Source organism: Mesorhizobium subarcticum (assembly GCF_055456085.1).
This window is the reverse complement of record NZ_CM144237.1, coordinates 452442-678034: the sequence shown is the minus strand read 5'-3', so window position 1 is coordinate 678034 and position 225593 is coordinate 452442. Positions and strand designations below refer to the sequence as shown.

208 protein-coding genes, 1 tRNA gene and 1 other RNA gene (2 of these 210 cut by a window edge) are annotated in these 225593 nt (G+C 63.0%); 110 read left to right on the top strand and 100 right to left on the bottom strand.

The features are described from left to right. The 4 genes from ACZYHG_RS03140 to ACZYHG_RS03125 form a co-directional block, all read left to right on the top strand. Positions 1–893: the 3' portion of an IS110 family RNA-guided transposase gene (locus ACZYHG_RS03140; protein WP_464611638.1), read on the top strand. Its footprint begins 133 nt before the window's first position; 893 of the gene's 1026 nt are visible here — the last part of the coding sequence; its start codon lies off the left edge, out of view; its stop codon occupies positions 891–893. A 393-nt stretch (positions 894–1286) separates the two neighbouring features. After that, complete coding sequence (locus tag ACZYHG_RS03135) at positions 1287–1535, top strand: DUF6356 family protein (RefSeq protein WP_464614605.1); 249 nt, start codon at positions 1287–1289, stop codon at positions 1533–1535. A 15-nt stretch (positions 1536–1550) separates the two neighbouring features. Continuing rightward, positions 1551–2348 (top strand): class II glutamine amidotransferase, encoded by a 798-nt coding sequence (locus ACZYHG_RS03130; protein WP_464612494.1) that lies wholly within the window; start codon positions 1551–1553, stop codon positions 2346–2348. 325 nt (positions 2349–2673) lie between these two features. Next, positions 2674–4047 (top strand): amidase, encoded by a 1374-nt coding sequence (locus ACZYHG_RS03125; protein WP_464612493.1) that lies wholly within the window; start codon positions 2674–2676, stop codon positions 4045–4047. Here ACZYHG_RS03125 and ACZYHG_RS03120 read toward each other — a convergent pair. Then, complete coding sequence (locus ACZYHG_RS03120) at positions 4041–5114, bottom strand: NAD(P)/FAD-dependent oxidoreductase (RefSeq protein ID WP_464612492.1); 1074 nt, start codon at positions 5112–5114, stop codon at positions 4041–4043. The genes ACZYHG_RS03125 and ACZYHG_RS03120 overlap by 7 nt on opposite strands. Positions 5115–5233: 119 nt before the next feature. Here ACZYHG_RS03120 and ACZYHG_RS03115 point away from each other — a divergent pair, with 119 nt between their 5' ends. The 3 genes from ACZYHG_RS03115 (at position 5234) to ACZYHG_RS03105 (ending at position 8430) form a co-directional block, all read left to right on the top strand. Further along, positions 5234–5830 (top strand): TetR/AcrR family transcriptional regulator, encoded by a 597-nt coding sequence (locus ACZYHG_RS03115; protein WP_464612491.1) that lies wholly within the window; start codon positions 5234–5236, stop codon positions 5828–5830. Then, positions 5827–6738, top strand: coding sequence for a haloalkane dehalogenase (locus tag ACZYHG_RS03110; RefSeq protein WP_464612490.1), 912 nt, complete (start codon positions 5827–5829; stop codon positions 6736–6738). The genes ACZYHG_RS03115 and ACZYHG_RS03110 overlap by 4 nt, the downstream gene beginning before the upstream one ends. Before the next feature lie 99 nt (positions 6739–6837). Next, positions 6838–8430 (top strand): peptide chain release factor 3, encoded by a 1593-nt coding sequence (locus tag ACZYHG_RS03105; protein WP_464612489.1) that lies wholly within the window; start codon positions 6838–6840, stop codon positions 8428–8430. A gap of 50 nt (positions 8431–8480) precedes the next feature. Here the strand turns inward: ACZYHG_RS03105 and ACZYHG_RS03100 are convergent, their stop codons facing one another. Further along, positions 8481–8951 carry a VOC family protein gene (locus ACZYHG_RS03100; protein WP_464612488.1) on the bottom strand — a complete coding sequence of 157 codons (471 nt, stop codon included), beginning with the start codon at positions 8949–8951 and terminating at the stop codon, positions 8481–8483. Between the two features lie 270 nt (positions 8952–9221). Between ACZYHG_RS03100 and ilvD the strand changes: the two genes are divergently transcribed. Then, the gene (gene ilvD / locus ACZYHG_RS03095; protein WP_464612487.1) at positions 9222–11066 is read left to right on the top strand and encodes a dihydroxy-acid dehydratase; all 1845 of its coding nucleotides are present in this window, start codon (positions 9222–9224) and stop codon (positions 11064–11066) included. Positions 11067–11223: 157 nt separating this feature from the next. Here the strand turns inward: ilvD and ACZYHG_RS03090 are convergent, their stop codons facing one another. Continuing rightward, a complete protein-coding gene (locus ACZYHG_RS03090; protein ID WP_464614604.1) occupies positions 11224–12978 on the bottom strand; it encodes an ABC transporter ATP-binding protein in 1755 nt (584 codons plus the stop codon). A gap of 205 nt (positions 12979–13183) precedes the next feature. Here ACZYHG_RS03090 and ACZYHG_RS03085 point away from each other — a divergent pair, with 205 nt between their 5' ends. After that, positions 13184–14464, top strand: coding sequence for an amidohydrolase family protein (locus ACZYHG_RS03085; RefSeq protein WP_464612486.1), 1281 nt, complete (start codon positions 13184–13186; stop codon positions 14462–14464). 108 nt (positions 14465–14572) lie between these two features. Next, positions 14573–15496 carry a DMT family transporter gene (locus ACZYHG_RS03080; protein ID WP_464612485.1) on the top strand — a complete coding sequence of 308 codons (924 nt, stop codon included), beginning with the start codon at positions 14573–14575 and terminating at the stop codon, positions 15494–15496. Here the strand turns inward: ACZYHG_RS03080 and ACZYHG_RS03075 are convergent. Continuing rightward, positions 15493–16395: a phosphotransferase gene (locus ACZYHG_RS03075; protein ID WP_464612484.1), complete on the bottom strand. Its 903-nt coding sequence runs from the start codon at positions 16393–16395 to the stop codon at positions 15493–15495. The two genes, ACZYHG_RS03080 and ACZYHG_RS03075, sit on opposite strands and share 4 nt — an antisense overlap. Before the next feature lie 106 nt (positions 16396–16501). On the opposite strand from ACZYHG_RS03075, the gene ACZYHG_RS03070 reads away from it, so the two are divergent. Beyond that, positions 16502–17134, top strand: coding sequence for a class I SAM-dependent DNA methyltransferase (locus tag ACZYHG_RS03070; RefSeq protein WP_464612483.1), 633 nt, complete (start codon positions 16502–16504; stop codon positions 17132–17134). Here ACZYHG_RS03070 and ACZYHG_RS03065 read toward each other — a convergent pair. Together ACZYHG_RS03065 and ACZYHG_RS03060 are read right to left on the bottom strand one after the other, a co-directional pair. Then, positions 17131–19584 (bottom strand): GcvT family protein, encoded by a 2454-nt coding sequence (locus ACZYHG_RS03065; protein ID WP_464612482.1) that lies wholly within the window; start codon positions 19582–19584, stop codon positions 17131–17133. The genes ACZYHG_RS03070 and ACZYHG_RS03065 overlap by 4 nt on opposite strands. Further along, entirely contained in the window at positions 19581–20468 is an 888-nt protein-coding gene (locus tag ACZYHG_RS03060) for a phosphotransferase (protein WP_464612481.1), read from the bottom strand. Before ACZYHG_RS03060 ends, ACZYHG_RS03065 begins: the two co-directional genes overlap by 4 nt. 411 nt (positions 20469–20879) lie before the next feature. On the opposite strand from ACZYHG_RS03060, the gene ACZYHG_RS03055 reads away from it, so the two are divergent. Further along, positions 20880–21656 carry a DeoR/GlpR family DNA-binding transcription regulator gene (locus ACZYHG_RS03055; protein ID WP_464612480.1) on the top strand — a complete coding sequence of 259 codons (777 nt, stop codon included), beginning with the start codon at positions 20880–20882 and terminating at the stop codon, positions 21654–21656. Positions 21657–21737: 81 nt separating this feature from the next. Here ACZYHG_RS03055 and ACZYHG_RS03050 read toward each other — a convergent pair whose 3' ends face one another. Both ACZYHG_RS03050 and ACZYHG_RS03045 read right to left on the bottom strand, forming a co-directional pair. Beyond that, complete coding sequence (locus ACZYHG_RS03050; protein ID WP_464612479.1) at positions 21738–23099, bottom strand: sensor histidine kinase; 1362 nt, start codon at positions 23097–23099, stop codon at positions 21738–21740. After that, positions 23096–23770, bottom strand: coding sequence for a response regulator transcription factor (locus tag ACZYHG_RS03045; protein ID WP_464612478.1), 675 nt, complete (start codon positions 23768–23770; stop codon positions 23096–23098). Before ACZYHG_RS03045 ends, ACZYHG_RS03050 begins: the two co-directional genes overlap by 4 nt. Positions 23771–24157: 387 nt before the next feature. On the opposite strand from ACZYHG_RS03045, the gene ACZYHG_RS03040 reads away from it, so the two are divergent. The 8 genes from ACZYHG_RS03040 (at position 24158) to ACZYHG_RS03005 (ending at position 32063) form a co-directional block, all read left to right on the top strand. Beyond that, positions 24158–24658 carry a class I SAM-dependent methyltransferase gene (locus tag ACZYHG_RS03040; protein WP_464612477.1) on the top strand — a complete coding sequence of 167 codons (501 nt, stop codon included), beginning with the start codon at positions 24158–24160 and terminating at the stop codon, positions 24656–24658. Then, the gene (locus tag ACZYHG_RS03035; protein ID WP_464612476.1) at positions 24655–25272 is read left to right on the top strand and encodes a DedA family protein; all 618 of its coding nucleotides are present in this window, start codon (positions 24655–24657) and stop codon (positions 25270–25272) included. Before ACZYHG_RS03040 ends, ACZYHG_RS03035 begins: the two co-directional genes overlap by 4 nt. An 81-nt stretch (positions 25273–25353) precedes the next feature. Beyond that, complete coding sequence (locus tag ACZYHG_RS03030) at positions 25354–26265, top strand: LysR family transcriptional regulator (protein ID WP_464612475.1); 912 nt, start codon at positions 25354–25356, stop codon at positions 26263–26265. 216 nt (positions 26266–26481) lie between these two features. Next, positions 26482–27636 (top strand): ABC transporter substrate-binding protein, encoded by a 1155-nt coding sequence (locus tag ACZYHG_RS03025; RefSeq protein ID WP_027060875.1) that lies wholly within the window; start codon positions 26482–26484, stop codon positions 27634–27636. A 205-nt stretch (positions 27637–27841) separates the two neighbouring features. Continuing rightward, positions 27842–28840, top strand: coding sequence for an ABC transporter ATP-binding protein (locus ACZYHG_RS03020; RefSeq protein ID WP_464612474.1), 999 nt, complete (start codon positions 27842–27844; stop codon positions 28838–28840). A gap of 14 nt (positions 28841–28854) precedes the next feature. Beyond that, positions 28855–29805: an ABC transporter permease gene (locus ACZYHG_RS03015; RefSeq protein WP_464614603.1), complete on the top strand. Its 951-nt coding sequence runs from the start codon at positions 28855–28857 to the stop codon at positions 29803–29805. Further along, entirely contained in the window at positions 29795–30610 is an 816-nt protein-coding gene (locus ACZYHG_RS03010) for an ABC transporter permease (RefSeq protein ID WP_464612473.1), read from the top strand. Before ACZYHG_RS03015 ends, ACZYHG_RS03010 begins: the two co-directional genes overlap by 11 nt. A 25-nt stretch (positions 30611–30635) precedes the next feature. Continuing rightward, positions 30636–32063 carry a gamma-aminobutyraldehyde dehydrogenase gene (locus ACZYHG_RS03005; protein WP_464612472.1) on the top strand — a complete coding sequence of 476 codons (1428 nt, stop codon included), beginning with the start codon at positions 30636–30638 and terminating at the stop codon, positions 32061–32063. A 120-nt stretch (positions 32064–32183) separates the two neighbouring features. Here the strand turns inward: ACZYHG_RS03005 and ACZYHG_RS03000 are convergent, their stop codons facing one another. The 10 genes from ACZYHG_RS03000 to ACZYHG_RS02955 form a co-directional block, all read right to left on the bottom strand. Next, positions 32184–32498: a hypothetical protein gene (locus ACZYHG_RS03000; protein WP_464612471.1), complete on the bottom strand. Its 315-nt coding sequence runs from the start codon at positions 32496–32498 to the stop codon at positions 32184–32186. 7 nt (positions 32499–32505) lie between these two features. Continuing rightward, positions 32506–32868 (bottom strand): nuclear transport factor 2 family protein, encoded by a 363-nt coding sequence (locus ACZYHG_RS02995; RefSeq protein WP_464612470.1) that lies wholly within the window; start codon positions 32866–32868, stop codon positions 32506–32508. Positions 32869–32949: 81 nt separating this feature from the next. After that, positions 32950–33429, bottom strand: a complete 480-nt coding sequence (locus ACZYHG_RS02990; RefSeq protein WP_464612469.1) for a carboxymuconolactone decarboxylase family protein — start codon at positions 33427–33429, stop codon at positions 32950–32952. 108 nt (positions 33430–33537) lie between these two features. Next, positions 33538–35091, bottom strand: a complete 1554-nt coding sequence (locus ACZYHG_RS02985; RefSeq protein WP_464612468.1) for an alpha/beta fold hydrolase — start codon at positions 35089–35091, stop codon at positions 33538–33540. Between the two features lie 113 nt (positions 35092–35204). Further along, positions 35205–35552: a formate dehydrogenase subunit delta gene (locus ACZYHG_RS02980; protein WP_464612467.1), complete on the bottom strand. Its 348-nt coding sequence runs from the start codon at positions 35550–35552 to the stop codon at positions 35205–35207. Beyond that, positions 35542–36372, bottom strand: a complete 831-nt coding sequence (gene fdhD, locus ACZYHG_RS02975) for a formate dehydrogenase accessory sulfurtransferase FdhD (protein WP_464612466.1) — start codon at positions 36370–36372, stop codon at positions 35542–35544. Before fdhD ends, ACZYHG_RS02980 begins: the two co-directional genes overlap by 11 nt. Positions 36373–36374: 2 nt before the next feature. After that, positions 36375–39251, bottom strand: a complete 2877-nt coding sequence (gene fdhF / locus ACZYHG_RS02970) for a formate dehydrogenase subunit alpha (RefSeq protein ID WP_464612465.1) — start codon at positions 39249–39251, stop codon at positions 36375–36377. Positions 39252–39260: 9 nt separating this feature from the next. Beyond that, entirely contained in the window at positions 39261–40817 is a 1557-nt protein-coding gene (locus tag ACZYHG_RS02965; RefSeq protein WP_464612464.1) for a formate dehydrogenase beta subunit, read from the bottom strand. Further along, positions 40814–41293, bottom strand: coding sequence for a formate dehydrogenase subunit gamma (locus tag ACZYHG_RS02960; protein WP_464612463.1), 480 nt, complete (start codon positions 41291–41293; stop codon positions 40814–40816). Before ACZYHG_RS02960 ends, ACZYHG_RS02965 begins: the two co-directional genes overlap by 4 nt. Before the next feature lie 135 nt (positions 41294–41428). Next, complete coding sequence (locus tag ACZYHG_RS02955) at positions 41429–42328, bottom strand: LysR family transcriptional regulator (RefSeq protein WP_464612462.1); 900 nt, start codon at positions 42326–42328, stop codon at positions 41429–41431. A 162-nt stretch (positions 42329–42490) separates the two neighbouring features. On the opposite strand from ACZYHG_RS02955, the gene ACZYHG_RS02950 reads away from it, so the two are divergent. Next, on the top strand, positions 42491–43741 hold the full coding sequence (locus ACZYHG_RS02950; protein WP_464612461.1) for a sensor domain-containing diguanylate cyclase: 1251 nt from the start codon (positions 42491–42493) through the stop codon (positions 43739–43741). 106 nt (positions 43742–43847) lie between these two features. Further along, positions 43848–45023: an Mrp/NBP35 family ATP-binding protein gene (locus tag ACZYHG_RS02945; protein ID WP_464612460.1), complete on the top strand. Its 1176-nt coding sequence runs from the start codon at positions 43848–43850 to the stop codon at positions 45021–45023. A gap of 18 nt (positions 45024–45041) precedes the next feature. On the opposite strand, the gene ACZYHG_RS02940 is transcribed toward ACZYHG_RS02945, so the two are convergent. Further along, on the bottom strand, positions 45042–45491 hold the full coding sequence (locus ACZYHG_RS02940) for an SRPBCC family protein (protein ID WP_464612459.1): 450 nt from the start codon (positions 45489–45491) through the stop codon (positions 45042–45044). 147 nt (positions 45492–45638) lie between these two features. On the opposite strand from ACZYHG_RS02940, the gene ACZYHG_RS02935 reads away from it, so the two are divergent. From ACZYHG_RS02935 to ACZYHG_RS02920, 4 genes are all read left to right on the top strand, one after another. Continuing rightward, positions 45639–47444: an IlvD/Edd family dehydratase gene (locus ACZYHG_RS02935; RefSeq protein ID WP_464612458.1), complete on the top strand. Its 1806-nt coding sequence runs from the start codon at positions 45639–45641 to the stop codon at positions 47442–47444. A gap of 223 nt (positions 47445–47667) precedes the next feature. Then, a complete protein-coding gene (locus tag ACZYHG_RS02930) occupies positions 47668–48492 on the top strand; it encodes a chromate resistance protein ChrB domain-containing protein (RefSeq protein WP_464612457.1) in 825 nt (274 codons plus the stop codon). Then, positions 48489–49880 (top strand): chromate efflux transporter, encoded by a 1392-nt coding sequence (gene chrA, locus ACZYHG_RS02925; protein WP_464612456.1) that lies wholly within the window; start codon positions 48489–48491, stop codon positions 49878–49880. The genes ACZYHG_RS02930 and chrA overlap by 4 nt, the downstream gene beginning before the upstream one ends. 65 nt (positions 49881–49945) lie before the next feature. Continuing rightward, positions 49946–50344, top strand: coding sequence for a hypothetical protein (locus tag ACZYHG_RS02920; RefSeq protein WP_464612455.1), 399 nt, complete (start codon positions 49946–49948; stop codon positions 50342–50344). Between the two features lie 21 nt (positions 50345–50365). Here the strand turns inward: ACZYHG_RS02920 and ACZYHG_RS02915 are convergent, their stop codons facing one another. After that, positions 50366–51955, bottom strand: coding sequence for a trimethylamine methyltransferase family protein (locus ACZYHG_RS02915; RefSeq protein WP_464612454.1), 1590 nt, complete (start codon positions 51953–51955; stop codon positions 50366–50368). A gap of 180 nt (positions 51956–52135) precedes the next feature. Beyond that, positions 52136–53629 (bottom strand): MocR-like pyridoxine biosynthesis transcription factor PdxR, encoded by a 1494-nt coding sequence (gene pdxR, locus ACZYHG_RS02910; RefSeq protein WP_027032881.1) that lies wholly within the window; start codon positions 53627–53629, stop codon positions 52136–52138. A gap of 302 nt (positions 53630–53931) precedes the next feature. Here pdxR and pgi point away from each other — a divergent pair, with 302 nt between their 5' ends. Both pgi and ACZYHG_RS02900 read left to right on the top strand, forming a co-directional pair. Next, positions 53932–55575, top strand: coding sequence for a glucose-6-phosphate isomerase (gene pgi, locus ACZYHG_RS02905; protein WP_464612453.1), 1644 nt, complete (start codon positions 53932–53934; stop codon positions 55573–55575). A gap of 5 nt (positions 55576–55580) precedes the next feature. Then, positions 55581–56303, top strand: coding sequence for an HAD family hydrolase (locus tag ACZYHG_RS02900; RefSeq protein WP_464612452.1), 723 nt, complete (start codon positions 55581–55583; stop codon positions 56301–56303). A 40-nt stretch (positions 56304–56343) separates the two neighbouring features. On the opposite strand, the gene ACZYHG_RS02895 is transcribed toward ACZYHG_RS02900, so the two are convergent. The 3 genes from ACZYHG_RS02895 to ACZYHG_RS02885 all read right to left on the bottom strand — a co-directional run bounded on the left by ACZYHG_RS02895 (position 56344) and on the right by ACZYHG_RS02885 (position 60213). After that, positions 56344–57345, bottom strand: a complete 1002-nt coding sequence (locus tag ACZYHG_RS02895; protein WP_464612451.1) for a serine hydrolase domain-containing protein — start codon at positions 57343–57345, stop codon at positions 56344–56346. Positions 57346–57478: 133 nt separating this feature from the next. Beyond that, positions 57479–58198, bottom strand: a complete 720-nt coding sequence (locus ACZYHG_RS02890) for a class I SAM-dependent methyltransferase (RefSeq protein WP_464612450.1) — start codon at positions 58196–58198, stop codon at positions 57479–57481. Continuing rightward, a complete protein-coding gene (locus ACZYHG_RS02885; RefSeq protein WP_464612449.1) occupies positions 58198–60213 on the bottom strand; it encodes a long-chain-fatty-acid--CoA ligase in 2016 nt (671 codons plus the stop codon). The genes ACZYHG_RS02890 and ACZYHG_RS02885 overlap by 1 nt, the downstream gene beginning before the upstream one ends. A 455-nt stretch (positions 60214–60668) precedes the next feature. Between ACZYHG_RS02885 and ACZYHG_RS02880 the strand changes: the two genes are divergently transcribed. From ACZYHG_RS02880 to ACZYHG_RS02860, 5 genes are read left to right on the top strand one after another with little or no spacing between them, the layout of a single operon-like run. Then, positions 60669–62267 (top strand): ABC transporter substrate-binding protein, encoded by a 1599-nt coding sequence (locus ACZYHG_RS02880; protein ID WP_027032885.1) that lies wholly within the window; start codon positions 60669–60671, stop codon positions 62265–62267. Positions 62268–62312: 45 nt separating this feature from the next. Further along, complete coding sequence (locus ACZYHG_RS02875) at positions 62313–63320, top strand: ABC transporter permease subunit (protein WP_027032886.1); 1008 nt, start codon at positions 62313–62315, stop codon at positions 63318–63320. Beyond that, a complete protein-coding gene (locus ACZYHG_RS02870; RefSeq protein ID WP_464612448.1) occupies positions 63320–64231 on the top strand; it encodes an ABC transporter permease subunit in 912 nt (303 codons plus the stop codon). The genes ACZYHG_RS02875 and ACZYHG_RS02870 overlap by 1 nt, the downstream gene beginning before the upstream one ends. Then, complete coding sequence (locus ACZYHG_RS02865; RefSeq protein WP_464614602.1) at positions 64231–65097, top strand: ABC transporter ATP-binding protein; 867 nt, start codon at positions 64231–64233, stop codon at positions 65095–65097. Before ACZYHG_RS02870 ends, ACZYHG_RS02865 begins: the two co-directional genes overlap by 1 nt. Further along, positions 65094–65921 carry a dipeptide ABC transporter ATP-binding protein gene (locus ACZYHG_RS02860; RefSeq protein WP_464612447.1) on the top strand — a complete coding sequence of 276 codons (828 nt, stop codon included), beginning with the start codon at positions 65094–65096 and terminating at the stop codon, positions 65919–65921. Before ACZYHG_RS02865 ends, ACZYHG_RS02860 begins: the two co-directional genes overlap by 4 nt. A gap of 25 nt (positions 65922–65946) precedes the next feature. On the opposite strand, the gene ACZYHG_RS02855 is transcribed toward ACZYHG_RS02860, so the two are convergent. The 6 genes from ACZYHG_RS02855 to ACZYHG_RS02830 all read right to left on the bottom strand — a co-directional run bounded on the left by ACZYHG_RS02855 (position 65947) and on the right by ACZYHG_RS02830 (position 70539). Continuing rightward, positions 65947–66423, bottom strand: coding sequence for a GNAT family N-acetyltransferase (locus ACZYHG_RS02855; protein WP_464612446.1), 477 nt, complete (start codon positions 66421–66423; stop codon positions 65947–65949). Position 66424: 1 nt separating this feature from the next. Beyond that, a complete protein-coding gene (locus ACZYHG_RS02850; protein WP_464612445.1) occupies positions 66425–67699 on the bottom strand; it encodes a cysteine desulfurase-like protein in 1275 nt (424 codons plus the stop codon). A 48-nt stretch (positions 67700–67747) separates the two neighbouring features. Next, positions 67748–68422 carry an amino acid ABC transporter permease gene (locus ACZYHG_RS02845; RefSeq protein WP_464612444.1) on the bottom strand — a complete coding sequence of 225 codons (675 nt, stop codon included), beginning with the start codon at positions 68420–68422 and terminating at the stop codon, positions 67748–67750. Between the two features lie 156 nt (positions 68423–68578). After that, the gene (locus tag ACZYHG_RS02840; RefSeq protein ID WP_464612443.1) at positions 68579–69376 is read right to left on the bottom strand and encodes an ABC transporter substrate-binding protein; all 798 of its coding nucleotides are present in this window, start codon (positions 69374–69376) and stop codon (positions 68579–68581) included. Positions 69377–69467: 91 nt separating this feature from the next. Beyond that, on the bottom strand, positions 69468–69662 hold the full coding sequence (locus ACZYHG_RS02835; RefSeq protein WP_464612442.1) for a hypothetical protein: 195 nt from the start codon (positions 69660–69662) through the stop codon (positions 69468–69470). A 115-nt stretch (positions 69663–69777) separates the two neighbouring features. After that, entirely contained in the window at positions 69778–70539 is a 762-nt protein-coding gene (locus ACZYHG_RS02830; RefSeq protein WP_464612441.1) for an HpcH/HpaI aldolase family protein, read from the bottom strand. Between the two features lie 121 nt (positions 70540–70660). Here ACZYHG_RS02830 and ACZYHG_RS02825 point away from each other — a divergent pair, with 121 nt between their 5' ends. Continuing rightward, a complete protein-coding gene (locus tag ACZYHG_RS02825; protein ID WP_464612440.1) occupies positions 70661–71755 on the top strand; it encodes an LLM class flavin-dependent oxidoreductase in 1095 nt (364 codons plus the stop codon). Between the two features lie 7 nt (positions 71756–71762). Here the strand turns inward: ACZYHG_RS02825 and ACZYHG_RS02820 are convergent, their stop codons facing one another. The 13 genes from ACZYHG_RS02820 to ACZYHG_RS02760 all read right to left on the bottom strand — a co-directional run bounded on the left by ACZYHG_RS02820 (position 71763) and on the right by ACZYHG_RS02760 (position 85606). Then, positions 71763–72158 (bottom strand): RidA family protein, encoded by a 396-nt coding sequence (locus tag ACZYHG_RS02820; RefSeq protein WP_464612439.1) that lies wholly within the window; start codon positions 72156–72158, stop codon positions 71763–71765. A gap of 65 nt (positions 72159–72223) precedes the next feature. Beyond that, a complete protein-coding gene (locus ACZYHG_RS02815; RefSeq protein ID WP_464612438.1) occupies positions 72224–73372 on the bottom strand; it encodes an acyl-CoA dehydrogenase family protein in 1149 nt (382 codons plus the stop codon). Positions 73373–73597: 225 nt separating this feature from the next. After that, positions 73598–74410: an enoyl-CoA hydratase family protein gene (locus ACZYHG_RS02810; protein WP_464612437.1), complete on the bottom strand. Its 813-nt coding sequence runs from the start codon at positions 74408–74410 to the stop codon at positions 73598–73600. Continuing rightward, entirely contained in the window at positions 74407–74877 is a 471-nt protein-coding gene (locus ACZYHG_RS02805; protein WP_464612436.1) for a MarR family winged helix-turn-helix transcriptional regulator, read from the bottom strand. The genes ACZYHG_RS02810 and ACZYHG_RS02805 overlap by 4 nt, the downstream gene beginning before the upstream one ends. After that, entirely contained in the window at positions 74871–75644 is a 774-nt protein-coding gene (locus ACZYHG_RS02800) for an SDR family NAD(P)-dependent oxidoreductase (RefSeq protein WP_464612435.1), read from the bottom strand. The genes ACZYHG_RS02805 and ACZYHG_RS02800 overlap by 7 nt, the downstream gene beginning before the upstream one ends. After that, positions 75641–77935: a bifunctional salicylyl-CoA 5-hydroxylase/oxidoreductase gene (locus tag ACZYHG_RS02795; protein WP_464612434.1), complete on the bottom strand. Its 2295-nt coding sequence runs from the start codon at positions 77933–77935 to the stop codon at positions 75641–75643. Before ACZYHG_RS02795 ends, ACZYHG_RS02800 begins: the two co-directional genes overlap by 4 nt. Before the next feature lie 142 nt (positions 77936–78077). Further along, complete coding sequence (locus ACZYHG_RS02790; protein ID WP_464612433.1) at positions 78078–78677, bottom strand: VOC family protein; 600 nt, start codon at positions 78675–78677, stop codon at positions 78078–78080. A 77-nt stretch (positions 78678–78754) separates the two neighbouring features. Next, on the bottom strand, positions 78755–79591 hold the full coding sequence (locus tag ACZYHG_RS02785) for an ATP-binding cassette domain-containing protein (RefSeq protein WP_464612432.1): 837 nt from the start codon (positions 79589–79591) through the stop codon (positions 78755–78757). Continuing rightward, positions 79584–80462, bottom strand: a complete 879-nt coding sequence (locus ACZYHG_RS02780) for an ABC transporter ATP-binding protein (RefSeq protein WP_464612431.1) — start codon at positions 80460–80462, stop codon at positions 79584–79586. Before ACZYHG_RS02780 ends, ACZYHG_RS02785 begins: the two co-directional genes overlap by 8 nt. Beyond that, positions 80459–81328 (bottom strand): ABC transporter permease, encoded by an 870-nt coding sequence (locus ACZYHG_RS02775; protein WP_464612430.1) that lies wholly within the window; start codon positions 81326–81328, stop codon positions 80459–80461. Before ACZYHG_RS02775 ends, ACZYHG_RS02780 begins: the two co-directional genes overlap by 4 nt. After that, complete coding sequence (locus tag ACZYHG_RS02770; protein ID WP_464612429.1) at positions 81294–82301, bottom strand: ABC transporter permease; 1008 nt, start codon at positions 82299–82301, stop codon at positions 81294–81296. The genes ACZYHG_RS02775 and ACZYHG_RS02770 overlap by 35 nt, the downstream gene beginning before the upstream one ends. A gap of 90 nt (positions 82302–82391) precedes the next feature. Beyond that, on the bottom strand, positions 82392–83921 hold the full coding sequence (locus ACZYHG_RS02765) for an ABC transporter substrate-binding protein (RefSeq protein ID WP_464612428.1): 1530 nt from the start codon (positions 83919–83921) through the stop codon (positions 82392–82394). 110 nt (positions 83922–84031) lie between these two features. Next, positions 84032–85606 carry a phytoene desaturase family protein gene (locus ACZYHG_RS02760; RefSeq protein WP_464612427.1) on the bottom strand — a complete coding sequence of 525 codons (1575 nt, stop codon included), beginning with the start codon at positions 85604–85606 and terminating at the stop codon, positions 84032–84034. A gap of 119 nt (positions 85607–85725) precedes the next feature. Here ACZYHG_RS02760 and ACZYHG_RS02755 point away from each other — a divergent pair, with 119 nt between their 5' ends. From ACZYHG_RS02755 to ACZYHG_RS02725, 7 genes are all read left to right on the top strand, one after another. Continuing rightward, a complete protein-coding gene (locus tag ACZYHG_RS02755) occupies positions 85726–86517 on the top strand; it encodes a cyclase family protein (RefSeq protein ID WP_464612426.1) in 792 nt (263 codons plus the stop codon). Positions 86518–86533: 16 nt separating this feature from the next. After that, positions 86534–88123, top strand: a complete 1590-nt coding sequence (locus tag ACZYHG_RS02750) for a phytoene desaturase family protein (RefSeq protein ID WP_464612425.1) — start codon at positions 86534–86536, stop codon at positions 88121–88123. Further along, a complete protein-coding gene (locus ACZYHG_RS02745) occupies positions 88123–88605 on the top strand; it encodes a MarR family winged helix-turn-helix transcriptional regulator (protein WP_023772620.1) in 483 nt (160 codons plus the stop codon). The genes ACZYHG_RS02750 and ACZYHG_RS02745 overlap by 1 nt, the downstream gene beginning before the upstream one ends. Before the next feature lie 45 nt (positions 88606–88650). After that, positions 88651–90804, top strand: a complete 2154-nt coding sequence (locus tag ACZYHG_RS02740) for a thiamine pyrophosphate-dependent enzyme (RefSeq protein ID WP_464612424.1) — start codon at positions 88651–88653, stop codon at positions 90802–90804. Continuing rightward, the gene (locus tag ACZYHG_RS02735; RefSeq protein ID WP_464612423.1) at positions 90797–92380 is read left to right on the top strand and encodes an indolepyruvate oxidoreductase subunit beta family protein; all 1584 of its coding nucleotides are present in this window, start codon (positions 90797–90799) and stop codon (positions 92378–92380) included. The genes ACZYHG_RS02740 and ACZYHG_RS02735 overlap by 8 nt, the downstream gene beginning before the upstream one ends. Before the next feature lie 258 nt (positions 92381–92638). Continuing rightward, positions 92639–96046 carry an acyl-[ACP]--phospholipid O-acyltransferase gene (locus tag ACZYHG_RS02730; protein ID WP_464612422.1) on the top strand — a complete coding sequence of 1136 codons (3408 nt, stop codon included), beginning with the start codon at positions 92639–92641 and terminating at the stop codon, positions 96044–96046. A 159-nt stretch (positions 96047–96205) separates the two neighbouring features. Further along, entirely contained in the window at positions 96206–96460 is a 255-nt protein-coding gene (locus ACZYHG_RS02725; protein ID WP_080681077.1) for a GCG_CRPN prefix-to-repeats domain-containing protein, read from the top strand. Between the two features lie 100 nt (positions 96461–96560). On the opposite strand, the gene ACZYHG_RS02720 is transcribed toward ACZYHG_RS02725, so the two are convergent. The 11 genes from ACZYHG_RS02720 to ACZYHG_RS02670 all read right to left on the bottom strand — a co-directional run bounded on the left by ACZYHG_RS02720 (position 96561) and on the right by ACZYHG_RS02670 (position 106266). Continuing rightward, positions 96561–98249, bottom strand: coding sequence for a sulfatase-like hydrolase/transferase (locus tag ACZYHG_RS02720; protein ID WP_464612421.1), 1689 nt, complete (start codon positions 98247–98249; stop codon positions 96561–96563). Between the two features lie 188 nt (positions 98250–98437). After that, on the bottom strand, positions 98438–99676 hold the full coding sequence (locus ACZYHG_RS02715) for a DUF1501 domain-containing protein (RefSeq protein ID WP_464612420.1): 1239 nt from the start codon (positions 99674–99676) through the stop codon (positions 98438–98440). A 50-nt stretch (positions 99677–99726) separates the two neighbouring features. Further along, positions 99727–101235, bottom strand: a complete 1509-nt coding sequence (locus ACZYHG_RS02710; RefSeq protein WP_464612419.1) for a DUF1800 domain-containing protein — start codon at positions 101233–101235, stop codon at positions 99727–99729. 102 nt (positions 101236–101337) lie between these two features. Further along, positions 101338–101616: a GCG_CRPN prefix-to-repeats domain-containing protein gene (locus tag ACZYHG_RS02705; RefSeq protein ID WP_032926672.1), complete on the bottom strand. Its 279-nt coding sequence runs from the start codon at positions 101614–101616 to the stop codon at positions 101338–101340. A gap of 109 nt (positions 101617–101725) precedes the next feature. Then, positions 101726–102181 carry a periplasmic heavy metal sensor gene (locus tag ACZYHG_RS02700; protein WP_464612418.1) on the bottom strand — a complete coding sequence of 152 codons (456 nt, stop codon included), beginning with the start codon at positions 102179–102181 and terminating at the stop codon, positions 101726–101728. Further along, positions 102178–102630: a hypothetical protein gene (locus tag ACZYHG_RS02695; RefSeq protein ID WP_464612417.1), complete on the bottom strand. Its 453-nt coding sequence runs from the start codon at positions 102628–102630 to the stop codon at positions 102178–102180. Before ACZYHG_RS02695 ends, ACZYHG_RS02700 begins: the two co-directional genes overlap by 4 nt. Before the next feature lie 113 nt (positions 102631–102743). Beyond that, positions 102744–103280, bottom strand: coding sequence for an RNA polymerase sigma factor (locus ACZYHG_RS02690; protein WP_464612416.1), 537 nt, complete (start codon positions 103278–103280; stop codon positions 102744–102746). 45 nt (positions 103281–103325) lie between these two features. After that, on the bottom strand, positions 103326–103769 hold the full coding sequence (locus ACZYHG_RS02685) for an EF-hand domain-containing protein (protein ID WP_464612415.1): 444 nt from the start codon (positions 103767–103769) through the stop codon (positions 103326–103328). Between the two features lie 113 nt (positions 103770–103882). Next, positions 103883–104071 (bottom strand): YodC family protein, encoded by a 189-nt coding sequence (locus ACZYHG_RS02680; protein ID WP_027032923.1) that lies wholly within the window; start codon positions 104069–104071, stop codon positions 103883–103885. 92 nt (positions 104072–104163) lie between these two features. Further along, complete coding sequence (locus ACZYHG_RS02675) at positions 104164–105144, bottom strand: glycosyltransferase family 8 protein (RefSeq protein WP_464612414.1); 981 nt, start codon at positions 105142–105144, stop codon at positions 104164–104166. A gap of 138 nt (positions 105145–105282) precedes the next feature. Beyond that, positions 105283–106266 carry a YihY/virulence factor BrkB family protein gene (locus tag ACZYHG_RS02670; RefSeq protein WP_464614601.1) on the bottom strand — a complete coding sequence of 328 codons (984 nt, stop codon included), beginning with the start codon at positions 106264–106266 and terminating at the stop codon, positions 105283–105285. Positions 106267–106600: 334 nt separating this feature from the next. Between ACZYHG_RS02670 and ACZYHG_RS02665 the strand changes: the two genes are divergently transcribed. Further along, positions 106601–106903 (top strand): hypothetical protein, encoded by a 303-nt coding sequence (locus tag ACZYHG_RS02665; RefSeq protein WP_464612413.1) that lies wholly within the window; start codon positions 106601–106603, stop codon positions 106901–106903. A gap of 5 nt (positions 106904–106908) precedes the next feature. Here the strand turns inward: ACZYHG_RS02665 and ACZYHG_RS02660 are convergent. Next, positions 106909–106984: transfer RNA gene (locus tag ACZYHG_RS02660), tRNA-Thr, on the bottom strand. A 288-nt stretch (positions 106985–107272) separates the two neighbouring features. On the opposite strand from ACZYHG_RS02660, the gene ACZYHG_RS02655 reads away from it, so the two are divergent. Continuing rightward, a complete protein-coding gene (locus tag ACZYHG_RS02655) occupies positions 107273–108418 on the top strand; it encodes a hypothetical protein (RefSeq protein WP_464612412.1) in 1146 nt (381 codons plus the stop codon). 19 nt (positions 108419–108437) lie between these two features. Here ACZYHG_RS02655 and ACZYHG_RS02650 read toward each other — a convergent pair whose 3' ends face one another. Both ACZYHG_RS02650 and ACZYHG_RS02645 read right to left on the bottom strand, forming a co-directional pair. Beyond that, positions 108438–110039, bottom strand: a complete 1602-nt coding sequence (locus tag ACZYHG_RS02650) for a cisplatin damage response ATP-dependent DNA ligase (RefSeq protein WP_464612411.1) — start codon at positions 110037–110039, stop codon at positions 108438–108440. A gap of 4 nt (positions 110040–110043) precedes the next feature. Further along, entirely contained in the window at positions 110044–111051 is a 1008-nt protein-coding gene (locus ACZYHG_RS02645) for a ligase-associated DNA damage response exonuclease (RefSeq protein WP_464612410.1), read from the bottom strand. Between the two features lie 105 nt (positions 111052–111156). On the opposite strand from ACZYHG_RS02645, the gene ACZYHG_RS02640 reads away from it, so the two are divergent. The 4 genes from ACZYHG_RS02640 (at position 111157) to ACZYHG_RS02625 (ending at position 113981) form a co-directional block, all read left to right on the top strand. Beyond that, positions 111157–112074, top strand: coding sequence for a class I SAM-dependent DNA methyltransferase (locus tag ACZYHG_RS02640; protein ID WP_464612409.1), 918 nt, complete (start codon positions 111157–111159; stop codon positions 112072–112074). A gap of 152 nt (positions 112075–112226) precedes the next feature. Next, the gene (locus ACZYHG_RS02635) at positions 112227–112586 is read left to right on the top strand and encodes a hypothetical protein (RefSeq protein ID WP_464612408.1); all 360 of its coding nucleotides are present in this window, start codon (positions 112227–112229) and stop codon (positions 112584–112586) included. A 58-nt stretch (positions 112587–112644) separates the two neighbouring features. After that, positions 112645–113172 carry a P-loop NTPase family protein gene (locus tag ACZYHG_RS02630; protein ID WP_464612407.1) on the top strand — a complete coding sequence of 176 codons (528 nt, stop codon included), beginning with the start codon at positions 112645–112647 and terminating at the stop codon, positions 113170–113172. 98 nt (positions 113173–113270) lie between these two features. Beyond that, a complete protein-coding gene (locus tag ACZYHG_RS02625; RefSeq protein WP_464612406.1) occupies positions 113271–113981 on the top strand; it encodes a cytochrome b in 711 nt (236 codons plus the stop codon). A gap of 9 nt (positions 113982–113990) precedes the next feature. Here the strand turns inward: ACZYHG_RS02625 and ACZYHG_RS02620 are convergent, their stop codons facing one another. From ACZYHG_RS02620 to ACZYHG_RS02590, 7 genes are all read right to left on the bottom strand, one after another. Beyond that, the gene (locus ACZYHG_RS02620; RefSeq protein ID WP_464612405.1) at positions 113991–114932 is read right to left on the bottom strand and encodes a 2-hydroxyacid dehydrogenase; all 942 of its coding nucleotides are present in this window, start codon (positions 114930–114932) and stop codon (positions 113991–113993) included. Between the two features lie 29 nt (positions 114933–114961). Then, complete coding sequence (locus tag ACZYHG_RS02615) at positions 114962–116593, bottom strand: ABC transporter ATP-binding protein (protein WP_464612404.1); 1632 nt, start codon at positions 116591–116593, stop codon at positions 114962–114964. Further along, positions 116590–117735, bottom strand: a complete 1146-nt coding sequence (locus tag ACZYHG_RS02610; protein WP_464612403.1) for an ABC transporter permease — start codon at positions 117733–117735, stop codon at positions 116590–116592. The genes ACZYHG_RS02615 and ACZYHG_RS02610 overlap by 4 nt, the downstream gene beginning before the upstream one ends. Next, positions 117735–118829 carry a microcin C ABC transporter permease YejB gene (locus ACZYHG_RS02605; protein ID WP_464612402.1) on the bottom strand — a complete coding sequence of 365 codons (1095 nt, stop codon included), beginning with the start codon at positions 118827–118829 and terminating at the stop codon, positions 117735–117737. The genes ACZYHG_RS02610 and ACZYHG_RS02605 overlap by 1 nt, the downstream gene beginning before the upstream one ends. A gap of 30 nt (positions 118830–118859) precedes the next feature. Next, positions 118860–120728, bottom strand: a complete 1869-nt coding sequence (locus ACZYHG_RS02600; protein ID WP_464614600.1) for an extracellular solute-binding protein — start codon at positions 120726–120728, stop codon at positions 118860–118862. A gap of 14 nt (positions 120729–120742) precedes the next feature. Further along, on the bottom strand, positions 120743–122620 hold the full coding sequence (locus tag ACZYHG_RS02595; protein ID WP_464612401.1) for an extracellular solute-binding protein: 1878 nt from the start codon (positions 122618–122620) through the stop codon (positions 120743–120745). Positions 122621–122788: 168 nt separating this feature from the next. Continuing rightward, the gene (locus ACZYHG_RS02590) at positions 122789–123451 is read right to left on the bottom strand and encodes a c-type cytochrome (protein WP_464612400.1); all 663 of its coding nucleotides are present in this window, start codon (positions 123449–123451) and stop codon (positions 122789–122791) included. A 194-nt stretch (positions 123452–123645) separates the two neighbouring features. On the opposite strand from ACZYHG_RS02590, the gene ACZYHG_RS02585 reads away from it, so the two are divergent. Both ACZYHG_RS02585 and ACZYHG_RS02580 read left to right on the top strand, forming a co-directional pair. Next, positions 123646–124374 (top strand): 3-deoxy-manno-octulosonate cytidylyltransferase, encoded by a 729-nt coding sequence (locus ACZYHG_RS02585; RefSeq protein ID WP_464612399.1) that lies wholly within the window; start codon positions 123646–123648, stop codon positions 124372–124374. A gap of 26 nt (positions 124375–124400) precedes the next feature. Continuing rightward, the gene (locus tag ACZYHG_RS02580) at positions 124401–125264 is read left to right on the top strand and encodes a prephenate dehydratase (RefSeq protein ID WP_464612398.1); all 864 of its coding nucleotides are present in this window, start codon (positions 124401–124403) and stop codon (positions 125262–125264) included. On the opposite strand, the gene ACZYHG_RS02575 is transcribed toward ACZYHG_RS02580, so the two are convergent. From ACZYHG_RS02575 to ACZYHG_RS02565, 3 genes are all read right to left on the bottom strand, one after another. Continuing rightward, a complete protein-coding gene (locus ACZYHG_RS02575; RefSeq protein WP_464612397.1) occupies positions 125261–125566 on the bottom strand; it encodes a Dabb family protein in 306 nt (101 codons plus the stop codon). The genes ACZYHG_RS02580 and ACZYHG_RS02575 overlap by 4 nt on opposite strands. A gap of 37 nt (positions 125567–125603) precedes the next feature. Further along, complete coding sequence (gene nudC / locus ACZYHG_RS02570) at positions 125604–126548, bottom strand: NAD(+) diphosphatase (protein WP_464612396.1); 945 nt, start codon at positions 126546–126548, stop codon at positions 125604–125606. Positions 126549–126619: 71 nt separating this feature from the next. After that, positions 126620–127039, bottom strand: a complete 420-nt coding sequence (locus tag ACZYHG_RS02565; protein WP_464612395.1) for an HIT domain-containing protein — start codon at positions 127037–127039, stop codon at positions 126620–126622. A 143-nt stretch (positions 127040–127182) separates the two neighbouring features. Here ACZYHG_RS02565 and ffs point away from each other — a divergent pair. The 12 genes from ffs (at position 127183) to ACZYHG_RS02505 (ending at position 138727) form a co-directional block, all read left to right on the top strand. Then, positions 127183–127279, top strand: an RNA gene (ffs, locus tag ACZYHG_RS02560) — signal recognition particle sRNA small type. Positions 127280–127383: 104 nt separating this feature from the next. Then, on the top strand, positions 127384–129195 hold the full coding sequence (locus ACZYHG_RS02555; RefSeq protein ID WP_464612394.1) for a DNA polymerase III subunit gamma/tau: 1812 nt from the start codon (positions 127384–127386) through the stop codon (positions 129193–129195). 23 nt (positions 129196–129218) lie between these two features. Next, a complete protein-coding gene (locus ACZYHG_RS02550; protein WP_027032947.1) occupies positions 129219–129542 on the top strand; it encodes a YbaB/EbfC family nucleoid-associated protein in 324 nt (107 codons plus the stop codon). Positions 129543–129562: 20 nt separating this feature from the next. After that, positions 129563–129970, top strand: a complete 408-nt coding sequence (locus tag ACZYHG_RS02545; protein WP_464612393.1) for a hypothetical protein — start codon at positions 129563–129565, stop codon at positions 129968–129970. Positions 129971–130199: 229 nt separating this feature from the next. Then, the gene (locus ACZYHG_RS02540; protein ID WP_464612392.1) at positions 130200–131183 is read left to right on the top strand and encodes a cell wall hydrolase; all 984 of its coding nucleotides are present in this window, start codon (positions 130200–130202) and stop codon (positions 131181–131183) included. Between the two features lie 180 nt (positions 131184–131363). Continuing rightward, positions 131364–131969, top strand: coding sequence for a recombination mediator RecR (gene recR, locus ACZYHG_RS02535; RefSeq protein WP_027032950.1), 606 nt, complete (start codon positions 131364–131366; stop codon positions 131967–131969). A 26-nt stretch (positions 131970–131995) separates the two neighbouring features. Continuing rightward, positions 131996–133237, top strand: coding sequence for a lytic murein transglycosylase (locus ACZYHG_RS02530; RefSeq protein ID WP_464612391.1), 1242 nt, complete (start codon positions 131996–131998; stop codon positions 133235–133237). Between the two features lie 261 nt (positions 133238–133498). Next, positions 133499–135142 (top strand): ABC transporter substrate-binding protein, encoded by a 1644-nt coding sequence (locus tag ACZYHG_RS02525; RefSeq protein WP_032925862.1) that lies wholly within the window; start codon positions 133499–133501, stop codon positions 135140–135142. A gap of 18 nt (positions 135143–135160) precedes the next feature. Beyond that, entirely contained in the window at positions 135161–136222 is a 1062-nt protein-coding gene (locus ACZYHG_RS02520) for an ABC transporter permease (RefSeq protein ID WP_464612390.1), read from the top strand. Then, positions 136219–137139 carry a nickel transporter permease gene (gene nikC, locus ACZYHG_RS02515; protein ID WP_464612389.1) on the top strand — a complete coding sequence of 307 codons (921 nt, stop codon included), beginning with the start codon at positions 136219–136221 and terminating at the stop codon, positions 137137–137139. Before ACZYHG_RS02520 ends, nikC begins: the two co-directional genes overlap by 4 nt. Beyond that, positions 137136–137981: an ABC transporter ATP-binding protein gene (locus ACZYHG_RS02510; protein ID WP_464612388.1), complete on the top strand. Its 846-nt coding sequence runs from the start codon at positions 137136–137138 to the stop codon at positions 137979–137981. Before nikC ends, ACZYHG_RS02510 begins: the two co-directional genes overlap by 4 nt. Next, complete coding sequence (locus ACZYHG_RS02505; RefSeq protein ID WP_464612387.1) at positions 137978–138727, top strand: ABC transporter ATP-binding protein; 750 nt, start codon at positions 137978–137980, stop codon at positions 138725–138727. Before ACZYHG_RS02510 ends, ACZYHG_RS02505 begins: the two co-directional genes overlap by 4 nt. A 6-nt stretch (positions 138728–138733) precedes the next feature. Here ACZYHG_RS02505 and ACZYHG_RS02500 read toward each other — a convergent pair whose 3' ends face one another. Genes ACZYHG_RS02500 through ACZYHG_RS02490 form a run of 3 tightly spaced genes read right to left on the bottom strand, consistent with a single transcriptional unit; the run spans position 138734 to position 144047 of the window. Then, positions 138734–141835, bottom strand: coding sequence for an efflux RND transporter permease subunit (locus ACZYHG_RS02500; RefSeq protein WP_464612386.1), 3102 nt, complete (start codon positions 141833–141835; stop codon positions 138734–138736). Next, positions 141835–142911: an efflux RND transporter periplasmic adaptor subunit gene (locus ACZYHG_RS02495; protein WP_464612385.1), complete on the bottom strand. Its 1077-nt coding sequence runs from the start codon at positions 142909–142911 to the stop codon at positions 141835–141837. Before ACZYHG_RS02495 ends, ACZYHG_RS02500 begins: the two co-directional genes overlap by 1 nt. Then, a complete protein-coding gene (locus ACZYHG_RS02490; RefSeq protein ID WP_464612384.1) occupies positions 142908–144047 on the bottom strand; it encodes an efflux RND transporter periplasmic adaptor subunit in 1140 nt (379 codons plus the stop codon). Before ACZYHG_RS02490 ends, ACZYHG_RS02495 begins: the two co-directional genes overlap by 4 nt. A 233-nt stretch (positions 144048–144280) precedes the next feature. Between ACZYHG_RS02490 and ACZYHG_RS02485 the strand changes: the two genes are divergently transcribed. After that, the gene (locus ACZYHG_RS02485) at positions 144281–145558 is read left to right on the top strand and encodes a 4-aminobutyrate--2-oxoglutarate transaminase (protein WP_464612383.1); all 1278 of its coding nucleotides are present in this window, start codon (positions 144281–144283) and stop codon (positions 145556–145558) included. A gap of 33 nt (positions 145559–145591) precedes the next feature. On the opposite strand, the gene ACZYHG_RS02480 is transcribed toward ACZYHG_RS02485, so the two are convergent. The 3 genes from ACZYHG_RS02480 to ACZYHG_RS02470 are packed head-to-tail and all read right to left on the bottom strand — an operon-like array spanning position 145592 to position 147445. Next, positions 145592–145918, bottom strand: coding sequence for a type II toxin-antitoxin system RelE/ParE family toxin (locus ACZYHG_RS02480; RefSeq protein WP_464612382.1), 327 nt, complete (start codon positions 145916–145918; stop codon positions 145592–145594). Between the two features lie 5 nt (positions 145919–145923). Beyond that, positions 145924–146154 (bottom strand): ribbon-helix-helix domain-containing protein, encoded by a 231-nt coding sequence (locus ACZYHG_RS02475; protein WP_027032963.1) that lies wholly within the window; start codon positions 146152–146154, stop codon positions 145924–145926. A gap of 37 nt (positions 146155–146191) precedes the next feature. Then, entirely contained in the window at positions 146192–147445 is a 1254-nt protein-coding gene (locus ACZYHG_RS02470; RefSeq protein ID WP_464612381.1) for an NAD(P)/FAD-dependent oxidoreductase, read from the bottom strand. Between the two features lie 433 nt (positions 147446–147878). Here ACZYHG_RS02470 and ACZYHG_RS02465 point away from each other — a divergent pair, with 433 nt between their 5' ends. The 18 genes from ACZYHG_RS02465 to trmB all read left to right on the top strand — a co-directional run bounded on the left by ACZYHG_RS02465 (position 147879) and on the right by trmB (position 165039). Next, positions 147879–149168, top strand: a complete 1290-nt coding sequence (locus ACZYHG_RS02465; RefSeq protein ID WP_464612380.1) for an imelysin family protein — start codon at positions 147879–147881, stop codon at positions 149166–149168. Positions 149169–149232: 64 nt separating this feature from the next. Then, positions 149233–149544: a (2Fe-2S)-binding protein gene (locus ACZYHG_RS02460; protein ID WP_464614862.1), complete on the top strand. Its 312-nt coding sequence runs from the start codon at positions 149233–149235 to the stop codon at positions 149542–149544. Further along, positions 149510–149995, top strand: coding sequence for a bacterioferritin (gene bfr, locus ACZYHG_RS02455; protein WP_464612379.1), 486 nt, complete (start codon positions 149510–149512; stop codon positions 149993–149995). Before ACZYHG_RS02460 ends, bfr begins: the two co-directional genes overlap by 35 nt. A 12-nt stretch (positions 149996–150007) precedes the next feature. After that, positions 150008–151609, top strand: a complete 1602-nt coding sequence (locus ACZYHG_RS02450; protein WP_464612378.1) for a di-heme oxidoreductase family protein — start codon at positions 150008–150010, stop codon at positions 151607–151609. After that, positions 151609–152688 (top strand): imelysin family protein, encoded by a 1080-nt coding sequence (locus ACZYHG_RS02445; RefSeq protein ID WP_464614861.1) that lies wholly within the window; start codon positions 151609–151611, stop codon positions 152686–152688. Before ACZYHG_RS02450 ends, ACZYHG_RS02445 begins: the two co-directional genes overlap by 1 nt. Positions 152689–152690: 2 nt before the next feature. Beyond that, positions 152691–153794 (top strand): DUF1513 domain-containing protein, encoded by a 1104-nt coding sequence (locus tag ACZYHG_RS02440; RefSeq protein ID WP_464612377.1) that lies wholly within the window; start codon positions 152691–152693, stop codon positions 153792–153794. 90 nt (positions 153795–153884) lie between these two features. Then, positions 153885–154562 carry a tRNA (adenosine(37)-N6)-threonylcarbamoyltransferase complex dimerization subunit type 1 TsaB gene (gene tsaB / locus ACZYHG_RS02435; protein WP_464612376.1) on the top strand — a complete coding sequence of 226 codons (678 nt, stop codon included), beginning with the start codon at positions 153885–153887 and terminating at the stop codon, positions 154560–154562. 61 nt (positions 154563–154623) lie between these two features. Continuing rightward, positions 154624–155118 (top strand): GNAT family N-acetyltransferase, encoded by a 495-nt coding sequence (locus ACZYHG_RS02430; RefSeq protein WP_464612375.1) that lies wholly within the window; start codon positions 154624–154626, stop codon positions 155116–155118. A 20-nt stretch (positions 155119–155138) separates the two neighbouring features. Continuing rightward, positions 155139–155939: a lyso-ornithine lipid O-acyltransferase gene (gene olsA / locus ACZYHG_RS02425; RefSeq protein ID WP_464612374.1), complete on the top strand. Its 801-nt coding sequence runs from the start codon at positions 155139–155141 to the stop codon at positions 155937–155939. Between the two features lie 73 nt (positions 155940–156012). Next, positions 156013–157422, top strand: a complete 1410-nt coding sequence (gene miaB / locus ACZYHG_RS02420) for a tRNA (N6-isopentenyl adenosine(37)-C2)-methylthiotransferase MiaB (RefSeq protein WP_464612373.1) — start codon at positions 156013–156015, stop codon at positions 157420–157422. Positions 157423–157505: 83 nt separating this feature from the next. Beyond that, the gene (locus tag ACZYHG_RS02415) at positions 157506–158498 is read left to right on the top strand and encodes a PhoH family protein (protein ID WP_027032975.1); all 993 of its coding nucleotides are present in this window, start codon (positions 157506–157508) and stop codon (positions 158496–158498) included. A gap of 18 nt (positions 158499–158516) precedes the next feature. After that, positions 158517–159017, top strand: a complete 501-nt coding sequence (gene ybeY, locus ACZYHG_RS02410) for an rRNA maturation RNase YbeY (RefSeq protein WP_464612372.1) — start codon at positions 158517–158519, stop codon at positions 159015–159017. A gap of 27 nt (positions 159018–159044) precedes the next feature. Next, positions 159045–160139, top strand: coding sequence for a hemolysin family protein (locus ACZYHG_RS02405; protein WP_464612371.1), 1095 nt, complete (start codon positions 159045–159047; stop codon positions 160137–160139). Between the two features lie 16 nt (positions 160140–160155). Next, positions 160156–160626 carry a VOC family protein gene (locus tag ACZYHG_RS02400; protein ID WP_464612370.1) on the top strand — a complete coding sequence of 157 codons (471 nt, stop codon included), beginning with the start codon at positions 160156–160158 and terminating at the stop codon, positions 160624–160626. Between the two features lie 99 nt (positions 160627–160725). Beyond that, complete coding sequence (gene lnt, locus ACZYHG_RS02395; RefSeq protein ID WP_464612369.1) at positions 160726–162318, top strand: apolipoprotein N-acyltransferase; 1593 nt, start codon at positions 160726–160728, stop codon at positions 162316–162318. 139 nt (positions 162319–162457) lie between these two features. After that, complete coding sequence (locus ACZYHG_RS02390; protein WP_027032979.1) at positions 162458–162877, top strand: helix-turn-helix domain-containing protein; 420 nt, start codon at positions 162458–162460, stop codon at positions 162875–162877. Positions 162878–163045: 168 nt separating this feature from the next. After that, positions 163046–164311: a methionine adenosyltransferase gene (gene metK / locus ACZYHG_RS02385; RefSeq protein ID WP_464612368.1), complete on the top strand. Its 1266-nt coding sequence runs from the start codon at positions 163046–163048 to the stop codon at positions 164309–164311. Positions 164312–164337: 26 nt separating this feature from the next. Continuing rightward, complete coding sequence (gene trmB / locus ACZYHG_RS02380; RefSeq protein WP_464612367.1) at positions 164338–165039, top strand: tRNA (guanine(46)-N(7))-methyltransferase TrmB; 702 nt, start codon at positions 164338–164340, stop codon at positions 165037–165039. A gap of 92 nt (positions 165040–165131) precedes the next feature. Here the strand turns inward: trmB and ACZYHG_RS02375 are convergent, their stop codons facing one another. Next, on the bottom strand, positions 165132–165296 hold the full coding sequence (locus ACZYHG_RS02375; protein WP_080680922.1) for a hypothetical protein: 165 nt from the start codon (positions 165294–165296) through the stop codon (positions 165132–165134). Between the two features lie 350 nt (positions 165297–165646). Here ACZYHG_RS02375 and rimP point away from each other — a divergent pair, with 350 nt between their 5' ends. The 10 genes from rimP to ACZYHG_RS02325 all read left to right on the top strand — a co-directional run bounded on the left by rimP (position 165647) and on the right by ACZYHG_RS02325 (position 177935). After that, a complete protein-coding gene (rimP, locus tag ACZYHG_RS02370) occupies positions 165647–166291 on the top strand; it encodes a ribosome maturation factor RimP (RefSeq protein WP_027061029.1) in 645 nt (214 codons plus the stop codon). Between the two features lie 48 nt (positions 166292–166339). Further along, complete coding sequence (gene nusA, locus ACZYHG_RS02365; RefSeq protein ID WP_027061028.1) at positions 166340–167935, top strand: transcription termination factor NusA; 1596 nt, start codon at positions 166340–166342, stop codon at positions 167933–167935. A 38-nt stretch (positions 167936–167973) separates the two neighbouring features. Beyond that, positions 167974–168624, top strand: coding sequence for an RNA-binding protein (locus ACZYHG_RS02360; RefSeq protein ID WP_027032984.1), 651 nt, complete (start codon positions 167974–167976; stop codon positions 168622–168624). Beyond that, positions 168621–171194: a translation initiation factor IF-2 gene (gene infB, locus ACZYHG_RS02355; RefSeq protein ID WP_464612366.1), complete on the top strand. Its 2574-nt coding sequence runs from the start codon at positions 168621–168623 to the stop codon at positions 171192–171194. The genes ACZYHG_RS02360 and infB overlap by 4 nt, the downstream gene beginning before the upstream one ends. A gap of 126 nt (positions 171195–171320) precedes the next feature. After that, positions 171321–171776 carry a 30S ribosome-binding factor RbfA gene (rbfA, locus tag ACZYHG_RS02350; protein WP_464612365.1) on the top strand — a complete coding sequence of 152 codons (456 nt, stop codon included), beginning with the start codon at positions 171321–171323 and terminating at the stop codon, positions 171774–171776. Beyond that, the gene (gene truB / locus ACZYHG_RS02345; protein ID WP_464612364.1) at positions 171776–172753 is read left to right on the top strand and encodes a tRNA pseudouridine(55) synthase TruB; all 978 of its coding nucleotides are present in this window, start codon (positions 171776–171778) and stop codon (positions 172751–172753) included. Before rbfA ends, truB begins: the two co-directional genes overlap by 1 nt. A 123-nt stretch (positions 172754–172876) precedes the next feature. Further along, on the top strand, positions 172877–173971 hold the full coding sequence (corA, locus tag ACZYHG_RS02340) for a magnesium/cobalt transporter CorA (protein WP_464612363.1): 1095 nt from the start codon (positions 172877–172879) through the stop codon (positions 173969–173971). Positions 173972–174049: 78 nt separating this feature from the next. Further along, positions 174050–174424: a 30S ribosomal protein S15 gene (rpsO, locus tag ACZYHG_RS02335; RefSeq protein WP_272481095.1), complete on the top strand. Its 375-nt coding sequence runs from the start codon at positions 174050–174052 to the stop codon at positions 174422–174424. A 280-nt stretch (positions 174425–174704) separates the two neighbouring features. Next, complete coding sequence (gene pnp, locus ACZYHG_RS02330; protein ID WP_464612362.1) at positions 174705–176852, top strand: polyribonucleotide nucleotidyltransferase; 2148 nt, start codon at positions 174705–174707, stop codon at positions 176850–176852. A 69-nt stretch (positions 176853–176921) separates the two neighbouring features. Beyond that, on the top strand, positions 176922–177935 hold the full coding sequence (locus ACZYHG_RS02325) for a class I SAM-dependent methyltransferase (protein WP_464612361.1): 1014 nt from the start codon (positions 176922–176924) through the stop codon (positions 177933–177935). Positions 177936–177952: 17 nt separating this feature from the next. On the opposite strand, the gene ACZYHG_RS02320 is transcribed toward ACZYHG_RS02325, so the two are convergent. The 4 genes from ACZYHG_RS02320 to fabA all read right to left on the bottom strand — a co-directional run bounded on the left by ACZYHG_RS02320 (position 177953) and on the right by fabA (position 182296). After that, positions 177953–179497, bottom strand: coding sequence for a putative bifunctional diguanylate cyclase/phosphodiesterase (locus ACZYHG_RS02320; protein ID WP_464612360.1), 1545 nt, complete (start codon positions 179495–179497; stop codon positions 177953–177955). Between the two features lie 175 nt (positions 179498–179672). Next, positions 179673–180476, bottom strand: a complete 804-nt coding sequence (gene fabI, locus ACZYHG_RS02315) for an enoyl-ACP reductase FabI (RefSeq protein WP_464612359.1) — start codon at positions 180474–180476, stop codon at positions 179673–179675. Positions 180477–180507: 31 nt separating this feature from the next. Continuing rightward, positions 180508–181728: a beta-ketoacyl-ACP synthase I gene (gene fabB, locus ACZYHG_RS02310; RefSeq protein WP_464612358.1), complete on the bottom strand. Its 1221-nt coding sequence runs from the start codon at positions 181726–181728 to the stop codon at positions 180508–180510. A gap of 49 nt (positions 181729–181777) precedes the next feature. Beyond that, the gene (gene fabA, locus ACZYHG_RS02305; RefSeq protein WP_027032995.1) at positions 181778–182296 is read right to left on the bottom strand and encodes a 3-hydroxyacyl-[acyl-carrier-protein] dehydratase FabA; all 519 of its coding nucleotides are present in this window, start codon (positions 182294–182296) and stop codon (positions 181778–181780) included. Between the two features lie 243 nt (positions 182297–182539). Here fabA and irrA point away from each other — a divergent pair, with 243 nt between their 5' ends. Next, a complete protein-coding gene (gene irrA, locus ACZYHG_RS02300; protein ID WP_027032996.1) occupies positions 182540–182971 on the top strand; it encodes an iron response transcriptional regulator IrrA in 432 nt (143 codons plus the stop codon). Between the two features lie 28 nt (positions 182972–182999). Next, entirely contained in the window at positions 183000–183380 is a 381-nt protein-coding gene (locus ACZYHG_RS02295) for a DUF4260 domain-containing protein (protein WP_464612357.1), read from the top strand. On the opposite strand, the gene ACZYHG_RS02290 is transcribed toward ACZYHG_RS02295, so the two are convergent. Next, complete coding sequence (locus tag ACZYHG_RS02290; protein WP_033838758.1) at positions 183370–183927, bottom strand: SH3 domain-containing protein; 558 nt, start codon at positions 183925–183927, stop codon at positions 183370–183372. The genes ACZYHG_RS02295 and ACZYHG_RS02290 overlap by 11 nt on opposite strands. Positions 183928–184075: 148 nt before the next feature. Here ACZYHG_RS02290 and ACZYHG_RS02285 point away from each other — a divergent pair, with 148 nt between their 5' ends. After that, positions 184076–185077, top strand: coding sequence for a 2-hydroxyacid dehydrogenase (locus ACZYHG_RS02285; RefSeq protein WP_464612356.1), 1002 nt, complete (start codon positions 184076–184078; stop codon positions 185075–185077). A gap of 34 nt (positions 185078–185111) precedes the next feature. Here the strand turns inward: ACZYHG_RS02285 and ACZYHG_RS02280 are convergent, their stop codons facing one another. The 5 genes from ACZYHG_RS02280 to dnaA form a co-directional block, all read right to left on the bottom strand. Beyond that, positions 185112–185588: a GNAT family N-acetyltransferase gene (locus ACZYHG_RS02280; protein ID WP_464612355.1), complete on the bottom strand. Its 477-nt coding sequence runs from the start codon at positions 185586–185588 to the stop codon at positions 185112–185114. A 14-nt stretch (positions 185589–185602) separates the two neighbouring features. Beyond that, entirely contained in the window at positions 185603–186355 is a 753-nt protein-coding gene (locus ACZYHG_RS02275) for a molybdopterin-synthase adenylyltransferase MoeB (protein ID WP_464612354.1), read from the bottom strand. Positions 186356–186386: 31 nt separating this feature from the next. Continuing rightward, the gene (gene recF / locus ACZYHG_RS02270) at positions 186387–187526 is read right to left on the bottom strand and encodes a DNA replication/repair protein RecF (protein WP_464612353.1); all 1140 of its coding nucleotides are present in this window, start codon (positions 187524–187526) and stop codon (positions 186387–186389) included. Positions 187527–187608: 82 nt separating this feature from the next. Beyond that, positions 187609–188727 carry a DNA polymerase III subunit beta gene (gene dnaN, locus ACZYHG_RS02265; protein ID WP_464612352.1) on the bottom strand — a complete coding sequence of 373 codons (1119 nt, stop codon included), beginning with the start codon at positions 188725–188727 and terminating at the stop codon, positions 187609–187611. Positions 188728–189112: 385 nt separating this feature from the next. Next, positions 189113–190657 carry a chromosomal replication initiator protein DnaA gene (gene dnaA, locus ACZYHG_RS02260; protein WP_464612351.1) on the bottom strand — a complete coding sequence of 515 codons (1545 nt, stop codon included), beginning with the start codon at positions 190655–190657 and terminating at the stop codon, positions 189113–189115. 653 nt (positions 190658–191310) lie between these two features. Between dnaA and ACZYHG_RS02255 the strand changes: the two genes are divergently transcribed. Further along, the gene (locus ACZYHG_RS02255) at positions 191311–191535 is read left to right on the top strand and encodes a hypothetical protein (protein WP_464612350.1); all 225 of its coding nucleotides are present in this window, start codon (positions 191311–191313) and stop codon (positions 191533–191535) included. Here the strand turns inward: ACZYHG_RS02255 and rpsT are convergent. From rpsT to ACZYHG_RS02235, 4 genes are all read right to left on the bottom strand, one after another. Next, positions 191508–191774: a 30S ribosomal protein S20 gene (gene rpsT / locus ACZYHG_RS02250; RefSeq protein WP_027033005.1), complete on the bottom strand. Its 267-nt coding sequence runs from the start codon at positions 191772–191774 to the stop codon at positions 191508–191510. The genes ACZYHG_RS02255 and rpsT overlap by 28 nt on opposite strands. A gap of 181 nt (positions 191775–191955) precedes the next feature. After that, on the bottom strand, positions 191956–192729 hold the full coding sequence (locus ACZYHG_RS02245) for an enoyl-CoA hydratase (protein WP_464612349.1): 774 nt from the start codon (positions 192727–192729) through the stop codon (positions 191956–191958). A 31-nt stretch (positions 192730–192760) separates the two neighbouring features. Next, positions 192761–193651 (bottom strand): bifunctional DNA-formamidopyrimidine glycosylase/DNA-(apurinic or apyrimidinic site) lyase, encoded by an 891-nt coding sequence (mutM, locus tag ACZYHG_RS02240; protein WP_464612348.1) that lies wholly within the window; start codon positions 193649–193651, stop codon positions 192761–192763. Beyond that, positions 193644–194885, bottom strand: coding sequence for a phosphopentomutase (locus ACZYHG_RS02235; protein WP_464612347.1), 1242 nt, complete (start codon positions 194883–194885; stop codon positions 193644–193646). Before ACZYHG_RS02235 ends, mutM begins: the two co-directional genes overlap by 8 nt. 332 nt (positions 194886–195217) lie before the next feature. Here ACZYHG_RS02235 and ACZYHG_RS02230 point away from each other — a divergent pair, with 332 nt between their 5' ends. Next, a complete protein-coding gene (locus ACZYHG_RS02230; RefSeq protein WP_464612346.1) occupies positions 195218–196141 on the top strand; it encodes a phosphate/phosphite/phosphonate ABC transporter substrate-binding protein in 924 nt (307 codons plus the stop codon). Between the two features lie 7 nt (positions 196142–196148). Here ACZYHG_RS02230 and ACZYHG_RS02225 read toward each other — a convergent pair whose 3' ends face one another. The 3 genes from ACZYHG_RS02225 to ACZYHG_RS02215 form a co-directional block, all read right to left on the bottom strand. After that, positions 196149–196772: a TadE/TadG family type IV pilus assembly protein gene (locus tag ACZYHG_RS02225; RefSeq protein WP_464612345.1), complete on the bottom strand. Its 624-nt coding sequence runs from the start codon at positions 196770–196772 to the stop codon at positions 196149–196151. 35 nt (positions 196773–196807) lie between these two features. Further along, positions 196808–197398 (bottom strand): TadE/TadG family type IV pilus assembly protein, encoded by a 591-nt coding sequence (locus ACZYHG_RS02220; protein WP_464612344.1) that lies wholly within the window; start codon positions 197396–197398, stop codon positions 196808–196810. Positions 197399–197532: 134 nt separating this feature from the next. Then, a complete protein-coding gene (locus tag ACZYHG_RS02215) occupies positions 197533–197955 on the bottom strand; it encodes a pilus assembly protein N-terminal domain-containing protein (protein WP_027033012.1) in 423 nt (140 codons plus the stop codon). 356 nt (positions 197956–198311) lie between these two features. Between ACZYHG_RS02215 and ACZYHG_RS02210 the strand changes: the two genes are divergently transcribed. The 9 genes from ACZYHG_RS02210 (at position 198312) to ACZYHG_RS02170 (ending at position 207435) form a co-directional block, all read left to right on the top strand. Further along, entirely contained in the window at positions 198312–198488 is a 177-nt protein-coding gene (locus ACZYHG_RS02210) for a Flp family type IVb pilin (protein WP_027033013.1), read from the top strand. 184 nt (positions 198489–198672) lie between these two features. After that, a complete protein-coding gene (locus ACZYHG_RS02205; protein WP_464612343.1) occupies positions 198673–199191 on the top strand; it encodes an A24 family peptidase in 519 nt (172 codons plus the stop codon). 214 nt (positions 199192–199405) lie between these two features. Further along, positions 199406–200221: a Flp pilus assembly protein CpaB gene (gene cpaB, locus ACZYHG_RS02200; protein WP_027061002.1), complete on the top strand. Its 816-nt coding sequence runs from the start codon at positions 199406–199408 to the stop codon at positions 200219–200221. Next, positions 200218–201735: a type II and III secretion system protein family protein gene (locus tag ACZYHG_RS02195; protein WP_027061001.1), complete on the top strand. Its 1518-nt coding sequence runs from the start codon at positions 200218–200220 to the stop codon at positions 201733–201735. Before cpaB ends, ACZYHG_RS02195 begins: the two co-directional genes overlap by 4 nt. Positions 201736–201749: 14 nt before the next feature. Next, entirely contained in the window at positions 201750–202487 is a 738-nt protein-coding gene (locus ACZYHG_RS02190) for a CpaD family pilus assembly protein (protein WP_464612342.1), read from the top strand. 57 nt (positions 202488–202544) lie between these two features. Next, complete coding sequence (locus ACZYHG_RS02185; protein WP_464614860.1) at positions 202545–203828, top strand: AAA family ATPase; 1284 nt, start codon at positions 202545–202547, stop codon at positions 203826–203828. 23 nt (positions 203829–203851) lie between these two features. Continuing rightward, positions 203852–205357, top strand: a complete 1506-nt coding sequence (locus ACZYHG_RS02180) for a CpaF family protein (RefSeq protein ID WP_027033019.1) — start codon at positions 203852–203854, stop codon at positions 205355–205357. A 29-nt stretch (positions 205358–205386) separates the two neighbouring features. After that, on the top strand, positions 205387–206400 hold the full coding sequence (locus ACZYHG_RS02175) for a type II secretion system F family protein (protein ID WP_464612341.1): 1014 nt from the start codon (positions 205387–205389) through the stop codon (positions 206398–206400). 9 nt (positions 206401–206409) lie between these two features. After that, positions 206410–207435, top strand: a complete 1026-nt coding sequence (locus ACZYHG_RS02170; protein WP_464612340.1) for a type II secretion system F family protein — start codon at positions 206410–206412, stop codon at positions 207433–207435. 82 nt (positions 207436–207517) lie between these two features. Here ACZYHG_RS02170 and ACZYHG_RS02165 read toward each other — a convergent pair whose 3' ends face one another. Further along, on the bottom strand, positions 207518–208342 hold the full coding sequence (locus ACZYHG_RS02165) for a tetratricopeptide repeat protein (protein ID WP_464612339.1): 825 nt from the start codon (positions 208340–208342) through the stop codon (positions 207518–207520). Between the two features lie 128 nt (positions 208343–208470). Here ACZYHG_RS02165 and ACZYHG_RS02160 point away from each other — a divergent pair, with 128 nt between their 5' ends. The 5 genes from ACZYHG_RS02160 (at position 208471) to pdeM (ending at position 214500) form a co-directional block, all read left to right on the top strand. Beyond that, the gene (locus ACZYHG_RS02160; RefSeq protein ID WP_464612338.1) at positions 208471–209835 is read left to right on the top strand and encodes a leucyl aminopeptidase family protein; all 1365 of its coding nucleotides are present in this window, start codon (positions 208471–208473) and stop codon (positions 209833–209835) included. A 72-nt stretch (positions 209836–209907) separates the two neighbouring features. Continuing rightward, positions 209908–210258, top strand: a complete 351-nt coding sequence (locus tag ACZYHG_RS02155) for a MarR family winged helix-turn-helix transcriptional regulator (protein WP_010913361.1) — start codon at positions 209908–209910, stop codon at positions 210256–210258. Positions 210259–210285: 27 nt separating this feature from the next. Continuing rightward, positions 210286–211146, top strand: coding sequence for a C40 family peptidase (locus ACZYHG_RS02150; protein WP_464612337.1), 861 nt, complete (start codon positions 210286–210288; stop codon positions 211144–211146). 106 nt (positions 211147–211252) lie between these two features. Next, complete coding sequence (locus ACZYHG_RS02145) at positions 211253–213787, top strand: ligase-associated DNA damage response DEXH box helicase (protein WP_464612336.1); 2535 nt, start codon at positions 211253–211255, stop codon at positions 213785–213787. Continuing rightward, entirely contained in the window at positions 213784–214500 is a 717-nt protein-coding gene (pdeM, locus tag ACZYHG_RS02140) for a ligase-associated DNA damage response endonuclease PdeM (RefSeq protein WP_464612335.1), read from the top strand. Before ACZYHG_RS02145 ends, pdeM begins: the two co-directional genes overlap by 4 nt. A gap of 2 nt (positions 214501–214502) precedes the next feature. Here pdeM and ACZYHG_RS02135 read toward each other — a convergent pair whose 3' ends face one another. Genes ACZYHG_RS02135 through ACZYHG_RS02120 form a run of 4 tightly spaced genes read right to left on the bottom strand, consistent with a single transcriptional unit; the run spans position 214503 to position 219432 of the window. Then, positions 214503–215438 carry a dimethyl sulfoxide reductase anchor subunit family protein gene (locus ACZYHG_RS02135; protein ID WP_464612334.1) on the bottom strand — a complete coding sequence of 312 codons (936 nt, stop codon included), beginning with the start codon at positions 215436–215438 and terminating at the stop codon, positions 214503–214505. 3 nt (positions 215439–215441) lie between these two features. Beyond that, on the bottom strand, positions 215442–216176 hold the full coding sequence (locus ACZYHG_RS02130; RefSeq protein WP_464612333.1) for a 4Fe-4S dicluster domain-containing protein: 735 nt from the start codon (positions 216174–216176) through the stop codon (positions 215442–215444). Then, entirely contained in the window at positions 216173–219103 is a 2931-nt protein-coding gene (locus ACZYHG_RS02125; RefSeq protein ID WP_464612332.1) for a molybdopterin oxidoreductase family protein, read from the bottom strand. Before ACZYHG_RS02125 ends, ACZYHG_RS02130 begins: the two co-directional genes overlap by 4 nt. After that, entirely contained in the window at positions 219100–219432 is a 333-nt protein-coding gene (locus ACZYHG_RS02120; RefSeq protein ID WP_464614870.1) for a hypothetical protein, read from the bottom strand. The genes ACZYHG_RS02125 and ACZYHG_RS02120 overlap by 4 nt, the downstream gene beginning before the upstream one ends. On the opposite strand from ACZYHG_RS02120, the gene ACZYHG_RS02115 reads away from it, so the two are divergent. Further along, complete coding sequence (locus tag ACZYHG_RS02115; RefSeq protein WP_464612331.1) at positions 219382–220284, top strand: LysR substrate-binding domain-containing protein; 903 nt, start codon at positions 219382–219384, stop codon at positions 220282–220284. The genes ACZYHG_RS02120 and ACZYHG_RS02115 overlap by 51 nt on opposite strands. On the opposite strand, the gene ACZYHG_RS02110 is transcribed toward ACZYHG_RS02115, so the two are convergent. The 4 genes from ACZYHG_RS02110 to ACZYHG_RS02095 form a co-directional block, all read right to left on the bottom strand. Then, positions 220285–221541: an Hsp70 family protein gene (locus ACZYHG_RS02110; protein ID WP_464612330.1), complete on the bottom strand. Its 1257-nt coding sequence runs from the start codon at positions 221539–221541 to the stop codon at positions 220285–220287. 191 nt (positions 221542–221732) lie between these two features. Beyond that, a complete protein-coding gene (locus ACZYHG_RS02105; protein ID WP_464612329.1) occupies positions 221733–222524 on the bottom strand; it encodes a TIGR02186 family protein in 792 nt (263 codons plus the stop codon). Next, positions 222524–223447 (bottom strand): sulfite exporter TauE/SafE family protein, encoded by a 924-nt coding sequence (locus ACZYHG_RS02100; protein ID WP_464612328.1) that lies wholly within the window; start codon positions 223445–223447, stop codon positions 222524–222526. The genes ACZYHG_RS02105 and ACZYHG_RS02100 overlap by 1 nt, the downstream gene beginning before the upstream one ends. A gap of 192 nt (positions 223448–223639) precedes the next feature. Next, positions 223640–225593: the 3' end of a peptidoglycan-binding protein gene (locus tag ACZYHG_RS02095; RefSeq protein WP_464612327.1), read on the bottom strand. It continues 2201 nt past the right edge of the window; 1954 of the gene's 4155 nt are visible here — the last part of the coding sequence; its start codon lies off the right edge, out of view; it ends in the stop codon at positions 223640–223642.

The following is a 225593-nucleotide window of genomic DNA, read 5'->3' as shown; positions in this document are numbered from 1 at the left end:
AGCCGCCATGCCTTGTGGCGATGGAGGCATGCCCAGGCGCTCATTATTGGGGTCGTGAGATCGGCACGCTCGGCCATACCGTCAGGCTGATCGCACCGGCTTACGTGAAGCCTTTCGTCAAGCGTCAGAAGAACGATGCCGCCGATGCCGAAGCGATCTGCGAGGCCGCGCAACGGCCGACGATGCGCTTCGTGGCGGTGAAGAGCCAGGAGAAGCAGGCCTCGGCTGTGATCTTCCGAACCCGCGACGTGCTCGTCGGCCAGCGCACTCAGCTCATCAACGCGATCCGCGGGCATATGTCCGAGTTCGGCCTGATTGCGCCGCAAGGCCCCTCGCATGTCGAGCGGCTCATCACGCAGGTTGAGGATCCTACCTCGGGCGTGCCGGAGGCCGCTCGCTGTTGCCTTGCCATGCTTGTCGAAGCGCTACGCCGCTTGCAGGATCAGGTTAGGTCGCTGGACGCGGAGATTGCGAAGCGGGCCAAAGCTGACGAAACGGCCCATCGGCTAATGAGCGTGCCTAGCATTGGGCCGCTGATCGCAACCGCGCTTGAGGCGATGGCTCCACCAGCAGAGACGTTCCGCTCTGGGCGCGATTTCGCAGCCTGGATCGGGCTGACGCCGATCCAGCGTTCGACCGGCGGCAAGGAGCGCCTCGGACGAACGTCGCGGATGGGAGAGCGAACGCTGCGACGCCTGCTCATCATCGCATCCAGCGCGGTAGTGCGCTGGGCCAAGCGCAAAGGCGTGCCATCCGGCTCGTGGCTCCATCGAATGCTGGCGCGCAAGCCGCCAATGCTGGTGATCGTGGCACTGGCCAACAAGACCGCGCGCATCGCATGGGCATTGATGACGAAAGGTGGAACCTACCGAGCTCCGACCGCCGCCGCATGAGTGCAGTGCAGTGAGCGAACGCGAGGCTGCCAGGAGGACGTGAGAAGGTCGAAGGACAGGTATGGCGCAACGTCGGCGAGGCGGGATCAGGAGAACCAGACGCATGGGGAGCGCTTCGAGCGCGTTCCAGTGATGTGGACCTGATCCTCGAACTCCCATACGGGCCCGCGGCCATGACGAAGCCGCAAAGAGAGGCCGAACACATGGCAGCACCCGATCACGCGCAGCAGCCTGAACCGAAGATTCTTCTTGCATCCGGCGGGGCGTCCACACATGCCATGTGGGATGTTTGTCCCATGGAATGGCAGAATACAAGGATATTTGAGACCGATGAACCAGCGAAGCGTGTCAGGATACTCATATCAGGAACGTCAAGCGCTGAAGGGGACCAGCATGTCGGTCGCAAGGATTTTCACCTCTCATCCGGCCAAGGTTGGCGAAACCTATTTCGGCCATATGGCCTTCGCCGCCTGGTTCTCGTCGCGCTTGCTGATGGCGGCGAGTGCCGCACTCGTTCATGCTTTCTTGCCATTTCTGTTTGAGACTACCGCCAGCCGAATCGTTCGCGAGCTTTACGAGCGGACGCACAACAGAGGCACACACGCGACCAAGGAGCCCGCGGCTCTTATGGATCGGGCTTAAAGGACGACAAAAGCGATGTGCCGGTGGGCGGCCTATCTCGGTGAAGCGGTCTTTCTCGAAGACATTCTAACTGCGCCCTGTCACTCGCTGATTGCCCAGAGCCATTGCGCCCAGGAAGCGAAATCACCCACCAATGGCGACGGTTTCGGCCTTGCCTGGTATGGCGACCGGCCCGAGCCTGGTCTCTATCGCGACATCCTGCCGGCCTGGTCCGATCCCAATCTGAAGAGCCTGTGCCGGCAGATCAAATCCAGCCTGTTCCTCGCCCATGTGCGGGCCTCGACCGGCGGCGCCACCAGCCGCATGAACTGCCATCCCTTCATCTCGGGCCGCTGGTCATTCATGCATAACGGCCAGATCGGCGGCTTCGAAAAGATCCGCCGCGCGCTGGAGAATTCATTGTCCGACGCCGTCTTCGACCAGCGCGAAGGCACCACCGATTCGGAACTCTTTTTCCTACTTATGATCGACGAGGGATTGGCCGGTGATCCGCAAGGCGCTGTGTCACGCGCCACCAGCCGCGTCATCGAAGCCTCGCGCCGCGCCGGCCTCGAACCGGCGCTGAAACTCACCGCTGCCTTCTCCGACGGGCAGGCGCTGCATGCGGTGCGCTACGCCACCGATGCGCATGCACCGACACTCTACACCTCGATCCTGCGCAAGGGCGGCCGCTGCATCGTCTCCGAGCCGTTCGATCGCGAGGGCGGCGATTGGCAAGCGATCCCGCCATCGAGCTTCGTCACCATGACTGGGGATGGGATCAGCATTCGGCCTTTTGCTCCGGTAGCGGCGAAGCTGGCGCTGGTCGGGTAGTTGCAAATTGCGGCAACGCCGCGGGACAGCGCCCCCCTCTGTCCTGCCGGACATCTCCCCCACGAGGGGGGAGATTGGCAGCTTCACCAGCCGCGTCATTCTTTCAACGCTGGAGATTGGCGAAAGCCGTGGCGACATCCAATCTCCCCACCCGTGGGGGAGATGTCCGGCAGGACAGAGGGGGGCGCCGTAGAGCGCCGACCTCAATTAACCTCGGCGCAATTTCGATCAAACCCTACCAGGGCTCCGAATGCTCAACTCCGCTTGAAGTCGCACCGCTGCCCGCCATTTTCCAGGCAAGTGCGGCCAAGCAGGAGCCTTGATCATGAATCCCGTCTTCTACTCAACCGTTGATCTTGCTGCCGCGATCCGCAACCGCAAAATCTCCGCCGTCGAAGCACTCGACGCCCATCTGGCGCAGATCGACAGCCACAACGAAGTCGTCAACGCCGTCATCTCGCTCGACCGCGAAGGCGCGTACGAACGCGCCGTAAAGGCAGACGCTGTGCTCGCGCGCGGCACCGTACTTGGGCCGCTGCACGGCGTTCCTTTCACGCTGAAGGACATGCACGAGACATCTGGCATGAAAACCACGGTCGGCTTCCCACCTTTCGCCGACTACGTCGCCAGCCAAGACAGTCCGGTCGTTGCCAGGCTGAAGACTGCCGGCGGCGTGCTGATGGCCAAGACCAATGTCGCGACCATGCTGTCGGACTGGCAATCGAACAATCCGCTTTTCGGCCGCACCCACAATCCGTGGAATCTTGTGCGCACGGCAGGCGGCTCCAGTGGCGGCGCCGCAGCTGCGGTGGCGACTGGCATGACACCATTCGATGTTGGCACCGATATGCAGGATTCGATCCGCCTGCCCGCCGCTTTCTGCGGTGTCTATGGCCTGAAGCCGACGGAGAACCGTGTCTCGTTGGCCGGTGCTTTCCCTAACCCGGGCGGTGCTGCGCGTAGCGTGCGGCTGATGTCTTGCCTTGGGCCGTTGGCGCGGAGCGTGGACGATCTGGCGTTGATCTATCAAATCATCGCCGGGCCGGACGGGCACGACACCGATCTCGCACCAGTGCCGGTCGAGGCTATGCCGAAGCTCGATCTCAAGACATTGCGCATCGCTTTCGCGCCGTCCTTCCCCGGCCTCCCGGTGGCCGGCGAGATCAGCGCCGCGGTCGAAAATCTCGCAAGGCAGTTGCAAAGCGCTGGTGCGGTCGTCGAGGAGGCGAAATTGCCGAAGCTCGATCTGCACGACGATCTCGCGCAAGGCGGCGCGCTGATCGGTATGATGATGGAGGCCGCGCAGCCCAAACCGCCGGAGCAGCCGACGTCAGTCTCGCGCTGGTTCGACGCGCTGGCCCGCCGCGACAGATCCATTCTCACCTGGGACAGTTTTTTCGACCGCCATGATGCATTGCTCTGCCCGGTTGCCATGACCACGGCCTTTCCACATTGCGAGCCGGGCACGCCGATCAAGGTCGACGGCAAGGAGCAGAGCTACTGGATGCTGCCGGCCTATGGCGCCGTTTTCAATTACAGCGGCCATCCGGCACTTTCGATACCGTGCGGACAGGATAGCAACGGTCTGCCGATCGGGCTGCAACTGGTCGGCAAACGCTGGTCGGAATCGCGGCTGCTCGGTATTGCGGCGGCGATCGAGCCGGTCACCGGCGGCTTTCGCCGTCCGCCGGGTTATTGAGCGAAGCGCGACAATCCATAGGGTGCGAGCAGCGGGTCGCGCTCGCCATAAAGAATTTCCCGCGTGGCGAACAGGCCGACGGCCGGCGCCAGCGTGATGCCGGAATGCAGGACCGCGACGTAGACACCGTCCATGCCTTCGGCCCGGCCGATGATCGGAAAGCCGTCGATCGGATTGGGGCGGTAGCCGATCGTGTGGAAATCGAGTTCCAGCCCCTCGGCGCCGCGCAACGTTGCCCTCACCACTGCGAACAAGTCGCGCGCGGTGGCCTCAGGGTTTTCGCCGGGATCGCCGCCGGCGAAATCCGAGCCGGCGATGATGCGGCCTTCGGCGGTCTGTCGCATGTGCAGTTTCTCGGCGTGCACCAACCCGTTGAGCAGCTTCTTGTAGGGCCGCGAATGGACGATCAGGCCAGGCGGTGTCTCGATAGGCAGCTTGATGCCGGCGGTCGCAGCGATGTCCGGTGAGCCGACGCCGGCGGCGATCACCACCTCGTCGGCGGCAACCAGCCCATGAGATGTGTCCACGCCCGTGATCCTGCCATCAGTCTGGACAAGCGCGGTCACGGTGCTGGAGAGGACGCGAGCGCCTTGTCGCTCCGCGCCCGCCAGCAGTGCTTTCGCGGTAGCCGCGGGCTCTGCGACACCTTCCTCAGCGATATGCAAAGCAAAATCAGGAAGCTCAGTGAGATTGGGCTCGATACGTGCCACTTGCTCCCGACCAACCCGTTCGATGCCGTAGCCCCATGAAGAATGCTCCGCCGCGTAGGCTTCGAGCCTGTCCGCCGGCAGGTCCCAGTTCAGGCCGCCGCACCAGCTCAGCGGCAGGCTTGGCAAATCATTTGCAAGTCGCTTCCACTCGGCCATGGCGCGGATGCGGAGCCGGAAATAGGGCTCCGGATTGCCCCAGCTGGCGTTGATCCAGGCAAACGAGTTCGGCGTCGCCACGCCGCCGGGCGCACTGTCGGCGATGACCGTCACCAGCGCCCCAGCCTTGGTCAGATGCCAGGCAATGGAGGCACCGATGATCCCGGCGCCAATGACGATCACTTGTTTCGCCGCAGCCATGTTAACTCCTCAACCCGCAGGGATGTTCATCCCAGTGCCATTCCTATGCCCACTTGCCAACATCGGGCCGCACGAAATGTGTCGCTTGACATAAATACGTACGTACGTATTATATGGCCATGGCTAGACAATCACTCCGCGAAAAACTTCTCGAAGCCGGGTTCCAGACCTTGTGGAGCTCGGGCTACGCCGCCGCGGGTGTGCGCGACATCGTGGCGGCCGCTGATGCCCGACCGGGCTCCTTCACCAACCATTTTGCCTCCAAGGAGGCGTTCGCCGGTGAGGTTCTGGACCGCTACTTCGCCTATGTCAGCGGGCTGGTTGAAGCAGCCCTGGCGCAGGACGGGACGCCGCCGATCGACAGGCTGCGCCGCTATCTCGACGTCATCACCTCGAAGCTCGAAGGGCATGACTGGGCACGCGGTTGCATGATCGGCAATCTCAGCCTGGAGACCGCGGTGCACAGCGAACCGCTGCGTTTGCGGCTTGTCGCCATCTTTGAACACTGGCGTCAGCCATTCGCGGCCTGCATCGCCGAAGGCCAGGCAGCCGGCGACATCACCAGGGCCTTCGACGCCGAAGACCTTGCCGACTTCCTGCTCTCGTCCTGGCAAGGCGCCATGCTGCGCATGAAGGTCGAACGCAGCCCGGCACCGCTCGAGCGGTTCAAGAACATCATCTTCAGCACTGTTTTCGCCAGGGAGACGCCCCAATGAACTCGAAAGCCGACAACGCCTCGCTGCGTTCGCAGATCTCCGTACTCGATTCGACCATGTCCTATGTCGAGGCTGGAACGTCCGGCTCGACCGTGCTGTTCCTGCACGGCAACCCCACTTCATCCCATATCTGGCGCAACATCATTCCGCATGTCGCACCGTTTGGCCGCTGCATTGCGCCTGATCTGATCGGTTACGGCCAGTCCGGCAAACCCGACATCGACTATCGCTTCTTCGACCATGTCCGCTATCTCGACGCCTTCCTCGACGCACTCGATGTCAGGGATGTGGTGCTGGTCGCGCAGGATTGGGGCACGGCGCTTGCGTTTCATCTGGCGTCAAGGCGGCCGCAGCGCATTCTCGGCCTCGCCTTCATGGAATTCATCCGGCCCTTCGAGCGCTGGGAAGATTTTCACCAGCGCCCGCAAGCCCGCGAAATGTTCAAGGCGTTGCGCACGCCTGATGTCGGCGAAAAGCTGGTTCTGGAAGACAATGTCTTCGTCGAGAAGGTGCTGCCGGCCTCGGTGCTGCGCACGATGAGCGACGAGGAAATGGCCGTCTACCGGGCGCCGTTCGCGACGCCGCAATCGCGCAAGCCAGTGCTGCGCCTGCCCCGTGAATTGCCGATCGAGGGCCAACCCGCCGACGTTGCCGCCATCAGCGAACACGACCATCGCGCGCTGCGGCTGTCCACCTATCCGAAACTGCTGTTCGCGGGCGATCCCGGTGCGTTGATCGGGCCGGAGGCGGCACGCGAATTCGCTGCCGGGCTGAAGAACTGCCGTTTCATCAATCTCGGACCCGGCGCTCACTATCTGCAGGAGGACCACGCCGACGCGATAGGCCACGCAATTGCCAGCTGGCTTCCGGAGGTCGTTGAGGCGAGCCAGATGAGCGAACTGGCCTGAGCGGCCACTAGCATCCGGCGGCGCCCGCGCCGCCGGACCGGTCGACAGCCCGGCACTGCGCTGCTAGAAGCCCGGCCTGTCACACGGAAATCCCAGAGAATGCCCGAAACAATACCAGAGGAAGTGGCGCGCCGCCGCACCTTCGCGATCATCGCCCACCCCGACGCCGGCAAGACGACGCTCACCGAAAAGCTGCTGCTGTTCGGCGGCGCCATCCAGCTTGCCGGAGAGGTCAAGGCCAAGAAGGACAGGATCCAGACGCGGTCCGACTGGATGAAGATCGAGCGCGAGCGCGGCATTTCCGTCGTCACCTCGGTGATGACCTTCGAATATGAGGACAATGTCTTCAACCTGCTCGACACGCCCGGCCACGAGGATTTCGCCGACGACACCTATCGCACGCTGTCGGCGGTCGACTCGGCCGTCATGGTCATCGACGCTGCCAAGGGCATCGAGCCGCGCACGCTGAAACTGTTCGAAGTCTGCCGGCTGCGCGACATCCCGATCATCACCTTCATCAACAAGATGGACCGCGAAAGCCGCGACCCGTTCGAGATTCTCGACGAGATCGAGCAGAAGCTGGCGCTGGATACGGCCCCCATCACCTGGCCGATCGGCCGCGGCAAGACTTTTGCCGGCACCTATCACCTGGCGCTGAATGCCGTGCGCAGGGGCGACGCGGAGAAAGAACGCACGCCGGTCAACGGTCCCGATTCCAACCGCGTCGCCGGCCTGCTGCCGGAAAACGAGCGCGAGGCCTTCATCGAGGAACTGGAGCTCGCCCGGGAAGCGTGCAGACCCCTTGATATAGATGCCTTCCGCGAGGGCCATCTGACGCCGGTCTATTTCGGCTCGGCGCTGCGCAATTATGGTGTGCGCGACCTGATCGAGGCGCTCGGCGCCTTTGGCCCGCCGCCGCGCGCGCAGGAAGCCGACACCCGCAAGGTCGAGGCGACCGAGGACAAGATGACGTCCTTTGTCTTCAAGATCCAGGCCAATATGGATCCCAACCATCGCGACCGCATCGCTTTCGTGCGGGTCTGCTCGGGCAAGCTCGAGCGCGGCATGAAGGCCAAGCTGGTGCGCACCGGAAAGCCGATGAGCCTGTCGGCGCCGCAATTCTTCTTCGCCCGCACCCGCGTCACGGCGGACGAAGCCTTCGCCGGCGATGTCGTCGGCATTCCCAACCACGGCACGTTGCGCATCGGCGACACGCTGACCGAGGGCGAGGAAATTCTTTTCAGGGGCGTGCCGAATTTCGCCCCGGAAATCCTGCGCCGTGTGCGCCTCGGCGACGCGATGAAGGCGAAAAAACTCAAGGAAGCGCTGCACCAGATGGCCGAGGAGGGCGTCGTGCAGCTGTTCTCGCCGGAGGACGGCTCACCGGCCATTGTCGGCGTCGTCGGTGCCCTGCAGCTCGACGTGTTGAAGGAGCGGCTGAACTTCGAATACACGCTGCCGGTCGAGTTCGAAATGTCGCGCTTTTCCGTCTGCCGCTGGATATCGGCCGACGACAAGGCCGAGACGCTTCGCTTCATCGAGGCACATCGCGGCGACATTGCCCGCGACCTCGACAACGATCCGGTGTTCCTCGCCCAGCACGCCTTCTCGCTGAACTACGAAGCCGAGCGCTGGAAGGCCATCACCTTCGCCACGATCAAGGACTATCAGGTCCGCGACAAGGCGGCTTGAGCTGGAGCCTGTTCCTTCTCCCGCAAGGGGAGAAGGAAAGGGCTCATCATTCACCCTTTGGCAGCCTCTTCGATCTTCGCGATATCGATCTTGCTCATCTGCATCATCGCTGACATCACCCGGCCAGCCTTGGCCCGATCCGGATCCAGAAGCAGGCGCGGCAACTGCTCCGGCACGACTTGCCAGGAGACGCCGAACTTGTCTTTCAGCCAGCTGCATTGCGACGGTTCGCCGCCACCTTCGATGAGCTTGTCCCAGAAATAATCCACCTCTTCCTGCGTCTTGCAGTCGATCGACTGTGACATCGCCTCGTTGAACTTGAAGTGCGGTCCGCCGTTGAGCGCCTGAAACGGCACGCCGTCGAGTTCGAACGTGGTCACCAGCACTTTGCCTTCATCGGCGTGGCCTTTCGGCCAGCGCATCACGCTCAGCACCTTCGAATTCTTGAAGATGGACACGTAGAAATTCATCGCCTCTTCGGCTTGGTCGTCGAACCACAGGCAGGTGGTGATCTTTTGCATGTCGTGCTCCTCGGGTTGCTCTTCGCTGTTGTGGTGAAACGGCTGACTTCGAGAATGGTGCCATTTCCGTGCCGTCTGCCCAAGGACGGTCGTGAGGCACGCGATCCGACAGCGACATGCGATTTTTTCGCAGACTCTCGTTTTTTCGCTAGAATCTGGCGCATTGCAAAAATGTGGCCAGACCATACTTGGCGGTCTATAAACCCTGCGATCCAAATTCAGCGCCGCCACGCTCCGTATCGAGCGCAGCCAGCCAGCTAAGGAAAGTTCATGCCCGCCTATCGCTCCCGCACCACCACCCATGGCCGCAACATGGCCGGCGCCCGCGGCCTCTGGCGCGCCACCGGCATGAAGGACTCGGATTTCGGCAAGCCGATTATCGCGGTGGTCAATTCCTTCACCCAGTTCGTGCCGGGCCATGTCCATTTGAAGGATCTCGGCCAGTTGGTCGCGCGCGAGATCGAGAAGGCCGGTGGCGTGGCGAAAGAATTCAACACCATCGCCGTCGATGACGGCATCGCCATGGGCCATGACGGCATGCTCTATTCGCTGCCGTCGCGCGAGCTGATCGCCGATTCCGTCGAATACATGGTCAATGCGCACTGCGCCGACGCCATGGTCTGCATCTCCAATTGCGACAAGATCACGCCCGGCATGCTGATGGCGTCACTGCGCCTCAACATCCCGACCGTCTTCGTCTCTGGCGGGCCGATGGAGGCCGGCAAGGTGGTGTTGGCCGGCAAGACGCAGGCGCTCGACCTGGTTGACGCAATGGTTGCGGCTGCCGACGACAAGATCTCCGACGAAGACGTCAAGGTCATCGAGCGTTCGGCCTGCCCGACCTGTGGCTCCTGCTCGGGCATGTTCACCGCCAATTCAATGAATTGTTTGACCGAGGCGCTGGGCCTGTCGCTGCCGGGCAACGGCTCGACGCTGGCCACGCACGCCGACCGCAAGCGGCTGTTCGTCGAGGCTGGCCATCTCATCGTCGATCTCGCCCAGCGCTATTATGAACAGGACGACGAGACAGCACTGCCGCGCAGCATCGCCTCGAAGGGTGCCTTCGAAAACGCCATGACACTCGACATCGCCATGGGCGGCTCGACCAACACCGTGCTGCACATCCTGGCCGCCGCACACGAGGGCGAGGTCGACTTCACCATGGAGGATATCGATCGGCTGTCGCGCCGCGTCCCGGTGCTTTGCAAGGTCGCGCCGGCCAAATCAGACGTTCATATGGAAGACGTTCACCGCGCCGGCGGCATCATGGCCATCCTCGGTCAGCTCGACAATGCCGGGCTGCTCAACCGCGACCTGCCGACGGTGCACACCGCAAGCCTGAGCGAAGCCCTTGATCATTGGGACATTTCCCGCACCACAAGCCAGAATGTCCGCGATTTCTTCCTGGCTGCGCCCGGCGGTGTGCCGACGCAGGTGGCCTTCAGCCAGGACCGCCGCTGGGACGATCTTGATCTCGACCGCGAAAAAGGTGTCATCCGCTCGGCCGAGACGCCGTTCTCGAAAGATGGCGGTCTTGCCGTGCTGAAAGGCAATCTGGCGGTTGACGGCTGCATCGTGAAGACGGCCGGCGTCGATGAGTCGATCCTGAAGTTCACCGGTCCGGCACGCGTGTTCGAAAGCCAGGATGCCTCGGTCAAGGCGATCCTCTCCAACGAGATCAAGGCCGGCGACGTCGTCGTCATCCGCTATGAAGGCCCACGCGGCGGTCCCGGCATGCAGGAAATGCTCTATCCGACCAGCTATCTGAAGTCGAAAGGCCTGGGCAAGGCTTGCGCGCTGGTCACCGATGGCCGCTTCTCCGGCGGCACGTCGGGCCTGTCGATTGGCCATGCCTCGCCGGAAGCGGCGGAAGGCGGTGTGATCGGGCTGGTAAGGGAAGGCGATACGATCGAGATCGACATCCCCAACCGAACCATCCGCTTGGCCGTCAGCGACGCCGAGCTTGATTCGCGCCGTGCCGCGATGGAAGCCAAGGGCGCCCTGGCCTGGAAGCCCGAGGAAAAGCGCAAGCGCAAGGTGACAACGGCACTACGCGGCTACGCCGCCTTCGCCACCAGCGCCGACAAGGGTGCGGTGCGGCACGTGCCGGAGTGAGGTCTGCGCCAGCCCCCTCATCCGGCCGCTTCGCGCCACCTTCTCCCCGCTGGGGAGAAGAGACTGGCACCGGCGTTGACGACCTCTTCTCCCCACGGGGAGAAGGTGGCCCGAAGGTCCGGATGAGGGGGCTTGGCACCCACATCCGAAGACATCCTCACGGCATCAGCTGATATTCATAAAGCTTCTGGTACAGCCCGCCCTGGTTGAGCAGGGCCCGGTGCGCGCCGCTCTCCACCACCTTGCCGCCTTCCAGCACCACGATCGTGTCGGCCTGGTGCACGGTCGACAGGCGGTGCGCGATGACGATTGTCGTGCGCCCTTCCGTCAGTTGCTGCAGCGCGTCGCGGAACAGCGCCTCGGATTCGGCGTCGAGCGCGCTGGTCGCTTCGTCCAAGAGCAGGATTTCGGCGTCGCGCAGCATGGCGCGCGCGATCGAGATGCGCTGGCGCTGGCCGCCGGACAGCAGGCCGCCATTCTCGCCGACATCCGTCTCATAGCCTTTCGCCTGCGCCATGATGAAGTCATGCGCGTTGGCGGCCTTGGCGGCGGCGATCACCTCCTTGTCGGCCGCGCCCTCTCGCCCGAGCCGGATGTTGTGCATGATGGTGCCCGCAAACAGGAACGTGTCCTGGCTGACATAGGCGATCTTTTCCCTGAGCGAAGCGAGTGTCGCATGCGAAATATCCTGGCCGTCGAGCAACACCTTGCCGCTCTTCGGGTCGTACATGCGCATGATCAGGTTCAGGATCGTCGACTTGCCGCCGCCTGACGGTCCGACCAGTGCGGTCATCTTGCCGGGCGCAAGGGTGAGGTCGAACTCTTCGAGCACCGGCGGACCATCCTGGTAGGCGAAGCTGACGGCGTCGAACCGGATTTCGCCGGGCCCGGCCAGAAGTGGCTTGGCATCGGGCTTCTCGGCCAGCGTCAGCGGTTCGTCGGCCAACTGGAACATCATGCGCACGCCGACAATGCCGCTTTCCAACGAGATACGGACGCGCGCAAGGCGCTTTGCCGGTTCATAGGCGAGCAGCAGCGCCGCGATGAAGGCCATGATGTTGCCGGGCATCTGGCCGCCCTGCAGAACCAGGAGGCCGCTGACCATGACGGCGCCGGCGATCGCCAGCCCGGCCAGCGTCTCCATTACCGGGCTGGTCACTGCTTCCAGTGCTGCGATGTTGTTGGCTCGATCCTCGACGTCCTGCACCGCCTTGTACATGCGCTTGCGCATCAAGCCTTCGAGGTTGAAGGATTTGACGACGCGCACGCCGATCGCGGTTTCCTGCATCACCTGCACGATCTGGCCGACCGAACGGAACTCCATCGCGGCGAATTTGCGCACACGCTTCAGGATACGGTTGACGCCATAGATGGCCAGTGGGCCGACGACGAAGCAGATCAGCGACAGCGCCGGCTGCTGCCAGACCATGACGCCAATCAGGGCAGCCAGGGTCACCAGGTCGCGCACATAGGAGGTGACGATAAGGTCGAGCACGTTGCGTGCCGCCTGCGCATTGTTGGTCATGCGGGTGATCAGGTCGGATGACGACGTCAAATGGTAGAATTCGATGCCTTGCGCCAGGATGCGGTCGTAGATCTTGCGCTGCCGGTCGGCGATGATGGCGTTGCCGACCCGGCTCATGAAATAGGCCTGGATGAAATTGGCGATGCCCTTGAGGATAAAAATCCCGGCGACCGCCAGGGCAATCATGTTGACGCGGTCGATCCGCTTGTCGATCACGAATTCATTGGTGATTTCGCGCAGGATCCAGGCGCTGGCAGCTGTCGTACCGGCCACCACCAGCATCGACAGGATGGCTGCGCCATATCCGAACTTATGCTGCCCGAAGGACTCTTTCACCAGCCGCACGATAAGGCGCTGGTTCTCCATCGAGCGTTCGTCGCGTTTCAGGAACGTCAAGTTCAAGTTCACACGGGGCTTCCATGGTTTGCGACTATGGCCTTGAGTGCGAAGCCGATCGCTGCGTGGACGAAAGCGGCTTATAGAGCGAGTTGCTGACCGAGGGAACCTTTCGCGGCCGCCGAAAGAAACGGCTGCGGCAAGCTGTCTTTTGCGCCACCATGGCTGGGTGATTCTGGAATTAGGATGACGACAGATGGATTTCGACCTTATCGTTCGTGGCGGCACGCTGCCGGATGGCGGGATTGCCGACATCGGCATCAGCGGCGAGACGATCGCGGCGATAGAGCCCAAACTGCCGGGCTCCGCGCGGACCGAGGTCGATGCCCGCGGCAATCTCGTGTCGCCGCCTTTCGTCGATCCGCATTTCCACATGGACGCGACACTGTCCTATGGCATTCCGCGCATCAACGCCTCGGGCACATTGCTCGAAGGCATTGCGCTGTGGGGCGAACTAAAGCCGCTTTTGACACATGAGGCGGTGCGCGACCGCGCGCTCGCCTATTGCGACTGGGCCGTTTCGATGGGCCTTCTCGCCATCCGCACCCATGTCGACGTCTGCGACGACCGGCTGCTGGCGGTCGAGGCCCTGCTCGACGTGAAGAAAACGATCGCGCCCTATATCGACCTGCAGCTGGTGGCGTTCCCGCAGGACGGCTTCTATCGCTCGCCGACGGCGCGCCAGAACACCATTCGCGCGCTGGACATGGGCGTCGACATCGTCGGCGGCATTCCGCATTTCGAGCGCACCATGGCTGACGGCGCGCGTTCGGTGACCGAACTCTGCGAGATCGCGGCAAAACGCGGCCTGATGGTCGACCTGCACTGCGACGAGACCGACGACCCGCTGTCGCGCCATATCGAACAGCTTGCCTATGAAACGCAGCGCCTCGGCTTGCAAGGCAAGGTCGCCGGCTCGCATCTCACTTCCATGCATTCGATGGACAATTACTACGTCTCCAAGCTTCTGCCGCTGATCGCCGAGGCCGGCGTTTCCGCCATTCCCAATCCGCTGATCAACATCATGCTGCAGGGCCGGCACGACAGCTTCCCGAAACGCCGTGGCCTGACCCGGGTCAAGGAGATGCAGGCGCTGGGTATCCGTGTCGGCTGGGGCCAGGATTGCGTGCTTGATCCCTGGTATTCGCTGGGCACCGCCGACATGCTCGACGTCGCCTTCATGGGCCTGCACGTTGCCCAGATGTCGAGCCCGGCCGACATGGCGCGCTGCTTCGACATGGTCACCAACGTCAACGCCGCCATTATGGGCCTGGACCATCTGGGCCTGGCGGTCGGCAAGCGCGCCAGCCTTGTCCTCCTCGACGCCGGCAATCCGATTGAGGCCCTGCGCCTGCGCGCCGAGCGCATCTGCGTCATCGCCAAGGGCAAGGTCGTGGCGGAACGCACGAGACAGGATACCAGGCTTTCCATCCCGGGCAGGCCGGCGCAGGTGAACCGCAGGCACATAACCACCTAGATACAGCCGATTCCCCATGCTGGTCTTACCGATTTCCTGATTTCTTCTCGTCAAAGCGGCCGCTTCCGTCTACGACGCGGCCTACGCTAGGGAGGAATCGGGATCGGCATGTCGCAGCCCGTGGCGCAGAATTCGACCATCAGGAACGTGCTTCTGGCCGGCATTCTGCTGATGCTGGCCGGCGATTTCCTGTTTGCGTTGAACGACGCAATGGGCAAATGGCTGGTCGCCAGCTTCTCAGTCGGCCAGGTCGTGCTGATCCGCTCGATTGGCGCCTTCATCGTGCTCGGCCCGATGATCGCCAACCAGGGCGCAGGCAGGCTGTTCCAGATGGAGCGGCCCTGGCTGCAGGTCCTGCGCGTGTTGGCGACGACGCTGGACACCGCTTTGTTCTACGCCGCCGTCGTCTATCTGCCGCTTGCCGATGTGATGAGCTTTTACATGGCCGGGCCGATCTATGTCGCGGCGCTGTCGCATTTCCTGCTGGGGGAAAAGGTCGGCTGGCGTCGCTGGCTGGCGATCCTGCTCGGTTTCTGCGGCGTGCTGATCATGCTGAAGCCATCGTCCGCGGCATTCTCTTTGTCGTCGAGCTTCGCGCTGGTCGGCAGCATCGCCTTCGCCTTTGCCATCATCCTCAACCGGCGGCTGCGTGGCACCAGCGATACCAATCTGGTGACATGGCAGACCATCGGCACGCTGCTGGTCGGCGGCGTGCTGACCATTGGCGCCTGGCGCACGCCCTCGGCACTCGATTTCGGTGCCATGCTGCTGCTCGGCATCGTCTCCTGCGGTGCGCACCTGATGATCACCCGGGCGCTCAAGCTGGCGCCGGCCTCGACGCTGGCGCCGCTGCACTACACGCTGCTCTTGTGGGCGGTGGTGTTCGGACTGGTCTTCTTCGGCGACGTTCCCGGCCCGCGCATCCTGATCGGCTCCGGCATCGTCGTTCTGGCTGGCCTGTTCATCTTCCACCGTCAGAAGGTGGTCGAGACCACGGTGCCGCCCGAAAACGTGCCGAAGGGGGTAAACTAACCCTGGCGTATCGAGGCCAGATGTCGGGAAAACTCCGGCGTCTCCATCAGTGCCTTGCAGCGGGCGAAGCGGCCGTCGGCATAGGCGCGAAAGTCGTCGACCGGGTTGTTGTTGGCGAGCTGGATCAGCCCCCACAGCGTCCATAACAGGTCGCACATCGCCTTGTAGATGACGACCCGTCCGCGGTCGGCCGGCCTCGCCTCGCCGCCGAAATAGGCGCGCATCATCTCCTCGTCCTGTGCACCATCGAATTTCCCCTCGACGCTGAGATCGCCGAGATCCCAGAGCGGGTCGTTCATTCCAGAATATTCCCAGTCCACAATCCACATCCGCTCGCCCGTATCGAGAAAGTTCTCGCACAGCGGATCGCAATGGCAGGCAACAAGCTGGAGCGGATGGGCGGCCAGCGAGGACCGCACGCTACCGGCTTCGCGCACCACGTCGTGATAGCCGGCGGGCAAGGTGACTTCCTTGGTCGACAGCACTTTGAGATAGTCGTCGATCATCGAAAACAGTTCGAAGCGAAAGGGGAACACCGAACCGGAATTGTGCAGCTTGCGAAAAGCCTCGCCGGCCCGTGCCGGACTGCCCGGCCGGGTCTTGAAATTTTCCGGCGACATAGTCTCGGCGCCAGCGATGAAGCGCGTCACCATCACGCCGGTGCCGGCGTCGGCATGCAACACTTCCGGGCTGACACCGGCTTTTGCCGCCTCGCGCGCGGCCACCGCTTCGTTGGCGCGGTTGATGTATTCCTCGGTGCCCTTGCCTGGAATGCGCAGGCAGAGATCGCCGGCTCTGAAGACGAGGTTGGTGAGACCGCCAAGCCGGTCCAGCGGCCCGGTATAGCCGGCCAGCATGGGAATGGCGGCAAGTCTTGCCCGCGCCTCGTCTGTCACCATGCCCGCGCCCCCACGCTGTTATTTCTCACCGCAACGGTTCCACAATTTTCGCCGTTTGGCTATCATCCGATCGTGGGTGAACGAGAGAGTGGCAGGCGGAACGGCGATGGCGGACAGCAAACATCACGGTGCGCTTGGCGAAGCCTACGCAGCCAAACGGCCGGAAGAGGTGGCGGCGCTCTATGACCGGTGGTCGCAAACCTATGACGCCGACATGTCCGCCGCCGGCTACCGTCACCCGACGATCTGCCTTGCTCTGCTCGCCCGCCATCTGCCGCGTGGCGCGGCACCGTTGCTCGATGCCGGCGCGGGCACCGGGCTCATTGGTGAATGGCTTGATATAACAGGCTATCCCGAAGTCGAGGCGCTCGACATCTCGCAAGGCATGCTGGACCAAGCCGCGCGCAAGGGCGTTTATTCCGCGCTGCATTGCCTGGCGCTCGGCGGCAGGCTGCCCTTTGCAGACGATGCCTATGCCGGGATCATCTCGGCCGGCGTCTTCACGTCAGGCCATGTCGGCGTCGAAGGGCTCGACGAATTGATCCGCATCTGCCGGCCAGGCGGCGTCATCGTGCTGACGGTCAAGAACACGCTGTGGGAGGCCGGTTTTGCCGCACGCATCGCCGAGCTCGAAGCGCAAGGTGTCGTCACCCGCGCCGAGCAAACGCGCCCTTATGTCTCCATGCCGGGCGAGGCCGACACCGTGCCCAGCCGTGGTCTCGCCTTACGGATAAATTAGGCTTTCACTTTCTCGGCGGCCGGATCGTACATCGGCTCAAGATGGATTCTGGCCGGTGTCCGCTCCATCGCGACAACCAGCTCATAGTCGCCCGAGGTGAGAAAATCATCGCTGACCCCATCGGCGTTGCGCACATAGCCGTAGCCGATATTGCTGCCGATCGTGTAGCCATAGCCGCCGCTTGTGAGATAACCGACCGGCTCGCCATTGCGCAGGATGGTCTCGCGGCCGAGCAGCACGATTTCGGGATTATCGACCGTGAAGCCGGCAAAGCGTTTCTTCAAGGGCGCGCCGCCGATAGCTTCAAGCGCGCGTCGTCCGACGAAATCGGTGTTCTTGCGCAGCTTGACGGCCCAGCCGAGGCCGGCCTCCTGCGGCGTGTCGTTGGGGGTGATATCGGAGCCCCAGGCGCGGTAACCCTTTTCCAGCCGCAGCGATTCCAGAGCCCGGTAGCCGACCGGGCGGATGCCGTGCGTCTTGCCCGCCGCCATCAGCGCGTCGAACACTTCGCCGGTCGCCGCGATCGGCACATGCAATTCCCAGCCAAGCTCGCCGACATAGGTGACGCGCAGCGCGCGGACCTTGTGGCCGGCAATGGTGATCTCGCGCACATGGCCGAACGGGAATGCCGCGTTCGACACATCCGCATCGGTCACACCGGAAAGCACATCGCGGGCCCGCGGCCCCATCAGCGACAGCGTGCCGAAGTCCTCGGTGACATCGATCAGCCCAGCATCGAGGCCATCGCCGATATGGTCGCTGATCCACGAGGCATCATGGGTGCGGAAACCGGTGCCGGTCACGATGTAGAATTTTTCTTCAGTCAGCCGCGCCACGGTCAGGTCGGCTTCTATGCCGCCGCGCGTATTGAGAAGCTGGGTGTAGGTCAGCCGGCCGACCGGCTTGCTGACGTCGTTGGCACAGATCCAGTCCAGCGCCTTGGCCGCGTCGGGGCCGCTCAGCTCGTATTTGGCGAAGGATGACTGGTCGAAGATGCCGACCTTCTCACGCACATGCCGGTGCTCGTCGCCGACCGCTGCGAACCAGTTCTGGCGGCCCATGGAATAGATGTCTTGCGGTTCGACACCGTCCGGCGCGAACCAGTTCGGCCGCTCCCACCCAAGCTTGGAGCCGAACACGGCGCGCTGCTGTTTCAGCCTGTCGTAGAGCGGCGAGACGATGCGCGGCCGGCCTGAGGCATATTCCTCATGCGGGAAACCGATCGTGTAATGCTTGCCATAGGCTTCCAGCGTCCGTTCGCGCACCCATTGCCGGTCGCGGTGCAGGCTGGAAAAGCGCCTGATGTCGACCACCCACAGGTCGAGCGGCGCCTCGCCATCGACCACCCACTGCGCCAGCACCCAGCCGGCGCCGCCGCCCGACGCGATGCCGAAGGCGTTGAATCCTGCGCCGACGAACATGTTGGCGCATTCCGGCGCCGTACCGAGGATGAAATTGCCATCCGGCGTAAAGCTTTCCGGCCCGTTGATCATCTGCTTGACGCCGACCGTTTCCAGCGCCGGCACGCGTGCGATCGCCTGTGTCATGTGCTGCTCGAAATGGTCGTAATCGTCGTCGAACAGCCGGAATTCCCAATCATCAGGCACGTCGCCACCGGGGAGACCGGTCGTCCACGCCTGCGGGTTCGGCTCATAGCCGCCCATCACCAGACCGCCGACTTCCTCCTTGAAATAGGTGCGGCGATCCGGGTCGCGCAGCGTCGGCGCATCGGTCGCCAGGCCATCGATCTTCTCGGTGATGATATATTGGTGCTTGATCGGCTGCAGCGGCACGTTGATGCCCGCCATGGCGCCGACCTGCCGCGCCCATTGTCCGGCGCAGTTCACCACCTTGTCGCAGGCAATGTCGCCTTGATTGGTCTTTACCGCCGTTATGCGGCCATTCTTCATCTCGAAACCAGTGACGCGGACATCCTCGAAGATCTTGGCGCCATGCATGCGCGCGCCCTTGGCCAATGACTGCGTGATGTCGGAAGGGCTCGCCTGGCCGTCCGTCGGCAGCCAGGAGCCACCGACGAGATCGCCGGTTTCCATCAGCGGCCACATCGCCTTGACCTCGGCTGGGGACAAGAGATGCATGTCCATGCCGAAGCTCTTCGCCGTCGTCGCCAGCCTTTTGTATTCGGTCCAGCGGTCGGCATTGGTGGCAAGCCGCAGGCAACCGGTCATCTTCCAGCCGGTGGCAAGACCGGTCTCGGCCTCCAGCCCCTTGTAGAGGTCGACCGAATATTTGAGCACGCGGGTGATCGAGGCCGACGAGCGCAATTGCCCGACCAGGCCGGCGGCATGCCACGTTGAACCCGAAGTCAGCTTGCCCTGTTCGAGCAGCACCACATCGGCCTTGTGGTCGCGCGCCAGATGATAGGCCGTCGAACAGCCGATGATGCCGCCGCCGATGACGACGACCGCGGCCTGGCTGGGCAAGGTCATGATTTCAGGATCCCGTATTTTGTCCGGTAGTTTTCCAACGCCGCGTCGAGCCGCACCAGGGTTTCCTCGGTATAGGCGATGTAGTCGATGCCGGGCGCGTCGAGATAGAGTTCGGACACCATGCTCCACATCGTCTCGCGCAACAGCGAGGCGCATTGCATGGCGGCATGCGAGCGGCGGATTGCCTGGTCCGGTTCCTTCATGAAATAGGCGGTCAGGAAGGCGAAGGATTCCGCGTCGCTCATGCCGGCGTTCGAGGCGACGCCGGCAAGGTCGAACATTGCCGTGTTGAAACCGGCATACTCGAAGTCGATCAGCCACAGCCTGCTGCCATCATCAAGAATATTAGCCGGCAAAAGATCATTGTGGCCGAAGACGATCGGTAGCAGTTTCTGCGCCCGCTCCAGCTCATCTGCCAGCGCCAAGAAGCGCGGCAGGTCGCTGCGTTTACGGCTGCCGCCTTCGTCAAGCGTGCGTGCGTAGTCGCGGATGACGTGGAACACCCAGAACATGAAGCCGGCGCCGGAGATATGGTTGGGCATGTCCCGGTGGAAGCCGCGCATGAGCGCGGCGACGCGACCGAGATTGGCACGCACGTCCTCGGCCACATAGGTCTTGGCGCCAAGAAACGCGGTCACCAGGATGCCCGGTTCGGCATAGTGGACCGCCGGGGCGAAACCGGCGGCATGGGCGGCCCGCGCGGTCATCACCTCGCGTTCGCGGAAGACATGGTGGAACGGATAGTCCTCGCCGAAGCGCACGACATGTTTGCCTGCGGAGTCGCTGACCACATAATTGGCGTTGCTCAGGCCGCCGGGCAGCGGGGCGATCTCGACGGCGCCGGTCCAGCAGGGCAGGGCGCGGATGCGATCTTCGGCTGTCACGGAAACATCCCTGGTTTGCTGGATTTCGACACGGCGCCATGGACAGCGCGACGACGGCGGGGAGAAACGCAAATGATCTCGTCGGTGCGGGATGCCAGGATCGGTATCCCGCACCGCACCGACGAGCCCCATGGCCAGGTTTTGAATCCCGGCATCCGCCCCCGCGGATCAGAAAATTCCTTGCACCAGGCACGTTCAAGGCTGCCTGGGCAGTGAGTTTCGGCTCTGCCATCACCCTCCCGTTGCAGTTCCGAACCCCGTTGGTGTCTGAATTTCACGCCAGGGTCGCCCATCTGTCAACAAGAGGATGTGACTTTTTTTGGGTATTTTGCCCGAAACCAAGGGACGATCCCTTTAAAAGCACTTGGATTACCTTAAAACCGGTCAAAAGGGCTAAGTCCGGGAAACCAAATGGTCCATTCCAAACGCCATGGCGAGATCCTGCGGCTGCTGCAGGAAGAGGGAACCGTCACCATCGCCAGTCTGGCCGATCGGCTGGGTGTTTCGCTCGAAACCGTGCGCCGCGACGTCAAGCCGCTTACCAGCGACGGCTCGGTTCTGAAGATGCATGGCGCCATCGGCCTGCCGTCGATGGTCGGCGAAGCGCCGTTCGAACGGCGCATGCGTGAGAATGCCGATGCCAAGCGCATCATTGCACGCATGGTCGCCGCCACCATCCGCGACGGTGAATCGATCATGCTTGACACCGGCACCACGACCTCGTTCCTGGCGCGGGAACTGCTCGGCCACCGGCGCCTGACGGTCGTCACCAATTCGTCCGACATCGCCCGCACGCTGGCCACCATCAACGGCAACAAGGTCTATATGGCCGGCGGCGAACTGCGCAGCGATTCAGGCGCCGCGTTCGGATCTTCGGCCATCGACTTCGTCAGCCGCTTCTCGGTCAGCCACGCCATCATCTCGACCGGTGCCGTGGATGCGACAACGGGTGTCATGGACTATGATCTGGATGAGGCCGAGTTCGCCCGCATGGTGCTGTCGCGCGGCCAGCGTTCTCTCGTCATCACCGATCACACCAAGTTCGGCCGCCAGGGCCTGGTCCAGGTCTGCGGCTTTGACGACTTTTCCGAACTCGCCACCGATCGCTCGCCGCCACGCGACATAGCTGCGGCGTTGGCGCAGGCAGGCGCGCGGCTCAGTATTGCCGGCGGCGAAGTCGGATTTTAGCCAAACACCAGCGATCGGTGGGCGCATACGCCCGCGAAGGTCCGGCCGATACGGCGAAGGCGATGTTGTGCATCGACAAGCCTATGCCGGCAAGGCGCGAAAACTCATCCGGAAGCAGGCGCCGCTCGGCTTGCCGTCGAGGATCTCGATGCGCCCGCCATGCAGTTGCATGATTTCCTGCACGAGGTTGAGGCCGAGCCCGGCGCCGTGGTCCTGCGGGCGCAGTCGGTAGAAGGGCTCGAAAATGCGTTCCCGCTCGGTCGGCGGCACGCCGTCGCCTTCGTCCCGCACCTCGATGACAGCGGGCGCTGTGACGCTGACGGTGATCTTGCCATTGCGGCCGCCATGCTCGATGGCATTCTGGACGATGTTGGTCACGGCACGTTCGATAGCGGTGCGGTCGCCGGTCGCGAAAACCGTCTCGCTTTGCGGCTCGAACGACATCTCGTATCCGGCCGAGAATGCCATTGGCGCGAGGTCGACGATGACGCTGCGCGCGATCGCCACGAGGTCGACCTTTTCGAAAGGCGATGTCTGCCGGTCGAGGCGCTGCAAGTCGAGCAACTGGTCGGTCAGCGTCGAAAGCCGCGCTGCGTCCTGCAGCAGCCTTGCCCGTTCCGGTGTCGCCGGCAGCGAGGCCAGGCGGGTGTTGAGGATGGCGACCGGTGTTCGCAGTTCATGGGCGGCGTCGGTCAGGAAGCGCTTGTGACGCTCATAGCCGTTGTCGAGACGCGCAAGGGCAGCATTCACCGCCTTGACCAGCGGCGTGACTTCCTTCGGCACATCCTTCAGCGGCAGCTGCACGCCGCGCTGGTCGATATCGATGCGCTCGGCCTCGGCCGCCGCATGGCCAAGGCCCGACAGCGCCCCGCGCACCACCCACGGCGTCGCAAACAGCGTCGCCAGCGCCATCAGCCCGGCGAGCGGTAATATGCCTTGCAGGAAGAATTGCGGCGCCTGCCCAAGCAGGCGCAGCAGCGAAAGCCCGCCCTTGGTGCCGGTGAAGATCTGGACATTGCCGGCCGCCGTGTCGGTCCAGCGGATCTTTGCATCCGGTGGCGCGCTCTCGCCGATGGAATTGTCGATACGCGCGTCGCTGATGGTGTCAAGCAACCCGGCGAAGGGCTGGAAGATGGTCGGCACCGTGCCTTCCCCTAGCCTCTGACCCTGCTTGTCGCGGATGATGAACCAGAGGTCCGGGATCCCGGCGCGCAGCTTCGTCAGATCGGGGGTCTCGCGAAGGGTAAGCTTGCCGCCTGCGTCGCGCGCCACCGCATCCGCCAGCACGTCCATTGTGCCGTCCTCATAGTCGTGCGGAATGAGGCCGGTTGCCAGCATGGCGCCGAGAATGCCGACGATGATCAGCGTCAGCATCGCGCACTGCAGAAGGGCAATGCGCAGCACCAGGCTCCATTTGAGCGAACGCGGACGTTTGAGGGTCATGTTGTCTCGCGCAGGAGATAGCCGACACCGCGAATGCCGTTGATCGTCACACCGGCGTCGGCATCGGTGAGCTTGCGGCGCAAGCGCGAGACATGGGTGTCGAGCGCGTTGGACTGGATCTCGTCGTCGAGGCCGAAGACGGCCTCCATCAGCGCCTCGCGCTGCACCATGCGGCCGGTGCGCCGCATCAGTGCCTCCAGCACCAGCAGTTCGCGCCTTGGCAGGCTGAGCGGCTCGGCACGGATAGACGCCTCGCGGTGTCCGACATCGAGCACCAGATGGCCGGCGCGGATGAATTGCGACTGAAGTGGTGCTGGGCGCCGCAGCAGTGCACGCAAGCGGGCCAGCAGTTCCTCGAAGGCGAACGGCTTTGCCAGATAATCGTCCGCACCGATGTCCAGCCCGTCGACCTTGTCCGCCGTGTCGCCCTTCGCCGTCAGCACCAGCACGGGCGTCGTGTTCTTCGTAGAGCGCAATCTCGGCACCAGCGACAGCCCGTCGCCATCCGGCAACTGCCGGTCGAGGAGGATGGCGTCATAGCTGTCGACAGCAATGAAGCCCTCCGCCTCCAGCAACGTGCCGGCGTGGTCGACCACCATGTCGTGACGTTTCAGCGCTGCGCGCAGCGCCGAGACCATTTCGGGCTCGTCTTCGACCAGCAAGATACGCATTTACTACCCCCAGGGTAACGACATTGCTTTGGGCGCTACCGCGTCAACATTGCGCAAACATGGCAAAGCCGAACGGCCGGGGCCGGCAAGGTCTTTCTTTGCGTCCGCGATGTTGCGCAATGTCTATGCAATCCAGTCACGGCAAACAACGCCGGTCGGCACGAACCGCCCTTGCCGGCATCAAGGCGTCGGGCCCGACTATGCAACAGGTCCGGGTCCGACGCTGAAACGAAATCAACTGGCCACCCGAACCGGTTGGCACGCAATGAGCGGGATTGAGGTCGGCTAATGCCTGCAAATGATGCTTTGTCTTTTCTCATGGCGTGGACCGTGGCGCCGTTCAGGGTCGGCTCCGTCACGCCGTCCAGCTCCAGTCTTGCGGCTTTGATGACGCGTGACATCGGCCCCGGGACAGGTCCCGTCCTGGAGCTCGGTCCTGGAACTGGCCCGTTTACACGGGCACTGCTGTCACGCGGGGTGCGGGAAGAGGATCTGACGCTGATCGAATCGGATCCGGATTTTGCAGCGCTGCTCGGGCGTCGCTTTCCCGCCGCCCGGATTTTCGCAATGGATGCCGCCGGTCTGCGCCATCTGTCGCTATTCCACGGGCCGGTGGTTGGTGCTGCCGTCAGCGGGCTGCCCTTCCGCCTGATTTCTCCGCGCAAGACGCTCGCCATTCTCGAAGGCGTCTTCGCGAACCTGCGCCCGGGCGGGGCGCTCTATCAGTTCACGCTTGGCCGGCGCTGCCCGTTCGACCAGTCGCTGCTCGACCGGCTCGATCTCGAGGTCACGCGGGTCGGTCATACCTTCCGCAACTTCCCGCCGGCGACTGTCTATCGCATCGCCAGGATCAAGACCGTCAGGTCCTATGATTGGCGCTTCGCATGACGGGCCCGCTGGCGGCCGTTCTCGGCTTCGGTCTGTTCGGCGTCTTCTGCCTCGCCTTCACCGAAAAGATCCTGCCGGTCCCGCCGTCTCATGTCTTGCTGCTGCTCCTCGGCATGACGGCGGCGCCTGATAGCGCGACACTGGCGATCCTGCTGGCGGTGACAACGCTTGCCTCCTTCTCCGGCTGCCTTGTCTGGTATGGGGTTGGCCGCCGGATCGGATTTGACCGTGCCGACCGGCTGATCGAACGTGTCGGCAAATATGTCTTCCTGCGCCCCGCAACCTACCGCAAGCTTGGTCAGGCCTATCGCCGCAATCATGTCCTTGTGTCCCTGCTGGCGCAGTTCATCCCGACAGTGCGCAATTATCTGCCGATCGCGGCCGGCGCGCTTTGCCTGCCTGCTCTGCCCTTCGCGATCGCCACGCTGCTCGGCGCCACCATCTGGAATGCGGGCTTTCTCCTGACCGGCTATCTCTTACGCGGCAGCGGCCAGGACACCTTCACGATAGGCTTGCGCATCATCGTCATCGTCGTAGCGCTGGAGACGGCCTTCATGCTGGCCTTGCGCTACGGCCCTGCGTGCCGGCGACGCATCAAGCTGGTGCTCGGCTGAACGGGCGGGGATGTAGCCCCGTCATGGGATAAGCTCCGTCGTCGGCTTTCCTTCGCTCGGTCGCCGGTGTTTAGTCCGGCCATGGCCTTCACCATCCGCCAGTTGCAGTTCTTCATCGCCGTCGCCGAGCAAGGCACGGTGTCGGGCGCCGCGCAAAATCTTTCCATCTCGCAATCGTCGGTCACGGAAGCGATCAAGGAACTCGAAAGCGATCTCGGCGTCGAACTGTTCGAGCGCCATCCGCGTGGCCTCAACATCACCCACAAGGGCCACCAGTTCCTGCGCCATGCGACAAAGATCCTCGCCGACGTGTCCGATGCGCGCCGCTCTTTTTCCGGCGAGCAGGCTGTGGCAGGTGGGCGGCTACAGCTTGGCGTCACCTCACTGGTCGCCGGCTACGTGCTGTCCGATCTGCTCGCCCGCTACCGCCGCGCCTATCCGGGCGTCGAGGTCTCGGCCATCGAGGACAATGGCGACTACCTCGAACATCTCCTGATCGGCGGCAAGCTCGACATCGCCGTCATGGTCACCTCCAATTTGCGTGACCGCACCGCGCTGCAATCGGAAATCCTCGAAGTCTCGGCCTATCGCCTTTGGCTGCCGCTTGGCCATTCGCTTGCCGGCGCCGACATCATCGGCATTGGCGACATCGCCGGCGAACCGCTGATCATGCTCACCGTCGACGAGATCGAGGAGAACACGGGAAAACTGCTGGCGGCGATCGGCGCCAAGCCGCATGTCGCTTTCCGCACCCGTTCGGTGGAAGCGGTGCGCAGCCTGGTTGCCACCGGCGCCGGCGTGGCGCTTCTGCCCGACCTTGTCTACCGGCCGTGGTCGCTGGAAGGCGACCGCATCGAATCGCGGGATATTTCTGGCTCCTTGCCCGTGGTGCAGGTCGGTATGGTGTGGCGACGCGGCTCCGGCCTGCCGCAGGCGGCGCGCGACTTCATAGGCCTTGCCCAGTCGCAGCGGACGGTCCGCCAACGCCCTTGATTAAACAGTGCTGACCTATCGGAAAAACCGATATCGCCTTTCTGATAAATGAATTTGCGAAACCGGAATTTTCCAAGCACCTTCCGTTACAGGGACCAAAGTCGCCAGCAGAGCGGCATCAAGTCCATAGGACGAGCTGACAGTTTTTCAGTCCGCGCTTGATCTGACGAAAACCGGAGCGGTTTCGGGATCATCCGCCAAAATGGGAGATCGATGATGAATTCATTCCTGAAGTCATGCACGGCGCTGACGGTCGCGCTGACCTTTTCCGGTCAGGCCATCGCCCAGGTCAAGGAACTCGGCAAGGGCGAAGGCCAAGTCAACATCGTTGCCTGGCCGGGCTATATAGAGCGCGGCGAGACCGACAAGGGCTATGACTGGGTCACCGCTTTCGAAAAGGAAAGCGGCTGCAAGGTCAACGTCAAGACCGCCAACACATCTGACGAGATGGTCTCGCTGATGAATGAGGGCGGCTTCGACCTCGTCACGGCTTCGGGCGACGCCTCCCTGCGCCTCGTTGCCGGCAAGCGCGTTCAGCCGATCAACACCGATCTCATCCCTAGCTGGAAGAATGTCGACGACCGACTGAAGGACGCGCCCTGGTTCACCGTCGACAAGGTCCATTATGGCGTCCCCTACCAGTGGGGGCCTAACATCCTGATGTACAACACCGAGGTGTTCAAGGAAGCGCCCAAGAGCTGGAACGTCGTCTTCGAGGAGATGAACCTGCCGGATGGCAAGTCGAACAAGGGTCGCGTCCAGGCCTATGACGGGCCGATCCATATAGCGGACGCCGCCAACTACCTGATGTTCCACAAGCCGGAACTCGGCATCAAGGACCCCTACGAACTGAACGAGGCCCAGTACAAGGCAGCACTCGACCTGTTGCGCGTCCAGCGCACGCTGGTCGGCCGCTACTGGCATGACGCCGCTATCCAGGTTGATGATTTCCAGAATGAAGGCGTCGTCGCATCCGGCTCGTGGCCGTATCAGGTCAACACGCTGGTCGCTGCCAAGAAGCCGGTTGCCTCGACCGTGCCGGAAGAAGGCGTCACCGGCTGGGCCGACACCACCATGATGGAGGCTGATGCCGCCAACCCCAACTGCGCTTACAAGTGGCTTGAACACTCCCTGTCCCCGAAGGTGCAAGGCGACGTCTCGGCCTGGTTCGGCTCGTTGCCGGTCGTGCCCGCCGCCTGCAAGGGCAATGAATTGCTCGGCGAGGAAGGCTGCAAGACCAACGGCTACGACAATTTCGACAAGATCAAGTTCTGGAAGACGCCAGTCTCGAAGTGCGTCACCCAGAACGACCAGTGCGTGCCCTACTACCGCTGGGTGTCGGACTATATCGGCGTCATCGGCGGGCGGTAACGCCCTTACCACCCCCTTGTGCGGAGGGTCGACGCGCAGCGTCGGGGTGGAGCCTATCCGATATGTTCGCGCCGTCACCCCCACCCGCGGCTTCTCCGCGACCTCCCCCATCGAGGGGGAGGTGAAGCGGCGTGCGAATTTCGCGATCCCGGCCAGATTTTTAGCTGAGGGTGATTTTGATGAACCGGCAAAAGACTGACAGCCCATGACCTCTGCCGTCTCCTTCCAGAAAGTCTCGCGCCATTTCGGCAGCGTTCGCGCTGTCGACGCGGTCGATCTCGACATTGTGCCGGGCGAGTTCTTCGCCATGCTCGGGCCGTCCGGCTCCGGCAAGACGACATGCCTGCGTCTCATCGCCGGCTTCGAGCAGCCGACATCAGGTTCGATCTCCATCTTCGGCGAACGCGCCGAGGGCGTGCCGCCCTATCGCCGCAACGTCAACACCGTGTTCCAGGACTACGCGCTGTTCCCGCATCTCAATGTGCTCGACAACGTCGCCTACGGGCTGATGGTCAAGGGCGTCGGCAAGGCCGAACGGCACAAGGCGGCGGAGGAAGCGCTGTCGCTGGTGCGATTGCCCGGCTATGGCGCCCGCCGCCCCGGCCAGCTTTCGGGTGGCCAGCGCCAGCGCGTCGCGTTGGCCCGCGCGCTGGTCAACCAGCCCAAGGTGCTGTTGCTCGACGAGCCGCTCGGCGCGCTCGACCTCAAGCTGCGCGAGAACATGCAGGAAGAGCTGAAATCGCTGCAGAAGGCGCTCGGCATCACCTTCGTCTTCGTTACCCACGACCAGGGCGAGGCACTGTCGATGGCCGACCGCGTCGCCGTCTTCAACGACGGCAAGATCATGCAGATCGGCACGCCGGAGGATATCTACCAGCGGCCGAAGACGCGCTTCGTTGCCGATTTCGTCGGCTCGTCCAACGTGCTGCCGCCGGATTTCGTCCAACGCTATTCCGGCCAGCACCGCTGGGGCAGTCTGCGGCCCGAATCCATTCGCGTCGGCCGCGCGGCAAGCGGCGAGGGCGTTGCCGCCCGCCTCGTCTCGACCAATTATCTCGGCGCCACGACAAAACTGGCGCTCGATGCCGATGGCTTGAAACTCCATGCCATCGTGCCGGCCGGCACCGCGCTGCCGGTGGAGGGCGAGGCGGTCGTGCTCACCTTCAACCGCGAGCACCTGCATCTGATGGACGGGCCGGCATGAGCCTGGACGCCACCATGCCGCGCGCCACGGCGCCCGCGATCCTGCCCGGCAGCGGCGGCATGCGCGGTGCGCTCTCGGACCTGTTCTGGCGCAGGCCGCAACTCCTGTTGCTGCTGATGCTGCTGCCGCCGGTGCTGTGGCTTGGCATCGTCTATATCGGCTCGCTGTTTGCCCTTTTGGCGCAGAGCTTTTTCTCCATCGACGAGTACTCCGGCCTCATCAACCGGCAGTTCACGCTGAAGACCTATGGCGACCTGTTCCAGGCGGCCAATCTCGACATCATCCTGCGCACGGTGACGATGGCCGCCCTGGTCACGCTGGCCTCGGCGATCGTCGCCTTCCCGATCGCCTATTACGCGGCGCGCTATGCGCGTGGCCGCTGGAAGGCGCTGTTCTATCTCGGCATCATGCTGCCGCTGTGGTCGAGCTATCTGGTCAAGATCTATGCCTGGAAGCTGATCCTCGCCAAGGAAGGCATCCTTACCTGGCTGCTCGCCAAGCTGCATCTGTTGTGGCTGCTCGATGCCTGGTTGTCGCTGCCGATCGTTGGCGGCAACTCGCTGTCGGTGTCGTTCACCGGCACCTTCATCGTCTTCGTCTATGTCTGGCTGCCGTTCATGATCCTGCCGGTTCAGGCAGCCCTTGAGCGCGTGCCCGCCAATCTGGTCGAGGCCTCGTCCGATCTTGGTGCTTCTCCGGGACAGACCTTCCGCAACGTGCTGTTTCCGCTGGCGTTGCCAGGCATCGTCGCCGGCTCGATCTTCACCTTCTCACTGACATTGGGCGACTACATCATCCCGCAGATCATCGGCACCTCGCGCCTGTTCATCGGCCAGGCCGTCTATTCGCAGCAAGGCACCGCCGGCAACATCCCGCTCGCCGCGGCCTTCACCGTCGTGCCCATCATCATTATGGGCTTCTACCTCTGGGGCGCCAAACGCATGGGGGCCTTCGATGCGCTCTGACCGTGGTCAATCTGCACCCCTTGGCCTGAAGGTCGCAGCCGGCTGCGGGTTGCTGTTCCTGCACCTGCCGATCCTGCTGATCTTCGTCTACGCCTTCACCACCGAGGAGAAGAGTTTCGTCTGGCCGCCCCCTGGCCTGACCACGCAATGGTTCGCCGTCACATGGAACCGGCCCGATGTCTGGCAGGCATTGTCGCTGTCGGTCCGCGTCGCGGCGATCTCGACGGCAATCGCACTCATCCTCGGCACAATGTGCTCGGCGGCGGTATCACGGACGAAATTCTTTGGCCGCGAAACCATATCGCTGCTGGTCATCCTGCCCATCGCGCTGCCCGGCATCATCACAGGTATCGCGTTGCGTTCGGCCTTTTCGCTGGCCGACATTCCGTTCTCGTTCTGGACGATCGTGCTCGGCCACGCCACCTTCTGCGTGGTTGTTGTCTACAACAATGCGGTCGCCCGCTTCCGGCGCACCTCGGGCTCGATGATCGAGGCCTCGATGGATCTCGGCGCCGACGGCTTCCAGACCTTCCGGCATGTCGTGCTGCCCAACATCGCGACCGCGCTGCTTGCCGGCGGGATGCTCGCCTTCGCTTTGTCGTTCGACGAAGTCATCGTCACCACTTTCACCGCCGGCCAGCAGCAGACTCTACCGATCTGGATGCTGGAAGAACTGATCCGCCCGCGCCAACGCCCGGTCACCAATGTCGTGGCCATGGTCGTCATGCTGGTGACGCTGTTGCCGATCCTGTTTGCCTATTACCTGACCCGCGACGGCGACCAGATCGCCGGTTCGGGCAAATAACTCAGTTCAAAAGGGAGAGATTTCGATGGACACCCAGATGTTGATCGGCTCGAAATTCGAGGACGGCACCGAGATCGAGGAGCCTGTCCTCAATCCAAAGACCGGGGCGACCATCCTCAACCTGCCCGAAGCCAGCCAGGCGCAGATCGAAGCGGCGGTGCTGGCGGCCGAGAAGGCATTCGTCTTGTGGTCACGCACCACGCCGGCGCAGCGTTCCGGCTATCTCCTGAAGATCGCGGACCGCATCGAGGCCGAAGCCAAGGACTTCGCCACGCTGGAGGCACTCAATTGCGGCAAGCCGATCAATGCCGTGCTCAATGACGAGATCCCGGCCATCGTCGATTGCTATCGCTTCTTTGCCGGCGCGGTCCGCTCGATGCCCGGTGTCGTTGCCGGTGAATACATTCCCGGCCACACCTCGATGGTTCGCCGCGACGCCATAGGCATCGTTGCTTCCATCGCGCCCTGGAACTACCCGCTGATGATGATGGCCTGGAAGCTGGCGCCGGCGATCGCCGGCGGCAACACGGTCGTCTTCAAGCCGTCCGAGCAGACGCCGCTGACGGCGCTGAAGCTGGCGAAAATTCTGGCCGAAATCCTGCCGGAAGGCGTGGTCAATGTCGTGCTCGGCCGCGGCGACAGCGTCGGCAACACGCTGATCAACCACCCCAAGATCAACATGATATCGATCACCGGCGATGTCGCCACCGGCAAGAAAGTGCTGCAGGCGGCCGCCAAGTCGGTCAAGCGCACGCATCTCGAACTCGGCGGCAAGGCGCCGGTCATCGTCTTCGACGATGCCGATCTCGGCGCCGTGGTCAACGGCCTGCGCGCCTTCGGCTATTACAATGCCGGCCAGGACTGCACCGCCGCCTGCCGCATCTATGCCGGCAAGAAGATCTACGACAAGCTCGTCGCCGACCTGTCCTCGGCCGTCTCGACCATCAAGTACAATCGTCCCGACGACACCGAAAACGAGATCGGCCCGCTGATCTCGCGGCGCCAGCGCGACCGCGTGTCGAGCTTCGTCGAGCGTGCCTCGGAGCTGAAGCACATCGAGATCACCACTGGCGGCAAGCCGGGCGAGGGCACCGGCTTCTACTACCAGCCGACCGTGGTCGCCGGTGCGCTGCAGGAAGACGAGATCGTGCGCCGCGAAGTCTTTGGGCCGGTCGTCTCGATCACCCGTTTCACCGAAGTCGACGAGGCTGTGACCTGGGCTAATGACAGCGACTATGGCCTGGCCTCATCGGTGTGGACCAAGGATGTCTCGCGCGCCATGGCGACGGCGGCCCGCCTGCAATATGGCTGCACCTGGATCAACACCCACTTCATGCTGACCAATGAGATGCCGCATGGCGGGCTGAAGCAGTCCGGTTACGGCAAGGACATGTCGCTCTATGCGCTGGAGGATTATACGGCCGTGCGGCATGTGATGGTTGCACATGGGTGAGAAGCGGTCCGCGTAGCGGACGAAAAGCCAATTGCTTGGCTTTTCGAGCTTCGAACGCCCTGAGCCTGCGAAGGGCCGGGAGACCGTATTCTCTTCTCCCCGTAAACGGGGCGAAGACCACTACTCCACGATGCGATAGATATTCCACAGGCTGGTGCCCGACACGACATAGGGCTCCATCTCCTTGCCCCATTTGGCGTGCGCGTCGATCTTGCCGATCCTGGCGAAGAATGCTTCCAGCTGGGCCAGGCTCTCGACCTGATGGTGAGACTCGACCGTCGCTTCCCGCGCGCCGATCGATCCGGTCATGATCTGGAACTTGAGATCGGCGATACCGACCTGCGAGCCGATCTCGCGTTCCCATTTTTTCAACAGTTCGAGCACGGTCTGCTTGTGGCCGAACCTGGCGTCGATCTGCCATCTGGCGCTGAACATGGCGGCCTCACTCGTCCCAGGCCTGCACGACCGTCTGCCGTGCGATCCGTCCGTTCTTCAGCTCCAGCATTGCCGCGGCGAACACTTTCGTGCCGTCCGGATAGGCGCAGGCCTGGGTGAAGGCGAGGCTGTCGCCGTCGGCAATCGTGGTGTCGACCTTGTGGGTCATCGCCCGGCTGCAAATGTCGTCCCAGAAGGTAGCGATCGCCGCGCGCCCGCGGACTTCGCGCGGCTTGCTCGGCGGGTTGTTGCGGTCGATCACCCGCACCAGCGCATCATCGGCATAGAAGCTCGACAGCATCTTGCCATCGCGGGTTTCGATCGCCTTCTTGATCGCGGCGCCATCAACGACTTGGGTCTTGGTCAGCATTTTATCCTCCATGGCCCGTCTTCATGATCGGGCGGTTGATATTTGGAAGTCTGCCCGGCGCTTATCGACGGGCAGTGACTTTCACTGCGACTTCGCCTTGACGGCCGCGAAGACGTCGTCGGTCTGCTTCTTGAAAGTGGCGAGATCGACCTGGCTGCCGTTGAGCATCGTCGACCAATGGCGCACGATTGCCGCCATCGCGATCGTCTCCTTGATCTCCTCGTCGCTGGCGCCGTTGAGCTTGGCCGCCTCTGTGTGGAAATAGATGCAGTACTGGCATGGGATCTGCGATGCGACGGCGAGGCCCATCAGCTCCTTGGTCTTGCCGTCGAGTGCGGTCTTGGGATTGAGCTGCACCCCCTTGATCTCGGCCCAGGCGCCGGCGACCGCGACGTCAGGCAGTGTCTTGAACATGTCAGGCACCGAGCCGAGCGTCGCCTGGATGTCCTTGTAGGCGGCTGCCGCCGACGCATCCTCGGCCTTTGCGGGAGTGATCGCGAACAGCGCGCCAATGCCTGCGGCGATCACGAGTGATCTGGCATTCCGTGTTGACTTGAGCATTTCATCCTCCGTCCGCAGCGCCTTCCCGGCGATATCCGCCTTGGCCTGCATGGGGAATTGATAGCGCTTAGCTCGGCGTGCCCGCTTCGCCCGAAAGCGCCATCGCTCTCATGGCCCGTCCGGGCCAGTCTGCCTGGCGGAAAATGCCGCCGCCGCCGCCCGCGACGGCAGGTCGAGCTTGAGCAATATGTTGGCCACGTGGCGCTTGACCGTGTGCTCGCTCAGCCTGAGTTCGGCGGCGATCGCGGCATTGCTCTTGCCGTCGGCAATCAAATTCACCACCTCGCTCTCGCGCGCCGTCAGGCAAGCCGGCTCGGTCGCCTTCGCCTTGGGGTGGCAAGCCGGCTCCAGATGCTGTTCGGACATCGCCAGCACAAGCGCCAGCGGCTCGTCCAGTTCATCGATGCCGATGCGGCCGGCGTCGGCGAAATGAAGCCCCGAGCCGGCCGCCAGGTCGGCGACCAGCCGCGACGCCAGTATGTCGCCGCGCCCGGCATGGGTGGCGAGGTGCATCGTCACGCGGCCCGTCAACCCGGTCGGCGGCCCCCGCAACTCGATCTCGCCGACATGTGCGCCCTGTGCGCTTGCCACGCCGATTTGCTGCGCCGCCTCTCGCAGTGCGGCTGCGCAACGCAAGGCACGCCCGGGCCCGTCGAATCGTGAAATCATCATCTCGCCATGCATATCCACGCAGCGCCCGCCATGGCGTCCGACAAGTGTTCGCCATGTCTCCTGGAAGCGTTGGCTGCGTTCGCTCCACATCCGGTCGCCAAGCCGCGCCGTGTCGTAGATGCGCGTCACCAGAAGTGCTGCCAGAACGCGTTCGGCTTCGGCCACGGCGCAAGCGCCGGTCAGGAACTCCTCGATCAGGTCGGCCACCCGGTCGACGTCTCCGGTCCAGATCGGATGGTCGCGTCCCGGGATTTCGACCAGCCGTGCATTCGGGATTTTCTTGGCAAGGAAACGGCTGGCGTCGGGATCGACCCGGGCATCGTTGCGGCGATGGATCAAAAGCGTCGGCGCACCGATCGCCGCGAGCACGCCACGCACATCGATCTCCGCGTTCATCCGCGCCAGTGCCGCCGCTGCGGTCGGGCTCGCCGACAGGCGCTCGAAGCGCGCCCACCAGGTTGAAAAACGGATGTCATCGACCCGACCCGGCGCGAAATTGGGCAAGGTGGCGCCGGTGCCCCAGGCCGTTTCGGCCGTTGCGATGAAGGCATTGAGGCGTTCGGGCGGCATCACCCATTTGTGGAAATGCGCATAGCCGCCATAGAGCGCCAGCGCCCGCGTCCGCTCCGGATAGGTGGCTGCGAACAGCATTGCCATCGGCGCGCCTTCGGAAGCACCGAGCAGTGCCGCCCGGCCGCTGCCGACCGCATCCATCACCGCGCGCACGTCGTCCATTCGGGTTTCGAGGCTGGGCAGGTGATGGGCATCGACACGATCGGAAAGACCGGTGCCGCGCTTGTCGAACAGGATCAGCCGCGAGAACGCCGAAAGCCGCTTCAGGAGCCTGGTATAGCCCTCGTCTTCCCAATGCAGGTCGAGATTGGAAATGAAGCCCGGGACGAAGACGAGATCAAGCGATCCCTGGCCGACCACCTGATAGGCGATCCGCACCTCGCCACTGAGGGCATATCGGGTCTCGATCGGCCTCACGAGTTCTTCCGCCCGGCCTGACGACTTCTGATCGTCAGATATAGCAGAGCCGCGTCGACAGCGGCAGCTTAAACTTTAGAGCGTGCGAATATAGGCCGGTGGCGCTGCAGGCCCTACTTCTGCGAAGCCGCGATCTCGGCCGTTGACTCGCCCGCTGCCGTGCCCTTTCCACCCGGCGCCCCAGCTTCAACTTGGGCGCTGAATCCCGGACCGTCCGGTGCGTTCGGCCGCCGGATTCTTGCTGAGGCGGCCACGACAATCTCATTGAACCCCGTGCTGCCGCCGTCCAGCATCTCGAAGAACTGCCGCCGCATCCTGGGCTCCCAGAACTTGTTGATGTGCTCAGCGGTGCCGGCAATACCTTCCTCGCGCGGCTTAGACTGGAAGAAAGTACCGATCTGGTTGGCCATGCGCACCAGCTTCTCACTGGTGCTCGTGATGTGGTCTTCGTCATGCGACATGCTGGGCAACTCCCAAGACCACCCGGTTCGGGTGGGTGAAAACATCGAAATCATCACCGCGCACCAGCGCCACCAGCGTCATGCCGGCCTCGTCAGCCGTGCGGATGGCAAGCGCGGTCGGCGCCGAGACGGCGATGATGAAGGCCGAGCCGATCGCCGCCGTCTTCTGCACCATTTCGACCGACACGCGCGACGTCACCACGACAGCACCCGAAGTGCCATCGATGCCGGCTTTGGCCAACGCGCCGGCCAGCTTGTCCAACGCATTGTGACGGCCGACATCCTCGCGCGCCATGACGACGCCCTTGCCGGGGATATAGAAGCCGGCGGCGTGCACGGCTCCGGTTTCTGTGTGCAGCGGCTGCACCTTCGACAACAATTTGACGGAGCGGACGATATCGTCCGCATCAAGCGTAAGTTTTGACGCACCAACGGCGTCGACCGAGCGCATCGCTTCCTCGATGGATTCGATGCCGCAGAGCCCGCAACCGACCGGCCCGGCCAGCCGGCGCCGCCGCGCCTCGAAGCGCGTGTTGGCAGTGTCCTTCAGCCGGATCTGGATATCGATGCCGGCGCCGTGATCCTCGACCTCGATTGCCTCGATCTCTTGCGGGTCGGCGATGATGCCTTCGGTCAACGAGAAGCCGAGCGCGAAATCCTCGAAATCGGCGGGGCTCGCCATCATCACCGCATGCGTTGTGCCGGCGAAGGAGAACGCCACCGGCGTCTCCTCCGGCACCATGCGGTTGGCCTCAGCCGTGCCGCTGGCGCGGTGCGCCAGCCGCGATATCTGCGTCGTTGCTTTGCGGCGCGCGGCCAAGACTACTCCGCTGCCTGCAACGTCGCGATGCGGCGGCTCTGCTCGGCCTGCTCGTTATAGTCGCGCTGCCAGTCCGACGGGCCGTTCGAGGCGCCGACCTGCACGGCCGTGACCTTGTATTCCGGACAATTGGTCGCCCAGTCGGAGAAGTCGGTGGTGATGACGTTGGCCTGCGTGTCCGGATGGTGGAAGGTCGTATAGACCACGCCAGGCGACACCTTGTCGGTGATCAGCGCCCGCAGCGTCGTCTCGCCCGAGCGGCTGGTCAGCCGCACCCAGTCGCCATCGCGCAGGCCGCGGTTCTCGGCATCGTGCGGATGGATCTCCAGCCGGTCTTCCGAGTGCCACATGACGTTGTCCGTGCGCCGCGTCTGCGCGCCGACATTGTACTGGCTGAGGATTCGGCCGGTGGTCAAAAGCAGCGGGAAGCGCGGTCCGGTCTTCTCGTCGGTCGCCACATATTCAGTGCGGATGAATTTGCCCTTGCCGCGTACGAAACCGTCGACATGCACGATCGGCGTGCCTTCCGGCGCCTTTTCGTTGCAGGGCCACTGCACCGAGCCCATCTTTTCCAAATAGTCATAAGAAACCTTGGCGAAGCTCGGCGTCGTCATGGCGATCTCGTCCATGATTTCGGACGGGTGCTGGTAATTCCAGTCGAGTCCCATCGTCTGGGCGAGCTTCTGCGTCACTTCCCAGTCGGCCAGGCCGTTCTTCGGCGCCATCACCTTGCGCACGCGGTTGATGCGGCGCTCGGCATTGGTGAAGGTGCCGTCCTTCTCGAGGAAGGTCGAGCCCGGTAGGAAGACGTGCGCATAATTCGCCGTCTCGTTGAGGAAGAGGTCGTGCACGACGACGCATTCCATGGCGGCAAGGCCGGCGGCGACATGCTTGGTGTCGGGATCCGACTGCAAGATGTCCTCGCCCTGCACATAGAGGCCCTTGAAGGACCCATCGACGGCGGCGTCGAGCATGTTGGGGATGCGCAGACCCGGCTCGTCGTCGAGCTTCACGCCCCACAGGCTTTCATAGATGTCGCGCACGGCGTCGCCCGAGACGTGGCGATAGCCCGGCAATTCGTGCGGGAACGAGCCCATGTCGCAGGAGCCCTGCACATTGTTCTGGCCGCGCAGCGGGTTCACGCCGACGCCCGGCCGGCCGATATTGCCGGTGGCCATGGCGAGGTTGGCGATGGCGATGACGGTGGTCGAGCCCTGGCTGTGCTCGGTGACGCCGAGGCCGTAATAGATCGAACCGTTGCCGCCGCGGGCATAGAGCCGCGCTGCACCACGGATCAGTTCCGGGTCGACATTGGCGAGCTTGCCGACGACCTCGGGGCTGTTTTCCGGCAGCGCCACGAAGGAGGCCCAGTCCTGGAACTCATCCCAGTCGCAGCGTTCGCGGATGAACTTCTCGTCGAACAGGCCTTCGGTGACGATGACATGCGCCAGCGCGGTGACAACGGCGACATTGGTGCCGGGCTTCAGCGGCAAGTGATACTCGGCCTCGATATGCGCCGACTTGACCATCTCGGTGCGGCGCGGATCGAGCACGATCAGCTTGGCGCCCTTGCGCAGCCGCTTCTTCAGCCGTGAGGCGAACACCGGATGCGCCGCCGCCGGATTGGCGCCGATCACCATCACCACATCGGTATGCTCGACCGAATCGAAATCCTGCGTGCCGGCCGAGGTGCCGAAGGTCTGGCCGAGGCCGTAGCCGGTCGGCGAGTGGCAGACGCGCGCGCAGGTGTCGACATTGTTGTTGCGGAAGCCCTGCCGGATCAGCTTCTGCACCAGATAGGTTTCCTCGTTCGTGCAGCGCGACGAGGTGATGCCGCCGATCGAGGTGCGGCCATATTGATACTGGATGCGGCGGAATTCGTTCGCCGTGTAGGTCAGCGCCTCTTCCCACGACACTTCGCGCCACGGATCGGTGATCTTCTCGCGGATCATCGGATTGAGGATGCGATCCTTGTGGGTCGAATAGCCATAGGCGAAGCGGCCCTTGACGCAGCTATGGCCGCGATTGGCCTTACCGTCCTTGTAGGGCACCATGCGCACCAGCTCGTCGCCGCGCACCTCGGCCTTGAACTGGCAGCCGACGCCGCAATAGGCGCAGGTGGTGACCATCGAATGCTCGGGCTGGCCGATCTGGATGACCGATTTTTCCGACAGCGTCGCTGTCGGGCAGGCCTGCACGCAGGCGCCGCAGGAGACGCATTCCGAATCGATGAACAGCTGGTGCATGCCGGGCGACACCCGGCTGCCGAAACCACGGCCCTCGATGGTCAGCGCGAAGGTGCCTTGCACTTCCTCGCAGGCGCGCACGCAGCGCGAGCAGACGATGCACTTCGAGGGATCATAGGTGAAGTACGGGTTGGACTCGTCCTTCGCCATCCATTTGAAGTTCTCGGCGCCGTCGTTCTTCTTGAAGACGTGGTTGTCGCCTTCATAGCCGTAACGCACGTCGCGCAGGCCGACGACACCGGCCTGCGTCTGCAATTCGCAGTCGCCATTGGCGGCACAAGTCAGGCAGTCGAGCGGGTGGTCGGAAATGTAGAGCTCCATCACGCCGCGGCGGATGTCCTTGAGCTTGCCGGTCTGGGTGTGCACCACCATGCCCGGCGCCACCGGCGTCGTGCAGGAGGAGGGCGTGCCGTTGCGGCCATCGATCTCGACCAGGCAAAGCCGGCAGGAGCCGAACGCGTCGACCATGTCGGTGGCACAGAGTTTCGGGATGGCGATGCCCGCCTCCATCGAGGCGCGCATGATCGAGGTGCCTTCCGGCACCGTGACGGTGAAGCCGTCGACGGTCAGCGTCACCTGCTTCTGCGAAGTCGAGGCCGGCGTGCCGAAGTCGATTTCCTGAATGAGACCCATGGAAGGCTCCTATTCTGCTGCTTCGGCGACGGGCGCCGGCTTGAAATCATCGCGGAAATGGTTGAGCGCACTCATCACCGGGTAGGGCGTGAAGCCACCCAGCGCGCAGAGCGAACCGAATTTCATCGTGTTGCAGAGGTCCGTGACCAGAGCGATGTTCTTCTCCGGCTCGATGCCGCCGGCTATTCTGTCGATGGTCTCGACGCCGCGCGTCGAGCCGATGCGGCAGGGCGTGCACTTGCCGCAGCTCTCGATGGCGCAGAATTCCATGGCAAAGCGCGCCTGCTTCAGCATGTCGGCGGTGTCGTCGAACACGGTGATTCCGGCATGGCCGATCAACCCGTCCTTGGCGGCGAAGGCTTCATAGTCGAACGGCGTGTTGAACAGGCTGCGCGGGAAATAGGCGCCGAGCGGCCCGCCGACCTGAACGGCCTTCACCGGCCGGCCGGTTGCCGTGCCGCCGCCGATATCATCGACGATTTCGCCCAGCGTCATGCCGAAGGCCGCTTCGAACAGGCCGCCGAATTTGACGTTGCCGGCGATCTGGATCGGGATCGTGCCGCGTGAGCGGCCCATGCCGAAATCCTTGTAGAAGGCGGCACCCTTGTCCATGATGATGGGCACGGAGGCCAGGCTGATGACGTTGTTGATCACTGTCGGCTTGCCGAACAGGCCCTGGATGGCCGGCAGCGGCGGCTTGGCGCGCACCACGCCGCGCTTGCCTTCCAGGCTGTTCAACAGCGAGGTTTCCTCGCCGCAGACATAGGCGCCGGCGCCGACGCGGATTTCCATGTCGAAGGCATTGGGCGAACCCAGCACATTGACGCCGAGCACGCCGGCTTTGCGGGCGACCTCGACGGCCTTGTTCATCATGGCCACCGCGTGCGGATATTCCGAGCGGATATAGACGAAACCCTTGGTCGCGCCAGTCGCGACGCCGGCGATCGCCATGCCTTCGATCAGCACGAAGGGGTCGCCTTCCATGATCATGCGGTCGGCAAAAGTGGCGCTGTCGCCCTCATCGGCGTTGCAGACGATGTATTTGCGGTCGGACGTCGTATCCAGCACCGTCTTCCACTTGATGCCGGTCGGGAAGCCGGCGCCGCCGCGGCCGCGCAGGCCGGACTCGGTCACCTGCTTGACGATGTCGGCCGGCGCCATGGCAACCGCGTTCTGCAGGCCCTTCAGCCCGCCGAGCGCCTTGTAGGCGTCGAGCGACAGCGGGTCGTTGACGCCGCAGCGGGCAAAGGTCAGCCGCGTCTGCTTGGCCAGGAACGGGATCTTGTCGGGCGCACCCAGCCAGCGCTTGTGATGGCCGCCGGTCAGGAAGCCTGAGTCGAACAGGCTCTTGACGTCGGATGGCTTGACCGGCCCATAGGCGACACGGCCCTTTTCGGTTGCCACTTCGACCATCGGTTCGAGGAAATAGGCACCGCGCGAGCCGTTGCGCACGATCTTGGCCTCGATGCCGCGCTCGGCGAGTTCATCGCGAATAGCCTTCGCAACCTTTTCCGCACCCAGCGCCAGCGCGCCGGAATCGCCGGGAATGTAGATGCGCGGGATCATGAGCGCGCCTCCGCCACGATCTCTTCGATCTTCTCGTCGTCGAGCCGGCCGATTACTTCGCCGTCCAGCATCGCCGAGGGCGCGCAGGCGCACAGGCCCAGGCAATAGACCGGCTCAAGCGTTACCGAGCCGTCGCGGGTCGTCTCGTGGAAACCGATGCCAAGCAGCTGCTTGAATTTGGCGGCGACGGGATCCGAACCCATCGACTGGCAGGCCTCTGCCTGGCAGACCTTCAGCACATGCCGGCCGGCCGGATGGCTGCGATAATCATGGTAGAAGGTGACGACGCCGTGGACTTCGGCATTCGAGATATTCAGCGCTTCGGCGATGACCGGCAGCGATGCCTGCGGCACATGGCCGAACTCTTCCTGGATGCCGTGGAGGATCGGCAGCAGCGGGCCTTCGAGGCCTTTCAGCTCGTGAATGATCGCGGCCGTGCGCGATGCGATCTCGGTACTTGCAGGCTGCATCGTCATGCAGCGCCCTCCCTGGTCGGTAGCGTTCTAGCGCTAAGTCGTTACAAAAACAGAGGAAACCCGTGAAATCAATAAAGCTGATCCGTCGCTTGATAGAAATTTTCTATCAAACACGATCAGCCGTCATTCTTTAACCTAGCGGTGGGTGCGGAAATCGTCTGCCAGCGCCATTGCCTCGTCCAGCAGCGCCTGGACCAGTGGCGTGTGCGGTTCTCGCGGCGTGGCCACCAGGCCGACCGTGTGGCTGGCGTCGGGCTCGACGATCGGAATGGCCCGGATCGGCTCGGAAAAGCCGAATGTTTCCGCGAGGTTGAGCGGCATGATCGACGACCATTTGCCGGTTCGGATGTGCGAGAACAGCACGATCATGGAGTTGGACTCGAGCGTCGGCCGCACCTGCACGCCGGCCTCGGCCAGATGCTGGTCGATGAGGCGACGGTTCTGCATGTCGGGCGTCAGCAGGCAGAGCGGCAACTGGCTGATCTCGGCCCATGTCACTTTGTCGCGGTCGGAATAAGGGTTGCCGATGGCTGTGATCAGTTGATAACGCTCGTCGTAGAGCGGCACGCTAGTCACCCGCCCAAGCGGCTCGTTGTCGAGATAGGTGATGCCGGCGTCGATGTCGAAATTGCCGAGCAGCGACAAGACCTCGATCGAGGTGCGCGACAGCACCGAGAAGGTGACGCCCGGGTGCTTTTCGCGAAACGGCGTCGTCAGCCGCGCCACCATCGCGAGTGCTGTCGGGATGGCGGCTATGCGGATACGGCCGGAAAGGCCGTGGCGCGCCGCCCGCATTTCCTCGCGCATGGTCCTGGTATCGCCGACGATGCGGCGCGCCCAGACCAGCACCTGCTTGCCCTCCGGCGTCAGCCCCTGGAAGCGCGACCCGCGATTGACCAGCATGACACCAAGCTGCCCCTCCAACTGCTTGATGCCGGCCGACAATGTCGGCTGAGTAACACCGCACGCTTCAGCTGCCCGACCGAAATGCTCTTCCTTGGCCAGCGCGATGAAGAATTCGAGTTTGTCGATCATGCCGCGAGCCCTTTCCACGTGCCTGCGCACAGCCGCTCGTTAATCATCGTGGATGAGGCAGCCGATAGTGGCAACAGCCAATAACCAATTGATAATATTTGGCTTGCCATCATGGTCGACGCGGGCATCGCGGCAGGGGGCGCCGAAGATAGGTTGGTTTGTATGCTCCAGGAGCATCCGCCGGAAATACAAGCGCCTTCAGCCGCTGACCTGCGCGAGGCGGCGCGGCTTCGGGCTGTCGAACGTTTCGATATTCTGGACACGCCGCGCGAAGCGTCGTTCGACCGCATTACGCGATTGATCAAGACTGTCTTCGATGTCCCGATCGCCATAATCTCGGTCATTGACGGGCACCGCCAATGGTACAAGGCCTGCGAGGGCCTGATGACAAATGAAGTCGCACGCAAGGACACATTCTGCCAGTACACGATCCTTCAGGAAGAACCCCTGATTGTCGCCGACGCGACGAAGGATCCACGTTTCGCCGGCAACCCCCTCGTCACGAACGATCCCCATATCCACTTCTACGCAGGCGTGCCACTGCGCAGCCGTGACGGCCACAACATCGGCAGTGTCTGCGCGATTGGCTATGCGCCAAGGGAATTTGGTGGCCGCGACATCGCAATCCTCCAGGATTTCGCCGACCTTGCCATGGACGAGCTGGAACTGCGCCAGCATGCCTCCAGCGATGCGCTGACCGGCGTTCTGTCGCGGCGGGCATTCGTCGATCAGGGTGGCAGGGCCTTTGCGCTTGCGCAGCGGCAGCGCTTCGACTTCTCCTGCATTGTCTTCGATGTCGACCATTTCAAATCGGTCAACGACAATTTCGGCCATGCCGCGGGCGACAAGGTTCTGGCTGGTGTGGCCCGGCAATGCAGCGCCACCTTGCGGGATGTCGACATATTCGGGCGCATCGGTGGTGAGGAATTCGCGGTGCTTCTCTACGCCGGCCGCAACGGCGCGCTTGAATCCGCAGAGCGGCTGCGCGGCACCATCGAGGCCATGCGGCTCGCACACGGCACGCATGAAATACGGATCACCGCGAGCTTCGGTGTTGCCGCGTTCGATCCTGCGACCGGCAATTTGCAGGAGCTGATCGAACGCGCTGACGCGGCCATGTATCGCTCGAAACATGCCGGCCGCAATCGAACCACAGCCTGGAATTCCGCCGGGCACGATCAGGCGCGGCCGCGACGCAGGGTGCTGAAGGCCGGCCAGATCGTCTTCAACAAACGCATGTCGACCATCGACTGCACGGTTCGTAGCCTCGGCGAGGATGGCGCTACCATTGACGTTTCGAACATCGCCGGCATTCCCGGCCAGTTCGTGCTGGCCATCAGGGCGGATCGGTTCGAGGCGAAATGCCGGGTCGTCGCCCAGGCCGAAAGACGTCTGGAACTCGCTTTCGATTGAACCAGCATCATTCGATCTCGTCCGCGCCGCTTGGTGTTGGCGATGAACTGCATTATCTCAGGCCAGCCGCCGTCCTGGGTTAGCCACCGTCTGAGGAAATGCCGTCATGTCCGTTACCAAGGAAATCGTCACCGAGCGTCTGAAGACGGTCAACGGGCCGGACTTCACCGGCAACATCGTCGACCTCGGCATGGTTTCCGAGATTTTCATCGCCGATGGCAAGGTTTTCTTCTCGATCACCGTTCCCGCCGCCAGGGCGCAGGAGATGGAGCCGTTGCGCGCCGCCGCCGAGCGCGTGGTGAAGGCCATTCCCGGCGTTGCCGGCGCGGTCGTCGCGCTGACGGCCGAAAAGAAGGGCGGCGGCATGGAAGCGCCGGTTCCATCGCGGCCTGCGCCCAGGCCAGCACCGCCGGCTCCGTCCGCAGCCCCGCGCTCAGCTCCGCATGCCCCAGCCTCGCAGAGTTCAGGCAAGCGTGGCGTGCCCGGTATCGAGGCAATCATCGCAGTCGCCTCGGGCAAGGGCGGCGTCGGCAAGTCGACCACCGCCGTCAACATCGCGCTTGGCCTCGCCGCCAACGGCCTCAGGGTCGGCGTGCTTGATGCGGACATCTACGGCCCGTCCATGCCCAAGCTGCTCAACATTCATGGCCGGCCGCAGACGGTTGACGGCAAGATCTTGAAACCGATGGAGAATTACGGCCTCAAGGTGATGTCGATGGGCTTCCTCGTCGATGAGGAGACGCCGATGATCTGGCGCGGCCCAATGGTGATGTCGGCGCTGACGCAGATGCTGCGCGAAGTCGAGTGGGGCCGGCTCGACGTGCTCGTCGTCGACATGCCGCCCGGCACCGGCGACGCGCAGCTGACCATGGCGCAGCAGGTGCCGTTGGCCGGCGCCGTCATCGTCTCGACGCCGCAGGACCTGGCGCTGATCGATGCCCGCAAGGGATTGAACATGTTCAAGAAGGTCGACGTGCCGCTGCTCGGCATCGTCGAGAACATGAGTTATTTCATCGCTCCGGATACGGGCAAACGCTACGATATCTTTGGCCATGGCGGCGCCCGCCGCGAAGCTGAGCGCCTCGGCGTCACCTTCCTCGGCGAAGTGCCGCTTGAAATGGGCATCCGCGAAAGCTCGGATGCCGGTGCACCCGTGGTGGCGTCGAAGCCCGATAGCGCTGAAGCCAAAATCTATCGCGACATTGCCTCGAAGGTCTGGGACCGGGTCAACGAGGAACGCGGCGCGGCCGAAGCGGCGGTGCCGAGCATCGTCTTCGAGTAAGCCCCTGAGGAGAGAAGGTCAGCCGCCGACCTTTTCCCCAAAATTCGAAAAGAACTGACCCGCCAGTTTCTTCGAGGTCGATTCGATCAGCCGGCTGCCAAGCTGGGCGATCTTGCCGCCAACTTCGGCCTTGGCTGCATATTTCAAGATCGTGGCATCCGATCCATCCTCGGTCAGCGTCACGTCGGCACCGCCCTTAGCAAAGCCGGCGATGCCGCCCTTGCCTTCGCCCTGGATGGTGTAGGAATGCGGCGGCTTGAGGTTTTTCAGCGTCACTTCGCCGTTGAAGGTCGCCTTGATCGGCCCGATCTTCAACACTACTGTCGCCGCCATCTCGGTTGGTGACTTCATCTCGAGGCTCTGGCAGCCGGGAATCGTCGCCTTCAAAACCTCGGGATCGTTCAGCGCCTCCCACACTTTTTGCAGGGGTGCGGCAATGCGCTCCTCGCCTTCGATCACTAAAGCCATGAAAACCTCCCGCACAAGACTTCACGAAGGCCTAACGCACGGCCGGGTGCGTGTCTATCGCACCAAAGTCCGGATTCAGATCACGCGTCCCCTTGCTTGCATTGACGCGTTGTCATATCGATTTGTCATACAAATACGGAGACCGTGATGGCAGGCGCCCCCACCAGAAAGAAGAAATTTCGCTCGCAGGAGTGGTTCGACAACCCCGACAACCCGGGCATGACAGCGCTCTACCTGGAGCGTTACCTGAACTACGGACTGACGCGCGCCGAACTGATGTCGGGCAAGCCGCTGATCGGCATCGCCCAGACCGGCTCGGACCTGTCGCCTTGCAACCGGCACCATATCGAGCTCGCCAAGCGCGTGCGCGAGGGCATCGTCTCGATGGGCGGCATCCCCTTCGAATTCCCCTGCCACCCGATCCAGGAGACCGGCAAGCGCCCGACCGCCGCACTCGACCGCAACCTGGCTTATCTCAGCCTGGTCGAAGTGCTCTACGGCTATCCGCTCGACGGTGTCGTGCTGACCATCGGCTGCGACAAGACCACGCCGGCGCTGCTTATGGCGGCGGCCACCGTCAACATCCCCGCCATCGCACTGTCGGTCGGCCCGATGCTCAATGGCTGGCACAAGGGCAAACGCACGGGGTCCGGCACCATCGTCTGGGAATCGCGCCAACGCCTGTCGGCCGGCGAGATCGGCTATGACGAGTTCATGGACATCGTCGCTTCCTCGGCGCCGTCCACCGGCTATTGCAACACCATGGGCACCGCCACCACGATGAATTCGCTGGCCGAGGCGCTGGGCATGCAATTGCCGGGCTCGGCCGCCATTCCCGCGCCCTACCGCGAGCGCGGCCAGATTTCCTACGAGACGGGAAAACGCATCGTCGAGATGGTGCATGAGGACCTCAAGCCGTCCGACATCATGACGCGCAAGGCTTTCGAGAACGCCATCGTCGTCAATTCGGCGATCGGCGGTTCCACCAATGCGCCGATCCATCTCAACGCAATCGCCCGCCATCTTGGCGTGCCGCTTACCAATGACGACTGGCAGGAGATCGGTCTCAAGGTGCCGCTCATCGTCAATCTGCAGCCGACGGGCGAATATCTCGGCGAAGACTACCATCACGCCGGCGGCGTGCCGGCCGTGGTCGCCGAACTGTTGAAGGGCGGGCTGTTGCCGCATCCCGATGCCCTGACCGTCAACGGCAAGTCGATCGGCGACAATTGCAAGGATGTCGCCAACGAAAACACCGACGTCATCCGTACAGTTGCCGCACCGCTGAAAGCCAATGCCGGCTTCATCAACCTCAGCGGCAATCTGTTCGATTCGGCAATCATGAAGACCAGCGGCATCTCGCCGGAATTTCGCGAGCGCTACCTGTCCAACCCGAAGGATCCGGAGGCCTTCGAAGGTAACGCCATGGTCTTCGACGGGCCCGAGGACTATCACGCCCGCATCGACGATCCGGCGCAAGGCATCGACGAGCACACCATCCTGTTCATGCGCGGCGCCGGTCCGGTCGGCTATCCCGGCGGTGCCGAGGTCGTCAACATGCAGCCGCCGGCCTATCTCATCAAGAAGGGCATCCATGCGCTGGCTTGCATCGGCGATGGCCGCCAGTCGGGAACGTCGGGCTCGCCGTCGATCCTGAATGCCTCGCCTGAAGCCGCGATCGGCGGAGGACTGGCGCTGCTCAAGACCGGTGACCGTGTTCGCATCGATCTGAACAAGGCTACCGCCAACATTCTCGTATCGGACGACGAAATCGCACGGCGCCGCGCCGAGTTGCAGAACAATGGTGGCTACCACTATCCCAAGCACCAGACGCCATGGCAGGAGATCCAGCGCGGCATGGTCGACCAGTTCGACGAGGGCATGGTGCTGAAGCCGGCGGTGAAATACCAGGATGTCGCGCACACCAGCGGCGTGCCCAGGGACAATCATTGATTGCTCCGGGGACAATCACTGATTGTTCTGAGGGGCACCGCCTTTTGGCAGGTGGCTTACACAAACGACAAACGGCGGCTTGATCCGGATCAAGCCGCCGTTTGTCTTCCTTGACAAGCGCGCGCAACAAATCCACCATCAAGACAAGGGGTGCATCGCGACGACCCCGTGAGGCGTCAGCCCAACGTTCGCGTCCAAGCTTCTCTTCCGGGAGGTGGACGCCATGCCGTCAACAACTGCTATCACCGTATCGCAACTGTCCCGTCTGGTTGGTCTGCCGGGTGCGCCTGTCATCATCGATGTTCGCATCGAAGAGGATTTCGACGCCGATCCGCGCCTGCTGCCGGCCTCATGCCGACGCAATTTCAAAACCGTTTCGACCTGGGCCACCGAATTTGCCGGCAGGCAAGTCTCGGTCGTCTGTCAGAAAGGTCAAAAACTCTCGCAGGGCGTGGCCGCATGGCTGCGGCACGAGGGAATTTCCTCTGAATCCCTCGAAGGCGGCTTCGAAGCCTGGCGCGACGCAAATGAGCTTTTGGTCCGCACCGAAAAGCTGCCGCCGCGCGACGAAAAAGGCCGCACGGTGTGGGTGACGCGGTCCCGCCCGAAGGTCGACCGCATCGCTTGTCCCTGGCTGATCCGGCGTTTCGTCGATCCCGACGCCGTCTTCCTGTTTGTCGAGGCGGCCGAAGTGGCTTCCGTGGCTGACCGCTTCAAGGCGGTGCCGTTCGACATCGACAATGTGTTCTGGAGCCATCGCGGCGAACGCTGCACCTTTGATACGATGATTGAGGAGTTCGGGCTGGACTCCACAGCGCTCCATCGCCTTGCCTCGATCGTACGCGCAGCCGACACGGCAAGCCTCGATCTGGTTCCCCAGGCGGCCGGCTTTCTGGCAGCCTCGCTTGGTCTGTCGCGGATGTTTCGCGACGATCTGGAACAGCTGGAAGCAGGCATGCTGCTCTACGATGCGTTCTTCCGTTGGTGTCGCGACGCCACCGAGGAAACGCACAATTGGCCCGCTGCCGGCGCGGGCAAACCGTCGTGAGCGCTCTTGTCCCGGAGAATAGAGTGGTGAGCGTCGAGGCGCCGGCTGCGCCGAACTTTGCCGAAGCCCTGAAGGTCTGGGCGAAAATCGGAGTGCTCAGCTTCGGCGGGCCGGCCGGGCAGATCGCCTTGATGCACAGGGAATTGGTCGAGGAGCGGCGCTGGATCGGGGAACAGCGTTTCCTGCATGCGCTGAATTACTGCATGCTGCTGCCTGGTCCGGAAGCTCAGCAACTCGCCATCTACATCGGCTGGCTGCTGCACAGGACGATTGGCGGCCTCGTCGCCGGCATCCTGTTCGTCGTGCCCGGTGCGCTTGTCATGCTCGGGTTGAGCAGCCTCTACGTGCTCTATGGCGACATGCCGCTCGTCGAGGCGCTGTTTTTCGGGGTGAAGGCGGCGGTGCTTGCCATTGTCATCGAGGCGGTGGTCCGGATCGGACGGCGTGCCCTGAAAAACCCGGTCATGATATCGATCGCGGTTGCGGCCTTCATCGCCATCTATGCGTTGAACGTGCCGTTTCCGCTCATCATCCTGCTCGCCGGTCTGACAGGGTGGCTGGCAGACCGCATTGCTCCCGGCCTGTTCTCCGGCTCCGCGCATGGCAAGGGCGATGTCGTCGACATCAAAGGAGCGGTCGACCTGATGTTCGAGCGTGGCGAGCTGACCCATGTCAAGCCGACCAGATGGCATGCACCGCGCACGGTCGCCATCTGGCTGCCGATCTGGTTCGGACCGGTTCTCGTGATCTGGTGGTGCACCGGCTCTGCCAGTGTGTGGACCGAGATAGGCAGGTTCTTCAGCCTGATGGCGGTCGTCACCTTCGGCGGTGCCTATGCGGTGCTGGCCTATGTCGCGCAGGCAGCCGTCCAGTCCTTCGGCTGGCTCGCCCCCGGCGAAATGGTCGACGGACTTGGGCTTGCCGAGACCACGCCTGGTCCGCTCATTCTGGTGTTGCAGTTTGTCGGCTTCATCGCCGCGTTCCGCCACTCCGGATCACTCAATCCGCTGCTGGCGGGATCGCTTGGAGCGCTGCTGACCTTGTGGGTGACGTTCACGCCGTGCTTCTTCTGGATATTCCTCGGCGCGCCCTATATCGAGGCCTTGCGCGGCAACAAGGCATTGTCGGCCGCACTGGGCGCGATCACCGCCGCAATTGTCGGCGTCATCATGAATCTCGCTCTGTGGTTCGCCTTGCACGTCGTTTTCCGTGAGGTGCACGCAATAAGCCTCGGCATGAATCTGCCGGTGCTCTCGTCGATCGACTGGCGGGCGGCGCTGCTTTCCTGTGCCGCAATGATCGCCATCCTGAAGCTCAAGATCGGCGTGCTACCGACACTCGCCGGATCGGCTCTGGCTGGTGTCTTGCTGTTGGCGGTAGGAGGCTAGATCTTCGCCTGCCTTTGTATTCCGCTTGCGCACCACCTAAGTGGCTGGAAACGGATTGAGACATCATGGCGCAACGACGCTCTTCCCTTGGCTTCCTCGGAATGTTTGGCCGCTCGGGCGACCTCAGGCAGCTCGATACGGCATTGCGCGGCGCCGATCTTCACCCCGCGCTAGTGCCTGAGGGGGTAAAACTCACCATCGTCAATCTGATGAAGGATCGCTGGCCCGGCGAGCCGCCCAGCCAGGCCTATCCGGACGTGGCGCAACTGTTCAGCTATTGCGTTGCCGGGCCGGAAACCTTCGAAAGCTCGCATGGCTTGCAGCTGCGGCAGGACGTGGAACGCCGGATCGAGGCCGCAGTGGAGGCCGGCGACAGCTTCGACGCGCAAATCGTGCTGATGGCGCTGCACGCCAAGTTGATCAATGCCGAGGTCGTCGACCGCTACGGACTGGGCACGGACTGATCTATTTTGAGAGGAAGGGGCCTACCCGCCCATATTGGCGCGCGGCAGTTTGATCATGTCGCCGAAGCGGGCGCGCAGTCTGTCGTCGAGCGGCTTTGGCACATGGCGTGGGAACCGCTCGGCAAGCACGCGCTTCTTCTCGATGATCGCGCGCTGCAATATGTCGGGCCGGCCCTTCTCGTTCCATTCCTTCGGTGAAAAGCGGTCGCCGACGGCCGGATAGAAATACTCGGTCTGCATCAGCCGCAGCGTCTGCTCGTTGCCGAGATAGTGTCCGGGCCCCTTCAGGCAGACATCAGTGATGGTGTCGATCGACAGCGATTCATCAGACACTTCGATTCCGCGCACGCAGCGCAGGCAATGGCCAAGCATGTCATTGTCGATGATCAGGCTTTCCAGGCAGAAGCCGAGCAGCGAGGCATGCATGCCGGCGGATTCATAGACCAGGTTGAGCCCGGCAAGACCGGCCATCACATCGGTGATGCCCTTTTCGTAGCCGGACTGGATGTCGGGCAGTTTCGAATCCGTCATGCCGGCGGCCGAACCGCCCGGCAGATCGTAGAACTGCGCCATCTGTGCGCAGGCTGCGGTCAGCACCGCCTGTTCGGCCGAGCCGCCCGACATGGCGCCTGTCCGCAGATCCGAAACGAACGGCCAGGTGCCGAAGATCGCTGGATGCCCTGGCTTGATGGCATTGACATAGACCAGACCGGCCAGCACTTCGGCCACCGCTTGCACGACGGCGCCGGCAATTGCCGCCGGCGCGGTGGCGCCGGCCTGTCCGGCCGACAAAAGCAGGATCGGGATGCCGCCCTCGACGCAGGCCTCGAGCACGCCGCAGGCGTCCTCGGCGAATTTCATCGGTGGCACGACAAAGCAGTTGGAGTTCGACACGAACGGCCGGGCGCGGAAATTTTCTTCGCCGCCGGCAATGGCATAGAGCATTTCGAGCGCCGGCTGCACGTTCTCGCGCACCGTGAACGAGGTGCCGACATGCTTGGAGGTGCCCATCACGCAGGCGTAGAGCGTGTTGAAGTCCATTTCGAGCGGATCGGGAATATCGCGCGGCACCATAGGCCGCTGGAAGAAATGGATGTTGTCGAGCCCTTCGACGAGGCGGGCCGCGTCATAGATGTCCTGCAGCAGCGATTCGCGGTACTCGCGCTTCTCGACATCGACCAGATGGACGGCGGCTCCAGCCGTGCCGTAATGCACACGCTTGCCCTGGATCAGCATGTCGTGTTTCGGATCCTGGCCGTGCAAGGTGAAATTCCGCGCTGCCTTCTTGATCGTGTCGAGCACCAGCGCGCGCGGAAAGCGAATACGGCCATCATCGCCATAGGTGGCGCCGGCCTGGGTCAGCGCCTCGATGCAGGAGGGGATGGCATTGGCGAAGCCGACGGTCTCCAGGAGCGTCAGCACCGCCTCGTGGATGCGTTCCTGGTCGTTGCCCTTCAACGGTCCGTAGCTGCCGCCTTCGAGGCCGGCGCGCACCGGCTTGATGTCGTCAGCCAAGGGCGCTGCCCGCATGGCGCGACGTGCTTCGCGTCCACCGGAGCGGCGCGAGCGCTGATCCGCCGCCGCTTCCTGCTTTTCAAGGACCACTGACATGGAGACACTCCACCTTTTCTCGGAAACAGGGCGGCGGTTGGTCCACCATCGGCTGCTTCTTCCCCTTTATGCCACGACTATGCCGCCGGCATTGGCACAGCCTATGGGCCAGCCTGTCCGGTTGCATGTGCCAGAGCTAAAGGCGCCGGAGCCACTGCTGGTGGCTCCGGCGAAAAGGGATCAGGCAGCTGCCGGTCTGCGGCCGGCCGCGGTGGCGAGTTCCCGTATGCCTGGCTCGATGTGCTGCAGCGCGATTGAGGAAATGCCCAACCGCATGAAGCGCGAGGGCTTTTCGGTGCGGTCGAAGAAGCGGTCGCCGGGCTCGATGATAACGCTGCGCGAGGCCGCGGCCTCGGCCAAGCCGCGGGAATCGGTGCCGCGCGGCCCCTCGAGCCAGAGCGATGTGCCGCCGGCCGAGTCGGTCGAGCGCCATTCCGGCAGGAAAGCGGAAATCGCATGGACCAGACGCTTCCGACGTTCGTCGAAGGCACTCGACAGGCGCCGCACCAGTGCCTCGTGATGGCCGAGCGACAGGAAGAGTGCCACGGCGCGCTGGTTGTTGGCCGGCGGATGCCGCAGCATGAAACGGCGCAGCGCCCTGAGCTCGGAGATAAGTCCAGCGGACGCCACGATGTAGCCAAGCCGCAGGCCAGGAGCCAGCGTCTTCGACATCGAGCCGACATAGACGACGCGGCCTGAACGATCGAGGCTCTTCAGCGCCTGCTGCGGCGCCTCATCGAGAAGCTGGCTGTCATAGCCGTCCTCGATGATGATCTGGTTGTGCCGGTTGGCGCGCGCCAGCAGATCCTGCCGACGCTCCGCCGACAGCGGCACCATGGTCGGGCAATGGTGGCTCGGCGTAACGAATACGAAGCCGGAATCATTGGAAATAGAGGAGGTTACGATGCCGGACTGATCGACCGGCACCGGCTGGATCTCTGCGCCCGCAAGCCGGAAGATCGAGCGCGCGTCGGGATAGCCGGGGTCTTCCATCGCCACCTTTGAGCCCTTGGTCATCAAAAGCGTCGCCAGCATGTAGAGCGCATTCTGGGCGCCCAGCGTGACGATGATTTCGTCCGGGTTGGCGAAGATGCCGCGCCGGGGCAAGAGCCGCGCCTGGATCTGCTCGATCAAGAGCGGATCGTCGCGGTCGACCATATCGGACGCCCAGTTGCGGATTTCGAGCACGGCCAGCGCCATGCGGTTGCACTCTCGCCACTCGGCGGTCGGGAACAGCGTGGGGTCGAACTGACCGTAGACGAAGGGATAGGACGACTTGATCCAGTTCTCGTGCTTGGCCGGCGGCGGCATGTCGCTGGCGGCAATCTGCCGGCGTGCCTTCCAGTCGATCTCATTGGCCTGGTCGGGCGCCTTCTGGTGCGGCTTGGCCGGCGTCGCCAGCACGTCGGGATTGACGAAATGGCCGCGCCTCTCACGCGCCACCAGGAAACCCTGGTCGACGAGCTGCTGGAAGGCCAGCACCACTGTTCCGCGCGCCACGCCGAGTTTTTCGGCCAGGATCCGGCAGGAGGGGAGCGGCATCGAAGCGGCGATCTGGCGGTCGAGAATGGCGGCCACGATGGCTTGGCGGATCTGCGCCTGCAGGGTCTGGCCGGATTCAGCCGAAATCCGGAACAGGCCGGACCATATCGCCGTGTCGTTTCTCTGTGGCATGGAAGATGTTCCTCGATGGCCAACTTTTTTCGCTTGGCTGGACCAGTCGAATGTAACGGTGGCACAAGGGGTTGCGCCAATCAATTTTTCTGATCTTTGGGATTTATGCCAGTGATCCTTCCGGGCGAAATCCGGCGCTGCAACCTCCCTGAGCGACACATTGTGTCATCGCATCGTGATGCGATGCGGCATCGCCGCGTATTGACCGCACGGAGTTCGGCTCAATAGTTGTGCCGCGACGACACGCGCCGGAAACATCCGGTCTGATATGGTGCATCCAAAACGCCAGGAGCTACCCGCCAGTGGATAAGTCAGCCTTCCAGAAACAGCTTGCCGCCTTGCGCGACCATCGCGCCGCGGCACCTGCCAGCATGCGGCAGGCCTTCGCCGCCGATCCGCAGCGGTTTGCGACATTCTCCGCCACCGATGACAATCTGTTGCTCGACTGGTCGAAATGCGCCGTCGACGCGACCACCATGGATTTGCTGGAAAAGCTCGCTGGAGCCGCCGATCTCGAAGGCCGCCGTGCGGCCATGTTTGCCGGCAAGAAGATCAACATCACCGAAGATCGCGCGGTGCTGCACACGGCACTGCGCAATCTCAGCGGCAAGGGCGTCACGGTCGACGGCCAGGACGTCAAGAAGGATGTCCTTTCCGTGCTCGATGCGATGGGCGCCTTCGCCGACGCCATCCGCTCCGGCAAGGCGCCCGGTGCCACCGGCGAGAAGATCACCGACATCGTCAACATCGGCATTGGCGGCTCCGACCTCGGTCCGGCCATGGCAACGCTGGCGCTGGCGCCCTACCATGACGGGCCGCGCGCCCACTATGTCTCCAACATCGACGGCGCCCATATCCATGACACGCTGAAGGATCTGTCCGCCGAAACCACGCTGTTCATCATCGCTTCCAAGACCTTCACCACCGTCGAGACGATGACCAATGCGCAGACGGCGCGTGACTGGGTGCAGAAGGCGCTCGGCAAGGAAGCGGTCGGCAAGCATTTCGCCGCCGTCTCGACCGCGCTCGACCTGGTGGCCAAGTTCGGCATCGCGCCCGATCGCGTCTTCGGCTTCTGGGACTGGGTCGGCGGCCGCTATTCTGTCTGGGGCGCCATTGGCCTTCCCGTCATGATCGCCGTCGGTCCAAGGAATTTCCGCGCCTTCCTCGATGGCGCGCATGAGATGGACGAGCATTTCCGCACCGCACCGCTGGCGAAGAACCTGCCGGCGCTGCTGGGGCTGGTCGGCTGGTGGCATCGCGTCATCTGCCAATATCCGGCCCGCGCGGTCATCCCCTATGATCAGCGCCTGTCCCGACTGCCGGCCTATCTGCAGCAACTGGATATGGAATCGAACGGCAAGGGCGTTACCCTCGACGGCACTCCGGTGGCGACGCCGACCGGGCCGCTGGTCTGGGGCGAGCCGGGCACCAATGGCCAGCACGCCTTCTTCCAGTTGCTGCACCAGGGCACCGACTTCATTCCAGTCGAGTTCCTTGCCGCGGCCGTTGGCCACGAGCCTGAGCTCAAGCATCAGCACGATCTGTTGCTCGCCAATTGCCTGGCGCAGTCGGAAGCTCTGATGAAAGGCCGCACGTTGGACGAGGCGCGCGCGCAGATGCTGTCCAAGGGCATGAAGCCGGCTGACGTCGACAAGATCGCCCCGCATCGCGTCTTCTCCGGCAACCGGCCCTCGGTGACCATCCTCTATCGCAAGCTTGACCCGCGCACCTTTGGCCGGCTGATCGCGCTCTACGAACACCGCGTCTTCGTCGAAGGCACGCTCTACAACATCAATTCCTTCGACCAGTGGGGCGTCGAACTCGGCAAGGAACTGGCGACCGGCCTTCTGCCTGTCGTCGAAGGCAAGGAAAGTGCCGCCAAGCGTGACGCGTCGACCGCTGGCCTTGTGGGATACATCCACCAATTGCGTGGTTCGGAGTGAACGATTTGGCAGACATCAAGGGAATACTGTTCGACAAGGACGGGACACTTGTCGACTTCAACGCGACCTGGCTCGGCGTGGCCGACTTCATGGCCATGGACGCGTCCGATGGCGACCGCTGGAAAGCCGACAGGCTGCTTGCGGCCGCCGGCTTCGATTTCACCAACCGGCGCTTCAAGCCCGATTCGATCTTTGCCTCCGGCACCAATCTCGATGTTGTCGAATTGTGGTTTCCGCGCCTGTCCAACGAGGACCAGATGCTGGCCGTCGCCCGCTTCAACGAGATCACCTCGGTGCAGGGCTCGACGATGGCGGTGGCGCTGCCGGGTATCGTCGACACATTGGCGGCACTGCATAAGAGATCCTACCGGCTCGGCGTCGCCACCAACGATTCGACCAGCGGTGCGGAAAAGACCTTGATCACGCTGGGTGTCGCCCAGCTGTTCGACGCCGCCTATGGCTACGACGCGGTGGCCAACCCAAAACCGGCGCCCGACACCATCCAGGCCTTTTGCGACCTTACCGGCCTGAAGCCGTCGGAGATCGCCATGGTCGGCGATAACAGGCACGATCTAGAAATGGCGCGCGCCGGCGGCTGCGGCCTGGCGGTGGGCGTGCTCTCCGGCACAGGTACGCGGGAATCGCTGGCCGAGATTGCCGACGTCATCCTGGATTCGGTTGCCGATTTGCCCGATTTCCTTTCGGCGCGGGTGAGGGAGACGGTTTGAGGGGAGGCTGGGGGTAAGTCAGCTCTGGCTTTCTCCCAAGTCACTGGTCTCGGTCGGGCATTGCCGCGAGGGCGAGGCGCAGAATATCTCCCATCCGAGCATCGTCTATGCCGTGATCGACTCTCGCCGATCTATGCACGACGACGAGATCAAGCGTTGGAACAACGACGATGTACTGCCCGCCGAAGCCGCTCGCATAGAAACTCGGCGCATGGACGCTCATGCTGTCGCCGGGCGCATTGGCCGCTGCCGTCCACCAGAGGTAGCCGTAGCCTCTCCCTTGTCCGATATCCGATTGTGGGAGAGTGCTTTCCCGAACCCAGCTCTCAGGGACGAGCTGGCGCCTTCCCCAGCGGCCTCCGCGAAGGTACAGCAGGCCAACTCGCGCGAGGTCACGGGCGGTCATGCTCAACTTGTAGACGGGGTGCAGGGATTCCCGGCCTCCAAGGTAGTAACCGTCCTCCCTTTCGAAGTCTTGCATTCCGAGAGGAACCGCTACTCGCGTGGCAAGCGCCTCGAACACGGTCTGGCCGGTCTGGCGCTCCAGTATCGTTCCGAGCACGTTGAAATCCCAGTTGTTGTAGAACCAGTGCGAACCGGGTGCATGGCTGCCGCGTTCCGGTCGCCCATGCTCCGTATTGTAGACCGAGGGCAGATAGACGCCTGACCGGGCGCACAGGAGGTCCGCGACCGTGGCTTGTTGCTCAGTTTGTGTGAGCGGCTGAAAATCGTCGATATGCAGATCCGCGAGCGTCGCGCTCAAATCGATCCTGCCTTCCGCAATGTAGATGCCGTAGAGGACGTTGATCAGGCTTTTCCGCACGGAAGCGACGCTCGACTTCCGAGCCACGCCACCCCATTGAAAAATGACGCTTCCGCCAGCGATGACCATCAGTGCCGTTGAGCGACCGTCGGCCAAATCGTGGGCAAGGGCGGCGAGGCGCTGGGTGGACCAACCAAGGCCTGCCGCCGATACTTCGGCCCACTCTACCTCCGGAAAGATCAGGCTATCCCTAGCGGACAGTGCTCGGTCGCCTGCCATTTCTCCTCCGAATCGTCGCCCTCGACCGGATTTTACATTGGAGAACAAATTCGAACACAGCGCATAACAAAGGTGAGCGTATGCAGACGGTCCACCTCAGTCATCGGCAGCGACTGGGGCTTCGCTTCCAGCGTTAATGCCCTTCCGGCTCGAAGCGAAAAACACCGCTCGGTCTGGTCGCAACACCCTTCGCGTCGCCGAAATCCGGCACCTCATATTCGGCCAGCAACCGCAACCGCGTCAGCGGCAGGTCGACGCGACGGGGATCGCCGACCAGAACCTCGATGCCGGCTGCCAGACAGCGATCGAGGAACGGGATAACCCGCAGAGCAACCTCGTGGCCGTAGAACACATCGCCGGCAAGCACTAGGTCGACCGCTGGCGGCGGACCCGCTGTGATGTCCTTGTCTAAAATGGCGATCTTGACCCCGTTCGCTGCGGCATTGAGATCTATAGCGGCAACGCCGTTGCGATCGATCTCGGCTGCGATCACCGCGCGCGCGCCAGCCTTGGCGGCGGCGATGCCGACAATGCCGGAGCCGGCGCCGAGGTCGAGCACCCGGCGTCCCGCCACGCTTATTGGATGGTCGAGGATGTAGCGTGCCAGCACTGTGCCGCCGGCCCAGGCATAGGCCCAGTAGGGCGGCTGTGGTTCGGGCGTTCCTTCGTTGGCATCGCCATCGTATTCAGCATCGACGAGGCACCGCAACCCACTGCCCGGATGGGCGGTGTAAAACAGGATTTCGGCAAGCGCGGGCACCGGGACAAGGCGCATGTTCGCCTTGATGAACTCCGCCGGGTCGAGGCGCGAGCGTCGGTCGGACGCGTCGTCGCCGATAAGATCATCACTCACTATTCGCGCAGCGCCCGGCGCAAAATCTTGCCGACCGGCGTCTTCGGCAATTCGGTCCTGAACTCGATGTATTTGGGCCGCTTGTAGCCCGTCAGGTTCTCGCGGCAGAAAGCGATGATGGCTTCAGCGGTCAGGGCGGGGTCCTTCTTGACGATGAACAGCTTCGGCACCTCGCCGGAATGCTCGTCCGGCACGCCGATCGCGGCCACTTCGAGCACGCCCGGATGCATCGCCACGACTTCCTCGAGTTCGTTCGGGTAGACGTTGAAGCCCGAGACCAGGATCATGTCCTTCTTGCGGTCGACGATCTTGGTGTAACCGCGCTCGTCCATGAAGCCCATGTCGCCGGATTTGAAATAGCCGTCCTTGGTCATCACCTTGGCGGTCTCGTCAGGCCGGTTCCAGTAGCCCGCCATCACTTGCGGTCCCCTGATGCAGATTTCGCCGACTTCGCCGAGCGGCAGATTGTTGCCGTCGTCGTCGCGGATGGCGATTTCCGTCGACGGCAGCGGCAGGCCGATCGTGCCGGTGAAGTCGCCGGAACTGAACTTGTTGGCGGTGGCCACCGGCGAGGTTTCGGAAAGTCCGTAACCTTCGGTGACAGGACAGCCGGTCAACGCCTTCCAGCGTTCGGCAACGCCCTTCTGCACCGCCATGCCGCCGCCCAGCGTCAGCACCAGCGGCTTGAAATCGAGCTTGCGGAAATCCTCATTGTTGAGCAGCGCGTTGAACAGCGTGTTGAGGCCGGGAAAGACGTGGACCGGATATCTCTTCAGCTCCTTGACGAAGCCCGGAATATCGCGCGGGTTGGGAATGAGCACATTGCGCGCACCCTGCTGCATGCCCATCAGCGCGTTCACCGTCAACGCGAAAATATGATAGAGCGGCAGCGCGCAGATGAAGTTCGGGTGCGCCGGTTTCGGCTTGATCGTATAGGCGTCTTCCATCCACTGCGCGTTCTGCACGACATTGGCGAGCACGTTGCTGTGCAGCAGCGTGGCGCCCTTCGAGACACCCGTGGTGCCGCCCGTATATTGCAGGAAGGCGACATCGCTGGCCTCTACCTTGGCCGGCTTGAAGCTGCCGCCGGCTCCCGCCTTCACGGCAGCGTTGAACTTGACGTGACCGGGCAGGGACCAGGCCGGCACCATCTTCTTCACACGGCGCACGACCAGATTGACGATCGTGCCCTTGAGGCCGCCGAGCATGTCACCCATGGCCGCGACCACGACGTGTTTGACCGCTGTCCTGGCGATCACCGCCTGCAAGGTGTTGGCGAAGTTTTCGAGAATGACGATGGCTTGTGCGCCGGAATCCTTGAGCTGGTGCTCCAGTTCGCGCGGCGTGTACAGCGGATTGATGTTGACCACGACATAGCCCGCACGAAGCACCGCCATCATCGCTATGGGATATTGCAGCACGTTCGGCATCATCAGGGCGACGCGAGCGCCCTTCTGCAGACCCTTTGACTGAAGATAGGCGCCGAAGGCAGCCGACAGCCGCTCGACATCGGTATAGCTGATGGACTTGTCCATGCAGGTGAAGGCCGGCTGGGCGGAAAACTGCTTGCAGGCGGCGACCAGGAAATCGCCGATCGAGCTGTAGGGCAAGGGACCAATTTCGGCCGGGACATTTTTCGGATAGCTCTTCAGCCACGGCTTTTCCGGCAACCCGGCGGCAAGCGCGGTGAGCGCCTTCGGCAGGCGCTTGGCGGTGGCCTCGACAGGTTTCGCGGCCGGCGAGGCTTTTGCTACGCCGTCTTTCGATGCCACTGCCTTGGTCGCTACAGTTTTCGCCGTCGGCTTTGCAGCGGACGTCGACTTTCCGGTCGCAGGCTTGGCCGGGGCTTTTGCTGCCGGCTTTGTGCGCGCCTGCGCGGGCACGATGGCTGCCTTCGGCTTGGCCGCGGCGGCTTTGGCGACTGGCGCTTTCGGCTTGACGGTTCCGGCAGCTGCTTTTGGAGCCGCCTTAGCCGATGCCTTCACTGGCGCCGTCGTCTTTGATGCCTTTGCCAACAGTCCCTCCCTGGGTCGTTGTTGTTCGCCTGTGCCGCGCTCGCCCTGAGATAACAGAGACGCCCTCCGCTGCCGCCAGCATGTCCATCTATGTATTGCCTCTATCGGCGACGGTGCAAGTCTTGCCCTTGCGGCAAGGCGCCGAAAGATTTGCCGCCGAAAATCTTTCCCGCCAGCGACACTTGGAACCGGCATCTTTCCCATCGATGGTCGGATGGAAACGCGGCGCGGTGCCGATGTCGCCGGATGCCGGATCAATAAAAAAATGCAGTCGTTAACAATACCGTGAATGGAAAGAACTGCTAATTTATTCTGCCATTTAGCAAAATCGCGGATTTTTTTCCTGCTTCCCGCGGGGTAAGCAAACGGGGTGTTCCAAAGCCCGAAAAACGGTGCTTATATGCGCGCTTCGCGAGCCTGATAGAGGGGCTTGGAAGAACATCAGGGAGTGCTCAATGAAAAAGAAACTCGCTTTTGCGGCCGCGTTGCTGGCTGCAAGCGTCCTGGGCGGCATGGCCAATGCGAAGACGCTTGTCTATTGCTCGGAAGCGTCGCCGGCCAATTTCGACCCGGGTACGACGACCGGCGGCAACGATTTCGATGCCTCGTCGCGTACCGTCTATTCGCGTCTTGTCGAGTTCAAGCACGGCGGCACCGAGGTCGAGCCCGGCCTCGCCGACAAGTGGGAAATCTCGGACGATGGCCTGGTCTATACTTTCCATCTGCATCCGGGCGTGAAGTTCCAGACCACCGACTATTTCAAGCCGACCCGCGATCTCAATGCGGATGACGTGGTCTTCTCCTTCGACCGCCAGTTCGACAAGCAGAACCCCTGGAACGGCGACAAGTACCTGCCGAACCTGACCTGGGACTACTACACCGGCATGGACATGCCGAAATACGTCGCCAAGTGGGAAAAGGTCGACGATCTCACCGTCAAGCTGACGCTGACCGAGCCGAACTCGCCGATGCTCGCCAATCTGGGCATGGACTTTGCGTCGATCGTATCGAAGGAATATGCCGACCAGCTGGAGAAGTCCGGCAAGATGGCCGATTTCTCCACCAAGCCGATCGGCACCGGTCCGTTCCAGTTCGTCGACTACCAGCTGGATTCGGTCATCCGCTATTCGGCCAACCCGGACTACTTCAAGGGCAAGGAGAAGATCGACGATCTCGTCTTCGCCATCACGCCTGACGCGACCGCCCGCATCCAGAAGGTGCTGGCCGGCGAATGCGACATCGCGCCCTATCCGAACCCGGCCGACATCGCCACCATCAAGGCCAACAAGGACGTGACCCTGATGGATCAGGCCGGCCTGAACATCGGCTATATGAGCTACAACACCACCATCCCGCCGCTCGACAAGCCTGAAGTGCGCCATGCACTCAACCAGGCGATCGACCGGGCATCGCTCATCAAGTCGCTGTTCCAGGATGCAGGCGCCACGCCTGCCGAAAACCTGATCCCACCGACGATGTGGTCGTGGAACAAGGATGTGAAGACAGACGCCTACGATCCGGATGCGGCCAAGAAAGTTCTGGCTGCTGCCGGTCTGACGGACATCCAGCTCTGGGCTTCCGACCGCGTTCGCCCGTACAACCCGAACTTCCAGCGCGCCGCCGAACTGATCCAGGCCGACTGGGCCAAGGTCGGCGTCAAGGCGGAGATCGTCAACTACGAATGGACGAAGTATCGCTCGGAAGGCAAGAAGAAGGACCGTCCAGGCGCCTTCCAGATCGGCTGGACCGGCGACAATGGCGATCCGGATAACTTCTTCGCCACGCTCTTCGCCTGCAACGCAATCGGCGTGTCGAACTACTCCAGCTGGTGCAACAAGGACTTCGAGGATCTGATCCAGAAGGCCAAGAAAACCAGCGACCAGGCCGAGCGTTCCAAGCTCTATGAGCAGGCGCAGGTGATCTTCGCCAAGGAAGCGCCCGCCTTCCTGCTGGTCCACAGCCAAGTCTATGCGGTCGTGCGCAACAATGTCAGCGGTTTCAAGATGGATCCGCTCGGCATTCACCGCTTCGACGGCGTTGACAAGGCCGAATAAGACTATAGAGCGGGGCGGCGCAATGAGGCGCCGCCCCCCTACATCATGCTAAAATACATCCTCCACCGAATTGCACTTTTGATCCCGACGCTTGTCGGCATCACGATCTGTGCCTTTGCGTTCGTCAGGCTGCTGCCCGGCGATCCGATCCTTGCCATGGCCGGCGAACACGGCGTGGCGCCGGCGCGTTACGAAGAGCTCAAGGAGCAGTTCGGCTACAATCTACCGATCTGGCAGCAATATACGCGCTATGTCGGTGAGGTCGTGACCGGCGATTTCGGTGTCTCGATCTCGTCCAAGCGCCCGGTGATCGAAGAGTTCAAGACGCTCTTCCCGGCGACGCTGGAACTCTCATTGTTCGCCATGATTTTCGCCATGGTGCTCGGCATTCCGGCCGGCATTTTTGCGGCGATCAAGCGCGGCTCATGGTTCGATCAGTCGCTGATGGGCACCGCGCTTGTCGGCTATTCCATGCCGATCTTCTGGTGGGGCCTGCTGCTCATCATCTTTTTCTCCGGCTATCTCGGCTGGACACCGGTCAACGGCCGCATCGACCTGCAGTACTTCTTTAAGCCGATCACCGGCTTCATGACCATAGACACCTTGCTCTACGGCAAATGGGATGCATTTCGCTCGGTATTGCGCCATCTGGTGCTGCCGACAATTGTGCTCGGCACCATTCCGCTGGCTGTGATAGCGCGCCAGACGCGCTCCGCCATGCTCGAGGTGCTGGGCGAGGACTACGTGCGGACGGCCCGAGCCAAAGGGCTTTCGTCGGCCCGGGTCATCGGCGTGCATGCCCTGCGCAATGCACTCATCCCGGTGGTCACCACCATCGGCCTGCAGGTTAGCACGCTGCTCGCCGGCGCCATCCTTACTGAAACGATCTTCTCCTGGCCGGGCATCGGCAGGTGGATGGTCGAATCCATATCCAAGCGCGACTACGTCGTCGTGCAGTCCGGCCTGCTCCTGATCGCGCTTATCGTCATGGCCGTGAACCTGATCGTCGACGTGCTCTATGCCGTTATCAACCCACGCATAAGGGCGGCGTGATGAGCCAGTCGACCGAAATCGCCCCGATGGCCGCCGGCAACCCGGATCGCCTCACCGGTCTCAGGACCTTCTGGTTTTATTTCTCGGTCAATCGCGGCGCCGTCATCGGCCTGTTCGTCTTCATCCTGCTGGTCCTGGCGGCGCTGTTTGCGCCGCTGCTCGCGCCATATGCACCCGACATTCAGGACAAGACCGCATTCTTGAGGCCTCCTGCCTGGCAGGACGGCGGCTCGACACAATATTTGCTCGGCACCGATCCGGTCGGGCGCGACATCCTCTCGCGGCTGCTGTACGGCGCGCGCTTCTCGCTGCTCATCGGCGCGGTCGTGGTCACGCTGGCGCTCACCGGCGGCATCACGCTCGGCCTGCTGGCCGGCTATTTCCGCGGCTGGGTCGACGTGGCGATCATGCGCGTCATGGACCTCATCCTGGCTTTCCCGTCGCTGTTGCTGGCGCTGGTGATGGTCACCATTCTTGGCCCCGGCCTGTTCAATGCGATGCTGGCCATCGCGCTCGTCCTGCAACCGCATTTCGCCCGGCTGGTGCGCGCCGCCGTGATGGCGGAGAAAAGCCGTGAATATGTCGTCGCCGCCAAAGTCGCCGGCGCCGGTCATACCAGGCTGATGCTTCGCACCATCCTGCCCAATTGCCTGGCGCCGCTGATCGTCCAGGCGACCTTGTCGTTCTCGAACGCCATTCTCGAAGCAGCAGCCCTCGGCTTCCTCGGCCTCGGCGCGCAGCCGCCGACGCCCGAATGGGGAACCATGCTTGCCTCGGCGCGCGAATTCATCCTGCGCGCCTGGTGGGTGGTGACTTTCCCCGGCCTCGCCATCCTGATCACCGTGCTCGCCATCAACCTTGTCGGCGACGGCCTGCGCGACGCGCTCGATCCCAAGCTCAGGAGGTCATGATGGCGTTGCTCGACATCCAGAACCTCGTCGTAGAATTCCAGACCGCATCCGGCCCGTTCCGCGCCGTCGATGGCGTCTCGCTGCATGTCGACGAACGCGAAGTGCTCGCCATCGTCGGCGAATCCGGCTCCGGCAAGTCGGTGTCGATGCTGGCCGTGATGGGCCTGTTGCCGTGGACAGCCAAGGTCACCGCCGACAAGATGAGCTTTGGCGGACGCGATCTCCTGAAACTGGGTCCTGCCGAGCGGCGCAAGATCGTTGGCAAGGACATGTCGATGATCTTCCAGGAGCCGATGGCCAGCCTCAATCCGTGCTTCACGGTCGGCTTCCAGATCGAGGAAGTGCTGCGCTTCCACATGGGCATGGACAAGGCCCAGCGCCGGGCACGCGCCATCGAGTTGTTGAAGCAGGTCGGCATTCCCGAGCCGGCCGAGCGGCTGAGTTCCTTCCCGCATCAGATGTCGGGTGGCCAGTGCCAGCGCGTCATGATCGCCATCGCCATCGCCTGCAATCCGAAGCTCTTGATCGCCGACGAGCCGACGACTGCATTGGACGTCACCATTCAGAAGCAGATCCTCGATCTGCTGGTCTCGCTGCAGGCCAAATACGGCATGGGTCTCATCATGATCACCCACAATATGGGCGTGGTGGCCGAGACCGCCGATCGCGTCATTGTCCAGTACAAGGGCCGCAAGATGGAAGAGGCCGACGTGCTGTCGCTGTTCGAATCGCCGAAAAGCAATTACACGCGCGCGCTGCTTGCGGCCTTGCCGGAAAATGCTGTCGGCGACAGGCTGCCGACCGTCTCCGACATGCTGTTCGAGCCGGCGCCCCAGGAAGTTAGTACGACTGGAGCCAGCGCATGACCATTGTCGTCGAAGGCAAGGACATCAAGCGCGACTACCATGTCGGCGGCGGGCTGTTTCGCGGGGCGCGCACCGTGCATGCGGTGAAGGGCGTGTCCTTTAGCGTCGAGAAAGGCAAGACGCTCGCCATCGTCGGCGAATCGGGCTGTGGCAAGTCCACGCTCGCCCGCATCATCACGCTGATCGATCCGGCGACTTCAGGCGAGTTGTTCATCGACGGCAACAAGGTCGACATCGCCAGGGATGGGCTCTCCAAGGAGATGCGCCGCAAGGTGCAGATCGTCTTTCAGAACCCTTATGGATCGCTCAACCCGCGCCAGAAGATCGGCGACGTTCTCGGCGAGCCGCTCCTGATCAACACCGACAAGTCGGCCGAGGAACGGCGCGACCTGGCGATGAAGATGCTGAAGAAGGTCGGTCTCGGACCCGAGCACTTCAATCGCTATCCGCATATGTTCTCGGGCGGCCAGCGCCAGCGCATCGCCATTGCCCGCGCGCTGATGCTCAACCCCAGCCTGCTTGTGCTGGACGAGCCGGTTTCCGCGCTCGATCTCTCGGTGCAGGCGCAAGTGCTCAACCTGCTCGCCGACCTGCAGGACGAATTCCAGCTGACCTATGTCTTCATCAGCCACGATCTGTCCGTCGTGCGCTACATCGCCGACGATGTGATGGTGATGTATTTCGGCGAGGCGGTCGAATACGGCTCGCGCGAAGAGGTCTTTTCAGACCCCAAGCACAGCTATACCAGGACGCTGTTCGCCGCGACACCGCGCGCCGACGTCGCCTCGATCAAGGCGAGGCTGGCGAAAAAGAAAGCGGCCTGAGACCGACTACCCCGGCCAGCTTCTGCTAAACTGGTGGCTCCGGCACCAGTGTCTTTGCGAGCAGTACATTGGCGTGACCGCGCGGAAAGTCCTCAAGCTGCACCAGCCGCTGAAATCCGTGCTTCTCATAGAAGTCCGGCGCCTGGAAGGTGAAGGACGCGAGATGGATAACATGGCACCCGCGCCGCCGAGCCTCCTGTTCCGCCTCGGCGAGAAGGCGTGAGCCGAGGCCTTTGCCGCGCTGGCTGTCGGCGATCCATAGCGTCTTGATCTCGCATACGCCCGCCCAACTATGGCCGTGGAGACCGGCATAGATCGTGCCGTCGTCCCTCTTCAGGAATATCGACAAATAGCGGCCGTCATCGATGCCGGTCGCGGCAACGTTGAAGCCGTAGAGCTGATCCTCGAGCGCGACGATATCGTCTGGCGTGGGTTCACTGAGGACAACCAGAGGCGTTGCCTCATCCGTGTCCAGATCATCGGTGCCGCCAGGACCAGCCATTTCACGACAGCTTGGCGATGATGGCGCGCAGTGCTTCGCCGAAGCGGCGGATCTCCTCGACCGTGTTGTAATGCACCAGCGAGGCGCGGATGGCGCCGCTGTCCATTGAAAGGTTCAGACGCTTCATCAGCCGTGGTGCGTACATGTGGCCATCGCGGATGCCGATCTGCATCTCGGCCATCTCCTCGACGATGCGTTGCGGCGATAGCTCGCCGATGTTGAAGCAGAAGGTCGGCACGCGCTCATTGATGCGCGCCTCGTCGGCGACGCCATAGATGGTCGCCCCGCAAGCTTTCAGCACGCCAAGCATCTCGCGCGCCAGAACCAGCTCGTAGTCACGGATGGCGCCCATGCCGGCGACGATGTTTTCGCGCCGAGAGCGGTTGTTGGAGGGCGTAAGATTGCGGCCGATCAGTTCCAGGTACTGCACGGCCGCATCCATGCCCGACACATTCTCGTAGATGAAGGTGCCGGCCTCGACCTTGTAGGGCGGCTCGTTCGGGATGAAGTCCTCGCGGAAGGTAGGCAGCCGCTTCAGCGTTTCGAAGCGGCCCCAGAGAAAACCCATATGCGGCGAGAAATTCTTGTAGCCGGAGCAGACGAGGTAGTCGCAATCCCAGGCCTGCACGTCGATCAGCCCATGCGGTCCGTAATGCACGCAGTCGAGGAACACTTCCGCGCCGGCGGCATGGGCGATGCCAGCCACTGAAGCGACGTCGACGATGGAGCCGATCGAGTGTGCGGTGACCGTGCAGGCGACAAGGCGGGTGCGGTCGGACACCAGCGGGCGCAGATCGTCGACATGCAGATTGCCGTCCTCGCGCATGCGCCACCACTTGAACTTGGCGCCGGCGGATTCCAGCGCCAGCCAGGTCGCGATGTTGGCGTCGTGGTCCATGTCGGTGATGACGATCTCATCGCGTTCTGAAAGCATCTGGCCGATGCCCAGGCTGACCAGGCGGATGAACGAGGTGGCGTTCATGCCGAAGCAGATTTCGGCTGGGCTGTAGGCGTTGATCAGCAGCGCCACGCTGGTTCGGGCATCGGCGACCGACTGGTCGACGGTGACGCTGCGGCCATAGCGGCCGCCGCGCTGCACATTGTGCGAAATCAGATGGTTGGTCACCGCGTCGAGCACGCTCTGCGGAATCTGCGCGCCGGCGGCGTTGTCCAGGAAGATGAAATCGCCGGCCCGCTGCAGCGCGGGAAACATGGCGCGGATGGTGTCGACGGGGAACGCCGAGGCGTTCGCTGTGTCGGTCTGGTGCTTGTTCACGAGGCAGGCTCCTACAAAGGACTTGGGCGAGTGGATTGGTTGGCAGGGTCAGCGCGTCTTCTCGGTCTTGAAGCGGTCTTCAAGCAGGCTGACGAGGCGGACCATCGGCCAGAGGAAGATGAGATAGACCAGTGCCGCGCCGATCAGCGGCGAGGGGTTGGCGTAGAGCGACTGCGCGTTGGTCGCCTCCTTCAAAAGTTCCGGCAGCGCAACGGTCGAGGCGAGCGACGTGTCCTTGAACATCGACACGCAATTGCTGGTCATCGGCGGGATGACGACGCGGATCGCCTGCGGCAGCACCACCTTGCGCAACGTCAAAAGGAACGGCAGGCCAAGCGCCTGCGACGCCTCGAACTGGCCTTTCGGAATGCTCTCTATGCCGGAGCGGAACACTTCCGCCGAATATGCCGACATGATGAAGGCGAAGGCCGTTACCGCCGAAGCCCAGGACGACAGGCGTATGCCGAGAAAGGGCAGCGCGTAGTAGATCAGGATCAGCACCACCAGCACCGGCAGGGCGCGAAAGATGTCGGTGTAGCCGACCGCCAGCCAGCGTACCGGCTTCGGGGCATAGAGCCGCAGCAGGCTGATCAAAAGGCCAACCGGGATGCCGATGCCGATGCTGAGCAGGCCGAGCAGCAGCGTGTTCAGGAAGCCGCGCAGCAGCGCCGGCAGGCTGGACATGATGACGTCGGGATTGAAGAAGGTGTCGATCAGCGACATGGGAGCGTTCCCGAACCCTGGAGCAAAAGGTGCTCAAGTTAAAACCACTATGCTGCGCCGAGAGCGGAGCGCTCTTTGCGAAAGCCGTCGCCGCTGGTGCATGAAATGAATCGTGCCGGCCTGCAAAGCCGGCACGATCTCAGCGCGAAGTGTCGCTCAGGCCTTCGGCATCGGCATTTCCTTCACCGTCGAGGAATCGGCCGGCGCGTCGCTGCCGAACCACTTCTTGTGGATGGCGGCCAGCGTGCCGTCCTTCTTCATCGCGCTCAGCGCGTCGTTGAGCTTGCCGAGCAGCGGATGGTCCTTGCTCAGCATCAGGCCGTACTGTTCGCCGGTCTTGATGCGCTGCTTGACCTTCAAATCCTTCATCTTGGTGAAGGAGTATTCCATGCCCGGAATGTCGCTGACGGCGGCATCGACGCGGCCGGCGCTGAGGTCCAGTAGAAGATTCTGCTGCGTGTCATAACCCTTCACGTCGCTGTAGCCGTCGGCTTCCTGATGCGCCTTGACCCAGGTTTCGCCGGTCGAGCCGGACAGCACGCCGACGATCTTGCCCTTGAGGTCGGCCTCGGTGTTGATCGCGCTGTCGGTCTTCGTGGCGATGCCCATGTCGGAATCGTAATAGGGCTGGGTAAACGACAGCGATTTCAACCGCTCCGGCGTGATGGTGATCGAGGAGATGGCAACATCGATGCGCTTCGAGCTGACGGCCGCGAACAGCGCCTGGAAGCCGAGATCGGCAATGTCGGTGGTCATGCCGATGCGCTTGGCCGCTTCGTTGACGATGTCGACTTCAAAGCCCTCGAAGGTGCCGCTCTCGTTCTTGTACTCGAAGGGCGGATTGGTCGGGTAGGCGCCGACATTCAGCACATCGGCGGCGTAAGCGGTGGCAGGGCCGGCGGCGATGCCGATGGCGGCGGCGAACAGGATGAGATTGCGACGGTTGAGCTTCATAGGTGTTCCCTCTGGGGTGTTCCCCTCTGGTTGTTGATCGGGCGGGGCTGGCCCCGCACGGTTTCTTGCCGTCCCACCTCCCAGCGGGGCGTCAATTCATGGCGGCGACCATGCGCGCGGGGTTGACGATGTTCTCGATGTGCAGATCGCGGGCGCGCGCGCCAGCGAAAGCATAGCGCGTTCTGGATAATGACTGGGGCAGCATGAACGACAAGGACTGAACCCTTCCCACCCGGAGCATCACGATGGACTGGCCGGCAAGCCCCTCCGGCACGGCAGTCGCCATCGATTTTGAATGCTTATCCAAAGTGAGACGCTTTTCAAGGCGAAAGTTTTAAGCTTAAAAAGCTTGGCCAGTCTGTTGCTCCGCCGATACGCCCTTTTGCCTGGCCGCGCATGTCTCATGCCAATTCGTCACGTGCGGCGGCAGAGTTGGCTGCGGCGCCGGCGCCCAGAAACATCGTGTCGCTCGCCAGCACGAAGAAACTCGCGCCGATGGCCGCCCATCGGCCGATAGCCTGTGGGCTGGCGCAAAATATGCCGGCTGCATTGTCGTGTGCGATTGTCGCGCCGATGATCGTTCGGATCGCCGCATTGAGCTTGTCGGCGCCCTGCGGTCCGATCGCATCGATCGAAACCGAGAGATCGCCGGGGCCAACGAAGATCACATCGACGCCGTCGACGGCCGCGATCGCGTCGATGTTGGCCAGCCCCTCTGATGTCTCGACCTGGACCGCGACGACGACCTGGTCATTGGCGCCGGTCAGATATTCGGGAATGCGGTAGCCATAGCCGGCAGCACGGCCGGGTCCGACGCCACGCTCGCCCTGTGGCGGATAGCGTGAGGCTTTGACGACCATCGCTGCCTGGGCGGCGGTCGAGACGCGCGGCGCGAGCACGCCTTGCGCGCCGCTGTCCAGCGCCGCCTGGATGGCTTCCGGGGCATGGCCGGGAACGCGCACCATGGCCGGCACGCGGTGGACGTCGGCCGCGCGCACCATGGCCTCGATCATGTCGCGCGAAATCTGCGCATGCTCCCAGTCGATGCAGAGGAAATCGAGGCCGGCCAGCGCCATCACTTCGACAGCGACGGGATGGGGAATGGCGGCGAAGGAGCCGACGAGGCTGGTCTTGCCAATGCATTTCTGGCGGAACGCGCTCATATCCATCCCCTTTTGTCTGGCCCAAATTCATATCCGCAATCGGCGGCGAGGCGAAGCTATTTCAGGCTTGAAATATTTTGGCGCGGGCCTAGCCTGCAGCATCCCGCCGCGAGTTCCAGACATGATCAAAGCGCATCCCCTGCACGGCTCCAACAAACTGAAGCTGGGCGTCTTTTCGACCAACGCGGATGGCGGTCTTGCCATCACTGATGTCCCGGAGCGCTGGACGGCAAGCTGGCAGGACAATCTGACGGCGGCGCAGATCGCCGATCGCGCCGGCCTGGAATTCATGTTGCCGATCGCCCGCTGGCGCGGCTTTGGCGGCCGCAACGAGGTGCGCGAATGGTCGTTCGAAACCTTCACCTGGGCGGCGGCTCTGGCGGTCGCCACCGAACAGATCGGCCTGTTCATGACCGTGCACGTGCCTCTGGTGCATCCCCTTTATGCCGCCAAGGCGTTGGCGACTGTCGACCACATCAGCCAGGGCCGTGCCGGCCTCAACATCGTCTGCGGCTGGAACCCGAAGGAATTCGGCATGTTCGGCACGCCGCTCGTCGAAAAGGGCTATGAGCAGGCTGCGGAATGGATTGAAATCCTCGAAAAGCTCTATGCGTCGGCCGAGCCTGTTGACTACGAAGGCACCTACTATCGCCTCAAGGAAGCCGTCAGCCGGCCGGCCAGCCTGCAGGTCCCGCGTCCGGTGACCATGAACGCCGCCTTCGGCGGTCCGGGTCGCGATTTCGCCGCCGCCCGGTGCGACTATCTGTTCACGACCTTTTCCGAGATGAGCGATGCCGGCAAGCACGTCGCCGATATCAGCGAGCGGGCCGACAAGGTCGGCCGCAATGTCGGCGTCTACACCGTGGCGCATGTCGTCTGCCGCCCGACGATGGAAGAGGCGCAGGCCTATTATAACAGATATGCCGTCGACATGGCCGACCATGATGCGGTCGATGCCCATATGGCGGGCAAGAAGGAATTCTCGCAGTCACACGACCCGCACGCCTATGACCGCTACCGGCAGCGTTTCGCCGGCGGTGCCGGCACTTATCCTCTGATAGGAACCCCGGAAACCATCGCCGCTGACATGGCCGCAATCGCCGGGCACGGCTACCAGGGCATCGCGTTGTCCTTCGTCAATTACACGCAGGAACTGCCCTATTTTTGCGACCACGTGTTGCCGCTGCTCAGACAGGCCGGGCTTCGCGGACAATGACCGCAGATTACTCTGGAATGACGGCCGTAGCCTGAATCTCAACCTTGGCGCGGTCCTCGACCAGCGCCACCACCTGCATGGCGGCCATCGCCGGGAAATGCCGGCCGATCACCTCGCGATAGGCTTCGCCGATACCCCTGAGGTTGGCGAGGTATTCGGCCTTGTCGGTGAAATACCAGGTCATCGAGGTGATGTGCCTCGGCTCAGCACCTCCCTCGGCCAGCACCGCCACGATGTTTTGAAGCGTCTGCTTCACCTGGCCGACAAAGTCGTCGGTTTCGAACTGACATTGCCCGTTCCAGCCGACCTGTCCGCCGACGAAGATCAGCTGGCCGCGTGCCGCGACGCCATTTGCGTAGCCGACCGGTTTGGCCCAGCCTTCCGGCTGCAAAATCCTGTGCATTTTCTAGCCTCCCGGTAGTTCCAAAAAACCAAGTCTCAAAATCGAATGCCGTCAATATCTCACCGTCAGGCGGCGCCCATAACTTGCCTGGCGATGACCACCTTCTGCACGTCGGAGGCGCCCTCGTAGATGCGCAGCGCGCGGATCTCGCGATACAGGCTCTCGACGATGTGGCCTTTGCGAACGCCGTCGCCGCCATGCAGCTGCACGGCCTTATCGATCACCTCCTGCGCCTTGTCGGTGGCGAACAGTTTGGCCATCGCCGCCTCGCGCGTCACCCGCGCCGCACCCATGTCCTTGGTCCAGGCTGCGCGATAGACCAGCAAAGCCGCCGCGTCGACGTCGAGAGCCATGTCGGCAATATGGCCCTGTACCATCTGCAACTCGCCCATCGGCGCGCCGAACAGTTTGCGCTCAGCCACCCGTTTGATGCTTTCATCGAGCGCCCGGCGGGCAAAACCGAGTGCCGCCGCGCCGACGGTCGAGCGGAACACGTCGAGCACCGACATGGCGATACGGAAGCCGTCACCAGGCTTGCCGATCAGTGCGGCGGCCGGCAGCCGGACCTTGTCGAAAGACAGCCGTGCCAGCGGATGCGGCGCGATAACTTCGAGACGCTCGGCAATGCCAAGGCCCTTGGCATCGCCAGGCACGAGAAAAGCGGAAAGCCCCTTGGCGCCCGGCGCCTCGCCAGTACGGGCAAAAACGACATAGAGATCGGCGATCCCGCCATTGGAAGTCCAGGTCTTCTCGCCCGTGAGAATGTAACTGTCGCCGTCGCGAGTCGCGGTCATCTCGGTGTTGGCGACATCCGACCCAGAACGAGGCTCCGACAAAGCGAAGGCGGAGATAGCCTTGCCGGCGCGGGTCTTGGTCAGCCAATGCTGCTGGTCCGGCGTGCCGAACAGGCTGAGCGCACCGGTGCCAAGCCCTTGCATGGCAAAGGCGAAATCGGCGAGCCCATCATGGCGGGCAAGCGTCTCGCGCGTGATGCACAGCGTGCGCACGTCGAGTGGTCCGGGATTGTCGGTGTCAACAGCTGTCGGCTTCAGCCAGCCGTCGCGGCCAAGTTTGGTCACTAGCTCGCGGCAGGCGGCATCGACGTCGTGGTGATCGACGGGGAGGTTTTTCGCGCACCAGATTTCAAGGCTTTCGGCGAGTTCGCGATGACGATCTTCAAAAAAGGGCCAATTGAGGAAGGAACGGTCAGGCATGTTGGCCTCCGCATTGCTTCGCGCGTTGCGCTCTACGGCGCCCCCCTCTGTCCTGCCGGACATCTCCCCCACGAGGGGGGAGATTGGCAGCGTCGCCGCCCCTCCTGCTGCGCTGGCGATTGGCGAAAACGGAAGCGATAGCCGATCTCCCCCCAAGTGGGGGAGATGTCCGGCAGGACAGAGGGGGGCGCTGTCCCGCCAACGTCTCTAGCAAAGCGCCCATCCTCAATTCCCCTCGAACACCGGCTTTTCCTTGGCCACGAATGCCTTGTAGGCGCGCTCGAAATCGCGCGTCTGCATGCAGATCGCTTGCGCCTGGGCTTCGGCCTCGATCGCCTGATCCAGCCCCATCGACCATTCCTGGTTGAGCTGCGTCTTGGTGATGCCGTGCGCGAAAGTCGGGCCGGAGACGATGCGCGCCGCCATGTCGAGCGCGTCGGCTTCGAGCGCCGCGGCATCGACCAGCCTGTTGTAGAACCCCCAGCGCTCGCCTTCCGCTGCCGTCATGGTGCGGCCGGTGTAGAGCAGTTCGGCGGCGCGGCCCTGGCCGATGATACGCGGCAGGATCGCGCAGGCGCCCATGTCGCAGCCGGCGAGACCGACGCGGGTGAACAGGAAAGCGGTCTTGGCTTCCGGCGTGGCGATGCGGATATCGGAGCTCATGGCGATGATGGCGCCGGCGCCGACCGCTACGCCGTCCACCGCCGCGATGATCGGCTTGCCGCAATTCAGCATCGCCTTGACGAAATCGCCGGTCATCCGGGTGAAGGCCAGCAGCTGCTTGATGTCCATCTTGACCAGCGGGCCAATGATGTCGTGGACGTCACCGCCTGAGCAGAAATTGCCGCCATTGGAGAGGAACACCACGGCGTCGACATCGTCGGCGTAGACGAGGTCGCGGAATGTGTCGCGGAGTTCCGCATAGCTGTCGAAGGTCAGCGGGTTCTTGCGTTCCGGCCGGTCGAGCCGGACCTTGGCGATCCTGCCCTCGACCTCCCACAGGAAATGCTTCGGCTTGAGCCAGGCCATCCCTGTCATTCGCGTCCCTCCCAGTTGCTGCGGAACGAGGTCAGCATGCCGGTCAGCCGGCGCGCGTCGTCCTCGCTGACCTTGCCCAGCAATTCGCCGATCCAGCCCTCATGCGCCGCGGCAATGGTGGCAAAGGATTTGGTGCCTTCTTCGGTCAGCCGCACCATCGAGGTGCGGCGGTCGCCATTGCGGCGCGCACGCGCCACGAGGCCTTCCGAAACCAGCCGGTCGACAATGCCGGTGACATTGCCGTTGGAGACCAGCAGGAAGCGTGACAGGTCGCTCATCAGCATGCCTTCCGGCACGCGATAGAGGGCGGCCATCACATCGAAGCGCGGCAGCGTCGTATCGAATTCCTTCTTCAGGCGCTCGCGCAGCTCGGCCTCGATCGTGCGCGAGGCACGCAGCAGCCTGATCCACAGGCGCAGGCGGTCCTTGCCGGGTCCCGAGGGTGCGGGCAGGGGGCCGGCTACCATGTCTCGCCTCCCGAGATCGAAATTGCCTGTCCGGTGATCGATTGCGCGGCGTCACCACACAGCCAGAGCACAGCGGCGGCAATTTCCTGCGGCTGGATGAAGCGGCCTTGAGGGTTGGTTGAGGAAAGGCTTGTTCGCGCCTGCTCGACCGAACGGCCGGTCTTTTCGACAATGCGCTGGATGGACTCCTCCAGCATGTCGGTCTCGACGAAGCCCGGGCAGACAGCGTTGACGGTGACACCGGATTTCGCCGTCTCGGCGGCAAGCGCCCGCATCAGGCCGACGACGCCATGCTTGGCCGCCACATAAGGCGCGACATAGGCGTAGCCCTTCAATCCGGCCGTGGAGGCGATGAAGACGACCCGCCCGGTATTGCGCGCGACCATGCCGGCCAGTGCGGGTTTCACCGTCAGGAAGGCGCCGGTCAAATTGACGTCGAGCGTGTGCTGCCAGTCGGCAAGCGTGGTCTTGTGCGCCGGCGTGCTGCCGGCCATGCCGGCATTGGCGACGACGATGTCGAAGGGGCCGCGCGTCGCCTCCGCCGTCTCGTAAAGCGAGGCCATCGCTGTCTCATTGGTGACATCGGCGGCGATGCCGAAAATGCCTTCGCTTTCGCCCGCAACCTTGGCAAGCTCGGCTTCACGTCGACCGCAAATGGTCACACTGACGCCAGCACTAGCCAGCGCCAGCGCGATGGCCCGGCCGACGCCGGAGCCGCCGCCGGTGACCAGCGCATGCTTGCCGGAAATCGTTGTAGCGGCCGTCATACTTTCAGCCCCGCGGCGGCATCGCGCTCGGCCAGACGGTAGAGCTGGTCGCGCCCGGGCAGGTAAGGATCCGGCCACTTCACGCCACGGTCCCCGAGCGTCACGGCAGCATGCAAGGTCCAATAGGGATCGGCGAGATGCGGCCTGGCCAGCGCCACCAGATCGGCACGGCCGGCCATCAGGATCGAATTGACATGGTCCGGCTCATAGATGTTGCCGACCGCCATCGTCGCCATGCCGACCTCGTTGCGGATGCGGTCGGAAAACGGCGTCTGGAACATGCGGCCATAGACCGGCTTTGCCAGTGCCGAGGTCTGGCCGGCAGAGACGTCACAGATATCGACGCCGGCCTCATGCAGCAGCCGTGCGATCTCCACCGCGTCGGCCGGTGTGACGCCTTCGATGCCGACCCAGTCATTGGCCGAAATGCGCATCGAGATCGGCTTGCCCGCCGGCCAGGCAGCGCGCACCGCACGGAAGATTTCGAGGGGATAGCGCATGCGGTTCTCAAGCGAACCGCCATACTCATCCGTGCGCCGGTTGGTGACCGGGGTGATGAAGGACGACAGGAGATAGCCATGCGCGGCGTGGATCTCGAGCATGTCGAAACCGCACCGATGAGCCATCTCGGCCGACGCCACGAACTGGTCGCGCACCAGATCCATGTCGGCGCGATCCATCGCCTTCGGCACCTGGTTCTCGGGCGACCACGCCACTGCCGATGCCGCCATGATTGGCCAGTTGCCGGACGCGAGCGGCACGTCCGTGCCTTCCCAGCCGAGCCGGGTCGAGCCCTTGGCGCCGGAATGGCCGATCTGCGCGCAGAGCTTCGCCTCGGTCTCGGTGTGGACGAAGTCGACCAGCCGCTTCCACGCCGCCTCATGTTCGGGTGCGTAGAAGCCGGGACAGCCGGGCGTGATCCGCCCTTCCGGACTGACGCAGGTCATCTCGATATAGACGAGGCCGGCGCCGCCCTTCGCGCGCTCGGCGTAATGGGTGAAATGCCAGTCGGTCGGGCAGCCGTCGACGGCCTTGTATTGCGCCATCGGCGAGACGACGACACGGTTTTGCAGCTTCATGTCGCGCAGCTTGAACGGCGCGAACATCGGCGCCCGGCGCAGCCTGTTGCCGCCGGCACCCGCCTGGCGCTGGAACCATTCTTCCGCGCCACCCAGCCACTCGGCATCGCGCAGCCGCAAATTCTCGTGGCTGATGCGCTGCGAACGGGTCAGCAGCGAATAGTTGAACTGCACCGGATCGAGGCCGAGATAACGCTCGACCTCCTCGAACCATTCCAGCGAATTGCGCGCCGCCGATTGCAGCTTCAGCACCTCGGTGCGGCGGGCGTCCTCATATCTGCGGAAGGCTGCTTCGAGGTCCGGCTCGGTTTCGACATATTCGGCCAGCGCCACCGCACTTTCCAAAGCGAGCTTGGTGCCGGAGCCGATCGAGAAATGCGCCGATGCCGCCGCGTCGCCCATCAGCGCCAAATTCTTGTACGACCAGCGCTCGCACAGTACGCGCGGGAAATTGATCCAGGCCGAACCCCTGATATGGTTGGCATTGGTCATCAGTGCATGGCCGCCAAGATGTTTTTCGAAGATGCGCTCACAGACGGCGATGGACTCCTGCTGCGACATCGCGCCGAAGCCGAAGGCGGCCCAGGTCTGCTCGCTGCATTCGACGATGAAGGTCGCGGTGTCGCTGTCGAACTGGTAGGCGTGCGCCCACACCCAGCCATGCTCGGTCTTCTCGAAGATGAAGGTAAAGGCGTCGTCGAACTTCTGGTTGGTACCGAGCCAGACGAACTTGCATTTGCGGGTGTCGATGTCGGGCTTGAAGACATCGACAAAGGTGTTGCGCGCCCGGGAGTTCAGCCCGTCGGCGGCGACGACAAGATCGTGCGTCTCCATATAGGGGCGGGGGTCGGCGATGTCGGTCTCGAACATCAGCTTGACGCCGAGTTCGCGCGCGCGGCGCTGCAGCAGGACCAGCAGCCGCTTGCGGCCGATGCCGCAGAAGCCATGGCCTGACGAGACCGTGCGCACGCCGTCATGAATGACGGCGATGTCGTCCCAATAGGCAAAATGCTTCTTGATCCAGACGGCGCTGACCGGATCATTCTTGGCGAGATTGTCGAGCGTCTCGGCCGACAGCACCACGCCCCAGCCGAATGTGTCGTCGGCGCGGTTGCGCTCGAACACAGTCACGTCATGGGCGGCGTCCCGCAGCTTCATAGAGATGGCAAAGTAGAGGCCGGCTGGTCCGCCGCCGAGAACCGCAACCTTCATGTCTGCGTTCTCCTCTTCGCTTGCTGCAACTGCGAGTATCGCGCCGGAGGCAAGATATTTCAAGCTTAAAGTTTTATGTCGAAATCATTATGCAGATATCGGGCGGCGCGCTTGCATGTCGTTGCGCAAGCGCGCCGGCTGATCATTTGTCCGGGTTCTTCGGGCTCCATAGCACCGTCTCGGCACCCTTCTCATAGGCCATGCCGTCGGGATAGCTGATCGCTTCCAGTTGCAGCCCCCAGGGCGCCTGGAAATAGAGAATGGTCTGGCCGGCGGCTGGCCCTTCCTTGACAGGCAGAGGTCCCATTCGTGTCTTGACGCCCTTGCCATCGAGATAGGCTTTCGCAGCGGCGACATCATCGACATAGAAGGCAATGTGGAAGCCGCCAATGTCACTGTTCTTCGGCGTCAAATCTTTCTGGTCGGGTGCGGTGTATTTGAACAGCTCGATGTTCGATCCGTAGCCGCAGCGCACCATGGTGATCTGCTCGATGACAGCTTTCGGGTCGACACCCAGCACATCCTGCATGAAGGTGCCCTTGTCGTCGGCGAACGGGCCGAACGCCATCGCCTTCTTGCAGCCGACCACTTCGGTGAAGAAGTCGACCGCTTGCTTCATGTCGGGGACGGTGATGCCGGTGTGATCGTGGCCGCGCATGCCCGGGATCGAATCCGCCGAGGCCATGCCGGCACTGCCAAGGACAGCGGCGGCGAGCGTTGCATTTCGAAGTATCGTCTTCATGTCGGTCCTCTCCATTGGCGGGACTTGGATCTTTGCGGTCGCACGTCCGAAGCCCGCTTCTCGGCGCGCGTTTGCATTCAGGTTGGGGCCTTGGCGACGGCAGCTATGTCCAGCCAACCGGCGTCGATTTCGGGCAGTGGAATGGCAGCGATGAGGTCGCGCGTGTAGGCTTGTCGCGGGTTGTCGAACAAAGCGTCGGTGGCGCTGGCCTCGACGATAACGCCTTCGCGCATGACGATGACTTGCCGGCACAGGCGCCGGATGACAGACAGATCGTGGCTGATGAAAGCAACGGTCAGCCCCATCTCCGCCGCCAGCTTCTCCAGCAATGTGAGGATCTGCGCCTGCGTCGATACGTCGAGCCCGGAGACGATCTCGTCGGCCAGTACGAATTTCGGCGACAGCGCCAGTGCGCGCGCAATGCCTACACGCTGGCGCTGGCCACCCGACAGTTCGTGGCGATAGCGGCTGGCGAAGCTCTGCGGCAGGCCGACGCGCTGTAGCGCTTCAGCGACTCTGGTCTTCAAATTGTCGCCAAGGCCGTTCTGCTTCAGCGGCGCGGCGATGATGCTGGCAATGGTACGGCGCGGGTTGAGCGACGACATCGGGTCCTGGAAGATCATTTGCAGGTCACGGCGCAGTGGTCGCAACTCCGCCTCCGGCAGGTGGGTTATATCGCGTCCGTCGAAGCTGATGCTGCCGGCGCTCGGCTCCAGCAGCCTGACCAGCGCGCGGCCAAGCGTCGACTTGCCGGAGCCGGATTCGCCGACAATGCCGGTCACCGAGCCGCTTGGCAGGTCGAAATCCAGGCCTTTCAAAATCTCGGCCAATGGCGCGCGGCCGATCAGCGGCTTGCGCGTCATGTCGGGCAGCGCGACCTTCAGTCCGCGCACGGAAAACAGCGGCTCAGCCATGCGGCCGCCTCCAGGCTTGGTCGGCGGCAGCGATCTCCGAAGCGAGCCCAGCCAGCACGGCATCATCTACAGGCTTCAACGAGGCGAACGGGTCGGTGTAGCGCGGCGTGGCGGCCATCAGTGCGCGAGTATAAGGGTGCTGCGGCGCGGCGAAGAGAGCGGCCGTTTCGGCCTCTTCCACCACCTTGCCGGCATAAAGCACCGACACCTTCTGGCTGATCTTGGCGACGACGCCGAGATCATGGGTGACGAACAGGATTGCCGTGCCGTGCTCGCGCTGCAACGCAGCGATCAGGCGCAGGATCTGCTTCTGCACGGTCACGTCGAGTGCCGTGGTAGGTTCGTCGGCGACGATCAGCCGGGGCTCGGCGGCGAAGGCGGCGGCGATCAGCACGCGCTGGCGCATGCCGCCGGACAGTTCGTGCGGATAGCTCTTCAGCACCCGGTCGGGGTCGCGGATCTGCACTTCGTCCAGCAATTGCCGGACGCGTTGATCCGCCTTCTCGCCGCTCCAGCCGAGAATGCGCACCAGCCGGTCGGTCATCTGCGGACCGATGCGGCGCGACGGGTTGAGCGCGGTCAGCGGGTCCTGCGGGATCAGCGCCGTGCGGGCACCGATCAGAGTGCGTCGTGCCTTGGGTTGCAGCCTGCCGAGGTCTTCGCCCTCGAGCAGCATGTCGCCTTCGACGATGCGCACGCTTGATGGCAGCACGCCAAGAACCGCCTTGCCGATCATCGTCTTGCCGGCGCCGCTCTCGCCGACCAGCGCGCGGACTTCGCCGGGTTGCACGGAGAGCGATACCGAGCGCAGCACGCGCTCGCCATTCGGCAGCACCGCGCTCAGATTGGTGATGTCGAGACAGGCGCTCATCGCAGCACCGGGTCGAAGCGCGTCTTCAGCGCCTCGCCGAATTGGCTGAACGAGAGCACGGTGAGGATCAGCGTGATCAGCGGAAACACCAGCACCCACCAGGCCTGATGGATCGACAGCCGCCCCTCGGCGATGATGCCGCCCCAGGTCGGATCGTCGGTCGAGATCGACAAATTGACGAAGGACAGGATCGCTTCGACGATGACGGCGATGCCCATTTCCAGCGACAGCAGCGCCACGACTGACGGCACCACATTGGGCAGCACTTCGCGCAGCATGATGCCGATGCGGCCATAGCCGGCGATGCGCGCATTCTCGACATAGTCCATGCGCGACTGGCCCATCGCCTCGGCGCGGATCACCCGGCAGAAGCGTGTCCAGTCGATAATGGCTATGGCCAGGATGACAGAGCTCAAGCCGGTGCCGAGCACTGCCACCAGCAGGATGGCGAACAGCACCGGCGGAAACGCCATCCAGACATCGACGATGCGCGAGATGATGCGATCAGCCCAGCCGCCGAAATAGCCTGCGATCAGCCCGAGCGTCGAGCCGAAGAGGCAGGCGGCTATCGCGGCGGAAAAGGCGACGATGAAGGCGATGCGGCCGCCGAAGATCAGTCGCGACAAGAGATCGCGGCCGAGGCTGTCGGTGCCCAGCCAATAGCCGGGCTCGGCGCCATCGAGCCAGAATGGCGGCAGCCGCTCCAGCATCAGATCCTGCGCCAGCGGGTCCTGCGGCGCGACCAGCGGCGCGAAGATCGCAGCCAGCAGCGCCAGCAGCAGCCAGCCGCCGGCAAGCCACAGCCTGGGGCTCAGTCCGCGTCTTGAGGCTCTATCCATGGCGCAGCCTCGGATTGAGCAGCGCATACATCATGTCGACGACGAGATTGATCAGCACGAACAGCAGCGCGAAGACCAGCACGATGCCCTGGATCAGCGGCAGGTCGCGGTTGATGACGGCGTCGATCGCCATGTTGCCGAGGCCTTCATAGGAGAACAGCCGCTCGACGATGACGGTGCCGCCGATGAGGAATGTGAACTGCACGCCGACGAGCGTCAGCGTCGGCAAAGCGGCGTTCTTCAACGCTTCGCGCAGGATGACCTGCGTTTCCGAAAACCCCTTGACCCGCGCCAGCACGACATAGTCGAGATCAAGCACTTCCTTGAGCGACTGTTTCAACAATTGCGAGATGATCGCCGCCAGCGGCAACGCCAGGGCAACCGCCGGCATCAGCATATGTTTGAGCAGATCCCAGGTCAGGTCGAGGCGTAGGCGCAGAATGCTCTCGAACAGGTAGAACTGGGTAACGAAGGGCAGGTCGAGCTGCGGCGACACGCGGCCTGAAATGTCGAAGATCGGCACCAGCACACCGAACAGCAGGATCAGCACCAGGCCCCACAGGAAATCCGGAATGGAAAGCGCTGCACCGCTGGCGATGTCGAGGCCGGCCTCGACCGCCGTGCCGCGTTCGCGCGCGCCGATGATCGCCGTCGTGCCGCCGAGCGCCACCGCCATGATGAGCGCAACGATGGCAAGTTCCAGCGTTGCCGGCAGCCGGTTGAAGACAAGGCCGAGCACGTCCTGCCTGAGCGAGATCGAGGTGCCGAAATCACCCCGGACAACGCCGGACAGCCAGATGAAGAATTGCTGCACGATGGTCTTGTCGAGCCCGTAAAGCGCACGCAGCCGGGCAATGTCGGCATCCGTCGCGCCGGGCGGCAGCATCATCGCGATCGGGTCGCCAGGCGCGACGCGGATCACGACGAAGACGACGACAGCCACGCCGAACAGCGTGATCAGCATCGTCAGAAGGCGGATCAGGAATCGTTGCAGGAGCATGTAAATCTTTGCAGGAGCCCGAGGGCTCGTATGCCTGATGGAAATGCGCGCCGTCGCTGGCGACGGCGCGCGGCAATTCCAGGCCTTCTATCAGGCCGGGGTCATCAGTGCCGGCAGCAGCGCGCCGGAAAGATGCTGCACCACCTTGACGCCCTTGGCATGCACGACCGGCTGTGCGAACTGCAGCACCGGCAGCACATAGGCCTGCTCGGCGATGTACTTGTCGACCGCTTTCCAGCCGGCAATGCGCTTGGCCTCATCCTTCTCGCCCCACAGCGGTCCGATCTTGGCATCGAGGTCGTCGGTCTTCCACGACGAGTGCGGCGACGGCCCGAACATGGCGAAGCCGGTCGAGGTGGTCGGATCGCCGATGGCATTGCCCCAATTGTAGAAGGCCGCCGGTGCCAGCTTGTGGGCGGCGCGCAGTTCGTAGTGCTTGGCGATCTCGTAGACTTCGATCGTCGCCTCGATGCCGACCTTGCGCCACATGCCGACGATTGCCTGCACCATCTCGTAATCCTTGGGCTTGAAGCCCTTGGTGGTCTGGATGGTGATCTTGGCGGGCTTCTCCGGTGAGTAGCCGGAGGCCGCCAGCAGTTCCTTGGCCTTCTCCGGATTGTGCTCGACCTTGATCGACGGGTCGTAGGCCGCGTATTCCGGCGTTTCCAGTGTCGCGATCGGCTGGCCGTAGCCGCGCAGCAATCGCTTGACCAGAAGCTCCTTGTCCACCGCCATCACGGCCGCCTGGCGGACATTCTTGTCCAGCATGGCGTCCTTGTTGTTGAAGAAGATCATGCCGATGTCGGAGACGTTCTTGCACGAGCCGGCCAGCCCGTCCTTGGCGATCAGCCGGTCATATTCCTCGTACGGGATCTCGAGCGTCACCTGCGAGGAACCGGACTCGATTTCGGCGACACGGCTCGCCGCGTCGGTGACGAACTTGATCGTCACATTCTCGAAGGCCGGCTTGCCGCCCCAATAGGTCGGATTGGCCTTCAGCCGCAGGAAGGCGTTGCGCTCGAACTTCTCGACCATGTAGGGGCCGGTGCCGATCGGCGCCTTCTCAAAGCCTTCGGCGCCGACCTTCTCGTAATAGGCCTTCGGCAGGATGTAGCCGGTCAGGAACGACATCCACTTGAAATAGACCGGGTCGAACTGCACGACGTCGCCGGTGATCTTGTTGCCGTCGATCTTGAAATTGTTGACGTTCTTCCAGACGAACTGGATCGGGTTGCCGGTCTTTTCGTCGCCCGCCCGCTGCAGCGACCACACGACATCCTCGGGGGTGAAGGGCGAGCCGTCATGCCAGGTCACGCCTTCGCGCACCGTCATCATCACCTTGGTGCGGTCGTCGTTCCAGCCCCATTCGGTGAGCAGGCCGGGCGCAAAGGACAGGTCCGGCTTCTGCGGGATGAACTGGTCGAACACTGACTGGTAAAGGCCCTGGATCGTCGGGTTCACCGCCGAGGGTCCGGTGGTCGGATCCCAGGACGGCAGGTTGACGTTGTAGGCGATAGTCAGTTCGCCAGCCGCCGCCTTGGCGATCTGTGGCAGGCCGACTGCGGCCACCCCAAGTGCCGCGGCACTGTATCCCAGCAATTCGCGTCTGTTGATTGTCATGGTCGTTCCCCTTGTTGTTTGTTGTCTTTGCGCGGCAGTGTCAGTTCATTGGTTCAGGCTTCGTGGGCAGCAGCGCCTTGCCTCTCGTCGCCTTCATGAAATCTTTGGAGCTACCTCCCGCCAAGCTGTTGCGCGAGCATGAAGCCCGAAGCCGCACCGGTGCCGGCACCCGGCCATGTCGCGGCGCCCGTGAGATGCAGATTGCCGACCGGCGTGTTCCAGCCGGCATAGCCGCGCGCCGGGCGGAACAGGAAATTCTGCGCCAGATGATGGCTGCCGCAGACCTGGTCGCCGCCGACGAGGTTCGGGTTCTCGCGTTCGAGGTCGATGGGCGAGAACACCGAACGGCCGAGGATATTGTTGCGCAGGCCGGGCGCATAGGTCTCGATGATGTCGAGGACACGGTCGGCGTAGGCGTCCTTGACCTGATCCCAATGCGCGGGCGCGATCTTGCCGGCCGCATCGCCAAGGATTTCAGCGGGCAGCATGCGCACCTGCACCCACAGCACATGCTTGCCCCGAGGCGCGCGCGACGGATCGATCGCGGTCGGCTGGCCGACGACCAGCACGGGCTCGTTCGGCAGCATGCCCGCCATCGCCTGCTGATAGGTGCGCGACATGGCATCGAGCGACGGCGAAAGATGCACGTACGCAAACTGCCGCAACTCGGTGCCGGCGCGCCAGTCGGGCAGGTCGTCGAGCGCCAGATGGATCATCATCGTGCCCGGCGCGTGGCGGAACTTTTTCATCGCCGTATCAAAGCCGGTGTCGCCGGAACCGTTCGGCAGCAACTTCTCGCTTAGCGCCTTGGGCGCGACCCCGGCGATCACCGCTTTGGTCGCGGTGTGCGTCTCGCCGGATGCGAGCCGCACGCCGGTTGCCTTTCCGCCTGAGACCGTGATCTCCGCAACCTCTGCCTCGGTGACGATCTTGCCGCCGGCGGATATGACCATGCCCGACAGGGCACGGATGATGGTGTCGGCGCCACCCTTGCCAAGCACCATGCCGAAGCTCTGGTTGGCCATCGATTCCAGATAGGGGAATACGGCACCGCCGGCGATGTCGGGCGCGAAGTCGAGATGCATGCCCCAAGTCGCGAGTGTTGCCCGCACATGCGCAGACTCGAAGTTTTCCTCCAGCCACGCGCGGGGTGAGGACAACAGCAAGCGGCCGGTGTCGAGCGCGCCCGCCACACCCTTCTTGCGCCACAGGTTCCAGACGGTGCCGGCAAGCGCGCGGGCGCTCATCGGCGAGCCCAAAAGCCGGAAAAGATGTTCGGCCTCCGCCGGGAAGGCGGCGACCAACCTGCGCCATGTCGCGGCATCGGCGGCTGAGAAAGCGGCCATGCGCGCAGCGGTCTTTTCCAGATCGTTGCTGACGCCGAACCAGCGTCCATCCGGAAAGGCACTAGCGAAACAATCGGCGACAGGCGCGAACTCCAGACCCTGCGCTTTCAATTCATTTGCATATTTCCGGTGGAAGGCAGAGCCGCCAAACAGGCTCAGATTCATCGCACCGAAATCGTGGCGGAAGCCTGGAAGGGTGAATTCGCCGGTCTGGATGGCGCCGCCGATTGTTGCACTGCGCTCGAAAATCCCGGTTTTCCAGCCTTTGAGCGCCAGATGCGCGGCGCATGCCAGACTGTTGTGGCCCGCCCCGATAAAGATGGCGTCGAACTCGCTCACGCCCCGTTCCCATTTCCTTTATGCTTAAAGATAATTGCAGATGCATATGTTTTCGTCTAGTAGGATATTAAGGGCCGAGACGAGCCTTGATCATCACTGACAAAGAGGGAACAGAGACCATGGACACTCAAAAACTCCTCGGCGAAGTCGCCGGCCAGCTGCTTTCAGGCGCCATCAAGGTGGTTGACCTGTCGGCGCCGCTCGGTCCCGATACGCCCCTGATCAAGCTGCCGCCGGAGCTTGCCGTCGACACACCGAAGGTCGAGATCCACAACATCTCGCGCTATGACAAGAACGGCCCCTGGTGGGCCTGGAACTGGCTGAAGCTGGGCGAGCACTCGGGCACGCATTTCGACGCGCCACAGCATTGGATCAGCGGCAAGGATTATCCGGACGGCGCCACCGACACCATTCCGGCGCAGAATTTCGTCGGCCCGGTCAATGTCATCGACTGCTCCGCGGAAGCCGCCGCCGACCACGATTTTCTGCTCACCGTCGACCACATCAAGGCATGGGAAGCCAAGCATGGCGCCATCAATGCCGGTGAGTGGGTGGTGATGCGCACCGACTGGTACAAGCGCAACGGTTCGGAAGCCGAGTTCCTCAATGCCAATGAGACCGGCCCGCACACGCCAGGCCCGACGGCCGAAGCCATCCAGTTCCTGATCAGCAAGGACATCAAGGGCTGGGGCTCGGAGACGATCGGCACCGATGCCGGCAAGGCCGGCGGCATGGAGCCGCCATTCCCGGCGCACACGCTGATGCACAAGGCCAACCGTTATGGTCTGGCCAGCCTCTGCAACCTCGACCAGTTGCCGCCGAAAGGCGCTATTCTGATCGCGGCGCCGCTGAAGATCGAGCACGGCACCGGCAGCCCGATCCGCGCGCTGGCGCTTGTGTCGAAAGGCTAAGCGAAAGCACGCTAAAGTGAGCCAGCCGGATCACATCATCGTCGGCAGCGGCATCAACGCGCTGGTCTGCGCGGCGATGCTTGGCGCCAAGGGCGCCAAGGGCGCCAAGGGCGCCAAGGTGCTCGTGCTCGAGCGCAACGACCGCATCGGCGGTTGCATGCGCACCGAGGCGATCACCGCGCCCGGCTTCATTCATGATGTGATGGCGACGACCTTCGTGCTGTTCATCACCTCGCCGGCCTTTGCGGCATTGGGCGGCGATCTGGCCCGGCACGGGCTGGAGTTCTGCCACACCGACACGCCGACCGGCGTGCTGCGGCCGGACGGCAGTCACGCCGTGCTGAGCACCGACCGCGCCGCCAACGTCGCGGCAATCAATGCGATCGCCGCTGGTGATGGCGATAGGCACGCGGACGATGTGGGTGGCATCGAGCGCAATGCCGGCCTGCTGTTCGGCCTGCTCGGCGGCAGCCTGTGGTCTTATCCCACAGCGAAGCTGTTGGCCGGCAATGCCTGGCGGCGTAGCCCGCGTGGCCTTGCCGCCTTTCTCGGCGAAGCGCTGGTGCCGGCGCGAAGCTGGCTGGAAAACACGTATCAATCCGAAACCATCCGCGCGCTTTGGGCGCCCTGGGTTCTGCATGCCGGACTTGGGCCCGAGGATGCCTTCTCTGGCCAGATCGCCAAGGTGATCGCCTTCGCGCTGGAGGCGGCCGGTGCGCCGATCGTCAAGGGCGGGGCGAAGAACCTGCTTGCCGCCTTCGAAGCCCTGATCAGGGAACGTGGCGGCGAGATCCGCACCAGCGCCGATGTCGCCTCAATCGTTCAGACCGGTGGCCGCGCGACCGGCGTGCGGCTGGCGTCTGGCGAAACCATCACGGCGAACAAGAGCGTCATCTGCTCGGTCACGCCGACGCAGCTCTATGGCCGGCTGCTCGGCAGCGAGGCTCCCAAAGCTGATGTCGAGGCAACACAGAACTATCGCTACGGCAAAGGCAATTTCCAGATCCACTATGCGCTGGACAAGCCGCCGTCCTGGCGCGGCGAAGGCCTCGACAAGGTCGCGTTGCTGCATCTGACGCCGGGATTGGATGGCGTGTCGAAAGCCTGCAACGAGGCGGTGCGCGGCATGCTGCCGGAAGTGCCGACGATCTGTGTCGGCCAGCCGCATGCGCTCGACCCGTCGCGTTGCCCTGAAGACAAGGCGATCCTTTGGCTGCAACTGCCCGAGGCGCCCCGCCACATCAAGGGCGATGCCGCCGGCAAGCTGCAGGCGCCGGCTGACGGACAGTGGACCGACGCATTGCGCGAAGCCTATGCCGACCGGGCCGAGGCGACCCTCGCCAGCCATATCGACGGCTTCAAGGATAGCGTCATTGCGCGCCGCGCCTACTCGCCGGCCGATCTCGAAGCGATGAACATCAATCTGGTCGGCGGCGACCCCTATGGCGGCTCCTCGACCATCGACCAGTCGTTCCTGTGGCGGCCGTTCAAGACCAGTCGCAACCACCAGACCGGCATCAAAGGTCTCTACCATATCGGCGCCTCGACCCATCCCGGCGCCGGCCTCGGCGGCGGCTCAGGCTTTCTCCTGGCAGGGAGGTTGTGATGGAGCAGAAGGTCGCGGAAAAGCGTCAGCGCATTTCGACCTTGGGCCAGATCGGCCTGCAGCAATTCGCGCCCTATCTGATGAACCGCATCATGGGCCGTTACAACGCCACCTTGCGCGACGATTTCCGCAAGCAGGGCCTGACCATTTCGCAGGTCCGCACGCTGGCTGTCCTGTCGGTCACCGACGGCGTCACCGTCAACGATCTTTCTGTCTATACGGTCATCGAACAGTCGACCTTGAGCCGCACGCTCGACACGCTGGAGGGGCAAGGCTTCGTGCGGCGCGAGCAGGGCGTCACCGACAGCCGCATCCGCCATGTCTTCCTGACCGATGAAGGCCGCGCCGAGTTCACCCGCGCCTGGCCGGCCATGCATGACGCCTTCGAGGCGATGTTCGACGATATCGACGATGCCGAATATGCGGCCCTGATCGCCACGCTTTTGAAGATGCTGAAGAACATTCGCAAGCACGACATCTAGACCTACGCGCCGCCACCGCCAGGCGGTAACGGAAGGAGTCAAGAAATGGCCGAACGGTCTTTTGCCAAGGAAGTCGAAAAGCTGAGGCTCGGCGCCGGCGAGGAATTTGCCGGCGAAGGCATCCTCGCCATCACCAAGGCGCTGCTGCAATGCGGCGTCGGCTATGTCGGCGGCTATCAGGGTGCGCCGATCAGCCATCTGATGGATGTGCTGGCCGACGCGCAGGACATTCTGGGCGAGCTCGGCGTGCATTTCGAAGCCAGCGCCTCGGAAGCCACCGCCACCGCCATGCTCGCGGCCTCGGTGCATTATCCCATTCGTGGTGCCGCGACCTTCAAGTCGACCGTCGGCACCAATGTCGCCTCCGATGCGCTGGCCAACCTCGCCTCCGGTGGCGTCACCGGCGGCGCGCTGATCATCGTCGGCGAGGACTATGGCGAGGGCTCCTCGATCATGCAGGAGCGCAGCCATGCCTTTGCCATGAAGAGCCAGGTCTGGCTGCTCGACCCGCGCCCGAACCTGCCGTCGATCGTCAAGGCGGTGGAGGATGGTTTTGAGCTGTCCGAGATCTCCAACACGCCGGTCATGCTGCAGGTGCGCATCCGCTGCTGCCACGTGCACGGCCATTTCATCGCCAAGGACAACAAGCGCCCGCCAATGACGGTCGCCGATGCGCTGGACGCGCCGCGCCGCGACACCGGCCGCATCGTGCTGCCGCCCGCGTCCTTCCTGCACGAGAAGGAAAAGGTGCAGAAACGCTGGCCGGCGGCGGTCGATTTCATCCGCAACAACAAGATCAACGAATTCTTCGGCTCGGATCATGGCTCGGTTGGCATCGTCATGCAGGGCGGTATGTACAATTCGGTCATCCGCGCCTTGCAGCGTCTCGGCCTTGCCGACACCTATGGCGAGACGGACGTGCCGCTCTACGTGCTCAACGCCGTCTATCCCTTGATCGACGACGAATTCCTCACCTTCTGTGAAGGCAAGCAGGCGGTGCTGGTCGTGGAGGAAGGCCAACCCAATTACATCGAGCAGGCCTTTGCCGCGATGCTGCACAAGGCCGGGCGCGGCACCAGGCTGGTCGGCAAGGAGTATCTGCCGATGGCCGGCGAATATACCGGCCAGGTGATGCTCGACGGCATCGGCACCTTCCTGCGCGCCGAGGCGCCGCATCTCTTGCCGGGCGAAGTGCGTGCGCCCAACAAGGTCGGCGACGGCGTCGACACCGCTGATCTGATCAACGTCGTGCCTGGCCGTCCGCCAGGCTTCTGCATTGGCTGCCCGGAGCGGCCGATCTTTGCCGCGACCAAACTGGTCGAGCAGGAGCTCGGCAAGCATCACATCGCTTCCGACATCGGCTGCCACCTGTTTTCGATCATGCCGCCTTTCGAGCTCGGCGCCACGACCATGGGCTATGGTCTCGGCCCGGCCTCGGCCTCGGCGTTCAATTCGCCCGACGCCAAGCGCCGCTCGATCTCCTTCGTCGGCGATGGCGGCTTCTGGCACAACGGCCTGACCTCCTCGATCGGCAATGCGGTGTTCAACAAGAACGACGGCGTCATCGTCATCGTCGACAATTTCTACTCGGCCGCCACCGGCGGCCAGGACATCCTGTCATCGCGCGCCGGCAACAAGACCAAGTCGACCAAGCATCCGATCACCGAAGCGGTGAAGGGCATGGGCGTCAAATGGCTGCGCCATGTCGACCGCACCTATGACGTCACCAAGATGCAGGACACGCTGCGCGAGGCGCTGACGACGGACGAGAAGGGGCCGAAGGTCATCGTCGCCTCGTCCGAATGCATGCTCAACCGGCAGCGCCGCGAAAAGCCGTTGGTCGACCAGGCGATCAAGGGCGGGACAAGGGTCGTCAAGCCAAAGTTCGGAGTCGACGAGGACATCTGCACCGGCGACCATGCCTGCATGCGGCTGTCCGGCTGCCCGTCGCTGTCGGTGAAGTCGCTCGACGATCCGCTGCGCGACGATCCGGTGGCATCGATCGACCAGAGCTGCGTCGGCTGCGGCAATTGCGGCGAGGTTGCCGATGCGGCGGTGCTCTGCCCCTCCTTCTACCGAGCCGACGTCGTGCACAATCCGAGCCGCTGGGACCGCTTCCTGGAATCAGCACGCCGCGCCACCATCGGCCTGTTGCAGCGCCGCCGCGAAAGCCGGCGCCTGACCTTCGCCGATGCTTGACGCTGTCCCGCCATTCCGCGCCCGGCCCGGCGCCCAAGACGATGAGCGCGTCATAAAGCTCGCCGTGCTGGCGGTCGGCGGGCAGGGCGGCGGCGTGCTGGCCGACTGGATCACCGACGTTGCCGAGCGCAATTCCTACGTCGCGCAATCGACCTCGGTCGCCGGCGTTGCCCAGCGCACTGGCGCCACCATCTATTATATAGAAATGGCCCGAGACACCGGCCGCTTGCCTGTCTTCGCGCTGTCGCCGTCGCAAGGCGATGTCGACATTCTGATCGCCGCCGAATTGATGGAGGCCGGCCGGGCCATTATCCGTGGTTTCGTCACGCCGGAACGCACCACGCTGATCGCCTCGTCGCACCGCATCGCCGCCGTGTCGGAGAAGATCGAGCCGGGCGATGGCCGGGCCTCGTCGTCCAAGGTGCATGCAACGGGCGAGGCCGCATCGAAGCGCTTCATCGCTTTCGACATGGAGAAGATCGCCGCCGACAATGGTTCGATGATTTCGGCCAGCCTGCTCGGCGCACTGGCCGGCTCCGATGCGCTGCCGTTCACGCGCGAAAGCTACGAACAGGCGATCGGCGCCGGAGGGCGTGGCGTCAAGGCCAGCCTTGCCGCCTTCGGCGCCGCCTATGATCGCACGCGTGGCACAGCGGCGCCGGCGCCAAAGGTGGCAGAGCCGGCGATTGTCGAATCTGGTGCAGGGCGCGTCAGCGGTCCGCAAAACCTGCTGCAGGGATGGCAGGCTTTGGCCGCCCGCATCGACTTGATGCCCGTAGCGATCCGCGACATGGCGCTTCGGGGCCTGCGGAAGGTCGTCGACTATCAGGATATCGCCTATGGGCGGGACTATCTCGACAGGCTGGACAAGGCCGTTGCGCTGGACGGTGACGACCATGCCCATGCGCTGTCTATCGCCGCCGCCAAACATCTCGCCAACGCCCTGTGCTACGACGACATGATCCGCGTTGCCGATCTGAAAACGCGTTCGACGCGTGACAAGCGTGTCCGCAAGGAAGTCGGCGTCAAGGACGGCTCGATCCTGCAGGTGACCGAATATTTCCATCCGCGTATCGAGGAGTTCTGCGGCACGCTGCCGGCGGGGCTGGGCAGCTACATCGAGAACCGGCCGAAACTCGCTGCCTTTCTCGACCGCCGCATCAACCATGGCCGCCGCATCCGCACGGACAGCTTTGCGGGCTTCGCTGCACTCTGGTTTATCGGTGGCCTGCGCCGCTGGCGCCGCCGCTTGCTGCGCCACAAGGTCGAGATGGCCCACGTCGATCGCTGGTACGCCTTGGCACTTGGCTATGTGCCCCAGGACTACGCGCTGGCGGTCGAAATCCTCAATTGCCGCCGACTGATCAAGGGCTACAGCGACACCCATGTCCGCGCCCAGTCGAAATTCGACCGTGTGCTGTCGGCGCTTGATCTGGTCAAGGGGCGTGCCGACGCTGCCGACTGGATCCGCCGCCTGCGCGAGATGGCGCTGAAGGACGAGAAGGGCGACATGCTCGACGGCGCGCTGAAGACGGTAGCGACGCTCGGATCAAATCCGGCCACTGAGGCGTCCTAATCCTGACATACATCACCCGTCGCAGGTTTCGTTTTCAGGCGAAGTGAACGACGTTCATTTTTCTCTTGAACAATGTTCAAGATATGGTAGTGTTCGACTGTGAACGATGTTCATATCTGGTGCCGAAAGCCGTGGATGAGCATCAAGCGCAGTAAGGAAGTTTAATCAGCTCACTGATATCACTGAGATTGAAACACCGCCTTCAACCCGCGGGGCCTCCGGCACATCGTCGCAGGGTTCCGCAAAATGGAAATCGCCATGAACACGCATCTGATGTTGTCCCGGCGCTTTGCGCCTCTGTTCTGGACGCAGTTCCTGTCCGCCTTCAATGACAATTTTCTCAAGAACACGCTGGTGTTCCTGATCCTCTTCACGCTGGCCGCCGATCAGGCGGCCTCGTTGGTCACCTTGGCGGGGGCCGTCTTCATGGCCCCCTTTCTGCTTCTGTCGGCTCTTGGCGGCGAGATTGCCGACCGGTTCGACAAAGCGCTCATCGCGCGCAGGCTCAAATTCGCGGAGATTGCCGCCGCTGCTGTCTCCGTCGCCGGTATCGCGCTCTCGTCGATCCCGGTGCTGATGACGGCGCTGCTCATGTTCGGCATCATCTCGGCGCTGTTCGGACCGATCAAATACGGCATCCTGCCCGATCATCTCGAGCGCAAGGAACTGCCCAAGGCCAACGCCTGGATCGAGTCGGCCACGTTTGCCGCCATCCTCGGCGGCACCATTGCCGGTGGCGTGGTTTCGGCCGATGGCATCGGCGTCACGGTGTTCGGACCGATCATGATGGCGCTCGCCGTCGGTTGCTGGTTCGTCAGCCGCTACATCCCGTCCACCGGTTCGGCGGCGCCCGACCTTGTCATCGACAAGAACATCTTCCGTTCGACCTGGCGCCAGGTCTCAGAATTGCGCACCGACACGCGCATCTGGCGCGCCGGCCTGATGACCTCATGGTTCTGGCTGATCGGCGCCATCGTGCTGTCGATCCTGCCGACTCTGATCAAGGATTCGCTCGGCGGCGACGAGATCGCCGTCACCGTCTATCTCGCTGTCTTCGCCGTCTCGATCGCCATCGGTTCGGCCATTGCCGCATGGATGTCGCAGGGCCGCATTGTGCTTCTGCCCGCACCGGTCGGCACGGCGCTGCTGGCGCTGTTCGGCCTGCATCTGGCCTGGACCATCTGGAGCATGCAGCCTTCGCCAAGGGCGGAGACGCTTGCCCTGTTCTTCGCCGGGCCAAACACGATCCGTGTTGCGATCGACCTTGCCGGCATGGCCATCGCCAGCGCCTTCCTCGTGGTGCCGACCTTCGCTGCGGTACAGGCCTGGTCGCCTGAAGCGCGCCGCGCCCGCGTCGTCGCTGCCGTCAGCATCGTCAATGCCGGCTTCATGACAGTCGGCGGTATTCTTGTCGCCGTGATCCAGACGAAAGTCTCCACCGGCGGCATTCTGTTCGGGCTCGCCGTGGCCAACGCCGCCGCCGCCTGGCTGATGCTGAAATTCCTGCCGACCAATGCTTTTCGCGATTTCGTCTCCATCCTGTTCCGCGCCTTCCTGCGCCTGGAGGTCGAGGGCATGGACAACCTGAAGGCGGCCGGCAAGGCGCCGATCCTGGCGCTCAACCATGTCAGCTTTCTCGATGGTCCGCTGGCGCTGACGCTGACCGATGAAGAGCCGGTCTTCGCCATTGACTATACCATCGCGCAGGCCTGGTGGATGAAGCCGTTCATGAAGCTTGCCCGCGCTCTGCCGCTCAACCCGGCCAAGCCGATGTCGACACGCACGCTGATCAAGGTCGTACAGGGCGGCGATCCGCTGGTCATCTTTCCCGAAGGCCGCATCACCGTCACCGGCGGGCTGATGAAGGTCTATGACGGCGCCGCCATGGTCGCCGACAAGACGGGTTCAATGGTCGTGCCGGTGCGCATCGACGGGCTGGAGAAGAGCTACTTCTCGCGGCTGTCGTCGCAGCATGTACGCCGCCGGCTGTTCCCGAAGGTCAAGGTGACCATTCTGCAACCGGTCAAGCTTGAAGTGCCGCCGGAATTGAAGGGCCGCAAGCGCCGCGCCGCAGCGGGGGCGGCCCTCTATCAGGTGATGTCGGACCTCGTCTTCCGCACGCAGGACATCGACAAGACGGTTCTGGAAAAGATCATCCAGACGGCGACTGAACGCGGCATGGGAGAGCTTGCGGTGCAGGATCCGGTCACCGGTTCGCTGAGCTACGGCAAGCTGCTCACGGCCGCTGCCGTGCTTGGCGAGAAATTCCAGAACCTTTATGCCGATCAGCAGACGCTCGGCATCATGCTGCCCAACGCCAACGGCTCATGTGCGACGCTTCTTGGTGTGATGTCGGCCGGCAAGGTGCCGGCGATGATCAACTTCACCGCGGGTGCCGCCAACATCCTGTCCGCCTGCAAGGCCGCCGAAGTGAAGACCGTGCTCACCTCGCGTGCCTTTGTTGAGCAGGCAAAGCTCGGCGCGGTGGTCGAGGAAATCGGCCGCTCGGTCGACATCGTCTGGCTCGACGATCTGCGCAAGACCATCGGTCTCAAGGACAAGCTACTCGGTCTCTTACGCAAGTCGACGCCGCGCGCGCGGCGCTTGCCCAACGACCCGGCGGTGATCCTGTTCACTTCGGGTTCGGAAGGCACACCAAAGGGTGTGGTGCTGACGCATCGCAACATCCTGGCCAACGCCGCCCAGGCTGCCTCGCGCATCGATTTCCATTCGGGCGACAAGGTGTTCAACGTGCTGCCGATCTTCCATTCCTTCGGCATGACGGCCGGCATGGTGCTGCCGCTGATCTCGGGCGTGCCGGTCTATTTCTACCCGTCGCCGCTGCACTACCGCATCGTGCCGGAACTGATCTACGCCTCCAACGCGACGATCATCTTCGGCACCGATACGTTCCTCAGCGGCTATGCGCGCACCGCGCATCCTTACGACTTCCGCTCGATCCGCTATTGCTTTGCCGGCGCGGAGCCGGTCAAGGCGTCCACGCGCATGACCTATATGGAAAAGTTCGGCGTGCGCATCCTGGAAGGTTATGGCGTCACCGAGACCGCGCCGGTGATTTCCATCAACACGCCGATGTACAACCGTTCCGGAACCGTCGGCAAAATCATGCCAGGCATGGAATACCGCCTCGACCCGGTGCCCGGTGTCGACGATGGCGGGCGGCTGTTCGTGCGCGGCCCCAATGTCATGGCGGGTTATCTGCGCGCCGAGAAGCCGGGCGTGCTCGAAACGCTGCCGGATGGCTGGCATGACACCGGCGACGTCGTCTCTATCGATGAGGGCGGCTTCATCACCATTCGCGGCCGCGCCAAGCGTTTCGCCAAGATCGGCGGCGAGATGATTTCGCTGGCCGCGGTCGAGGCGCTGGCTGGCGAAATGTGGAAAGGCTCGTTGTCGGCCGTTGCTTCTGTGCCGGATGCGCGCAAGGGCGAGAAGCTCATTTTGATTACCGAGGCCGCCAACGCGACCCGCGCGGACTTCCTGGCCTTCGCCAAGGCGAATGGCGCCATGGACCTGATGGTGCCCGCCGAAGTGCGCGTCGTCCCGAAAGTGCCGGTGCTCGGTTCGGGCAAGCTCGACTTCGCCGGCGTGACCAAACTGGTGCGGGGAGAGGACGCGCCCGCCGCCAAGGTTGAGGCCGCCTGATCGAGGCGACGACGAGGCGACGCAGCGCTGAGGACCGTGGCGTCGTCGCTTGGCGAGCGCTCTGTCCGCTAACGAATATGTGATGGAACCACTCGCACGGCTTCAGCCTGCGGGGTGCTATAACGTTCTCGTGAATGTGGAACCATGGAGGACAAGATTATGCTCACCAGATACATTCTGCCAATCGCAGTCGCGGCAGGCACATTGGCGCTTTCGAGCGTCGGCTCGCAGGCCCTGCCCATGGCAAAGCCTAGCGCCGCTGCGTTGCCAATCGAAAGCGTCGGCTGGAGATGCGGCCCTGGCTGGCACGTGAACCGGTGGGGAAATTGCGTGCCCAACCGTCGTCGCGTGATTATAGTCCGGCCGGGACACTGGCGGTACCATCACTACCACCACTGGCACCACCACTGGTAATCACGGAGCGGATCGACGCGCGGCCGCCTCCGAAGCGGCATCGGCGTCTCCGCCAAAGGTGGCGTCCCCTGTGACGCCACCAGGCTTCTATTGCGCCGTGTTAACGGGCGGCGGCCACTGATTGAAGCTGTTGGGCACGGACAGGTAGTGGGGCGGCCTGCGGGAACAGATGCAGCAGGCCGGAATCGGCGCGCCGGCGCAGATGCGCATCCACTGCGGCGCGATCTGCGCAGCTATGGAAGCTGCCGCCACAATGGTCGCGCAGGCGCACGAGATCGGCCATCACAGGCGACATTGGCAGGCCTGCGGCATCGAGCAGGCTGGCGCTGAGGAAGCCGACATCGAGCGGTGCCATGTCAGGCATTGGATGACTGAGCGGATGGTTGAAGGTGGTGAGCGTGTAGAAGGTGCGGTAGGCAATCGACTCCGGCCTGGCCAGGGCATCTTCGCCGGCGATCGCATCGACGAACGGTTTGGTCGCCGACGATTGGTGGTCGCCGAACTCCAGCACCACAGCGCCGCGTTGGCCGGCATCCGCCTTGCGGCCGTCGAGAAAATCCTGGAAGTCACCCCGCGCCACCGCCATCCGGCGCAGATATTCGTTGACCTGGAAATCATCCGAGAAAGGCTCGCCGGCGACCTTCAGGTCGGGCTCCATCCGGCCTTCATAGGGCGAGTGTGGGAACATGGTTTGGATTTCGAGGAACAGCGGCCGGCTGTCCTCCTTGCGGTGTCTGGCGATGAATGCCTCGGCCGCATGATAGTAGAAGACGTCGCGCAGATGATAGAAGGGCGCGGCGATGTCGTTGATGTCGAGCACGGTCTCGAAGCCGATCGATTTCAGGAACGGCCCTTCATTGACGAAGGTGAAATCCATCGGCGTCATCACGGCGGTTCGATAACCACAGCGCGCCAGCACCTCCGGCAGGGCGCCGGCCACCTTGTCCTGCAAAGTGATCGTCAGATACGGGCTTCGCCAGCCGAAATCGATGGCTGAAAGGCCAGTCATCAGCGACAGATTGGTGATCCAGGTGCCGCCGCCAAAGGTCTCGACCTGCAAGGGATGCGGCGTACCGGCCCTGGGTGCGAATCTCTGCAGGAAGCCTGCTCCGCTGCTCACTTGGGGAAAGTAGCCGGGATCGGACTGGCTTTCGCTCAGCACGAAAAAGATGTCCGGAAGTTTTGCCCGGTCACCGCAGTCGACCGTATCGGCGAAAGGTGTTTGCGGGGCAACGGCTTGCAGGCGCTTCTCGAATGCCTGCTCGACGACCAGGTTGCGCAGATCCAGCAGCGAGACAAAGAAGGCCGACATGTGCCGACCCTGCATATAGTAGAAATAGCGGTCCTTGGATGCCTCGGCCGGAAAGGTCAGCGGCACCAGAATGGCGAGCGCCGCCATGACCAGAACGCGTGCCGACACCGGCCAGCCAATCCGTCGGTCGATCCGGAACAGCAGGATCGCGGCCGCGACGCCGAGCACCAGCGCAATGACAACCGGCAGGATCAGATGGAGGTAGGAGCCGAGCAGGAAGCGGTATACTTCGGGATCCCTCGATACGAAAACCGCGTCGTAGAAATGCAGGGAAAAACCCTTCATGCGGAACTTGATCGCCGAAACCGCGGTGACGAAGGCGATGCTCATCCAGGCGAGATAGACGGAGAAGGCAAGGCGGCCGGAAGCCAGGAACAGCAGTCCGGCAAGGGCTGCGACAAGTGCCAGCGAGAAGGGCACCGACAGCCATTCGTGTTCGGCGCGGTTGGCGGCGAAGACACCGGCAAGACTGATCACGGCCAACGTCAGCGGATGGCAGAGTAGCCAAAAGAGATGTTGAAGCTGAGCCGCAAATTTTCCCATTGATATGCCTCAGCATAGTTTTGGGAAACTCTTCGAATATTTGCGCGGCAAGAACAAATCTATAGTGAATTTAACCTTAATGCTGACCCATATGGCGTGAGGTCGAGGCTCGCGGTGGCGCCTCAGACAATGAGGTCTCGCATCGGCGTCACCGCGGCGGACTCCGGAAACACCTTGCCCCCAAGAGCGGCGGCCGATAGCCCGAACTGGTCGGCCAGCAACCCTTTCAGCACCGCCCTGACATCGCTGGTCGGCGCGAGATCGCGTTGTTCGTAAAGCTGTGCCGGCTTCAAGCCCGGCCAGTCGGCGATGACGCGGCCGCCCTTGATCGCGCCGCCGGCGAGCAGCACCACCGTGCCGGTGCCGTGATCGGTGCCGACCGTGCCGTTGATCTGCGCCGTGCGCCCGAATTCGGTGATGGCAACGATTGCGGTGTCTTTCCAACGCTCACCGAGGCCTTTTTCGAACTCCTCGAAGGCACCGTCGAGGCCGCCGAGCAAGGTGGCGAGCCGTCCGGTCGCGCCGCCCTCGTTGACATGCGTGTCCCAGCCGTCGAAGGCGAGTGCAGCAACCCGTGGCCCGTCATCGGCCGCGATCAGCTTGGCCGCACCTTGCGCGGCCTGCCGCATGCCGGCGGCGCTGTCGAGGCCACCCTTCGGCTTCATTGGCTTGGCGGCCATCTGGTCGTCGAGCGCCATGCGGTCGGCGTCGAGGCCTTTTTGCAGGGCCACCGCCAGCACCGGATCGCGATGCTGGTAGAGGTCGAGAACCCGGGCCGCGAGATCGCCGGCCGGCGCCGGCAGGGATTGCGGCGCCCAGCCAAGCACGGGGGCAGCACCGCGGATCACCAGCGGCGTCGACGGTCCGACGGCCAACCCGCCAAGTGTCGCCACGCGATCGCCCGCCGGCAGGTTTTCCAGCGCCCGGTTGAGCCATCCGGTGGCGACATGGCCAGGGCCGGCAAAACCGCTTTCCAGCACATCCTGGCCGTCGAAATGCGAGCGTTCGCGATAACCCGTCGCTGCGGCGTGCACCACCGCGGCCTGCTTGTTCTTGAACAGCCTGGCGAACACCGGCATTGCCGGATTGACCGCGAAGAAACCATCAAGCGGCAGCGCCGCATGCGGGCCGGTTAGCGAGAGAGCGATATCGCCATGCAGGCCGGCATAATCGGGATCGCCGACCGGACCGACCGCCGACAGGCCGTCAAGCGCGCCGCGCAGGACGATGACGATCAGGCGCGGATCCCGATTGTCGGCGGCCCGGGCGAAACGCGGCAGATAGGCCCACGCAAACAGCGCGCCGCCGGTCATCAGCATGGCGCGGCGGGACGGGTGAGGGGTTTCACACAGCAGGCTCATGACGTGGTCTCCACTGGAGTTGTCGGTGCCGGGGGGTATCTTGGCTGGCGCTATCGTCTCTGGAATTCCGGCGCCATCAGCAGCAGCGCCAGGCCTTGCTGCTTGGACTCGGCGCGGGCGACCGCTTGCCGCGTCTCCGGCGAGGCGGAGGGGCCGATGACGGCGTCGAGCATGTCGTTGGGATTGCCGATGTCCTTGACCTGGCGGGCCGCCTGCCATGCGATATCGAGGCGGATTTTCATGCCTTCGGCAGATGCCCAGCTGTCCGCCTGGTCGGAAAAGCCGTTCGGCCCCGGCGGCTGCCAGAGCGGTTCGCCAAGCGCATTGAGCCAGTTGAGCGACTGGCCGGGATCGCTCGCCGGGCTTGGGCCAGCTGCGCGGCGGATGGCGGCGATATAGTCGAAGGGCGAACGCATCTTGGCCAAGGGCGTCGACCACGCCTCCGGCATGTCGATGAGGGTCGACGCCAGTGCCCTGAGATTGCCGTCGCTCTTGGTGAACACTTTGGCGAGCCGCGCGACCACCGCCGCCGGCGGCTCGTCCGATATGAAGTGGCGGGCGAGCTCGGTGGCGATGTGCTGTGCCGTTGCCGGATGGCTGGCGATGTCGTTGAGCGCCGCCTCGGCCTGGCCCATGCCGCCGGCCGGATAGGTCTTGCCCAGCAGCACCGCGTCACCGGGCTCATGGGCATTGGCGTTGAAGACGGAACTGCCGGGTTCGCCCAGCCGTCCTTCGCGCCCGGCCATCGTCCAGCCGGTCAGGATGCGGGCGAAGCTGGTGACATCGGCCTGGGTATAGCCGCTGCCGACGCCTAGCGTATGCAGTTCCATGATCTCGCGGGCGAGGTTCTCGTTGAGGCCGCGCTGGCGGTTCCTGCCGGCGCGGGAGTCCGGGCCGACCGATTGCTGGTTGTCGAGATAGAACAGCATCGCCGGGTGCCGCTCCACCGCCATCAGCATGTCGGCGAAGCGGCCGAGCACGAAGGGGCGGATGGCTTCCCGTTCGAAGGCACCGGCGCTGGCCCGCACAATGTTGTCCTTCGCTACCGAGACGCAGAAATGGTTCGACCAGAAATAGACGAGACGTTCGACGAAGCCGGCCTCGGCACGCAAGGCCTTGTCGAAGCGCGCCTGGGCTTCGGCGCGAAACAGCGTGGCCTCGATTGGCGGTGCGGGTTTGGCCGGAGCTGCGGGCGGCGATACGGATTGGGCCGGCGTAACCTGGGCCGATGCGGCCTGGGCGGACATGGCCTGAACGCTCGCCGTCGCCGGCTGCGTTGGGGCAGTGGCCATATGCTCGCGGTCGAGCTTGCGCTGGAAATTTGCCGCCATGCTGGCATGGATGGCTGACGTGCTGCCCAGCAGGCCGTCATAGGCCGGATCATCGAGCGAGATCAGCGCGATGTCGGGCTGCCGCAGTTCCGACTTCAGGTAGCCGCGCGGGTCGCCGGCAATCCTGTCGCGGTCACCGGGCCGTGCTCCAAGCCCGAAGCGGTTGAAGGCGACAAGAGCTGGATCTGGGGCTGGATCTGGCGGGGATTTGGAGGCCGGGATAGCCAAGTCAGCTCTCCATTGCTTGGGCTTCCTGCGCGCGGCGCCTGAAGCCGTTTCGAGCCGTTTCAACTGGGGACGTGGGGGCCGGCGTGGCCGGCCCCGTAGCCTTTACCAGTGATGCCAGCGATGCCAGTGGTGATGCGGATGCCAGACGTAGAAGGCGGGGCCGGGCCCATAGTAATAGTGCGGGTAGACCACCACACGGTTGGGGACACAGCGGCCCCAGTGATTGGGATGCCAGCCAGGCCCGCAACCCCAGGCGACGTGCTCGACCAGCGCCGGGCCGGCAAGCGGCGCCAGCGGCATTGCCGAGGATGCCGCCACCGTAGCAACCGTTCCGGTCACCGCGAGAGCGGCGGTGATCGCGTATTTTGTCAGATAGTTCATGACCATGCTCCGAAGTTGTCCGAGATCGAAAACCTGTCGGTGCCAGATGGCCCAGCAGGTTCTGCCCTTCATTCGTTAAACGGGCCCGGTCGGTGTTTTCCGTCGGTCGTTACGGTGATTTTTTTGGCGTCGCTGACGGCTGCGTCCCGCTGCGTCTAGCGAGGCCCTCCGCCAGCACGCTGCGATCGTCGGCCGAACCCGCCGCCGCGAACTCGATGATGCGCTGCTCCAGCCTTGTGCGCACGGTGATGTCGGCATTGCGGGCTCGCTCCAGCGCCGCCGACAAGGCTGCGATGTCAAGGACGGGCTGGCGCAGCAAATCGGCCGCCTCGCGCCTGGCCTGCTGGCCATCGAGGATGATGTCGCGCGACTCGCGGCGGACTTCGCGCAGTGCCTTGCGGAACAGCATGCGCTGCTGGTCGGGAAGCCGGCCGCCGGCCGCTTCCAGCGAATAGCCCTGGCCCGATTTGCCGCTTCTTATCCAGACAGCCCCGCCAGCAAGCGCACCGGCCAGGAAGACATTCAGCACCACCGACGCGATGACGAGGTTACGGCCTGTGCTCATAGGTCTTCCTCGATCGTGTCGGCCTCGGGCCCGGCATCGCCGAACGCCGTCGCGTTGGCATCGAGCAGATAGTGGTCGGGCTGGACCTCGGGCGTGACGACGGTCACAAGGGCCAGTCCGGCGATGGCGCCAGCCAGGCCAACACCGGCAAGTCCCAGCCCCAGCCACCAGAACCGCTGGCGCCGGCGCTGGACGAGATGCCGGTCGGCGACGCGCAGGATCGTGTCATGCAGCGCCTTGCCGGGATGTGGGATTTTGTGGCTGTCAAGCAAGGTGTCAAGCGTGCCGGCATAACGCAAAATGGCCTGGCCCGCCTCGCTCGGAGCAAAGGTCGTGGCAGCTTTACGCTCCGCATCCGGCCAGCGGCGCAAATCGCCGCCATAGGCTTCGGCGAGCGCCGCGAAACGCCTGGCATCCATTGCCGGTCCGTCTTCAGTGTCTTCAGCCATTTGCCTTCCCCTTGCCCATTGGTGCCGCGCGCCCACGCGGTTTGGAAACGCGCCAAACTGGCCCCCAGCCGGCGCTTGCAACGCGCGATGGATGCCTGATGGTCGCGCTCTTCTCAGCCATGGACGCCGTCCTTGGCCAGGATCATCTGCAAGGCCCGACGGCCGCGCGAAAGCAGGCTCTCCAGCGCATCGACGCTGATCTCGAGCGTCGCCGCCGCCTCTATGTTGGACATCTCCTGGTAGTAGACCAGGATGATCGCCTCGCGTTGGCGCGGCGCGATTGCCTGCAAGGCCTGCTCGATCCGATGCGGCTCGTCGCCGGCGTCGGGAAGCGGGGCAGGGTCGATCATTTCCGGCAATTCGTCTGTCACCCATTCGCGGCGCCGGCGCAGCCGGTCGTAGCACAAATTGAGTGTCACCCGGTGGATCCAGCTGTCGAAGCGCGCATTGCGGCGCCGCCAGCTCGCGGCATGACGCCAGATGCGCACAAAGGTTTCCTGAGCGACGTCCTCGGCCTCCGCCGCGTCGCCCAACATGCGCACGGCAAGCGAAAGGATGCGCGGCAGCTTGCGCGCGACCAGCGCCTGCACCGCCGCGGGATCGCCAGCACCGACCCGACGAACAAGCTCCTCGTCCGGATCGGCGCTCATCGGCTGGCGCACTCCCGATATCCATTACGCGTCATAGCCTCTTGGTCATTGCGCCGGCTTGACAGCGGATTTGTGGCTTGGCATCTCGTCCGGCGTCAGCACGCCATCGCTATTCTTGTCCAGTTTGGCGAAGCGCTTGGCGAAAAAGGCATCCAGTTCTGCGCGATCGATGAAGCCATCATGGTTCGAATCGATCCGCGCGAAGGATTTGGCGGGGTCACCCTTGGCGCCGCGCTTGGCCTGGAAGGCCTCCCACTCCAACAGGCTGATCTTGCCGTCGCCATCGGTGTCGGCGGCCATGATCGCCTTCTCCCGCCGTTTCTGAAACTTGGCCAGCGTCAGTTCCGACTTGGCCTTTGGCGCGGCCGGGGCTGTGGCAGGGGGCGTGGCAGCGGGGGGCGTGGTGACCGGAGGCTGTGTCGCTGTCTGGGCGAGAGCCGCAACGGTCAGCAGGCTCAAGGCAGCGGCAAGGATCAAACGGTTTTTCATGCTTCGGCGTCTCCGGTTGGCGCGTTGGCCACGGCCTTTGCCATGGTCACGCTTCAACCGTTAAACGCCGCAACGGGGGAAATCCGTCGGTCGCCTGGGTCGATCGCCCCGATTTACGTCGATTGGTCGGCGGCTACCAACTGTTCCGACTTGAAGCCCGCATGCTGCGGGGTCCACACGTCGCCATCCTTGTTGAACCAGTGGCAGAGATACATGCCGGAAGCGGCGCCATCGCTGACCGTCATCTTCGGGCCTCCCGACTTCAGCTTGACGACGTCTCCGGTCTTGAAAGTGTTGGGCATTTTGGACCTCCCGTGCTGAGGCCAAGGAGTGTCCCACCAAACCCCGGTCTCGACAATGCCGGATATGATTTGCCGGCCTTGTACGCGCGCTGTTAGGCATAGCCCGCCGCCTTCTCCGGATACTGCACGGCCAGGAGCTCCTGATCCGCATGGGATGCGAACAAATCATTGGTCTTGATGGCATCGAAACGAGATCGCCGTTTCAGCTTTTCGTCCTTGGTCAGGAAGCCGATCAACGCATCGGACTTCCGGCCGAACCGCTTGATGAAATTCCCGACATGAGAGGCGTGCCGGTCGAAGCGAGGTGACCATGGCGTCCCCTTCGCCAGCCCGCGATAAATAGCCATGGCTTCCGGCTCGACACCAAGGGGTTTGTCCGACCATGGCTTTCCCCAGCTGAAATGCCGGGCACAGGCCTGACGGAAGGGAATCTGGCCACTGAAATTGGTCATCACATTCCAGGTAGGGTGCATGGTTTGCCATTGCCCTTCAAAGGCAACATTCAGGGCATCCTGATCGAAGGCCTGGCAGAGCTCGGGGTGGTCGACGGCAAATCGCCGGGAACTAGCCAAAAAGCCACCGCTTCGCACCAACGGCATGTTGAACACCAGCACGCCGGAATTGAACTTGGGGGCACCCGGCCGCAAGGGCAGCCTTCGCCGATAGGTCATGTCGAAATAGGACGGAATATCATGTGCGGCGAGAAGCGGCGCCTTCAGTCCGGTATCGGCCAAATCCGTGATCGAGCGGTTGAAAAGGATATCGCAGTCCGCATAGACAATGCGGTCATAGGACGCGAACTCAGGCAATTCGTCGGCAAAAAGGCGAATGTAGGCGGAAAGCCCAAGCCTGCCATTCTTTGCGGCGAAGTCGGACAGGTACGTTGAAACGTCGATAAGGCTGATCCGGTCACCAAGCAGCTTTCGCGCGATTTCGAGATCGTCGCGGCCGACGCCCATCTGCAGGATGAACCCGTCGATCGGGGTAGAGACATCGGTTATGCGCAGTGCCGCAAGACAGGCATACGGGAAGTAGTTGCTGTCCGCGGCGAGGAAGAAACACGACTTTGGCAAGCTGACCAACCCCGTCTGGCATCGTGCATATCGCTGTGCGTTGGATGAGGAGTCAAGCTGCACGCATTATCCGCATTGCAGCAGCGCCATGCGGGACGCTGCAGCAGCCGTTCGTACGGACTGTTGTGCAGCGACACGTCAATCCGCGATCTTGCCCAGCGTGTCAGCAACGACAGCGCCGCGCTTGCCCATCGGCCGGGCCGGACCGGTGGTCGAATCGACTGCCGTCTGATGCTCCATCTCGGCATTGATGGCCGCCCCGGCGATGAGGATGATGACCGAAATCCACGTCCACATCATCAGGCCGACAACCGCGCCCAGCGACCCGTATGTGGCGTTGTAGTTGGCAAAATGCTGCAGGTAGAACGAGAACAGCCAGGAAGCCGCAATCCACGCCACCGTCGCAATCAAGGCGCCCCAACTCAGCCATCGCCATTTCGCGTGTTCGCGGCTCGGCCCGAAGCGATAGAGCAGGGAAATGCCGGTCAGCATGGCGCCAACCAGGATTGGCCATCTCGATACAGCGACAAGCGTTCCCGTCCAGGCATCGAGATAGAAATAGCGCAAAAGCGCTGGAACCACGCCAACCGTCAGCAACATGACGATACCGATCAGCAACGCACCGAGCGTGAACAGGATCGACCTCAGGTTGAGCATGAGGAAACTGCGTTTCTCGCGCTCCTCATAGGCGATGTTCATGGCATCGAAAAGCGCCTTCATCCCGCTGTTGGCGCTCCACAGCGCGATGCCAAGGCCAACAAAGAAACCGGTGCCGAGAGTGCCGGGTTTCTGCCTCGCCAGGGCCTGCAACTGATCGCGAATGAGGTCGAGCCCGCCCGACGGCAGCAATCCGCTGAGATAGGCGACATGGTCGGCAACCGTGACCGGATCCGCGACAAAGCCGTAGATCGAGATGAACGCGGCGAGCGCCGGGAACAGCGCCAACAGCAGGTAGAAGGTGGCGCCGGCTGCGACCAGCAGGACCCGGTCCTTGTTGAACTCTTCCCAGAGCCGCCAGAAGATATCTTTCCAGCCAAGTGCCGGGATTTCTGACGGCCATGCCGCGTCGCGCCCACGGTCTCCGTGCTCCGACCGCAGGGTCGCCTTGTCGTCCTGCGTCATTGAAGCGGCGCGACTGACCGCTTCTCCATCGATCAGCGAGGATCGCGTGCCGGCGGGCTGCGGGCTCTTTGTCGCCTTCGAAGCCACGCGGCGCTCCTTACTCAATGTCGACTGGAGTGCTGGATGCCTCGCCCGTCATAGCCCGCTCCTTGCTCGGAAAGATATCCAAAGCGTGCCCTGTAACGCTGCGAAAGGACGAACTGTTCCCGCGATGCAGGGTTGGAAGTCCCGGGGATTGAGGGCTCGACCCGACCGACAGTGATTTTTCGTCAGCCCGATGCATCTTTTGGCGGCCCATGAACGTTGCAACCCAGTCCATTTTGAGGTGAGTCCCATGAAGGCATTGACCAAGAATGACCTGAAAGCCGAGGCGGACCTTTCCGACGACGCCGACCTCATCGTCAACCGAGCCGGCCACTTTGTTGAAGATTGGATCGAGGAGCACATCGTCGAACAACCGACCCAGGTCCCCGCTGGGATCGACGTGGCGCAGGAACTTGCCAGCCAGTGCATCGCCGATGCGAAAGACCAAGGCATCGCGGCTGAGGACATTCAAGAGGAGGTCGGCGACCTCAGGGAATACATCGCCGAGGCAATCGATGAGGAAGGTGGATCACTGGGGTCGGCAAAGGTCTGAGATTTTGGTGCCGCTTAGGTGACTCGAACACCTGACCCCATCATTACGAATGATGTGCTCTACCAACTGAGCTAAAGCGGCCCGGGAGGCCAGAGCCTCCAAGATGGGCTGGGTGATAGACTCAACCGGCCGCGAATTCAAGATGCGACTTGGCAAATCATGCGCGAACGCCCACCGCGATCGAAACCAGGGTTTGCGCGTCCCTGCACGCTGGAATCGCCGACATAGTCCGATTTTGTTTGCCGGAACATCGCCAAGATGGACTTTGGAGGGCCCGTAGAGGCAGAATGCGCCGTCGGCCCGTTGATTGATTGGTCGCCTACGGCTAACCATCAGGGAAGGTTGGGGCAATTTGCAGAGGGACCTCGCTTGGACGCGATCGAAAAAGCGATCCGGAACGCCTTGGAAAAGGGCAATGCCGAGGACCGCGCGTTCCGCGAGAGGGTCTATCGGTCGGCCTTTGCCGCGCTCGACCGTGCGCTCCAGGCCAATCCCGGCGTGACCGTGGAAGTCGCCATCAAGCGCCGCAAGGCGATACAGGAGAAGATCACCGAAATCGAATCCGAGTTCCTGCCGGCGGTGCCGGACGTCGGCCCGCAGGTCGATGCACCAGCGGCCGAGCCTTTGGCCACTGCAGCGCCCGCGATCGAGATCGGCCAGAAGACGCCGTCGCCCGCTGTCGCCGTCGACGGACCCGGGCAGCCCGCATCCGACGCGCCGCGCTCGCGCGTGCTGCCGGTCGTTCCCGACATCATGCCGGATGCGACGCTACCTGGTGCGCCGGCGATCGATATGTCCACTCCTGCCGCCACGGGAGCCGCAACGGAAGTGGCGCCCGATCGCGATGAGCGCCGCGTTCGTGGACGTCGCCTGCCGCTGACCGCCATCTTCTTCACGGTGACTTTGCTTGCGGCGATCGGCATCGGCGTATTCTTTGCCATACAGACCGGCGTGTTCAAGACGGCGGCGCAGCTCGACACGGCACCGCCGGAGGCACCGCCAACCGTCGAAGGCGACGATTTCACGCCGGCCGACGGCGCCAACGCGCCGGCCAAGCCCGGTGCGGCGGACCAGTCGCGCGACTGGATCAACGTGTTTTCACCGACCGACCCGACGCATGTCGCCGCTCCCTCGGACGCCAAGGCCGAGGTGATGAAGGACGACGGCGGGCCGTTCCTGCGCATCCAGTCCGGCCCCTCCGGTTCGGCGGTCGCCTTCGACGTCGGCCAGGGCGTGCTGGAGAAGCTCGCCGGCAAGCACGCCGTGTTCGATATCATCGCGCGCGCCGAGGACGGCAAGGACACGCAGATCTCCGTCGACTGCAATTTTGGTGAACTCGGCGATTGCGGCCGCAAGCGCTACGCGGTCGGCCAGCAGCGCAACGAATATCTGTTCGACGTGCAATTCCCAGACAAGCATCCGGGTTCGGCCGGAACGATCGCCGTCAATTCCGATTTCGACAAGCAGGGCAAGGCGGTCAACATCTACGAGATTCGAGTCTCGATCGAGCCGTGATTGTCGGGCTGGAGCCGATTTAGCGATCGAGCAGCGCCTGCAGCGCCTCGATGCGGTCGGCCTCATTGGCCGGCTTATCCCAGCGCAGCCGTGAAATGCGGGGGAAGCGCATGGCGACGCCGGATTTGTGCCGGGTCGAGCGGTTGAGGCCTTCGAACGCCACCTCCAGCACCAGGCCATTGTCACGATCGGCGCGCACTGAGCGCACCGGCCCAAAACGTTCGACGGTGTTGTCACGGACATATTTGTCGATCTGCTTCAGCTCCTCGTCGGTGAAGCCGAAATAGGCCTTGCCGACCGGCACGAGTTCCTCCTCGCCTTCAGGCCCGGACCAAACGCCGAACGTGTAGTCGGAGTAGAAACTCGATCGCTTGCCATGACCGCGCTGGGCATACATCAGCACCGCATCCACCGTGTGCGGATCGCGCTTCCATTTGAACCAGGGCCCTTTCGGTCGGCCGGCGACATAGGGCGAATCCCAGCGTTTCAGCATCACGCCTTCGATGATCGGGTGCGGCGGTGCGCGGCGCAGCGCCTCCAATGTCTGCCAGTCCGTGAACTGGACGAATGGCGATAAATCGAAGCGGCTTGGATCCAATGTTTTCATGAAGGCTTCGAGGCGGCCACGCCGCTCGCGGAACGACAGCGCGCGCAAATCCTCGTCACCGATCTGCAGCAAGTCGTAGCAGCGCATGAAGGCCGGATATTGCTGCTGCATCTTCGGTGTCACCGTCTTGCGGTTCAGCCGCTGCTGCAGGTCGGAGAACGTTCCCGTCGCCTCCCGCGGATCGCCGACGAGCAATTCGCCGTCCAGCGTCGCGGAAAAATTCATCGCGTCGGCGAGGTCGGGAAAGGCGCCGGAGACATCGTCGCCGGTGCGCGAATAGAGCCGGCGGATGCCGCCTTCCGCCACTGCCTGGACGCGGATGCCGTCCCATTTCCATTCGGCGGCGTAATCGGCCGGATCGAGTTTTTCGAGATCGCCGTCGCCGACCGGATTCGATAGCATCACCGGCCTGAACAGCGCCAATGCCGTATTCTGGGGTTTGTCGGCCTTGCCCTCCAGCCATGCGAACAGCGCCGCATAGGGCGGTGACAGCCCGTGCCAGAGCTCCTCGATCTCGGCGACATCGACCTCGCCGAAATCCGCCAGCGCCTGTTTGGCGAGCCGCGCCGACACACCGATGCGCAGGCCGCCGGTGACCAGCTTGATGATGGCAAAGCGCGACGAGATGCTGGCACTGTCGAGCAACCCCGCCAGCACCTTCGGTCCGTCCGAGCGGCTTGCCGCCTGCAGTTTTGCGACAACCTCACCGAGAGTCGGTTCACGGTTGGGAATGTGTCCCGGCGTTTGCGGCCAGACCAGCGACACTGTCTCGGCGAGATCGCCGACATAATCGTAGGAATAGCCGAACAGCACCGTGTCCATGCGTTCGGTGACCAGCGTGCGCAGCATCGCCGGCTTGACAGCGGCGATATTGAGATCGCCGGTGATGGCGGCCAGCGCCAGGCCGCGATCCGGATCTTCCACGGAGCGGAAATAGTCGGTCAGCAGCGTCAGCTTGCCGTTGCGCGACGGCGTCAGCACCAGGCGGTCGAGAAGTTCGGCGAAGCGGTTCATGCCCTCAGTCGCCCTCGTCCTCATAGCCCACCAGGTGCAGCGGCCGGGCGGCGATCCCTTCGAGCTCACACCAACGCACCAGTGCCTCCTCGCGGCCATGCGTGACCCAGATTTCCTCCGCGCCAGTCTCCTTGATGGTGGCGGTGAGTTCGTCCCAGTCGGCATGGTCCGAGATGATCAGCGGCAGCTCGACGCCACCTTGCTTGGCGCGCTGGCGGATGCGCATCCAGCCCGACGCGAAGCATGAGATCGGATCCGGGAAGCGCCGCGCCCAGCGGTCGGCGAAGGCCGATGGCGGGCCGACCACGATGGCGCCGGCGAAATCTTGCTTGCCGCCTTCCACCGTTGCCGGTTCGAGTACCCCCAGATCGATGCCCTGGCTCTGATAGTACTCGCTGAGCCTGGCCAGCGCGCCATGGATGTAGAGCGGCTTGTCGTAGCCGGCATCGCGCAACAGCCGCATCACACGCTGCGCCTTGCCCAGCGCATAGGCGCCGACCAGATGCGAGCGTTCGGGGAACTGCGCCGCCGATTTCAGCAGGCGGGCGATCTCTTCGGTGTCGGGTGGATGGCGAAACACCGGCAGGCCGAAGGTCGCCTCGGTGATGAACACGTCGCAGTGGATCGGTTCGAACGGCGCACAGGTCGCATCCCTGCGCCTCTTGTAGTCGCCGGAGGCGACGATGCGCATGCCCTGGTGTTCGACCGATATCTGTGCCGAACCCAGCACATGGCCGGCAGGATGGAAGCTGACGCTGACGCCGTCGAGGGCGATGGTCTCGCCGAGGCGTGCTGCTTGGGTCGTTCCGGCAAAATCCTCGCCATAGCGCAGACCCATAATGTCGAGCGTCTGCCGCGTCGCTAGCACCGAGCGGTGGCCGGAACGCGCATGGTCGGAATGGCCGTGCGTGATCAGTGCCCGGTTCACCGGCCGAACCGGGTCGATGAAGAAGTCGCCCGGCGGGCAATAAAGGCCCTCGGGCCGGGGATGAAGCAGGTCGCTGGCGCGCATGATGCCAAGATAGGATATAATTCCGCGGCGGGAAGCCTGTTGTCAGAGACTGCTGACTCCCGCATACAGCATCGCCGGTTTCATCCGCCGGCAGGACCCATCGCCATGAAACCGCTTCAGGCCTCGTCCGGCGACTTGAACGCTGATCGCCGCGCCGACTATGCCGAAATGCTGCATGCCGATGGCGATCACGCAGCGGCGGCGGAATTGCTGCTCGGTGCTCTGGAACTCACCCCGCAATGGGCGATGGGCTGGTTCCGCCTCGGCGAAATGCAGCAGGCGGCGGGTGCATCGGATCTGGCCGCGCAGGCATGGACGGTGTCGCTCCAACTCGATCCGACGGATCGTCAGGGTGCTGCGCTGAACCTGCAATTGATCGGCAAGGCGCCGGCGTCCGACGTGCTCCCCAGCGCTTTCGTCGAGACATTGTTCGACCATTATGCCGAGAGCTTCGATGAATCACTGGTCGACAGACTTGGCTACAGGCTGCCTGGGTTGCTGGATCAAGCCATTCGAACGGCAAGGCCGGGTCGCTTCCCGCTGGCGCTCGATCTCGGCTGCGGCACCGGCCTGATGGGGCAGAGGCTGCGGCCGATTGCCGACCGGCTGGAAGGCTATGACATTTCGACTGGAATGCTGAAGCAGGCGCGAGCTAAGGGCGTCTACGATTTCCTGGGGAAGGCCGATCTGCGGAATTTTTCCTATGCCGGCCCGAAAGCCGAACTGGTGGCCGTGGCCGATGTCTTCATCTATGTCGGCGCGCTCGACGGCATGTTGAAGACGATTGCCGGCTTGCTTGCCGAGGATGGCCTGTTCGCCTTTTCCGTCGAAAAATTGGGCGGCAGTGGCGATTTCGTCTTGCGGCCATCGCGCCGCTACGCGCATTCGGAAACCTATGTGCGTGAATTCCTGGCCGCGAACGGGTTTTCGATCCTATCCTTGGAAACAACCGTGATCCGGCAGGATCGTCGGGAACCGGTCGACGGGCTGGTCGTTGTGGCTGGGAAAGTCCACGCAGCCTGAAGCGTTCACAATCGGGCCAATGCGGCCATCCTTCCCGCCCTCAAAAGGGGTATTGCCCCACCTGTATCTGCTAAGCATCTGCTGCGAAAAAAGCCCCAATCGCGTGCGCGGGTAAAACGGGGCGCGCAGGATATCAGGAGGGAGCATATCAGATGCGCTGGAACATGATGATCTTGGCCTCTTGCCTGGCAACCGCTGGCTGCGTCGGCAATTCGATGTCCGAGCGGCAAGACGCCAACGTAGAGTCCTCGCTGCAATACGACACCGTTCCATGCGATCAGCTGCTGGCGCAGCGCAATGGGTTGGCGCAGCAGAACAACCTTCCTGTGACCGCGAAACCCACCTTCAACAATCCCGCGATGGGTTTCGGCCCGTTCACGCCCGACATGCGTTCCAAGGCCCAGCGCGACAGCGACAAGGCGTCAGGCGACATCGATGCCATGAACCGGTCGATCGAGCGCCGCGACTGCGGCAAGCCGGACAAGCAGAAGAAGTTCACCCTGCCCGGCTAAGACAGGCCGCTCCAGAAACTTTTGGCGCCAAGCTGCATCCTTGTACGGGCAACATCGGATGAATCTATCGGATCTTGGAAACCGCATATGCATCCTGGGGCCGTCCAACAGCGGCAAGTCGACACTGGCCGACGCGATTGCCCGCAAGCGTGGCCTGGAGCCCGTTCACCTCGATCTGCTGCATCACCTGCCCAACACGGACTGGGAACCGCGTCCCAAGTCCGAATTCATTGCCCTGCATGACGCCGCGATCGCCGGCGAACGCTGGGTGATGGATGGAAACTACTCGATCTGCATGCCGCAACGGTTCCGGCGGGCGACGGGACTGATCCTGCTGGACATCTCCACGCCGACAAGCCTGCTGCGTTATTTCAGGCGAACGCTGTTCGAGAAGGAGAGGCGCGGCGCCCTGGCGGGCGGACGCGATAGCGTCAAATGGGACATGATCCACCACATCGCCGTGACCACGCCGAAGAACCGCCAGAGATACCGGGCGATGTTCGAGCAGCTCGATCTGCCAAAGCTGCAGCTGTCTTCCCTGCGCGCGATCAAGAAGTGCTTTCAGGAGTGGGACCTGGCCAGGTAAGAGCCCTTTCCTGATCACCTCTAAGCGGGAACAATTCACCACCATCAAGGCGCGGCGTTCGAGGCCAACTCGAAATGACGCGAAAGGCACGAGGCGCTATGTGGGCCGCCAGGCCCTGGCGTTTCTTACAGAATGTTAACTCGTGCGGCGGACTGCTTAACGCTAATTCCCTCTCCTGGATCACCGGAACGCTTGGCTGCCGAGAGCCACAGGCGACGGCGAAAGACGCCATCGACAAGGGAAACGAGCAGATGAGCCCAGGGTCTATCGAGGCCATCGCGAACCTGCCGATCCGATACCACTGGATACAACGGCTCGTACATTGGCTCATGGCAATAGTCATAATCGCGGCTTTGGCGATCGGACTGTACTGCTCCTATCTCGTACCCGGATCGGCCGAACGGCAGTTCTTGCTGGACATTCACAAATCGCTCGGGATGACGGCTCTGGTGCTCATCGTGCTTCGCATACCGCTGCGCGCAATGCTGGGGGAGCCGCGTCGGACGATCGCGCCTCCACGGCATGAACGGCTGGCGTCCCAAATGGTACACGGCACGCTCTATCTGTTGATGGCGGCGATGCCGGTGTCCGGCTATATCACTTCGGCGTCCGAAGGGCGCAGCTTGCCATGGTTCGGACTGTTCAACTGGCCGAATCTCTTACCGGAAAATCGACATACAGGGCGCTTGCTGGCGACGGTTCATCACTACGGCGCCTATCTCTTTTTCGCCGCGCTTTCGTTGCACCTGGCCGCGGTCGTTTGGCATCACATCGTCAAGCGAGACGAAGTGCTCTCCCGTATGATCTAGCTGGACCAGCTAGTACCCCGCCTTGCGATCCACCAGATTATCGAGCTTTTCGCCACGCTCGAAGGCGTCCATCTGGCGCAGCATGATCGGCGCCAGATGCGTGGGATCGGAGGTCGCCGCGGCGTGCGGTGTCACGAACACTTTCGGATGGCTCCACAACGGGCTGGTTTTCGGCAGCGGTTCGACCTCGAACACGTCGAGGCTCGCCTCCTTCAGCGTGCCGTCATCCAGCGCCCGCACGATGTCGGCATCCTTCTGCAGGCGGCCGCGTCCGGCATTGATCAGCACCGAGCCGCCGAGGCCGTTGCGTTTCCGCAATTCCTTCAGCACGCCGTAGTTGATGATGCCTTGCGTGTCCGGCGTCAGCGGCAACAGCACGACAAGGATATCGGTCGCCTTGAGGAAGGGGATCAGTCCGGCGTCGCCGGCATAGGTTGCAACCCCTTGCATCGGCCGTTCGTTGCGCGACCAGCCATTGACCGCGAAGCCGAGCGACAGCAGCACCGAAGCCGCTGCACGGCCGAGATTGCCAAGCCCCATAATGCCGACGGAGATGTCACCGGCCGGCCTCTGCGGCGGCTCGTGCCAGGTCTTCTTCGGCTGCTGCTGCCGGTAGAGCAGGCCCTGGCGATGGTGATCGAGCACCCGCCAGACGACATACTCGGTCATGTACTGGGTGAGGTTGTCGGCGACCACTCGGACGATCGGCACGTCAGGCAGGCCAGGATCGGCGAAGACATGGTCGACGCCGGCGCCGATCGAGAAGATGGCGCGCAGATTGGGCAGCGACGACAACAGGTTCGGCTTCTGCTTCCACACCACCGCATAGGTGATCGACGGATCCTTGGCGCCGTCCGGCTCCAGCACCACTTCGCGCTCGGCCGACAACAGGTCGCGCCAGCGCTGCGGATGAAAGCCGGTGACGGCAAGCAGGATGCGGCCTTTTTCCATCGCGGTGTTCTGGTCCCTCTTTAAATGGATTACTCGCTGACGATGCCGACCGGCGCCGTCTCGATCTTGAACGCGGCCGAGATCAGCGCCCGAGTATAGTCGGTTTGCGGATTTTCAAAAATCTGCTGGGAAGGCCCGGCTTCGACAATCCTGCCATTGCGCATGACGATAACGTCGTTGGCAAGCGCCCGGATGACCTTGAGGTCATGGCTGATGAAGAGATAGGCGAGATCGTGCTTGGCCTGCAGATTGCGCAGGAGGTCGACGACCTGCGCCTGCACGCTCATGTCGAGCGCCGATGTCGGCTCGTCCAGCATGACGAAGCGCGGGTTGAGCACCATGGCGCGCGCGATGGCGACGCGCTGGCGCTGGCCACCGGAAAACTCGTGCGGATAGCGGTTGCGGGTCGCCGGATCGAGGCCAACCTCGTTCAGCACGGCGGCCACCTTGTCGTCGCGCTCGTCCGGCGACAGCTTCGGCTCGTGAATTTTGAGCCCTTCCTCGATGATCTCGGCAATCGACATGCGTGGACTGAGCGAGCCGAACGGATCCTGGAAGACGATCTGCAATTCGCGCCTGAGCGGCCGCATGGCGTTGAAGGTGAGCTGGTTGATGTCGCGGCCGTTGAACTGGATGGTTCCGGTCGACGAGATCATGCGCGCCAGCGCCAAGCCGAGTGTCGTCTTGCCCGAACCGGATTCGCCGACCACGCCCAGCGTCTGGCCGGCGCGTACGGTGACATCAATGCCGTCGACCGCCTTCACATTGTCGACGGTGGTTCGGAAAAACCCCTTCTTGATCGGGAACCAGACCTTGATGTCTTTGCCGGTCATGACCGGCTTGGCATCGGCGTTGGCGGCCGGCGGCTTCCCCTTCGGTTCGGCCGCCAGAAGGTGGCGCGTATAGGGGTGCTGCGGGTTGGCGAAGATGTCCTTGGTCGGGCCGGCCTCGACGATCTTGCCCTTGGTCATCACGCAGACCCGGTCGGCGATCTTGCGCACGATGCCGAGATCGTGGGTGATGAACAGCATCGACATGCCCTTGCGGCTTTTGAGGCCGGCCAGCAGTTCGAGGATCTGCGCTTGCACGGTCACATCGAGCGCTGTCGTCGGCTCGTCGGCGATCAGCAGTTCCGGTTCGTTGGCAAGCGCCATGGCGATCATGACGCGCTGGCGCTGGCCGCCTGACAGCTGGTGTGGATAGGCGTCGAGCCGTTTTTCCGGCTCGCGGATACCCACTTCCTTGAGCAAGGCCAGCGTACGCGCTTTGGCCGGCCGGTCGGCCATGCCCTGATGCAGCTTCAGGATCTCGACAATCTGATGCTCGATCGTGTGCAGCGGATTGAGCGAGGTCATCGGCTCCTGGAAGATCATGGTGATCTTGTTGCCGCGCACCTGCCGCAACTGCTTCTCGTTCATGGCCAAGAGATCGGCGCCCTGGAACAGCATCTTGCCTGAGGGATGGCTGGCGCTGGGATAGGGCAGGAGCTTGAGCACCGACAGCGCCGAGACCGACTTGCCGGAGCCGGATTCGCCGACCAGAGCCACCGTCTCGCCCTTGGCGATATCGAAGGAAATGTGGTCGACGGCAATGGACTGGCCGCCGCCCTGGCTGAAGGCGACGCTGAGGTCCTGTACGCTGAGCAACGGCGCTTTGCTCATCGGAACGTCTTGCGCGGATCGAAGGCATCGCGCGTCGCCTCACCGACGAACACCAGCAGCGACAGCATCAGCGAGATGACGATGAAGCCGGAAATGCCGAGCCACGGCGCATTGAGGTTGCGCTGCGCCTGCTTGAGCAGCTCGCCGAGCGAAGCAGAACCCGGCGGCAGGCCGAAGCCGAGATAGTCGAGCGAGGTCAGTGTCGAGATCGAGCCGCTCAGCAAGAACGGCAGGAAGGTCAATGTCGCCACCATGGCGTTGGGCAGCAAATGCCGGAACATGATGGTGCGGTTGGGCACGCCGAGCGCACGGGCGGCGTTGACATATTCGAAGTTGCGGGCGCGCAGGAACTCGGCCCGTACGACGCCGACCAGCGCTACCCAGGAGAACAACAGCATGAGGCCGAGCAGGATGAAGAAGCCCGGCGGCAGGATGGCCGCGACGATGAGCAGCAGATAGAGCACCGGGATCGCCGACCAGATTTCGATGAAGCGCTGGAACAAGAGATCGGTCCAGCCGCCGAAATAGCCCTGCAAGGCGCCGGCGCCGACGCCGATCAGGGCCGAGCCGGCCGTCAGGATCAGGCCGAACAGCACCGAAATGCGGAAGCCGTAGATGACCCGCGCCAGCACGTCGCGCGCCTGGTCGTCGGTACCGAGCCAGTTCCAGTTGCCGACGATGCAGGCCGGATCCGCAGCACCCTGCGGATACTGGTTGCAGCGCTTCGTGGCGTCATACTCCCAGGACGGCTTGGCGGGTGCGGCTTCCGGGATGGCGTTGTTGACGGTCTGGTAGGAGTAGCGCACCGGCGGCCAGATCATCCAGCCATGGGCGTTGATCTCGTCCAGGATCACCGGGTCGCGATAGTCGGTGACGGCGTAGAAGCCGCCGAATTTTTCCTCGGGGTAGGCAACCAGCACCGGAAACAGGATCTCGCCCTTGTAGGAAGCGATGATCGGCTTGTCGTTGGCGATGAATTCGGCAAACAGCGACAGCACGAACAGGACGAGGAAAATCCACAACGACCAGAAACCGCGCCGGTTGGCCCGGAAATTCTGCAGGCGGCGCTTGTTGAGCGGCGACAGAAATGGCCGCGCGATTCGCTCCGGCACCACTCCGGCGGTAACGCTTGCCTCCGACATCAGACGTCTCTCCGCTCGAAATCGATGCGCGGATCGACCCAGGTGTAGATGAGGTCGGACAGCAATCCGACGAACAGCCCAAGCAGCGAGAAGATGTAGAGGTTGGCGAAGACGACGGGATAGTCGCGCTCGACTACCGAACGGAAGCCGAGCAGGCCGAGGCCATCGAGCGAAAAGATGTTCTCGATCAAAAGTGAGCCGGTGAAGAAGGCCGAGATGAAGGCGCCGGGAAAACCGGCAATGACGATCAGCATCGCATTGCGGAAGACATGGCCATAGAGCACCTGTCGTTCCGACAGGCCCTTGGCGCGCGCGGTCACCACATACTGTTTGCGGATCTCTTCCAGGAACGAGTTCTTGGTCAAAAGCGTCGTCGTGGCGAAGGCCGACAGCACCAGGGCCGTCAGTGGCAGGGCCATGTGCCAGAAATAGTCGATGATCTTGGCCGGCCAGGACAACTGATCCCAATTGTCCGAGACGATGCCGCGCAACGGAAACCAGTCCCAGAACGAGCCGCCGGCAAACAGCACCATCAGCATGATGCCGAACAGGAAGCCCGGAATGGCATAGCCGACAATGACGACACCGCTGGTCCAGATGTCGAAGGGTGTGCCGTCCTTGACCGCCTTGCGAATGCCGAGCGGGATGGAGATCAGATAGGACAGCAGCGTGATCCAAAGCCCGATCGAAATCGAAACAGGCATTTTCTCTAGGATAAGGTCGAGCACCGAGATATCGCGGAAATAGCTGTTGCCGAAATCGAAGCGCGCATAGTTCCACAGCATCATGCCGAAGCGCTCGAGCGGTGGCTTGTCGAAGCCGAACTGCTTCTCCAGTTTCTTGATGAATTCCGGATCGAGCCCCTGGGCGCCGCGATATTTAGAGCCGACGTCGCCGGCGGCATCGAAATTGGAGCCGCCCGCATCGCCGCCGCCACCGCCGAGCCGGTCGCTGCCACCCTGATTGGTCAGCTTGGCGATGATCTGCTCGACCGGACCTCCCGGCGCGAACTGGATGACGGCGAAAGAGATCGCCATGATGCCGAACAGGGTCGGGATCATCAGCAGGATACGGCGCAGGATATAGGCGCCCATCAGGCTTTGTGCCCCCTTTGGACCGATATCTCAACCTTTGCCAATTTTTGCCGCCTTGCCCTTATCGAACCACCACAGCGCCTCGACCGGAAAGCCGAAATCGGGTTTTTGCTCGGGAAAGCCGAACATATCCCAATAGGCGCTTCGGTGATTCGCCAGGAACCAACTAGGAATCCAATCGCACCGCGCACGCAAGACCCGGTCGAGCGCTCGCATTGCGACCGTCAGATTTTCGCGATCTTTTGCGGCCCCCACCGCGTCGATCAGCGTATCGATTGCTGGGCTTGCGACGCCCGGCAGGTTGCGCGAGCCGGAGATGTCCGCGGTTCTGGAGTGAAAGAAGACTTCAAGATCGTCGCGTGTCGGGGTCGCCGAAAATGAGAAAGCGGCCGAGATAAGGTCAAAGTCGAACGTGCTCTGGCGAAGCTGATACTGCGCTGAATCCACCAGCCGAATCGTGGCGTCGATGCCGATCGCTTTCATATTGGCGACCCAAGGCGAGTAGACCTGTACGAAGGTGTCGTCATCGACCATGAATTCGGCCGAGAGCCTGCCGCCCTTGTCGTTGACGACGAAGTCACCTGACCGTTTCCAGCCTGCAGCGTTGAGCAGCTTCACGGCCTGGCCAAGCAGCTTGCGGTCGCGGCCGGTGCCGTCGGATGCAGGCTGGGCGACAGCCTCGCCGAAGACCTCCGCCGGGATCTGGCCGCGCAACGGCTCTAGAAGAGCCAGCTCTCGCGGCGATGGCAGTCCTTCGGCACGAAAGTCCGATTTCTCGAAACAGGATTGCGAGCGCTCGTAAGAGCCGTAAAAAAAGTTGCGCCGCGTCCATTCGAAGTCGAAGCAGAGCGCAATTGCCTGGCGCACCCGCGCATCGCGAAACTGTTCGCGTCGCTGGTTGACCGCCGTTCCCTGCATTGTCGGTCGTTTCTCGGCCGGGAATTCGTGCTTGACCACCTTGCCGGCGGTCAACGCAGGAAAGTCGTAGGCGGTTGCCCAGACGCGCGAGGTGAACTCTTCACGGTAGGTGATTTCGCCCTTTTTGAACGCTTCGAAGCCGGCAGTGCGGTTCTGGTAGAACTCGATACGGATAATGTCGAAATTGTTCTGGCCGCGATTGACCGGAAGGTCGCGGCCCCAATAGTCCGCCACCCGATCGTACTCGATCCAGGCCCCGGCCGAGAACCGCCCGACCTTGTAGGCGCCGGAGCCGAGCGGCGGGTTGAGTTGCGATGAGTCGAACGGATTGGCCGTGTAGAACGCCTTTGAAAGAATCGGGAATTCCACGACGTTGAGCACGGTGCGGGCCGATTGCTTGCCCGAGAAGGTAAGCCGTAGCGTGCGGTCATCGACAGCAACGGCGTCGGCCATGTGTGTCAGCGACAGTGACAGGTCGGGATGGCCTTTTTCCTTGTAAAGCTTGAAAGTGAAGGCGGCGTCCTGCGCCGTCAGCGAAGAGCCGTCATGGAAGCGGGCTTCGGGGCGAAGCGAAAAGGTGAAGCTGTTGCGGTCATCCGACAGCGTCACCCCGTCGGCGATCTGGCCATAGACGGCGTCGGGCTCGTCGAGCGCGCGCACCATCAGGCCATCGAAACACATCTCCATGCGCGGCGGCGCATCGCCCTTGTCGGCGAAGGAGTTCAGCGTGTTGAAGGTTTGTGTGTCCTGGTTGTAGCCCCAGTTGGGCGGCGAGAAATTGAAAATTCCGCCGGTTGGCGCATCGACATTCGCATAGTCGAAATGGGTGAAATCCGGCTTGTATTTGAGGTCGCCGAAGGCGGAGAGCCCATGTAGTTTTGTGCCGGTTGCGATATCGGCGAAGGCCTTTCGCGGCAGCAGGGCGGCGGCAGCGGCAGCACCACCCAGGGCCAGGAAATCGCGGCGGGGCAGGGCCGTCATCGATTTCCGGCTCATCAGTTGCCGCCCTTGTACTTGGCCGCCAGCGCCTTTTCCTTGTCGAGGTCGATCCACCAGGAATCAATGTCGGCACCGACATAAGCGGGCTGCTTGTCGGGGAACTTGAACTTGTCCCAATAGGCCAGCCAGACCGCCGACCGATAATACTGCGGAACGACGTAAAAATTCCACAGCAGGACACGGTCGAGTGCATGGGTGGCGGCGACGAGATCATCGCGGTCGGTGGCGAAGATGACGCGGTCGACCAGCGCATCGACTGTCGGATCCTTGATGCCCATCAGATTGCGCGAACCCGGCGCGTCGGCGGCCTTCGAGCTCCAGAAATCGCGCTGTTCGTTACCGGGGGAGTCGGACTGGCCGAACAGGCCGGTGACGACATCGAAGTCGTAATGATTGACGCGGTTGATGTACTGCGTCTGGTCGATGATGCGCAGCGAGGCTTCAACACCGATCTTGCGCAGATTGGCGATATAGGGACTGGCGATCACCTGGTCGGTGTCGTTCCAGCCGAGGATCTCGAACTTGAACGGTTCGCCGGTCTTGGCATTGACCATCTTGCCGCCCTTGATCACCCAGCCAGCCTTGGCGAAGAGATCGACGGCCTGCTTCAGGTATTTTCGCTCCGCTTGCGGCGAATCGTAGACAGGCAGCTTGAACTCCTGCGTGAAGAGTTCTGGCGGCAGCTTGTCGCGATACTTGTCCAGGATCTCCAGTTCCTTTCCCTGCGGCAACCCGCTGGAGGCAAGTTCGGTACCCTGGAAATAGCTCGATGTGCGGGTGTTGAAGCCGAAGAACAAGGTGCGATTCATGCTCTCGAAATCAAACGGTATGGTCAGTGCCTCGCGGACCAGCCGGTCTTGGAACAACGGCTTTCGCTGGTTGAGCACAAAGCCCTGCATCGGCTGTGGCGACTGGGTCTTGAAGTCCCTCTTGATGACGTCGCCGGCCTGGATGGCTGGGAAATTGTAGGCGGTTGCCCATTTGCGGGAGCTGTACTCGCGGTTGATGTCTTCCAGTCCGCCCTTGGTGAAGGCCAGCCAGGCGGCATTGTCGTCAAGGATGTAGGTGTATCGGCGGGTGTCGAAATTCTCGCGGCCGATCTTCACCGGCAGCTTGGCCGCCCAATAGTCAGGCACGCGTTGCCAGACGATTTCCGATCCCGGCTTGAAGCTGGCGATCTTGTAGGCGGCGGAGCCGAGCGGCGGTTCCAGCGTTCCCTTGGTGATGTCGCGCTTTTTGCCATTGGCGTCGATGCCTTCCCACCAGTGCTTGGGCAGAACGGCGAGGTCGCCAATGATCTTAGGCAGCTCGCGGTTACCCTTCTGGTTGAAATGGAACTCGACCTCGCGGTCGGAGATGGCCACCGCATCGGTGACGTTCTCGAAATAGCGGTTGTATTGCGGGCTGTTCGCCTTCAGCACCTGGAATGACCAGATCACGTCGTCGACGGTGATCGGCTGGCCGTCATGCCATTTTGCACGCGGATCGAGTCGGTAGGTCGCCGAGGAATAATCGGCCGGGTATTTGTAGGCATCGGCAATCAGCGGGTGGCTGGTGCTGCCCTCATCGGTCGCCTGCTCCATCAGCGTGTCATAGAGCAGGCCGCCACCGAAGCCGACGAGGCCCGCCGCCGGCGATCCCTGGACGATATAGGGGTTGAAGCTGTCATAGGTGCCGAGCAGCACGGAATTCAGCGTGCCACCCTTGGGCGCGTTCGGGTTGACGTAGTCGTAGTGCTGGAAATTGTCGCCGTATTTGGATTCGCCGATCAGCGATGAGGTTGTCCGCCACTCGTCGGCTCGGGTCGCCTGCAAACCCGCCGCCAGCAGGGTCGCCGCCAGCAGCGACTTGAGAAGCGTTCGGCCAACCGTCATGCACTATCCTCTTCGCGATGCGTGCCAGATCATCCAGAAGGCGATCCTAGATGATTTGGCGCCAGTGAAAACCGCGATGCGCCGGCTTTGTCGCCGCACCTTGCATTTTCCCAACAAAAAAGCCGGGCTGAACCCGGCTTTTTCAAGATCGTCGAGATTAAATCTTGGTTACTTGGCCGGGGCCGCGGGCGCCGGTGCGGCAGGCTTGGCCGGGGCAGCAGCATCAGCTGGCTTGGCCGCGTCGGCCGGCTTTGCGGGCGCGGAGGCGTCCGCGGCGGCACCCGGTGCCGGCAGCGGCTTGGGATTGTCGGACAGCGTACGCAGGTAGGCGATGACGTTGGCGCGGTCCTCCTCCTTGGGCAGGCCGGCGAAGCCCATGGCCGTGCCCTTCACGAATTTCTTCGGCGAGGTGATGAAGTGGTCGATGTTGTCGTAGGTCCACTTCTCGGTGCCGCCCTTGGAAAACTCCTTCATGCCGGCCGAATAGGCGAAGCCTTCATGCTCGGCGACGGGGCGGTCGACGAGGTCCCACAGGTCCGGGCCGACCTTGTTGGGGCCGCCCTTTTCGCCGGAATGGCAGGCCTGACACTTCTTGAAGACGGCAGCACCCTGTTCGACATTGGCGGTCGCCAGACGGTCGGCGATCGGCTTGGCTACGGCAGCCGGAGCGGCCGGGCCGCCTTCGGCTGGCTCGGCGGCCTCGATGATGAAGCCAGGCTTTTCCGGGGCCGGCGAGGCAAACAGCGCGTCCGACACCAGGCCGACCGAGAAAACGACGAAAACGGTTCCAAGCAATCCGGCGAGCAGTTTGTTGACTTCGTTGGAATCCATTCGCCCCTTGCTCCCTTTTCCGGCGGACTGATCCGTCCACTCCGTCCGTCGGTATCGAAACCTGCCCTGCAGAGCCGGTCAAATCGGGCGGAAACTAGGTCTTTTGCTGCGGCGTTGCAACACCTATAAGGGCGCTTCCAGTGAGACCTTTTGCCACTTTTCCTTGTCCTCTTTTCGAATGCCTTGCCATAGCGATGTCCACCTTGATCCTGATCCCGGCCCGCATGGCCTCCACCCGCCTGCCGGGCAAGCCGCTGGCCGACATCGCCGGCGCGCCGATGATCGTCCATGTCGCGCGCCGTGCGGCCGAGGCCGGCCTTGGCCGCGTGGTGGTGGCGACCGACACGCAAAGCGTCGCCGAAGCGGTGCGTGCTCATGGTTTCGAGGCGGTGATGACGCGGATCGATCACGAATCGGGTTCTGACCGCATCCACGAGGCGCTGGTCGCGCTTGATCCCCAGCGCAAGGTCGAAACGATCGTCAACGTGCAGGGCGACCTGCCGACCATCGATCCCGGCATCATCGCGGCCTCCCTCAGACCTTTCGAGGACGAGGCCGTGGATATCGCCACGCTCGGCGTCGAGATCGTCCGCGACGAGGAAAAGACCAACCCGAACGTCGTCAAGATCGTCGGTTCGCCGTTGTCGGCCACCAGGCAGAGGGCGCTCTATTTCACCCGTGCCACGGCACCTTGGGGCGAGGGGCCACTTTATCACCATGTCGGCCTCTACGCCTATCGCCGGGCAGCACTCGAGCGCTTCGTGGCGCTGAAGCCGTCGCCGCTGGAACGTCGCGAGCGGCTGGAGCAGTTGCGGGCGCTGGAAGCCGGCATGCGCATCGACGCCGAGATCGTCCAGTCCCTGCCCCTCGGCGTCGACACGCCGGAAGACCTTGAGCGGGCCAGAAACATTCTTGCAAACTGAAAAACCCTTGAACCGAGACTTGGCCCATGCCTGAAAAGACCAACAGAATATCCTTCCAGGGTGAGCCGGGCGCCAATTCCGACACCGCCTCGCGCAATGTCTATCCTTCGATGGAGCCGTTGCCTTGCCCGACCTTCGAGGATGCCTTCAACGCAGTCGAGACCGGCAAGGCCGATCTCGCCATGATCCCGATCGAGAACACCATTGCCGGGCGCGTCGCCGACATCCATCATCTGTTGCCGGAATCGAAGCTGCACATCGTCGGTGAGTATTTCCTGCCCATCCATTTCCAGCTGATGGTGCTGCCCGGCGTCAAGCGGGAAGAAATCAAGACGGTTCACAGCCATATCCACGCGCTTGGCCAGTGCCGCAAATACATCCGCAAGAATGGCTGGAAGGCGATCGTCGCCGGAGACACGGCGGGTGCGGCCAAGATGGTCTCCGAAGTCAAGGACCGCACCATGGCCGCGTTGTCGCCGGCGCTGGCCGCGACGCTCTACGGGCTCGATATCATCGAGGAAAATGTCGAGGACACTGATTCCAACGTCACCCGCTTTGTCGTCCTGACCAAGCACAAGCAATGGGCCGAGCGCCCGTCAGCCGACGCCAAGATGATGACGACCTTCATCTTCCGCGTCCGCAACGTGCCGGCCGCGCTCTACAAGGCGATGGGCGGCTTCGCCACCAACGGCATCAACATGACCAAGCTGGAGAGCTACCAGCTCGGCGCCTTCACGGCGACGCTGTTCTATGCCGACATCGAGGGCCATCCTGACGATCCGCTGGTCAAACTGGCGCTGGAAGAGCTTCGCTTCTTCTCAAAGGAAGTGCGGATTTTGGGCGTCTATCCAGCCAGTGAGTCGCGCGAGCAGTGGAAGGTCGCGGATTAGATCACCGCGCCCAGCGGCACATAGTCGATCTCGAGAAATTTCACGACCTCCGGCACCCAGCGGTCGCGCACGAAGGCGACGTGGTCCGGGTGGTCGTTGTATCTGGTGTACGCGGCTTGGTCGGCGAACTCCATCGAGAAGCCGAACTGATAGTCGTTCTTGGGGCTGATCTGGCGCAGCTGTTCGAAATGGGTCACCCCCTTGATGGCCGACAGGGCCTTCTTGGCATCGACGAGGAAGCGTTTCTCCTCGAGCGAGTGCGGCGCATGCTTCAACGTGAAGATGACGGTGTGGCGGATCATATCGTGCTCCTGCGATGTCTTTTTTTAATCCCTGCCATCATTCGCTGTCGACCCAGGCGCGGATCAGGTGATGCGCGATGGCGCCTTTCGGTGGCGTGATCAGATTGTCGGCATGCTCCCGGGCCAGCATCGAACGCACCTCGTCGCGGCCGAACCAGCGGCAATCTTCCAGCTCGTTGAGATCGGCCTGGATGTCTTCGTTGAGCGGCTCGCCGAAGCAGCCGATCATCAGCGAATAGGGGAACGGCCAGGGCTGGCTGGCATGGTAGACGACGCGTCCGAGCCTGATGCCGGCTTCTTCCAGCGTTTCGCGGCGCACCGCCGCCTCGATCGTCTCGCCCGGTTCGATGAAACCGGCAAGGGCCGAATACATGCCCGGCGCGAAATGCCGGCCGCGCCCAAGCAGACATTTCTCCTGCGTTGCCGTCAGCATGATCGCCACCGGGTCGGTACGCGGGAAATGCTCCGTGCCGCAATTCGGGCAGTGGCGCTTGTAGCCGCCGGCCCGCATCTGCGATTCGGTGCCGCATTTGCTGCAGAAACGGTGGCTGGCATGCCAGGCGAGCAGGGCAGCGCCTTGCGCCATCGCGCCGGCCGCCCCTTCGTCGATCAGCCCTTGCATGTAGACCGACCGATAGTCGATCGCCTTGACGGTCTCGGGCAGCTCTTCGGCGTCGATTCCGACGGGCATCGCCAGCACCGGTCCCTGCTCGGAAAAGCCGAGCAGGACACCTTGGGCCAAGGAGGGCCCGAAGGGCTCGCTCTCGGCGACGCTAAACCATGGGTCGAGGCCGGCGCTTGTCCCAAGCTTCAGGTGGAGTCGGCCGCCATTCATCAACAGCAGCCGCGTCGTCGGATCCGCCAGCGCCTTGTCGACCGAATCGTCGGCGCGGTTCTCGGACTGGCGGTCGATCGTGTTGCCGGCAAAGCCGACGAACTGGCTCGGTTCGCGCAAAGGCGCGTCAAACAGGCTAAAGCTCATGCGTACTCTGGTGCTTTGGAATGGACATGTCTGGGGATGAACATGTTTTCAGGATGAATACCGGGGAAGGCTTATAGCGCCGCCCTTACCGTTTCGGCAAACCGGCGCAGCTCGGAACGCTCATACGGCTCGCGCAGGCCGTGTCCCCACACCGGGCCGGGCCAGCCGGGATCACCTTCGGACCGTGCAATGATGTGGATATGCAATTGGCGCACGATATTGCCGAGCGCGCCGGTGTTGATCTTGGTGCACCCGCTCACTTTCTTCAGCGCCTGCGCCACCATATTGGTCTCGAAGGTCAGCATGGCCTGGTCGAGCGGCGTCATCTCATGAACCTCTTCGGCGCCCGGCCGCTGTGGTACCAAAAGCAGCCACGGCCAGCGGCGGTCATTCATCACCCGCAATTCGCATAGCCCAAGCCACATCAACTGCTCGCTGTCCGCCTCCAGCCGGGCATCCAGCGTGAATCCGGCCTTCAGGCCCGGCTGCATCGGCGTTTCCTTGCTTTTCTTGGTTTCCTCAAACCATGAACGCTAGAGCGGCTGCATCGGGGCTGCAAGCGAATCTCTTGCGTGATGGCGCCAATTTGCCTGCGCACTTGCATTTCATCGCGCAATTGCCGATATGGACTGCGGGAGGTTGGTGGTGGACGATCCACTCGCCAACCGGGTCAGGTCCGGAAGGAAGCAGCCCTAACGAGCCCGGAACGGGTCATTGTTCCAGCCTCCCACCTCTTCGGCCCTTCTCGCCACATTGACGACGCATTGCAGCGCGGGCGAGACTATGCGCAGGAATCGGCGCCTTCGGGCGCGGCCTTTTGGAGCTTAACGGGCGAATGAGCGAAGCCGGAAATTCGGGGCCCAAAAGCCTGGAGAATGGCAAGGCCGCTGCCTACCGCGTGCTGGCGCGCAAATACCGTCCTTCGAATTTTTCCGAGCTGGTCGGCCAGGAGCCGATGGTGCGCACCCTCACCAACGCCTTTGCCACCGGCCGCATCGCGCAGGCCTGGATGCTGACCGGCGTGCGCGGTGTCGGCAAGACCACCACCGCGCGCATCCTGGCCCGGGCGCTGAACTACAAGACCGCGACCGTTGACCAGCCCTCGGTCGATCTTGCCGTGCTCGGCGAGCATTGCCAGGCGATCATGGAAGGCCGCCATGTCGACGTCATCGAGATGGACGCCGCCTCGCATACCGGCATCGACGATATCAGGGACATCATCGAGCGCGTGCGCTACGCCCCGGTCTCGGCCCGCTACAAGGTCTACATCATCGACGAAGTGCACATGCTGTCCACGCAGGCCTTCAACGGTCTGCTGAAGACGCTTGAGGAGCCGCCGCCGCATGTGAAATTCATCTTCGCCACCACCGAGATCCGCAAGGTTCCGATCACCGTTCTGTCGCGCTGTCAGCGTTTTGATTTGCGACGCATCGATGCCGGCGCGCTGGTCGCGCATCTCTCTTCGATTTCGGCCAAGGAAGGCATTTCGGTCGACGACGATGCGCTGGCGATGATCGCGCGCGCGGCGGAAGGCTCGGCTCGTGATTCGCTCTCCATACTCGACCAGGCGATTGCGCACGGCGCCGGCTCCGTCAGCGCCGAAGCAGTGCGCGCCATGCTGGGCCTGGCTGACCGCGCCCGCATCGTCGACCTGTTCGAACATGTGATGAAGGGCGATGTGGCGGCGGCCCTGGCTGAGTTCCGTACGCAATACGATACCGGCGCCGATCCGGCCGCAGTGCTGACCGATCTTGCAGAGTTCAACCACCTCGTCACCCGGCTGCGTTTCGTGCCGACCGCAATGGACGACGCCTCGCTGTCGCAGGACGAGCGCGAGCGCGGCGCCGATTTCGCCAGGGCGCTGTCGGTCAGGGTGCTGTCGCGGACCTGGCAGATGCTGCTCAAGGGCATTCCCGAGGTGCAATCCTCCAACCGGCCGGTCAGTGCCGCCGAAATGGTGCTGATCCGGCTGGCGCATGCCGCCGACCTGCCGACGCTGGATGAAGCGTTGCGATCACTGGACGGGGCAGCACCGGTTCAAAATGGCGCGCCGCGCCCGAACGGAACGCCCTCGGGCCCCGGCAATGGCACCAGCGCGGTGGCGCAGACGCGCATGCCCGGCGGATCGGGCGGCGCGCAGACCATGCGGCTGATCGAGGCCACGCCAGCGCCGGCTGCTTTCGTCGCCCCTCCGCAACCCGTATTGGAAGCGCCGCCGGTACCCTTGAAATCGCTGGCCGACATCGTCGCGCTTGCTGATGCCAAGCGTGACATCGCTTTCAAGGTGCTGATCAAGAGCTGCATCCGACTTGTACGCATCGAGCCCGGCCGCATCGATGTTGGCCTGACCGCCGATGCGCCCAAGATGCTGCTCAATGACTTGACGACCAAGCTGCGCGCCTGGACCGGCCGCAACTGGCTGGTGTCGTTGTCGAAGGAAGAGGGTGGCCAGACGCTGGCCGAAATGGAATCGACCAAGCGCGAAAACGCCTTCCTCGATGCCAAGAGCGATCCGACTGTTGCCGCCATCCTGGCGCGCTTTCCCGGCGCCAAGATCATCGACGTACGCATTCCCGACGCACCGGAAGCGGCTGCCGATCAAGCCGAAGTACCGGTCGAGCCGCCGGCCGATGACGACGACACCTGATAAACCAAGACAAGGATCGGACCATGAAAGATCTTCTCGGCCTGATGGGTAAGGCGAAGGAAATGCAGGCCAAGTTTCAGGCCATGCAAGATGAAATCGCCACGCTGGAGGCGTCCGGCCAGGCCGGCGGCGGTCTGGTCAACGTGACGCTGACCGGAAAATTCGAGATGAAATCCCTGAAGATCGACCCGTCTCTGTTCAAGGAGGACGATGTCGAGATCCTCGAGGACCTGATTCTTGCGGCCCACAACGACGCCAAGGCCAAGGTCGAGCTGATCATGCAGGAAAAGACGAAGGCACTCACCGCTGGCCTGCCGATCCCACCGGGAATGAAACTGCCCTTCTAGCGTTCAGTGGCACCGCTCCGATGACCGAAGAGCCGTCCGAAAGACTGATCGAGCAGCGTATCCGCAACCGGATCTACGAGATTCTGGAAATCCTCGCCGATTGCGACGCCGGCGTCGATCTCGTCGGCATCAAGGGCTACTTCCACCTGTTCGAGGATTTCGTGCACCGCCCGTCGATCGAGGCCGGCACGTCGGCGCTTTCGAAGGAGGAGCGAGCGATCGTGCTTGAGATAGCCGAATTCCTCGAGGCGGCTTCCGAGACAAATCCCGATTTCACCAAGGCCGAATTCATCAACAGTGACTGGCCGGGAAAGATCGCGCCGACGGCCAGGGACGCGCGCGCGTTGTTCCTCAGGCGGGGTCTGTTTTCGGAGAAGGTCGAGGAGCTGGAGCCGGGCCAGCCGGCCGCGATTGCGGCAGGGCGGTAGCGATTCCCGGAAAAACGTGACGTGGTTTTCCCCTTCGCAATTGTGGCGAAACCGCGAAAGAGCGGTCATCGCCTTTGTGAAACGATGGCTCGATCTGTCTGAAAAGCCACGAAATTGTGCCTTTTCGGCAACAGTGCATTGTTAATAACGTTTTAGCCATCATTTTGCCTGAAAGTGTCTCATTCTTGCCGCAGCCCGGGGGCGGGTATCGAAGTGAGAGGGTAACCTGTTGATCGTCACGCGATGGAAGGCGCCGCTGTTGCTCGGCGTCATCACGTCTCCCCTGTTTCTGGCTGCTTGCAGCCAGACGACTTCGCACGGCATGTCGGTCGCCAGCCTGACCGATGCCATCACGCCGAGTTTCCTGACGTCGCGCGCCTACAGTCAGACGCCGAAGGACAGGGAATGCCTGGAACGGGCGGTGTTCTTCGAGTCCAACCGCTCGAGCCGCGACGGCATGATCGCCGTCGGCACGGTGGTGATGAACCGTTTGCGGTCCGGCAATCATGGCACCACCATCTGCCAGGTGGTCGGCGAGCCGGGGCAATTCGCCCCAGGCGTCATGACCAGGCCGATGAATTCACGCGCAATGCCCGATGTCGAGGAAGCCGCCGACGCCGTCCTCAAGGGCGAGCGCAAGGCCAAGCTCAAGAACACGATGTATTTCCACACCGCGGGCCTGCGTTTCCCCTACAAGAACATGCACTACACGATGGTTGCCGGCGGCAATGCCTTCTACGAGAAGCGCGGCCGCAACTGGCAGCCGCTGCCTGATGAGCCGATGGTTGCCTCGTATGAACCGGAGAGGCCAGCCGCGCCAGTGACGATGGTTGCTTCGGCTGAGCCGGTTCGTCCTGCCAAGACCGCTGTCCGCGCAGCCCCGGCACAACAGGCCTATATGACCGCTGCCGCGGAGCCGGCACGCCCGTTCAAGATGGCCACCGCCCCAGCCAAGCAGACCTACATGACAGCGGCGGCAGCGCCGGCGGCAAAGTCCGGGCGTGTCTCGGCCAAGTCCGTGGAAGTCGCCATGCAGGAGCCGATGGAAGAACCGGATGCCGCCCGCTTTGGCGGAACCGTGAACACCCGCGTCATCAGTTCGGTTCAGGGCGAGCCACAAGAGGCATCGATGGGATTCCAGTCGACACCTGACAACACCGATGCCATCGGTGCGATGATCGTCGGCCAGGGCCGGCCGCTCGAAGCCAACTGATCCGCATCGCCACGCCGCGCGTGGCAGTATGCTGGACAGGGATGTTTCAAAGCGCTCTGAAAAATCCTGGAGCGGTTCACCGTTTCGCGGAAACGGTGAACCGCTCCAGCTTTTCATTTTGACGCAATTCCCAAGGGAAAGCGCTTCGCGCTTTTCCTGGAATTGCTCTAGATCAGAGCGATGTCGAAGCGAATCGCGGGTCCAGAGATCGAACGCCTCATCCAGCTCCTGGCCAAGGTGCCGGGACTTGGCCCCCGTTCGGCCAGGCGCGCGGCACTGCATCTGATCAAGAAGAAAGAGCAGCTTCTGTCGCCACTCGCCGCCGCCATGGGCGAGGCCGCCGACAAGGTTCGCATCTGCACGACCTGCGGCAATGTCGATACGTCGGATCCTTGCATGATCTGCACCGACCCGCGCCGTGATGCCACAACCCTCATAGTCGTCGAGGACGTAGCCGATCTCTGGGCTTTGGAGCGGGCAGCAGCGATGAACGTGCGCTATCACGTGCTCGGCGGCACGCTGTCGCCGCTCGACGGCATCGGCCCCGACCAGCTCAACATCCGCTCGCTGATCGACCGCGTCGCCGGCGGCGAGGTCAAGGAAATCATCCTTGCCGTCAACGCCACGGTCGAGGGCCAGACCACCGCGCATTACCTCACCGATCAGCTATCCGGCTTCGACATCAAGGTGACAAGGCTGGCGCATGGCGTGCCGGTCGGCGGTGAACTTGACTATCTCGACGAGGGCACGCTGGCCGCGGCGCTGCGTTCGCGGACGGCGTTTTGACGCAATTGGCGGGGATGTTTGCTGAAATGACTGCATTCCTTCGCACAATCGCCCTTCTCGCCACGCTTCTCGGCGTCCTGCTCGCGGCCCCCGCCTCCGCCGCCAAGATCGACGACCAGTTCCGCGCCTGGCTGCAGAACGACCTCTGGCCCGAGGCCAAGGCGAAGGGTATTTCCAAAAAAACCTTCGATGCCGCCTTCGACGGCATAAAACCCAATCTGAAGCTGCCCGACCTTGTCATGCCCGGCGAGAAGCCGAAGACGCCGCAGAAGCAGCATCAGGCCGAGTTCGGTTCGCCCGGCGCCTATTTCGCCGAAAAAACGGTTGGTGCGGTGACTGCAGGCGGCCGCGCGCGTGAAGCCACCAATGCCAAGACGCTTGCGGCAATCGAAAAACGCTATGGCGTGCCAGGCGAGATCGTTCTGGCGATCTGGGGCCGCGAGACCGGTTTCGGCGCCGCGAAAATGCCTTACGATGCCTTCGAGGTGCTCGGCACCAAGGCGTTCATGTCGACCAAGAAGGATTTCTTCCGCACCGAACTTTTGGCCGCGCTGGAAATCGTCGAGCGTGGGTTGGCGCCAGTAGGTGCCATGAAGTCATCCTGGGCCGGCGCGCTGGGCCAGCCGCAATTCATGCCGACCTCCTTCCTCAAACATGCCGTTGATTTCGACGGCGATGGACGCGTCGACATCTGGAGCTCGACGCCTGACGTGCTGGCCTCGATCGCCAATTATCTCGTCCACTATGGCTGGGTGAGGGGGCGCGGCTGGGGGTTCGAGGTGACCGTGCCCGCAAACGTATCCTGCTCGCTGGAAGGCCCTGATCAGGGCAAGAAAATCTCCGAGTGGGCCGACAAAGGCATCAAGCGTGTCGGCGGAAAGCCGTTTCCGGCGAGCGAGCTGAAGGCGGAAGGCTTCCTTTTGATGCCGGCCGGTCGCAGCGGTCCGGCGTTCATCGCCACCCCCAATTTCTACGTGCTGAAGGAATACAACACCAGCGACCTCTACGCGCTGTTCATCGGCCATGGCGCGGACCGCATTGCGCATGGCGATCAGAATTTTTCCGGCCGCTGGGGCCCGGTCGGCGATCTCCACCGTTCCGACATTGCCGCCCTGCAGCGGGCGCTTGAAGCCAAGGGCTATGATGTCGGCAGCGCCGACGGCCTGCCCGGCTTCAAGACACGTCGCTCGATCGGCAAGTGGCAAGTCAAGAACGGCCAGGCCGCGACCTGCTTTCCTGATGCCGGCCTGGTCGCCGCGCTGAAATAGCGCCGAAATTGGTAGATTTTTCTCGTTCGGTTGCCACGATTGGTTGGCCTATGCGTCGACACGCCGCCCGTCTTTCTGGCCCAATGAGCCGTCGCATAAATGCTCGTTGCCGGCCATGAGGCTGCCGGATATGGTGTTGACCAACTGGACAAAAACCGCAACGGTAAGGGGTCGGAGGGCCGTCCTTAGGCCCCGAAAAGAGTTCTACAATCCTGAGCCGGGAACTCAGGTCAACAAACAACAAAACAGGGAACAATCACCATGATGATGGAAAAGTTTGCTCTACGCTCCCGTATCCTGCTTGCGGGTGCCGCCATGTCCGCGCTGCTTCTGGCCGGAGCGCCGGCTGGCGCGGTCACCCCCGCGGACACGCTGGTCGAAGGCTTCGCCATCGACGACATCATCTCCATGGATCCGGGCGAGGCGTTCGAGCTGTCGACCGCTGAAGTCACTGGCAACACTTATGATCTGCTTGTCCGTCTCGACCTCAGCGACACCTCCAAGGTCAAGCCGGATCTCGCCGCGAGCTGGACCGTTTCCGACGACGGCCTGACCTACACATTCAAGCTCAAGCCGGGCCTCAAATTCGCCTCGGGCAACCCGATCACCGCAGCCGATGTCGCCTATTCGTTTGAGCGCGCCGTCAAGCTGGATAAAAGCCCGGCCTTCATCATCGGTCAGTTCGGCATCAGCGGCGACAACGTCACCGAAAAGGCCAAGGCCGTCGACGACGCTACCTTCCAGTTCACCGTCGACAAGGCCTATGCGCCGAGCTTCGTGCTGAACTGCCTCTCGGCAACGGTCGCCTCGGTGGTCGACGCCAAGCTGGTCAAGGAACATGTCGCGGCGGTGACGCCGAGCGCCGACTACAAATGGGACAATGATTTCGGCAATGCCTGGCTGAAGACCGGCTATGCCGGCTCCGGCGTCTACAAGCTGCGCGAATGGCGCGCCAACGAAGCCGTGGTCATGGAGCGCAACGACAATTATTACGGCGAGAAGGCCAAGCTCGCCCGCGTCATCTACCGCAACATGAAGGAAAGCTCGGGCCAGCGCCTGGCGCTCGAAGCCGGCGACATCGACGTTGCCCGCAACCTCGAACCGAACGATCTCGACGCCATCGCCAAGAACGCGGATCTGACCACCACGAGCGCGCCGAAGGGCACGGTCTACTACATCAGCCTCAACCAGAAGAATCCGAACCTCGCCAAGCCCGAGGTCCGCCAGGCCTTCAAATATCTGGTCGACTACGATGCGCTGAGCACGACCATCCTCAAGGGCATCGGTGAAATCCACCAGTCCTTCCTGCCCAAGGGCGACCTCGGCACCGTGGACGACAACCCGTTCAAGCTCGACGTCGCCAAGGCCAAGGAACTGCTGGCCAAGGCCGGCCTGCCCGACGGCTTCAGCGTCACCATGGACGTGCGAACGGGACAGCCGACGACAGGCATGGCGGAATCGATCCAGCAGACGCTTGGACAGGCCGGCATCAAGCTGGAGATCATTCCTGGCGACGGCAAGCAAACTCTGACCAAATACCGCGCCCGCAATCACGACATCTACATCGGCAATTGGGGCCAGGATTATTTCGATCCGAATTCCAATGCCCAGACCTTTGCATCGAACCCCGATAATTCGGATGCCGGCAAGTCGCACACGCTCGCCTGGCGCAACAGCTGGGACATTCCGGACCTGACCAAGGAAACGGAAGCGGCCCTGCTGGAGAAGGATTCTGGCAAACGCGCCGACATGTACAAGGATCTGCAGAAGAAGATCCTCGACACCAGCCCCTTCGTCATCATTCACCAGCAACTGGAAGTGGTTGGTCTGCGCAAGAACCTCAAGGGCCTCGTGCTCGGCCCGAGCTTCGACACCAATTTCGTTGGGTCGGTCTCCAAGGAATAATGCGGTCGGACGCGCCGCATGAGCGCGGTTGAAAACGAGAGCGGGCGCGGCAGCGCCCGCGCCGTCGCCCTTGCATCGGCGATAGGCCGCTTCTTGGTCATCGCGGTCACGACCTATCTTGGTCTGCTCGCGGTCACCTTCTTCATTGGCCGGGTCATCCCGATCGATCCGGTGCTGGCGGTGCTCGGTGATCGCGCGCCTCTCAACGTCGTCGAACGCACGCGCCGCGAGATGGGTCTCGACCTGCCGCTGGTCGAGCAGTTCTACATCTATGTGAAGAATGCCCTGAGCGGCGATTTCGGCACGTCGGTGCTGACCACCAATCCGGTCATGACCGACATCCGCCGCGCCTTCCCTGCGACCATCGAACTGGCGACGCTGGGAACGCTGATCGGTTCGGTGCTCGGCGTGCCGCTCGGTGTGCTGGCAGCTGTAAAACGCGGCAGCGTCATCGACCAGATCGTGCGCATTGTCGGCCTGATCGGCTATTCCGTGCCGATCTTCTGGATCGGGCTTTTGGGGCTCGTCCTGTTCTATGCCAAGCTGCAATGGGTGGCGTTTCCCGGCCGCCTCGACGTCGTCTACGAATACACGTTCACACCGATCACCGGCTTTTATCTTCTCGATGCGCTGTGGCAGGGCCAGTGGGATGTCTTCTACGATGCCTTTCGCCACATCATTTTGCCGGCAGGCCTGCTCGGTTATTTCTCGCTGGCTTACATCAGCCGCATGACGCGCTCGTTCATGTTGAACGAGCTGGCGCAGGAATACATCATCGCCGCGCGCGCCAAGGGCTTGTCGGAGACCCGCATCATCTGGGGCCACGCACTGCGTAATGCCGCCGTGCCGATGGTCACGGTGATCGCGCTGTCCTACGCCAATCTGCTGGAGGGCTCGGTGCTGACCGAGGTCGTCTTCTCCTGGCCGGGCATCGGCCTCTACATCACCAATTCGCTGCAGAACGCCGACATGAACGCCGTGCTCGGCGGCACCATCATCATCGGCTCGGTGTTCATCGGCATCAATCTCCTGTCCGACCTGCTTTACCGCGTGCTCGATCCAAGGACGAAATCCGCATGAGCGCCGAGGCGATCCAGAGCCGTCGCGACTGGCTGCTCAGCGAGCGGCCGGCCTCGCGCATGCAGGCAAGGCTCGGCCGCGCCTATGTCGCGTGGCGGCGCTTTTCCGCCAACCGGCTGGCCTTTGTCGGCCTGCTGATCATCATCGCCCTGCTGGTCATCGCCGCCCTTGCCGGCGTTCTGGCGCCCTATTCGCCGACATTTGGCGATCTCAAGAATTCACGGCTGCTGGCGCCAAGCGCCGAACACTGGTTCGGCACCGACGACCTCGGCCGCGATATCCTGTCGCGCATCCTCTACGGCTCGCGCTGGACGCTTTATGTCGTCATCCTGGTCGCCATCATCGCCGCCCCCATCGGCCTGCTGGTCGGCACCGTCGCCGGCTATGCCGGCGGCTGGACCGACGCCATCCTGATGCGCATCACCGACATCGTGCTTGCTTTCCCCAAACTGATCCTGGCGCTGGCCTTTGTCGCCGCGCTTGGCCCCGGCATCGAGAATGCGGTGCTGGCCATCGCCATCACCTCCTGGCCGCCTTATGCGCGAATTGCGCGCGCCGAAACACTGACGGTGCGCAATTCCGATTACATCAAGGCCGTGCAATTGATGGGCGCCTCACCCTTCCGCATCGTGTTGCGCCACATCATGCCGCTCTGCATCTCCTCGCTGATCGTCAGGGTGACGCTCGACATGGCCGGCATCATCCTGACCGCCGCCGGGCTCGGCTTCCTCGGCCTCGGCGCGCAGCCGCCGCTGCCGGAATGGGGCACCATGATCGCTTCCGGTCGCCGCTTCGTGCTCGACCAATGGTGGGTGGCCGGCGCGCCGGGCTTCGCCATCCTCATCGTCAGCCTCGGCTTCAACCTGCTTGGCGACGGCCTGCGCGATGCACTCGATCCCCGCAGTGGTGACCAATGAACAGGAAGACGAAGGCGCTTCTCGACGTCGACGATCTGCGCGTCACCTTCCCGACTCGTACCGGGGTGATCGAGGCGGTGCGCGGTGTCTCCTTTTCGCTCGGACGCGAACGGCTCGGCATTGTCGGCGAGTCGGGCTCGGGCAAGTCGCAGACCGGCCGCGCCATCATGGGTGTGACGCCGCCCCAGGCCAGGATATCGGCCAACAAACTGGCTTTTGATGGCATCGACCTGCTCGGCATCTCGCCGCGCGAACGCCGGGCGCTGCGGGGCAACCGCATCGCCATGATCCTGCAGGATCCGAAATATTCGCTCGACCCGGTGATGAGCATCGGCCGCCAGATCGTCGAGACGCTGCGCACGCATGAGAAGGTCTCCAAGGCCGAGGCGCGCGAGCGGGCGCTGGCCATGCTGGAAGCGGTGCAGATCCGTGACCCCAAGCGTGTCTTTGACCTGCATCCGCATGAAGTGTCCGGCGGCATGGGCCAACGCGCCATGATCGCCATGATGCTGATCGCCGGACCGGAAATGATGATTGCCGACGAGCCGACCTCGGCGCTCGACGTCACCGTGCAACTCGACGTGCTCGGCATCCTCGACAAATTGGTCAGCGACCGCGGCATGGGGCTGATCTTCATCTCGCACGACCTGCGCCTGGTTTCGTCCTTCTGCGACCGCGTCATCGTCATGTATGCCGGCAAGGTGGTCGAGCAACTCAAGGCGTCGGAGCTGGGCAACGCCCAGCATCCCTACACGCGCGGCCTGCTCAACTGCATGCCCAAGATCGGCGCCGACCGTCATCCGCTGCCGGTGCTCGACCGCAAGCCGGAGTGGGCGGCATGACAGCTGCGATCACCGTCGACGGGCTGGAAGTGATCTACGACCGCTTTCGCGCGCTGAAAGGAGTCAGCCTCGAAGTCAGGTCAGGCGAATCCTTCGGCCTGGTCGGCGAATCCGGTTCCGGCAAATCGACGCTGCTAAGAGCGATCGCCGGCCTCGCGCCAGTCGCCTCGGGAAGCATCACCGTCAATGGCAAGAAGCTTGGGTCGCGCCGCGACAAGGCGTTTTACCGCGAGGTGCAGATGGTCTTCCAAGACCCGTACGGCTCGCTGCACCCGCGCCAGACCGTCGACCGTCTGCTGCAGGAACCGCTTGCCATCCATGGTTTTGCCGACGGCGAAAAACGCATCCAGCAAGCACTTGACGAAGTTGGCCTCGGCAATGGTTTCCGCTTCCGTTACTCGCATCAGCTGTCGGGCGGCCAGCGCCAGCGGGTCGCCATTGCCCGCGCGTTGATTCTCGAACCGTCGATCCTGCTGCTCGACGAGCCGACCTCGGCGCTCGATGCCTCGGTGCAGGCGGAAGTGCTCAATCTGCTTGAAGAGGTTCGCCGGCGGCGCAAGCTGACCTTCCTGATGGTGAGCCACGACTTCGCCATCGTCACCCATATGTGCGAACGGCTCATGGTGATGCAGGGCGGCGAGGCGGTTGAGAACCTCACGGCGGCCCAGCTTGTCGCGCACCGCGTGACCGAGGATTATACGCGCAATCTGCTCAAGGCCAGCGAAGGGTTTGTCCGCACGGGTTAAGGGGTTTCAGGCTGTCCCACCTTCCTTCACCGTTTCCCCATGTGCGCCTTCGCTATCTTGCACCGGTTTCGGCTCCTCGATCCGGAACCACGTCACATAAAGCGCCGGCAGGAACAGCAGCGTGATCGCCGTGCCGGCGATGATGCCGCCCATCATCGCGTAGGCCATCGGCCCCCAGAACACTTCGCGTGCTATCGGGATCAGCGCCAGGCTGGCGGCGGCAGCCGTCAACGCGATCGGCCGCATGCGGTGTTCGGTTGCCTCGATGACAGCCGCCCAGCGGTCCTTGCCCTCGCGGACAAGATCCTCGATCTGCACGATCAGGATGACCGAGTTGCGGATCAGGATGCCGATCAGCGCCAGCACGCCGAGGATGGCGACGAAGCCGAGCGGTGCGCCGCTCGGCACCAGGGCCGCCACCACGCCGATCAGCCCGAGCGGCGCCACCGCAACCACCAGGAACAGGCGCTGGAAGCTTTGCAGCTGGATCATCAGGATGGTCGCCATGACGAACAGCATCAACGGCACCACGGCGGCGATCGGTCCCTGGCTCTTGCCGCTCTCCTCGACCGAGCCGGCGGTCTCGATCGAATAGCCCGGCGGCAGCTTGGCGATGAAGGCCTCGACCGATGGCTTCAGCTCGTTGACGACCGTTGCCGGCAGCACGTCGCCGACCAGGCCTGCGCGCACGGTGATCGTCGGAATGCGGTCACGCCGCCACACCGTCGGCTGCTCCAAATCGTAGCGGAAATTGGCGACTGCCGCGAGCGGAATGGCCTCGCCGGTGCTGGTCGGCAACTGCATGTTCTGCAACGTCCCGATCGAGCTGCGTTCGGCATCGCGCGAGCGCGCCACGACATTGATCAGATAGGTGGCGTCGCGCACCTGGGTGATGGTGGCGCCGCCGACCGTACTGTTCAGCGCGCTGGCGATATCGGATGAGGTGATGCCGAGCTGGCGTGCCTTGTCCTGCAGCACCTCGACCCTCAGCACGCGCTGCGGCTCGTTCCAGTCGAAGGTCGGCGCGGCGAGTTTGGGGTTGGCCGAGATGAGGCCGGCGAATTGCTGCGCCAGTTCGCGGACCTTTTGGATATCGGGTCCGCCGACGCGGTACTGCACCGGGCGACCGACCGGCGGGCCAAGCTCCAGCGGCTTGACGAAGGCGTCGGTGCCGACGAACTCCGCGCGCAGCAGCTTTTCCAAAGCCGGTTTCACCCGGTTGCGGGCCTCGATGCTCTTGGTGACGATGACGGTCTGGCCGAAATAGGGGTTGGCGGGCTGCACATCATAGGCGAGCACGAAGCGCACTGCGCCCTGGCCGATATAGGACGAGAAATGGTCGATGTCGGGATTGCCGACCAGCGCCCGCTGCTCGAACCGCTCCATCTGGTCGCGCGTTTCGGCTATCGAGGAATTCTGCGGCAGGTTCCAGTCGACGATCAGCTCCGGCCGGTCCGACGGCGGAAAGAACTGCTGTTGCACGAGGCCGAAACCGGCGATCGAGCCGGCAAACAACAAAACCGTGACGATGATGGTCAGCCAGTGATGGCGCACCGAACCGACAAGCACGCGCCGGAACAGCGCGGTGAGGCGGCCCGGCTGGTCGTGATGCTTTGTCTTCATCGTCGCCGGCAGGATGGTGACGCCAAGCAGTGGCGCAAACAGCACCGCCACGATCCACGACACCAAAAGCGACACGGCGATGACGACGAACAGGGTGAAGGTGTATTCGCCGGCAGCACTCGAGTTGAGGCCGATCGGGATGAAGCCGGCGACCGTCACCAGCGTGCCGGTCAGCATCGGGAAGGCGGTCGAGGTGTAGACATAGGTCGCTGCCTTGCGCAGATTGTCGCCGACCTCCAGCCGCGCCACCATCATCTCCACCGCGATCATCGCGTCGTCGACCAGGAGCCCGAGCGCGATGATCAGCGCGCCCAGAGAAATGCGCTGCAGCGATATGCCGAGATACTCCATGACGGTGAAGGTGATGGCCAGCACCAGCGGGATCGATAGCGCGACGACGAAGCCGGCGCGCATGCCGAGGCTGATGAAGGATACCGCGAGCACGATGGCGACCGCTTCGGCCAATGCCCGGGTGAAGCCCGAAACCGCCTCCTCGACGATAACAGGCTGGTCGGCGACCAGATGCACGCCGACGCCGACCGGCAGGTCGGCCAGCACCTTGTTCATCTCCTTGTGCAGCGCCTCGCCGAATTCGAGCAGATTGGCATTTGGCTTCATGCCGATGGCGAGCGCGATGGCGTCCTGGCCATTGAATCGGAACAGCGCCGTCGGCGGATCGGCATAGCCGCGCGTGATCGTCGCCACGTCGCTCAGCCGGAAGAAGCGGTCGTTGACGCGCAGATTGATGGCCCGCAGGCTGTCTTCGGAGGTGAACTGGCCGCCGACGCGCACGCTGATGCGCTCCGGTCCGGACTGGACGACACCGGACGGCGTGATGGCGTTCTGCGCCTGCAGGCTTGCCACGATCGCTTGCTGGTTAAGGCCAAGGGCGGCGATCTGACGGGTCGAGAATTCGAGATAGATCGCCTCGTCCTGCGCGCCGACCAGATCGACCTTGCCGGCATTCGGCACGGTCAGGATCTTGGTGCGGGCATCCTCGACATAGTCACGCAATTGGCGCGGCGTCAGCCCGTCCGACGTGAAGGCGTAGATATTGCCGTAGACATCGCCGAAGCGGTCATTGAAGAACGGTCCCTGCACGCCTTGCGGAAACTGCGCCTTGATGTCTTCCACCATGTTGCGCACCTGAATCCAGTTCGGCACGACATCGCGCGCTTTGGTGGTGTCCTTCAGGTTGACGAAGATGACGGTCTGGCCGGCGGTAGTGACGGATCTTGTGAAGTCGAGACTGTCGAGCTCCTCGAGCTTCTTCTCGATGCGGTCGGTGACCTGCTGCAGGGTCTCCTTGACCGACGCGCCCGGCCAGTTGGCCTGGATGATCATGGTCTTTATGGTGAAGTTGGGGTCTTCCTCACGGCCGAGATTGAGGTAGGAGAACACGCCGGCGACGACGAAGACCAGCATGAAGTACCAGACCATGGAGCGGTGGCTGAGCGCCCAGTCGGAGAGATTGAAGCCCTTCATCAGACGCCGCCCTCCGGCACTTTGACCTTCTGGCCTTCGCTCAGGCTGTGGACGCCCGCCGTGACGACGCGCATGCCGGCGTCCAGCCCCTCGGCGACAGTGAAGGTGGCGGCACCCTTGGCGGCCACCTTGATCTCTTTCACACTCACGCTCGATGTCTGTGGATCGACGATCCACACCTTGTCGACGCCGTCCTTTTCAAGCAGTGCCGACATGGGCAATTCGATCGTCGGCATAACCTTGGCCACGCGGGTCGCCGTCACCGTCGAGCCGAGCCGGAAGGCTTGCGGCGGATTGGTGAGCGTCAGCTTGACGCGTCGCGTGCGGGTCGAGCCTTCCGACTGGGGCGCGATCTCGCGCAGCTTGGCCTCGGTCTGGATCGTCGGCAGCGATTGCAGGATGACCTGGAATGGCGTGCCGGTCGTGAGGTCACCGACCAACTGGTCGGGAATATCGACCACCGCCTCGCGCAGATCCGAGCGCGCCACGGTGACGACCGTCTGGCCGGCCGAGACGGTCTGCCCGACCTCGGCGCCGACGGCGGTGACGACGCCGTCGAAATCCGAGAACAGCCGGGCATAGCCAAGCTGTTCCTGCGACTTGGCAAGCGCAGCCTTGGCCCGCTCGACACTGGCTTCGGCCGCTTTCCTTGCCTGCTGCGCGGTATCGAAGACGGCCTGCGATGTGTTGGCCGAGGCGAGCAGCTGCCGCTGGCGCTCTTCGCTCGCGGCGGCGTTGGCAAACTGTGCCTCCGCATTGGAAAGCTCGGCCTTGGCCGCCTGGACGGCCAGTTCCAGCGCGGTCGGGTCGAGCGCGGCGATCGTCGTGCCCTTGCTGACGATGTCGCCGACATTGACGTCGCGCGACACGACCCGGCCAAGCAGGCGGAAGGCGAGGTCGGCGCTGACCTGCGGCTCGACCGAGCCGGCAAAGCCGAAGGTCTGTGAGGTCTGTGGCTCGACCACGACCGACAGCACCGGCCGGATGATCTCCGGCGGCTTTTCATCCGATTTCGAGCAGCTAGCGAGCGCTCCAAGCGCGAACAGACCAAGCAGGATCCGCGGCAGCCTTCTCATTGGCCCGCTCCCGATATCTCGACTGTCTGTCCAGGACTGAGCAACTGCCCGCCTGCGGTAACGACGCTCTGGCCTTCGTTCAGCCCGCTGGCGATGACGACGGTGCCCGAATCGAAGGCCAACACCTCGACCGGCGCCGTCGCAACCGCCTTGGTCGAGGGATCGACGACCCAAACCGCTGGTTTGCCGGCGCTTGAGGTCAGCGCCTGCCAGGGCAGCAGGACAGCTTTCGCCGGCTTGGCGCTGACCGAGCCGATGACGGCGGCTCCCAACGGCATGCCGGCCGGCGTGTCGGCAATGGCGACCTTGACCCGGACAGAGCCCGAAGCCGGGTCAACCGCCGGCGAGATTTCGCGCACCTTGCCAGTCGCCCTGATTTGCGGGTCGGACAACAGCGTGATCGTCACTGCGGGCGAGGCCGGCGTCCTGGCGACCAGCGTCTCCTGCACGTTGAACACCGCGTCGCGATCGCCGTCCTCGGCGACGGTGAAGACGGTTTGCGCGGCTTGCACCACCTGGCCGGTTTCGACCTGGCGGGCGGTAATGACACCGGCGGCACCTGCCTTGAGCTCGGTGAAGGACAGGTTCTGCTGGGCATTGGCGAACGCGCTCTGGGCGGCATCGACGCTGCCTTGCGCCACCTTCAGCGCCTGATCGGCGGCGTCGTAGTCGCGCCTGGTGGTGAAGCCCTGGGCAAGCAGCGTCTTCTGCCGCTCGAAGGCGGCGGCCGACTGGGTCAGCTGCGCCTGCGCTGCGTCAAGATCGGCCTGCGCCGAGCGCAGGTCGGATTGCTGCTCCTGCGGATCGATGCGGGCAAGCACGGCGCCCTTGTCGATATGCTGGCCGACATCGACAAGCCGCTCGGCGACCCGGCCGCCGACCCGGAACGACAGATTGTTCAGCGTGCGCGCCGCGATCACGCCAGTCAGCGAGGTTCTCGGTGCATAGTCGGCCAAAGCCACCGTTTCGGTGCGCACCATGACCGGCAGCTTCTTTTCTGCTGCCTCCTGCTTCTGGCAGCCGGTCAGCATCAATGCGGCTGTGCAGACGAAAAACGCCGAAGCGGCTGTAAAGGACAAAAGGCTGGAGGTTTTGACCGATGGCGGCGAGACGGACGATGTCACGTTCCTGCTCATGGGCTCCCCCAACCGCGGGCGGCTCGCTGATCGCGAGGCCTCGCTGATATCTGGAGGATAATCGATCCCGGGAAAAAGGGAACCGGTCTCGTACGCGTATAGGACGACTGGTTAAGGGGGGAACCGGGATCAGGCCCAATCGCCTACCGGTGGTGCCGACTTGAGGAAAATGTGAAATAAGGCCAGAAGACACCGAGCAAACAAGAACGGGCGCCGGCCCGATGAGGGATATCATGAAGAATTCAGCCATTTCCGAACGCAAGAACCAGTCGATCTCGCGCGGCGTCGGCATGACCACGCAGATCTATGCTGACCGGGCTGAAAACTCGGAAATCTGGGATGTCGAAGGCCGCCGCTACATCGACTTCTCCTCGGGCATCGCCGTCGTCAACACCGGCCACCGCCATCCCAGGGTGATCGAGGCGGTCAAGGCGCAGCTCGATCGCTTCACCCACACCTGCCATCAGGTCGTGCCTTATGAGAGCTATGTCAGGCTGGCCGAACGGCTGAACGCCATGCTGCCCGGCAAGTTCGAGAAGAAGACGATCTTCGTTACGACCGGCGCTGAGGCGGTCGAGAACGCCATCAAGATCGCCCGCAACGCCACTGGCCGCCAGGCCGTCATCGCCTTCGCAGGCGGCTTCCACGGCCGCACCTTCATGGGCATGGCGCTGACCGGCAAGGTCGTGCCCTACAAGGTCGGCTTCGGTGCCATGCCGGGCGACGTCTACCACGCGCCGTTCCCGGTGCCGCTGCACGGCGTGTCGGTCGCCGATTCGCTCGCCGCGCTCGACCGCCTGTTCAAGGCTGATGTCGACCCGGCCCGTGTCGCCGCCATCATCATCGAGCCTGTCCAGGGCGAGGGTGGGTTCTACGACGCGCCACGCGATTTCCTGGTTGCACTGCGCAAGCTGTGCGACCAGCACGGTATGCTGCTGATCGCCGACGAGGTGCAGACCGGCTTTGCCCGCACCGGCAAGATGTTTGCCATGGATCACCATGAAGTCGCCGCCGACATCACCACCATGGCCAAGAGCCTGGCTGGCGGCTTCCCGCTGGCGGCGGTCACCGGCCGCGCCGAGATCATGGATGCGCCCGGCCCCGGCGGCCTCGGCGGCACCTATGGCGGCAGCCCGATCGGCGTTGCCGCGGCACATGCGGTGCTCGATGTGATCGAGGACGAAAAGCTGTGCGACCGCGCCAACACGCTGGGCGCGCGACTGAAGCAGCGCCTGCAATCGATCCGCGACGACGTGCCCGAGATCGTCGACATCAGGGGCCTCGGCTTCATGAACGCGGTCGAGTTCAACGACGTCAAGAAGGGCCTGCCTTCGGCCGAAATCGCCAATGCGATCCGGCTGAAGGCGCTCGACAAGGGCCTGATCCTGCTGACCTGCGGCGTCTACGGCAACGTCATCCGCTTCCTGGCGCCGATCACCATCCAGGACGAGATCATGAACGAAGCGCTCGACATCCTGGAAACCTCGATCCGCGAAGTCTGCGCTGCCTGAAAGGGCGGCGCCACTTCTCTCCAAGATCCACCGTCAGTAGCTTGGATTCTGTAGCCAAGCGGGAATGTCCCGCTTGGCATGCAGCACCCGCCACACATCGATATGGTCGGGCTGCTCAAGATAGAAGATCAGATATGGATAGCGCTTGAGTTGCACACTGCGCAGACCAGGCAGTCCAATCTCGTAGGCGAATCTAAGAGAGCCGGAAGCCGGATGGGTGGCTATCAATTTGTAGGCGTTTTGAAGATCCTCGACATAGCCCAACGCTATGTGCGAACCAACTTCGCGCACATAGTAATCAACAGCGTCCTCGATATCCTGCAGAGCAAGATTTCGAGGAACAATTGCCTTTGTGGCCACTTAAACTATTGGCCCTGCGCTCGTTTTCGCAGCGCGACAAAATAGTCGTCATCGACGGGAGCACCCGGCGCCGATGATGCGCCCTCCAAGAGCAAACCGCGCAGAAGTTGACGATCCTGATCGTGGCGGATCAATTCACGCACGTACTCGCTGCTTGTGCCGTAGCCGCGATCCGTCACTTGCCGATCGACAAAATGCTTCAAGCTGTCGGGCAGTGAGATGTTCATGGTGCTCATTCAGGTATTTTATGGCGTATGGCAAAAATTGGCAAGCCTACGCACTGGCCTTGGCGGGCTCCATGCTCTGAAACGCTGCCAGCGCCGCCTTCAGCCCATCGGGGCCTTCCGCGATCGTTTCCGGCGTCGGCGAGAAGCCGGCGCCGAGCATCTTGCGGCCAAGCATATGGTCGCCGGGGCGGTTGACGGATTCGATGCCGAGCAGCCGGTCCCCGGCATAATGGTAGATCGAGAACTTGTTGTCGGGCAGGTCGCCCAGCACGACATGGCTGTCGCCACCGGCGGTCAGCCCGACCATCTGCAGCTTCATGTCGCCAATGTCGGACCAGAACCATGGCACCGCCGAATAGGTATCGGCGTGACCGGTAATGGTGCGGGCGGCGAGGCGGGCCTGGTCGGTGGCGTTCTGCACCGACTCCAGCCGCACGTCGCCGCCGGTGAACCAGTGCCGGTAGGAGGCAGCGTCGCCGATGGCGAGAATGTCAGGTACGGAACTGCGCATCTGGTGATCGACCCGGATGCCGTTGGCGATGGCGAGGCCGGCTGCCTGCGCTAGCTCGACATTCGGCACGGCGCCGATGCCGACAACGACCATGCGCGCCGGCAGCCTTTCGCCTGATGAGGTGACAGCGCCCACGACGTGGCCGTTCTCGCCTTCGAGCTTTGAAATCGAGGTGCCGGTGAGGATGCGTACGCCCGTCGCTTCCAGCCTTTGGCGGACATGGCTCGCCACCACCGGCGCCACGGCGCGGCCGAGCAGCCGGTCGACCGCTTCCACCACGGTCACCGTGCGGCCGGCGGCCCGCAGCGTCGCGGCGATCTCCAGCCCGATGAAGCCGCCGCCGAGGATGACGACGTCTTCGCTCTGCGCGCTCAACTCCCGGATCAGCCGCGCATCGGCCAGTGAGCGCAGCGACAAAACGCCGGACAGGTCCGCGCCTGGCAGCGGCAGGGCGCGTGGACGCGAGCCGGTCGCCAGGATCAGATGGTCGAAGGCAAGCGCGCCGCCGCCTGATATCTCCAGGCGGTGTCCGCCGACATCGAGGCGCTCGATGCGGATGCCCGGCCGGTAGTCGATGGCGCTGCCGGTGTAGAAGGCTTCACCGCGAAGCGGTTGCGGTTTGGCCGCGGCATCCTTGATGAAGGTCTTCGACAGCGGCGGCTTGTGGTACGGCAATTCGTTCTCGTCACCGACGAGGATCACCGGTCCGTCATAGCCGTCCTCGCGCAGACTGGCGGCCGCTTGCACGCCCGCATGACCCGCACCGACAATGACCACGCCGTTCTTCATCGCATTCCAATCCTGATTCGATCCTAGAATCTCCGGCCAAGTGGCAATTGTCTGCCGCCGCCGCAAGAGAGCGTTTGCGGGTCGCACCCGGGATGGCGGCTGTCAATCGGACAGTTCGGCCGCAAAGCCGGTGCAGCATATGCATAAAGTTGACTTCTGTAGTTTAGAATAATTCTAAACTATTGTTTCGATTGGCTTTTCCCGTCGATTTTCATTGACATCCATTGATGTCGAAGCTTTATGAGAGCCTGCGCGTTAGCGCATCCCTTTGATGTTTGGGCCTTGAACCCGTTCGATTGGAGGCATTTTGGTGTCTTTCTTCCCTGAACCGCGCGATGGCGCGGCAAGTCTTGGCGCCTTTGGCATTGATGTGGTCCGGCGCTGGTCGCCGCGCGCGCCGTTTATAGAATTTCCGAGAAACTGGAGAGCGATAATGACAGCACGATATGGCGGCAGGTTTGCGGCGATCGGTGCCACGGCGCTGCTGACGGCGGCGGTGTTTGTGCTGCCTGCCAAGGCGGAAACCGATGCGAAGGCGGTGATCAAGACCTATGCCGATATCGGGCTCGCCAAGTATGAGGATTCGCTGAGCGCGGCTCAGGCACTCGACAAGGCAGTCGACGCGCTGCTTGCCAAGCCGTCGGCGGAGACGCTCAACGAGGCTCGCAATGCCTGGAAGGCATCACGCGTTCCCTATCAGCAGACCGAGGTCTACCGTTTCGGCAACAAGATCGTCGACGACTGGGAAGGCAAGGTGAATTCCTGGCCGCTGGACGAAGGCCTGATCGACTATGTCGCCAAGAACTACGGCACTGAATCGGACGCAAATGCGCTCTATACGGCCAATGTGATCGCCAACAAGGAAATCGAGATTAACGGCAAGAAGGTCGATGCCTCGAAGCTCTCGCCGGAATTCCTCTCCGGCACGCTGCAGGAGGCCGGCGGCATTGAGGCCAATGTCGCCACCGGTTATCACGCCATCGAATTCCTGCTCTGGGGCCAGGATCTGCATGGCACCGGCCCGGGCGCCGGCGAGCGCCCCTACACTGACTACGATCTCAAGAACTGCACCGGCGGCAATTGTGACCGGCGCGCTGAGTATCTGAAGTCGGCCAGCGACCTCTTGGTTTCCGACCTGCAGGAAATGGTCGGCAACTGGAAAGAAGACGGCGCCGCGCGCAAGGCACTTCTCGACGGCGAGCCGAACACCGCCATGTCGACGATCTTCACCGGCATGGGCTCGCTGTCCTATGGCGAACTGGCCGGCGAGCGCATGAAGCTTGGCCTGTTGCTGCACGATCCGGAGGAGGAGCACGACTGCTTCTCCGACAACACCTACAACTCGCATCTTTATGATGCGATCGGCATTCGGGCTGCCTACCTCGCCAGTTACACACGCCTCGACGGCACTGTCGTTTCGGGTCCTTCTGTGCACGACATGGTCAAGGCGGCCGATCCGGCGATCGACAAGGAACTGTCTGACAAGCTCGATGTCACGGTCGCCAAGATGGAGGCGATCAAGGCGCGGGCATTGGCCGGCGAAGCCTATGACCAGCAGATCGCCGAGGGCAACAAGGAAGGAAACGCCACCGTGCAGGCGGCGATCGACGCGCTGATCGACCAGACCAAGTCGATCGAACGCGCCGTTGGCACTCTCAAGCTTAACGCCATAGCCTTCGAGGGTTCCGACAGCCTCGACGCACCCGACAAGGTGTTCAAGTAAGCACCGTCAGGGTAAATACCAGCCACACGGCGCGGAAGGCGCCGTCAGCCAACCGGGCACTATGATGCTGATCTGCCATTGCAATATCATCACCGAGAGAGAGATTGAGCAGACGATCATCGGCTTGCTGGACCAGGATCCCTGGCAGCTCATCGTCCCGGCCAAGGTTTACCACGCCATGCAAAAGCGCGGCCGCTGTTGCGGCTGCTTCCCGAATGTGGTGGAAACGATCATTCGGGTCACCGAAAATTACCACGCCCGCTCGGAGGCGAGCGGCGTGGATGTCGTTTCACACCTGGATCGCGTCAGAGGCCTGCGCGTCCAATACGGGAGCAGAACCCATGAAAGGCGAAATTCAGATCATCGAGCGGCTTAACGAGGCTCTTTTTCTGGAGCTCGGAGCCGTCAATCAATATTGGGTGCATTTCCGTCTTTTGGAGGATTGGGGATATACCAAGCTGGCAAAGAAGGAGCGGGCTGAATCGATCGAGGAGATGCACCATGCGGATCGGCTGATTGCCCGCATCATCTTCCTCGAAGGCCATCCGAACCTGCAGTCCGTGGCGCCGCTGCGCATAGGACAGAACGTCAAGGAAGTGCTCGAATCCGACCTTGCCGGCGAATATGACGCACGCACCGCCTACAAGCGTTCGCGCGAAATCTGCCACGAGGTGGGCGACTACGTGACGATGAAGCTGTTCGAGGATTTGCTGGCTGACGAGGAAGGTCACATCGACTTCCTCGAGACGCAGCTCGACCTGCTCGCCTCGATCGGCGAGGAAAAGTACGGCCAGCTCAACGCCGACTCGGCGAACGAGGCGGAATAAAGGCATGCGGGAATGCGGCGCCTCTTAGAATTCTTGCGCCGCTTGCGGCGGGCCGCCGGCTCGCCGCCCCTTCGAAAAACGCCAGCCGTATCGGCTGGTCGGCGCTGTACCATTCTCGTGCTGGCGTTGACGTCGTCGGCGATTGCCGGCGATCTCCAGCCAGCCGGCCTTGCCACCACGCGCAACGAACACAACGCCGGAGATCAGGCGCGCGTCACCGCCGTCACCCGGCCGACATCAGATTTCTCCAAACCCGAGCCGTTCGAGCTGATGCAAGGTGGCGCCGGCACGTCCGAGAAAGAGTTCGACCGCGAGGCCTTCTCGCAATCCTCGGCCAACATCACCTTTGAGGAAGAGGGCACTTTCAAGCTCGGCAACGCTTTGTTTCGCAAGAACTGGGTGTCGTCGCCGTCCTCGACGCAGGCATCGGATGGGCTTGGTCCGCTGTTCAACGAACGCGCCTGCCAGAACTGCCATTTGAAGGATGGCCGCGGCCGTCCGCCGCAAGGCGATACCGGCACCACCTCGATGTTCCTGCGGCTGGCGCGCGACGCCAGCAGCGCGGAAGAGAAGGCGGCCCTCGCCAGCCACCAGCTGCTCAATTTCCCCGACCCGGTCTATGGCACGCAGTTGCAGGAGCTGGCGGTGCCCGGCCTGCGCGGCGAAGGCAAGATGCATGTCGACTATCTCGAGCGTAAAGTAAAGCTGACGGACGGCACCGTGGTTTCCCTGCGCAAGCCCAGCTACTCCGTCACCGATCTCGCCTATGGGCCACTCGATCCGCGCACCACGCTGTCGCCGCGCCTGACACCGCCGATGATCGGACTTGGCCTGATCGAACAGATCGCGCCGGCTGACATTCTGGCCCATGCCGATCCAGATGACAGCGACGGCGACGGCATTTCCGGCAGGCCCAACATCGTGCGCGACGGCCGCAGCGGGGAACTGACGCTTGGCCGCTTCGGCTGGAAGGCGCAGACCGCGTCGATCCGCCAGCAGGCGGCGGATGCCTTTGCCGGCGACATCGGCATCTCGACGCCGGAAGAACCCAAACACTGGGGCGATTGCACCGCCGCGCAGGCAAAATGCCTCGCAATGCCGAATGGCGTGCAGCAGCGGCTCGGCCCGGTCGAGGCACCGCCGCCGGTGATGGATCTCGTTACCTTCTATTCGCAGAACCTGGCCGTGCCGGCCCGCCGCGACCTCAACAAACCTGATGTGCTCGCCGGCAAGAAGGTTTTCTATGAGATCGGCTGCGTTTCCTGCCACACGCCGAAATTCGTCACCCGCCGCGACGTACCCAACAAGGCGCAGGCCTTCCAGCTGATCTGGCCCTATTCCGATTTCCTGCTGCACGACATGGGCCCGGATCTGGCTGACGGCCAGGCGGTGGGCGATGCAACGGGCAGCGAATGGCGCACCCCGCCACTCTGGGGCATAGGCCTCACCGAGACCGTCAACGGCAATTCCTTCTTTCTGCACGATGGCCGCGCGCGCAGCTTGACCGAGGCGATCCTGTGGCATGGCGGCGAGGCGCAGGAGGCGCGCGACCGCTTTGCCGCCGCCAACGCGGCCGAGCGCGATGCGCTGCTCAAATTCCTGGAGTCCCTATGATGCTGAAGCGCTCTGCACTGGTTCTCGTTCTTCCGCTGGCCTTGCTGGGTGTTTTCCCGGCATCGGCGGCGGTGAAAGCCTCCGACATTATCCTGCGGGCGGTCGATGGCTTTGTCCGCCCCGCCTATGCCAGCCTGCACCAGCACGCCGAGACCCTGACGAAGGCGATGCACAAGCTCTGCGAAGCGCCCTCGCAAGGGGAGCTCGGCGCAGCGCGGGCCGAATTTTCAGCCACGGTCGATGCCTGGTCGTCGGCAGAGATCATCGGCTTTGGGCCGATCAAGGAGAACAACCGGCTGGAACGCATGTTGTTCTGGCCCGATCGCAAGAGCATCGGCCTGAAACAAGTGCAGGCGGTATTGTCGGAAAAAGATCCGACCGCGACCGATCCTGTGCAACTCGCAGGCAAGAGCGTTGCCATGCAAGGGTTCGGCGCGCTGGAATTCGTGCTTTTCGGCGACGGCGCCGATGCACTGGCGAGCAAGGATGATCCCTATCGCTGCGCCTATGGCGCGGCGGTTGCCGGCAATATCGAAACCATGGCCAACGAAGTCAGCGCAGCCTGGAACAAGCCGGACGGCTTTGCCGCACTGTGGGCCAATCCGGGGCCGCAGAACCCGCTCTACCGCGACGGCAACGAGGCGGTGACCGAACTGGTCGGCGTTTTCATCAATGAATTGGAGATGGTAAGGGATGTCCGCTTAAAAGGTTTTCTGGGCGGCAAGCCCGATGCGGACAAGCCGAAACAGGCGATTTATTGGCGTTCGCAAAACACCACCACATCGCTGGCTGGAAATCTCGCCGGCATAGATGCGCTGTTCCAGGCCTCGAAGCTTGGCGATGCCTTGCCGTCGGATTCGCGCTGGATGGCGGAATCGATCCATATCCAGCTGGTCAACGGCGTCGCCACCGCGAAGTCCATCCAGGGCCCGATCGACAAGGCGCTCGCTGACCCCGCGCTGCGCGAAAAACTCGAGCATTTCGCGCTGATCACATCCAGCCTGTCGACCCTGATCGGCACCAGGCTGACTGCCGAGTTCGGCCTGACCGCCGGCTTTTCGTCGCTGGATGGAGACTGATCTTGAAGACGCCGATCATCGATCGCCGTGATTTCCTCCGGGCAGCAGGCATTGGCTTTGCCGCCGCGATAGCGCCGCCTGCGTGGGCGGCGACGCTTGCGGCGGATGCCGTCTTCGCCACCGCCTTCGTCAAGCGCGACGGCAGCTTTGGCGCCGCTGTCCTGTCCGAGGCCGGCAAGGTGCTGCATGCGATCGACCTGCCCGATCGCGGCCATGACGTCACCTTCGATCCCATCTCGAAGCGTTCGGTGGTCTTTGCCCGCCAGCCCGGCACCTTCGCCGTCGTTTTCGATCACACCGGGGGCGACGCCCCGCTGACCATCGCCAGTGTCACCGGCCGGCATTTCTTCGGCCATGGCGTGTTCTCGCCCGATGGGGCGCTGCTCTATGCCACCGAGAACGACTTCGACAACGCCGCCGGCGTCGTCGGCGTTTACGACGCGCGGGCGAAATTCAAGCGCATCGGCGAATTCCCGACCTACGGCATGGGGCCGCACGAGCTTCTGCTGCTGGGCGACGGGAGGACGATCGCGGTCGCCAATGGCGGCATCGAGACCCATCCGGATTACGGCCGCGCCGAGCTCAACATCGCCACCATGAAGCCATCCTATGTGCTGATCGACCGCGTCACCGGCGACTTGGTCGAAAAGCATGAATTGCGGGCGGCACTGCACCAGCTGTCGATCCGCCACATGGACACCGACCCATCCGGCACCGTCTGGTTCGGCTGCCAGTATCGGGGGCCGGGCACCGACCGTCCGCTGCTGGTCGGCCGCGCCGCGCGCGGCAAGGAGTTGCAGCTGATCGACATGCCGCCAGACATATTGTCCGGCTTCCGCAACTATATCGGCTCGGTCGCCGCCAATCCTGATGCCGGCACCGTCGCCGTCTCATCGCCGGAAGGCAATTCGCTTGTCGTGATCGAAGCGGCGAGCGGCCGGGTGGTCTCGTCAAGTGCGCTGGTCGAGGTCTGCGGCCTGGCACCGGACGGATCGGGGTTCATGGCCACCACGGGCGCAGGCGAGATCATCGAGGGCAGCGGTGCGACGCGATCGGAACCAGACTATGTCTGGGACAATCACATGCTGCGCATCGAGCAGGTCTGACAAAGCGCGAAGCGAAGCCGCTTAACAAATTATGCTTGCCGTGGCGCTCCATGGCGGGCACAGGGAGTTGTTTTTTCAACCGGTCGTCTCATGAAAGTGCTTGCCATCGACTGTGCCGCCAGCCTCTGCGCCGCCTGCGTCTACGACGCGGCGGCCGGACTGGAGCTTGGCCGCTCGGTGCTTGATCTCGGCAAGGGCCATGCCGAGCACCTGATGACCGTCATTGCCGAGGCGCTGAGGGCCGGCGCGACGGATTATGCCGGTCTCGGTGCCATTGCCGTCTCCGTCGGTCCGGGCTCCTTCACCGGTCTGCGTGTCGGTGTCTCGACAGCGCGTGGCCTGGCGCTGGCGTTGAAGATTCCGGCGATTGGAGTGACAACGCTAGAAGCACTCGCGGCTGAAGCGGCGACGGCATTTCCCGGCCGTGCAGTGCTGGCGGTGCTCGATGCCGGCCGCGAGGAGATCCATACTGCGCTGTACGACAAAATGTTAGTTTTGACTTACGGACCAGCGGTGACCACATTGCCAGAAGCCACTGCCTTGGCGATAGACAACTCTGCGGTGCTGGCCGGTACCGCGGTGGCACAGATCGCGGCCTCGGCCAAGCGTGGTTTCGATATTGGGCCTCAGACGGCGACCGCCGACATTTTCACATATGCACGTCTGGCCGCCTCCAAAGGTGAGGGCGAAAGGCCGAAACCACTTTATTTGCGCGGCGCGGATGCCAAGCCGCAAGCCGGATTTATTCTTTCAAGGCTCAGACCATGATCCCGAAAAGTGGAATCCGGTTTTCGGAAAAGATCATGGTCAAACAAGAAAACGAAAAATAATGCGCATACCTTTTCTCCAGCCGCGCCGCCGGGACTATGCGCTTGAGTCGCTCAGGATCAGCGACAGCCCTACGGTCTCGCTGCTGCATCGCGAGGACTTTGTCCGCCCGTGGACCGATGGCGAGTTTGCCGCCTTGCTCGGACAGGACACGGTGTTCGGCTACGCCGCGCGCGAAACCGGGCAGGGCGCCAAGCCGCCGGTCGGCTTCGTGCTGGCCCGGCTGGCGGCCGGCGAGGGCGAGATCCTGACCGTCGCGGTGGCGCGATCGCATCGCCGGCAAGGGCTGGGCTGGCAGTTGATGGACGCGGTGCTGCGCGAACTGCATGTGCAACGCGCCGAAGCGCTGTTTCTTGAGGTCGATGAGACCAATGTCGCGGCAATCGCCCTCTATCGGCGGCTGGGGTTCCGTGAGGTCGGCAAGCGCCCGGATTACTACAAGTCGCCCGATCGCGGGCCGACCGGCGCGCTTGTCATGCGCCGCGATCTTCGCTAGCCAGAGACTGGGGTAGGGCGATGATCAAGAAAATCAGGATTTTCCTGGCGCTGGGCCTCGTCGTTGCCGGCTCGTTGGTCCTCGTGCCGTTGCAGATCCTGTCGATGAAGACCGGCTGGTGGCCGGAAACCGTCATTCTCAAGATCTGGCACAGGATGATCGTTCGGGCGCTCGGCATCCGCATCCATGTCAAGGGGGCGTTGTCCGACAAGCGGCCCCTGCTGGTGGCCTCGAACCACATCTCCTGGACCGACATCATGGTGCTGGGCTCGTTTGCCGATGTGAAATTTATCGCCAGGGCCGATATGGAAGGCTGGCCGCTGATCGGCATGCTGTCGAAACTGCAGCGTACCGTCTTTATCGAGCGCGAGCGCAAGCGCTCCTCGGGCGACCAGGCAAGCGAGATCGCCAATCGCATGGCCAAGGGTGACGCCATGGTGTTGTTTGCCGAGGGCTCGACCGGTGACGGCAATGCCGTCCTGCCGTTCAAGAGCACGCTGTTCGGCGCCGCCTCGATGGCGATTTCGGAAGGGGCGGCCGAGCAGGTGTTCATTCAGCCGGTGGCGATCGCCTATACACGCCTGCACGGCGTGCCGCTCGGCCGCCGCCACCGGCCGATCTCGGCCTGGATCGGTGACGAGGATTTGATGCCGCATCTCAAGGTGCTGCTGGCGGAAGGCGCGCTCGATGTCGAAGTGCATTTCGGCGAGCCGATCGCCTTTGCCAAGGGTTCGAACCGCAAGGAAACGGCCAGGCTGATGGAAAGCCAGGTGCGCGAGATGATGCAGGCAGCACTCGCCGACCCGCGCCCGAGCCGCTAGCGCAGGTCGCAAGCCAAGGCGCATACGGAGAATCGTCTGTTTTTTGTCATCGAAAGGCGTTAGAAGCCGCCGGATGGACTTGAACACGATTGAAAGCGACGACATCGGGACGGCGGCTGGACAGCCCGCGGTGCATGCCACGGCAGCGAAGAAGGTCTTCATCAAGACCTATGGCTGCCAGATGAACGTCTATGATTCACAGCGCATGGGCGATGCTCTGGCCGCCGACGGCTATACCGCGACCGATGTTATCGACGACGCCGATCTGGTGCTGCTCAACACCTGTCACATCAGGGAAAAAGCGGCCGAAAAGGTCTATTCCGAGCTCGGCCGCATCCGCGACATGAAGGCGGAGCGCGCCATTGCCGGCCGCGAGCTGCTGATCGGTGTCGCTGGTTGCGTGGCGCAGGCCGAAGGCGCCGAGATCATCCGTCGGTCGCCCGCGGTCGATCTGGTCATCGGCCCGCAGACCTATCATCGCTTGCCCGACGTGCTGGCGAGAGTCCGTGGCGGCGAGAAGATCGTCGAGACCGATTACGCCATCGAGGACAAGTTCGAACATCTGCCGCAGCCCAAGCGCGCCGAGCTCATCAAGCGCGGCGTCACCGCCTTCCTGACCGTGCAGGAAGGCTGCGACAAGTTCTGCACCTTCTGCGTCGTGCCCTATACAAGAGGCTCTGAAGTCTCGCGGCCGGTGGCGCAGATCGTCGCCGAAGCGCAGCGTCTGGCCGAAGCCGGCGTGCGCGAAGTGACGCTGCTTGGCCAGAACGTCAATGCCTGGCATGGCAAGGGCGACAATGGCGAAGAATGGGGTCTTGGCCGTCTGCTGTTCCGGCTGGCCGAGATTCCCGGGCTGGCGCGGCTGCGCTACACCACCAGCCACCCGCGCGACATGGATGATGAGCTGATCGCGGCCCACCGAGATCTCCCGGCGCTGATGCCCTATCTGCATCTGCCGGTGCAATCGGGGTCCGATCGCATCCTCAAGGCGATGAATCGCAGGCATACGGCGAGAGATTATCTGACTCTGCTCGACCGCATCCGCACTGCCCGGCCCGATATTGCGCTGTCAGGTGATTTCATCGTCGGCTTCCCCGGCGAGACCGAAGCCGATTTCGAGGCGACCATGGAACTGGTGCGCCAGGTGAACTACGCTTCGGCCTTCTCGTTCAAATATTCGCCGCGCCCCGGAACGCCGGGCGCCGACATGCCCGATCATGTGCCCGAAACGGTCAAGGATGAGCGCCTGCAGCGGCTGCAGGCCCTGCTGTTGAAACAACAGCAGGATTTCGGCTTGAGCCTGGTCGGCAGCACCATAAACACGCTGATCGAGAAGCCCGGCCGCCAGGCTGGCCAGAAGGTTGGCCGCTCGCCTTGGCTGCAGCCCGTTATTGTTGATGAAAAGGCCGGCGAAATCGGTGACATTATCCGGGTGCGAATCACGAAGACGGGCTACAACAGCCTGTTCGCCGAATTGGCCTGAGGGTCTCGGCAGATGAGGAGAGACGGTTGAGCGCAGCAGAGCTGAAGAACCTGCCCCCGGTACCGGCATCTGGGGCTTCTGACATGGCGCACATCGTTCTGACTTTCGACAACAACAAGCTTGCCAGCGCCCTTTACGGTCAGTTCGATGAGAACCTCGCCCGACTCGAGCAGAAACTCGGCGTCGATATCCGCTCGCGCGGCAACCAGTTGACCATCAAGGGGTCGGCTTCGGCCGCCGAACAGGCGCGCCGCGCGTTGGACAATCTGTACGGCATTCTGCAGAAGGGCGTGGATATCGGCCAGTCCGATGTCGACGGCGCCGTGCGCATGGCGGTCGCCGCCGACGATCAGCTGACGCTGCCGACGCTGGAGCGCAAGGGCAAGGTCTCCGCCGCCCAGATCGCGACCCGCAAGAAGACCATCTATGCCCGTTCGCTCAACCAGGACGCCTATATGCGGGCACTGGAGCGGTCGGAACTCGTATTCGGCATCGGTCCGGCCGGTACCGGCAAGACCTATCTGGCTGTGGCGCATGCCGCGATGCTGCTTGAGCGCGGCATGGTCGAACGCATCATCCTGTCGCGGCCGGCGGTCGAGGCCGGCGAACGGCTGGGCTTCCTGCCTGGCGACATGAAAGAGAAGGTCGATCCCTATCTGCGGCCGCTCTACGACGCGCTCTACGACATGATGCCGGCCGACAAGGTCGAGCGCGCCATTGCCGCCGAAGTCATCGAAATCGCCCCGCTCGCCTTCATGCGCGGCCGTACGCTGGCGCATGCGGCGGTCATCCTCGACGAGGCGCAGAACACCACGCCGATGCAGATGAAGATGTTCCTGACCCGTCTAGGCGAGAACTCGCGCATGATCGTCACCGGCGATCCGACGCAGATAGATCTGCCTTCGAGTACCAAATCGGGCCTGGTCGAAGCCTTGCGTGTCCTCGACGGCGTGGCCGGCGCAGTCACCGTGCGCTTCAACGATATCGACGTCGTTCGCCATCCGCTGGTGGCGGAAATCGTCAGGGCCTATGACCGCGACGCCAAGCTGGCACGCGGCCTCGGCGCCGAGAATTGATCTTGACGATGCGGGTTCATGCCTGAGGACAACATATCCGGCGAGGGGAATTCCCCCGTCGACATCGATATATCGGTCGAAGCGGGCGACTGGCCCGATGAGGCAAGCCTGACGCGACTGGTCGATCGCGCGGTTGATGCTGCTTTTGCCGAGACCGGCGTGACCGGCCGTTCCGAACTCAGCATCGTCTTTTCCGACGACGCCCATATCCGTACCCTCAACGCCGGCTGGCGCGGCAAGGACAAACCCACCAACGTCCTGTCTTTCCCGGCTTTTTCCTTTCCCAAAGGCGGCCCACTGCCGCCGATGCTTGGCGATATCGTGCTCGCCGCCGAAACGGTTTCACGCGAAGCGGTACTGGAGGACAAGCCGGTGCAGAACCATATCACCCATCTCGTTATCCATGGCCTGCTGCATTTGCTGGGCCATGATCACGAGACCGACGACGAGGCCGAGGAGATGGAGGCCATCGAACGCGCAGCGCTCGCAAGGCTTGCCATTCCCGATCCCTACGCGTAACTACATCTGACAATTGACCGGACGACGATGAACGACAAACCAGAAACTGCCGCCCGCCCCGACGCCGGCAGTCCCCCCAAGGCTTCCGATACGTCGGAAGAGGGATCAAGTCCGAGTACCGTTACCCCTGGTGTCCCCAGCACCGGCAGCGCCGCCAGCGAGCCTTCGCCTGCCGGACCTTCCCTGTTCGACCGAGTAATCGGCCTGTTCAGGCAACGCAACGGAACCAGCCTGCGCGAGGAAATCGCCGGCGCGCTGGCCGAGACCACCAGCGACGCCGAATCCTTTTCGCCTGGCGAGCGCGCCATGCTCAACAACATCCTGCGGCTGCGCGAGGTGCGCGTCGAGGACGTCATGGTGCCGCGCGCCGACATCGAGGCGATCGAGATCACCACGACGCTCGGCGATCTCCTGGGCACTTTCGAACAATCCGGCCACTCCCGCATGCCGGTCTATTCCGAGACGCTCGATGATCCGCGTGGCATGGTTCATATCCGCGACGTGCTGGCCCACATCACCAAGCTCGCGCGCGTCAAGAAGGGCCGCACGACCAGGAAAACACCCGTCGCCACGCAATTGGATCTCGCCCAGGTCGATCTCGCGCGCACCATTGGCGACCTCAACCTGATCCGCCAGGTTCTGTTCGTGCCGCCGTCGATGCTGGCCTCCGACCTGATGGGCCGCATGCAGACGACGCGCACGCAGATGGCGCTGGTCATCGATGAATATGGCGGTACGGACGGCCTTGTCTCGCTTGAGGACATCGTCGAGATGGTCGTCGGCGACATCGAGGACGAGCATGACGATGACGAACCGATGATCACCCAGGCCGGCGACGGCGTGTTCATTGTCGACGGCAAGGCCGAGATCGACGACGTCGCCAAGATGATCGGCGAGGATTTCGCCGCCGGCGAGCATGGCGAATATGTCGACACGATCGGTGGCATGATCTTCAACACGCTCGGCCGCGTGCCCGCGCGTGGCGAGGTGGTGCAGGCCATTCCGGGCTTCGAATTTCATGTCCTCGATGCCGATCCGCGCCGCGTCAAGCGCGTGCGCATCGTGCAGAGCCAGAAGGGCGAGCGCCGCCGGCGCGCCACGGCTCGCACCGAGCAGGCCTGAGCATTCCGCTCGCCCGATGACCATCGACGACCCGTTCAAGCACGCAAGTCTGGGCTCTGGCGTCTTCTACAGGGATCCTCGCGCCGCGCTGGCGTGGCTCGAAGCGGCTTTCGGCTTCGAGCGCAGCATGGTTGTCAGCGACGCCGACGGAAAGCTCGTTCATTCCGAGATGAGGTTTGGCGAGTGCACCATCATCGTCGATTCCGAATGGACCGACTATGTCGCAAGCCCGGCGTCAGTCGCGGGCAAGAACACGCAATCGGTCTATGTCAGGCTGAAGGACGGCCTGGATGCGCATTGCGAGCAGGCACGGGCAGCTGGTGCCGACATAATCCAGGAGCCGGCGGACCAGTTCTACGGTGAACGCCAGTACCGGGCCCGCGATCCCGAAGGCCATGTCTGGATCTTCAGCCAGCCTATCCGTTTGGTGTCGCGCGAAGAGGCCGAGCGGTTGAGCGGTCTCATCATCGAAGGGTGGCACCGGTAGAGTGGCCACCGGACGCTGCGCCCGACCGGCCGACGTTTGGAGTGCGGGCCGCGGCCTGATAAATCTTGGCCTCCTGATTCGCGCGACTCGGAAGTTTGCATGGAGCGCCTTGCCGGCCGGATAATTCTGCTTTGGGGTTGGCGGCGGGCGCTCGTGGCTTTTCTGGCTGGAGCGCTGGCGGTGCTTGGCCAGGCGCCTTACGATTTCTTCGCCGCCTGCTTCATCTCGTTTCCGCTGTTGGTCTGGCTGCTCGACGGCGCGACCGGCGAAGCCTCGGGCAGCCTGTTCCGGCGCCTGCGGCCGGCCTTCGCCGTCGGCTGGTGGTTCGGTTTCGGCTATTTCCTCGCCGGTCTCTGGTGGATCGGCTCGGCGCTGCTGGTCGAGGCCGACGATTTTGCCTGGGCGCTGCCCTTCGCCGTGGTCGGCATTCCCTTTGCACTCGCCTTTTTCTATGGCTTCGCAACGGTGGTCGCCCGGCTCCTGTGGAGCAGCGATATCGGCCGCATCGCCGCCCTTGCCTTCGGCTTCGGGTTGACCGAGTGGCTGCGCGGCTTCCTGTTCACCGGTTTTCCCTGGAATGCCATCGGCTACGCGGCAATGCCGGTGCCCCTTCTGATGCAAAGCGTGTCGGTGACCGGCATGATCGGCATGAACGCGCTTGCCGTGTTCGTCTTCGCGCTGCCCGCATTGCTGGCGGCGCGCCGGCATCTTCGCCTGGGCGCGGCGCTGTTCGTCGTGCTGGCCGCCGCCCATGTCGGCTTCGGCTATGTCAGGCTGGCCGCGCCTGAAAAGCCGGCCGAGCGCAGCCTGGATGTCCGCATCGTCCAGCCGGCCGTCGACCTCAGTGAAAAGTGGGACGCTTCGGTGCGCGACCGCATCTTCGCCACCTTGCTGGGTCTGTCCGCCAAGGCGCCGGACCCCGGTCACGGCAAGCCACAGCTCATTCTTTGGCCGGAAACCTCCGTGCCATTCCTCTTCACCGAACGCCCGGACGCGCTGACGGCGCTGGGTGACATGCTGGCCGATGGCCAGACGCTGATCGCCGGGGTCGTTCGCGAGGAAGGCGGCTCGGCGGCCGGCACCGACAGCCGCTATTACAACTCCGTGGTGGCGATCAATGACAAGGGCGAAATCGCTGACGCCGTCGACAAGGTCCATCTGGTGCCGTTCGGCGAATACCTGCCTTTCGCCGACCTGTTCAACCGTTTCGGCATCGCACAGCTTGTCGCCGGACCGGTGACGTTCGCCGCCGGCAACGAGCGCCACGCCATCACGCTGCCGGGCGGCATCCGTGCCCTGCCATTTATCTGTTATGAGGTGATCTTTCCCGATCTTGTGGCAGTTGACGCTACGTCAGCGCAGCTTATTGTGAACGTTACCAATGATGCGTGGTTCGGCGACACGCCGGGACCGTATCAGCATTTCAGGCAGGCCCAGATTCGCGCGGTGGAGAACGGATTGCCCTTGCTGCGTGCTGCCAACAACGGCATCTCGGCCGTCGTCGACCCACATGGCCGCGTCGTAGACGCGCTGGCGATCGACGCGCGCGGGGCCATCGATGTGAAGGTGCCGATTTCCGGACAGAGTGTAGTTTCCCCCAGTCAGCGGCGCATTAACGGAATGCTGATCATGTTGCTGTTTGCGCTGGTCGGGGCGCTGTTGAACGTAAGGCACAGGCTACGGGTGAATTGACAGTCGACACATTAGAAACTCATACTGTATCGCCTGAAAATTTCTCGAAGCTGGTGGATCGTTCTGTTGGGGCAGTCGCCTCCGGCATTTTTTGGGCGAGAAAAAAATCACAAAGCCGAAAAAATTCGGCGAGGAAAAAATGACAGAAGAAAACAAGAAGAAACCGAATCCCATCGACATCCACGTTGGAAGTCGCGTCCGGCTTCGGCGCAACATGCTCGGAATGAGCCAGGAAAAGCTGGGTGAGAATCTCGGCATCACGTTTCAACAGATCCAGAAATATGAAAAAGGCACCAATCGCGTCGGCGCCAGCCGGCTGCAGGCGATTGCCTCCATACTCGGGGTGCCCGTCGCCTTCTTTTTCGAGGATGCGCCGGGCCAGGAAGCGGTGGCCGGCCGTGGATTTTCGGAGGATGCGTCGATGGCTTTCGCAGTCGAGTTCTGCGGAAGCCCCGAAGGCCTTCAACTCAACCGGGCGTTCGTCAAGATCGCCGACGTCAAGGTGCGCCGCAGGATCATCGACCTGGTGAAGTCGCTCGCCGCCGACGATCTCGACTGACCCTCAATGCGCCTCGAGCCGGCGGCGTTTGCCGCCGGTGGCACAAGATATCGACATCGACAGTCGTGCCAGAATGGCGGCAACGCTTGACGAGCGGCGCTTTGCCCCGCTAACACGTGGCGCGCCAAAATCGGCAGCCTGCCGATCGTTTTTCAAGAGGGGACACCCGTGACGCGGCAGAACTACTTCTTTACCTCGGAATCCGTTGCCGAGGGCCATCCCGACAAAGTCTGTGACCGGATCTCCGACGAGATCGTCGATCTGGTCTACCGTGAAGCCAAGAAGACCGGCATGGACCCATGGAAAGTCCGTGTCGCCTGCGAGACGCTGGCGACCACCAACCGCGTCGTCATCGCCGGCGAAGTGCGCGTTCCCGAGACGCTGCTGAAGAAGGACAAGGCCGGCAATATCCTCAAGGATGCGGCCGGACATTCGATCATCAACCCGGCCAAGTTCAAGTCGGTCGCCCGCAAGGCGATTCGCGAGATCGGCTATGAGCAGGCCGGTTTCCACTGGAAGACGGCCAAGATCGAGGTTCTGCTGCATGGTCAGTCGCCCGACATCGGCCAGGGCGTCGACAACGCGTCCGACCGCCAGGGCGAGGAAGGTGCCGGCGACCAGGGCATCATGTTCGGCTATGCCTGCCGCGAGACGCCGGACCTGATGCCGGCGCCGATCTACTACAGCCACAAGATCCTCGAACTGCTCGCCGCCGCCCGCCACGAAAACAACGGCGAGGCCGGCAAGCTCGGGCCGGACGCCAAGAGCCAGGTCACCGTCCGCTACGTCGACGGCAAGGCTGCCGAGGCAACGCAGATCGTGCTGTCGACCCAGCATCTCGACGCCACCTGGGATTCCAACAAGGTCCGCAAGGTCGTAGAGCCATACATCCGCGAGGCATTGGGCGACCTCAAGATCGCCGACGATTGCATGTGGTACATCAACCCGACAGGCAAGTTCGTCATTGGCGGCCCGGACGGTGATGCCGGGCTGACCGGCCGCAAGATCATCGTCGACACCTATGGTGGTGCTGCTCCCCATGGCGGCGGCGCCTTCTCCGGCAAGGACACCACCAAGGTCGACCGTTCGGCGGCTTACGCGGCGCGCTACCTGGCCAAGAATGTGGTGGCGGCGAAGCTTGCCGACCGCTGCACCATCCAGCTTTCCTACGCCATCGGCGTCGCCCAGCCTTTGTCGGTCTATGTCGACCTGCATGGCACCGGCAAGGTCGATGAGGCAAAGCTCGAGGACGCGCTGCGCACCGTGATGGACCTGTCGCCGTCAGGCATCCGCCGCCATCTCGACCTCAACAAGCCGATCTACGCCAAGACGTCGTCCTACGGCCATTTCGGCCGCAAGGCCGGCCGTGATGGGTCTTTCTCCTGGGAAAAGACCGATCTCGCCAAGGCGCTCAAGGATGCTGTCGCGGCCTGAGCGCCACGACGGCCTTGCACCACCCGATGAGCCCGCAAGACAGGCCAAGCCGTGCGACCGAAGCCTTCTTCGGTCGTCGGCGTGGCAAGCCGGTGCGTCCGCAGCAGGCGGCGGCGTTGGAAAGCGGCCTTGGCGCCTATGGCCTCGATCTGAAGGCTGAAGCGCCGCCAGATCTGCGCAATCTGTTTGAAATTGACGTTTCGGCAGTCCGGCTCGAGATCGGCTTTGGTGGCGGCGAGCATCTTCTGCACCGCGCGCTCGAAGCACCGACAACCGGCTTCATCGGCGTCGAGCCCTTCGTCAATGGCATGGCCAAGATGATGATGGCGGTGCGGCAAAGGCCGCTGGCCAATTTGCGTGTCTTTGATGACGATGCCACGCAATTGCTCGACTGGCTGCCGCAAGCCTCTCTTGACGGCATCGATCTTCTCTATCCGGATCCCTGGCCGAAGAAGAAGCACTGGAAGCGGCGTTTCGTCGGCCCGGTCAATCTCGACCGTTTCGCGCGTGTTCTCAAACCGGGCTCAAAGTTCCGCTTCGCGTCCGATATCGACACCTATGTGAACTGGACCTTGCTGCATTGCCGGGAGCATGGCGCTTTCGCATGGCAGGCAGCGGAAGCGACCGACTGGCATCGCCCTTACGACGGCTGGCCGGGCACGCGTTACGAGGCAAAAGCCATTCGTGAGGGCCGCGGGCCAGCCTATCTTACCTTTATCAGGAAATAGGCGGCCCTGAAGCAATTCCAGGAAAGTGTGTAACGGTTTTCCGTCCGGAATTGCGTCAAAACAAAGAGTCTACGGCACCTATCGCCGGATTTTCAGAAACGGCCGATCCTGTTGAAGATGGCCGGATCCATGCCGAGCGTGCGCAAATCGTCCGCGCGCGGCTTGCGGCCGGCTTCCACGGCGCGCGATGCGGCGACGGCGCTGCCAAATGTGGTGAAGAGATCACCCAGGGCGGAAAATATTCTACGGTTGCTCATGATCTTGTCCTTTCGCGCGCCACCGCGCGCTCTTTCTGTTCGTGTCGTGGCTAACAAATAAGAGCGCTCTGCCGGCTCTCACAGGGGGATTGCCGCATGGCGGCCATGCGCCTGGAGCAATGCTGGTGCTGTCAGGGCTTTTGCCGGCCCGCCACGGCGGGCTTGAAACACAGGCCGTGTTCGTTTATATCAGCCTCAAATTCTTGGTCGGTATGACGAAGAGTGGGTCCACCCGGTCCCGCTCTTTTTTGTTACCTGCCGGCTGCACCGGACCGAAAAGTGCGAAGCGGTTTTCGGATGGTTCCGATGCGCAAACTAAAGAACATTGCGAAACGAACGACAGGCAATTGATGACTGCAACGGCAAGCGAAGGTGACGACCGCATCATCCGCGAAAGCGGCATTGATGCACGCATTGCGCTGATCGTTCAGCCGGTGCTGCGCGGCATCGGCTTTCGCCTCGTGCGCGTGCATCTGTCCGGCCAGAACGGGCTGACGCTGCAGATCATGGCCGAACGTGAGGACGGCACCATGACCGTCGAGGATTGCGAAGAGGTCAGCCGCGCGGTGTCACCGGCGCTCGACGTCGATGACCCGATCGAAAAGGCCTATCACCTCGAAGTCTCTTCGCCCGGTATCGACCGGCCGCTGGTCCGCAAATCGGATTTCGTGACCTGGACCGGTCATCTGGTGAAGATGGAAACATCGATCGTCGTTGCCGACCGCAAGCGCTTCAAGGGCAAGATTGCCGAGGCCGGCGAGGATGATGTGCTGATCGAGCGCGACAAGGCGGCCTATGGCGAGGAACCGACGGTGCGCGTTCCCTATGACGCGATCGCCGATGTGCGGCTGATCCTGACCGACGACCTCATCCGTGAGGCCCTGTCGAAGGACAACCGGGAACGCAAGGAAGCCAAGAAACGCCGCGGCGAACCTGATGATGCACCCGAGGGTGCTGAGGGCGGCGCGGAAGACGAAATCGAACAGGAACTATGATTGAGCCGCCGGGCGTAAAAGCTCGGCAACAAGCTCGGGAGAAATAAGATGGTTGTTAGCGCCAACAGACTTGAACTGCTGCAGATTGCCGACGCGGTCGCGCGTGAAAAGTCGATCGACAAGTCGATCGTCATCGCCGCCATGGCCGATGCGATCCAGAAGGCGGCACGCTCGCGGTATGGCCAGGAGACCAACATCCGCGCCGACATCAATCCCAACACCGGCGAGATGAAGCTGCAGCGGCTGATGGAAGTGGTCGAAAAGGTCGACGACTATGCCACGCAGATCGCTATCTCCTCGGCCCGCGAACGCAATCCCGACGCCCAGCTCGGCGACTTCATCGCCGAACAGCTGCCGCCGATGGATTTCGGCCGCATCGCCGCCCAGTCGGCCAAGCAGGTCATCGTGCAGAAGGTGCGCGAGGCCGAGCGCGACCGCCAGTATGATGAGTACAAGGATCGCATTGGCGAGATCGTCAACGGCACCGTCAAGCGTGTCGAATATGGCAACGTCATCGTTGATCTCGGCCGTGGCGAGGCGATCATCCGCCGTGACGAACTGATCCCGCGCGAAAATTACAAGTATGGCGACCGCGTCCGCGCCTATGTCTACGACGTGCGCCGCGAGCAGCGCGGCCCGCAGATATTCCTGTCGCGTACCCATCCGCAGTTCATGGCCAAGCTCTTCACCATGGAAGTGCCGGAGATCTATGACGGCATCATCGAGATTAAGGCCGTCGCCCGCGATCCGGGCTCGCGTGCCAAGATCGCCGTCATCTCACGTGACAGCTCGATCGATCCGGTCGGCGCCTGCGTCGGTATGCGCGGCAGCCGCGTCCAGGCCGTCGTCGGTGAATTGCAGGGCGAGAAGATCGACATCATTCCGTGGTCGCCCTCGGCCGCGTCCTTCATCGTCAATGCGCTGCAGCCGGCGGAAGTCGCCAAGGTCGTGCTCGACGAAGACGCCGAGCGCATCGAAGTCGTGGTCCCCGACGATCAGCTGTCGCTGGCCATCGGTCGCCGCGGCCAGAACGTGCGTCTCGCCTCGCAGCTGACCGGCTGGGATATCGACATCCTGACCGAGGCCGAGGAGTCCGAGCGCCGCCAGAAGGAATTCGTCGAGCGTTCGTCGCTGTTCATGGAAGCCCTCGACGTCGACGAGATGGTCGGCCAGGTGCTGGCCTCCGAAGGCTTCACCAGCGTTGAGGAAGTCGCCTATGTCGACTCCAGCGAGATCGCCTCGATCGACGGCTTCGACGAAGATACCGCTTCCGAAATCCAGACCCGCGCCCGCGAATATCTGGAGAAGATCGAGGCCGAGCACGACGAGAAGCGCAAGGCGCTCGGCGTCGCCGACGAGCTGCGCGAAATCCCCGGCATCACCACCGCCATGCTGGTGACGCTCGGCGAGGACGGCGTGAAGACCATCGAGGATTTCGCCGGCTATGCCGCGGATGACCTGACCGGCTGGAAGGAACGCAAGGACGGCGAGACAAAAGTTTATCCAGGCGTCCTGGCCAGCCACGGCGTCGCGCGCGCCGATGCCGAGCAGATGGTTCTGGCTGCCCGCCTCAAGGCCGGCTGGATCACCGAAGACGAGCTTGCGGCCGAAGAAGTGTCGGCTGACGAAGCCGTCGGTGCGTGAGGTGAAACCGCATCGCACCGAACCCGCCCCAGGACGAGATGAACGATCGCACCTGCATCGTTACACGCAAGCAGGCCGAACCGGATGAATTGATCCGGTTCGTCGTCGGCCCGGATTCGGCCGTCGTTCCTGATCTCAAGAGAAATCTGCCCGGCCGTGGTTGCTGGGTGAGCGCCGACCGCCTACATATCGACAAGGCGGCGGCCAAGAACCTTTTTGCCCGCGCCTTCAAGGCACAGGTGGTCGTGCCGCCCGATCTTGGCGGTATGGTTGACGGGCTGCTTTCCAGATACGCTTTGGGCATGTTGGGTCTTGCCCGCAAGGCAGGCGCGATTTCTCTTGGTGCCACCAAGGTAGAGAGCGCGGTGCGCGGCGGGTTGGCGCTTTTCGTGCTCCACGCGACCGAAGCATCCGACGATGGCGTGCGCAAGATCAGCCAGGCGCGGCGGGCGACCGTCCATCTCGGCGGCCCTTCCATCCTTGCCTACAAACTTTTCTCCGAGGCCGAGTTGAGCTTGGCATTGGGGGGCACAAATGTGATACATGCTGCCGTTCTCGCGGGAGACGCGGGCAAGGCGGTCCAGAAGCGCATGGTTGCGCTCGACCGATATCGGGGCGGTACCCCGGACGATCTGGCAATGCTTGCGGCTGTTGCTGACGAAGATGATGCCGCAGAGGATATGGAATGAGCGATACGAAATCGGGTGACGACAATACGCTGAGTGTGACGCCGAAGAAGACCTTGACGCTGAAGCGCCCCGGCATGGAGCAGGGCACTGTGCGTCAGAATTTCTCGCACGGCCGCACCAAGCAGGTCGTCGTCGAAACCAAGAAGCGCAAATTTTCGATGCCCGGCGACAAGCCGGAGCCGGTCGCCGCTCCCGTCTTCGCACCGAAGCCGGTGGTTGTGGCCGCGCCTGTCGTACAGGAAGCGCCAAAGGCGCCACCTCCGCCGCCGCCACCAGCCCCGGTCGAACGCGGCGGTATGGTGCTGAACGAGCTGTCGCGCAGCGAAATGGAAGCGCGCCGCAGGGCGCTTGAGGGCTCGAAGGTCCGCGAGGTCGAAGACCGCCAGCGCGCCGCCGAAGATGCCAAGCGCCGCGCCGATGATGAGGAGCGGCGCAAGCGCGAACGCGAGGACTCCGCGCGCCGCCAGGCCGAGGAAGAGGCACGGTTGCAGACCGAGGCCGAATCCCGCCGCCGCGCCGAGGAAGAGGCGCGCCGCCGCGCGCCGCAAGCCGCTGAATTGGCAACCGCCGATGACGAGGAAGAGGTCAAGCCGAAGCGGGCCGTAGCCGGTGCGCCGGTGCGCCGCCTGGTCACGCCCGAAGTGGCGCGTCCGGCCAAGCCGACCAAGAGCGAGGAAGACCGCCGCCGTGGCAAGCTGACGCTGAATTCAGCGCTTTCCGACGAGGATGCGCGCGCCCGCTCGCTGTCGTCGATGCGTCGTCGCCAGGAAAAATTCAAACGCGCGATGCACAATGAGCCGCGCGAGAAAGTCATGCGCGAAGTGATCCTGCCGGAGACCATCACCATCCAGGAACTGGCGCAGCGCATGTCCGAGCGTGCGGTCGATCTGGTCAAGTACTTCATGAAGCAGGGTCAGATCCTGAAGCCTGGCGACGTCATCGACGCCGACACGGCCGAGCTGGTTGCCACCGAATTTGGCCATACGGTTCGCCGCGTTGCCGAGTCCGACATCGAGGAAGGCTTGTTCAACATCGCCGACAACACCGAGGACCTGGTGTCGCGTCCTCCTGTCGTGACGATCATGGGCCATGTCGATCACGGCAAGACCTCGCTGCTCGACGCGATCCGCAATGCCAATGTCGTCTCCGGTGAAGCCGGCGGCATCACCCAGCATATCGGTGCCTATCAGGTCGAGAAGAACGGTCACAAGATCACCTTCATCGACACGCCCGGCCACGCCGCCTTCACGGCGATGCGCGCCCGCGGCGCCCAGGCCACCGACATTGCCATTCTGGTGGTGGCGGCCGATGACAGCGTCATGCCGCAGACGATCGAATCGATCAGCCACGCCAAGGCGGCCGGCGTTCCGATCATCGTGGCGATCAACAAGATCGACAAGCATGACGCTGATCCGCAGAAGGTTCGCTCGGAACTGCTGCGCCATGAAGTCTTCGTCGAATCCATGGGCGGTGAAGTGCTTGACGTCGAAGTGTCGGCAACCAAGGGCACCAATCTCGACAAGCTGCTCGAGGCGATCCTGCTGCAGGCCGAAATCCTCGACCTGAAGGCCAATCCGGACCGTACCGCCGAGGGTGTCGTCATCGAGGCGCAGCTCGACAAGGGCCGCGGTCCTGTTGCTACGGTGCTGGTGCAGACCGGCACCTTGATGCCTGGCGACATCCTTGTCGCCGGCAACGAATGGGGCCGGGTGCGCGCTCTGGTCAACGATCGTGGCGAGCAGATCAAGGAAGCGCCGCCGGCGATGCCGGTCGAGGTGCTCGGCCTTCAGGGCACGCCGCAGGCTGGTGACCGCTTCGCCGTGGTCAACAACGAAGCCCGCGCCCGCGAAATCACCGAGTATCGCCAGCGTCTGGCGCGCGAGAAGGCGGTTGCCAGGCATGCTGGCCAGCGCGGCTCGCTGGAACAGATGATGTCGCAACTGCAGACGAGCGGGCTGAAAGAGTTCCCGCTGGTCATCAAGGGCGACGTGCAGGGCTCGATCGAGGCGATCAACGCCGCGCTCGACAAGCTTGGCACTGATGAGGTGCGTGCGCGCATCGTGCATGCCGGCGCCGGCGCCATCACCGAAAGCGACGTCTCGCTGGCGGAGACGTCTGGGGCCGCGATCATCGGCTTCAACGTCCGTGCCAACGTGCAGGCGCGTGCCGCTGCTGTGGCAGCGGGCATCGAAATCCGCTATTATTCGATCATCTACAACCTCGTGGATGATGTGAAGGCGGCTCTGTCGGGCCTGCTGTCGCCGGAGCGTCGCGAGACCTTCATCGGCAATGCCGAGATCCTCGAGATCTTCGACATCACCAAGGTTGGCAAGATCGCCGGCTGCCGTGTCACCGAAGGCAAGGTCGAGCGCGGTGCTGGCGTACGCCTGATCCGCGACAACGTCGTCATCCACGAAGGCACGCTGAAGACCCTGAAGCGCTTCAAGGACGAAGTTTCGGAAGTCCCCGGCGGCCAGGAGTGCGGCATGGCCTTCCAGAACTACGAGGACATGCGCGTCGGCGACGTCATCGAGTGCTTCCGCGTCGAAATGGTGACCCGGACGCTCTGAGTTCGAGTGGTCTGTCGGTATCGGGCGGTGGTCGAAAGACCGCCGCCCCAAGCTCGTTGAGAATGACCCGTTTGAGACATGCGGCACGGTCCTATCCCGCGCCCCACGCTTTCAGGATTGAGAAAAATGCCCCGTCCAACCACATCCAGCCCATCCCAGCGCATGCTGCGCGTCGCCGAGCAGGTGCGCCATGCGCTCTCCGAAACCTTGCAGCGCGGTGAAATCATCGATCCGCTGATCGAGAATACCGTCATTTCGGTCTCGGAAGTGCGTATGTCCACCGATCTGAGGGTCGCTACCGCGTTCGTCTCGCCGCTTGGCGCCAAGGATACTGATGCGGTGGTCGAAGCGCTGAACAAGCATGCGAAATTCATCCGCGGCCGTGTCTCCGGCGCGCTGCGGCAAATGAAGTTCATGCCGGAGTTCCGCTTCAAGCTCGACACCTCATTCGACAATTTCGCCAGGATCAACGACCTCCTGAAGTCGCCAGAAGTGGCGCGCGATCTGGGCGCCGACGACCAACAAAAAGACGACGACAAGGCCAAAGACGAGAAGGCCAAAGACGACAGGGACAGCGAATAATGGGGCGCCGTGGCAAGAAGAAGGGCCGGCCGATCTCCGGCTGGGTGGTGCTCGATAAGCCGGTTGGCATGGGCTCGACCGAGGCCGTGTCCAAGATCAAATGGCTGTTCCAGGCGGAAAAGGCCGGCCATGCCGGCACGCTCGATCCGCTGGCTTCCGGCATGCTGCCGATTGCGCTCGGTGAAGCCACCAAGACCGTGCCCTACGTTCAGGACGGCGCCAAGATCTATCGCTTCACCGTTGCCTGGGGCGATGAGCGCTCCACCGACGATCTCGAGGGGCCGGTGACGAAGAGCTCCGACCTGCGTCCGGCGGAAGCCGAGGTGCGCGCGCTGCTGCCCAAATACACCGGCGTCATCATGCAGACGCCGCCGCAATTCTCGGCCATCAAGATTGCGGGTGAACGCGCCTACGACCTTGCCCGCGAAGGCGAGACGGTCGATATACCGGCGCGGGAGATTGAGATCGGTCGTCTGGATGTCATCGAGCACCACGCTGATCACACAATTTTCGAGATCGAATGTGGCAAAGGCACCTATGTGCGCTCGCTGGCCCGTGACATGGGTAGGGACCTCGGCTGCTTCGGCCACATCAGCGAATTGCGCCGGGTCGAGGTCGAACCGTTCACGCCGGAAGATTTCGTCACCATCGCCGAATTGGAAGCGGCTCGCTTCGGTGCGCAAGGTGAGGATGAGCCAGAGCCTGCCGACGATGCTGATGCGATTGAAGTGCCGGTAGATTTCAGCGCCATCGATGCGCTTCTTGTCGATACCTCAGCGGCTCTCGACTGCCTGCCGCAGATCGCCATCAGCGACGATGCGGCGACAAAGATCCGCCTCGGCAACCCGGTCATCATTCGCGGCCGCGATGCGCCCGTGGAGGCGGAAGAAGCCTGCGCCACGGCGCGCGGCAAGCTGGTTGCCATCGGCGCGATCGAACAAGGCATGTTCAAGCCCAAGCGGGTCTTTGCCGGGTGACGGCTAAAGCAATTCCAGGAAAAGTGTCAAACGGTTTTCCCGGGAAAAGCGCGTAGAGCTTTCCCTTGGGAATTGCGAGAAGGTAAGACTCTAACTTCAAGTCGATTTACGCTCGAGGGGCACATGGTCAAGGCCGAGGCGGTGAAAAAGCGGGCGCCGGTGAAGACGCGGCGACCGCCGGTCGGTGCCTCGCCGGGCACGCTGATCGCTGATCCGGCGGCGCGCCGCAGCGAGCTGAGGCTGACCCTGATCTCGCCCGAGAAATTCAAGACCATCAACGATGCCAGCATCGACGATCTCAATACCCATTGCGACAACTGGCCGGTCGTCTGGCTGGACTGTACGGGCCTCGCCAACATCCAGCTGATCGAGGAGATCGGCCGGATTTTCAACCTGCATCCGCTGGCTCTGGAAGACGTCGTCAACACCGGCCAGCGGCCGAAGGTCGATTTCTTCGAGGACCACGCCTTCGTCGTCATGCGCATGATCGACGACGTCACGGCCCACCGTTACGAACAGATCGCCGTGTTCTTCGGCAAGAATTTCGTCGTTACCTTCCAGGAACGTGAGGGAGATCCGTTCGATCCCGTGCGCAAGCGCATCGAGAGTTCGGCGCCCAACCGATTGCGGGCCCGCGGCGCCGACTATCTCGCCTACGCGCTGATCGACGCCATCGTCGACAGCTATTTTCCGCCGATCGAGGTGGCCGGCGACCTGGTCGACAACATCGAGGACCAGATGCTGAACACGACACACAAGCACCAGATGCGGCAGCTGCACGAATTGCGGCGCGATGCCAATGTGCTGAAGGGCGTGCTATGGCCGATGCGCGATGCCGTGGCGACACTGATCCGCAACGACGTGCCTTATGTGAAGGCCGAGACCAAGATTTTCTTCAACGACACACTCGACCACACGTTGAGGCTGATCGAACTGGTCGAGACCCAGCGCGACATGCTGACCGGCTTGATCGAGATGCATCTGTCGCTGAGCCAGGCGCGCACCAACGACGTCATCAGCTATCTCACCATCGTCTCGGTGATCTTCATGCCGCTCACCTTCCTGGTCGGCGTCTGGGGTATGAACTTCGATCCTGAATCCTCGCCATGGAACATGCCGGAGCTGAAAGCTTATTACGGCTATCCCTTGTCGCTGCTGTTCATGGCTGTTGTCGCGGTCGGCTTGATTGCCTTCTTCAAATGGAAGAAATGGCTTTGACAGCGATAAATTCTCCCATTTGAGGCTGAAAAGCCGGCTTCGTGAATTGGGCTGGTGTTTTCCGGGGAATTGCACTATATGCGCCGCAGCATAGCGCCAAGACGCTTTGCTTGCACCGGCCCCTGCTGGACGACATCCCGGCTGAGGGCGACCCGTTTCCTCAAACAGATAAGGAAAAACACGATGTCGATTACTGCCGAGCGCAAACAGGAATTGATGGGTGAATTCGCAACCGCCAAGGGCGATACCGGGTCTCCGGAAGTCCAGGTGGCCATCCTTTCCGAGCGCATCAAGAACCTGACCGACCACTTCAAGGACCACAAGAAGGATAACCATTCCCGCCGTGGTCTGCTCGCTCTCGTCTCCCAGCGCCGCAGCCTGCTTGATTATCTCAAGCGCAAGGATGACGCGCGCTACCAGACGTTGATCGAGAAGCTCGGTCTGCGCCGTTGACGAATTGACCGGCGGGCTTTCTCAGGAGAGCCCGCCGGTCGCGCATTCTGCCAGTCGTATCGATTGGCCAGACCCGGTTTCGAGCGTGCAGAGGGCCACTCGAAACCGCCCATGGACGGTCATGGGGCAGGATTGCAGGACGCTCGTGCGCTTAGCCCGCGCCGAAATTTACCCGAGCTTCCCGTTGTCTTGCCCGTGGCTGCCCGAGAAAGGAAGCCAGGGAAAGGGCATCCGCGCACCGTGAAACGGCGCGGCCCTTTCCGCTTATTAAGGACAAGACATGTTCAATCACCACAAAGTAGAAATCGAATGGGGCGGCCGTCCGCTCATCCTCGAAACCGGCAAGATCGCGCGTCAGGCTGACGGCGCGGTACTCGCGACCTACGGCGAGACCAAGGTTCTGGCCACCGTCGTTTCGATGAAGGAGCCGAAGCCAGGCCTCGATTTCTTCCCGCTGACCGTCAACTACCAGGAAAAGACCTACGCCGCCGGCAAGATTCCGGGCGGCTACTTCAAGCGCGAAGGCCGTCCGAGCGAAAAGGAAACGCTGGTTTCCCGCCTCATCGACCGCCCGATCCGCCCGCTCTTCGCCGCCGGCTACAAGAACGACACGCAGATCGTCTGCACCGTCGTCCAGCACGACCTCGAGAACGATCCCGACATCGTGTCGATCGTCGCCACCTCGGCTGCCCTGACGCTCTCCGGTGTTCCGTTCATGGGCCCGATCGGCGGCGCCCGTGTCGGCTACATCAACGGCGAATACGTGCTCAACCCGCATGTCGATGAGATGCAGGAATCCAAGCTCGACCTCGTTGTCGCCGGCACCGCCGACGCCGTGCTGATGGTCGAGTCCGAAGCCAAGGAACTTGGCGAAGAGCTGATGCTCGGCGCCGTCATGTTTGGCCACAAGGGCTTCCAGCCGGTCATCGACGCCATCATCAAGCTGGCCGAAGTTGCCGCCAAGGAGCCGCGCGACTTTACCGCGCCGGACTATTCAGCGCTTGAAGCCGAGATGCTGAAGATCGTCGGCGATGAGCTTAGCACTGCCTACAAGAACGTCGACAAGCAGAAGCGTTACGCCGCCGTCGACGCCGTCAAGGCCAAGGTCAAGGCTGCGTTTGCTCCGGCTGAAGGCGAAGACGCCAAGTACACCTCCGAGCAGATCGGTTCCGTGTTCAAGGAGCTGCAGGCCAAGGTCGTGCGCTGGAACATCCTCGACACCGGCTCGCGCATCGATGGTCGTGACCTGAGCACGGTTCGCAAGATCGTCTCGGAAGTCGGCGTCCTGCCGCGCACCCATGGTTCGGCGCTGTTCACTCGCGGCGAGACCCAGGCGCTGGTCGTTGCCACGCTGGGCACCGGTGAGGACGAGCAGTATGTCGATTCGCTGACCGGCATGTACAAGGAGAAGTTCCTCCTCCACTACAACTTCCCTCCCTACTCCGTCGGTGAGACCGGCCGCATGGGTTCGCCGGGCCGCCGCGAAATTGGCCATGGCAAGCTCGCCTGGCGCGCCATCCGCCCGATGCTGCCCTCCGCTGACCAGTTCCCCTACACGCTGCGCGTGGTTTCGGAGATCACCGAGTCCAACGGCTCGTCGTCGATGGCGACTGTCTGCGGCACCTCGCTGGCGCTGATGGATGCTGGTGTGCCGCTGGCCAAGCCCGTTGCCGGCATCGCCATGGGCCTGATCAAGGAAGGCGATCGCTTCGCCGTGCTCTCCGACATCCTTGGCGACGAGGATCACCTCGGCGACATGGACTTCAAGGTCGCCGGCACTGAAGGCGGCATCACCTCGCTGCAGATGGACATCAAGATCGATGGCATCACCGAAGAGATCATGAAGATCGCGCTTGGCCAGGCCAAGGACGGTCGCTTGCATATCCTGGGCGAAATGGGCCACGCGCTGACCGGCGCGCGTTCGGAACTCGGCGAGTTCGCGCCGCGCATCGAAGTGATGCACATCCCGACCGACAAGATCCGCGACGTGATCGGCTCGGGCGGCAAGGTCATCCGTGAAATCGTCGAGAAGACTGGCGCCAAGATCAACATCGAAGACGACGGCACGGTCAAGATCGCTTCGTCGAACGCCAAGGAGATCGAGGCGGCGAAGAAGTGGATCCACACCATCGTCGCCGAGCCGGAAGTCGGCGAGATCTACGAAGGCACGGTCGTCAAGACCGCCGACTTCGGCGCCTTCGTTAACTTCTTCGGTCCGCGTGACGGCCTCGTCCACATCTCGCAGCTTGCCAACGACCGGGTCGCCAAGACCTCGGACGTCGTCAAGGAAGGCGACAAGGTCTGGGTCAAGCTGATGGGCTTCGACGAGCGCGGCAAGGTCCGCCTCTCGATGAAGGTCGTCGACCAGGCCACCGGCAAGGAACTCGCTCGCGACAAGAAGACCGAAGGCGAAGAAAACGCCGCCTGAGCGGTCTGATAGTGAAGTTAGAACGGGCGCGGCACATGTCGCGCCCGTTTTCGTTTACAAGGGGCAAGAATGGCCGCTGAGCCGCTGAAGACACTGTTCCATCCCTTCGAGGCCGAGGCGCTTCCTTTACCGCGAAAGGGCGAGCGTGTTCTCTTTCTGGGCGCCGAGCCCGGTTTCCGTCTGCCGGAAGGTTTTGCCGCGATGCTGCATGCTGTGCAGGGCTTCAGGCCGTATTTTCGCACCTTGCAGGCGTCTGGCCTGACGATCACGCCGTTGGGGGAAGGGGCCGGTTTCGATGCGGCGCTGGTGCTTGCCGGCCGCCATCGTGGACAAAACGAAATGCGCATCGCGGAGGCCCTGAAGCGCGTAGCCCCCGGCGGATCGATCGTTGTTGCCGGTGGCAAGGATGAGGGCATCGCCAGCCTGCGCAAACGCATCGACGAGTTGGTGCCGCTTGAAGGCCATCTGCCGAAGTATCACGGCATCGCCTTCTGGCTTCGCCGGCCTGCCGATCTGGAGGCTGCGGAAAGACTGCGCGCCGCCAATCCTGCCCTGCTGGTGGACGGCCGGTTCCACGCCGCGCCAGGCATGTTTTCCTTCGACAAGGTCGACGCCGGCTCGAAACTTCTGGTGGATAATCTGCCCGGCGACCTGCGCGGCAACATTGCCGATTTCTGCGCCGGTTGGGGCTATGTGGCCGCCGAGGTCGCCGCGCGCTCCTCCGGCATATCAGGGCTCGACCTCTACGAAGCGGACTTTGCCTCGCTCGAAGCGGCAAAGGGCAACATCGGCAATACTGCCGCCGTCCCGGGTTTTTTCTGGATTGATCTGCTCGCCGAGCCTGTCGAGCGCCGCTATGACGCCATCGTCATGAACCCGCCTTTTCACCGCAGCAGGGCAGCAGAGCCGGAGATCGGCGCCGGCATGATCCGCGCGGCAGCCAAGGCGTTGAAGCCTGGTGGCAAGCTGTTCATGGTCGCCAACCGCCAGCTTCCTTACGAACCCGTGCTGTCGGCTGTCTTTGCCAGCCATGCGGAGCTTGCCCGCGACGGCATGTTCAAGGTGTTTGTCGCACGTCGCTGAAACAATGCGGCGGGTTTTCAGTGCAGATTGGCGACGCGACGAACCTCGTCGGTGGCGTGCCCGTCAACAGCGCTGAACTTGAGCGGCGCCGGCCGGCCGAACAGATAACCCTGCACGACCTCGCAGCCGGCTGCCCGCAGCAGCGTCGCCTGGCTTTCCGTCTCGACGCCTTCGGCAATGATGCTGACGCCCAGCGCACGAGAAAGCCCGACAATGGTCGAGACGACGGCGCCGGAGCTGGAGTCGGTATCGATGCGGCTGACGAAGGAACGGTCGATCTTCAACTTGCCGAACGAGAAATCGATCAGGTAGCTCAGATTGGAATAGCCGGTGCCGAAATCATCGACGGCAACCGAGATGCCCATCTCGGCAAGCTCTTTGAGGATGGCGGCCGCGCGGTCACGGTCCTGCATCATCGCCGTTTCTGTCACTTCCAGCTCCAGCCGTGATGGCTTGATGCCCGTGGCCCGCATTGTATCGCGCACGATGCCGACGAAATCCTTGGTCATGAACTGGACCGGCGAGATGTTAACGGCGACGAAGCAGTCGTCCGGCAAATGGCGGGCGTCGCTGCAGGCCTTGCGCAGAACCCATTCGCCGATCGGGTTGATCATCCCGGTTTCCTCGGCGATCTGGATGAATTCCATGGGCGGGATCATGCCGCGTTGAGGATGGTTCCAGCGGATCAGCGCTTCATAGCCGACGATACGGCCGGTCGGCAGGTCGAGCTGCGGCTGATAGTGGAGGTCGAAGTCTCCGCGTTCGAACGCGGTGTGCAGTTCGGATTCGACCCATTGGCGATAATCGGCGACGCGCCCCATCTCGCTGTCGAACACCGACCAGTTGCCGACCCCGCTGGCGCGCGCATTCTGCAGCGCCAGGTTGGAGCGGCGCAGGATAAGGACCGGATCGACGCCATCCTTGGGCATGGCCACGATACCCACGGACAGACCTACCGATTGCTGATGGCTGCTGAGTTCATAGGGCTCCATCATCTCGTCGATGAGCCTCTCGACCATGCTTTCCATCGTTCCCGAGATCTGATGATCCGGGATCAGCACCGCGAACTCGCCGGCACCGATGCGTCCAATAAGGGCGCGCGGCGGTACGCAGCTCTGCAGCCGCTTGGTGAAGGCGCGGATCAGCTCATCGCCCTGACTGTATCCAATCGCGTCGTTGATGTGCTTGAAACGGTCGATGTCGATGTCGATCAGGAACATCGGTTCCCCCGTCCGGCTTGTCGCGCATGCCGCCTCGGCGATCTTGCCGACCATCGCCGGGCGCGCCAGCAATCCCGTCAGCTTGTCGAAATGGGTTTCGTTGAAGACGAAATCCGCCGATTCATCGACGCCAGCGAAGAAGGACATTGCCGCCACCGACGCCGCCAGCGCGCATAGCGCGGCCATGATCGCGACCATCATGTCCACCGATATGCCGGCAAACTCATCGCCGAGACCGTGCTTCAGGCCCCAGATGCCGAGGACGAAACTGCCAATGCCCGAGCTTGCTATGGTGAGCAGTCGGAACACTGGTGTTCGCTTCGGGTTGCTGACGGCAGGCATTCAAAGGTCCCCAGATTGCCGGACTCTATAGCGGAGATCTTCTTAAAATCAGTTTCCGCGAATAAATCCAATTTTACTGGAGGGGATCATTTTTTTACTGGAAAAGGGCCATCTCTCCGAACCGGCTCTATGCATGTTGCCCAAAGCGTGTCGCCTTGAGCCGATTCAGGGCTCGTTAGCCATCCGTTTGCTTCAACTCATCAAGCGTCGGCATCGACACGATGTGATAGCCGGAATCGACATAGTGGATTTCGCCGGTGACGCCGGAGGCGAGGTCGGACAGCAGATAAAGCGCCGAGCCGCCGACTTCGTCGATGGTCACCGTGCGACGCAGCGGCGAGTTGCGCTGCTGGTAGGAGAACATGTGGCGGGCGTCCGAAATGCCGGCGCCGGCGAGCGTGCGTACCGGTCCTGCCGAGATGCCGTTCACCCGGATGCCGCGCGGGCCGTAGTCGTTGGCAAGATAGCGCACGCTGGCCTCCAGGCCGGCCTTGGCGACGCCCATGACATTGTAGTTCGGCATGACGCGGACCGAACCGGCATAGGTCAGCGTGATCATCGAGCCGCCCTCCGTCATCAGTGGCGCTGCATTGCGGGCCACCTCGGTGAAGGAGTAGCAGGAGATCACCATGGTGCGGACGAAGTTGTCCCGGCTGGTGTCGGCGTAAAGGCCCTTCAACTCGTTCTTGTCGGAAAAGCCGATGGCGTGGACGACGAAGTCCAGTCCGCCCCATTCCTTGCCAAGCGTCTCGAACGTGGCGGCCACTGATGCGCTGTCCTCGACATCGCAGGGAACGACGAGCGAGGCGCCGAGCTTGTCGGCGAGCGGCTTGACCCGGCGGCCGAAGGCCTCGCCCTGATAGGTGAAGGCGAGCTCCGCGCCATGCTCGGACAATTTCCGGGCGATGCCCCAGGCAATCGAATGATCGTTGGCGACGCCCATGACAAGCCCGCGCTTGCCCTTCATCAGTCCGTCCATGACTGCAATCCTTTTAGAAAAACCGCCGGCCTTATGCGGAATAGCGCTGGAAAATCAGCGTTGCGTTGGTGCCACCGAAACCGAACGAATTGGACAAAACGGTGTCGATCTTGGCGTTGTCGATGCGCTTGCGCACGATCGGCATGCCCTCGAATTCCGGATCGAGCTCTTCGATATGGGCGCTCTCGCCGATGAAGCCGCCTTGCATCATCAGGATCGAGTAGATCGATTCCTGCACGCCGGCCGCGCCCAGCGAATGGCCGGTCAGCGATTTCGTCGAGGTGATGAACGGCATCTTATCGCCGAACACCTCGCGGATCGCGCCCATTTCCTTGGAATCGCCGACCGGCGTCGAGGTGCCGTGGGTGTTGATGTAGTCGACAGACGTCGAAACCGTCGCCAGCGCCTGGCGCATGCAGCGGACCGCGCCTTCGCCCGAAGGCGCCACCATGTCATGACCGTCCGACGTCGCGCCGTAGCCGACGATCTCGGCGTAGATCTTGGCGCCGCGCGCCTTGGCGTGTTCGAGTTCTTCCAGGATCAGCACACCCGCGCCGCCGGCAATGACGAAGCCGTCGCGATTGACGTCATAAGCACGGGAAGCAGCCGATGCCCGGTCGTTATACTTCGACGACATCGCACCCATGGCGTCGAACAGGTCCGACATTGTCCAGTCGAGGTCTTCGTGGCCGCCGGCAAACATCACATCCTGTTTGCCCCATTGGATCAACTCATAGGCATTGCCGATGCAGTGCGCCGAGGTCGAGCAGGCCGATGAAATCGAATAGTTGACGCCGTGGATCTTGAACCAGGTGGCCAGCGTCGCCGACGCGGTCGACGACATCGCCTTCGGCACCGCGAACGGGCCGATACGCTTGGGGCTACCGTTCTTGAGGGTGGTTTCGGCCGCTTCGACGATGGTGCGGGTGGAGGGGCCGCCCGAGCCCATGACGATGCCGGTGCGCTCATTGGTGATGTCGCCTTCACGGAGGCCCGCATCGGCGATCGCCTGGTCCATGGCGACGTGGTTCCAGGCAGCACCTTGTGACAGGAAGCGCATCGCGCGGCGATCGATCATGGCGGAGGGGTCGAGCGTCGGTGCGCCCCAGACCTGGCAACGGAAGCCATGCTCGGCGAAAGAATCGGAAAAGCTGATGCCGGATCTGGCGTCATGCAGCGAGGTCTGCACCTCGTTGGCATTGTTACCGATCGACGACACGATGCCGAGGCCTGTGACTACGACACGTCTCATTCGCAACTCCTTCCAGGGGTGCTGGCCAGTGGGCAGGCCAAGGCTGCGGTCAAGCGACCGCCGACTGCTTGGACAGACCGACCTTCAGGTCCGTCGCCGCATATATGGGCTCGCCATCCGCCTTCATCCAGCCATCGGCGATACCCAGCACCAACCGGCCGCGCATCACGCGCTTGAAATCCACGCCATACTCGACCTTCTTGACCGATGGCGTGACCATGCCCTTGAACCTGACCTCGCCGGTCGACAGCGCCATTCCCTTACCGGGTTCGCCGAGCCAGCCGAGATAGAAGCCGGTCAATTGCCACAACGCGTCCAGACCAAGGCATCCTGGCATGATCGGATTGCCGATAAAATGGCAGGCAAAGAACCACAGGTCCGGCTTGATATCGAATTCCGCGCGGATGAAGCCCTTGTCGAAGGCGCCGCCCGTCTCGCTGATCTCGGTGATGCGGTCAAACATCAGCATCGGCGGGTAGGGCAGCTGGGCATTGCCCTCTCCGAACAGCTCGCCGCGGGCGCATGCCAGCAATTCTTCGTAGTCGTAGCTGGATTTCGAACCCGCCATCAATCTCGTCCCCATATCGTCCCGGGCGGTAGCGCGCCCTTGTCGTTGGTGTCCTAACACAATCTGTTTCAGGCCGGAAACCGGCGTTTGCGCTTAACCCGCCAGTCTGCCCGGGTCAATGCGCGCTATTGATCGCATTCGGACGACAGAATATATGTCGATAGGGGTCCATGTTTGGCGGAGTTTCATTTTTTTGCCATTCTGGGCGTGTCTTGAAGCGGGACTGTGAGCTTGGAAGACCAGATGGACCGGGGCTGCCGGAAGGAAAATGTCGCTGTGGACAAGCGGGTACGTGAAGCCGGCCTGAGGCCGACGCGTCAACGCATCGCGCTGGCCGACCTGCTTTTCGCCAAGGGCGACCGCCATCTGTCGGCCGAGGAATTGCACGAAGAGGCCGTTGCCGCCGGCGTGCCGGTGTCTCTGGCCACCGTCTACAACGCGCTTCACCAGTTCACCCAGGCAGGGCTGCTGCGCATTCTCGCCGTCGAGGGTGCCAAGACCTATTTCGACACCAATACTTCCGACCACCACCATTTCTACATTGAAGGCGAAAATCGCATCTTCGACATCGACAGCGGTCCGGTGACGGTCACCAACCTGCCGGAGCCGCCCGAGGGGATGGAAATCGCCAATGTCGACATCGTGGTGAGGCTGCGCCCCAAGCGCCAGGAATGAGCGGCGAAGCCCGAATAATCGGTCTGGGATGAAACCCCTCGACCTGATAATCCGGCTCGAATGGTCCGTCGTGGCGGTGGTCGCCATCGTCTTCTACGCTTCGGCAGGCGTTTCCTGGTGGCTCTTTGCCGTGCTTATCCTGGCGCCGGACCTGTCGATGTTCGGCTATCTCGGCGGCCCGCGCATCGGCGCCATCGCCTACAACGCCTTGCACATCCTGATCGTACCGGTGCTGCTGCTGCTCGCCGGTCACCTGTCCGGCAGTGCGGCGGCAATCGCGGTCGCGCTGATCTGGATCGCTCACATCGCCATCGATCGTGCGCTCGGCTACGGCCTGAAGCTGTCGACTGGTTTTCAGGACACCCATCTCGGCCGAATCGGGCGCAAGCGCAACGACCTCAGTCCTTGACCCGCTCGCCTGGATAGGCGCCCCAGACCGCTGCCTGGGCGAGCCAGCCGGTGTGCCCGTCGAGCGTCATTTCACACCACTGGCCGTCGCAGGCTTTGATCGTGCCCATGACGCCCGGTTCGATGATAGCCACCACGCTGGCATCCTTGTCGGGGCTTCTGAGCATATTGATCTGGGCGCCCTTGCCGCGCTGCCATGGCGCGATGATCGCGGTGCGCCGTCCTGACAGCAGCGATTGATTGATCCAACCCTCCGAGCCGTCAGCATCGCGCACGCGGCGCCATGTGTCGAATTCCTGGATGATTTCCATCGGCAGGCCGGCCTTCATATACATCCAGTCGACCGAATAGTTGGCGCCCGGGCCGACGCGCGAGTTGACGCGGCCGGATTTCAGGCTGACGAATCGCGGCAGCGGCAGGCCACTCGGCCCGAGCGTGACACTTTGGACGGGTGCCGCCGCACTCTGCGCGGCAGCAAGCGGAGAATAAAGCAGAGCGCCGAGAAATGCTGCGCTGAGGGTCAGGCGAAGCGACGCGAAACCAGACACTTTCGTTCCTTTCGGCGCCGGCTCGGTGGCCTCGGCGCCCCTTTTTCTTTGTCTTCGGCGGCACCGCTTGTTACATGGGTAAATCGGCTACCGCGACCGGCTTTCAGTTTCGCCGGTCTTGGTTAAAGAGGTCTCAACGAGGGAAACAATGGCAGGCAAAAAGAAGCCTCTCGTGGTCATCACGCGAAAACTGCCCGACCCGGTCGAGACCCGCATGCGCGAGCTGTTCGACGCCAGGCTGAATGTCGAGGACAGGCCGATGACGCAGCCGGAACTGGTTGCGGCGGTTAAGGAGGCCGACGTGCTGGTGCCGACGGTGACCGACCAGATCGACGCGGCGCTGATCGCCCAGGCCGGCGACAACCTCAAGCTGATCGCCAATTTCGGCAATGGCGTCGACAAGATCGACGTGGCAGCGGCGGCCAAGAGGGGCATCACCGTCACCAACACGCCCAATGTTCTCACCGAAGACACCGCCGACATGACCATGGCACTGATGCTGGCGGTGCCGCGCCGGCTTGCCGAAGGCGCCAACGTGCTCACCGGCGACAAGAAATGGGCCGGCTGGTCGCCGACATGGATGCTTGGCCGGCGCATCTGGGGCAAGCGGCTGGGCATTGTCGGCATGGGACGCATCGGCACGGCCGTTGCCCGGCGGGCCAAGGCCTTCGGCCTTTCCATCCACTACCACAACCGCCATCGCGTGCTGCCGGCGGTCGAGGACGGGCTGGAGGCGACCTATTGGGAAAGCCTCGATCAGATGCTGGCCCGCATGGACATCATCTCGGTCAATTGTCCGTCGACGCCCGCGACTTTTCATTTGCTGTCGGCCCGGCGCTTGGCCCTGCTTCAGCCCACCGCCTATGTCGTCAACACTGCGCGCGGAGACATCATCGATGAAGAAGCGCTGGTCAAGCTGATCCAGGACGGCAAGATCGCCGGCGCCGGCCTCGACGTCTACGAACATGAGCCGGCGCTCAATGCCAAGCTGCTCAAGCTCGCCGCCAGGAACAAGGTCGTGCTTTTGCCGCATATGGGCTCGGCGACGCTCGAGGGCCGCATCGACATGGGCGAGAAGGTCATCATCAACATCAGGGCGTTCGTTGACGGCCACCGCCCGCCGGACCGTGTGCTGCCGCTCAGGACCTGAAATTACCGGCGCTCGCCTTTAAGTAAGTAAAAACTTACGAAATAGATTTGCGCATGGTGATCGAGGTTGGCCTGGCGTAGCCTTCATGTGCCGTCCGCTCGGTCTCGTGGAAACCGAGGCGGGCAAAGGCGGCATGATTGGCGGTGAGTTCGATGCGCGTCTGAAGCTCCAGCGCCGCCTTGCCGCGGTCGAGCGCAAGAATTTCGACCGCCCGCATCAGCCGCCGGCCAATGCCTTGCCCCTGCCAGTCCGGAGCCACGGCGAGCTTGCCGACATAAAAATCGTCAGCCCTTTCAAGGGCAAAGACGCAGCCGACGATCCTGTCGCCGTCGAGCGCGACGAAGCCGGTCTCTTGCAAAGCCTTGTCGCGCAGTGTGTCGACGGTGAGCAGGTGGGCCGAGGACGGCGGGTCGATGACACCGTCCATGAACGCGAAGGCGCGCATGATCAGGGCAAGCAAATCATCCCAGCGGCCGAAATCGGCCGGGATGCGGTCGATGGAGAGGGGCATGGTCCGCTCCAAGGTCAGCGCCTGGCGTAGCGGATCGTTTCGAAGCGGGCGGCCAGTGCATCATAGAGCAGCAGCCTGCCGACCAGTGGCTCGCCGATGCCGGTGATCAGCTTGATCGCTTCCATCGCCTGCAATGTGCCGACGACACCGGTCAGGGCACCGAGCACGCCGGCCTCGGCGCAGGACGGCACCAGGCCTGGCGGCGGGGCTTCGGGAAAAAGGTCGCGATATCCAGGATTCGGCTTGCCATCCCTGCCGTCCTCGAAGGGCTTGAGCACCGTCACCGAGCCGTCGAAGCGGCCGACGGCGGCATGAACCAGCGGTTTGCGCTCGCTCGCGCAGGCGTCGGCCACCGCATAACGGGTCTCGAAATTGTCGGAACCGTCGACAACGATGTCATAGCGGGCGACGAGGGCTGGGGCGTTCTCGATGGTCAGCCGGAATGTATGCGTCTCGACCGCGGTGTTGGGATTGATGCGGGCGATTGCCGCCCTGGCGCTATCGGTTTTCAGCATGCCGACAGTGTCGGTGCCGTGGATGACCTGGCGCTGCAAATTGGAGAGCGACACGGTGTCGTCGTCGACAATGCCGAGCGTGCCGATGCCGGCCGCGGCAAGGTATTCGAGCACCGGCGCACCCAGTCCGCCGGCACCTATCACCAGGACCCGGGCTTGCTTGAGCTTCTGCTGGCCCGCACCGCCGATTTCGGGCAGCACGATGTGGCGGGCATAGCGTTCGATCTCGTCGGCGGTGAGCGCAGTGGTCATATCAGGACCATATCGCGGCACAAAAACCTTGTCAGGCGTCTTCGGTTGGCCCAACCGTACCGTGGTCGACGGTCAGGAATTGCGCTCGCCCCTTGAGGCTGGAAAACAGCGCCGCATCGGTCCCCGTCATGAAAGCCTGACAGTTCAACTCCTCCAGGATCGAAAACAGCGCCGCGCGCCGGCCACCGTCGAGGTGTGCCGCGATCTCGTCCAGCAGCAGGATTGGCGTCATCCCGGACATCTCGCCGGTCAGTCGCGCGTGAGACAGGACGATGCCAACCAGCAATGCCTTCTGCTCTCCGGTCGAACAGAGTTCGGCCGGCATTGCCTTGGGCCTGTGCCTCACCAGGAGATCGGAACGGTGCGGGCCTTCGAGCGTTCGTCCCGCGGCACGATCACGATCACGGCCATCGGCCAGCGCCCGCCGGAACCGTTCCTCGACATCGACCGCAGGCGCACTGGCGATTTCAGTTTCCAGATCGCCCGAGAGGCCGATGTCGGCCTGCGGAAACGGACCGCTGTCGGGCAGCCTGTCGATCATGGCGGCGAGCAAGCGCACCAGTTCGGCGCGCGCCGCGGCAATCGCCACGCCGGTCTCGGCCATCTGCGTCTCGATCGCCTCGAACCAACCGATGTCCCGCGAGCCTTCAGTAAGCAGGCGGTTACGGCCGCGCATCGCCTTCTCGTAATCGAGGGCCCGCTGGCCGTGACCGGGATCGATCGCCAGCACCAGCCGGTCGAGAAAGCGCCGGCGATCCCCAGCCGGTCCGGTGAACAACGCATCCATGGCCGGCGTCAGCCACACCACGCGCAGCCACTCCAACATATCCTCGGCCGACCGCGCGGTGGCGCCGTTGATGCGCACCCGCCTGCCGGCTTCGCCGTCCGCACCGGAAATGCCCGTGCCGATCTCGACCTGACCGTCAGGTCCGTCGAGCCGGGCGTGCAGCGCAAAACCGCCGTCGCCGCCTTCGCGCGCGACATCGCCGTAAGGGGCACGGCGCAGGCCGCGCCCCGGCGTCAAAAAGGAAATCGCTTCGAGGAGGTTGGTTTTGCCGGCGCCGTTATCGCCGGAAAAGACCACAGGGCCTGGGGCCAGATCGATCGCCAGCGCCGCGTAATTGCGGAAACTGGTAAGTGTTAGCTTACTTATATGAGTCTGTTCCGGCAACCGCTATCCGCCTGTAGAAGTCGCCGAAGCCATGTTCTTGCTGCCAGTTCGGCCGCAGACCCTTGTTGATGATGCGCGCCGGCTATACCCGCATCGGCATGAGCACGTAAAGCGCAGTCTCGTCGGCCATGTCGTGGATCAGCGTGGGCGAACCGGCATCGGCCAGCATGAATTTGGCTTCCGTGCCGGTCAGTTGCGCGGCAACATCGAGCAAATATTTGGCGTTGAAGCCGATTTCGATCGGGTCAGACGAATAGTCAGCCGCCAGTTCCTCGGTGGCGCTGCCCGAATCCGGGTTGTTGACCGCAAGCGTCACCTGGCCCTCGCTGATCGAAAGCTTCACCGCGCGGCCACGTTCGGAGGAAATGGTCGAGACGCGATCGACCGCGGCCGCAAAGCTCTGGCGATCAAGGATCAGCTTCTTGTCGTTGCCGGTCGGAATGACCCGCTGATAATCGGGGAAGGTGCCGTCAATCAGCTTGGAGGTCAGGACCACGCTGCCGATGGTGAAGCGGATCTTGGTGTCCGACAGTTCCGTGGTCACGGGGATATCGGGATCATCGACCAGCTTTTGCAGCTCGCTCACCGTCTTGCGCGGAATGATGATGCCCGGCATGCCCTCGGAACCGGCTGGCGCGTCGATTTCGGCGCGCGCCAGGCGGTGGCCGTCCGTGGCCACCGAGCGCAGCTTCAGCTTGCCGCCGACTTCGTGCGTGTGCAGGTAGATGCCGTTGAGATAATAGCGCGTCTCCTCGGTGGAGATGGCGAACTGCGTCTTCTCGATCAGGCCTCTCAGGGCAACCGAGTCGAGCCGGAAGATATGCGAGAAGGATCCTGCCGAAAGCTCGGGGAAGTCGGACTGTGGCAAGCACTGCAGGCGAAAGCTCGAGCGGCCCGACGTCACCGTCATGGCGTTGCCGTCCTCATCCGTCTTCAGCATCACTTCGGCGCCGTCGGAAAGCTTGCGCACGATGTCGTAGAGCAGATGTGCCGGAACCGTCGTCGCCCCGCCGCGCTCCACCTTGGCGGGTGTCGCTTCCGTCACCTCCAGGTCGAGGTCGGTGGCCTTCATTTCGAGGCTGGCGCCTTCGGCGCTGAGCAGCACGTTGGACAGGATCGGTATGGTGTTGCGCCGTTCGACCACGCGGTGCACGTGGTTGAGCGACTTCAGGAGATTTGACCGTTCCAGGATAACACGCATGACGAAACAGGCTCGCTTGAAAGGATGAGCGGGTCTCCGGCTGGCGGCGCCCCGCGAAAGGTCTGAACAGGCTCAGAATCTGCGTAAACTGACAGGAAAAAGCCAGCGAACGCAAGCCCGCGCCACCGGTTCGGGCCGGCTGCACGGGCTTTCTGGGGATAAAGGCCACGAAGACCGCCAGCCGAGGTGCTGAATCCGGAATCCGGATCGTCTCCAGGCTCTATTTTGACACAATTCCCAAGGGAAAGCGCTATGCGCTTTCCCAAGAAAACTGTTTCACGATTTTCCCGGAATTGCGCTACGCCGCGAGCCCGTTTCGGGTTTAGGGCTAGGCAGGCAAGCCATTGAATTCCAGTGCAGTTCTGGCCTGCCTGTCCTTGACCGGTCAGGCCTGGTCGTTGATCAGCCGCCGCAGCAGCTCGAGTTCCTGGGCCAGCGTGTTGTCGTTGCCGGAAAGGTCCTCGATCTTGCGCACAGCGTGCAGCACCGTGGTGTGATCGCGGCCACCGAAGCGCCGCCCGATTTCGGGCAGGGAGCGCGGCGTCATCACCTTCGACAGGTACATGGCGACCTGCCGTGGCTTGACGATGGTGCGCGTACGCCGGTTGGATAAAAGCTCCGTCTTCGACACGTTGTAGTGGCGCGCCACGATGCGCTGGATGTCCTCGATGCGAACCCGCTTCGGCTCGCCGGTGCGATAGATGTGGCCGAGGATCTCGTCGATGCGGTCGATGGTGATCTGCGGCTCGAAGGACTGGCGAAACAGCAGCTGATTGAACGCGCCCTCCAGTTCACGTCCGCTGCCGGTCACGGTGCGGGCAACGTGATTGAGGATCTCTTCCGAGATGTCGAGCGATGCGTCGTCGACCCTGGCCGTGGCCAGGCGCAGTTTGAGCATACCGAGGCGCATGGCGAAATCCGGCGCCGACATTTCGAGCGCGACGCCGCCATTGAGGCGCGAGCGGACCCGCGGCTCAAGCGATTCCAGCTCGGACGGCGGCCGGTCGGCGGCGACGACGACTTGCTTGGCGCTGTCGAGCAGCATGTTGATCAAATGGCAGAATTCATGCTGGATCGACTTGCCCTGCAGGAACTGCATGTCGTCGATAATCAAGAGGTCGATGTCGCGCAGCTGCTCCTTGAGCGTCAGCGCGTTGTTGTCGCGGATCGCGGTGGCGAAGCGCCACATGAAATACTCCGCGGTGAGATAGACGACGCGGGACTTGGGGTTCTGCTTCAGCGATTCCGCCGCGATGGCCTGCAAGAGGTGGGTCTTGCCGAGCCCGACGGTCGCGTGCAGGAAAAGCGGATTGAAGCGCACCGCGCTCGACTGCGATTCCGCCACGGCCTTGGCCGCGGCGAAGGCCACCCGGTTCGACGGCCCCTCGATGAACGAGCCGAAGGTGTAGCGCGGGTCCAACGGCGATCCGAGTACGTTGTGGCGGAATTCGGTTTCGACCGCAGCGCCGGGGCGTGGCACCGCAGACCGCTCCACCCTGCCTGGGCTCGCGGTGCCGGCGGCCAGCGCTGTCTGTGTCTGCCGCGTCATCTTGCGCGCTGGCGTCAATTCCGGTTCGACGGGGCTGCGCCCCTGGCGGGTGGCGTTGCGCACGACGATCTCGATCTTGAGGAGTTCGGGATCCTCGTGCTTCCACAGCTCGGAAATGAGGTCATGGTAGTGGCCGTTGATCCACGAGCGCAGGAAGGCGGTGGGCACCGAGATGCGGACAATGCCCTTGGACGCCTCCGCGACCTTCATGCGGCCGAACCAGCTCGAGTAGACTTCAACCCCCAGACGCGCCTTCAACTGGGTCTTGACCCGGTCGAACTTCTGTTCCGCGTCGCTGGAGACCGCCATCTCGTTTGCTCCGATCAAAGTTCCAGGAAATGGGAGGTCGCCCGTAAGCTCCCTTTCGATGCCGCGCTGCATGATCTCTTCCTTCTGTACCTGTTTTACGCCGGGGATGCGCCTCCTGCATCCGTGTTCCGGCGACCTAAGTCTTTGCTACGATGTCCGCTGCCGCCGCCGGCAGATGAACGTCGCCACGATCCTAGGGGAACCGGTGCCGGCCCATGGAAGCCAGTCCGCGTTGGGTATGTCAGAGCAATACAACACCGTCCGGCGAAAGAGCGCCGGCGCGCCGTCTACCTGCAATGTCTTGTTACGCCAGTCCCCTTACCCACATCAAAAAAGACAAACCAATCCCGTTCACGGACTTGATCCGCGTTGCAAATCCCGCCAATTTACGCTGGCCGATTCGGACTTGGTTAAGGGCCACAGGCCCGTCCCTCTTGATGACCCAACATTACCGAAATCGCTGTGGATAGGGCAAGGCCACCCCTAACTGATTTTTAAGGAATCTGGTTACCTCGGGCTGGTGCGAGCCGCATGCCGCAACGGCATATTTTGACAAAGCCATTGTGATTCAAACCCTTTTCCGCAGAATGTGAAAAAGCCGGGCCTGCGCGAAATATTCTGAAATAATTCGCTTGACAGGCAGTTGTTCTCCCATCCCCTTGGCGCTCTGTGGACAAGGTGTGGATGACCATGGGTAAATATTTGAAAAATATAGGTTATTTCTGATGGTTAAGAATTTTAACGCCATCACTTTTCAGGTGCATCAACCATCAACAGGCATGCATGTGCCGGCAAAACATTTCGAAGCCGGGAATGCGCTTCAAACGTCGTTTGCGGACATTCTTTTTAAGTGCTTGCCGGCAAACGAAAAAACCCGGCTCAATCGGCCGGGCTTTGAAGAAGATCGGTTTGGAAGGCTATATCAGGCGGACAGCACCTTGAGGCGCTGAGCCAGCCGCGACACTTTGCGAGATGCAGTGTTCTTGTGGAGGATGCCCTTGGTTGCGGCACGCATCAATTCCGGCTCGGCAGCCTTGAAAGCAGCCTGTGCCGCGGTCTTGTCGCCGGAGGCAAGTGCCTCCTCAACCTGACGGACATAGGAGCGGACCCGCGAGCGGCGGTTCTTGTTGATCGCCGCACGGCGGGCGATCTTGCGCGTTGCCTTTTTGGCCGAGGATGTGTTGGCCATGATGCCTCTCTTCTGATCTGGTCGGCGCACGCGGCGTGCCGCAGGGCGCAAAAAACAAACGGGTAGCCACGGGGCCGCCTCGGTTGGTGCGGCTTATAGTTCAGCTTTTCCGGCGCGTCAACGCTGCCTGGCGTTCTTTTTGGCCGACGCCACAGCGTTTCGATCGCGGGCCGGTGACGCTCTACCGATTGGTAAAATTCGGCTTCCGCTTTTCGGCGAAGGCGGCCATGCCTTCCTTCTGGTCTTCGAGCGCGAAAAGCGAGTGGAACAGGCGGCGTTCGAACCGCAATCCCTCGGCAAGCGTCGTCTCATAGGAACGGTTGACGGCTTCCTTCGCCATCATCACCGACGGCAGCGAGAAATCTGCGATCTTGGCCGCCGCCTTGACGGCCTCCTCGACAAGTTCGGCGGCAGGCACGACCCGCGACACCAGGCCTGAGCGCTCGGCTTCCGCTGCATCCATCAGCCGTCCGGTCAGGCACATGTCCATCGCTTTCGACTTGCCGACGAACCGGGTCAGGCGTTGCGATCCGCCCATGCCGGGAATGACGCCGAGCGTGATTTCGGGCTGGCCGAACTTGGCGGTGTCGGCGGCAATGATGAAATCGCACATCATCGCCAGTTCGCAGCCGCCTCCCAGCGCATAGCCGGCCACCGCCGCAATGATCGGCTTGCGCGCCCGCGTGAACTCTTCCCAGCCAACGAAGAAGTCCTGGCTGTAGGCGTCCACATAGGAGATCGCCTGCATTTCCTTGATATCGGCGCCGGCGGCAAAGGCCTTGTCGGAACCGGTGATAACCATGGCACCGATACTGGGATCGGCGCAGAAACCGTTCACTGCTGCGACCAGCTCGGCGAGGATCTGGGAATTCAGCGCGTTCAGCGCCTTTGGCCGGTTCAGCGTGATAAGCCCGACCTTGCCGCGCGTCTCGGTAATGATCGTTTCATAGGCCATGGCTGTTTCTCCTCGCTCAAGCCGATCTAACTCAGAGCTGACACGTCCGGCAATAGAAGGTCGAGCGTCCACTCTGCACGATGCGCTCTATGTGGCCGCCGCAGCTGGGCCTCGGGCAAGGCTCTCCCTCGCGGTCGTAGACGGCGAAGGAATGCTGGAAATAGCCCAGCGACCCGTCGGTGTGCATGTAGTCGCGCAGCGAAGACCCGCCGGCGGCGATGGCATCCGCAATGACCGAGCGGATCGCCTCGGCGAGGCGTTCGCTTTGTTCCCTGGCCTTCTTGTCCGGCTTGGCGATGGTGCCCGCCTCGCGCAAGGGCGACAGGCGGGCGCGCCACAGCGCCTCCGAGACATAGATATTGCCAAGACCCGCGATCAGCCTCTGATCGAGAAGTGCGGCCTTCAGCGGCGATCTGCGGCCCTTCAGCAAAGAGGCCAGCAGCACACCGTCCAGCGTATTGCCCGTCGGCTCGACGCCCAGTCCGGCCAGCATCGGATGCGTCTCCGGCGGCTCCTCCGCAAACAGCATGAAGCCGAAGCGGCGCGGGTCGTTGAAGATGACGCGGAACCGGGCGCCGGCCGTGGAGACGACATGGAACACGACATGGTCATGCGCCGTGCTTTTCGAGCGTTCATGGTGAAACACTCCCGGTGTCTCGCTGCCGTCGTCGGTCTCGATGCGAAAAGAGCCTGACATGCCGAGATGGCAGATCAGCACCGGGCCATCCTGCACATGGATGGTCAGATATTTGGCCCGGCGGCCAAGCGCGGTGATCGTCCTGCCGGTCAGCCGTTCCGAAAATCGCTCGGGAAAGGGGAACCGCAGATCTGGCCGTCGCGCCTCGACCTTGGCCAGGCGGGCGCCTTCCAGGATCGGCTGCAGGCCACGCCGGACCGTTTCGACTTCGGGCAATTCAGGCATGGCCGCCAATCATCGCATGGAACGAAGTGCCGTGGTGGCCACGCGCCAGCCCGAGATGCTCAGCGACCGTCTCGCCGATATCGGCGAATGTTGCTCTCAGTCCGATGTCGCCGCCTTTGAAGCCTGGTCCGGTGCCGATCACCGGGATGCGTTCGCGCGTATGATCGGTCCCGCGCCAGGTCGGATCATTGCCGTGATCGGCCGTCAGGATGAGAAGGTCGCCCTGCAGCAGCCTTGCGAATGCCTCCGGCAGTCGCCGGTCGAAGGCCTCGAGCGCGGCGGCATAGCCGGCGACATCGCGGCGATGGCCGAATTCGGTGTCGAAATCGACGAAATTGGCAAAGACGAGATCGCCGTCACCGGCATCATCCATCGCACCAAGCGCCTTGTCGAACATGGCCATGTTGCCGGCGGCCTTGCGCACTTCCGAAATCCCGCGATGGGCGAAGATGTCGCCGATCTTGCCGACGGCGATGACGCGGCTTCCGCGCACCGTCAGCCGGTCAAGCAGGGTCGGCTCCGGCGGCGGCACGGCATAGTCATGACGGTTGTAGGTCCGCTGGAACGTGCCGGCGGTTTCGCCGACGAACGGCCGTGCGATCACCCGCCCGATCCTCAGCGGATCGACCAGCCGCCGCACCACCTGGCAGAATTCATAAAGCCGCTCCAACCCGAAATGGACTTCATGCGCCGCGATCTGCAGGACCGAGTCGACGGAGGTGTAGCAGATCGGTTTGCCGGTGCGGATGTGTTCCTCGCCGAACCGTTCGATGATCTCGGTGCCCGGCGCATGGCAGTTGCCGAGAATGCCCGGCACCTCGCCTTCGCGGATCATCGCCGCGGTCAGCTCAGCCGGGAAGGCGGGAACCGTATCCGCGAAATAACCCCAATCGAAGCGCACCGGCAGCCCTGCGATCTCCCAGTGGCCGGAAGGTGTATCCTTGCCGCTCGAAACTTCCTGCGCCGCGCCATGGAAGGCATTGGCGAGCAAATCCGTCCCGAAATGGACGAAACCCAATCCTGTCGCCGTCTCGGCTGCCTTGCCGAGCCCGAGTGATGCCATGTGGGGGACAAACAGCGGTCCCTGACGAACCCCTTCGCGATCAGCGCGCCCTTCCGCGCAAGCCTCGGCAATGTGCGCCAGCGTGTTTGCGCCGGCATCGCCATAGCGTTCGGCGTCGGCCGCGCCGCCGATGCCAAAGGAATCCAGGACAAAGAGGAAAGCACGCGCCATCGGGTCATTGTTGCCAGTGTGGACGACCAGACATAGGGTTCCACGGCGGCATTGGCAATTCGGAAACCAAACGGCAATGGCTTGGCGCGATAGTCCCTTGCATGTCGCCCAAAAGTGCGCAGCGGTTTTGGGAGAACGACATGCATAAGACTAAGGGTCCATGTCGCCCAAAAGTGCCTTGGCGGTTTGGGGCAACGACTTGGACGAGGCAGAAGTCCATGTCGCCCGAAAATGCCCAGTGGTTTTGGGACAACGACTTGGACAAATACAAAAGGTATCGCGACACGCCGGACATGAGACATGGATCGAGGAAAACAGACTACGGTCTTGTCATGAAAGCTGTGCTGAAAGCGTGCGGCGCCCTGATAGTCGCGCATGGCACGCTCTGGTCTGGTCCGGCACGAGCCGACTGGCGCGATGATATCGGCACGTTTCGCATCGGCATTGTCGCCGAGCCTGGCGCTGGCAACACCGTTCCGGGGCTGGCGGTGTTGACGGAGGCCTTTACCAATGCGCTTGGCATGAAGGTGGAATTTGTCGTTGCGCGCGATTATGCGGCACTGATCGAGGGGCAGGCCAATGGCCGCATCGAATATGCCATCTATTCGGCGACCGCCTACGCCACGGCGCTGCAACGCTGCGGCTGCGTCGAGCCGCTCGTGGCTCCGGTCGATTCCAACGGCGCGGCCGGCATCCGTTCCATCCTGTTGACCAGGGACGGCAAACTGCCGGATCTGGCGGCGATGGCGACGCACCGGATCGCCATGCCGCCGCCGGACAGCGTCGGTGGGTCGCTTTTGCCGCTGGCGGGGCTGGCCGCCGAGCATGTCACGATCGCGGATGACTCACCGTTTCTGGTCTATGCCGATTCAGCGTCGGCGGCGGAAAAAATGCTCTTCGACGGTCAGGCCGACGCTTTGTTCGGTTGGGTGACAGCCACAATCGACGGCCAGTCATTGTTGTCTGATGGCACGCAGGCAAGGCTCGAATTGGCCGGCCTTTCGCCGTCGGCTTTCCAGGTCGTGTGGACGTCGCCTTTGCTGAGATACGGTCCCCATGCCGTACGCAGCGATCTCGACCCTGAAGCCAGGCGTCGGCTGACCGTGTTCCTCACCAACCTCAAATCGACGACGCCGGATGTCTACGATCTCCTGGAATCGAAACATTCCGGCGGCTTCGCAACCGTGGCCCCGAAGGATTATGCGACGGCAGAAGCCATCGTGCGCCTGGTGTCGGCCAATAATGGGCAGCAATAAAGAATCTTCAGCAATCGCCGCAGGGGATCGTCAGGCTTCTGCGCGGGCGCAGATAGTAGGTCTCGCCCATCGAGATCGTGGTGGTCAGCGACGGGGTCAATCCGAGCTTTTGCTTGGTGTCCGACTGCCAGTTGATAATTGGCGCATAGGCGAGATTGCTATCGACGCGGATGAGGAAGGTACCGGCGACCATGAGCGTTGCTGGAACCGTTGTCGCGGTACCCGCGGTGGCACCGGCGCTGTTGACGCCGCCTACCACCTTGCGCGACCAGACCACCAGGACCTTGACCGGGTTATCGGTGGTGACCTGTATGGCGGTGATGGTGATGCTCGGCGTCGAGCGGTTGTAGGGCTGGATGGTCGACGTGCCGATCTGCATGATGGCATCGAGATCCGCCTTGACGATGGTCGACTGCTGCGTGATGAGATCGGCGACCATGCTGCCGATGCGGCTGACCTTCTTGCTGGTCTCGATGGCCTGCGAAGCCTCCATTGTCATGAAGTACATGACCAGCAGGATCGGCACGATCAGAGCGAATTCGACCGCCGCCACGCCACGGCGATTGGAGCAGAATCCCGCTGCCTTGCTCCAGAGTCCCGCAATTCCCGGATGTGCCCCCGCACGCATCATGCCCATTGCCTTTTTTCTTGTTGTTGTCTGCGAATTCAATTGTCGAACGGTTCGTTCTGCCAGGTCACGGATGCAAAGTGCAGTGTCCTGCCGCCATTCAGATTGGCCATCGACTTGGCCATCAGATCGGTCATGACGGGCCATTTGTAGAAGACCCGCAGCATGTTTCTCGATTCCGCCGGACCCGGCGTGTTTGCGAAGGGCTGCGAGTTCGCGCCTTGCATCAGCACGACATCGCCGTTTTGGATCTGGAAGCTCGCCGTGGCCGCGTCGGCGAAAGTATTATACTGGCGCAGGTCCACCAGCAGCTGTTGTGGGCAATCCGTGGAGACGATGATCTCCAGTTTGCCGCAGATCAGGGTCGTCAATTTGGTCCCGGCGACATCGGCCGGCCTCAACTGGCCGGTGCGCAACTGGCGCGCGACATCGTCGGTGATGTTGGCCATCACTTCCTGGCCGGCAAAGGAGATGCAGCTTTCAAGGATGGCGAAAACGAGGAGGGCGAACGGCAATGCCAGCAGCGCGAACTCCAGCGCCGTGGCGCCTCGCCGGTCGCGAACGAAACGTCTGAAAGACTTGGCGCGCTCCACCTTGCGCTGACCTGTCGAGCCGAATTCTTTGCCCATACCTTGTTCCTGCCACCCCTGGACGGTTCCGACAGGTGTATTAGCGCAAACCAATTGAAGTCAGGTTTGAATGATCGTTAAAGTCGGCGCGGGCGTTTTAACCAGCCGGTAACTTGCGACAGTCGGCGCGCCGTCTATTTGCTGCCACTCATCTCGGTTTCGGAGGATTTTTCGGCCTCGCTCTTATAGTAGCTTTCGCAATAGGGCGTGCAGGACATGGTCTGGACCTCGGCACGCCGGTAAATGCGGACGGATGAAGCTGCCTGCCGCACGACGGTGACCTGCGCGTCGACAATCGGGCTGCCCTCCTGGTCGAGGACGACGAGATTGGTGACGCCGAAACCTTTGCCGGTGAGCACGATCGTCGAGGCGTCCTGGACGGAGGCATCGGCGATTGCTGGATTGCCGACGACAATCGTATCGGCCGGGCGCGACAATTTCACGATCTTGGCCTGGTTCATGGTGACTTCGATGCCGGCGCCGGCCCTGGCGGGCGTGATCAAGCTTGTGGCGGCAAGAAGCACGGCAATCAGGATTGAAGATCTCGGCACGGCCATCAAGGCGCTCCACGCAAGCAGACTGTTCAACAGAACATGAACGAGATTGGTGAACCAACGGTTAAGCGGCTTGCCGCCGCCGGATGCAGCGACCGGCATGGCCGCTCGCATGGCGGGATTCGCGCGGGGCCGCAAACTTCCGTGAGTCCTTGCCTTTTGCGGCGCTGGCTTGGGGAGCGGTATTTTAGCCAGCGCTTAGTATGGGGTTAACCACGCAATATGTTCGAGCCGGGAAAGGAATCGGTAAGGCTGTTTATTAAGCCGATCGAAAGAGCTTCTTCCTAGATTGGCAGCATCCGATCAACCACCACAGAAGTTGACGGAAGTGCTGTAACACGTGGAGTAGGAGCTCTCAAATGTCTAACCTTTTTGCACGTTTCGTGAAGGACGAATCCGGCGCGACCGCTATCGAATATGGTCTGATCGCCGCTCTCATCGCGCTCGCCATCATCACCGGCGCCGGCGCACTCGGCAACGCAATCAACGCCAAGTTCACGGCTATCGGAACCACCCTGAACTCCAGCGGCGGTTGATCCGCTTACTGTTGATCGCACATAGCGTTCTGGGCAGGGGCCGCCACATGGTGGCCCCTGTTTTTATGCTGCTTGTTTTTGGCGCAGCAAAACCAGTCGCCTTTTCGTCACGGGTCTCATCAATCGTTAATCGAGCCAAGCTAGATTGAGCCCCACTAAATTCGGACAATAGGCATGAGCGCCGATGCTTGAAGCCCTGATCTTTGTCGTCTTTCCGTTCTGCATGCTGTTTGCAGCGATCTCCGACATGCTGTCGATGACGATTGCCAATCGCGTGTCGGTATTGCTTGTCGTCGTCTTCGCGCTGGTTGCGCCGCTGACGGGTATGGAATGGGCAGCTTACGGTTGGCATTTCGCCGCCGGCGCCCTGGTCCTGGCCGTGACGTTCGGCCTGTTTGCGATGGGTGGCATGGGTGGGGGCGACGCCAAGCTGCTGGCCGCCACGGCCGTGTGGATGGGGCTCAATATCCAACTCGTCCAATATCTCGTGGCCTCGACATTGATCGGCGGCCTGCTGACAATCGCCATCCTGCTTTACCGGAAGTCACCGCTGGCTGCTTTTACCGGCCAAAATCCGTTCCTGCGTCATTTCGCGGATGAGAAGACTGGCGTTCCCTACGGGATCGCGCTCGGCCTGGGCGGGCTGCTGACTTATCCGGATTCGCCTTTGATGGTGTGGGCGCTGGCAAGGCTGGCGAGCTGAGCTCGATCCAATTTATTTTTCTGGTTCTCTTCTGCCGGATACGCCTTGACGAGGGGCAAGCTGGCGGCGTTGCTGGATCGCGGCATGATGCAGCTAATTTATGTAAACCTTAAATTAATCACGATCGTAAGCATTGCATTAACCTTGTTTTGACGATTGCCGCTGCACAGTCCGGCCTGGCTACGTGGTTTGCCAAGGGCGAGGGTTCGGACAGATGCCAGCATCCCGATTGATCATTCTGAGCGTGGCGGTGGCCGCGGCGGGTGGTGCTGGCTATGTCGCGAAGAACATGGTCGCCACGCCACCGCCCCAGATCGTCGTCGATTCCGGCCCCCAGGCCCCAGCGGTAGCCCTGCAGGACGTGCTCGTGCTCTCGGGCGATGTCATGATGGGCAATGCACTCGAGAACAACATCACCTGGCAAGCGTGGCCGGCTGACGGCCTCAACCCGAATTTCATCACCAAGGCCACGGCTCCCGACGCCCTGGAGAAACTGAAGGGGTCGATTGCCCGTGTGCCGATGTATGCGGGTGAGCCCGTGCGGCGTTCCAAGCTGATCGGCGAGGGGCAGAGCTTCATGTCCTCCATCCTGCCTTCCGGAATGCGGGCGGTCGCCACGACCATATCGGCCGACACCTCTGCCGGCGGCTTCATCCTTCCAAACGATTACGTCGACGTCATCATGACCCGCAGAGCGGACGCCAACAGCGGCAGCACCGGCTTCAACACCGAAACCATCCTCAAGAACATCCGCGTCCTGGCGATCGACCAGACGATCCAGGAAGACGAGGAGGGCAAGAAGACCAGGGTGGGCCAGACCGCCACGCTGGAACTGACGCCCAAACAGGCGGAGATCATTACCGTCGCCCAGCAGATGGCGGATCGCCTGACACTGGCGCTGCGGGCGGTCGCGGACACCCAGGAAAAGAATGTGGGCGAGGCCGACTATCTCGTTTCCGGCAACGGCCGCAAGGGGACAGTGAGACTGATCAAGTCGGGTGAAGTCTCCGAAGTAGGGGCAAGGAAATGAGGTTAAGCGGTAAACTGCCGGCAATCGTAGCCACAGCACTCAGTCTTCTGATCGTCGGAACGAATGTGCAGGGCGTTGTCGAGGCGAAGAATACGCAGGTGACGGCGACGACAGCCAGCCAGCGCGTCAAGCTTGGCCTCAACAAATCGGTGGTCATCGACCTGCCGAGCGATGCCTACGACATTCTTGTCGCCAACCCGACTGTTGCCGATGCGGTGACCCGCACCGCAAGGCGTATCTATCTGTTCGGCAAAGCGGTCGGCGAGACCAACATCTTCGTCTTCGGTCCAAACGGCGAACAGATCGCTAGCCTGGATCTGGCCGTCGAGCGCGACGTCGCCGGCCTGGAGGACTACATCAAGCGCTTCCTGCCGACCGCGGCCGTCAAGGTCGAACTACTGAACGACAACGTCATCTTGACGGGAACCGTCGACACGCCGCTGGACGCGAAACGGGCGGTCGACCTGGCGACGATCTTCGTCTCGGGCGGTGAAGCAACGACCGGACAATATTCGCAAACCGCGGCCGGCGGCTCGGCCCAGAGTGGCGTCGACATCAACAACCCCGACCAGGAGCGCCGTACCAGCAAGATCGTCAACCTGCTGCAGATCATCGGCGATGACCAGGTCACGCTGAAAGTGACGGTCGCTGAAGTCAGCCGGTCCGTGATGAAGCAGCTCGGCGTCAACATGATCGGCAGCGGCGGCAGCAACGGCATCAGCTATGGCGCGATCAGCGACAATTTCACTGGATTGGGCACGGAGTTGTCGAATTCGGGCTTCGGCATCGGCAACTCGGCACTGAAGGCCTATGTCAACGCCATGGAGCAATCCGGCGTCATGAAGACGCTGGCTGAACCGACCTTGACCGCCGTGTCCGGCGAGAAAGCCACATTCAAGGTGGGTGGCGAGTACAACATGGTGACCGGGGTCAGCGCCAACGTATCCACCGACAACCAGACGGGTCTGACGACCTACAACATCCAAAAGATAGAGTATGGCATCGGTCTGGAATTCCAGCCGGTGGTTTTGTCTCCCGGCCGCATCAGCCTGAAGGTCAGAACCTCGGTTTCCGAGCCGACGACCGAAGGAGCGGTCGCGCTTTCCGCTGGCGGGAAAACCCCCGGCACGAATATCCTCTCGTTGCGCAAGCGCCTTGCCGATACGACGGTCGAGCTGCCCTCCGGCGGTTCCATGATGATCGCCGGCCTGGTTCGCGACGATGTCAGGCAGGCTGTCAATGGCTTGCCGGGACTGACGAAGATCCCCGTGCTTGGTGCGCTCTTCCGCAGCAGGGATTTCGTGCGCAACGAAAGTGAGCTCGTCATCATCATCACGCCCTATCTGACGAAGCCGGTGGCACGCAACGATCTCGCCAAGCCGGACGACAATTTCAATCCTCCGAGCGACGGCGCCGGCATGTTCCTGGGCAAGGTCAATCGCGTCTACGGCACCATGCAGACCGACAAGCCCAACGGCCGCTACCACGGCGTTGTCGGCTTCATCTACAAGTGAATGGGGAAGCGGACATGTTTCAGTCAGCGTTGAAGACAAGGACCATCGCCACCACGATGCGCTCCAGCCATTCGCGGACCGGCCTGCGGGCGCTCCCGCTCATGGCGGTGGCGTTGACGGCTCTGCTGGCCGGTTGCGCCCAGCGCGACAGCATCACCGTCGGCGCCATTCCGGACGATTATCGCACCACCCATCCCATCGTCATCGCCGAGAAGAACGAGAAGATCGACCTTCCGGTCGGCGCCGGCGACCGCGGCATGACCGGCTCGCAGCGCGACACGCTTCTCGGTTTCCTTGATGGCTATGACAAGAGTGCCGCTCCGACATTGACGATCCAGATTCCGAGCGGATCGGCCAATGAGGTCGCCGCGACGGCCGCCGGCCGCGATTTCGCCAGGCTCGCGGTCGCAAGCGGCGTCAAGCGCAACCGGATCGTCGTGGTCTCCTATCAAGCTGGATCGAGCGAGACATCCGCCCCGGTTCGCGTCTCGTATATCGCTGTGAGAGCCCAGACCGACAAATGCGGACGCTGGCCTGATGACCTCACCGAGACGTCGGAAAACAAGCACTACGCCGACTTCGGCTGCTCCTATCAGAACAATCTTGCCGTCCAGATGGCCAACCCGGGCGATCTGCTCGGGCCTCGGAAGCAGACCACCATCGACGCGGAAAATCGTGGCGCGGTGATCGATCTTTACCGCGGCAGGGGCATTTCAGGTGAATTCCTCGGCAATTCGGAAGTGACCTACTAAGCCGCCCCTTGGGAAAGAGCAGTCGCGCAAAGAACAGGCCACGGAAAGAGCATGACGATGAGCAACCTTGCCTATGACGCCACCGTGGACGGCGGGGATACCTCGCCGCAGGACATCGCTGCGATGCAGGCGTTGCGGCCGGTGCCGCGCATCTCGATCCAGGCATTCTGCGAGACGGAAGGCGTTGCCAATCCGGTCGAGCGCGCCGGCGAGGACCGCCGCATGACCAAGGCGCATCTCAAGGTCCATATGGGCGGCATTCCTACGGCAATCGAGTTCTATCAGTCGGCACCGACGCCGAACCTGATCCTGCTCGAGTCACGCAGCGAGCCCAAGCAACTGCTCGAGCAGCTCGCCCAGCTCTCGGAATACTGTGACCCATCCTCGAAAGTGGTGGTGATCGGCCACTACAATGATGTCGGTCTCTATCGCGAACTCATCCGCTCCGGCATCTCCGAATATGTCATCGCGCCGGTGTCGATGGCCGACATTGTCAGTGTCATATCGTCGATTTTCGTCGATCCGGAAGCGGAGCCGCTCGGCCGCTCGATCGCCTTCGTTGGTGCCAAGGGCGGCGTCGGCTCCTCCACCATCGCGCACAATGTGGCCTGGGCGATGTCCTCCCTGTTCAAATCCGAGGTGGTCGTTGCCGACCTCGACCTCGCCTTCGGCACGGCCAACATCAATTTCGACCAGGATCCGGCACAGGGCATCGCCGAAGCGGTGTTTTCGCCCGAACGGGTCGACGAAGTCTATCTCGACCGGCTGCTGACCCAGTGCGCCGAGCACCTGTCGCTGCTGGCGGCGCCCTCGACACTGGAACGCGTCTACGACTTCGATCCTGACGCCTTTGCGCAGCTTGTCGATGTCGCGCAGCGCAGCGTGCCGCTGCTGGTGCTGGACGTTCCCCATGTCTGGACGGGGTGGGCCAAGAACACGCTGGTCAAGGCCGACGAGATCGTCATCACGGCGACGCCGGAACTGGCCAATCTGCGCAACACCAAGAACCTGGTCGACATGCTGAAGCGGCTTCGCCCCAACGACCCGCCGCCGAAGCTGATCATCAACCAGGCCGGTGTCCCCAAGCGGCCGGAAATTTCATCGTCCGACTTCGCCGAGCCGCTCGGCCTGACGCCGATGTCGGTCATCGGCTTCGATCCGCTGTTGTTCGGCAATGCCGCCAACAACGGGCGTATGCTCGGCGAGATGGATGCCAAGAACCCGGTTGTGGCCATGATCAACGAGATTGCTCATGTGCTGACCGGCCGCAGCGAGATCAGGTCGAAAAAGAAGGCTGGCCTGGGCAGTCTGCTCGGCAAGCTTTCGCGCAACAAGAAGTGACGCAGTGGGGTCGGTAGTCGATCATGTTCGGTAAAAGAGGCAACGACGACGGCAACCGGTTCACGCCGGAATTCCGCCAGCCAGCACCGACGCCGGCCGCGCCGCCGCCCGCGGGTTCGGCGGATACGGCGGTTCTTGCCCGGCCTGTGGCAGCGCCGCAGCCGAGCACGCCTGTCGCACCACCGGCTCGGCGCGCCGTCGAGGCGCCGCCCATCGCGCAGGACCCGAAGCGAGGCCGCGAAAAGAGCGAGACCTACTACGACACCAAGAGCCAGGTTTTCTCCGCACTCATCGATACGATCGATCTGTCGCAGCTCTCCAAGCTTGAGCCCGAAAGCGCACGCGAGGAAATCCGCGACATCGTCAACGACATCATCGCGATCAAGAATTTCGCGATGTCGATTGCCGAGCAGGAGGAACTGCTCGAAGACATCTGCAACGATGTGCTTGGCTATGGGCCGCTCGAGCCATTGCTCGCCCGCGACGACATCGCCGACATCATGGTCAACGGCTCGAAGAACGTCTACATCGAAGTCAACGGCAAGGTCGAGCAGACCGGCATCCGCTTCCGCGACAACCAGCAACTCCTCAACATCTGCCAGCGCATCGTCAGCCAGGTCGGCCGGCGCGTCGATGAATCGAGTCCGATCTGCGATGCGCGTCTTCCCGACGGCTCCCGCGTCAACGTCATCGCGCCGCCGCTTTCCATCGACGGCGCCACGCTCACCATCCGCAAGTTCAAGAAGGACAAGCTGACGCTCGATCAGCTGGTCAAGTTCGGCGCCATCTCGCCGCAAGGTGCCGAAGTTCTCAAGATCATCAGCCGTGTTCGTTGCAACATCGTCATCTCGGGCGGCACCGGCTCCGGCAAGACGACACTGCTCAACTGCCTGACCAACTACATCGACCGTGAGGAGCGCGTCATCACCTGCGAGGACTCGGCCGAACTGCAGCTGCAGCAGCCGCACGTCGTGCGCCTCGAAACCCGCCCGCCCAACCTCGAAGGCGAAGGCGAGGTGACGATGCGCGACCTGGTCAAGAACTGCCTGCGCATGCGGCCCGAACGCATCATCGTCGGCGAAGTGCGTGGACCCGAAGTGTTCGATCTCCTGCAGGCGATGAACACCGGCCATGACGGCTCGATGGGAACGATCCACTCGAACAGCCCGCGCGAATGCCTGAACCGTATCGAATCCATGATCGCCATGGGCGGCTATTCGCTGCCGCAGAAAACCGTGCGCGAAATCGTCGTCGGATCGATCGACGTGATCATCCAGGCGGCGCGTCTGCGTGACGGATCGCGCCGCATCACCCACATCACCGAGGTGATCGGAATGGAAGGCGACGTCATCATCACGCAGGACATCGTCCTCTACAACATCAAGGGTGAGGACGCCAACGGCAGGCTGCTGGGAGAGCATGTATCGACCGGCATTGGTCGTCCGCATTTCTGGGAACGCGCCCGTTACTATGGCGAGGAGCAGCGCCTCGCCAAAGCACTTGAGGCGATGGAGAAACGCGCTGACTGACGCATTCGCAGGCGTGAAGGTTCTGGTTGATGTTTGGAATTGACGGCACCGTATTGGCGTTTGTCGTGCTCGCCGGCTTCAGCGCCGGCGCGGTCGCCTATGCGTTCCTGTTCAACCAGATCAGCAATGAAAAACAGGCCGGCAAGCGGCTTGAAACAATCAAGGCCGCGGAGACGGATCGGTCCATTGTTACGGCCACGCGCGACCGCGCGGCGGACGCGGCCAAGCGCCGAAAATCGGTCCAGGATTCGCTGAAGGAGCTCGACGAGAAGCAGAGGACCAAGAACAGCTCCGTCAAGAAGCCGCCGCTGAAAGCTCAGCTGCGGCAGGCCGGAATGAAGGTTACCGTCGAACGTTTCTACATTTATTCCGCCATATGCGGACTCGCTCTGGCGGTGCTCGCGTTCGTGGCAGGGGCGCCGCTGCTTGTCGTGCCCGGCGTGCTGCTGGCGGGTGCGCTCGGCCTGCCCCGCTGGTTCGTTTCTTTTCGCCGCAAGCGGCGCGTCAAGGCGTTTCTCAACGAATTTCCAAACGCTCTCGACATCATCGTGCGCGCGGTCAAGTCCGGCCTGCCGTTGAACGATGCCGTACGCCTGATCGCCAACGAATCCCCCGAGCCTGTCAAGGGGGAGTTCCGCCGCATCGTCGATTCGCAGCAGATGGGCTTGTCGATCCCCGATGCGACCTTGCGCATGCCTGAAACCATGCCTTGCACCGAGGCGAGCTTCTTCGGCATCGTCATCCAGATCCAGTCGCAGGCCGGCGGCAATCTGTCGGAGGCGCTGGGCAACCTTTCGCGCGTGCTTCGTGATCGCAAGAAGATGAAAGCCAAGGTCCAGGCGCTGTCCATGGAGGCGAAGGCATCGGCTGCCATCATCGGCGCACTGCCCTTCATCGTCGCCTTCCTGGTCTATCTTTCGAGCCCGCTCTACCTGATGCCGCTGTTCAACACCAGCGTCGGCAATCTGATCCTTGGCGTTGCCGCTGTCTGGATGTCGATCGGCATCTTCGTAATGCGCAAGATGATGAATTTCGAAGTCTAGGGCCGCGGCATGAGCGAACAAGTCATCAAGTCACTGACAGACCCCAGCCTCCTGATTGCGCTGCTGGTCGCCATCGCCGTGTTCGCCACCGTCTTTACACTGCTGCCGGCGTTTGGTGGCAACCAGCTCAAGTCGCGCATGAAGTCGGTCGCGCTGGAGCGCGATGCGCTTCGCGCCCAGCAACGCGCGCGACTTGCCAGCGAGTCCGATCGCCGGCGCAAAGGCCTGCGCGAGCAGCAGTCGGTCGGCATGCGCAACATTGTCGACCGGCTCGACCTGCGACGCGCCCTGGCCGACGAGAGCACCTTGCAGAAACTCAAGGTCGCCGGCTTTCGGGGACAGAACCCGCTGACGCGTTTTCTCTTCTTCCGCCTCGTGCTGCCTTTTGTCGGCTTCGCGCTGGGCCTGATCTACATATTCGTGCTCGGAGGATTGCCGGACAAACCATTGGTCATCCGGCTGTTCGTCTGCGTGCTTGTTGCCTATGGCGGCTTCTACGCCCCGGTCCTCTATGTCAACAACCGCGCCACCAAGCGCAAGAAGTCGATCCAGATGGCGTGGCCGGATGCACTCGACCTGATGCTGATCTGCGTCGAGTCCGGCATGTCGGTGGAGGCGGCACTGCGCAAGGTCGCCGACGAGATCGGCGCCCAGTCCGTGCCGCTGGCGGAAGAATTCATCCTGACCAACGCAGAGCTTTCCTATTTGCAGGAGCGCAAACAGGCCTACGAAAACCTGGCCAACCGTACCGGCCTGGAATCAGTCAAATCGGTGTCGCAGGCGCTCGTCCAGGCCGAGCGCTACGGCACACCGGTGGCGCATGCGTTGCGCGTGCTTGCCGCCGAAAGCCGCGACATGCGCATGAACGCCGCCGAGAAGAAGGCCGCCGCCTTGCCGCCCAAGCTCACCGTGCCGATGATCCTGTTCTTCCTGCCGGTGCTTTTTGCCATCATCCTGGGCCCTGCCGGTATCCAGGTCAGCCAGCGCGGCATCTTCGGCGATCATTCTGGGGCGGCAGCGACAGCTACCCAGTAGCGATACGGAAAATCCTTGCGCAAATACAAAAGCCGCGCTGCATGCAGCGCGGCTTTCAATGTCTGTTGGAGAAATCGCCCTGTCAGTTGGTGACCGGCTTCTTCGACTTGTCCTGATCCTTGAGCTGGCTCCAGGCATTCTGCTGGGCCAGCATCTGCCTGAGATAAGCGACGTTGGCCTGTGCCTGTTCGGGCGAGAGTTCCTGCGAAGCGATCTTTTCGGCTTCATCGAAGCGGCCCTGCAGGCCGACGACCAATGCCAGGTTCTGGCGCACACGGCTGTCAGCGCCGGGCTGCTGGGCGGCCGAACGCATATAGGTCTCGGCGGTGCGCAGATCCCCTTCCAGCACATAGGACATGCCGAGATTGGAAAGCACCGAAGGCTCGTTCGGCTTGAGTTCGAGGGCCTTGCGATAGTCCTGGCGCGCCTCGTCCTTCTGGCCGAGCTGGTCGAGGATAGCGGCTTCAGCCGACACCAGCTTCCAGTCAGGATATTCCGGCGTCTGCGCGCGTCGCACGGAGTCCAGCGCTGCCTCGAACTGGCCATTGGCGGCCTGCGCCTTGCCGTATGCGGCAAGCACATCGCGATCCTTTGGATAGACGATCGCCAGCTTGCGCATCACGGCTAGCGACTGGTCGGCGTCGCCGTCCATCTGCAGCGCCGCAGCAAAGTTCGTCGCGGTACGCTTGTCGTTGGGGTTCCTGGCGTAGGCCTGGCCAAGTGCCGCCGTGGCATTGTGCACTTCTCCCGCCGACATGGTGTCCAGCGGCTTGCCGTCGCTGCGGCCGATCGAGCCGGTGGTCATCCTGCTGGTTCCGCATCCGGCGACGCCCGCGGCGAGCGCCAGCATGAAGGCCGTGGTGACCAGCCGTTTTCCCCTGGCATTCATTGTGCGGTTGGTCGGCATCGCTACCTGGGCCTCCATTCATGCGTGCGGCCATTGCGTGGCCATCTTCCCTCTCGCAGAAATATTCTGTTAACCCTAACGGAGGGTTAAGAAGCGCCGACTCACAGGGGTCGGCAGGAGAACATCGAATGCCCGCCGAACTCGTCGAGAAGAAATTGCAAGGCGCGCTGCCGGTGCATCTGGTGGCCCGTAACGGTCTGGAAGCCTCGGGCCTGGCGCCATCAACGCTCACCTGGGCCAGGGCCAACGGCTTTTCTGGCGAGGCAGGCAGGATGTTGGCCGTGCCCGACGAAAATGGAGCACTCGCTGGCGCGCTGTTCGGTATTGGCGACAGTGCGGATGCGCTCGCTCTCGGCGCATTGTCAAAAACCCTGCCGGAAGGCGACTGGCATTTCGCTTCGGCGCCTGCCGAGCCGGAACTCGCGGCAATCGGATTGGCGCTCGGCGGCTATGTCTTCACACGTTACGGCAAGAAGCCGGGCAAGGCGCTGCGCTTCGAGTTGCCGATCGGCGTTGATGCGGCGCGCGTTCGCCGCATAGCAGACGGCGTCTTCTTGGCACGGGACCTGGTCAACACGCCGACCAGCGATATGGGGCCGGACGATCTGGAGAAGGCGGTGCGGACCTTGGCTGCGGCGCACAAGGCCGAAGTATCGGTGGTCAATGGCGACGATCTGCTCACGCAGAATTTCCCGATGATCCACGCCGTCGGCCGCGCCTCATCAGGCGCGCCGCGCCTGATTGACATGAAATGGGGATCCGAGGGCGCGCCGAAGGTGACGCTGGTCGGCAAGGGCGTCTGTTTCGACACCGGCGGTCTCGACATCAAGCCGTCATCCGGCATGCTGCTGATGAAGAAGGATATGGGCGGTGCGGCCAATGTGCTTGGCCTTGCCTCGATGATCATGGCTGCCGGACTGAACGTGCGGCTGCGGGTATTGATTCCCGCGGTCGAGAATTCGATCGCCGGCAACGCCTTCAGGCCCGGTGACGTGCTGGCGAGCCGCAAGGGCATCACCGTCGAGATCGGCAACACCGACGCTGAAGGCAGGCTCGTGCTGGGCGATGCCTTGGCACTGGCCGACGACGAGCAGCCGCAGCTTCTGGTTGACATGGCGACACTGACCGGAGCCGCCCGTGTCGCGCTTGGCCCCGACCTGCCGCCCTTCTACACCGCTGACGAGGTGCTGGCCTCGGACCTGGCGGCGGCATCGCTGGCGGTCGAGGATCCGCTGTGGCGCATGCCGCTGTGGCGGCCCTACGATGCGAAACTGTCGTCGAAGATCGCCGACATCAACAACGTCACCACGGACGGTTTCGCCGGTTCGATCACGGCGGCGCTGTTCCTCAAGCGCTTTGTCGAGAAGACGGCGGGCTGGGCGCATTTCGACATCTTCGCCTGGAATCCAGCCGATCGTCCGTATGGCCCCGCCGGTGGCGAAGCCCAGGGCATCAGGGCTTTGGAGCAGGTGATTTCGAGACGTTTTGGCTGAGACCCGCCAATGGAGCCGGCAAATCGCCGAAACTGAAACGGAACCGAAACAATTTGCCGTCATGCTGGTGCGATGTCGATTGCGATGCGCCCGAGCCAGGCATTGCGACTGTGGCAGCAAGTGATGCTGTCGCAGGTGCGCGACGACGCGCCCGATCTGACCATGCGCCAGACGGCGATCCTGTTCACCATCTATCTCGACCCGCCGCCGCACACGGTGCGCGGGCTCGCTGCCCGTCTCAACGTCACCAAGCCGGTCATCACCCGCGCGCTCGACACGATGGGCGCGCTGAAACTTGTGTCGCGTCATCGCGACGAGCTCGACAAGCGCAACGTGCTGATCAAACGCACGGTCGAGGGCGCACTCTTTGTCGAGCGCTTCGGTGATGGTATCATTGCCAGGGCGCACGAACTGCCCATTTGACCAACCAACCTTGACCGGATTGCCGATTTGACCGCCCACGATGCCCGCCTTCACGCCTTTCGTTCCGATCTCGCCGACGCAAGATTGAAAGGAGAGGTTACCGCCGACCGCTTTGTCAGCGGCCGGCCGATGCGGATCACCGCTCCCGTGGCCGATGTCCGCAAGGCGCCGCGGCCTGATGCCGGCGTCAACACGCAGCTCCTGTTCGGCGATGATGTCCTCGTTTTCGAGGTCGCCGAGGGCTGGGCCTGGGTGCAGGCTGAACGCGACGGCTATGTCGGCTATGTCGCCGACACCATGCTGGGCGGTCGCCACCATGCGCCGACCCATATCATCTCGGTCCCCCGCACCTTCCTCTATCCCGGTCCGGATCTGCGCTTTCCGATCGCGGGGCAATTGTCGATGGGATCGACGGTGACGGTGACGGGCGCCGCCGAGACGCGTGGCACGCCCTATGCCGTCCTGTCCTCCGGCGAGGCTGTCATCGCGGGTCACCTGCGGCCTGTCGACGAGGTCGCTGCCGACTATGTTTCCGTGGCCGAGATGTTTCTCGGCACACCCTATCTCTGGGGCGGCGCATCTGGCTTCGGCATTGACTGTTCGGGCCTGGTGCAACTGGCGATGCGCATGGCCGGCCGGGACGTGCTGCGCGATTCCGATATGCAGGCGGCGACACTTGGCGAGCCGGTCGAGCCTGGCCCGGACTATGCCGGGTTGCGCCGTGGTGACCTCGTCTTCTGGAAAGGTCATGTCGCGGTCATGACCGACGCCGACACCATGATCCACGCCAACGGCCACACCATGCTGGTCTCGCGCGAAGGGCTGAAGGATGCCATCGCCCGGATAGGTTATCTATATGGCGGGCCGACAGGGTTTCGGCGGCCTTAGCGCAGTTTCTCCCTTCTCCCGCAAGGGGAGAAGGGAAGAGTCGTCGCGATCCCCTTTTGTTCCGATTCTTCTTGGCGATTGCCCATCGTCGCGCTACCTCTGGCGCGTGACAGTTGAGCCGCGCCTTGCCGATCAGAATGCCACCGTCGTCCTGCCTGAGCCATTCCTCAGATGGTTCGGCGAGAAAGGCTGGTCGCCGCGCGCCCATCAGATCGAACTGCTGGCTAAGGCTCAGTCCGGACAATCGGTGCTGCTGATCGCACCGACTGGTGCCGGCAAGACCTTGGCTGGGTTCCTGCCATCACTCACCGAACTGGCCGTCAGGCCCAGGCGAAAACCAGGCCAGGGACAGCGCGGCATCCATACGCTTTATATCTCGCCGCTGAAGGCGTTGGCGGTCGACATCGAGCGCAATCTTGCCAAGCCGGTGGAAGAGATCGGCTTGCCCGTAACCATCGAAACGCGCACCGGCGACACCCCTTCCCACAAACGCCAGCGCCAGAAGCTGATGCCGCCCGATATTCTCCTCACCACGCCCGAACAACTGGCGCTGCTGATCGCGGCGGGCGATGCCAGGCGCTTCTTCGAGGATCTGCGTTATGTCGTGCTCGACGAGTTGCATTCGCTGGTGACCTCCAAGCGCGGCCATCTGCTGGCGCTTGGCTTGGCGCGGCTGCGCAGCTTTGTTCCAGGCCTGCAGACGATAGGACTGTCGGCAACGGTCGCCGAGCCGGACGAATTACGGCGCTGGCTGGTCAGCCAGAATCCCCCAGGCGGCATGTCCGAACTGATTGTCGTGACAGGGGGAGCAAAACCCGAAATCTCCATCCTCGATTCCGAAGAGCGCGTGCCATGGGCAGGGCATTCCGCCCGCTACGCCACGCCGGAAATCTACCGCGAGATCAAGCGCCACAAGACGACGCTGCTGTTCGTCAACACGCGCAGCCAGGCGGAACTGCTGTTCCAGGAATTGTGGCGGGTCAATGAAGACACCTTGCCGATCGCCCTGCATCACGGCTCACTCGACGTCGCCCAGCGCCGGCGCGTCGAGAAGGCGATGGGCGACAATGCGCTGCGCGCCATCGTCGCCACCTCGACGCTCGACCTCGGCATTGACTGGGGCGATGTCGATCTGGTCGTGCATGTCGGTGCACCGAAGGGGGCAAGCCGGCTGGCGCAACGCATCGGCCGTGCCAACCACCGCATGGACGAACCTTCAAAGGCGATCCTGATCCCGGCCAACCGTTTCGAGGTGCTGGAATGCCGGGCAGCGCTTGACGCAAATTATCTCGGCGCGCAGGACACGCCGCCGCTGGTCAATGGCGGCTTGGACGTCTTGGCTCAGCATGTGCTGGGCTGCGCCTGCGGAGCGCCTTTCCGCGCCGACGATTTGTTCGAGGAAATCCGAACGGCGGCGCCTTATACCAGCCTCGACCGGCCAACATTCGACCGCGTCATCGATTTCGTCGCCACCGGCGGCTACGCGCTGAAGAACTACGAGCGCTACGCCCGCATCCGACTGAACAAGGATGGGCTGTGGCGGGTGTCGAATCCGCGCGTAGCCCAGCAATACAGGCTGAATGTCGGCACCATCATCGAAGTGCCGGCGCTCAACGTGCGTTACGTCAAAGCTGGCAGCAAGGGCTCGGCTTCGCGTGGCGGCGCAGTGCTAGGCAAGATCGAGGAGGCTTTTCTCGAAACGCTGACACCTGGCGACACCTTCATGTTCGCCGGCAAAGTATTGCGCTTCGAGGGCATTCGCGAGAACGAATGCTTCGTGTCGAACGCACCCGGCAGCGACGCCAAGGTGCCCTATTATGGCGGCGGCAAGTTCCCGCTTTCGACCTACCTCGCCGAACAGGTCCGCATCATGCTGGACGACCCGCAGCGATGGAAGATGCTGCCGGAACAGGTGGCCGACTGGTTGCGCATTCAGGCAGACAAATCGGTATTGCCGAAGCGCGATGATCTGCTGATCGAGACCTTTCCGCGCGGCAATCGCTATTATCTGGTCGCTTATCCCTTTGAAGGCAGGCTGGCGCACCAGACGCTTGGCATGCTGCTCACCCGCCGCCTCGACAGGGCAGGCGCCAGGCCACTGGGCTTTGTCGCCACCGACTATGCCTTAGCCATATGGTCGCTGGGCGACATGGGTGCGATGTTCAAGGCCCGCAAACCGTCGCTCAGTGCGCTGTTCGATCAGGACATGCTGGGCGACGATCTCGAAGCCTGGCTGGCCGACAGCTGGCTGCTCAAGCGCACCTTCCGCAATTGCGCGCTGATTTCGGGACTGATCGAGAAACGCCATCCCGGCCAGGAAAAAAGCGGCCGGCAGGTCACCGTGTCGACCGACCTGATCTACGACGTGCTGCGCAGCCATGAGCCGGACCACATCCTGCTCCAGGCGACACGCGCCGACGCTGCGACCGGCCTGCTCGATGTCAGCAGACTTGCCGACATGCTCTCGCGCATCCAGGGTCGAATCATGCATAAGAATCTGGAGCAGATTTCGCCGCTTGCCGTGCCGATCATGCTTGAGATCGGTAAGATGCCGGTGAATGGCGAAGCCGATGAAACACTTCTGATGGATGCGGCGACGCTGGTCGAGGAGGCCATGGGGCCGGGAATGGTTGAGCAATGAATTTTTCGCTGGCGCGCGCATCGCTGATCGCCGAGGCCGACCTTGTCGGTATCGCCGGCGAACGTGCGGTCTGCGATCCGCGCGGCGTGCTCTATTTTCCCGAACTCCGGCTTCTGGCGGTGTCCGACCTGCATCTGGAAAAAGGGTCGTCGCTGGCAAGGCGCGGCACGCTGATCCCGCCCTACGACACCGGCGCGACCTTGTTGCGGCTGCAGGCGGTCATATCAGACTATCAACCATCGATCGTCATCAGCCTGGGTGACTCCTTTCACGATGGTGGCGGCGCCGCGCGCATGCATGCGAGTTTTCGCGAGCGGCTGGAGGCGCTGATGGCAGGCCGCGACTGGTTCTGGGTCGCCGGCAATCACGATCCGGAAGCGCCGGCCGATCTGCCCGGCGAAACCGTGCGCGAGCTCGCCATCGGCTCGCTGCTGTTCCGGCATGAGCCCTCCAAGGTGCGGGTCGAGGGCGAAATATCGGGCCATCTGCATCCCTGCGCCCGCATAGTGCAGCAAGGCCGCTCGGTGCGACGGCGCTGCTTTGCGGGTGATGGCGGCCGCATGATCATGCCGGCCTTTGGTGCCTATACCGGCTCGCTCAATGTGCTCGACCGCGCCTATGCCGGGCTGTTTCGGCTGGAGACGCTGATGGCCTACATGCTCGGCACCCAGCGCATCTTCGCCATCTCTGGCTCGATGCTGCGGCCCGGTTGACCTCAACGTCCGTAGTACAGGGTAACCGTGTGCTTGGCTTCGGCGAAGAACAGCCAGCGCTCGACCAGCATGCCGGCGAACTGGAGGGTCGCGGCGAGCACTGACGGTACCACCGCAAAGGGCCAGGGCAAGGCAAAGGTGGCGGCGAGAAGCAGGACGGGCAGGGCAAAGGCCAGTATCTGCGTGATCTGGCGCAAGCGCGCACTGTGCTTGCGTGCGATGCGAAAGCCCATCTCCTTGAGCAGGTAGTTCTCCTCGGTATGCGGCCATTCCAGCGTCCGCACCGTGCCGCCGGCAAGTCCGGTCGCGGTGTTGGCGTTGGTTGGGATCTCCAGCCGGTCATTGTGCCGCCAGGTCGCGAGCTTCCAGCCCCAGCCAATCAAGGTGAGCAGCACGCAAACCGCGAGAAGCATTTTGGAACCGAGAGCAAAACCTTGACATAGCGCGTTCAGCAGCACGCTGCCGGTCATCGCCGAGAAGATGAGATAGCCGGGCAAGGTGAAGCGGCTGTGCCATTGGGCGATCGGCTTCAGCGACGCATAGATCATGCCGGTGGTGCAGACGGTGACGATGGCGCCGATGGCGGCCAGCAATCCGGCAATGGCCACCCAGCCGTCAGTGTGACCGAAGAGCACCCATCCGATGCCGAACAGTCCCGCCGGAATGAAGGTGATGACCGACGACACGCCTTCGCGCGAGAGCCATGAACTGCGCCATTGCGAGAACGCCCGCCAGGCGCGTTCGGGTCTGCCGAGATGGCCGGTCGAAGACAACAATCCCGCCGCGATCAGGCCGAGCGCCAGCCCCAGGCCGATGAGGCCCAGCCAGAAATCGGGCGGGATGAGCTGGAATCCGCCGAGCACGCCAAGCAGCGCGAGCAGACCATAGCCGGCGCCGGTGGCGGTGGTGAAGAAGACGACGGAGAAGGCCGGATGCATGGGTTAGTTCGAAAGCATGCGGTCGACCCAGCCGAGGAAGCCGCCTTCGGCCCGCACCGGCTCCAGCGCCTTCGCAGGCACGGATGCGGCGCGTTGCGTATGGGCGCGCGGCGGCAGGTATTTGTTGGTTGGGCGATAGCCCATCTCCGGCATCAGGTCGACGCCGCCTCGTTCTGCTACCAGTTGCGAGACCGCTGAGTGGGGGTCGCCGAGATCGCCGAAATGCCGGGCGCTGGTCGGGCAGGCGGCGACGCACGCCGGCACGCGGTCTTCTTCGGCCAGATTGTCGTTGTAGATGCGGTCGACGCACAGCGTGCATTTCTTCATGACGCCGACATCGGTGTCGAATTCGCGCGCGCCATACGGGCAAGCCCAGCTGCACAATTTGCAGCCGATGCATTTGCTTTCATCGATCAGCACGATGCCGTCCGAGGCCCTTTTGTAGGACGCGCCGGTCGGGCAGACGGTGACACAGGCCGGCGTATCGCAATGCAGGCAGGAGCGCGGGAAGTTGACGGTGCGCCCGCCCGCCTTCGTCGTGTGTTCGTAGCTGTGCACGCGGTTGAACCAGACGCCGTCGACATGGCCGCCATAGGGGTCGATGTCGGTCAACGGCGCCATGTGGCCGCCGGTGTTCCATTCCTTGCAGGCGGTGACGCAGGCTTGGCAGCCGACGCAGGTGTCGAGGTCAATGACGAGGCCGAGCTTCTTGTCGGTGTGGGCGGGAAGGCAGGTCATTCGGCGGCTTCCCTTTTGAGGCGAAACTCGGCGCCGTAGCGAAGGATGTCGGGCGACGGTTTGAAATGCGGTGGCTCGTGAAAACGCTCGAATTGCGGTTCAGTGAAGCCGGCTTCCTCATCAGCGCATTTGACGATCCGCACGCGCAGATCGAACCATGCAGCCTGGCCAGTCACCGGATCGGAATTCGAATAGCGTTTGCCCCGCGCATCGGCCGAGGTCTGGTCGCCGATGATGTGGTTGAGCAGGAAGCCGCGATTGGATTCCGCGGCATCATCCTTCAACCCCCAGCTGCCGCGCCTTTTGCCGATCGCGTTCCAGGTCCAGACCGTGCTTTCGTTGACTCCGTCGATCAGCTTGATCTGCCCCTTGACCCGGCCATTGATGCTTTCGATCCAGACCCAGTCGTCGTCGACAAGGCCGAGGCCGGCACCGGTCCGGTGATGCACGAACAGCCGGTTCTGGCTGGTGATCTGCCGCAGCCACGCATTCTGCGAACCCCAGGAATGATACATGTGCATCGGCCGCTGCGTCAGCGCGTGCAGCGGGTATTTTTCGAGATCGACAACCGCTTCCTCGAACGGCATGTACCAGAACGGCAGCGGGTCCATGTAGGTCTCGATGCGCTGGCGCTCGGCCTCGGGCGGCACCACCCGGCCATGACCGCGCGCGGCGAGGCGGAAGCGCTGCAACGGTTCGGAATAGAGCTGGAAGACGATCGGCTCCGCCTTCGGGATGAAACCCATCTGCACGGCGAAGTCGAGATAGGAGCGGTTGGCCATCTTGTAGTAGCGCTGGTCAGCGGCAAAGTCGTGATGCCAAAAGCCGCCATTGTCGATGTAGCGCTGCAACTGGTCCGGATTGGCCTCGCCCTTGCCGATCGATGTGCCATCCTTGCCGCGCCAGCCGGCGAGCGGGCCGATGCCGGGTGTGCGCTCATGGTTGATGATGTAGTCGGCATAGTCGGCATATCTGGCCGATCCATCATCGTTGACGAAGCCCGGCAGACCGAGGTGTGCGCCAAGCTCGATCAGCACCGACTGGAACGGCCTGACGTCGCGGTCGGGCTCGACGACGGGATGGCGGATGGCGTCGCCTGGCCCGTCGGCATGGCTGATCGGCCGGTCGAGCAGGCTGATGCAGTCATGGCGTTCGAGATAGGTCGTGTCCGGCAGCACGAGATCGGCGAACGGCACGGTCTCGGAATAATAGGCGTCGGAATAGATGATGAAGGGGATCTTGTAGCGGCCCTCCTCGTCATGCTCGGTCAGCATGGCAATGGTCTCGACGGTGTTCATCGAGGAATTCCACGCCATGTTCGACATGTACATCATCAGCGTGTCGATCGGGTACGGGTCGCCGGCCCAGGCATTGCGGATGACGGTGTGCATCAGGCCGTGAGCCGCCAGCGGCGCATCCCAGGAATAGGCCTTGTCGATGCGAAGCGGCGTACCGGCGCCATCGACCAGCAGATCGTCCGGCCCACAAACGAAACCGAGCGGCATGCCGTCGAGCGGTGTCATTGGTTCTGCATTCTTGCCGGCCGGCTTCGGGCCTGGCGGCGCCGATCTGGGGTAGGGCGGCTTGAAGCGGAAGCCGCCGGGCACATCCACAGTGCCCAGCAGCACCTGCAGCAGGTGGATGGCGCGGCAGGTGTGAAAACCGTTCGAATGGGCGGAGATGCCGCGCATGGCATGCATTGAAACCGGCCGCCCCTTGATCGTCTCGTGCCGGCGCCCGGCCCAATCGGTCCAAGCGATAGGCAGTTCGATCGTCTGCTCGAAGGCGACATGGGCGAGTTCGGCGGCGATCCTGCGGATCGTATCGGCTCCAATGCCGCAGCGCTCCGCGACCGCATCCGGTGCATAGCTTTCATCGAGATAGCGGTCGGCGATCAGCTGGAACACCGGCGTACAGAGGCGCCCGCCGACTTCGAAGCTGCCGGTCAGCGCCGGCTTCGCCTCCGGGTCGGTTGCCTGAACGGAGGTCTTCGCCACCCTGTCCCAGGCCAGCGGATTGCCGTCGGCGTCGCGCACGAACAGCCCGTCGTCGGAGGCATCAGGCTCCTGCACGACGAGGACATGGGCGTTGGTGTAGCGGAGCAAATAATCGAGATCGACGCGGCCGGCTTTCAGCAATTCGTGGATGAGCGCGAAGACGAACAGGCCGTCGGTGCCAGGCCGGATGCCGATCCAGTCGTCGGCAATCGCATTATAGCCGGTGCGGCACGGATTGATCGACACCACCTTGGCGCCGCGCGCCTTGAGTTTGCCCAGCCCGATCTTGATCGGATTGGAATCATGATCTTCGGCGACGCCGAACAACATGAAGTACTTGGTGTTGTCCCAGTCGGGCTCGCCAAACTCCCAGAATGAGCCGCCGATCGAGTAGAGCCCGCCAGCCGCCATGTTGACCGAACAGAAGCCGCCATGCGCGGCGAAATTCGGCGTGCCGAACTGGCTTGCCCACCAGCCGGTGAGCGACTGCGACTGGTCGCGCCCGGTGAAGAAGGCGAGTTTTTTCGGATCAGTCCGGCGGATGGCAGAGAGCCGCTCAGTCGCGATCGCGAACGCCTCTTCCCACTCGATCTCTCGAAACTCGCCCGAGCCGCGCGGGCCGGTGCGCAACAGAGGCTTCTTCAGCCGGGCCGGGCTGTAGTGCTGCATAATGCCGGAACTGCCCTTGCCGCAGATCACGCCGCGATTGACCGGATGGTCCTTGTTGCCGTTGATGTAGCGGACCTTGCCATCCTTGATGTGCACGTCGATGCCGCAGCGGCAGGCGCACATGTAGCAGGTCGTCTTGGCGGTGCTGTCGGAAATGCTTGGAGAGGTGTCGACGCCGTCACCTTCGTCAGGCGCGTGTGTGTCGGCAAGCGGGCGTTGCGATGGAGCCGAATTCGCGCCGCGCGGCGGTTGGTGAATCATGAGCCGGTGGTGCCCGTGCGACCACCGGACTTGGCCCGCGTCTTCGGCCCGGGGCCGCGCATATAGTGCTCTTCCGGATGGTAGCGATCACCGGCCAGCCGCCGCCTTATGCCGCGCGTCCAATGGGCAAGCAGGGATTTGAACCGCCCGATCATTTCAGTGCTTGCGATCCGCTGGCGAATTTTTTCTAACTTCGCCCGAAAACGTAGAATAAAGCTATCGATCCGTCTAATCAGTTGTTCTTGTAAATTCGATCGATATTGGTTCTTAATGCTGATATGACCCTGGATCAGTTGCGCATTTTCGTTGCCGTTGCCGAGCGCGGCCATATGACCAAGGCGGCGGAGCTTCTGGGCATTTCCCAGTCGGCGGCATCGGCCGCCATCCGCGCGCTTGAAGAGCAGCACGGCGTCCATCTGTTCAACCGAGTCGGCCGCAACATCGAGCTCGCCCAGACCGGACACCGGTTCCTGCCGGAGGCCAAGGCCGTGCTCGAGCGGGCCGCCGCCGCGCGCGACGTCCTGGAACATGCCGCACAAACCGTCACCGGCAGCCTGTCGATTGCCGCCAGCCAGACCATATCAAGCTACTGGCTGCCGCGCCGGCTGGCATCCTTCCACGAAGCCTATCCAGCAGTGCGGCTGAGCGTCAGCATCGGCAACACCAGGCAGGTCGAGGCCAATGTGCTTGATGGCACGGCGGATCTTGGCCTGGTCGAAGGACGCACCGAGTCCGACATACTGCGCCGCACCAAGGTCGATGTGGACAGGCTGATGCTGGTCGTCGCCAGCTCGCATCCCGAGATCGCCGAAATCGCACCTGACCGACCCGACATCAAGGGGCTGCGCTGGATCATCCGCGAGGGCGGTTCCGGCACGCGCGAGGTGCTGGAGGACCTGGCGCGGCGCGAGGGGATTTCGCTTGCCGATCTGCAGATATTCCTGGTGCTGCCGAGCAACGAGGCGATCCGCCAGGCGGTGGAGGCTGGTGCGGGCGCCGCCATCATCTCCGAGCTCGTCGTGGCCCGCGCTGTCGCCGAGGGCACTCTGCGTTCCGTGCCGCTTGAACTGCCCAAGCGCGACTTCGCCATGATCACGCACCGCGATCGCCAGGCAAGCCTGGCCCAGATGGCGCTCAAGGCGCATCTGGGCGCCGAGACCGCTGCAAGCGGTTCGGCGTAATCAAGCGAACTTCCGCTGGGCATCAAGCGCCAACCCAAGCCCGACCGAGCCGAACATGTCGCCGTCGATGACGGACGCCTGCGGCACCAGCGAAAGGATTTCCCGTCTCGCCAGCGGGATCGCGGTCGAGCCGCCGGTCAGGAACACCGCTGTGATTTCGGACGGCTTGATCTGCGCGTCGCGGATGGTCTGAGCCACCGTTGCGGTGACCCGCTCGATATCCCTGGCGATCGTGGCGTCGAGCCCGCCGCGGGTGATCTCGGCGGCGAACTCCGCGCCCGGCAGCTTCACCGCCACCTCGGCGGACGCCTCATCGGTCAGTTCGATCTTGGCCTTTTCGACCAGCGCCGCCAGCGCATGGCCATAGCGGTGCTCGACGATGTGGATGAAGCGGTCGACCAGATCGGCCCGCGCGGCCTCGTAGCGGATCTGGCGCAGATGCGTCATCGCCTTGGCGGTGTAGACCAGGTTGATGCGCTGCCAGGTGGCGAGATCGATGAAGTAACTGGCCGGCAGGTTACGCTTGCCATCCTTGGTCGGGGTCAAATAGCCGAGTTGCGGCATCACATGGGCGATGCTGAGCAGCCGGTCGAAATCGGTGCCGCCAATGTGGACACCCCGGCTGGCCAGGATATCGTCCTTGCGGTCCGGGGATCGGGCACGTTCCGGTGAAACGCGCACGACCGAAAAGTCAGACGTGCCGCCGCCCATGTCGATGATCAGCGCCAGCTCCTCGCGAGTTACGCTCTGCTCGTAGTCGAGCGCCGCGGCGATCGGCTCGAACTGGAAGGCGATGTGCTTAAAGCCCTGGGCGTGGGCGGCTTTTTCAAGGTCGCTCTGGGCGTTCGCGTCGGCTTGCGCATCGTCATCCACAAACTGCACCGGGCGGCCGAGCACCACGGTCTCGACCAGATCGCCGCCATCTTCCTCCAGCTTTTTCCTGAGATGCCCGAGGAACAGGCCGATGATCTCCATGAAACCGATCGAACGCGCCTTGATGCGCGTCTTCTCATGCGCCAGCGAACTGCCGAGCACGCTCTTCAGCGAACGCATCAGCCGGCCTTCAACGCTGTCGGTATAGTTGGCGATAGCCTGGCGGCCAAAACAGATACGGCCATCCTCGAAATTGAAGAACACGGCACTCGGCAACGTGACCTGGCCGCCTTCAAGCGCGACGAGGTGGGGCTGCCCGTCGCGGACCACGCCAACGGTGGAGTTCGAAGTGCCGAAGTCGATACCGGCGAATGCTGGTCGCAAGGCAGCCTCCTGTCATTGGCGCCAGGCAGCGGATCGGCGCTAGCAGGAGAAGCGTGCGCTGCGGTTTGGGGCAACCGAACCACTCTGCCGAATTGACCACTCTGGCGAATTGAATTGTGCGTGTTTGCCCGTCGGGCGGGGAGGTGCGGTCTATAGCATGATGCGAGAAAGGGAAACCCCTTTTGGGCGTCTCAGTCCTTGCGGAAAATCAGCCTGCCGAGCCAGCCCGTCAGCATGGCCAGCGATATGGCGAAGACGCCATAGAGGAAGGAGTAATTGTGGGCGACGCGGAAGATCGACTGCTCGAAGCCGGATTTGCGGATTTCGAGCTGGGCCGAACTCTCCTTGATGAACAGGCCGCTCTTGAACAGGAAGGCGCGTGCCTTGTGGGTGCCGACCGGAACATTCGGCGCCAGCCTGACGGTGGCGCGGAAAAGGTTCTGCGACAGGAATTGCACGCCGCCGACATTTTCGCTGTAGAGGCCGGTCGCGGCCTTGCGTTCGCGCAGCGCTGCGGTGAATTCCTCGATCGTCGCCGGGCTGTCGCCGGCCTCGGCCGGCTGCATGTAGATGTTGGAGGCCCCAAGCGACAGCTGCTTGTAGCTGTTCGGCTCGGTGATGTCCTGCAGCGGCCGCGTCGTCGCCACTGAATAGGACATCGGCACGTTCTCGAAGGTTTCGGAATCGAGATTGATCCAAACGCCGAGCACCCGGTCCTTGCGCCGCACCACCACCGGTCGTGGCGGGCCTTCAAGCACGACGATGACATCATAGCGGTTCTGGCGTGCGACGAGCGGGTCGGGGTTTTCCAGCGAGCCGAAGATGGTCAGGTCGGCGCCGGAAAAGCCGGCGGTGATCGAGACGTTGTCGGTGGAAAGCCCGATCTGGATGCCTTCCGGCAGCGGGGACTGTGCCTTGGCGGGTACGATGGCCGCAAGCAGTGACAGGAAAATGGCGGTTGCGAACGCTTTGCGGCCCGTCATCAGTTGAGGCCCAAGGCAGACAGCGAATAGAGATTGGGCGGCGTGACGAAGAGATCGATGGCAAGCCGGATCGCCACCGCCAGCACCAGCAGCGCCAGCAGCGCCCGGAGCTGTTCGCCGCGCAGCCTCTGGCCGGCCTTGGCGCCGTATTGCGCGCCGGCGACGCCGCCCGCCATCAAAATGAAGGCCAGCACGACATCGACGGTCTGGTTGGTGGTGGCGTGGACCAGCGTGGTGTAGGCGGACGTGAAGATGATCTGGAACAGCGAGGTGCCAATAACGACGTTGGTCGGCACCTTTAGCAGGTAGATCAGCGCCGGCACCATGATGAAGCCGCCGCCGACGCCCATGATCGACGACAGGAAGCCGATGCCGGCGCCAAGGCCAAGCACCGGGATGACGCTGACGAAGAGCTTCGAGGCCCTGAACCGCATCTTCAGCGGCAAGCGGTGGATCCAGTTGTGCTGGCCGGATTTCTTCAGCACCGGGGCGGCGCCACTGCGCGTGGCACGCAGCGCATTGATGCTTTCGACCAGCATCAGCCCGCCGACCGTGCCGAGCAGCACCACATAAAGCAGCGAGATGAACAGGTCGAGCTGGCCGAGCCTGCGCAGGAAGGCAAAGACATAGATGCCGCCGGTCGAGCCGACGATACCGCCAGCCAGAAGGACGGCTCCGAGCTTGAAGTCGAGCGTGCCGCGCTTCATGTGCGAAAGGACGCCGGAGACGGAAGAGGCGATGACCTGGTTGGCGCCGGTGGCGACCGCGATCGCCGGGGGAATGTTGTAGAAGATCAGGAGCGGCGTGATGAGGAAGCCGCCGCCAACGCCGAACATGCCCGACAGGAAGCCCACCGCCGCACCCATGGCCAGCAGCACGAAGACGTTGACGGAAATTTCCGCAATCGGGAGATAGATGCCCACCCGTCAGTCTCGATCAGTTTGCCTGTCGGCGAATACAGCCGTTGTGGGCAGTCTCGCACCGAAAAGCCAATTTTTTCTTGCGCAGGAGACGCAGCGCAGTCAAACCGCGCCGCGTCGCCGAAACAAAAAATATCTCAATCAGTTAACAGGCAAATGTGTGGCAAGAGCGTCGTGGAAACGACGCTTCTTCTGTTATTTGCGCGCCAGCAGAGCCTTGACCAGTTTCTCATCGACCGCGCCGGTCGCCGGCAGCTTGTTCTCGGTCTGGAAAGCGATGATCGCGTTCTTGGTCTTCTCGCCCATGACGCCGTCGGCGCCGCCAGCATCATAGCCGTTCTTGTTGAGGATGAGCTGGATGTTCTTAACTGCCTTCTTCATATCGATGCCGGCGGTCGTCTGCGGCGTACCTTCCTGCCAGGATTCGGGAATGTCGGCCGAATTGGCCGCCGGGTTGAGCGGCTTGGCCTTCCACAATTCGGTCGCGGCACGCGCCCGGTCGAGCTGTTCGGGCCGCAGCGCATTGGCGATCTCGTCGCGCTTGGCGGCAGCGTCCTTGTCGCCGGTCTTGGCAACGAGGGCGAACCATTTATAGGATTCTTCGAGGTTCTGCTTCATGCCGACGCCCTTGGCGGCGAGGATGCCGAGATTGAACTGGCTGTCCTTGACGCCGAGGTCCGCGGCTTCCTGGAACCAGTGCGCGGCCGATTCATTGTCGGTCACGCCATCTGCGGCCATGGCGAACAGCACGGCCAGATTGTGCATGGCGCTGGCGTTGCCCTGCTCGGCGGCGAGCTGGTACCAGGTCTTCGACTTCTTGATGTCGCGCGCGACGCCAATGCCCTTCTCGTAGAAATTGCCGATGCGGTATTCGGCCGGCGCGAAGCCGAGTTCCGCCGATTTCTCGTACCATTTGGCGGCTTCGGCCATGTCTTCCTTGACGCCGCGCGACTCGGCATAGCGCGAGCCGATCTCGAACAGCGCCTTGGCGTCGCCACCGGCGGCGGCATCGCGCAGCGCGACCGGGCCGGCATCGGCCGGAATGTCGAACTTGGCGGTGGTTGCCGCTGCCTGCGCATCCGCCGGTGCCACGGCACCGGTGGTGTCCTTGGCGGTGCCGTCGCTGGCCGCTGTTGGCGCGGCTGTAGCCGGCTGCGCGTCGGTATCCGTCGCTTGCGCACCGCCGACCGCGGCTGGCTCGGAGGCCATCGCATCCATCGGGGTCGTGGAAATGGGCGCGGCTGACGCCGGAGCGACCGAAGCGGTCGAGTCGGAGGCGGGAGCGCTCGGGCCGGAAGAGGCGGCCGAAGCCACGGGCCCTGTCGCTGGTGCCGTTTTCGCAATCGCGTCAGTGTCCGACGGCATGGCAAGGGCGGTCTGCGCCACCATGTTGTCCTTGGCTACCGGTACAGACGGCTCGGCTTGCCTGACGGCGGGGGCCGGCGCATTGTCCGTCGCCGCCAGCTGGGCTTCGGTCTTCGGCTGGCTCGTTGTGTCGAGGGATGCCGTTTGTACCGGTTGCGCGGCGGCGATCGGCGCCGCGTCGTTGGTTGCGACCTGGGCGGGATCAGAGAAAAACGCTTTGCCGAGCTGCAGGCCGGCAAGTGCCAGCATGATCGCAGCCGCCGCCATCAGGATCGGCTTGCGCCGTGCCTTGAGCAGGTCGCCGATTCTCAGCGCCTTCACCGGTCCTTTCATCGTCGACTGCCGCTTCAAGGCGTCAGCCTCGGCCGCGGCGGCCTGGGCGGCGCGCCGGGCGGCCGCAATGAAATCCGATTTCGCGGCGTCGCCATCGCTGGGCTTGGCCGGTTGCCCGCGCTCGTCGCGCACGCGCTTCATGATGGCATTGAGGTCGGGCGCGCCGGAGCCGGGCTCCAGCGGGCGGTTGGCTACTTTCGGGTCGAGCGGCTCGTCGAGATCGACGCTTGGGACATCAACGCTCGGCGCCGACCCGGCCAGCGGCGGAATGTCGGCCGCCTTCTTGCCCTTGAAGGCGCGTGCCAGCCCACCAAACATCGATTTGCGGCCAGCCGGCGCATCTTTCGCGGCAACGGTGTCTGACCCGAGCGCGGCAATGGCGGCAGCAGCGGCGGCTTCCGCCGGCGAGCGCGTGCTCAAGTCGCCACGCGGGTCGCTGCGCGTACCCAGG

Excerpts from the sequence above, each read along its gene's own strand:
- ACZYHG_RS03135 (WP_464614605.1), top strand. The coding sequence starts at position 1,287 with ATGTCGGTCGCAAGGATTTTCACCTCTCATCCGGCCAAGGTTGGCGAA.
- ACZYHG_RS03130 (WP_464612494.1), top strand. The coding sequence starts at position 1,551 with ATGTGCCGGTGGGCGGCCTATCTCGGTGAAGCGGTCTTTCTCGAAGAC.
- ACZYHG_RS03125 (WP_464612493.1), top strand. The coding sequence starts at position 2,674 with ATGAATCCCGTCTTCTACTCAACCGTTGATCTTGCTGCCGCGATCCGC.
- ACZYHG_RS03120 (WP_464612492.1), bottom strand. The coding sequence starts at position 5,114 with ATGGCTGCGGCGAAACAAGTGATCGTCATTGGCGCCGGGATCATCGGT.
- ACZYHG_RS03115 (WP_464612491.1), top strand. The coding sequence starts at position 5,234 with ATGGCTAGACAATCACTCCGCGAAAAACTTCTCGAAGCCGGGTTCCAG.
- ACZYHG_RS03110 (WP_464612490.1), top strand. The coding sequence starts at position 5,827 with ATGAACTCGAAAGCCGACAACGCCTCGCTGCGTTCGCAGATCTCCGTA.
- ACZYHG_RS03105 (WP_464612489.1), top strand. The coding sequence starts at position 6,838 with ATGCCCGAAACAATACCAGAGGAAGTGGCGCGCCGCCGCACCTTCGCG.
- ACZYHG_RS03100 (WP_464612488.1), bottom strand. The coding sequence starts at position 8,951 with ATGCAAAAGATCACCACCTGCCTGTGGTTCGACGACCAAGCCGAAGAG.
- ilvD (WP_464612487.1), top strand. The coding sequence starts at position 9,222 with ATGCCCGCCTATCGCTCCCGCACCACCACCCATGGCCGCAACATGGCC.
- ACZYHG_RS03085 (WP_464612486.1), top strand. The coding sequence starts at position 13,184 with ATGGATTTCGACCTTATCGTTCGTGGCGGCACGCTGCCGGATGGCGGG.
- ACZYHG_RS03080 (WP_464612485.1), top strand. The coding sequence starts at position 14,573 with ATGTCGCAGCCCGTGGCGCAGAATTCGACCATCAGGAACGTGCTTCTG.
- ACZYHG_RS03075 (WP_464612484.1), bottom strand. The coding sequence starts at position 16,395 with ATGGTGACAGACGAGGCGCGGGCAAGACTTGCCGCCATTCCCATGCTG.
- ACZYHG_RS03070 (WP_464612483.1), top strand. The coding sequence starts at position 16,502 with ATGGCGGACAGCAAACATCACGGTGCGCTTGGCGAAGCCTACGCAGCC.
- ACZYHG_RS03065 (WP_464612482.1), bottom strand. The coding sequence starts at position 19,584 with ATGACCTTGCCCAGCCAGGCCGCGGTCGTCGTCATCGGCGGCGGCATC.
- ACZYHG_RS03055 (WP_464612480.1), top strand. The coding sequence starts at position 20,880 with ATGGTCCATTCCAAACGCCATGGCGAGATCCTGCGGCTGCTGCAGGAA.
- ACZYHG_RS03050 (WP_464612479.1), bottom strand. The coding sequence starts at position 23,099 with ATGACCCTCAAACGTCCGCGTTCGCTCAAATGGAGCCTGGTGCTGCGC.
- ACZYHG_RS03045 (WP_464612478.1), bottom strand. The coding sequence starts at position 23,770 with ATGCGTATCTTGCTGGTCGAAGACGAGCCCGAAATGGTCTCGGCGCTG.
- ACZYHG_RS03040 (WP_464612477.1), top strand. The coding sequence starts at position 24,158 with ATGACGCGTGACATCGGCCCCGGGACAGGTCCCGTCCTGGAGCTCGGT.
- ACZYHG_RS03035 (WP_464612476.1), top strand. The coding sequence starts at position 24,655 with ATGACGGGCCCGCTGGCGGCCGTTCTCGGCTTCGGTCTGTTCGGCGTC.
- ACZYHG_RS03030 (WP_464612475.1), top strand. The coding sequence starts at position 25,354 with ATGGCCTTCACCATCCGCCAGTTGCAGTTCTTCATCGCCGTCGCCGAG.
- ACZYHG_RS03025 (WP_027060875.1), top strand. The coding sequence starts at position 26,482 with ATGAATTCATTCCTGAAGTCATGCACGGCGCTGACGGTCGCGCTGACC.
- ACZYHG_RS03020 (WP_464612474.1), top strand. The coding sequence starts at position 27,842 with ATGACCTCTGCCGTCTCCTTCCAGAAAGTCTCGCGCCATTTCGGCAGC.
- ACZYHG_RS03015 (WP_464614603.1), top strand. The coding sequence starts at position 28,855 with ATGCCGCGCGCCACGGCGCCCGCGATCCTGCCCGGCAGCGGCGGCATG.
- ACZYHG_RS03010 (WP_464612473.1), top strand. The coding sequence starts at position 29,795 with ATGCGCTCTGACCGTGGTCAATCTGCACCCCTTGGCCTGAAGGTCGCA.
- ACZYHG_RS03005 (WP_464612472.1), top strand. The coding sequence starts at position 30,636 with ATGGACACCCAGATGTTGATCGGCTCGAAATTCGAGGACGGCACCGAG.
- ACZYHG_RS03000 (WP_464612471.1), bottom strand. The coding sequence starts at position 32,498 with ATGTTCAGCGCCAGATGGCAGATCGACGCCAGGTTCGGCCACAAGCAG.
- ACZYHG_RS02995 (WP_464612470.1), bottom strand. The coding sequence starts at position 32,868 with ATGCTGACCAAGACCCAAGTCGTTGATGGCGCCGCGATCAAGAAGGCG.
- ACZYHG_RS02990 (WP_464612469.1), bottom strand. The coding sequence starts at position 33,429 with ATGCTCAAGTCAACACGGAATGCCAGATCACTCGTGATCGCCGCAGGC.
- ACZYHG_RS02980 (WP_464612467.1), bottom strand. The coding sequence starts at position 35,552 with ATGTCGCATGACGAAGACCACATCACGAGCACCAGTGAGAAGCTGGTG.
- fdhF (WP_464612465.1), bottom strand. The coding sequence starts at position 39,251 with ATGGGTCTCATTCAGGAAATCGACTTCGGCACGCCGGCCTCGACTTCG.
- ACZYHG_RS02965 (WP_464612464.1), bottom strand. The coding sequence starts at position 40,817 with ATGATCCCGCGCATCTACATTCCCGGCGATTCCGGCGCGCTGGCGCTG.
- ACZYHG_RS02960 (WP_464612463.1), bottom strand. The coding sequence starts at position 41,293 with ATGACGATGCAGCCTGCAAGTACCGAGATCGCATCGCGCACGGCCGCG.
- ACZYHG_RS02955 (WP_464612462.1), bottom strand. The coding sequence starts at position 42,328 with ATGATCGACAAACTCGAATTCTTCATCGCGCTGGCCAAGGAAGAGCAT.
- ACZYHG_RS02950 (WP_464612461.1), top strand. The coding sequence starts at position 42,491 with ATGCTCCAGGAGCATCCGCCGGAAATACAAGCGCCTTCAGCCGCTGAC.
- ACZYHG_RS02945 (WP_464612460.1), top strand. The coding sequence starts at position 43,848 with ATGTCCGTTACCAAGGAAATCGTCACCGAGCGTCTGAAGACGGTCAAC.
- ACZYHG_RS02940 (WP_464612459.1), bottom strand. The coding sequence starts at position 45,491 with ATGGCTTTAGTGATCGAAGGCGAGGAGCGCATTGCCGCACCCCTGCAA.
- ACZYHG_RS02935 (WP_464612458.1), top strand. The coding sequence starts at position 45,639 with ATGGCAGGCGCCCCCACCAGAAAGAAGAAATTTCGCTCGCAGGAGTGG.
- ACZYHG_RS02930 (WP_464612457.1), top strand. The coding sequence starts at position 47,668 with ATGCCGTCAACAACTGCTATCACCGTATCGCAACTGTCCCGTCTGGTT.
- ACZYHG_RS02920 (WP_464612455.1), top strand. The coding sequence starts at position 49,946 with ATGGCGCAACGACGCTCTTCCCTTGGCTTCCTCGGAATGTTTGGCCGC.
- ACZYHG_RS02915 (WP_464612454.1), bottom strand. The coding sequence starts at position 51,955 with ATGTCAGTGGTCCTTGAAAAGCAGGAAGCGGCGGCGGATCAGCGCTCG.
- pdxR (WP_027032881.1), bottom strand. The coding sequence starts at position 53,629 with ATGCCACAGAGAAACGACACGGCGATATGGTCCGGCCTGTTCCGGATT.
- ACZYHG_RS02895 (WP_464612451.1), bottom strand. The coding sequence starts at position 57,345 with ATGGCAGGCGACCGAGCACTGTCCGCTAGGGATAGCCTGATCTTTCCG.
- ACZYHG_RS02880 (WP_027032885.1), top strand. The coding sequence starts at position 60,669 with ATGAAAAAGAAACTCGCTTTTGCGGCCGCGTTGCTGGCTGCAAGCGTC.
- ACZYHG_RS02875 (WP_027032886.1), top strand. The coding sequence starts at position 62,313 with ATGCTAAAATACATCCTCCACCGAATTGCACTTTTGATCCCGACGCTT.
- ACZYHG_RS02870 (WP_464612448.1), top strand. The coding sequence starts at position 63,320 with ATGAGCCAGTCGACCGAAATCGCCCCGATGGCCGCCGGCAACCCGGAT.
- ACZYHG_RS02865 (WP_464614602.1), top strand. The coding sequence starts at position 64,231 with ATGGCGTTGCTCGACATCCAGAACCTCGTCGTAGAATTCCAGACCGCA.
- ACZYHG_RS02860 (WP_464612447.1), top strand. The coding sequence starts at position 65,094 with ATGACCATTGTCGTCGAAGGCAAGGACATCAAGCGCGACTACCATGTC.
- ACZYHG_RS02855 (WP_464612446.1), bottom strand. The coding sequence starts at position 66,423 with ATGGCTGGTCCTGGCGGCACCGATGATCTGGACACGGATGAGGCAACG.
- ACZYHG_RS02845 (WP_464612444.1), bottom strand. The coding sequence starts at position 68,422 with ATGTCGCTGATCGACACCTTCTTCAATCCCGACGTCATCATGTCCAGC.
- ACZYHG_RS02840 (WP_464612443.1), bottom strand. The coding sequence starts at position 69,376 with ATGAAGCTCAACCGTCGCAATCTCATCCTGTTCGCCGCCGCCATCGGC.
- ACZYHG_RS02835 (WP_464612442.1), bottom strand. The coding sequence starts at position 69,662 with ATGGCGACTGCCGTGCCGGAGGGGCTTGCCGGCCAGTCCATCGTGATG.
- ACZYHG_RS02830 (WP_464612441.1), bottom strand. The coding sequence starts at position 70,539 with ATGAGCGCGTTCCGCCAGAAATGCATTGGCAAGACCAGCCTCGTCGGC.
- ACZYHG_RS02825 (WP_464612440.1), top strand. The coding sequence starts at position 70,661 with ATGATCAAAGCGCATCCCCTGCACGGCTCCAACAAACTGAAGCTGGGC.
- ACZYHG_RS02820 (WP_464612439.1), bottom strand. The coding sequence starts at position 72,158 with ATGCACAGGATTTTGCAGCCGGAAGGCTGGGCCAAACCGGTCGGCTAC.
- ACZYHG_RS02815 (WP_464612438.1), bottom strand. The coding sequence starts at position 73,372 with ATGCCTGACCGTTCCTTCCTCAATTGGCCCTTTTTTGAAGATCGTCAT.
- ACZYHG_RS02810 (WP_464612437.1), bottom strand. The coding sequence starts at position 74,410 with ATGACAGGGATGGCCTGGCTCAAGCCGAAGCATTTCCTGTGGGAGGTC.
- ACZYHG_RS02805 (WP_464612436.1), bottom strand. The coding sequence starts at position 74,877 with ATGGTAGCCGGCCCCCTGCCCGCACCCTCGGGACCCGGCAAGGACCGC.
- ACZYHG_RS02800 (WP_464612435.1), bottom strand. The coding sequence starts at position 75,644 with ATGACGGCCGCTACAACGATTTCCGGCAAGCATGCGCTGGTCACCGGC.
- ACZYHG_RS02795 (WP_464612434.1), bottom strand. The coding sequence starts at position 77,935 with ATGAAGGTTGCGGTTCTCGGCGGCGGACCAGCCGGCCTCTACTTTGCC.
- ACZYHG_RS02790 (WP_464612433.1), bottom strand. The coding sequence starts at position 78,677 with ATGAAGACGATACTTCGAAATGCAACGCTCGCCGCCGCTGTCCTTGGC.
- ACZYHG_RS02785 (WP_464612432.1), bottom strand. The coding sequence starts at position 79,591 with ATGGCTGAGCCGCTGTTTTCCGTGCGCGGACTGAAGGTCGCGCTGCCC.
- ACZYHG_RS02780 (WP_464612431.1), bottom strand. The coding sequence starts at position 80,462 with ATGAGCGCCTGTCTCGACATCACCAATCTGAGCGCGGTGCTGCCGAAT.
- ACZYHG_RS02775 (WP_464612430.1), bottom strand. The coding sequence starts at position 81,328 with ATGCGCTGCTCAATCCGAGGCTGCGCCATGGATAGAGCCTCAAGACGC.
- ACZYHG_RS02770 (WP_464612429.1), bottom strand. The coding sequence starts at position 82,301 with ATGCTCCTGCAACGATTCCTGATCCGCCTTCTGACGATGCTGATCACG.
- ACZYHG_RS02765 (WP_464612428.1), bottom strand. The coding sequence starts at position 83,921 with ATGACAATCAACAGACGCGAATTGCTGGGATACAGTGCCGCGGCACTT.
- ACZYHG_RS02755 (WP_464612426.1), top strand. The coding sequence starts at position 85,726 with ATGGACACTCAAAAACTCCTCGGCGAAGTCGCCGGCCAGCTGCTTTCA.
- ACZYHG_RS02745 (WP_023772620.1), top strand. The coding sequence starts at position 88,123 with ATGGAGCAGAAGGTCGCGGAAAAGCGTCAGCGCATTTCGACCTTGGGC.
- ACZYHG_RS02740 (WP_464612424.1), top strand. The coding sequence starts at position 88,651 with ATGGCCGAACGGTCTTTTGCCAAGGAAGTCGAAAAGCTGAGGCTCGGC.
- ACZYHG_RS02735 (WP_464612423.1), top strand. The coding sequence starts at position 90,797 with ATGCTTGACGCTGTCCCGCCATTCCGCGCCCGGCCCGGCGCCCAAGAC.
- ACZYHG_RS02730 (WP_464612422.1), top strand. The coding sequence starts at position 92,639 with ATGAACACGCATCTGATGTTGTCCCGGCGCTTTGCGCCTCTGTTCTGG.
- ACZYHG_RS02725 (WP_080681077.1), top strand. The coding sequence starts at position 96,206 with ATGCTCACCAGATACATTCTGCCAATCGCAGTCGCGGCAGGCACATTG.
- ACZYHG_RS02715 (WP_464612420.1), bottom strand. The coding sequence starts at position 99,676 with ATGAGCCTGCTGTGTGAAACCCCTCACCCGTCCCGCCGCGCCATGCTG.
- ACZYHG_RS02705 (WP_032926672.1), bottom strand. The coding sequence starts at position 101,616 with ATGAACTATCTGACAAAATACGCGATCACCGCCGCTCTCGCGGTGACC.
- ACZYHG_RS02700 (WP_464612418.1), bottom strand. The coding sequence starts at position 102,181 with ATGAGCACAGGCCGTAACCTCGTCATCGCGTCGGTGGTGCTGAATGTC.
- ACZYHG_RS02695 (WP_464612417.1), bottom strand. The coding sequence starts at position 102,630 with ATGGCTGAAGACACTGAAGACGGACCGGCAATGGATGCCAGGCGTTTC.
- ACZYHG_RS02690 (WP_464612416.1), bottom strand. The coding sequence starts at position 103,280 with ATGAGCGCCGATCCGGACGAGGAGCTTGTTCGTCGGGTCGGTGCTGGC.
- ACZYHG_RS02685 (WP_464612415.1), bottom strand. The coding sequence starts at position 103,769 with ATGAAAAACCGTTTGATCCTTGCCGCTGCCTTGAGCCTGCTGACCGTT.
- ACZYHG_RS02680 (WP_027032923.1), bottom strand. The coding sequence starts at position 104,071 with ATGCCCAACACTTTCAAGACCGGAGACGTCGTCAAGCTGAAGTCGGGA.
- ACZYHG_RS02670 (WP_464614601.1), bottom strand. The coding sequence starts at position 106,266 with ATGACGCAGGACGACAAGGCGACCCTGCGGTCGGAGCACGGAGACCGT.
- ACZYHG_RS02665 (WP_464612413.1), top strand. The coding sequence starts at position 106,601 with ATGAAGGCATTGACCAAGAATGACCTGAAAGCCGAGGCGGACCTTTCC.
- ACZYHG_RS02650 (WP_464612411.1), bottom strand. The coding sequence starts at position 110,039 with ATGAACCGCTTCGCCGAACTTCTCGACCGCCTGGTGCTGACGCCGTCG.
- ACZYHG_RS02645 (WP_464612410.1), bottom strand. The coding sequence starts at position 111,051 with ATGCGCGCCAGCGACCTGCTTCATCCCCGGCCCGAGGGCCTTTATTGC.
- ACZYHG_RS02640 (WP_464612409.1), top strand. The coding sequence starts at position 111,157 with ATGAAACCGCTTCAGGCCTCGTCCGGCGACTTGAACGCTGATCGCCGC.
- ACZYHG_RS02635 (WP_464612408.1), top strand. The coding sequence starts at position 112,227 with ATGCGCTGGAACATGATGATCTTGGCCTCTTGCCTGGCAACCGCTGGC.
- ACZYHG_RS02630 (WP_464612407.1), top strand. The coding sequence starts at position 112,645 with ATGAATCTATCGGATCTTGGAAACCGCATATGCATCCTGGGGCCGTCC.
- ACZYHG_RS02625 (WP_464612406.1), top strand. The coding sequence starts at position 113,271 with ATGTGGGCCGCCAGGCCCTGGCGTTTCTTACAGAATGTTAACTCGTGC.
- ACZYHG_RS02620 (WP_464612405.1), bottom strand. The coding sequence starts at position 114,932 with ATGGAAAAAGGCCGCATCCTGCTTGCCGTCACCGGCTTTCATCCGCAG.
- ACZYHG_RS02615 (WP_464612404.1), bottom strand. The coding sequence starts at position 116,593 with ATGAGCAAAGCGCCGTTGCTCAGCGTACAGGACCTCAGCGTCGCCTTC.
- ACZYHG_RS02610 (WP_464612403.1), bottom strand. The coding sequence starts at position 117,735 with ATGTCGGAGGCAAGCGTTACCGCCGGAGTGGTGCCGGAGCGAATCGCG.
- ACZYHG_RS02605 (WP_464612402.1), bottom strand. The coding sequence starts at position 118,829 with ATGGGCGCCTATATCCTGCGCCGTATCCTGCTGATGATCCCGACCCTG.
- ACZYHG_RS02600 (WP_464614600.1), bottom strand. The coding sequence starts at position 120,728 with ATGACGGCCCTGCCCCGCCGCGATTTCCTGGCCCTGGGTGGTGCTGCC.
- ACZYHG_RS02595 (WP_464612401.1), bottom strand. The coding sequence starts at position 122,620 with ATGACGGTTGGCCGAACGCTTCTCAAGTCGCTGCTGGCGGCGACCCTG.
- ACZYHG_RS02590 (WP_464612400.1), bottom strand. The coding sequence starts at position 123,451 with ATGGATTCCAACGAAGTCAACAAACTGCTCGCCGGATTGCTTGGAACC.
- ACZYHG_RS02585 (WP_464612399.1), top strand. The coding sequence starts at position 123,646 with ATGTCCACCTTGATCCTGATCCCGGCCCGCATGGCCTCCACCCGCCTG.
- ACZYHG_RS02580 (WP_464612398.1), top strand. The coding sequence starts at position 124,401 with ATGCCTGAAAAGACCAACAGAATATCCTTCCAGGGTGAGCCGGGCGCC.
- ACZYHG_RS02575 (WP_464612397.1), bottom strand. The coding sequence starts at position 125,566 with ATGATCCGCCACACCGTCATCTTCACGTTGAAGCATGCGCCGCACTCG.
- nudC (WP_464612396.1), bottom strand. The coding sequence starts at position 126,548 with ATGAGCTTTAGCCTGTTTGACGCGCCTTTGCGCGAACCGAGCCAGTTC.
- ACZYHG_RS02565 (WP_464612395.1), bottom strand. The coding sequence starts at position 127,039 with ATGCAGCCGGGCCTGAAGGCCGGATTCACGCTGGATGCCCGGCTGGAG.
- ACZYHG_RS02555 (WP_464612394.1), top strand. The coding sequence starts at position 127,384 with ATGAGCGAAGCCGGAAATTCGGGGCCCAAAAGCCTGGAGAATGGCAAG.
- ACZYHG_RS02550 (WP_027032947.1), top strand. The coding sequence starts at position 129,219 with ATGAAAGATCTTCTCGGCCTGATGGGTAAGGCGAAGGAAATGCAGGCC.
- ACZYHG_RS02545 (WP_464612393.1), top strand. The coding sequence starts at position 129,563 with ATGACCGAAGAGCCGTCCGAAAGACTGATCGAGCAGCGTATCCGCAAC.
- recR (WP_027032950.1), top strand. The coding sequence starts at position 131,364 with ATGTCGAAGCGAATCGCGGGTCCAGAGATCGAACGCCTCATCCAGCTC.
- ACZYHG_RS02530 (WP_464612391.1), top strand. The coding sequence starts at position 131,996 with ATGACTGCATTCCTTCGCACAATCGCCCTTCTCGCCACGCTTCTCGGC.
- ACZYHG_RS02525 (WP_032925862.1), top strand. The coding sequence starts at position 133,499 with ATGATGATGGAAAAGTTTGCTCTACGCTCCCGTATCCTGCTTGCGGGT.
- ACZYHG_RS02520 (WP_464612390.1), top strand. The coding sequence starts at position 135,161 with ATGAGCGCGGTTGAAAACGAGAGCGGGCGCGGCAGCGCCCGCGCCGTC.
- nikC (WP_464612389.1), top strand. The coding sequence starts at position 136,219 with ATGAGCGCCGAGGCGATCCAGAGCCGTCGCGACTGGCTGCTCAGCGAG.
- ACZYHG_RS02510 (WP_464612388.1), top strand. The coding sequence starts at position 137,136 with ATGAACAGGAAGACGAAGGCGCTTCTCGACGTCGACGATCTGCGCGTC.
- ACZYHG_RS02505 (WP_464612387.1), top strand. The coding sequence starts at position 137,978 with ATGACAGCTGCGATCACCGTCGACGGGCTGGAAGTGATCTACGACCGC.
- ACZYHG_RS02500 (WP_464612386.1), bottom strand. The coding sequence starts at position 141,835 with ATGAAGGGCTTCAATCTCTCCGACTGGGCGCTCAGCCACCGCTCCATG.
- ACZYHG_RS02495 (WP_464612385.1), bottom strand. The coding sequence starts at position 142,911 with ATGAGAAGGCTGCCGCGGATCCTGCTTGGTCTGTTCGCGCTTGGAGCG.
- ACZYHG_RS02490 (WP_464612384.1), bottom strand. The coding sequence starts at position 144,047 with ATGAGCAGGAACGTGACATCGTCCGTCTCGCCGCCATCGGTCAAAACC.
- ACZYHG_RS02485 (WP_464612383.1), top strand. The coding sequence starts at position 144,281 with ATGAAGAATTCAGCCATTTCCGAACGCAAGAACCAGTCGATCTCGCGC.
- ACZYHG_RS02475 (WP_027032963.1), bottom strand. The coding sequence starts at position 146,154 with ATGAGCACCATGAACATCTCACTGCCCGACAGCTTGAAGCATTTTGTC.
- ACZYHG_RS02470 (WP_464612381.1), bottom strand. The coding sequence starts at position 147,445 with ATGAAGAACGGCGTGGTCATTGTCGGTGCGGGTCATGCGGGCGTGCAA.
- ACZYHG_RS02465 (WP_464612380.1), top strand. The coding sequence starts at position 147,879 with ATGACAGCACGATATGGCGGCAGGTTTGCGGCGATCGGTGCCACGGCG.
- ACZYHG_RS02460 (WP_464614862.1), top strand. The coding sequence starts at position 149,233 with ATGCTGATCTGCCATTGCAATATCATCACCGAGAGAGAGATTGAGCAG.
- bfr (WP_464612379.1), top strand. The coding sequence starts at position 149,510 with ATGAAAGGCGAAATTCAGATCATCGAGCGGCTTAACGAGGCTCTTTTT.
- ACZYHG_RS02450 (WP_464612378.1), top strand. The coding sequence starts at position 150,008 with ATGCGGCGCCTCTTAGAATTCTTGCGCCGCTTGCGGCGGGCCGCCGGC.
- ACZYHG_RS02445 (WP_464614861.1), top strand. The coding sequence starts at position 151,609 with ATGCTGAAGCGCTCTGCACTGGTTCTCGTTCTTCCGCTGGCCTTGCTG.
- tsaB (WP_464612376.1), top strand. The coding sequence starts at position 153,885 with ATGAAAGTGCTTGCCATCGACTGTGCCGCCAGCCTCTGCGCCGCCTGC.
- ACZYHG_RS02430 (WP_464612375.1), top strand. The coding sequence starts at position 154,624 with ATGCGCATACCTTTTCTCCAGCCGCGCCGCCGGGACTATGCGCTTGAG.
- olsA (WP_464612374.1), top strand. The coding sequence starts at position 155,139 with ATGATCAAGAAAATCAGGATTTTCCTGGCGCTGGGCCTCGTCGTTGCC.
- miaB (WP_464612373.1), top strand. The coding sequence starts at position 156,013 with ATGGACTTGAACACGATTGAAAGCGACGACATCGGGACGGCGGCTGGA.
- ACZYHG_RS02415 (WP_027032975.1), top strand. The coding sequence starts at position 157,506 with ATGGCGCACATCGTTCTGACTTTCGACAACAACAAGCTTGCCAGCGCC.
- ybeY (WP_464612372.1), top strand. The coding sequence starts at position 158,517 with ATGCCTGAGGACAACATATCCGGCGAGGGGAATTCCCCCGTCGACATC.
- ACZYHG_RS02405 (WP_464612371.1), top strand. The coding sequence starts at position 159,045 with ATGAACGACAAACCAGAAACTGCCGCCCGCCCCGACGCCGGCAGTCCC.
- ACZYHG_RS02400 (WP_464612370.1), top strand. The coding sequence starts at position 160,156 with ATGACCATCGACGACCCGTTCAAGCACGCAAGTCTGGGCTCTGGCGTC.
- lnt (WP_464612369.1), top strand. The coding sequence starts at position 160,726 with ATGGAGCGCCTTGCCGGCCGGATAATTCTGCTTTGGGGTTGGCGGCGG.
- ACZYHG_RS02390 (WP_027032979.1), top strand. The coding sequence starts at position 162,458 with ATGACAGAAGAAAACAAGAAGAAACCGAATCCCATCGACATCCACGTT.
- trmB (WP_464612367.1), top strand. The coding sequence starts at position 164,338 with ATGAGCCCGCAAGACAGGCCAAGCCGTGCGACCGAAGCCTTCTTCGGT.
- ACZYHG_RS02375 (WP_080680922.1), bottom strand. The coding sequence starts at position 165,296 with ATGAGCAACCGTAGAATATTTTCCGCCCTGGGTGATCTCTTCACCACA.
- rimP (WP_027061029.1), top strand. The coding sequence starts at position 165,647 with ATGACTGCAACGGCAAGCGAAGGTGACGACCGCATCATCCGCGAAAGC.
- nusA (WP_027061028.1), top strand. The coding sequence starts at position 166,340 with ATGGTTGTTAGCGCCAACAGACTTGAACTGCTGCAGATTGCCGACGCG.
- ACZYHG_RS02360 (WP_027032984.1), top strand. The coding sequence starts at position 167,974 with ATGAACGATCGCACCTGCATCGTTACACGCAAGCAGGCCGAACCGGAT.
- infB (WP_464612366.1), top strand. The coding sequence starts at position 168,621 with ATGAGCGATACGAAATCGGGTGACGACAATACGCTGAGTGTGACGCCG.
- rbfA (WP_464612365.1), top strand. The coding sequence starts at position 171,321 with ATGCCCCGTCCAACCACATCCAGCCCATCCCAGCGCATGCTGCGCGTC.
- truB (WP_464612364.1), top strand. The coding sequence starts at position 171,776 with ATGGGGCGCCGTGGCAAGAAGAAGGGCCGGCCGATCTCCGGCTGGGTG.
- corA (WP_464612363.1), top strand. The coding sequence starts at position 172,877 with ATGGTCAAGGCCGAGGCGGTGAAAAAGCGGGCGCCGGTGAAGACGCGG.
- rpsO (WP_272481095.1), top strand. The coding sequence starts at position 174,050 with ATGCGCCGCAGCATAGCGCCAAGACGCTTTGCTTGCACCGGCCCCTGC.
- pnp (WP_464612362.1), top strand. The coding sequence starts at position 174,705 with ATGTTCAATCACCACAAAGTAGAAATCGAATGGGGCGGCCGTCCGCTC.
- ACZYHG_RS02325 (WP_464612361.1), top strand. The coding sequence starts at position 176,922 with ATGGCCGCTGAGCCGCTGAAGACACTGTTCCATCCCTTCGAGGCCGAG.
- ACZYHG_RS02320 (WP_464612360.1), bottom strand. The coding sequence starts at position 179,497 with ATGCCTGCCGTCAGCAACCCGAAGCGAACACCAGTGTTCCGACTGCTC.
- fabI (WP_464612359.1), bottom strand. The coding sequence starts at position 180,476 with ATGGACGGACTGATGAAGGGCAAGCGCGGGCTTGTCATGGGCGTCGCC.
- fabB (WP_464612358.1), bottom strand. The coding sequence starts at position 181,728 with ATGAGACGTGTCGTAGTCACAGGCCTCGGCATCGTGTCGTCGATCGGT.
- fabA (WP_027032995.1), bottom strand. The coding sequence starts at position 182,296 with ATGGCGGGTTCGAAATCCAGCTACGACTACGAAGAATTGCTGGCATGC.
- irrA (WP_027032996.1), top strand. The coding sequence starts at position 182,540 with ATGGACCGGGGCTGCCGGAAGGAAAATGTCGCTGTGGACAAGCGGGTA.
- ACZYHG_RS02295 (WP_464612357.1), top strand. The coding sequence starts at position 183,000 with ATGAAACCCCTCGACCTGATAATCCGGCTCGAATGGTCCGTCGTGGCG.
- ACZYHG_RS02285 (WP_464612356.1), top strand. The coding sequence starts at position 184,076 with ATGGCAGGCAAAAAGAAGCCTCTCGTGGTCATCACGCGAAAACTGCCC.
- ACZYHG_RS02280 (WP_464612355.1), bottom strand. The coding sequence starts at position 185,588 with ATGCCCCTCTCCATCGACCGCATCCCGGCCGATTTCGGCCGCTGGGAT.
- ACZYHG_RS02275 (WP_464612354.1), bottom strand. The coding sequence starts at position 186,355 with ATGACCACTGCGCTCACCGCCGACGAGATCGAACGCTATGCCCGCCAC.
- dnaN (WP_464612352.1), bottom strand. The coding sequence starts at position 188,727 with ATGCGTGTTATCCTGGAACGGTCAAATCTCCTGAAGTCGCTCAACCAC.
- dnaA (WP_464612351.1), bottom strand. The coding sequence starts at position 190,657 with ATGCAGCGCGGCATCGAAAGGGAGCTTACGGGCGACCTCCCATTTCCT.
- ACZYHG_RS02255 (WP_464612350.1), top strand. The coding sequence starts at position 191,311 with ATGGTTAAGAATTTTAACGCCATCACTTTTCAGGTGCATCAACCATCA.
- rpsT (WP_027033005.1), bottom strand. The coding sequence starts at position 191,774 with ATGGCCAACACATCCTCGGCCAAAAAGGCAACGCGCAAGATCGCCCGC.
- ACZYHG_RS02245 (WP_464612349.1), bottom strand. The coding sequence starts at position 192,729 with ATGGCCTATGAAACGATCATTACCGAGACGCGCGGCAAGGTCGGGCTT.
- mutM (WP_464612348.1), bottom strand. The coding sequence starts at position 193,651 with ATGCCTGAATTGCCCGAAGTCGAAACGGTCCGGCGTGGCCTGCAGCCG.
- ACZYHG_RS02235 (WP_464612347.1), bottom strand. The coding sequence starts at position 194,885 with ATGGCGCGTGCTTTCCTCTTTGTCCTGGATTCCTTTGGCATCGGCGGC.
- ACZYHG_RS02230 (WP_464612346.1), top strand. The coding sequence starts at position 195,218 with ATGAAAGCTGTGCTGAAAGCGTGCGGCGCCCTGATAGTCGCGCATGGC.
- ACZYHG_RS02225 (WP_464612345.1), bottom strand. The coding sequence starts at position 196,772 with ATGATGCGTGCGGGGGCACATCCGGGAATTGCGGGACTCTGGAGCAAG.
- ACZYHG_RS02220 (WP_464612344.1), bottom strand. The coding sequence starts at position 197,398 with ATGGGCAAAGAATTCGGCTCGACAGGTCAGCGCAAGGTGGAGCGCGCC.
- ACZYHG_RS02215 (WP_027033012.1), bottom strand. The coding sequence starts at position 197,955 with ATGGCCGTGCCGAGATCTTCAATCCTGATTGCCGTGCTTCTTGCCGCC.
- ACZYHG_RS02210 (WP_027033013.1), top strand. The coding sequence starts at position 198,312 with ATGTCTAACCTTTTTGCACGTTTCGTGAAGGACGAATCCGGCGCGACC.
- ACZYHG_RS02205 (WP_464612343.1), top strand. The coding sequence starts at position 198,673 with ATGCTTGAAGCCCTGATCTTTGTCGTCTTTCCGTTCTGCATGCTGTTT.
- cpaB (WP_027061002.1), top strand. The coding sequence starts at position 199,406 with ATGCCAGCATCCCGATTGATCATTCTGAGCGTGGCGGTGGCCGCGGCG.
- ACZYHG_RS02195 (WP_027061001.1), top strand. The coding sequence starts at position 200,218 with ATGAGGTTAAGCGGTAAACTGCCGGCAATCGTAGCCACAGCACTCAGT.
- ACZYHG_RS02190 (WP_464612342.1), top strand. The coding sequence starts at position 201,750 with ATGTTTCAGTCAGCGTTGAAGACAAGGACCATCGCCACCACGATGCGC.
- ACZYHG_RS02185 (WP_464614860.1), top strand. The coding sequence starts at position 202,545 with ATGAGCAACCTTGCCTATGACGCCACCGTGGACGGCGGGGATACCTCG.
- ACZYHG_RS02180 (WP_027033019.1), top strand. The coding sequence starts at position 203,852 with ATGTTCGGTAAAAGAGGCAACGACGACGGCAACCGGTTCACGCCGGAA.
- ACZYHG_RS02175 (WP_464612341.1), top strand. The coding sequence starts at position 205,387 with ATGTTTGGAATTGACGGCACCGTATTGGCGTTTGTCGTGCTCGCCGGC.
- ACZYHG_RS02170 (WP_464612340.1), top strand. The coding sequence starts at position 206,410 with ATGAGCGAACAAGTCATCAAGTCACTGACAGACCCCAGCCTCCTGATT.
- ACZYHG_RS02165 (WP_464612339.1), bottom strand. The coding sequence starts at position 208,342 with ATGCCGACCAACCGCACAATGAATGCCAGGGGAAAACGGCTGGTCACC.
- ACZYHG_RS02160 (WP_464612338.1), top strand. The coding sequence starts at position 208,471 with ATGCCCGCCGAACTCGTCGAGAAGAAATTGCAAGGCGCGCTGCCGGTG.
- ACZYHG_RS02155 (WP_010913361.1), top strand. The coding sequence starts at position 209,908 with ATGTCGATTGCGATGCGCCCGAGCCAGGCATTGCGACTGTGGCAGCAA.
- pdeM (WP_464612335.1), top strand. The coding sequence starts at position 213,784 with ATGAATTTTTCGCTGGCGCGCGCATCGCTGATCGCCGAGGCCGACCTT.
- ACZYHG_RS02135 (WP_464612334.1), bottom strand. The coding sequence starts at position 215,438 with ATGCATCCGGCCTTCTCCGTCGTCTTCTTCACCACCGCCACCGGCGCC.
- ACZYHG_RS02130 (WP_464612333.1), bottom strand. The coding sequence starts at position 216,176 with ATGACCTGCCTTCCCGCCCACACCGACAAGAAGCTCGGCCTCGTCATT.
- ACZYHG_RS02125 (WP_464612332.1), bottom strand. The coding sequence starts at position 219,103 with ATGATTCACCAACCGCCGCGCGGCGCGAATTCGGCTCCATCGCAACGC.
- ACZYHG_RS02115 (WP_464612331.1), top strand. The coding sequence starts at position 219,382 with ATGACCCTGGATCAGTTGCGCATTTTCGTTGCCGTTGCCGAGCGCGGC.
- ACZYHG_RS02120 (WP_464614870.1), bottom strand. The coding sequence starts at position 219,432 with ATGGCCGCGCTCGGCAACGGCAACGAAAATGCGCAACTGATCCAGGGT.
- ACZYHG_RS02105 (WP_464612329.1), bottom strand. The coding sequence starts at position 222,524 with ATGACGGGCCGCAAAGCGTTCGCAACCGCCATTTTCCTGTCACTGCTT.